This window comes from Nitratireductor aquibiodomus, from assembly GCF_900105565.1.
GTDB classification, from domain to species: domain Bacteria; phylum Pseudomonadota; class Alphaproteobacteria; order Rhizobiales; family Rhizobiaceae; genus Nitratireductor; species Nitratireductor aquibiodomus.
This window is the reverse complement of the sequence record NZ_FNSL01000001.1, coordinates 2,054,366-2,278,062: the sequence shown is the minus strand read 5'-3', so window position 1 is coordinate 2,278,062 and position 223,697 is coordinate 2,054,366. Positions and strand designations below refer to the sequence as shown.

Below are 223,697 nucleotides of genomic sequence, written 5' to 3'. Positions count from 1 at the left end.
CTCCGATGATAATCGGAGGCAGTCTGATACCCCTCTGTCTCAGAGGTACCTATTCCACGAAAAATCACAATCGCTGAAAAGTTTGACATCCTCGCCGCATGACCGATGGGGCGAGCCGATGGTTCATCATCCCATTGCTACGTTTGCGACAGAACCTCTCAAATGTCATCAGATTCGGTACTTCCGTGTCCTGAGGACAGCCAGCCGCTCTCGAAATCCAGTGTTGCGCGGGTGAACGCTTCGACGTTGTCTATGAGCCGGTTCAACCCTGTTCCGGCCGCCTCCGGATCGCCCAGGGAAATGGCTTTGGCGATCTCGGCATGCAAGCGGATCGTCTCAGAGAGATTGTCGGAATGCCGGTAGTAGGCGAACCAGAATCTGCGGGAGAGCCCTTGGCTCAGCCGCATGGAGGCGGCGGCAAACTCGTTACGGCTGACCTCGATGACCATTTCGTTGAACTGCCGGTCAAGATCCAGAAACGTCTCGCCGTCCTCCGCGATGGAGGCCCGCAACATCTCGCTCGTCAAATTTGCGAAACGGCGCTTCTCGACGTCGCTGGCCCGGCGCGCGGCCGATTCCACCACGAAGCGCTCCGCAACCCTGCGGAACTCGAGCAGGCGAAGCTGCCGCACCACGTCGATCTCCGCGATCACAACGCCCCTCTTGGGCATGATGACGACAAGCCCCTCGCGACTTAGCTCGCGAAGGGCCTCGCGTACGGGTGTGCGGCCCATCGACAAATCCCGAGAAAGCGTGTTCTCTGAAACGACCTCTCCGGGGAGAAGCTGGAGCGACACGATCCGCCGCTCCAGTTCCGCGTAGGCCTTCGACATTTGGGTGCTATTCGATTCGTCCTTCACGCTCCGGTTCCTCTCATGGTCATTCATCTACGCGAAGAATTGCGCCTTTCGACAGAGGCTGCACGAGTTTTTGGTACATGGCCAGCCAGCCACGCTCGTCGGTGCGTGCACGCTGCGGCAAGGCGTCGATCCTTGTGGCAAGGTCCTGATCCGTGATCTCGAGAGTGATCGTTCGCGCCTCTAGGTCGATGGTGACCATGTCCGCGTCCTCGACCGCGGCCAGCGGCCCGCGCTCGGCGGCTTCGGGCATGATCTGGCCGATTGTGATTCCGCTGTTCAGTCCGGAAAGCTCGCCGTCGGTGACGACGGCAACGTCGGCGCCAAGACCGGCTCCCACAAGCGCCGCCATGAAAGAGGCTGCAAAGACCGTGCCGGGCCCGCCCTTTGGGCCGAGCATCCTTAGGATGACGACCTTGCCGGCGCAGACCTGTCCGCTTTCGATGGCATCGATGGCGTCGGCCTCATTCTCGAAAACGATGGCCTGGCCGCGGAAGCGACGAACGGAGGGGGGCACGGCCGAGAGCTTGACCACCGACCCGTCGGGGGCAAGATTGCCGCGTACGATGACCAGGCCCGGCTCATTGCGGAAGGGCGCGTCGAGCGGGCGGATGATCTCGGGATCCGGGGCAGGGCGGGCCGCGAGGTTGTCGGCCAAAGTCGCGCCGCTGACGGTTCGAACGCTGCCGTCGAGCTTCGGCAACAGCATGGCCATCGCCCCGGAGACGCCGCCGGCCACCGCGAACTGCTCGATCCGATCGGGGCCATTGGGCCTGATCTGGGTGATTTGCGGCAACTCGACCGCCGCTGCGAACTCGGCCAGGATATCGACGTCGCATTCGGCTTCGGCTGCGGTGGCCGTCAGGTGCCGAACCACATTGACCGAACAGCCGATTGACGTGGCCACCCGCACAGCGTTGCGGAAGGAAGCAGGCGTCAGGATGCTGCGGGGTCGGATATCCTGTTCGACCAGCGCGACGATCCGGGCGCCGGCTTTACGGGCATAGGTGTCTAGCTCCGCCGAGCCGGCCCGAATCGGGGCATTGCCTGGCAGGGCCATTCCAAGTGCCTCGGCCATGCAGTGCATGCTGTTGGCAGTTGCGAGGCCCGCGCATACGCCGGGACCGTGAATGGCGTTGCGCGTCATTTCCTTGAGTTCGCACAGTGTCATCTTCTTCGCCTTCACGGCGCCGACAGCCTTGTAGACTTCCTCGATGTCGTTATCGCGTCCGCCGCAGTTTGACCCGAGCTGGAATCCGCAGGGCAGGATGATCGCGGGCACGTTGAGGCGTCCGGCTGCCATGAGATGGGCAGGGGTGGTCTTGTCGCAGGAGGACAGCAATATCATGCCGTCCAGTTCCGCGCCCTCGACCTGGACTTCGATATCGTTGACCAACAGGTCGCGGCTGGGCATGAGGTAACGGCCTTGCTTGCCGGCCGAAGTCACGAAATCGGACGGGGCGACGGTCCGAATCTCGAATGGCAGCCCGCCGGCATCTCGGATCGCCTTTTTGACCGTCTCGGCTACAGCGTCGAGATGCTGGAAGCAAACCGACAGGCCGGACGAACTGTTGACGACTGCGATCTTGGGTTTCTCGAAATCCGCCTCATCGATACCCATGGCAATCCATTGCGCCCGCCGGACAGCCCAGCGCGTGGTACCGGGTGTGAAATTGCTGCGAAAGCTCATTGAAATCTCCTAGTTATCGAGGCGGGCGCCATCCTGGTTCAGTAAGAGGCGCACATCGCGCCCATCGATGGCGTGAACGGAAACCCGATCCCGCGCCGCGATGGTTGCTGCGTGGCCGATGGCGTGCCCATAAGAAAAACATTGCGCCGTGACGCGAGCCGAGGCGACGGCCTCGTGCTCGGCGGAGAGACAGCGCCCCGCGGTCAGAAGACCTTCCGACGCCTTGGGAACGAAACAGCCGAACGGGATCTCATACCAATCCTCCAGTAGCCATTCCACGCGGGGCTTTTCGCCGCTGTGAAGCTCGATTGGCCAGGGCGAGCGAGCGATCCCGTCGGCGAACTTCGCGCCGGTCACCACGTCGGCGTTCGTCAGCGTTGCCTCTCCTCGCACCTGTCGGGTCTGGCGGACACCGACCTGCACGCCGGTATCGTTGACCACAGCGTTCTCACAGCCCGCCAGCGTGTCACGGAAGAAGCGCGCATATTCGCGAACCTGCCGCCGTCCCTGCACCTCGGCTTCCGAAAAATCCCGCCAGAGCGTCGCGTTAAGTTCCCGGCCGTCCTCGCCGACGATGCGGGTACAGTTGCACATCAGTTCCGAGGGACGCGTGGTTGGGAAGATCCAGATCTTGCGACGGGGCAGGGAATAGCCGTTGCCGTCGGCCTTCGCGATCAACTCGCTGACTTCGACCGGCATGATGCTGTCGCCGCCGTAGGCGTTCTGGAACCTTGTCACATCCACGTTCAGCATGCGAAAGACCATGGTTGGGTTCTGCACCGTCTGGCCGTCACCCATATAGGTCTCTAGTCCGGCCATGGCTGAGAGCGCGCCGTCGCCGGTGGCGTCGACACATGTTTTCGCCCGGATCTCGACCCTGCCCGTTACGGTGGAGACGAGGGCGCCTTCGAGCACCTGTCCTTCGCAAAGGGCGGCCAGAATCTCGGCGTGGTAAATGATGCGGACACCGGCGTCGGAAAGCAGCGTGTCGGCGGCTTCGCGCCAGATCAGCGGGTCGTGGACGCGCGTCCAGGTCTTGCCATACCGTATGGGGTTGCTCAGCCCGCCCCGCTTCTCCATTTCGGCGATGAATTCGTCTACGAAGCCGAAGATGACTTTTTGCGGTGCACGCTCCCTCTGGTCCGTGGCCTCGTAGAGACCGCAAACGGTTCCCGACAGGCCAGCCACGGCGCCGCCGCCGCAGAAGCCGTAGCGTTCGACCAGAATCACCGACGCACCCGAGCGCGCGGCGGTTACGGCAGCAGCGACGCCAGCCGCGCCTCCTCCGGCCACCAGGATGTCCGCGTGGATTCTCTCGACCGGTCTGCGATCCGTTTCGACCATTGATACAATCTCCTCTTTGGAATTCTCAGTGCAATACTCCATCTGATATATTAGATATGCGTTTATTATCTATATGTTTTTTTTGAAAAATTTTTCACACTGTGAGGAATATTGACAACTGACATATTACTAATATTCTACGGTTCTCCATCTCGTCAATGGCTAATTGAGCGCGCTGGAGCTTTCGGACGCCGACGACGCGGCGCTAATGATCCCTTGGGAGGAACCTATGAAACGCAGATCACTCTTGGGCACGGCCCTTACCGCTCTGGCCCTCGTGATGGCCACCCTAAGTTCGCCTGTGCTGGCGCAGGACAAGATCAACCTTCGTATGGCGACCAGCTGGAGCGGTGGGTATACGATGGAGCTGATGGCGAACGCCTATGCAGAGGAAGTCGCCCGCCTGACCGACGGTCGGATCACGATCGAAACCTATCCCGGGGGTACGCTCGGCTCGGCCCTTGAAGTGTCGGATCTCGTCCGCAATGGCGTGGCCGACATGGGGCATACCTGGATGGGCTACGACTGGGGCGAGGATCGCACGACGATCCTGTTCGGGGGGTTTGCCGGGTCCTTCGATAGCGAGCGGATGCTTCACTGGCTCTATGTCGGTGGCGGACTCGAGCTGTGGCGGGAGTTCCGGGCCGACAAATTCGACCTCGTTTCGATGCCGCTGGGCATCCGCACGCCGGAAGTGTTCCTCCACTCCAACAAGCCGGTGCGCACGCTGGAGGATTTTCAGGGTCTGAAGTTGCGTACCGCCGGGGCGTGGCTGGAAATATCGTCCGAACTTGGAGCGGCGCCGGTTACCGCGCCGATGGGCGAGGTCTACACGATGCTCGAACGCGGGGTCGTCGACGCCGTCGAGTCCGGTAGCCTTGGCGAGAACCAGACCTCTGGTTTCCACCAGGTCGCGAAATACGTGATCCTGCCCGGTGCGCACCAGCCGGTGGCGCCTTTCGAGTTGGTGATCTCTCCCAGGGTCTGGGAGGGCATCTCGGAAGCCGACCGCGCACTGCTTCAGGACGCGGCGCGTCTGGTAACGCTCGATTGCTGGATGACCTTCGGGCAGCGCGATGCCATGGCGAAGACCTTCTACGAAGACGAGGGCAACGAGGTCATCGATCTGGCTTCCGAGGTGCAGAAAGCGATCTACCAGGCCGGTGCCGCCTATGCTGAGCGCAACTCGCAGGAAAACGAATGGTTCGCCCGCGTCTGGCAGAGCCAAAGAGAGTTCGATGCCTTGTGGCAGGGAGCCGAGCGTTATCGCAAGATCGAACGCTGAGAGTAATACAGTCGCGATGGCTGGCCCCCGCGCCAGCCATAATCGTTTTCTCATTGAGGCATTCATATGGACTTTGCCAACCGAAATTCGGACTGGCCGGGCACGTTGGCCGCGCATCTGGACAGGGTGACGCTTTGGAGCGGAGCAGCGGCGGCGTTTCTGTTTCTGCCGCTGGTCATCGTCACGGTGTGGGAGGTGTTCGCCCGCAAGATTCTGGGCGTTCCGACAATGTGGACCTTCGAGCTTGGTTACATGTTGACCGGGACCTATTTTCTGCTTGGCGGGGCGGTCACGCTAATGCGCGGCGAACACGTGCGTATCGATCTCGTCTACAGCCAGTTCGGACCCCGGGGGCAGGCCGTGATCAACCTTGTCTTTCTCGCGATCTTCTTCCTGCCGTTTTGCGTTCTGATTAGCCACGCCCTGTTCGACTACGCGGCAGAGGCGTACATGTCCGGCCGCACGACCGGCAAAAGTGCCTGGAACCCGCCCGCCTGGCCCTTCCGCGCCATCATGTTCGCCGGTTTCGTTCTCCTCTCGCTGCAGGTGATCGCGAAGATCCTGCACGCCGTTGCGGTGCTAACGACGAAGGAGCGGGCGCGATGATGGAACTGTTGCCCGTCTTCATGTTCGTATGCCTGTTCGTGCTGATATTCTGCGGCGTCCAGGTCGCCTTCGCCTTGATGGTGTCCGGCTTCGTCTTCGGACTCATCGAGTTCGATTTCAACCTGCGGCCCATTCTCTTCCAGTTCACCCAGAAGATCGATGAAACCGCGTCGAATTTCGTCTTGGCGGCGGTGCCGCTTTTCGTCTTCATGGGTGCGGTGCTCGAGCGGTCCGGCATTGCCGAGCAACTATTCCGCGCCGTGCAACTCTGGACAGGACGACTGCCAGGCGGGCTTGCCGTGGGCACGATCCTAATGAGCATCATCTTCGCCGCCTCGACCGGTGTGGTCGGCGCGACCGAGGCCGTCATCGGTCTCCTTGCCATTCCACCGATGCTGCGCCAGGGCTATGACAAAAGCCTGATCAGCGGAACGATCTGCGCGGGCGGATCGTTGGGAACAATTATCCCGCCCTCGGTCGTCGTCATCATCCTTGGGCCAGTGGCGGATGTCTCGATCGGCGACCTGATGGTTGGGATGATCGTGCCCGGTTCGATTTTGGCCCTGCTTTACCTCGTTTATGTGGTGGGGCTTGCTGTGGTGCAGCCGCACAAAGCACCGCGGCCGGATCCGTCCTTTACGGATTCGATGCCGCTGATCGAAAAGCTGTCGATCACGCTCAAGGCCCTGATCCCGCCGCTTCTGATGATCTGCGCCGTGCTGGGAACGATTATCGCGGGCGTGGCCGCGCCAACCGAGGCTGCTGCCATCGGGGCAGTGGCCGCAGTCGTGTTGGCCGGGTTTTATCGGACGCTCAGCTTGACGATGCTCAAGGATGCGGGCTGGCGGACGCTGATCGTGACGGCAATGATTATGTTCGTCCTGCTGGGCGGGTCAATGTTCACGGTCGCCTTCGGTTCGGTCGGCGGCATCACCCAGCTGCGGAGCGTGCTAGGCGATCTCGACGTCTCTCCGGCGGTCATGCTGGCGATCTTCCTCGGCATCGTGTTCGTCGCCGGGTTTTTCTTGGAGTGGATTTCGATCATTCTGATCTTCATCCCGATTTTCATGCCGTTCGTGCGCGATGCCGGTTTCGACCCGGTGTGGTTCTGCATGCTGATTCTACTAATGGTTCAAACCAGCTACCTGACACCCCCTCTGGCACCCGCGATCTTCTATTTGCGCGGCATCGCACCGCCGGAGATGACGCTGACCGACATGTATCGCGGCGTCGTACCGTTTCTGGTGCTGCAGGCGATTTGCTTGGCCATAATGGCGGCGTTCCCCGGATTGGCCACCTGGCTTCCGGATGTCTTGTTGGGTTTCTGAGGAAAGCGCAAACGACATTACCGTCCGGGCAGTCGTGCCCGGACGGAGCCGACGATAGGGCGGATCAAAGGCAATTTCTGACATGCTTCAATTTCGCAGAATGGCTTTTGCTTCCTATGGTTTCCGCCGACCTGGCCTCAAAGGCTTTGGAGGAGTTTCTTGCCTGGTGGGTATTTGGAAGAGTTCCAACATCTGGCATTCCAAGGCTGTAGCCAGCTTTTCAAGCGTTAGAAGAGTGGGGTTTCGCGTGCCGCGCTCAAGGTGACCCACATAGGCTCGCTCGACCTCTGCGCGTAGCGCGAGCTCATCCTGCGATATGCTTCTTTCTACGCGCAGGCGCCGCAGGTTCCAGCCGACTAATGAGCGCACATCCATGTGCGCAAAAGATCATTCGAAGAGCACCAAAACCACGTTCTATGACACCATGAATTAACACTTTGCCCGTATCGTGCCATGTCAGCAGGAACAGTCCCGCTAACATGATGTGGTGCAAAAAACAGGAGGCAGAATATGCTGACCAATAGCTGCAACTGGGATGGTCTCGACAAGCTCCGGGTCGGACGCTTTGGAGAGTATTTCGCAAAGATGGCGTTCACGCGCGCTGGATATGACGTCTATTCCCCGGAAGTGGATGATCGGGCGATTGACTTTGTGATCCGGACTTGCGGGGCCGAGATGCGTTATCTGGAGATTCAGGTGAAGACAGTACGGTTGGCGAGATCGAGCTACGTTTTCATGCGCAAGAAGCACTTTCCCATCTCGCCGGATCGCTATCTCGCGCTGGTTACGCTCAAGCAGGGAGAGGAGCCCGAACTCTACTTGATACCCTCGACCGTATGGGCAGATCCAGCTGCTCCCTTTGTCTCGCGAGATTACGAAGGCAAGAAGTCAGACCCGGAGTATGGGCTGACCGCATCTGCCAAGAACCTCAACCAGCTTGGCACCTACCGATTCACCGAGCGCTTCGAACTCGCAGCATGACGATAGTATTTGATCTCGGCTGACTCGAATGACTTCGGTCAGCCGAATCGCGGTTTGGCGAAAGCGCACAGTCTCTTGCGCGCCAAGGTTACCGTGCGCACCCGAGTTGTTTTAGTAAGCAACGACCAAGTCGAGGATAATTCTCAAAGTTGCATCTTGTTCTGAATTCGGATCAGTTCCTCAAGTTCTCCATCGCTTAGTTGGCTAAGATCAAGTTGTGGTGGATCTTTGGAAGTTGCCTCTGCCTCCATGATCAGTTTCATCAGTAATCTGGCCATCTGTGCGTCTTTCGCCGCTGCCGCGCCCATCTGGCGAAAGAGTACTCGGGCATATTCGATCTGGCTGCGTTTCCCTCCTTCTGTTACCCACACGTAGCGTTGCGCCTCCTCCCTCAGAATTTCCAGGGTCTTCTTCTTCGAAGCTTTGGAGGCGAGAGCACTCCTTTTTTTGGGACGCCCTTTGGGATTTCCGGATTGTCCAGGTTTAAACCGGTGTTCCACTGGAGGGTTCCTATAGCCCACGCCAGGAACAGGTGGAGTGGGTCCTTTCTCGTCGGAGTCCTCCATCAGTGGTTCTCCCCTGGGCTGCCGATGCTGTTTGGCGAACCGCTTTCGCGAATTTCGTTGAAAGTTCGCCCTGAAGCCAGATGGACGGCATCTCTGCCGGTGAATTTCTCCCAGCGCCTGATGGTCGTGTCGACGTAGGCAGGATCGATTTCGATAAGTAGCGCCCGGCGGCCTACCTTTTCACACGCAATAAGCGTCGAACCAGAACCGCCGAAAATGTCCAGCACATGGTCGCCACGCTGGGTACAATCCTTGATCGCCTCAGCGATGAGAGCGACTGGCTTTACCGTTGGGTGGAAAGCAAGTTCTTCAAGGCGTCCCTTTCTGAATGAGTTCACACCGGCAAACTGCCATACGTTTGTTCTGTTGCGACCGTGCTTACCCAGTTGGACGTTGTTACGATGTGGAGTCTCTCCAACCCTGGCAACCACGATAAGCTCGTGCTGGCTTCTATACAGGGAGCCCTGGCCTCCGTTATTTTTCACCCACACTGCAATGTTCAGAAGGGAGCCGTATTGCTTTCGGCATTCTTGCACGAGAAGGTCAACATGCCGCCAATCCATGCAGATGAAATGAATCGCGCCGTTGCATGAGCGGGCTACCATTTGCTTCAAGCTTTCTCGCAGGAAGTCACAGAATTCATCGTTCGACATCTCGCCCGATGCCATTTCAAATTCGCGATGCTTGGTCTGGCCTCGTCCGACAATATCTGTGATCGCCAGATTGTACGGGGGATCGGTAAAGACCATATCAGCTCGCGCATCTCCGCACAGAACGTCGAGATCTCTCGCGTTCAAGGCATCACCACAAAGGAGCCGATGGCGACCGAGAATCCATAAGTCGCCGAGCCGAGATGTCGTGGAGCCGCTGTTATTCTCCGGAAGTTCGTCTTCGGGAGTAGAGGGCCCGGTTTCGTGGTCAAGGAGGATTTCATCGACTTCGGCGACCTCAAAGCCCGTGAGCTCAATGTCACCTCCCTCCACCAGAATTTCGGAGAGCTCGACTGCAAGTCGCTCCCGATCCCAGCCGGCGTTTGCGGCAATCTTGTTATCGGCCAGCAGGAGCTGCCGCTTCTCAACATCAGATAGCCCCGATACCTTGATGGTCGGAACCACATCAAGCTGGAGAACCTTCGCGGCAGCCAATCGCCCGTGCCCGGCAATCACAATCCCGTTTTCATCAGCCAGAATTGGGCTGAGGAACCCGAAACGCTCTATGCTCTGAGCGATTTGCTTAATCTGCTTCTTCGAATGTGTACGAGCATTGTGGATATTTTCTTTCAGAGATCCGGCTCTCTGATCGATGATGCTTGAAATAACAGGCATGTGCGCCTCCAAGTCAAAGACAATGCCGCTAAACGGCTTGAACTGAATTTGATGATTAGAGAAACGACTTGCGAGGCGCCTTTGGCGCATAGACCATCGTCACAGGCTTCCTGCAACGGATCCATCTGGGCATCACCCAGTCTGGGTCGGCCGGAACTCCCGGCTCTTGCTTAAAACTCGCGCGGACTTTGTCCCCGATAACTACAAAGGTTCCCCGATTCGGTTGGAATTTCAAGAGCTATTGGTCAGGCTGTGTACTCACGGTTATGCTTGGCTTCAGCCGCCGAGCGGATAGGTACTGCGCTTCCGGCCATGTCTCAGATGCGGACGAAGCTGCGAATGACGAGTTGCCGCTTAACGCCTCGCAAGCATTGGCAAAATCAAGCCCCACTGCGTCTCTTGAGGTGATCCGAACGGTTGGAATCCCAGTTTCTTGTAGACAGCAATCGCTCGCTCATTGGCCGGATGACCGTGCTCTCTTTGGCGGTTCCGTTTCGCAGTTCCTTCAAGGTAAACATTGTTTCGTTCGTGGGAAGATGGCTGCTTGCTGACGTGGATTCCCTGTTTTCTAGAATCAGGGAATTCCTGTGCCAACGTCTTCGGTTCTCGACAGTAATTCCCAGTGCACCTGTCAGCGTTCCCTGCAAACTGCAGTTTTTCCCTGTATTTTAAGTGCGAACAGGGAATTTCGCTGCAGAGATAAATTTGCTTTGGACTGGAACCACCACCAACCGTCCGCCGGTTCGATCTCAGAGACCTTGCCTGCCCTTGTCGTGCGTTTTACGCTTCGTCTGGAGAAATGGGGTGGCCTATGCGACATGCGCGACCTTGCCGATGGTTGAGCTGCTTCGCCATTCTGAGCATGTTTGTGCTCGGTGCTCATGAAGCGGGTGCGGAGCAGAAGTCCGAAGAGACCGAGAAAGACAGACTGATCGCTTCTGTCTGCAACCTTGTCGAGACGCATGCCCGGGAAAACCGCTTAGAGCCCGCATTTCTGGCCAGGCTCCTCTGGAAGGAAAGCCGCTTCAACCCCAATGCCGTGAGCCCTAAGGGGGCTGAAGGGGTGGCACAGTTCATGCCGGGCACCGCCGCGCTGCGCGGGCTGGACGATGCGTTCGATATCGAAAAGGCAATCCCGGCTTCGGCCGCCTATCTGGCGGAACTGAAAAGGAAGTTCGGAAATCTCGGCCTGGCTGCCGCCGCGTACAATGCCGGAGAGGCGCGTGTATCACGCTGGCTCAAGAAAGGTGGCTTCCTGCCGCTGGAAACCGAGAACTACGTGATGGCGATCCTCGGTGCGCCAGCTGACACGTTTTCGGACCGGAAGCCAGCTGCCAGCATCGAACCGCTTCATCCCGACAAGACGTTTGATGCGGCCTGTCGTGATCTGCCCGTCTCAGCGCGTGCCGTTATGGCCATGACCAGCGTTCATACGCAGCCCTGGGGCGTGCAGGTTGCGGGGCATTTTCGCCGTGATGTGGCGATAAGACTGTGGCAGATGGTGCTGCGCAGACATGCGACGCTTCTAAAAGACTACGAGCCGGTCATCACGCGGGTCCGTTCGTCGCGGGGATGGCGTGGAATCTATGCAGTGCGCATCGGTGCGGGCAGTCGCCCGGATGCCGTTCAGGTCTGCCAGCGGTTCCGCAGGGGCGGCCTGCCATGCGTTGTCCTGCGCAACAGATAGCGGGGTTTTCCAAAGCAATATCGGTAGACCCGAACCAATGAAGCGGTAAAGAAAAAGGCCCGGAGTGACTTCCGGGCCTTTGTCAAAGTGATTTTACGAGCATTAGCTGTTGTTCGATGCCGAACGGCTTACCAGCTCCGGACGACCATCTGCGCCAACAACATAAATCTCGAGATAATCTTTTCCGTTCGAAGTAAATTGGTGCTGAAGAACGGAGCCAACCGGCGTCTTGCTGAGTGTGGACTGGGAGGGTCCATCAAAGTTGATGCTGCCTTTAATAGGCTCAACAGCAAAAGCGGGGGCGGCAACGAAGGAAGAAATAACGATGGCAGAAAGAACAGTTTTCATTTTCAATACTCCTGATAGCTTTCAACAAGCCATTCACATTTCCGTCAAGGAAGATGTGATATTACTATCGGCATGGGATTATTCCCTTGCTGGTTCCTCATTTAGGGAGTGCCTGTTCGTTTCGTCAGATCGAAATTTTGAAACAGAGCGTTCACAAATGCTGGAATGTTACGATCTGCACTTTCCCTAACGGCAGGCTTGCTTCGGCGCGCGCACCCGCGGCGGCGACGGCTGATTGGCGCAGGTTACTCCCGGAATGGACATTCGTATTGACACCAAAACAGATGTTCAATAAGCCTCGGACCGAGGAAACGTCCATCTGGGAGAGTGGTCAGAAATGTCTGCCAACGTTGCGCTTACCGGCCTTGCCCGGGATCTCGAGGATCGGGCCAAGTCCGGCAAGCCGATTCGCATCGGCCTTGTGGGCTCTGGCGAAATGGGCACTGATATCGTCACCCGCGTCGCTCATATGCCGGGTATCGAAATCGGCGCCATTTCGGAGCTGAACCTGCCTGCGGCAAGCCGCGCCGTGGATATCGCCTATCAGGAAGAAGGCCATGCCAAGGAAGCGGACAGCCAGTCCGCAATGACCGGGGCGATGGAAGCCGGCAAAGTTGCTGTCACCAACAATGCCGATCTTCTTCTGGAGAACGATCTCATCGACGTGGTGATCGACGCGACCGGTGTTCCGGCTGTCGGTGCTGAAATCGGCCTGAGGGCCATGGAGCACGGCAAGCACCTCGTCATGATGAATGTCGAGGCTGACGTCACCATCGGTGCTTATCTGAAGAGCGAAGCCGACCGTCTGGGCGTCACCTATTCGCTGGGTGCCGGCGATGAGCCGTCTTCCTGCATGGAACTGATCGAGTTCGTTTCGGCCATGGGGCATCCCATCGTCGCGGCCGGCAAGGGCAAGAACAACCCGCTCAACATCGATGCGATCCCGGACGACTATGCCGAGGAAGCAGCGCGCCGCAACATGAATGTGCGTATGCTGGTCGAGTTCGTCGACGGTTCCAAGACCATGGTCGAAATGGCGGCCATCGCCAACGCCACCGGTCTCGTGCCGGACAAGCCGGGCATGCATGGCCCCAAGGCGACGCTGGACGAATTGTCCTCCGTGCTGGTGCCGGAAAAGGACGGCGGCGTGCTGTCGCGCGTTGGCGTGGTGGACTACTCCATTGGCAAGGGCGTAGCGCCCGGCGTCTTCGTTGTCGCCGACATGTCGCATCCGCGCATTTCCGAGCGCATGGAAGACCTGAAGATGGGCAAGGGCCCTTACTTCACCTTCCATCGTCCCTACCACCTGACCTCGCTGGAAGTGCCGCTCACCTGCGCCCGCGTCGTTCTCTACGGCAAGCCGGACATGGTGCCGCTGGACAAGCCGGTGGCGGAAGTCTGTGCCGTCGCCAAGAAGGACATGCAGCCGGGCGATACGCTGGATGCGATTGGCGAGTACTGCTACCGCGCATGGGTCATGACGGTGCCGGAAGCGCGTGCATCCAAGGCGATCCCCTGCGGCCTGCTTCAGGGCGGCACGGTCACCAAGCCCATCAAGAAGGGCGAACTCATCACGTCCGACAACGCTGCACCGCCGGCCGGTTCGAAGATCGCTGAGCTGCGCGCACGTCAGGACAAGCTCGTTTACGGCTAGACAGGAGCATGAATATGTCGGCCACGGCCAAGAAGGGCGCCGCAAAAAAAGACGGCGCCAACCAGCCTTTTATCTACAGGCAGTTCGATCAGGACAAGCTGCGCGATGCGCTGCGCAAGATGTATCTGATCCGCCAGTTCGAGGAAGGCGCGGAAGAAAGCTACATGCGTGGCCTGATCCACGGCACGATGCACCTGTCCATCGGTCAGGAAGCAAGTGCTGTCGGCATCTGCCTCGGTCTTTCCGACGAAGATCAGATCACCTCCACGCACCGTGGCCACGGCCACTGCATTGCCAAGGGTGCTGACGTTTCGCGCATGTTCGCCGAGTTCTTCGGCAAGACGACCGGTTATTGCCGTGGCCGCGGCGGCTCCATGCACATCGCCGATGTGTCGACGGGCAATCTCGGCGCAAACGGCATTGTCGGCGGCGGTCTGCCGATTGCAGTGGGCGCCGCGCTGACTGCAAAGAAGATGAAGACCGGCAATGTCGTCGTCTGTTTCTTCGGCGACGGTGCAAACAATGAGGGCGCATTCCACGAGGCGCTCAACATGGCGGCCATCTGGAAGCTGCCGGTTGTTTTCGTCTGCGAAAACAACGGTTATGGCATGTCCACCTCCGTCGCCCGCGCGACGGCGGTTCCCAACATCGCCGACCGTGCCGCCGCCTATGCCATGCCGGGCGTGATCGTCAACGGCAATGTCGTGTCGGATGTGGCGGAGGCCATGCACGAAGCGACCGAGCGCGCACGCAACGGCGAGGGACCGACGCTCATCGAGTGCAAGACCTATCGCTATCGCGGTCACTCCAAGAGCGACCGCAACCGCTACCGCACCAAGGAAGAGATCGAAGAGTGGATGACCGAACGCGATCCGATCGAGGCGTTTGAAGCCGAGCTCGTCGAGTTCGGTGTCATCGATCAGAACGGCATTGAGGACATCCGCGAATCCGTCCGCAAGGAGATCGAGGCCGGCATCGAGTTTGCCAAGGAAAGCCCGATGCCCGAAGTCGCCAATCTTGAGAAATACGTCTACACGGAGCAGGCCTGATGGACGCGCAAGTCGAGACAGCCACGCGTGAACTGAGCTACGCGCAGGCCATCCAGGAAGCTATGGCCATCGCCATGGAGCGCGATGAACGCGTGTTTCTGATGGGCGAGGATATTGGCGTCTATGGTGGCGCATTCCAGGTCACCGGTGATCTGGTGGAACGCTTCGGCCCCGAGCGCGTGATGGACACGCCGATCTCGGAGCTGGGCGGCGCTGGCGTCGCAGTTGGTGCAGCCGTGACCGGCATGCGCCCGATCTTCGAGTTCCAGTTCTCCGATTTCGCGACGCTCGCCATGGAGCAGATCGTCAACCAGGCGGCCAAGATGCGCTACATGCTGGGCGGTGCCGTTTCGGTGCCGGTCGTCATGCGCTTTCCTGCCGGGTCCGGAACGGGTGCGGCCGCACAGCACAGCCAGAGCCTCGAAGCGTGGCTTGGCCATGTGCCGGGTCTGAAGGTCATTCAGCCGGCCACCCCGCACGATGCGAAGGGCATGCTGCTCGCGGCCATCGAGGACCCCGATCCGGTGATGATCTACGAGCACAAGATCCTTTACAAGATGAAGGGCGAGGTGCCGGAGGGCTATTACACGGTGCCGATCGGCAAGGCCGAGGTGCGGCGCGAGGGTGTCGACCTCACCATTGTCGCCACCTCGATCATGGTTCACAAGTCGCTGGATGCTGCAAAGCAGCTCGCCGAAGAGGGCATCGACGTGGAGGTCATCGACCTGCGCACCGTCCGCCCGATGGATCGTCAGACGATCATCCAGAGCGTGTGCAAGACGTCCCGCCTGATGTGCGTCTATGAGGGCGTGAAGACGCTTGGCGTCGGCGCCGAGATTTCGGCCATGATTGCCGAGAGCGAGGCCTTCGACTATCTCGACGCTCCGGTCGTCCGTCTGGGCGGCGCGGAAACGCCGATCCCCTACAATCCGGAGCTGGAAAAGGCGACGGTTCCGCAGGTCGACGGCATCGTCAAGGCAGCCCGCGAGCTGGTTACGGGGGCGCGCTGACATGGCTGTTGAAGTCATCCTGCCCAAGGTCGACATGGACATGACGACCGGTCGCATCTCCTCCTGGCTGGTGGAGGAAGGCGCGACGGTGAAGAAGGGCGACGTCCTCTTCGAGATCGAGACCGACAAGGCGGCGATGGAGATCGACTCTCCCGCCGCCGGCATCCTTCGCAACATCACCGGCAAGGAAGGCATCGACATTCCGGTCGGCGAGGTTGTGGCGTGGGTCTATGAGGAAGGCGAGGCCGTTGCCGATGCGCCTGCCGCAGCGCCCGCTGAAGCCGTGGCTGAAGAGCCGGCAAAGGCTGAAGCACCGGCTTCGGCTGAACCGCCTGCTTCGGCTGCCACTCCGGTTGCGGCCGTGGCTTCGGCTTCCGCTGTTCGCGCCTCTCCGCTTGCCCGCCGTCTTGCAAAGGAAGCGGGTCTCGACCTTTCGGCGATTTCAGGTTCCGGGCCCAAGGGCCGGATCGTGAAAGCCGATGTGGAAGCGGCTGGCAAGGATGGCAGTGCGAAAGCTGCCGCCGCTCCGGCTTCGGCTCCCGCCGCGGCGCAGGCCATGTCCGACGATCAGGTCATGAAACTGTTCGAGGAAGGTTCTTACGAGCTGATCCCGCATGACAGCATGCGCAAGACCATCGCCCGTCGTCTGGTCGAGGCCAAGTCCACCATTCCGCATTTCTACCTGACGCTCGATTGCGAGATCGACGCGCTTCTGGCACTGCGCAAGCAGTTGAACGAGGCCGCGCCGAAGGTGAAGACCGAGGATGGCGAGAAGCCGGCTTACAAGCTGTCGGTCAACGACATGGTGATCAAGGCCCACGCCAAGGCACTTGCCATGGTGCCGGAGGCGAATGTCTCCTGGACCGAAAGCGCCATGGTAAAGCACAGACACGCCGATGTGGGCGTTGCCGTGTCGATCCCCGGCGGGCTGATCACGCCGATCATTCGCCGCGCCGACGAGAAGACGCTGTCGGCCATCTCGAACGAGATGAAGGATCTGGCCACGCGGGCGCGTTCGCGCAAGCTGAAGACGGAAGAGTTCCAGGGGGGCAACACGGCCGTTTCCAATCTCGGCATGTTCGGCATCAAGGACTTCGCCGCCGTCATCAACCCGCCGCACGCGACGATCCTCGCGGTCGGTGCTGGCGAGAGCCGAGCCGTGGTGAAGGATGGCGAGGTGAAGGTTGCGACCGTGATGTCGGTGACGCTGTCGACCGATCACCGTGCGGTGGACGGCGCGCTTGGCGCCGAACTCCTCGCCGCCTTCAAGAAGGTCATCGAAAATCCGATGGCGATGCTGGTTTGATTTGCGTCCCCGGTTTGCTGAGGGGCTCGTTGCCGGGGAAGCAGAGGGGGAGCGGCTTGTCGTTATGACGAAAAGACAGGCCGCTGTTGGGGTGGGCAACCGGGGGTAACCCTGGAACTTTGACCGCGTAACTTGGCGCTGCCTGGATCATCACGGGCAGCGCCTTTTCTTTAGAGCGGATCATCGTTTCATGGAAACGCCACTCCGCTCTATCTATCTGTTTCTCCGCATTTATGCGGACGTCAGGTGATTCCACCTGGCTGCAAAATGCTCTAAAGGTCCGCTACGGTTTCGCGGATGAAGCCGCGCCGGGTGAGCTCGGTCTCCACCTCGCTCCAGCTTGCGCACGTGGCGTGGGCTCCGGCGGCCTGCAGTTTCTCCGCATGACCGTCGAAGGTGTGGCTGCCGCCAGTGAAGCCGATCGCGGTCATGCCGGCTGCAACCGCACCCTGCACACCGAATGGCGAATCCTCGATGACCACGGAGGCGGTGGGCTCGCCGCCGAGCTTTTCGGCTGCGAACAGGAAGATGTCCGGGGCCGGCTTGCCGTTCTTCACCATCGACGTGCTGAAGACATTGTCTGCGAAAAATTCCGCAATGCCGGCCACATCAAGGCTTAGCGCAATCCTTTCCACCGAGGAGGACGAGGCGACACAGCGTGCGGTTTCAAGATTGCGCAGGAACGGGAGAATGCCGCGTGTCGGCTCCAGCTCTTCCTCAAGAAGCGCCCTGGTCTCCAGCCAGATGTCTCCTTCGGCGTGGGCGGGAAAAGCGTGTCCTGTAAGTTCTTCAATACGGACGATGATATCGGCCTGCTTCATACCGATGCACTGGCCGACCACATCACGGGTCAGCGCAAGGCCATGCTTGTTGTAGACGCGCTCATAGGCGATTGCGGCAAGCGGTTCGCTGTCGACAAGGACACCGTCGCAATCGAATATGATCAGGGGCTTGCTCATGGAAACTCCAAATTGAATTGAAACTGATGTGGGGACGGGCTCCGGCAGACGCTCTTTCACGTCGCGGGATCGGGGAAGATTGAGGGAGCCTCGATGCTCCTGCGCTTCGCTTCCATCGCCGTACGCATGGCCAGCCGTCCCTCGATCAGATCAGGCGCCACCCAGTTGGGTTCCGCGCCGAAAAACCGATCAAGAAACGCGACTGCGGAGGCAGGCATTTCGCGCGTATTCTCGCGGTAAGACCACCAGGTGCGCAGGTCGTCAGCGCAGCGGTTGAGGTGTGGCGTCTGGCCAAACTCCTGCTCGAAGATGGCAGCAATCGCGCAGACGCAATAGTTTGTATAAAGGAAACCCTCAGGCCAGAAGGTCACGATGTCGGCATTGTCGGCTGCGCTTGAAACAGCGCTTACCTGAGCAATGGAGACGGGGGCGTGGCGGATCATCTCCTTCAGCGCCAGCCCGGCGGCGTAGATGATGAAATCGCCGCGATCGAGCCTGGCATAGGCTTTTTGCGCATCCACCATTTCCACCCAGTCGAGAAAGACGCGTGTCAGCTTCTCCTCGCTTACCACGAACTCAACGCCATAGTGCTGCGTCACCGCCTTCGCGTTGCCGCGAAATGTTGCCCGAAACCAGCGCAATTGACGTAGCCGATGGCGCAGATCGGGCATGACGGCCAGTTCGTTTTTGAAATCGAGGTCCAACGCTGAACTCCTTCGCCCGGACAATAGCACGCAGCGGGCGGGTTCCAACCAAATAAGCCCACGCTCCAGGCTCAAAGGAATATACAATTTGACATTCTAAAAAACAAATGTTCTTAGTTCGGGATTAACGAGTATGCAGTGCGTGCGCTTGGAATAAGCGTTTCGGGAGGAACGGCCTGATGGCAATATGGCAATGGGGGCTCCTGCTCCTCGCGGTCGTATGGGCTTTGCAGTCCTACGGCGTCTGGCTGCAGATGCGACACTACTCCGATGTCTTCAAGGGCATCACGCAGAAATACACGGACGGCTTTGTGGGAACGGGCGCTTTTCACGGCCGCTTTCTGAAGCGCGGGGCGATTGCCATTGTCGTTGTCGCGCCGGATCTTTCCGTCCGCCGCGTTCTGACAATGAGCGGGCGATCGGTTTTTGCAAAGTTCAAACGACATGAGGAATTCGAGGGCATGACCCTCGATGCGCTGCGGGCCGAGCCGGCGATCTTCGGTGAAGACAAGCCTGGCCTTACTGCGGCAATCACCCAGGCAGTGGCGCAGATAGACCGTACGCGAGCGGGGGATGAACCGCCGCTTCGGGAATCTCTGGCCGCGGCAAAAGCATGACATACGGGATTGCACGCTCACCGGGGCTCAAGCAACGAGGTGGGCAGAAGAGAGAGGGAGGACTATGTCTGTCATTTCATTAATGGCCCAGCATGCCGATACGGCCATGCAGGGGCTGCACATGGCCGGGGCGGTGGCGGGCGATGCCGCGCTCACCGGCAAGCTGGCCGCCAAGGCGGCAGCCAATGATCTTGTCGTGCTTGCCCAGGCAGGCAGCGACATTTCGGTCGAAGAGTTCCGGCAGAAGCTGGATTCGGTTGCCCAGGAAGAGCAGCTTGGCTGGCTCACGGCTGCCGGCAAATACTTCATCGGCATCTTCCAGAAAGGCGGCGAAGTGTTCGCCGGCTTCGTCACCGGCATCATTCCGACGCTGGTCGTGCTGATGACGGCGTTCTACGCCATCACCGAACTGGTGGGCGAAAAGCGCGTTCACGGGCTCGCGCAGAGCGCGGGGCGCATCGCGCTCACACGCTACACGGTTCTTCCGGTTCTTGCGGTTTTCTTCCTCACCAACCCGATGGCATACACCTTCGGCTCGTTCCTGGAAGAAAAGCACAAGCCGGCGTTCTATGACGCTGCGGTGTCTTATGTGCACCCGCCGCTCGGCCTGTTCCCGCATATCAATCCGGGCGAGTATTTCGTCTGGGGCGGCATCCTCGTCGCGCTGCTCGAGCTTGAGAGCCAGGGCATTGTTCCCGGTGGTTATCACATCACCGTGGCGATCTGGTATGCGCTGGTCGGCCTCGTTGTCATCCTTCTCAAGGGTATGCTGACCGAGAAGATCACCGCCATCATGGCGCGCCGCCAGGGCGTTGAGCTCTAGGGGAGGGGCAGGACATGGCGAAAACATATAAAGCAGTAAAGATTTCGAAGGGCTCCTCCGGCTGGGGCGGCCCTCTGGTGATCGAACCGACGGCGCAGCGCAACAAGGTGGTATCCGTCACGGGTGGCGGCATTCATCCGGTGGCGCAGCGCATTGCGGACATGACCGGCGCCGAAGCGGTCGACGGCTTCAAGAGCCCGCCGATCGAAAGCGAGATGGCTGTGGTCGTGGTCGATTGCGGCGGTACCGCGCGCTGCGGCGTTTATCCGCGCAAGCGCATTCCAACCGTCAACCTGACCCCGGTCGGCCAGGCGGGTCCGCTCGCCCAGTTCATCACCGAGGACATCTATGTCTCCGGTATCACGCCGGAGAGCATCGAGATGGCTGACGGGAGCGAGGCGGCAACGGTTGCCGGTGGTGCTGCCAGTGCCGGCGACGCCGCGGAACAGGCCACCGCCTCTGCCGCTGCGCCGGCACCCTCCAGTGAGGGTGGCCTTGTGGGGCTCATCAGCAGTGTCGGCCGTGTCATGGGTCGCGTTGTCGGTATTTTCTTCAACGCCGGCCGCCGCACCATCGACCAGGTGGTCCGCAACGTATTGCCCTTCATGGCCTTCGTGACCATGCTGATCGGCCTGATCCTCTATACGGGCATCGGCGATGTTCTCGCTCAGCCCATGGGGCCGCTGGCAAACAACATTATCGGCCTGCTCATCATCTCGGCCATCTGCGGCCTGCCGTTCCTGTCGCCCATTCTCGGGCCGGGCGCGGTGATTGCGCAGGTGATCGGCGTGGCGATCATCGGTCCGCAGATTGCCAATGGCACGATTTCGCCCGCCATGGCGCTGCCGGCGCTGTTTGCCTACAACACGCAGGTGGGCTGTGACTTCGTGCCGGTGGGCCTCGCGCTCGGCGAAGCCAAGCCCAAGACTATCGAAATCGGCGTCCCGGCAGTTCTTATCAGCCGTCAGATCATGGGCCCGGTTTCCGTGGCTCTCGCCTGGGCTGTCAGCCTGGTGGTGCTTTAATCATTGGAGCCGGCGGCTGCCTTCGGGTGGCCGCCGTTTCCGGAATACCAGATCGCCGTGCGTCCATCCGGACGCACAAGGGGCGATCTAAACTATTGATCGAGCATCGGAACAATCCGAAAACCGGATTTCACTTTTCGGTCCGATGCTCTAGTCTGCATGGAGTTTTCTTGAATGTCGGTGTTTCTCAAAACGCGCATAACCGCAGTCGGTCCGGAAGTCGCGGATCTTGCCGAGGGCGGTGTCCTGATTCTGTTCGCTGACGGTGCGCCGGAGGAACTTGCCGAGGTTTCGGTGCTTCATGCGGTGGTAGATGGCCCGAGCGATGATGCGCCCGTGCCCGGCACACGCGTTTCGATTGGCGATGGCGTGAGCGCCGAAGTGACCGCCATGGGCGATGCGGCATGGAACAAGGTGCGCGAGATCGGACATGTCGTGGTGAATTTCAACGGCGCGACTGCCGTGGAGCGTCCTGGCGAGATCTGCGCGTCCGTAGTAGAGCCGGACAAGCTTGTCGCGGCGCTGAAGACGGATGCCGTGATCACCATCGGCGCCTGACGCCGTCACGAAATCGAAGACAGAGATACGAGACCGGTATGGAACGCTCGACCATTGTCCGAGTGCAGGACGGCCTGCACGCCCGACCCGCAACACGCTTCGTGCGCCTCGCCAAGGGGTTCGAGAGCGATGTGGAGATCGTCAAGGGAGAGAAGGCCGTCAGTGCCAAGAGTTCGGTCAAGCTGATGCTGCTCGGCGTGAAGGAGAATGACGAAGTCTCCATTCGTGCCGATGGTGCCGATGCGATTGAAGCCGTCGATGCGCTCATCGCCTATCTGGAGAACCCGCTTTCTGGTGTCGAGGAAGGTGCGGGCGAGAACGTGACGCAACCCGTCCCGCCACAGAAGGAACATGCCGCAAAGAAAGCTGCGACGGAGGTAGCCAGCCCCGTGGCGGACGGGGGGATCCACGGTGTTGCCGCCAGCGCAGGCCTCGGCCTCGGCCCGGTCTTTGCGCATTTTCCGCAGCAGATCGTTCCGGCAAACAAGACGCTGTCGGCAGATGAGATCGCTCCGGAGAAGAAGCGCTTCGAAGACGCCATTCTGCGGCTTCAGGAAAAACTCGACCGTTCACTTGCTTCCGACGGAATGCAGGAGAGCGACCGTGGTATCGTCGCGGCCCTGCGTGACATAGCTTCCGACGATGCGCTGCGCGATGAGACGCTCGCCGCCATTGATGGCGGACTGGACGTGGTTTCAGCGGTCATCGCTGCATCTTCGCGCCTGGCGGATGATTTCCGTAAGCTGGACGATGCCTATATGGCCGCGCGGGCAGAGGATATGGAGTCCATTGCGCGGCAGATCTGCCTGACGCTGCTGGGACAGGAAGATGCACGTCTGGACGACATTCCCGACGGTGCCATTCTGGTTGCCGAGGATATCGGTGCCTGGGATCTTGCGCGCGCGCCGCTCAAGCGTCTTGGTGGCGTGGTGTGCGGTCACGGTGGCGCGACTTCGCATGTGGCGATCATTGCCCGCACGCACGGCATTCCGGCCGTGCTTGGCCTCGGGGACGCCGTCAATCAGTTGCGTGAGGCAAAAGAAGCAGCGATCGACGGCCATACTGGCCAGGTCGTTGTCGAGCCGGATGCGGCAACCCGCGCACGCTTTGACGAGATGATCGGTGCCGCCGCCCGCGAAAGGGAAGCCCTCAAGGCTTACAAGGACGTGGTGCCGCGCCGGACCGATGGCACGGTCATCCAGGTGGCGGCCAATCTGGGTTCGCTCGAAGAAGTGGAAGCCGCGCAGGAGGCTGGTGCGATGGGTGTCGGCCTGTTCCGCACCGAGCTTCTGTTCATGCGCCACATGCATCTGCCTTCCGAGGACATGCAGGCGGAAACTTATGCAGAACTCGCACGCGCATTCCCTGATCATCCGGTGATCGTGCGCACGCTCGATATCGGCGGCGACAAGCCGATCTCCGGCGTTGAGTTTCCGGAAGAGGAAAATCCGTTCCTTGGCTGGCGCGGCATCCGCATGTGCCTCGACCGCACGGATATCTTCAAGGTTCAGCTTCGTGCCCTTCTGCGCGCTGCCGTTCACGGCAATCTGCGGGTGATGCTGCCCATGGTCTCGGATGTGGAAGAAGTGCGCCGCACGCGTGCCCTCATCGATGAATGCGCAGCCGAGCTGAAAGCCGAGGGGGTCGCCTGCGGCGAATTCCCGCTCGGGGTCATGATCGAGACGCCGGCTGCGGTCTTCGGCGCCGCGGCTCTGGCAAAGGAAGTTTCTTTCTTCTCGATCGGCACCAACGACCTGACCCAGTATGTGATGGCTGCGGATCGTCTCAACCCCTCGGTTGCCAGTCTCAATGATGCCGCTCATCCGGCCGTTATGGCGGCCGTGGAGCAGGCTGCGAAGGCGGCAATGGATGCAGGCATCGAGATCGGCATGTGCGGCGAGGCTGCCGCGCGCAGCGATCTGATTCCGGAGTTCATTCGCATGGGGCTGACGGAACTCAGCATGAGCCCTGCTTCCATCCAGGCCACCAAGAAGCAGCTTTCGGAGCTTCTGGAGACCGCTGCCTGATCACACCGTCTATGGCAGATGCGTGAGCAGGCTTTCGAAGACAGCCGTCAGGTCGGCGATTGGCTGGTCCGCCGCGAGGCTGCGGGCCATCCGGTCCTGGCGGGCGGCGATGGCCAGCGTCGCGATGTCAAGCAGATCCGAAGCCGGGAGGCTGTCGTCGAACGCCATGAGCGCGGAGGCGAGCAGCCCCGGCGCAAAGACGCGTATGGCTGTTTTCGCATCCTGTGCGGAAGCCGGCGTCGCCGGATCGCTGAGCGCGTTGCGGCAGACGTCCTGAACGAGATGTGCGAGCATCCCGGCCAACAGCGAACGCTTTATCTCAGGTCCGGAAGCATTCCTTAGAGCCAGCACAATGTTGCCCTGCCGCTGGCGTAATGTCTCGTGGGCTGCGGTGAAACCGGTTTCGCGAATCACCGGTGGCTCGGTTTCCTTCAATGTGGCCGCCAGGGCTTTCGCTGCGCGATACATATGACGCCTGAAAGCACGTTCACCTGACCCCGGATCACTGAAATACTCACCGAGGGGCCATAAGACCAGTTCGTGCTTATGCGCACCGGGAAGAACGGTCCTGGATGCGGTCTCGGCAAGTGTCAGCGTGTCGTCGACCATGCTTGCAGCGCGTGCCAGGAGCTTCTCCATATCGCTGAAGTGCCTGCCTGCGGCGGCTGTCGCCTGCCGCTCATGCCTGTGTGAACGCACAAAGTCGCGTATGTCCCGCAAGCGGTCCTTAAGGTGAATCGCCATGTCCTGCGAGGCATCACGAAGCATAAAGTAGTATCCTCAGGTAAGCAGTTTTACGCTGCCGGGCATTGACCCGATGGCGACATCATTGTTTTGGTCTTCCCGGAAATCAAGCTAGATGCTTGTATCTGCTCCGGGGAAAAATGCAGGAAGACCATATGAGCAAGGCGAAGGCGCACAAACAGTCCGCTGGGCAGCCCGCCGGTACGACCAGTTCTGGGGAAATTGCGATTGTGCCGGTCAGGGGTGGCGTGACCAGCAAGACGGACCGGCTGCGCGTGCGCGCCGCATGGATGTATTTCGTCGAGCAGAAGACGCAAAACGAGATTGCGGAGATCCTCGGCATAGGCCGTGTCAGCGTGGTGCGGATGCTCGCCGATGCACGGGCCCGCAACGAGGTGAAGATCACCATCGAGGGCGACCTTGCGGAGATAACCCGCATCGAGCGCGCGCTGGAAGAGCGGTTCGGGCTGGAGCGCGCCGTCGTCGCGCCGCTGTCCGACCCCAATGCGGACCCCATTCCCGCGATCAGCGCAGCCACCGGCAGTTTCGTTTCCGATGTCATGGCAGCGGGCATGTCGGTCGGTGTCGGCTGGGGGCGCACGCTTTTCGGCTCCCTGCCGTTCATCCGCGCCCGGCCGCTGGCGGATTTCAAGGTGATCTCGCTCCTGGGCGGTGTCGGCGTTGCCCGCCGCTTCAATCCGGCTGAATTCGCATGGCGTTTTGCGCGCGCTTTTCAGGGTGATGGCTATCTCATTCCTGCACCCGCCGTGGTCGACAGTGTCGAAACGAAAACCGCGCTTGTCGAGCGCTGCGGTCTGCATGAGATTCTGGCGCTTGCCGACACACTGGATGCCGTTATCGTCTCAGTCGGCGGTCTGGCCTCCGCCACCACTTTCTATCGCGGGGGCTATCTGACCGAGACGGTGCGCGCGGCTCTGGAGGAAAAGGGTGCGGTGGGCGACATCCTCTACCATTTCTACGATATCGACGGTCAGCTCGTGGATCATCCGATCAACGACCGCGTGATGTCTGTCGATGTCGACCGCCTGCGCCGGGCACCGATGCGCATTCTGACTTCCGGTGGTGACGACAAGATCGATGCGCTCATCGGTGCCATGAAACTGGTCGAGCCAACAGTTTTCATCACCGATGAGGAGAGCGCCCGCAGCATTCTCGCTCTGGCGTGATCGACGCGCATCCATGAAATTCGGTCCGGATATGTGATTTCGGTGCTGGGGCCGCTATAAGATGCGGAAGCGATATGCCGGCGGAAGGCCGCGAGGGAGCTTTATTTCGACGATGGTAGACAGGTTTGCGCGGCGCTTTCTGCCTTCCTTCTCCGTTTTGCGCAGCTTCGCCTCGGCGGCGCGGCATCAGAGTTTCACCCTGGCTGCCGAAGAGCTCAATCTGACGCAGAGCGCTGTCAGCCGCCATATCCGCGACATGGAGTCGGCGCTCGGTTTCAGCCTGTTCCGGCGGGTCGGGCGGCGCGTGGTCCTGACACCGGCTGGCAAAAACCTTGCCGATGCTCTCGAGGACGATCTCAGCCGCATCACCCAGACCCTGCATCGCGCCATCGCCGCCGGCATGTCGGGGGCGACACTGAATGTGGCCAGCCTGCCCACATTTGCAAGTCGCTGGCTCATTCCGCGCCTGCCCGGTTTTGAGAAGGCACACCCGGGGATCGGCATCAATCTGACTGCCCGCATCAATCCGTTCGACCTGGCTCATGAGCGTTTCGATGTCGCCATTCATTTCGGCCGGGACAACTGGCCGGATGCGCAGCTCACCAAGTTCTGCGACGAGGAGATGATCGCGGTCGCGTCGCCGCAGTTCATCGAGACGAACGGTGTCGAAGGCCCCGCGGGATTGCTCGAAGCACCGCTTCTGCATCTCCAGAGCCGGCCGGGCGCCTGGGGTGACTGGATGCATGAGGCCGGTCTGGGAGAGGTGCCGGCGCTTCCCGGCAAGCAGTTCGATCAGTTCACCATGGTGATTGCCGGTGCAGCTGCGGGGCTCGGTGCGGGGCTTGTGCCCGCCTATCTGATCGAAGAGGAGCTGCGCTCCGGCGTGCTGGCCCAGGTGGGAGATACAGCCCTCAAGACGCAGAACAGCTATTTCATCGTGCGGCCGCTGGGCGTCGACAATCCATCGGCGGACGCTTTCGTCACATGGATTCTCGCCCAAGTCTAGAGCATCCTTTGTGCGTCCGGATGGACGCACGGCGATCTAGCCGGACCAGGAAGTGCGCCTTTCCGACATCGATCGGGCGGATATGCATGACCCTGCATCATGAATACAGTCCGATTTTCCATTTCCAATCCGGGACGGCCCTCCCTACATTCCGGCCAGGGGCCGGTCCGGCCGCGCGGCATCCGTCTGCGTTTTCGCAAGAAGATTATCCAGGGAGCGAAGCACCCATGAACGTCAAGAATGAAACAAGCGAGCTTTTGAAGCGCCTCGGCGTCGACGAGAAGACTTTCACCGGCGGTGACCTTACCGTGCGTACACCAGTCACCGGCGAGGAAATCGGTGCGGTGTCATCCATCACGGCTGACCAGACGGGCGCTGCCGTGGAACGGGCGCATCAGGCCTTCAAGGCATGGCGCAATGTGCCCGGTCCGCGTCGCGGCGAGCTGGTGCGCCTTCTGGGCGAGGAGCTGCGCGCGGCGAAGGACGATCTCGGGCGCCTGGTGTCCATCGAGGTCGGCAAGATCCGTTCCGAGGGCCTCGGCGAGGTCCAGGAGATGATCGACATCTGCGATTTCGCGGTCGGCCTCTCGCGCCAGCTCTATGGCCTGACCATCGCCACCGAGCGTCCCGGACATCGCATGATGGAAACCTGGCATCCGCTCGGCGTGGTCGGCGTCATCTCCGCCTTCAACTTCCCGGTTGCCGTGTGGTCGTGGAACGCGGCTCTTGCCCTAGTCTGTGGCGACAGCGTCGTGTGGAAGCCGTCTGAGAAGACGCCGCTGACGGCGCTTGCCTGCGAGGCGATCTTCAAGCGTGCGGTCAAGCGCTTTGGCGATGACGCGCCGGCCGACCTTCTCACGGTCATCATCGGCGACCGCGCCGTTGGCGAGGCGATGGTCGATCATCCGAAGGTGCCGCTGGTTTCGGCCACCGGTTCCACCCGCATGGGCCGCGAAGTCGGTCCGCGCCTTGCACAGCGTTTTGCCCGCGCTGTTCTGGAACTCGGCGGCAACAATGCAGGTATCGTCTGCCCTTCGGCCGATTTGGATATGGCGCTGCGCGCCATCGCCTTTGGCGCCATGGGCACGGCCGGTCAGCGCTGCACCACGCTGCGCCGCCTCTTCGTGCACGAATCCGTTTATGACGCGCTGCTGCCGCGTCTGCGCAAGGCGTATGAATCGGTTTCCGTCGGCAGCCCGCTCACGACCGATGCGCTGGTTGGTCCGCTGATCGACAAGGGCGCTTTCGACAACATGCAGAAGGCGCTCGAAGAGGCGAAGAAGCTCGGCGGCAAGGTCGTCGGCGGGGCGCGCTTCGACAGTGGCGACGCAGACGCCTATTACGCGCATCCGGCCCTGGTCGAGATGCCGGAGCAGGCGGGCGTCGTTCTGGAGGAAACCTTCGCCCCCATCCTCTACGTGATGAAGTATAGCGATTTCGACGAAGCGCTCGAGCTTCACAATGCCGTGGGCGCGGGCCTCTCGTCCTGCGTGTTCACCACCGATATGCGTGAGGCCGAGGAATTCCTTAGCGCGCGTGGTTCCGACTGCGGCATTGCCAACGTCAATATCGGCACCTCCGGTGCTGAAATCGGCGGTGCGTTTGGTGGTGAAAAGGAAACCGGTGGTGGCCGCGAATCGGGCTCCGACGCCTGGAAGGCCTATATGCGCCGCGCAACCAACACGGTGAACTATTCCAAGGAACTGCCGCTCGCGCAGGGTGTCTCTTTCGATATCGAATAGCTGCTCAGGCCATGAATGCGAAAGGGCGGCTCCGGGCCGCCCTTTTCTTTATCCGGTTTTCCGCCGGAATCATTCCATGCCGAGCGCGGCCTTGTAGAGGTCGATCATCGCCTCTTCTTCCTGGCGCTCGGCCTGATCCTTCTTGCGCAGGCGTACGATCGAGCGCACGGCTTTGGTGTCGAAGCCATTGGCCTTCATCTCGGCATAGACTTCCTTGATGTCTTCCGAAATGGTCTTCTTGTCTTCTTCAAGCCGCTCTACACGCTCTATAAAGGCGCGAAGCTGGCCTGCGGCCACTGTGTCGGCGGTCTCGGTCGTGATGTCGTCGGCCATGCGAAACTCCGGTCGATTGTTCTGAAAGCCCGCGAGTCGGGGCGTTGAGGCGTGGCAGGTTCGATGCCCCAGCAAGGCCCGGCGGTCAAGGGATTTGCTGTCTTGAACGGGCTTCCTGCTGCCAGATTGCGGGTCCGCTGGAGCGGTTCACCGTTTCACGGAAACGCCACTCCGCTCTATTCTTTCTGTTTTTCCGCATTTATGCGGACGTCAGGTGATTCCACCTGACTGCAAAATGCTTTAGTTGCCTTTGGGACGATTTTCCTCGAACGCCGCCTTCTGCTCCGCGGTCGCTTCGGTTTGGTGCTTTGCGCGCCATTCGTCATAGGGCATCCCGTAGATGATCTCGCGCGATTCCTCCTTGGAAAGCGCGATCCCCTCGGCCTCGGCGGCGTCCCTGTACCAGTTGGACAGGCAATTTCGGCAAAAGCCGGCGAGATTCATCATGTCGATGTTCTGGACGTCCGTGCGGTTACGCAGATGGTCGACCAGCCGACGAAACGCGGCGGCCTCCAGATCGCGCTTCTGCGCCTCGGTCAGCGTTGTCATGGGTACTCCTTCACATATGGTCCGTTCGTGACCCAAAATGCCTTACTTCATGCATATCGGGCCGTGCGTTGATGGCTTCAAGCATGGGGGCAAGCCTATATGCCCAGGCTTTCGCACCGGCCTCGCCGGCAATCAGGTCTTGGCGGATCTCGATGAGCGCATAGGGAAAACCCCTCGTCGTGGCATGCCGGTGCATGGTGTCACCGGGATAGGCGCCGTCATAGGGTTCGTTGTCACCCACCGTCAGATCGCCATCAGCCCTCAACGCCTCGATCAGGGGACCGGCCGCGCGGTTGTCGATGTCCCATAGAACACCCACCTCCCACGGACGCCTGCGTCCGAGCAGAGATGGCGTAAAGGAATGAACTGCGATGATAAGCGGCGCCTGGCCGGTCGCGGCCTCGACGCCGTTCACCATGTCCGCGACGGCGTTGTGGAAGGGCAGATAAAAGCGATCGATGCGGTTTTTCCGCTCCTCGGCGGTGAGGGGATAGTTCCCCGGTATGATGGTCCCGTCGTAGAGCTGCCGGATCAGGGTCGGGTCGTTGATGCCTCGATTGGGATCGATAAGGAGCCTTGAAAACCCGCCCAGAACCGCCGGTACACCCAGTTTTTCGGCAAGCGCACGGGATACCGCCTCCACACCGATATCGTAGGCGATATGGCGTTCGAACTCCGATGCCGGCAGGCCCAGCGCTCCGTATGTTTCGGGCAAAGCGCGCTTTGCATGGTCGGCGACCAGTACGAGCCCCCTGGCGGGATCACCGGGAATCAGCTCGAACGGTGATGTGAAGGTGAAGGCGTTCATCAGGCGGGTCCCGGGAAAACTGGTGCGGTCATAAATGTGCGCTTATCACAGCGTAATCTCGTCCTTTCACGATGTGCCCCGTTCTGCAAGGCTGTGATGGAAAACACGTGCTGGCGGGCGATGGCGCGTTGACAGGGGGCCGGACATTGCCGAAAAGGAAAATATGCTCAGGTCGAATTCAAGGTTCTCAAAAATGCTTCGACGGGCGTCACACGCGAAACGCCGGGGGGCCTTTCTGCTTGCTGCCGCGACCGGACTGGGAGGCGCAGTTATTGCGCCCACGCCCGCGTTTGCTGATTTCCGCGTCTGCAATTCCACACAGAATCTCGTTGGTGTCGCCATCGGATACCGCACCGCTTCGGGCTGGGTGAGCGAGGGATGGTGGCGGATCGAGAAATCGAGCTGCAAGACGCTGATCGAGGGGCCGCTGGAATCACGCTATTACTATCTCTACGCAGAGGACGCTGCGAGTGGCGGCCGCTGGGAGGGGAAGGTGCAGATGTGCGTCGCACTGACCGAGTTCAAGATCGCCGGTACCAATGATTGTTTTGCGCGGGGCTTCCAGCGTGCCGGCTTCCAGGAATATGACACGCGCGAGCAGGAAAACTGGATGGTGGATTTGACCGACGGGCCAGCCGACAACAACACACTGACGAATTCGGACGCCTCCCAATGAGGCGCAATCGCAAGGTTAAGATCCTCGCCACGCTCGGGCCCGCCTCCTCGGAAGAAGAAAGCATCCAGCGCCTCTTCGAGGCCGGCGCCGATGTGTTCCGCATCAATATGAGCCATGCCAGCCACGATCTGATGCGCACCCTGGTGGGACGCATTCGGGCGGTTGAGAGAAAGGTCGGTCACCCCATTGGCATCCTTGCAGATCTGCAGGGGCCGAAACTGCGCGTGGGCACCTTTGCCGAGAAGAGCGTCGAGCTTTCCATCGGCCAGACCTTCACGCTCGACGACAATCCCGAGCCGGGCAATGACAAGCGGGTCCACCTGCCGCATCCCGAGATCCTGAAATCGGTGGAGCCGGGGCATCGTTTGCTGATCGACGATGGACGGTTGCAGCTCAAGGCGCTCAAGAACAACGGCAAGGCGATTACCTGCGAGGTGGTGGCCGGCAACAAGATTTCCGACCGCAAGGGCGTCAGCCTGCCCGACACCGATCTTCCCATGGGCGCGCTCACCGACAAGGACCGCAAGGATCTCGATGCGGTGCTCTCGTCCGATGTGGACTGGATCGCGCTTTCCTTCATCCAGAGGCCCGAAGATCTGGCCGAGGTGCGCAAGGTGGCGCGCGGACGGGCTGCGCTTCTCGCCAAGATCGAGAAGCCGCAGGCGGTGAAGCGCCTTGCGGAGATCATCGAGCTGTCCGATGCGCTCATGGTGGCGCGCGGCGATCTTGGCGTGGAAATGCCACTCGAGGCCGTTCCAGGCATTCAGAAGCAGATCACCCGCGCCTGCCGCCGCGCCGGCAAACCGGTCGTCGTGGCCACGCAGATGCTGGAATCGATGATCTCCGCGCCTGTGCCGACCCGTGCGGAAGTGTCCGACGTTGCGACCGCCGTTTTCGAGGGGGCCGACGCGGTGATGCTGTCGGCGGAATCCGCAGCCGGCGACTACCCGGTCGAGGCGGTTGCGACAATGAACTCAATCGCCACCAAGGTGGAGCAGGATCCCACCTATCCGACCATCATCTACGGCCAGCGGACCGAGCCGGAGCCGACCGGCGCCGACGCGATTTCCATGGCGGCACGGCAGATCGCAGAGACGCTGAATCTCTCGGCAATCATTTCCTACACCTCCTCGGGTACCACCGGGCTGCGTGCGGCCCGTGAGCGGCCGCAGGTGCCGATCATTGCTCTATCGCCGGTGGTGGAGACCGCACGGCGCCTGTCGCTCGTCTGGGGCACGCACTGCGTGGTGACGGAGGACGCCGCTGACCTGGACGACATGGTCAACCGTGCCTGCCGCATTGCCTATGAAGAGGGTTTTGCCAAGCCCGGCAACCGCGTGATCGTTACCGCCGGCGTGCCGCTTGGCACGCCTGGTGCAACCAACATGCTGCGCATCGCTTACATCGGCTCGGACGGTCTGGGCGGTATCTGACCCGGCGCAGGGGTTGCCACGACCGGCGGAGTTAATTCGCCGGTTGTTTTCCGCCCGCGCGGGCGTGGCGGATGCCGCTCAAATGCTCTGGCCGGCCAGCTTGTCGGATATCTCGGATACGGCGTTCTGCGCGCTGCGCAGCATTGGATAGATGTTCAGAACCTGCTCATAGGCGGTAAGCGCCTGTTCCTGCCGGCCGGTGGTCTGCAGGATGCGGGCCATGCCCGCCAGCGCGCCGAAATGGCGCGGTTCAAGCTCCAGCGTGCGCGATATGTCCGCCATCGAGCGGGCATAGTCGTTCATCATGAAATGCACCGTGGCGCGGCGATTCCACCCTTCGGCATAATCGGGGAAAAGCATGGTGACCTGATCGAGAAAGTCGAGCGCGACGGAGAGATTTTCCACCTTGATCGCATCATTCGCCCAGCCAACGAGGAGGTTGGCCGTGTCGCTGCCCGAATCGCTCCAGGTCTCGCCGATCCGCAGCGCTATGCGGCGGGCGGCCCGTTCGTTGGTTTCTTTCTTGAGATCGATGAAGAGCGCGTCGAGGCGCGCCTGCCTGTCGGGCACCGGTGATTCCACACCGGATGCAGGCTTGCCACCCTCGGCCGCCTGTGCCGTTGGCAGGCCCATGAGAGCGGCAGCGAGAATTGCGATCGTGAATCGTACCATGCCGCAATGATAGGCGCGGCATGGTGAAAGGGAAACTGAATTTCGCGTGAAGACCGCCGAGACCGGCGCGTCAGCCCTGCCGTGCCTTGAAGCGCGGGTTGGACTTGTTGATGATGTAGATGCGGCCCTTGCGACGGACCATGCGGTTTTCCCGGTGACGGGTCTTCAGCGCCTTGAGCGAGTTTTTGATCTTCATCGTTCTTGTCCGTGGTTGGCCTTACGGCCCGAAATGAGAAGGCGCGCATCCATGGCGCGCCACAAGTCGATGGGCTCATAGACGAGGATGCTTGTCCGTGTCAACCTTTCGGCGGGGTTCGGCAGCATGAATCAGGCGATTCCCGCTGTTCGGAAAATCAATTCTTCATCACCGGTGCAGATCGAAGGAGTTTCACATGTCATTTCGCAACCATCTCTATTCGATCGCGATCCTGGCGATCGCGATTCCGGCTTCCATGACTGGAGCCCTGGCCCAGGAGCCCGATTGCGACGATCCGCAGACGCAGCTCGACATGACGCAGTGCGCCGGCCGGGACTATGAGGCTGCCGACAAGGCACTCAATACGCAGTATGACGCCGTCAGGAAGCGCTATTCAGACAATGAAGATGCGCGCACGCTGCTGCGGGACGCGCAGCGGGCATGGATCCGGTTTCGTGATGCCCAGTGCGATCTTGCGACGCTGGCTGTGCGCGGCGGCTCCATAGAGCCCATGATCCGCGCCCAGTGCCTTCAGGAACTCACCGAGGCGCGTACCCGGCAGCTCGAAGAGCTGGCCGAATGCGAGGAAGGCGATCTCAGCTGCGTGTGAGACGGGTGAAGTGTCCCATCTTCCGGCCGGGCCTGATTTCGGTCTTGCCGTAGAGGTGGAGCATCAGATGGGGTTCTCTGAGCAATTCGGGTGCGCGCAGAACCTCATCGCCGATCAGGTTTTCCATCACGCAGTCCGAGTGCCGACCCGTGTCACCAAGCGGTAGGCCTGCGACAGCGCGGATGTGCTGTTCGAATTGGCAGACCGTGCAGGCTGCCTCGGTCCAGTGTCCGGAATTGTGCACGCGGGGCGCTATCTCGTTGACCAGGACCTTGCCGTTGTCGAGCACGAAGAACTCCACGCCGAGCACGCCCACATAGTGCAGTGAACCTAGGATATCGATGGCCGCCTGCTTCGCCGCGGCGAGGGTTCCAGCGTCGACATGGGCGGGCACGGTCGAGCGATGCAGGATGCCGTCCCTGTGCTCGTTCTCGGCCGGGTCGTATATGGCGGTGCTGCCGTCCGCCGCCCGCGCGGCGATAACGGAAATTTCCCGCCGAAACGGAACCAGGGCTTCGAGTATGAGTGGAACGCCACCCATCTCGGAAAAGACACCTTCATGAGCGCCGGCATCGGCACTGCGAAAAACACGTTGCCCCTTGCCGTCATAGCCCATCCGGCGCGTCTTGAGGACGCCACCTGAAAAGCGCTCCAGTCCGCGTGCGAGATCGTCATCGTTGTCCACAGACAGGAACGGCGCTGTGGATATCCCCGCTGTGTTCAGGAATATCTTCTCGGCAAGCCTGTCCTGCGCTGCTTCCAGCGCTTCCGGAGGGGGGAAGACGGACATCTCCTCTGAAAGGGACAGGGCCGTTGCGACCGGCACGTTCTCAAACTCGTAGGTTATGACGTCGCATTGCTGGAGAAGCTTCTTCAGAGCTGGCGTGTCATCGTAAGCGGCGTGAATGAAGCCGTTTGCGACCTGCGCTGCGGGGCTGTCCTCGGCGGGGTCCAGCACCACGGTGCGGTAACCCAGCCTGGCAGCGGCCATTGCCAGCATGCGGCCAAGCTGGCCGCCACCGAGTATGCCGATGGTCGCACCTTGGGGAAGGGGAGCGGTCATGTTCAGTCGACCGGATAGTCGGCGACCTGCGCCGTCTGTTCTGCGCGCCATGCATCGAGGCGGTCCGCCAGGCTGGCGTCTTGAAGCGCCAGCACCGCAGCAGAAAGGAGCGCAGCGTTGATCGCGCCGGCGCGGCCGATGGCGAGTGTACCCACGGGAATGCCTGCGGGCATCTGCACGATGGAGAGAAGCGAATCCTGCCCGGAAAGCGCCTTGGATTCCACCGGCACGCCGAACACGGGGAGCGGTGTCATTGCGGCGGTCATGCCGGGGAGGTGGGCGGCACCGCCCGCACCCGCGATGATCGTCTGAAACCCCTCGTCGCGGGCGTTTCTGGCGAAGTCATAAAGACGTTCGGGTGTGCGATGCGCAGAGACAATACGCGCCTCATACTCGACACCGAGCTGGTCGAGCGTGTCTGCGGCGTGGCGCATCGTTGCCCAGTCGGACTGGCTTCCCATGATAATCGCCACTCGGGCGGACCGCTCAGCCATCAAATCCCCTCGCAATCAAAAATGAGGCTGTAGTCAAAACCGGCCGTCATCGCAAGCTTGCGCGGCGGCAAGCCCTTAAGAGCCTGGAAAAATCAGGCGATGATGTCCGGGATGATGTTGTCTTCCAGTTCCTGGAGCCTGTCTTTCAGGGCCAGTTTCTTCTTTTTCATGCGCTGGATACGAAGCGGATCGCACCCGGTGGCGATCATGGCGTTGATTGCGGCATCGAAATCCGCGTGATCCTGTTTGAGGCGGGCGAATTCGAGACGAATCTCCGCCTGTTCCTGTTCAGATGTCACCACAGTCAGCTGACCCACATGCGCGAAACCCCGGCTGTAACCCGCGGGACGAGTCCACAACCCAGCGACGCCGTCGGGACAGTCCCGGCAGCGGAGGCGCTTATATCACATTTCAATGTTTCAGGAAATGCTACCAGACTGTGTTCGACAAGCCACATTTGTGGTGGCACACTGTCCTGATCGCCAGTTCCTGCGGGCGGGCATCGGCTGGCGAATTCTCGAGGAAGCAAAGGAGATCCCAATCATGTCTCTTGAATCCCATCTTGCAGAGTTGAAGCGTAAGCATGGTGAGCTGGAGCGCGAAATCGACGATGCCAAGCTCCACCCCTCTGTTGACGAACTCGATGTTGCTCAACTCAAGCGGCGCAAGCTGGCCATCAAGGACGAGATGGAAAAGCTCAAGTCGGCGGTTACCCGCCACTAATGCATGTCGCTTTCAAATGAATTCATTTGAAAGACAACGAACATGCATCATTTGAAAGTGTTACAGCGTCCTTTGCGCGTCTTATAAGACGCGCGGCGCTGTAGGTCGCGGTGCGTCCATTCGGACGCGCGAAAGACGATCTAGCTTATCTGGGGAGCGTCGGGACAACCGAGAACCGGTTTCCGATCGCACGCCCCAGGAGCACTTTGCGAAACGAAATCGACCAAACAGATTTCGTCATACGCCAAGAACATGAACCAGGATGCATACAGGCTCGCCTGGGCGTCTGGGAGATCGTTTTAAGACGTGTTGGCCGCACAGGGCCTCTGGCCTCCGCCTCGGTATTCGTCCGGGTGCGGGGGCTTTATCGTTTCACCGCCTGAATCGGGTTACGACACACCACACATAGACAGGTTTCATGAAACTTATTCGACAGTATCGGTCAGAGATTCGTCGGTATCGCTGCGCGGATCCAGAACCGCTGCCTGCGGTGTAACCGCCCGCTCCGCCGGCAGCGTTTTAAAGGCTTCGCGCTCATCGACCGGAACCGGGGCACGCTGCGAGATGCGCAGCAATGCGTAGGCACCCAGCCCGAAATGGGCCAGCGCCGTGATCAGGAACAGGCTCTCTGGCGGCATGATTTCCATCAACACGCCACCGATCAGCGGTCCGATCATGGTGCCGAAGCCATAGAGGAAGAGCAGCCCACTCGCCACTTTCACGAAATCCTCGGGTGATGCATGATCGTTCGCATGGGCGACGATGATCGAGTAGAGCGTATAGGCGAAGGCGCCATAAACCCCTGTCATGGCGATCACATATATCCCGTCGCGCGGCGCTGTCAGGAGTATCAGGAGGCCGACGAGACCGGAGCCGAATGCGGCGCCGGAGATGACGAAACGCCGGTCCATCCGGTCGGAGAGCCGGCCCGCGGGAAGCTGCAGAGCGGCCCCTGCAAGAACGGCAATACTCATCATTGTGGCGATCTGCAGCGTCGAAATCCCGATCTGGCCGCCATACACCGCACCCAGCGTGCCCCAGGCGCCATTTGCAATGCCCACAAGCACGCAGCCGAGAAAGGCGACCGGCGAGTTCACGTATAATCCTTTCAGATCAAGCGAGGCCTGCGTTAGCGGCTCTGGGCTCACGGCTTTGGAGACGGCGGTCGGAATCAGGGCCATACAGAACAGAATGCCTGTCGTCATGAACAGGATCGTGCTGGAAACATCGCCGAAGGCCACTGTCATCTGGCCTGCTGTCAGCGATCCGTAGGTCAGCATCATATAGATGCCGAAGACGGTGCCGCGGTTCTCATTGGTGGATTTCTCGTTCAGCCAGCTTTCGATCACCATGAAAGCGCCGGCCATGGTGAAGCCGGTGAAAATGCGCAAAATCACCCAGCCGGCCGGGTCCACCCACATGCCGGTCAGAAGCGCAATTATAGCACCCGATGCGGCAAAGGCGCCGAAAGCGCGCACATGGCCGGCCCGGCGCACAATGCGCGGCGCCACGAAGCAGCCGGCCACGAAACCCGCCGCCCATGCGGCACCCAGTGCACCCAGGGAGGCCGTTGGAAACCCTTCCATCTGCCCGCGGAGCGGCAGCAGGAGCCCATGCAGTCCAGACCCGGTCAACAGGAAGGCTGTGCCAAGGAGAAGCGCGATGATGGAACCGAGAGGTGACAGCATGAAATGATTCCGAAGGGGTGTGCGTTCGAATTGATTGGGTGTCTTTGGCGAGCCTGCCTTCGCCATTGAAACATGGCATGAGCAAGGTCCGTGGAAAGTCCAGCAGCGTCTTCGAGACACGTGTCACGCAATATGCGCGAATAACCTTCCGGGGAGCATCGCAAAACCGGCGCTCAAGGCCGGGATTGCGCTGTCCGGAGTGTCTCAGTCGCGGCGAAACAACGCCTCTGCGGCGTTTTTTGTTGCCCCCTTGCTTTCAACTTCCTCTTCGAGGCGCACGATTTCCTCTTTCAGCCGTGTAATCCGGTTTCTGAGTTCATCGACGGAGAGCAGCGAAAGATCCTGTCCGATCTGATGCCCCAAACCCGGTTTCTTCTCTTCTTCCTCGAAAATGGTCATCATGTCCTCTCCCGTCCCGTCGCCAGCCTCGCTGCGTGCGGGATTACCCTTGATCCGGCAGCACCGCTCGCCGATTGTGTTGTCAGATCCTTCTCAAATCAACAGGGGCATGATGAACCACACAACGCTTCCAGAAACGATGACCGCGGTTGCGATCAGCACACCCGGCGAACCGACCGTGCTGAAGCCGGAGCAGCGCGACGTGCCGAAGCCCGCTGAGGGCGAAATTCTGATCAGGGTGCGTGCCGCGGGCATCAATCGGCCGGATGTTTTTCAGCGCAAGGGGCTTTATCCACCGCCGCCTGGCGCCTCGGACCTGCCGGGCCTGGAAGCGGCCGGCGAGGTGGCTGCGGTGGGCGAAGGCGTGAAGCGCTGGCAGGTGGGCGATCGCGTCACCGCGCTCACGCCGGGCGGCGGCTATGCCGAGTACTGCCTCACGCATGAGACCAATGCCCTGCCGATCCCGCACGATCTCACCTTCACCGAAGCGGCAGCGGTGCCTGAGACCTTCTTTACCGTGTGGCACAACGTGTTTCAGCGCGGCGGCCTGAAGGCGGGCGAAACGCTGCTCGTTCATGGTGGCTCTTCCGGTATCGGCACAACGGCCATTCAGGTGGCCACGGCACTGGGCTCGAAGGTAATCGCCACGGCAGGCTCGGCCGAGAAATGCGCTGCCTGCGCCTCGCTGGGTGCGGTGCGTTCGATCAATTATCGCGACGAGGATTTCGTCGAAGCCATCAAGGAAGAGACCGATGGTCATGGGGCGGATGTCATCCTCGACATGATCGGCGGCGATTATATCGAACGCAATTATGCCGCCGCCGCCATGGACGGGCGCATCGTGCAGATCGCCTTCCTGAAAGGCTCGCGCGCCACGGTCGATTTCTCGCAGGTCATGCGCAAGCGGCTTGTCCATACGGGCTCCACGCTCAGGCCCCGTTCCGTGGCGTTCAAGGCACGTATCGCCACCGAGCTGGAAGCGCATGTCTGGCCGCTTCTTGCCGCGCGCCGCATTGCGCCCGTCATGGACATGACCTTTCCTCTTGAAGAGGCCTGGCGTGCGCATGAACGCATGGAAGAGGGTGCTCATATCGGCAAGATCGTGCTCGAAGTCGCCTGACCGTCAGGAGGCGTTCACCCAAAAGAAAACCCCGGCGCTGGCGCCGGGGTTTTCTCGCCCTGGGAGGCTGTGTCACCGCGTTTCCGCGTTGCCTGCAATTGCTCTAGTTTGTGGCATCGAGTTTGCCGAGATTGACGAAAATCGTCTCGCCGGATGAATCGTCCACACCGTCATTGTCGGTCACGAAGTAGGCCGTGCCTTCCGCGTCGATGGCGAAACCCTCGATCTTGTCGACTACATAGCCGTTGGCCGCGGCTTTCATGTCGGGCAACAGGTCGCGCTCCAGTGTCTTTTCGACCAGCGGCAGATCCGCATCCAGCGCCGCCGGCTGAAAGCCGTCGAGCGACACGCTGTAGAGCTTCTTGATCTTCGCAGACGTGCCGATCTGGTTGTCACGCTCGACAATATAGAGCTTTCCATCGTTAGCGGTGATCTCGGAGAGGCCGACCCAGCCCTTCTCGCCCGCATCGAGCGGGTAGCGCACGGCGGCCCACTCGCCGCTAGCGGGTCTGTAGCTCACAAGCTTCACCTGACCCTTGGGATCGTCGCCCCATTCGCGCTGAATGGCCATAACCAGCATCTGGTCATCGCCTTCACCGACCACGGTCACGCCTTCCATGCCGAAACGCTTTTCGACTGCCAGAAGCTCCGCGGGAAGCGCAATCTCTTCCCTGATTTCGCCGGCGGCATCGACGCGGAAGAGCGCATGCGGCGTCAGACGGTCGGTGCGGCCTTCCGAAGCGAGCCAGAAGCCGCCTTTGCCGTCATTGGCAATGCCCTCAAGGTCGAGCTTCTGGGCTGCCATGCCGCCACGCGTGACGATGGTCCTCGCGGTGATGCGGGCCGGCGTCTCGGTCGCATCGATGGTGAAGATGGCCGGCTGGTTGCGGTAGAAGGAGTCGGACACGGCGTAGAGTGTGCCGGGCTTTTCGGCGTCTGCCACGAGGCCGGAGAGAGCGCCCCAGCCAAACGGAACGCCATTGCCGTCACGCGCCGATTCGATGGTCGGATAGACGGGCTTTCCTTCGGTCAGTTCGTAAACCATCACGTGAGAGCGGGCCGCGCCGTCTTCCACCAGATCGGCCTCGTTTGCCGTAACGAGCAGGTTACGTTCGGGTATGGCCACGAGGCCTTCGGGGCCGATACCGGAGGGCAGGACCTGGACGAATTCCGGCTCACCGCCCGTGTCGCGGTAGACCACGACGAGCGAGGCGCGCTCCAGTGCCACGAAGATGTACTGCTGATCGCCGAAGGCTGCGACTTCCAGTCCTTCCGGCTCTGTGCCTTTGGCGTCCGAGCGCTTGTCGGGATAGTGGCCGGCAGCCGCAGCGCGGAACTCAAGATCATTGCCGCTGTCGAACAGAACGTCGCCCGACTTGCTGAAGATGGTGAAACTGCGCGATCCACCCTCATAGTCGCCTTCATTGGCGGTGATGAATCGATCGCTGTCCAGCCATTTCACGGCGTCCGGTTCGCGCTTCAGGTTCTGCACATTCTGATCGAAAGCGATGGCGCCGTTGTCCAGCGTGTCGATGTTTTCCAGGCTGATCTGACCGGCGGAGAAATGGCCTGTCACCTCGCCGGTCTCGGCTGCAACCACGGCGATGTGATTGTTTTCCTGCATGGTGACGACGATCTCGCCGGCGTCGTTGAAATCAACGAATTCCGGCTCGGGGTCTTCCGGTGCGATTTCTGCAAGGCCGCTCAGGGAGACGGTCTTCATGCTGCCGCAGTCGGGCACCCCGTCGTTGAGATTGAAGACCTTCAGGTCACCGGCGGGCATCTGCGGAATCACGCCGTCGTTTAGGTCCTCGTCGCGCTCGTTCTCGATGGCGACGGCGAGAAAACGCCCGTCACTGCTGACGGCCACTGAATCCGGCTGGCCACCCAGATCGCAGGACTTCTCGGCGGTCTTCGCCGCCATGTCGATCACCACGAGATTGCCGGAAGGGCTGGTGTAGCTCTCGGACGTGTTGACCGCCGCGATGGCCTTCTGGCCCGCCACGCCCACCGAAGTTGGCTCGCCGTCCAGCCTGAGCATGCCGCTGGCTTTCGGAGCGTTGGCATCGCCGATGTCGACGAAGCCCACACCGCCCAGCGGGCTGTCGGAGTAAATCAGCGTCTTGCCATCAGCGCTGCGTGCGATGATCTCCGAGGAGGTTTCTGTTGTCACATCGGCATCAGCCGGCAGGTTCTCCGCCACCGGGAAGGTGGCGATGCGGTTGAATGCCATGTCCGCATGCGCGGGCAGAATGACGGCCGTGCTTGCCAGCAGGCCCAGAATGATTGCGTGGCGTCCCATGTCTGAAAACTCCCTCAAGACCCATAGGAGCGGCACAATCGGAAGCCTTGATTTCAGGCCGATGACACATCGATGACGGTTCGGTGACACTCCCCATCTGCCGTGTCGCGCAATTTGTTGCGTCAGGGGGGCGTTTCAGTTTATAACGCGGGCGATATTTCCCAACATCGGTGGTTATGACCACCGCCCGCGCCAGGGACGCGGGCGAAGGAAGAGGATTCTTGACACATGGCCAACACGCTTCTCATGCCCAAGGCCACCGCCGTCTGGCTGGTCGACAACACGGCACTGACCTTCGATCAGATCGCCGAATTCTGCAAACTCCACCCGCTCGAAGTGGGGGCGATTGCCGATGGTGATGCCGCACAGGGCATCAAGGGCATGGACCCGGTTATGACCGGACAGCTCACCCGCGAGGAGATCGCCCTTGGCGAAGGCAATCCGAACCACAAGCTGCGGCTTTCGGAGCCGAAGGTTCGCGTGCCCGAGACCAAGCGCAAGGGCCCGCGCTACACGCCGCTTTCCAAGCGCCAGGATCGCCCCAACGCCATTCTCTGGCTGGTGCGCAATCATCCCGAGCTCAAGGATGCGCAGATCTCGCGTCTTGTCGGCACCACGAAATCGACCATTGAGGCGATCCGTGAGCGCACGCACTGGAATTCGGCAAACCTCGTGCCGATGGACCCGGTGACTCTGGGCCTTTGCTCTCAGATCGATCTCGATCTGGAGGTGCAGCGCGCGGCAAAATACCTGCCGCCGCAGGAAAGCACCGGCGAGACCCTGCTCCCGGCTTCCGAGACCGAGGATCTGCCGATCGGTGAGCAGGCTCCGTCCGAGACGCCCTCCGACGAGCAGGAACTCGACGCGGATGCGGTCTTTGCCAAGCTCTCGTCGCTGAAATCCAGCGATGCGGACGAAGAGGAAGAGGACGAGCGGTCCTGATCTGAATATCGAGCATCGGACCGAAAAGTGGGATCCGGTTTTCGGGTTATTCCGATGCTCCATCAATAGATTAGATCGTCCTTTGTGCGTCCGGATGGACGCACGGCGATCTAGTGCATCGGACCGAAAAGTGGGATCCGGTTTTCGGGTTATTCCGATGCTCTATCAATGATTTAGATCGCTCCCCGGCTGCCGGGGAGCATCGCCTCAGCTCGCGCAGGCTCTGCCCATCATGGCTTCGTGCATTTCCATGCGCCGGTAGAAGTCGGCAAGCTGCTTGCCGCGCTCGGGGCGGAAAGTCCGACCTGCCGGTTTCATCGTTGCGATGCGGTCGATGCGGAATGTGCGGAAATCCCCGCGCAACTCGCACCACGCCACCAGCGTCCAGACCTTGCCCCAGAACCAGAGACCAAGCGGGCGCACGTCGCGCTCGGAGGTGCGTCCGGCTTCATCGCGGTAATCGATGGAGAGCACGTCCCGCGTCTCCACCGCACGCTCCAGCGTGTCGATGGCCTGGCGGTCCATGTCGCTCACCACCCAGCGCGGGGTGTGAATTTCGGTGCGGGCAATGCGGTCGCGCTCCGGCTCGGGCAGCACGGTTCCTATCTTGATCAGGGCTTCCTCGGCCGCCCGCGCCATGGCTGCGCCGCCAAAGGCGCGAACCATGCGTGCACCGGCCACCAGCGCCACGATCTCATCGCGTGTGAACATGAGCGGGGGAAGCTCGAACCCCTCCCGCATCAGATAGCCGACGCCGGCCTCACCGTCGATCGGCACGCCGGTCGACTGCAGGTCGGCAATATCACGATAGATCGTGCGCTCGGAAACCTCGAGACGCTCGCTCAAAAGACGCGCCGTAACCAGGCGCCCGCCCCGCAAATGCTGGACGATCTGAAAAAGTCGGTCAGCACGGCGCATGCGTATTTCTCCTCACGCAAAAATTCCGAAGCTGTTCCCGTCGGGGTCGAGACAATACACGAAACGGCCGGCAGGAATAGTAATAATGGGTGATACCAGTTTGCCGCCATTCTTTGTGACACGCTCCATGGCGTCTTCAAGTGGGGCCGGCACCGCAAGATGGATCGTTGGGCCGCTTCCCTCCGGAGCTGGCTTGCCGGGGTAGATATGTCCGGCGACAGAACCCTGCGGATCGCGTGTGTCGAAGATGGCGAACGGGTTGGGCCCGTCCTCGCGCAGCACGAGTTCGTTCTGCACCACCGCGGCGTAGAAGTCCCGCGCGCGATCGAGATCGGTCACCGGTATCTCCGCCCAGACCACTGCGTTTAGCGGCAACGTGTCGGACATGCCTCACAACCCTCCATTGTCGATATTATCGATGGAGCAAGAATGACACAGCCCTCCTGACAACATTCCGTCAGGAGGGCTGAAAAGGTGTTGCCTGAGATTGAGAACGTGCTCAGCCGGGCTGGAACTCGCGCGCCATCATTGCTCGGAATTCCGTCAGCATCTCAATTTTGTCGGGGAAGACAGCTTCGAGGAAAGCTGAAGCAAAGGTGGCAGGTGCGGTGCCGGGTGCGCTCACCACGCGATCATCACAGACGGCGAAAGGCACATCGCGATAATTCTCCCTGCCTTTGTAGTCAGGCAGGTTCTCGTCGATCCAGTCCGCGCCGTTGCTCGTGTGGGAGCGGGTTTCGAAAAGCCCGGCCCGTGCGAGTGCAAGCGTGCCCGCGCAGATGCCGCCCACCACGCCGCCACGAGCTCCCACCGTCTGCAGAAGCGGGGCGACGTCCGGTGCATCGGCCACGGTCCATCGGTCGGACCCGATCACTGCAACAGCGCCGAGATCCGCGTTTTCCTCCGCAGAGGCCCCCCGATCGCCGGCTCGCCGAAACCCTGCGATAGACGTCACCGTTCCGGCGCCGGGCGTCAATGCAACGACATCTGCGCCAAGCCATTCCACGGCAGAAGCGGCGAGAAGGCCGTACTCCCAGTCGGCATAGTTCTCGATGAAGACGAAGCCGATTTTCTTGCGATCACTCATTTCATATCCTTGAAGTGCGGCAGGCTCAGCGTCGTGCGCGGCTGGCGGGGTCCCAGCCGATATCGCGTTGCACGGCGGTCGGCAGGTCGTTCAGCATTCGTCTGGTCATTCTGCGCCGCCGGCGCTCACGGGTCTGGTCGGCCCAGCGGCGGACAGCGCTGAGGAAGCTTCCGGGGAAGTCTGACATGGCAATAATCTCCTGATTCTGGCAGGAGTATTATCGCTCCGCGGTGGTGACAGCGTTTTGTCAGGAGGTTTCCGGCTTGACCTCAACCGTGTAGTTCAGCGGCAGCCGACCGCCATCGGCATAGATGGTCTGTCCCGTCACATAGCTTGAATCGTCGTCTGCCAGGAAGGTTGCCACCGATGCGATTTCGCCAGGCTCCCCGATGCGGCCGAGTGGCGTGCGCGAAAGCATCCGGTTGCGCGCTGCCTGGTCGCTGTTCACGCTGGCAAGCATATCTGTTGCGATCGAGCCTGGACCAATGGCGTTGACGCGGATGCCGTAGGGTGCCAGTGCCAGCGCCATGACGCGTGTGAGCTGGCTGACACCCCCCTTGGACACCGTGTAGGCGATCTGCTCGGGGATGGCGAGAATGGCGTTGATCGACGACATGTTGATGATCGTGCCGGCCGCGCCGCCGCCTTCGACCTTCTCGACCATATAGCGCGCGACCGCCTGACCTGTCAGGAAGGTGCCCTTCAGATTGGTGTCGAGCACACGGTTGAAGTCTTCCTCCTTGAGATCGAGGAAGTCGGCGGCATGCACGATCCCTGCATTGTTGACGAGAATGTCGACATCACCGAAGGCATCGATCGTCTCGGCCAGCAGGTTGTGAACGTCGAGCCGCTTGCTCACATCGGCCTTGACGAAGCGCGCGTCACCCAGTTTTTCGAGGTCGGCCAGCGCCTGTGCGCCTTTCTCACCCTCCAGGTCGGCGATCACGACCTTGACGCCGTGGCGCAGAAACCGCTCGGCGATTGCATAGCCTATGCCGCCCGCGCCGCCTGTTACGATTGCTGTCTTGCCGTCCAGTGCCATGTTGAATCCTCATGCCGAAAACGGCTGGACCCTGCGCCGCAGGCGCGGGAAGGTCAAGAGCTGTGCGGCCCGCTCGCATGTGATCAGGATTCCGACCTGCCAAGCGCCTCGCCGATTTCGTCCAGAATGGCCGGGTCGTCGATGGTGGCCGGCATGGTCCATTCCTGATGGTCGGCGATCTTCTGCATGGTGGTGCGCAGGATTTTGCCCGAGCGTGTCTTGGGCAGGCGCTTCACCGGCACGACCTTCTTGAATGCGGCGACAGGCCCGATGCGCTCACGCACCATGGCGATCAGTTCACGTTCCACCGTGCCCATGTCGGCTGTGTTCTTTCCATGCAGCACCACGAAGCCGCAGGGCACCTGTCCCTTCAGCGGATCGGCAATGCCGATCACCGCGCACTCGGCGACCGCCGGGTGTTCGGCCACGACCTCTTCCATGCCGCCGGTGGAAAGCCGGTGACCCGCCACGTTGATGATGTCGTCCGTGCGCGCCATGATGAAGAGATAGCCGTCTTCGTCCAGCAGGCCGGCATCCGCCGTCTTGTAGTAGCCCGGAAACTCGCTGAGATAGGCATCGCGGAAGCGTTTGTCGTCGTTCCACAGTGTCGGCAGCGCGCCGGGCGGCAGCGGCAGCTTCACCACCACGTTGCCGAGCGTGCCTGTCGGCACCCCGTGTCCCGCATCGTCCAGAACCTGCACGTCATACCCCGGCATCGGCACGCCGGGGGAGCCATATTTAACCGGGAGCATCCCAAGTCCGACGGGGTCCTGGCTGATCGGCGCACCGGTTTCCGTCTGCCACCAATGGTCGATCACCGGAACGCCCAGCGTCTTCTCCGCCCATTTGACGGTGTCGGGATCGGCGCGCTCGCCAGCCAGAAAGAGTGTGCGGAAGCCGGAGAGGTCGTGCGGGGCCAGCATCTCCGGGTCCGGGTCTGCCGTGCGGATCGCGCGAAACGCTGTCGGCGCGGTGAAGAGCGCGGCCACATTGTGCTCGGCGATTACCCGCCAGAACACGCCGGCATCGGGCGTGCCGACGGGCTTGCCCTCAAAGAGGATTGTGGTGCAGCCATGAAGCAGCGGCGCATAGACGATGTAGGAGTGGCCCACAACCCAGCCCACATCCGATGCAGCCCAGAAGGTTTCACCCGGCCTGATGCCGAATTCGTTAAACATCGACCATTTGAGCCGCACCATATGGCCGCCATTGTCGCGCACCACGCCCTTGGGCCGGCCTGTCGTGCCAGACGTGTAGAGGATGTAGAGCGGGTCGGTCGCAAGCACCGGCGCGCAGGGCACCACGCGGCCCCCGGCCCGTGCGGCATTCACCAGTTCGGCGTAGTCGTGGTCGCGGCCTTCCGTCAGGTCGCAGCGCTGTTCTTCTCGCTGCAGGATCAGACACGCCTCCGGCCTGGCGGCGGAGAGGCTGATCGCTTCATCGAGCAACGGCTTGTAGGCCACCACACGGCCGGGCTCCAGCCCGCAGGAGGCCGAGATGATCGCCTTTGGCGCTGCGTCGTCGATGCGTGCGGCCAGTTCGCGGGCGGCGAATCCGCCGAACACCACCGAATGCACCGCGCCGATGCGCGCGCAGGCCAGCATGGCGAACACCGCCTCCGGCACCATGGGCATGTAGATGACCACGCGGTCGCCCTTGCCGACGCCGAAATCTTTCAGCACCGCAGCCAGCGCCGAGACCTCGTCTTTCAGCTCGCCATAGGTGAAGCTTTTCTGGCGGCCGCTGATGGGGCTGTCATAGACGAGGGCGGGCTGATCCTTTCGCCCGCCCTCGACATGCCGGTCCACCGCATTGAAGCATGTGTTGCAGGTCGCGCCGGGAAACCAGCGTCCGTAAACGCCGGCCCTGGCGGCGAAAACCTTCTCCCAGGGACTGAACCAGTCGATTTCGGCGGCAGCCTCCGCCCAGAATTCCTCCGGATTCTGTTTCCAGTTTCCGTAGACCTCGTGATAGCGCGACGCCATCCCGCCTCCTCCCTGCGGTTTGAGCCTCTTTGCGAGGAGGTTAGCGGATCGGGTGGCCGCGCGTAAATCAGACTTGCGGCGAAGGGTGCGGTTTTGACAGGCGACATGCAGGGAGGCACAACAGGGCATGTCTTCGCGAATCGGGCCTTCATGACCAAGATCCTGCTGCTTCTCATCCTGGCGATGATGATCGTGCACATCATCAAGCCGCTTGGCCTTCCGGGTCTCAGGCGCCGTGCCGATTTCTGGAAGCTGGCCCTTATCGCGCTTGCCGCGGTATCGCTCACCATTCTTTTACGCGGCGGCGAATAGGGCGTGAAACACGGTCCGCAAACGGCGCTTACTGGCCATTTCGGGGCTTGTTGAAGCGCAAGGCCCGACTGGCCCCTGTGCTCGATCCCATCACTCTTCAGTGATCGCATCTGGCGCTTTCGACCATTCATCATCATGTGTGAATCAGGCGGGAGCGGCAGGTGCCGCACCCGCCCGCAAACAGACCGGAAATCAAGAAAGGAGCGACGCGATGATGACGTCGGAACCGGCCTGTCCCGTCCCGGCTCTGCGGAGCTGAGATCGCATTTCCCTTGCCGGGACGGAACGGCGAAGGAGATATGCGATGTTTACCAAGAAAATCATCAGGCACGCTGCCGCCATACTCGGCGCAGCCGTGATGTTTACCGCCCTTGCAGGTGGCGCCCAGGCGCAGGTCAGGGCGTGCGGTCCACGGTCTGAAATTGTCTCCTGGCTGCAGAGCAGGTTTCAGGAGCGGCAGGCCGGCTTTGGCCTGGTTGGTGACCGGGCCGTGATGGAACTCTACACGTCACCTGCCGGGACCTGGACGCTGATCGTGACGGATCCGCTGAAGCGAACCTGCTTCGTAGCGTCCGGACACTCCTGGGTGGACATGCCTCCTCCCGCTACCCAGGCGTGGACGGTGCCCTGAGGCTGACGCGCCTCCCGCAGAACGGAAACGGCCCGCCGACAATCGTCGACGGGCCGCGATATGCGTTCTCGATGTGCCTGCCCGATCAGGCGGCTTCGAGGTCCTGTTTCCACTGGCCGGTGGCGGCGAGACTGTTCATCTTCGCGCGGTGTGCGAAGGCCTGCTGCGCGGCGGCAACATTTTCCTTCTTGCCACCCCATGCCTTCAGGCCGGCAGCCTGCAGCGCGCGACCATAGGAGAAGGTCAGCGCCCACGGCATGTCGAAGCCGGCATTCATGAGCGAGAGATGCGCCGTCGCTTCCTCGTCCGACTGGCCGCCGGACAGGAACGCAATGCCGGGCACCGCGGCCGGAACGGTCGACTTCAGGCAGCGCACGGTCTTTTCGGCCACTTCCTCGCGGCTCGCCTTGCGGGCGTTCTTGCCGTCGATCACCATGTTCGGCTTCAGGACCATGCCCTCAAGCGAGATGCGCGCGTCGTAGAGCTCGGCAAAGACGGTCTTCAGAACCCACTCGGTCACTTCGTAACAGCGGTCGATGGAGTGGTCGCCCGGCTTGCCGTCCATCAGCACTTCCGGCTCGACGATCGGCACAATGCCCGCTTCCTGACAAAGTGCCGCATAGCGTGCGAGCGCCTGTGCGTTCTGCTTCACCGCGCCCCAGCTCGGCAGGTCATTCGAGATGGAGATCACGCCGCGCCACTTGGCGAAACGCGCGCCAAGGCCGTAATACTCGTTGAGGCGGTCGCGCAGGCCGTCGAGGCCTTCGGTGATGGTTTCGCCGTCGAAGCCGGCCAGTGGCTTGGCGCCGCCATCAACCTTGATGCCGGGAACTGCGCCGGAGGCCTTGATGACGTCGACGAGCGGCGTGCCGTCGGCAGCCTTCTGGCGGATCGTCTCATCGTAGAGGATGACGCCGGAAATGCAGTCCTTCATCGCCGCCTCGGCGCGGAACATCATCTCACGATAGTCGCGGCGGTTCTCTTCCGTCGATTCCAGCCCGATCGTGTCGAAGCGCTTCTTGATGGTGCCGGAACTCTCATCCGCCGCCAGAATCCCCTGTCCGGGGGTCACCATGGCGGCTGCAATATCCTCAAGGCGTTCGCTCATTTCAGGTCTCCTGTCTGTTCATGACCGGGCGATAGCAGATGACGATGACAAACGGAATGCGCCCTTAAGACCCCTAATCGATTGAAATGACAGGCTATTCACATTTTGCTTAACGGGTCTTCGAAAGTGCCTCCACACCGGGCAGTTTCTTGCCTTCCATCCACTCCAGAAACGCACCGCCTGCAGTGGAAACATAAGAGAATTCCTCTGTCACACCGGCGTGGTTCAACGCCGCCACCGTGTCTCCACCGCCGGCCACCGAGACGAGCAGTCCCTCGGCGGTGCGATGTGCTGCGTGCTTTGCCGCCGCCACCGTCGCTGCGTCGAACGGTTCGACCTCGAATGCGCCGAGCGGGCCGTTCCACACCACCGTGTCGGCGCGGTCGAGCCATTCGTTGACCTTCTCGACGCTCTTTGCGCCCACATCGAGGATCATGGCATCCGCCGGCACGCTCTCGATCTCGACCGTTTCGCTCTCCGCGCCAGCCTTGAACTCGCGCGCCACCACGGCATCCACCGGCAGGATCAGCGCGCAGCCACTTTCCGCTGCCTCGATCATGATCTGCTTTGCCGTCTTTGCAAGATCGTGTTCGCAGAGCGATTTGCCGACTTCAGTGCCGCGCGCGGCCAGGAATGTGTTGGCCATGCCGCCGCCGATCACCAGCGCGTCGACCTTCTTCACCAGATTCATCAGCAGATCGATCTTGGTGGAAACCTTCGCACCGCCGACAATGGCGAGCACGGGTTTGGCCGGTTTGCCAAGGCCTTTCTCCAGCGCTTCCAGCTCCGCCTGCATGGTGCGGCCCGCATAGGCCGGCAGCAGATGGGCGAGCCCCTCTGTCGAGGCGTGGGCGCGATGGGCGGCTGAGAAAGCATCGTTCACATAGATGTCGCCATTCTCGGCCAGCGCCTTTGCGAATTCGGGATCGTTCTTCTCCTCGCCCTCGTGGAAACGGGTGTTTTCCAGAAGCAGAATGTCGCCATTCGTCATTTCGGCAATCGCCTCAGCCGCCGGCGCGCCGATACAATCCTTTGCAAAGTGCACACGATGGTCGAGCACGCTTTCCACCGCATAGGCGATGGGCTCCAGCGATGCTGCCGGATCAGGCTTGCCCTTCGGTCGGCCGAAATGCGCCATCAGGATCACCTTCGCGCCCTTGCCTGAAAGCTCCCGGATGGTCGGCGCGACGCGCTCGATCCGTGTGGTGTCGCTCACCTTGCCGTCTTTCACCGGCACGTTCAGGTCGACGCGCACCAGCACACGCTTGCCTGCAATGTCGTCGAGATCGTCAAGGGTCCTGAAATCCGGCATGATGCGTCGATGTCTCCTGTGAGGGGTTTGCGGATGGTCGGAGGAAGTCGGCCGCCCGGAACCGCTGGTGGAAGAATGATATGAATTCGTCGGCGACCATACAGCGCCGTGCAGCGGGTGCAAGATGGTGGGTGCGATTATGCGCCGGCGTCGGGGGGCGGCCTCCTGCGGAAAACGCGGCGCAGGATTTCGCGTGGATTGAGCAACAGCGGAAGGCGCGCTTCGGGCGGGTGCGGTTCAACCGAAAGGCCTATGGCACTGATGCGGCCGTCTTCATCGACATCGCGCACGATCAGTTCGATTTCACCCAGGGTCGTCCGGTCGCCATATTCGGCGCGTCCGCCGAGCCGTTCGCGTATGAGGTCGGCAATGGTCTTCTTCTGGTCGTCTTCGCTCAGTCCCGGCGCATAGGCTGCTTCGATGTCGGACGCCGGACGCTCCGGGTCAACAGCGAAGGCGCCGAAGAAATCGGCGTCCTCCGGGTCCACCTCCGCCGGGCTTGCGAACAGGCGGTCGAGCAGGCGCGGATAGCGGTCAGGCACAAAAATATAGACATGGTCGCCGGCGGCAAGCCGCCCGGCATACTGATAGGTCATGGAGCGTCCGTCGCGCACCACCAGAGATGGCTTCGCCCAGCGTGGAATGCGCTGGCCGCGCTCCACCGGGCTCCCTGCCACCACGCGATAAGCGAGGAGTTCATGACGGGCGGAACCGGGCAGTTCCAGCTCAACCTTGTTTAGCGGCCCCATGCGCGGGGGCAGTGTCAGCCCCAGCCGGCGTGCCAAGGGCCCTACCGTCCAGCCCTGCACGATCAGCGAGACAAGCACGATGATGAAAACGATGTTGAACAGGGGGCGGCCATTGGGCAGTTCGTCGATCAGCGGCGTGATCGCAAGCAGGATCGATACTGCTCCGCGCAGGCCCACCCACGAGATGAAGGCGCTCTCGGCGGGCGAGAACCGGAAGGGCATCAGACAGAGCGTCACCGCCAGCGGACGGGCGACGAAGATCAGGAACAGGCCAATAAACAGTGCTGGCAGAATGATCTCGGCAAATTGCGACGGCGTTGCAAACAGGCCGAGCACGAGAAACATGATGATCTGCGCGAGCCAGGTCACGCCGTCCTGAAAGCGCTTCAGCATGGCGGTCGAGCGCAGCTTGGCATTACCGGCGATCAGGCCGGCCACATAAACGGCGAGAAAGCCCGAGCCGCCCATGGCGCCTGCCAGCGCAAACACAAGCAGAGACAGAGCAAGCACGAAAATAGGCAAAAGCCCCTGTTCCAGTCTGAGCCGGACCACCAGCCGCACGATGCTCCAGCCGCCGACAAGGCCTGCGACGAGGCCGATCCCCATCTGCTGCAGGAAGCCGAGCGCCACGTCGACCGCCAGTTCTCCTGCCTGGATCGCTTCGCCACCTGCGATCAGCCCGACAAGAGAGAGCGTTAGGAAGATGGCGATCGGGTCGTTCGATCCCGATTCGACTTCGAGCGTCGAGCGCACCCGCTCGCGCACGGAGATGTTGCCCACCCGTAGCAGGAAGAACACTGCCGCCGCGTCGGTCGATGCCACCGTTGCGCCAAGCAGAAAGGATTCAAGCCAGCTGAAGCCCGTTACATAGTAGGCTGCAACGCCCACGAGCCCGGCGGTCAGCAACACGCCGATGGTCGCAAGGACGATGGCGGGCGCTGCAGCCTGCCTGAACGCTGTTATCGACGTGCCAAACCCTGAATCGAAAAGGATAATGGCCAATGCCAGCGAGCAGATGAAATAGGCAATCGCTGCATTGTCGAAATCAAGCCCGAGCCCGTCTGTCCCGGCTGCCAGGCCGATGCCGAGGAAGATGAGGAGGAGCGGTGCGCCGAAGCGAAAGGCAATCAGGCTCGAAAACGCGGCGAAGAGCACAAGAGCCGTGCCCACGAGCGTTATGAGATAAATGCCCTGATCCATCCGATACTTTCGATCCCGCCTGCCTCAAGTTGCTGTTCTTTTTCATAAAAGATGCGGCGGAAGTGAGATGCAAGGGCCGGGCCAAAAGAAAAACGCCCGGCGCGGTGGCCGGGCGTTCTGAATGGCTTGTAAACCGTGTCAGATGGTCTTGCCGAACGCGACGGCCGTGTCGGCCATGCGGTTCGAGAAGCCCCATTCATTGTCGTACCAGGACATGACGCGAACCAGGTCGCCTTCGATTACCTTGGTCTGGTCGAGCGCGAAGGTGGAGGAGGCGGGGTTGTGGTTCAGGTCGATGGAGACAAGCGGCTCGTTGGTATAGGCGAGGATGCCCTTCAGGCCGCCATCGGCGGCGGCGACGAGCGCCTGGTTGACCTCCTCCACCGTGACCTTCTTCTTAGGCACGAACTTGAAATCGATGACCGAAACATTCGGGGTCGGAACGCGGATGGAAACGCCGTCCAGCTTGCCGTTGAGCTCCGGCAGGACGAGGCCGACAGCCTTGGCGGCGCCCGTCGAGGTCGGGATCATGGACACGGCTGCAGCGCGGGCGCGATAGAGATCCTTGTGCATCGTGTCGAGCGTCGGCTGGTCGCCCGTATAGGCGTGAACCGTGGTCATGAAGCCTTTTTCGATGCCGAAGGCGTCATTCAGGACCTTGGCCACCGGTGCCAGGCAGTTGGTGGTGCAGGAGGCATTGGAGACCACGCGGTGCTCGCTGGAGAGCTTGTCGTGATTGACACCATAGACAACCGTCAGGTCGGCGCCGGAAGCCGGAGCCGAAACCAGCACGCGCTTTGCGCCGGCATCGAGGTGCAGCGATGCCTTTTCCTTGGCGGTGAAGATGCCGGTGCATTCCATCACGATGTCGACACCCAGCTCGCCCCAGGGCAGCTTGGAGGGGTCGCGCTCTGCGAAGACCTTGAAGGAATCGGATCCGATGTTGATCGTGTCGCCGTCGACCTTCACCTCGGAGGGGAAGCGGCCATGCACGCTGTCATAGCGCAGAAGGTGGGCATTGGTCTCGACCGGGCCGAGATCGTTGATCGCGACGATGTCGATGTCCTTGCGGCCCGACTCGTAGATCGCGCGTACGACATTGCGGCCGATGCGGCCAAATCCGTTGATGGCAACTTTGACGGTCATGAACTTCCTCCGGAGAGTGGGTGGCCGTGCGCAGGCACGGAAGGAGACGTCGCTTCATAGCGGCACAGGCGTCGAGAATCCAGATGGCGGGGCAGGCATTCGCCCGCCCCAAACCGTAACAGGGCCACTATCGGGCTCAACCGAGTTCTGCCAGCCGCTTTTGCGCGGCGCTGGCTGCTGCTTCGGCGGTGATTCCGAAATGCTTGTAGAGTTCCGGAGCCGGTGCGCTGGCACCGAAGCCGGTCATGCCGACGAAGATTCCGTCGGAACCGATGATCGCGTCCCAGCCCTGGCGAATGCCGGCTTCGATGGCCACCTTTACGGGGGCGTTGCCGGTCACAGCCTTGCGATAGTCGTCGCTCTGCTGCTCGAACAGTTCAAAACAGGGCACAGAAACGACACGGGCCGGATGGCCGGCGGCATCAAGCAGGGCCTTGGCAGCCATTGCGACCTCCACCTCCGAACCGGTGGCAAAGAGCGTCACTCTGGCGTCGTCGTCGGAACCGGCGAGCTCATAGGCACCGCGGGCGCAGAGATTGTCAGCTTCATGGCTGGTGCGTACCGGCGCGAGGTTCTGGCGCGAAAGGGCGAGCGTGGAAGGTGCCTTGCGGCTTTCGATCGCCACCTGCCAGCATTCCGCCGTTTCGATCGCGTCCGCGGGGCGGAACACGAGATGGTTGGGGATTGCGCGCAGCGCGGCCAGATGTTCCACCGGCTGGTGGGTCGGGCCGTCCTCGCCAAGGCCGATGGAGTCATGCGTCATCACGAAGATGGAACGGATCTGCATCAGCGAGGCGAGGCGCATCGCCGGGCGGGCGTAATCCGAGAAGGTCAGGAAGGTGCCGCCATAGGGGATGATGCCACCATGCAGCGTCATGCCGTTCATGGCGGCGGCCATGCCGTGCTCGCGGATGCCGTAGTGGACATAGCGGCCGGAGAAGTCCTCGGCGCTGATCGGGCCGGTCTGGCTGGTCTTGGTGTTGTTGGAGCCGGTCAGGTCCGCGGAGCCGCCGATGGTTTCCGGCAGCGCCGCGTTGATTGCCTCGAGCGCCATCTCCGATGCCTTGCGGCTCGCCACCTTTGGCGGTTCGGCTGCCAGCTTTTCCTTGTATTCGAGCATGGCCGCGGAGAAGGTCTCCGGCAGGTCGCCGCGCATGCGGCGCTCGAACTCGCCCCGCGTTTCCGCGTCGGCGGCCGCAAGGCGATCTTCCCAGGCCTTGCGCTCCTTGGCCGAGTGCAGGCCGGCCAGGCGCCAGTCGTCAAGAATGTCGGAAGGAACGACGAAGGGTTCCGCATCCCAGCCGAGCGCCTTGCGCGCGCCGGCGATTTCTTCCGCACCGAGCGGGGAGCCGTGCACCTTTGCAGTGCCGGATTTGGTCGGTGCGCCGAAGCCGATGGTGGTGCGGCAGGCGATCAGGGTCGGGCGGTCCGAACCCTTCGCGGATTCGATGGCGCCGGCGATGGCGTCCGGATCATGCCCGTCGATGCGCATCGTGTTCCAGCCGGAGGCCTCGAAGCGCGCGCACTGGTCGGTGGAATCTGTCAGTGAGGTGGAGCCGTCGATGGAAATCTGGTTGTCGTCGAAAAGGACGATCAGCTTGTTGAGTTTCAGATGCCCGGCAAGCGTCAGCGCTTCCTGGCTGATGCCCTCCATCAGACAGCCGTCGCCGGCCAGCACATAGGTGTAGTGGTCCACCAGGTCGTCGCCGTAGCGGGCGTTCAGGATGCGCTCGGCGATCGCCATGCCCACGGAATTGGCAAGACCCTGGCCAAGCGGGCCGGTGGTCGTCTCGATGCCGGCCGCATGACCGAATTCGGGGTGCCCGGCCGTGCGCGAACCGAGCTGGCGGAAGTTCTTGATCTCGTCGATCGTGATGTCTTCGTAGCCGAGCAGGTAGAGCAGCGAATAAAGCAGCATCGACCCATGGCCGGCTGAAAGAACGAACCGGTCGCGGTCGGCCCAGTCCGGGTTCTTCGGGTCGTGCTTCATGAAGCGGGTGAAAAGCACGGTGGCGATGTCTGCCGCACCCATGGGCAGGCCTGGATGGCCCGATTTGGCCTTCTCGACCGCATCCATGGAAAGGAAGCGGATCGCATTGGCCATCCGGTCGTGTTTGTCGCGTGAGATCATGATTGCTCGCTGGTCCGCTTTAGGCAGTTGTCGGGCAGACTGCATGGGCAGTCCCGGCCCTTTGGAAAAAGCAGGCGACACATAGCAGTTGCGGCCTTGAAGTCAACAAAGGTGCGGTTTGCGGGCGTTTGCCTGCCGTCGGGGAAGGAAGATTTTGTATCAACCCTGTTACAGCATTTTGGGGGATTAGCCGACGTGTTTTGTTGACGGAACCTTCACACGGCGCCTAATCTTTTCGGCGTAACTGGTTAGTAAGGCCAGCGATTCGCAACCGAGGCTTCGCGAAACCTGTCGTGCGTTTGCCTGTCGGCACATGCCTGGGTGCGTCACTGGGCGGATGAGAGTAAGCAAGATTGCCTGTGTCAAAACATTTTCGGAGTTCGCATGCCTGCGCCGCTGTGGTGGCTGGCGCGTTCCGGGGATGCTCGACTGGGGTTGGCGGCCATGAGTGGTGAAAGCACGCTCAAAGAGGTGATCGAGCGTCTGAACAAGGCGCTGTCCTCGCTTGAGGATGCCGTGGAGGCGCGGATTGAGCGGGATCGCGCGTTTGCTGATTCCGATGCAGAACTGCAGCGCATGAATGCGGACCGCGCGCGCCTCGCTCAGGAGATCGACAAGTCCGAAGCGCGGGCCCAGCGTCTTGAAGAGGTGAACCGCGAAGTCTCGCGGCGTTTGGTCACGGCCATGGAGACGATCCGTGCCGTGCTGGATCGGTAGGGCGGGCGATGGCACAGGTTACAGTCACGATCGACGGCAAGTCCTATCGCATGGCCTGCGACGAGGGACAGGAAGAGCATCTTGTCAGTCTGGCGCAGCGTTTCGACCGTTACATCACCCATTTGAAGGATTCATTCGGTGAGATCGGTGACCACCGGCTGGCGGTCATGGCCGGGATCATGGTGATGGACGAGCTTTCGGAACTGCAGAAGCGGATGCGCACTATGGAGGGGGAGGTCGCAACGCTTCGCAAGACGCGAGACGATGCCCTGAATCAGTCCGGCAAGAACGATGCCGCGGTGACCGGCACGCTGAACGATCTTGCCGCACGCATGGAAAGTCTGGCCGGAAAGCTTGCCGGAAAGCCGTAAAACGGCGCATAAGCCTGTTTTTCCGAACCGCGCAGTGGCAAATCAGGCAGATGAGCAGACAGAAAAACAGCGATACCCGCATCCAGCTTGCCGTTATCGGCGCGGCGCAGGGCCTGCGTGGCGAGGTGCGCGTCAAGGCTTTCACCGGCGATCCCCTGGCGATCGGCGACTACGGTCCGCTGACCACCGGGGATGGGCGCAAACTGACCGTTCTCAATGTACGACCCGCAAAGAACGTGGTTGTGGCGCGCTTTGCCGAGGTGGGTGACCGCAACGCCGCCGAGGCGCTGAACGGGACTGCACTGTTTGTTGAGCGTGAGGCGCTGCCGGATGATCTCGGGGAAGAGGAATTCTACCATGCCGACCTGATCGGTCTTGCCGTTGTCGACGGCGAGGGGGAGCGGGTTGGCAGGGTGCGGGCGCTGCACAATTTCGGTGGCGGCGACATTCTCGAGATCGGGTTGGCCGAAGGTGGCTCGACGATGGTTCCCTTCACCCGTGCCGCCGCGCCGCATGTGCGCCTTTCAAAAGGCGAAGTGGAGATCGACCGCGTAGCGGCCGGCCTCGTGGAAGACGACGATCCGGACATGCCGCGCGAAGGAGAGGTCTCGTGACGTTTCACGCGACGGTCCTCACGCTCTACCCTGAAATGTTTCCCGGCTCGCTCGATCTGTCGCTGGCTGGCAGGGCTCGGGAGGCTGGAACATGGTCGCTGGAAACCGTCCAGATCCGCGATTTCGCCACGTCAAAACATCGCAATGTGGATGATACGCCTGCCGGCGGCGGTGCGGGCATGGTCATGCGCGCCGACGTGCTGGCGCGCGCCATCGACCACGCCGCGCCGGCCGACGATCCGCGGCCGCGCCTCTTGATGAGCCCGCGCGGAAAGCCGCTCGACCAGCAGCGCGTGCGTGAACTGGCCGCCGGGCCGGGCGCGGTGATCCTGTGCGGCCGGTTCGAAGGGGTGGACCAGCGCGTCATCGAGGCGCGCGGCCTCGAAGAGGTATCCGTTGGCGATTATGTTCTTTCCGGCGGCGAGCCGGCGGCCCTCGTGCTTCTCGATGCGGTGATCCGTCTTCTGCCTGGCGTGATGGGCAACGATGCCTCGGGCGAGGAGGAGAGCTTTGAAGGTGGGCTTCTGGAGCATCCGCAATACACCCGCCCCCAGCTTTTCGAAGAAAGGCCAATTCCTGAGGTGCTCCTGTCGGGCAACCACGCCAAGATTGCGGCATGGCGGCGTGCAGAGGCGGAGAGGCTGACACGTGAGCGCCGTCCGGATCTCTGGGCCGCCCTGAACAAAGACAGACAACGAGTTCCTTGACCTGGGTCGGTTGGCAGCGCTTGCAGTGTGTGACAAACCGGAGTATCGAGCATCTTCAATCAGGAGGTGTAGTTTGATTTCCTATATTACGTTAGGGTGTAGGGATCTGAAGCTGGCAGAAAGCTTCTATTCCCCCATCATGAACAAAATGGGTGGCACGCCAGCTTACCGGACGGACAGGCTTCTTGCCTGGAGTCTGGGAGGAAACGGTCCCTTGCTCGTCGTCAACCTGCCTTTTGATGGGGAGGTGGCAACCTATGGTAATGGAGGCATGGTTGCCTTTAAGGTCGAGTCACAGGAAAGTGTGATGGCCTTGCACTCTCTCGCGATCGAGCTGGGTGGCGTCGATGAGGGCGCCCCTGGCCCGCGGGGAAAGTCCTTCTACGGGGCTTATGTGCGCGACCTGGATGGCAACAAACTCAACTTTCACTGTTAGAGTTGAGGCTTGATTCTGCTTGTCAGGTAGGCTATGTGCGCGTACCGCTGTCATGGAGATTCATGACCGTGACCAATCAATGAAGGTGAACTCGCTCCTGCTTCGTTCGCAAGAACGGACACTCCTCAGGCGGTCAGGTGACTGTCGATGAGATGAGCGCTCTGGCACTTCGCAAAGAAGCAAGAGGACACAGAGATGGACATTATCCGTCAGCTCGAGGCCGAGCAGGCCGAGAAGATCGCTGCACAGCGTCAGCTTCCCGAATTCCAGCCAGGCGACACGGTTCGCGTTCTGGTGCGCATCACCGAAGGCACGCGCACCCGTGTGCAGGCCTATGAAGGCGTCTGCATCGCCCGTTCCGGTTCCGGCTTCCAGGAAAACTTCACCGTTCGCAAGATTTCCTATGGCGAAGGCGTCGAGCGTGTGTTCCCGATCTACTCTCCGCTCGTCGAGGGCGTCGAGGTGGTCCGCCGCGGTAAGGTTCGCCGCGCGAAGCTCTACTACCTGCGCGATCGTCGCGGTAAGTCGGCCCGCATCACCGAGAACACCAGCGTGCGTGCCCGCCGTCTGAACGACGCCGTCCGTCAGGCCGCTGCCGAAGAGAAGGCCCGGATCGAGGCCGAGAAGGTTGCCGCTGCCGAGGCGCTCGCCGCCGAGAAGGCCGCAGAAGAGGCTGCAAAGGCGCAGGAAGCTGCCGCAGCCGAGAACAACGCCGAATAGATTATCGGCAAGGGAATTTAGAAAAAGGCGCGCTTCGGTGCGCCTTTTTTGCGTCTGATGATCCCGCTGTAACGCTTTTGAGTCCGTCAGGGCTCTTTTACTGGAATACGCTCTGCTTTAAGGAGAACCAATCACCCGGCCGAGCATCGGTCCGCCACAGGGAGATTGGTCATGACGTTGCGTACGTCCCTTCTGGCTGCGTCCTTCGCAGCCACTGCTTTTATGTTCTCAGGGTTGTCCACCGCTGCTGCCGAAGACCTGCCCGATCTTCAGGGCCGTGAAGTGGTCGTGGTAACGGAAAACGCCTACCCGCCGCTCCAGTTCATCGACCCCACATCGGGTGAACAGGTCGGCTGGGAATATGATGCGGTGAACGAGATCGCGAAGCGGCTCAACGCCAGTGTGACCTATCAGAACACGAGCTGGGATGCGATGATCCAGTCTGTCGCCGACGGCCAGTACGACATGGGCATGACCGGCATCACCATCCGCGACGACCGCAAGGAAAAGGTGGATTTCTCCGATCCCTATATGCGTTCGGAGATGTTCATGCTCGTGCGCAGCGACGAGACGAACTTCACCGATGCGGAGAGTTTCGCCGCCTATGAGGATGGCCTGATGGGCGCGCAGCCCGGCACCTCGCCCTTCTACACCGCCGTTTATGAGGTGCTCGACGGCGACGAAGCCAATCCGCGCATCAAGCTGTTCGAGACCTTCGGTGCTTCCGTGCAGGCGCTGCGTGCGGGCGATGTCGACGTGGTGCTGACTGACAGCACGGGTGGACAGGGCTATGTGGACGCTTCCAATGGTGGACTGAAACTGCTCGGCGAGCCGCTGGGTTCGGAGGACTTCGGCTTCATATTCGCCAAGGGTTCCGATCTCGTCGCGCCCGTCAACGCGGCCATCGCGTCCATGAAGGCGGACGGTACGCTCGATGCGCTCAACACGAAGTGGTTTCTCGAATACAAAAGGGGCGAGTAAGACGTGGCTGATCCGCGTTTTGCCGGTCTGACCGGCCGCTCATCGAGAAGCGTTTAGTGCCGATGGCGGTGTCCGGTTCCAGACCCGCCACCAAGCGCGATTTCCCCTGGTGGCTTGCAGTCGCCGGGGCCATCGCCCTCGGTGTCGCAGTCCTCATCGCCACCAGCGATCTTTACGCGCAGGTTTTCACGATTGTCTCCAGGGGCATCGGTATCACCGTTTTTGTCACGGTTGTTGGGTTTGCGCTGGCCACGGCAGTCGGTCTTGGCATCGCTCTGATGAGCCTTTCCGGCTCGCTGGCACTCCGGCAGATCGCCCGCTTCTATGTCGAGATCATTCGCGGCGTGCCCGTCCTCGTGCTCCTGTTCTGGATCGCCTTTGCCGGGGTTCCGATTGTGGTGACGGGCTGGAATGCGGTGACCGCGTCTCTGCAGGAAGCCGGCATTCTCGGTGAGCTCAGGGTGCGTGACATCTCGCTTCTGTGGCGCGCCATCATCGCGCTCAGCATCGGCTATTCGGCGTTCATTGCCGAGGTGTTCCGTGCCGGCATCCAGTCGGTGGACGAGGGGCAGGTGGAAGCAGCCAAGGCGCTCGGGCTTTCGCGCTTCCAGCGTTTTCGCCTCATTATTCTGCCGCAGGCGATCCGCACCATCCTGCCGCCGCTCGGCAATGATTTCGTGGCCATGGTCAAGGATTCATCCCTCGTCTCGGTGCTCGGCGTTGCCGACATCACCCAGATGGGTAAGATCTATGCGTCGGGCTCGTTCCGCTTTTTTGAGACCTATTCCATCGTTGCCTATATCTATCTCATTCTGACGGTTGGCCTCTCGCTCGCGCTCCGCGCACTTGAGCAACGCATGCGCAGGAGCCAGGCCCAGCGTTAGATCTGAGTGCCGGGAACCTTGGCGGTCCGGGTGCATTCATCTCGCATGGATGCCTTGATCGCCGAATTCGCACCCGCAACCACGCTGCCATGGCAGGTCATCGCAGTGCGGCTTGCGGTTGCGGTCCTGCTTGGCGGCATACTGGGTTTCGAGCGTGAGCTGGCCGACAGGCCGGCCGGCCTGCGGACCCATATGCTTGTGTGTCTGGCTTCTGCGGTTTTTGCCGTGATTGCACTTGAGATCGTGGCGATGCCTGTGTTCAGCGACGATCAGGTGCGGGCCGATCCCATCCGCCTTGTCGAGGCGATTACGGCTGGGGTCGCTTTTCTTGCCGCCGGTTTCATTATTTTCAAGCGGGGCGAGGTTCGAGGTTTGACCACCGGCGCTGGTATGTGGCTGGCGGCGGCAACGGGTCTTGCCGCTGGACTTGGCCTGTGGACCATCGCCGGGCTTGCCTGTTTTCTGGGCGCGCTGGTTCTGGCGCTTATGCGGCGTCTCGAAACGCAGCTCGATCTCAAGCCGCCGAAAAACCACGGCGGAGGGCAGGCCAGCTCTCAGGACGGATAGATTGCCGATCCCATGAAAGGCTGGTATTAGCCGTGTCATGGAAGCACTTTTTGGAAACCCGGCCTATAAGGGCTTTGTTCTGCAGGACGTCAAGCGCCTGCCGAGCCGCTTTTTTGCGCGGGTTTCCGGCTCGCTTCTGAGCCGACTGCCTTAGGCGGACACGCCAACCGGCTCGGCATTCCCTCGCCATCTACCGGGAATGCAACGAGACACAAGATTAGCCGGCCAGCCTTCCATTTCGCTCCGCTAGGGATGAACAAAATGACCAAAGCACGCACGCTCTACGACAAGATTTTCGACGACCATCTGGTCGATCAACAGGACGACGGCACCTGCCTGCTCTATATCGACCGCCACCTGGTGCATGAGGTGACGAGCCCGCAGGCCTTTGAAGGCCTGCGCATGGCCAGCCGGAATGTGCGCCATCCTGAAAAGACGCTCGCCGTGGTCGACCATAATGTGCCGACCTCGCCTGACCGCAAGTTCGGGATCAAAAATCCCGAAAGCCGCATTCAGGTCGATGCGCTGGCAAAGAACGCAGCCGACTTCGGCATCGAATACTATGACGCCAATGACGAGCGTCAGGGCATTGTGCACATTGTCGGCCCCGAACAGGGCTTCACCCTGCCAGGCATGACCATCGTCTGCGGTGACAGCCACACTTCCACCCATGGTGCCTTCGGTGCGCTGGCGCACGGCATCGGCACGTCCGAGGTTGAGCATGTGCTCGCCACACAGACGCTGATCCAGCGCCGCGCGAAGAACATGCTGATCGAGGTGGATGGCGCACTGCCCGAGGGCGTGACTGCGAAAGACATCATCCTCGCCATCATCGGCGAGATCGGCACGGCCGGTGGTACCGGCCACGTCATGGAATATGCAGGTGAGGCGATCCGTGCGCTTTCCATGGAAGGCCGCATGACCGTCTGCAACATGTCGATCGAAGGTGGCGCCCGCGCCGGCCTCATTGCGCCGGACGAGACCACCTATGCCTATATCAAGGATCGCCCGCGCGCGCCGAAAGGCAAGGCATGGGACATGGCGCTTGCCTACTGGGATTCCCTGCGCACCGACGAAGGGGCCGAGTTCGACCGTGTCGTCAAGCTCGACGCCGCCAATCTGCCGCCCATCGTCACCTGGGGCTCTTCGCCCGAGGATGTCGTTTCCGTGACCGGTGTCGTGCCGAACCCGGATGAGATCACCGAGGAGACCAAGCGCCTCTCCAAGAAGCGCGCGCTCGAATATATGGGTCTCACTCCGGGGACGAAAATCACCGACATCGCCGTCGACCGTGTCTTCATCGGCTCCTGCACCAATGGTCGCATCGAGGATCTGCGCGAAGCCGCAAAGGTCGCCGAGGGCCAGAAGGTCAAGGACGGCCTGAACGCGATGATTGTGCCGGGCTCCGGCCTCGTGAAGGCGCAGGCCGAGGCCGAAGGCCTCGACAGGATATTCAAGGCTGCCGGTTTCGACTGGCGCGAACCCGGCTGTTCCATGTGCCTTGCCATGAACGACGACCGCCTGAAGCCGGGCGAGCGCTGCGCCTCCACCTCGAACCGCAATTTCGAGGGCCGTCAGGGCTTCAAGGGGCGCACCCATCTCGTTTCGCCGGCGATGGCGGCTGCCGCTGCCATCGCCGGGCATTTCGTCGATATCCGCGAGTGGCCCAGGGGCTGAGCGCCTACCTCGCTTCGCTGCAGGCGGGAACCTCTGCAGCGGGCATGCCGGCCTTTGCAAAGATGTCGGCCAGTCTGATTTCTCCCGTCAGCGGGAAGAAGCGACCATCGGCTTCGGTTCGCATGTAACTGCGCACCGAAGCCGTTTTCATATCCAGCGCACCCCGTCTGCAGCCGCCGGTGATCGAGACGCTGATTGAGCCCTTTCCATCGGTCGCATTTGCTGCGCGCGCATTCCGTGCCTTTGCCTGCGTGTCGCGGAAGCGGCGCATGTCCGGTGAGGCGATCGCGGCGGTGAGAACATGTTCATCGGCCTTCACAGATTGAGCCAGTCCGGCGGCCGGCGTGGCATTCGTGATCGCCAGCACGAAGTGTTCGTCGAACGCCCTGTTTCGATCATCGCTTTCGAGGGTCATGCGCAGCAAAACATCGCCCCGCTTCAGATGCAGGTTCCTGTCTGCCTTTACAGCTATCGCAATCTCTTTCGGATCGGCGTCGAGCGGGTCGAAACGCGACAGTTCGTAGAGCGTGCGGGGATTGCCCGAAACACAGGCGGAAAGCGCGAGCGCACAGGCAGCGCCGATGATGGCCCTGGCGATAAATTTCTCGAAAAACATCCATACTACCCTTTTCATTGAGAACGATTCGGGATAATTAATTATCGTAATACATTAATTAATGCAATCCGAAGGAGAATCGAATGCATGATGTAGCGCGCCTGCGGCGGCTCAGCCGCCTGATGCAGGCCATTGTGCTGGTTTGTGGAGTTTTCATCGCGGCAGGCGCGGTCTGGTTCTTCGCAGCATCGCTGTCCGATCCCGGACTTTTTGAAACGTTGGTTCGGGACAATCTGTCTCTTTCCGGACCGCTTGCTTTCACCTCGTCCGCGATCGGTGTCACGGCAGCGTTGATCGCGGTTCAGTTTGGCCTGTTGTTCACCGCGCTCTACTGCGTGTGGCGCATGTTCGGCGCCTTTGCGGCAGAGGAGCCGCTCTCAGGCGAATCCGCCCACTGGCTGCGTCACGCCAGCGCTGCTTTTGTCGCCGTGGCAGCGGGCAGCATCGTACTTCGTATGCTGATGATCCTGGCGCTCACCATGGGCAATCCAGCGGGTCAGAAGATGCTCGCCATCGGGATTGGAAGCGCGGAGATGCTCTCGGTTCTCATCGCCTGCATTATGTATATGACCGGGCGGCTCATGGCGCTCGCGGCAGAGGTGCGCGCGGAACAGCGCGATTTCGTGTGAACGCCATGCCGATAATCGTCAATCTCGATGTGATGCTGGCTCGCCGGAAGATGCGTTCAAAGGAGTTGGCCGAGCAGATCGGCATCACCGAGCAGAATGTATCGCTTCTCAAATCCGGCAAGGTCCGGGGTGTCCGTTTCGAAACGCTGGAAAAAATCTGCCAGGCGCTCGACTGCCAGCCGGGAGACATACTGGAATATCAGGCGGAAACGGCTGAGGAATGACGAAACGGGGCCGTGGCGCCCCCCGGGTCCGTCCAGGGGCTGACCCTAGTGGCCCCGGGCGTGTCCCGGTCGTCCGGTTGTCAGCCGATACGCCCTCATTTGCGCAGGCGTGAGACGATATAGCGTGCGCGGCGGTGTATCGAGCGCGTGGAGCCACAGGGCGAGGTCGACCCCCATCTCATCCAGATGGCGTGAAATGCGCGCGGTCACCAGCTGGGCGTCTGAAAGAGCCTGCCGCGGGTCGGAGAGGCTGCCGGGACTATAGAACTGGTGAAGGGCGATGGTCGCACCGGGCTCCACGTGGCGTTCCCTGCCTCCGGCCAGCACCAGCGGACATGAAGACGCGCAGGCCGCGCCTGCCTCGACACTGGTCGAAAGTCCGCGCTGGCGGATCAGCCGGGCCATGGCCATAGCCTCGTTCAGAGAGCCGCCGGGAGAATCGAGTGCGATGGTGGTGATCGGCGAAGCCGAACTTTCAAGCGCATCACGCAGGCGACCGGCGCTCCCGGGCTGAATCATCCCCTTCAGCGCAAGAACTCCGGTGCGGCTTGCCGTCATAGACAGGCTGTGGGCCTCGGGCGTCGGCCGCGAAACCTCTTTTGCGCCTTCCGCCGGCTGTCGCCAGAGCGGGTGCGTGTCCGTTTGACTGTTGCTGTGCGGCAGCAATTGAGTCGCATGTTCAAGCGTTTTGTGCAGGCCCGTCTGCAAACCGCCATGCCTGTCGGCGAGCTCGCGCAGTTCCATGCCGGCCACAACCGCCGTGCCGATGACGGCGCCGAACAGCGCGGCCCGCAACACGGAGCCATCGAGCGCTGCAGCGGGCCGGAAAACCCACCGGCTCGCAAAAGCCCGATCCGCAGTTGTCGCCAGTTGATGGTCCATCGATCGCTGCTAGTCGCAGGGTGCCGTCAGCACGGGCAGTTCGCCGTCGGAAAGCCCGTACATGTAGCCGCGGCCCTTCACCAGAACGCCGGCGCTGCAGGGTGCAGAGCGGCGCAGATAGAGCTTGCCGTGGCGGCGTTCCAGATAGGCCGTTTCGCGCGGTGCCTCGATGCCGAGCGCACGGTAGTCGTCGGCAAGATGCCCCTTGCCGACCATGATGCGCTTGAAGCCGGCGCGGCTGTGGATCACCAGGTTTCCATAGGCATCCGCATAGACACGGGCGTTGCCTGCATCATGAAAGCCGCCGGCCAGTGCCGGGGCGGTCGCTGCTGCGGCCGCAAGAGCCGCTGCCACGAAAAGAGATCGGAAAGGCATGCACCATCGCTCCTTGAATCTTCGTGGCCCCCTCAAGGCTCATACATTAAGCTTTTCTTAACCTTTGTCACGTCGAGCATGCCGCACCAATATGCCGATTGACAGACGTGGTTAATTTCGGGGAAGGGTGCTCCATGGGCGAGAATCATCAGATCGACATCAATCCGCTGCGCCTCAAGGATGCGCATGCTCTGGCGCCGCTTCTCGCGGCTTACACGCAGTCGCTGAAGCGCGGCGCGCCGCGCCGTCCCGACGACTATTACGCCGAGACCCTGCTGCAGGACCGCGCCGTGGAGGTGGTGGGTGCCAGCCTTGACGGCGAACTGGTGGGCTTTGCACTGTTCTACGACCTGCCGGATCCGGTCTCGGGCATGCGTCACGGTCTGGTGGACCATCTTTTCGTGCATCACGATCATCGCCGCAAGGGTATCGGCAAGGCGCTGGTTGATGTGATCGCCGACCAGGCCGAAGAACGTGGCTGGGCGCGCCTGGCGCTCAATGCTCCGCGTCAGCCGGACGAGGGTCGCAAGCTCTATGAGGCCATGGCCGCGCCCGCTGACTGGACCACGCATGTCATTCGTTTCGACCAGTCCAGCGAACGCACTCCGGATTCGGACCCGCAATAGAGACGGCAGCATGTCATTTTCAGATTCGCCCTTATCGCGGCTGCGCAAGCGCGGCCCGTCAGGCCTTTTGGCGGTCGCAGGATGCGCCGTCATTCTGGCCGGCTGTGTCTCCACGCCATCCGGGGAGGCAAAAAAGACCACCACGCTCGCCTTCTCCGGCCCTGTCAAACTGGCCTGCGATGACGGGATGGAGATGACGGTCACTCCAAGGAGCGGCGGCATTTCGGTCGTCAGCCCGCGTGGTGTCGAGATCGACCTTCCGGCTTCGCCGCCGGGGCAAAGCGTGCGCTATGGTGAGTCTCTCTATGCCGTGGTGATCGAGGGCAGCGAGGCATTATGGATGGTCAGCGGCAAGGTTCCGATCACCTGCCGCCGTTAGGGTCATGACCCATGCGAATCGGAAAAAAATGCGTTCAATCGTTTAAAGTCCTGCAATGCCGGTCGTCCCTGCTGTCGGCCGCAATATATTCAGTCAGGGGATTGCTTTTGCGGCTTTGACGCACTGCAAAAACCGCATTAGAAAGCCACAGCCGCAGGGCGCGAGTTCGGGATCCGATGTCGCTCTCGCAACAGCCACCCCGCCGCGCCGGTATCGAATTGGGGAAGCCATGAGCAAATCCACAACTGTAAAGGCCAGGCCACTTTCGCCTCACCTGCAGGTCTATCGTCTCATTCCGACTATGCTGATGTCGATCGTCCACCGCATCACCGGTGGCGCGCTTTATTTCGGGATGGTGCTTTTTGTCATCTGGCTTGCCGCTGCAGCCGGCTCGAAAGAAACCTTCGACACCGTCAATGGCATCTACGGTTCCTGGTTCGGCCGTCTCGTCCTGTTCGGGTTCACCTGGGCCATGATCCATCATCTGGTCGGCGGCCTTCGCCACCTCGTTTGGGATACCGGGCGCGGCCTTGAAAAGGCGACAGCGACGAAAATGGCCAAGGCCACCATCGCCGTCTCTATCGTGCTGACCATTCTGGTCTGGATCATCGGCTATGCCGTTCGTGGAGGGTTTTGATCATGAGCGACATGCGCACACCGCTTAACCGCGTTCGCGGTCTCGGTTCGGCAAAAGAAGGTACGGATCACTTCTGGCGCCAGCGCCTCACGGCCATCGCCAACATTCCGCTTGTCATCTTCTTCATCGGCTTCGTCATCGCCAACAATGGCGCTTCCTATGAAGAGGTCCGCGCAGCGATCGCCAATCCGGTCATCACGGTGCTTCTGGCCTTCGCGGTCCTGTCGGTGCTCTACCACATGAAGCTCGGCATGCAGGTCATCGTTGAGGACTATGTCCACGGCGAGGGCAGCAAGGTCGCGCTCCTGATCGGCAACATCTTCTTCACCCTCATTCTGGGCGTCGTTTCTCTCCTCGCCCTCGTCAAGATCGCCCTCGGAGGCTGAACCCGGTTATGGCAAAGGCAACAGATAAAAAGGCGGCAGACGCCTACACCTATGTCGACCACAAGTTCGACGTCGTCGTCGTCGGTGCTGGCGGCGCCGGCCTGCGCGCCACGCTCGGCATGGCCGAGCAGGGGCTCAAGACGGCCTGCATCACCAAGGTCTTCCCGACCCGCTCCCACACGGTGGCGGCGCAGGGCGGCATCGCCGCTTCGCTTAAGAACATGGGCCCCGACCACTGGCAATGGCACCTTTACGACACGGTAAAGGGCTCCGACTGGCTCGGCGATGTCGACGCCATGGAATATCTCGCCCGTGAGGCGCCCGCCGCCGTCTATGAGCTCGAGCATTACGGCGTGCCCTTCTCGCGCACCGAGGAAGGCAAGATCTACCAGCGTCCCTTCGGCGGCCACATGCAGAATTTTGGCGATGGCCCGCCCGTACAGCGCACCTGTGCCGCGGCAGATCGCACCGGTCATGCCATCCTGCACACGCTCTACGGCCAGTCCGTCAAGAATCACGCCGAATTCTTCATCGAGTATTTTGCGCTCGATCTCATCATGTCCGATGATGGTGTCTGCACCGGCGTCGTGGCGTGGAATCTTGAAGACGGCACGATCCATCGCTTCTCCGCCAAGATGGTGGTGCTGGCGACGGGCGGTTATGGCCGAGCCTATTTCTCCTGCACCTCCGCCCACACCTGCACGGGCGACGGCAATGGCATGATCGCCCGCGCCGGCCTGCCGCTGCAGGACATGGAGTTCGTGCAGTTCCACCCGACCGGCATTTATGGGGCGGGCTGCCTCATCACCGAAGGTGTGCGCGGCGAGGGTGGCTATCTTGTCAACTCCGAGGGCGAGCGCTTCATGGAGCGTTATGCGCCATCGGCCAAGGACCTTGCCTCGCGTGACGTGGTTTCGCGCTGCATGACCATGGAGATCCGCGAGGGCCGTGGCGTCGGCAAGAACAAGGATCACATCTTCCTGCATCTCGATCATCTGGACCCGGCGGTCATCCATGAGCGCCTGCCCGGCATCGCCGAATCGGCCCGTATCTTTGCCGGTGTCGACGTGACCCGCGAGCCGATCCCGGTCCTGCCGACCGTCCACTACAATATGGGCGGCATCCCGACCAATTACTGGGGTGAAGTGCTGAACCCGACGAAGGACAACCCCGATGCGGTTGCGCCCGGCCTGATGGCCGTTGGCGAGGCGGCCTGTGCCTCTGTGCATGGCGCCAACCGTCTTGGTTCCAACTCGCTGATCGATCTTGTGGTCTTTGGCCGCGCCGCTGCCATTCGCGCCGGCGAGGTGGTCGACCGTGAGGCTCCCGTTCCGGCGCTCAACGAGGCGGCTTGCGAAAAGATCATGGAGCGCTTCGACCGCCTGCGTCATGCCAATGGCTCCACGCCCACGGCGGAACTGCGCGAGAAGATGCAGCGCGCCATGCAGGAAGACGCCGCCGTTTTCCGCACGCAGGAATCGCTGGAGCAGGGCTGCGAGCGCATCAGCGCCGTCTGGAAAGAGCTTCCCGACGTCAAGGTCTCCGACCGCTCAATGATCTGGAACTCGGATCTCATGGAGACGCTGGAGCTGGAAAACCTGATGGCCAACGCCATCACCACGGTCTATGCCGCCGAAGCGCGCAAGGAGAGCCGTGGCGCCCATGCCCGCGAGGACTACAAGGATGGTCCGATGGGCGGCCGCAACGACGAGGACTGGCGCAAGCACACGCTGTCCTGGGTTGATGAGGCCGGCAAGGTGACGCTCGACTATCGTCCTGTCCACACCGACCCGATGCTGAGGCCGGAAGACGGCGGCATCGATCCCAAGAAAATCGCGCCCAAGGCGCGGGTCTACTGAGGCGAGGAAATCATGGTTGAAATCACCCTTCCCAAGAATTCCCGCGTCAAGGAGGGCAAGGTCTGGCCGAAGCCCGAGGGCGCGACCAACCTGCGCGAATACAAGATCTATCGCTGGTCGCCGGATGATGAAGAAAACCCGCGTGTCGATACCTATTATATCGACATGGATGATTGCGGACCGATGGTCCTCGATGGGCTGATCTACATCAAGAACAAGATCGACCCGACGCTGACCTTCCGCCGTTCCTGCCGCGAGGGTATCTGCGGGTCCTGCGCGATGAACATCGACGGCACCAACACGCTGGCCTGCACCAAGGGCATGGATGAGGTGGCGCAGGATGCGGTGAAGATCTATCCGCTGCCGCACATGCCGGTGGTCAAGGATCTGGTGCCGGATCTTTCCGTGCCCTATGCGCAGCTTTCCTCCATCGAGCCGTGGCTGCAGACGATCACGCCGGAGCCCGCGACCGAGTGGAAGCAGAGCCATGAGGACCGCACCAAGCTTGACGGGCTTTACGAGTGCATCCTGTGCTTCTGCTGCCAGACCTCGTGCCCGAGCTACTGGTGGAACGGCGAGCGCTATCTCGGCCCCGCCGTTCTGCTTCAGGCCTATCGCTGGCTGATCGATTCGCGCGACGAGAAGACGGGCGAGCGTCTCGACAATCTGGAAGATCCCTTCCGGCTCTATCGTTGCCACACGATCATGAACTGCACGCAGGCCTGCCCCAAGGGCCTGAACCCGGCCAAGGCCATCGCCAACATCAAGAAGATGATGGTCGAGCGCCGCGTCTAAAAATCTCTTTCCTCCCTGCTCGTCGATACGCCGAGCAGGGAGGATTGCTGCTCCCTCTCTCCAGTTTCAATCACCTCACGCAAGCGTGTAGCGGCTTGATTTGAATTTGCCACCCGGCGCGGTAGCTCTGTGCGGGAACACAGGAGAGACATTGATGTTGCGACGTTCCCTTTTGGCCGCGGCCTTTTCCCTCACCGCCATGGTGGCGGTTTCTCAGCCGGCGACGGCTGAAAAGCAGACGGCGATTTTCGCCGGTGGCTGCTTCTGGTGTGTCGAGGCGGATTTCGACAAGGTTCCCGGCGTGCTCGACACGGTGTCCGGCTATGCGGGCGGGAGCACGGAAAACCCGACCTACCGCACCTATTCCTCAGGCGGCCACCGCGAGGTGGTGAAGATCGATTTCGACGATGCTAAGGTCAGCTATGACCGGCTCCTGGAAATCTTCTTCCGTTCGGTCGACCCGACCGATGCCGGCGGTCAGTTCTGCGACCGGGGCGAGAGCTATTCAACGGCGGTCTATGCGCTTGACGATGCGCAGAAGGCTGCAGCGGAAAAAGCCAAACAGGAAGCGAATGCCGCACTCGGCGGCAAGGTCATCACACCGGTTCTCGGGTCTGCCAGATTCTGGCCGGCGGAGGATTACCACCAGAACTATTATCAAAGCGACGAGCGCATTCTCTCCCGCTTCGGACTGGTGAAGAAGAAGGACGCCTACAAGGGCTACCGCAAGGGCTGTGGCCGCGATGCGCGTGTTCGCCAGGTCTGGGGCGAGGCGGCCTTTACGGGGATCAAGTGATCCGCGTTGGAACGGAGCGGGTTGCGCCCGTCGAGCGTGCAACCCGCCAGTTGTTCAGCGCTGCCGCGCCGCGTTAATCCGCTCGAATGCGATCTCTGCCGCCACATCGTTGGTCGGGCGCTTCTGCGCCTCGGCGCGCGCGAAAATATCGGTGAGCGTCTCGGGAATTTTCGCAACTTTTGCCATCGTGGCTTCGCGGTCGTAGCCGCCGGGCGCGAGCTCGGCTGCGACATTCAGAAGCCCGCCGGCATTGATCACATAGTCCGGCGCATAAAGCACACCGCGCTCCATCAGGAGCCGGGCATCCTCGTGCCGAACGAGCGGGTTGTTGGCAGCACCCGCAACGATCTTCGCGCCGAGCAGCGGGATGTTTTCGGCAGAAAGCACGCCGCCCAGCGCACAGGGCGCGAACACGTCAGCGTTCACTTTCAGAATGTCGTCCAGCGCAACCGGGGTTGCGCCGAATGCGTCTTTCGCCTGTTCCATTCGGGTTGCGTCGATGTCGGTCACCGAAAGCCTCGCACCTTCCGCATGAAGCTTTTCACACAGTGTCCAGCCCACGGAGCCAAGCCCCTGTACGGCCACATGCACACCGTCGAGCGTGGCAACACCACGATGCTTCAGCGCGGCCTTGATCCCCAGAAACACGCCATGGGCGGTCACGGGCGAAGGGTTGCCGCTGCCGCCAACGGTGGTGCCGGTCACATTGGGGGTGCGTTCGCGCAGGAAATCCGCATCGGCAACCGTGAAGCCGACGTCCTCTCCCGTAAAATATTGGCCGTTCAGCGCTGCCAGCATTTCCGCATAGGCTTCAAGCAGCGCGGGCGTCTTATCGGTTTTGGAATTGGCGATGATGAGCGCTTTGCCGCCGCCGAAATCCATACCCGCTACGGCTGACTTGAAGGTCATCCCCCGCGACAGACGTAATACGTCGGTGAGCGCAGCCTCGAAGGTTTCGTGCGGCCACACGCGCGTACCGCCGAGGCCGGGGCCAAGCGCGGTGTTGTGGATCGCCACGATGGCGTTCAGGCCACGCTCTTCGTCGCGGCCGTGCCAGACGCGTTCGTGATTGTCGAACGCGTCCAGCTTCGCGGCCTCGGCCGTGATGTCGGTGATGGTGAGTGTGGACTTCTGTGCCACGGTCTTCAGTGTCCGCGGTGTCTGGGTCTGCAGCATGTCATTCCTCCCGAACGACTTGTTCCGTAAGGGAATTTTAGCTGCATAGGCTGATTTTTGGTTGCGAAGTCTCGCCATCGAACGACCTTCCATTGCGCCGGCCGACGGTTTTCATCGCGAAAGTGTCGTCAGCCGTATCTGGCGTCCAGCGTGATCTCGATCGCGCCGAGCGCCTTGGAGACGGGGCACGAGGCCTTGGCCTTCTCGGCGATCTCGACGAACTTCCCTTCTTCCAGACCCGGTACACTACCGACCAGCGTGAGTGCGCTTTTGGTAATCTCGAAACCGCCGCCCTTGGCCGGCTGCAGCGTTACATCGGCTTTCACGTCCAGTTTGTCCGCCGGCGTACCGCTCTCCGCCAGCATGTGCGAAAGCTGCATGGCAAAACAGCCGGCATGGGCGCCCGCGATCAACTCTTCGGGATTGGTGCCGGTCTTGCCACTCTCGTCCTCGAAACGGGCCTTGAAGCCGAGGGGCAGGCCCGAAAGCGCACCGCTCTGCGTGTCGAGGCTGCCTGAACCCTCGACCAGCGATCCCTTCCAGGTGACGTCCGCATGCCGTTTCATAGCCATGGTCTTCTCCTTGTGGACATAGTGCGTTGAAGCCGAAAGGCTAGATTGCCTCTCCGCGCAGCAGTCTCGGTGTGCCGGGGGCCAGTCCCGAGGCCTGCTGGATGAAGTAACGCTTCATGGCCGGCATTCGTTCAACCAGGCCAAGACCAAAATCGCGCAGCGCCCGCACCGGTCCGATATCGTTGGAGAACAGCCGGTTCAGAACGTCGGTCGTCACGCCCATCTGCACCGTGTCGAACCGCCGCCAGCGCTCGTAGCGCTGCAACACGTCGAGCGCGCCGATGTCCTCGCCCAGTCGTTCGGCCTCGACAATCACCTCGGCCAGCGCTGCCGCGTCCTTGAAGCCGAGATTCAAACCCTGCCCCGCAATGGGGTGGATGCCATGCGCGGCATCGCCCGCCAGTGCGAAGCGGGGTTTCACGAATTCGCGCGCCAGAGTAAGGCCCAGCGGCCAGGCGCGCCGCGGCCCTTCCACGCGGATTTCGCCGAGCTTCAGGCCGAAGCGCAGTTCCAGTTCCTGCTCGAAGACGAGGTCATCTTCTTTGACCAGCCGTTCTGCATCCGCCGTGCGCTCGGTCCACACGATCGACGAGCGGTTGCCCGTCAGCGGCAGGGTGGCAAACGGGCCGGCGGGCAGGAAATGCTCTTCGGCGCGGCCATTGTGCGGACGCTCATGCGCCACGGTGCAGACAATGCCCGACTGGCCGTAATCCCACTTCACCGTCTTGATGCCGGCCATGTCGCGCAGGCGCGAGCGCACGCCGTCGGCGGCGATCAGCAGTCGCGTGCGGCATGTGGAGCCGTCTGCGAGGCTCACCGTCACATACCCGCCCATGTCGGCAAAGCCGTCCACCGCCACGCCTTCGATGATCTCGATCCCGCTTTCGGCGGCGCGCGCGCGCAGCGCGCCATTCATCACCCGGTTCGGCACCATATGGGCAAAGGGTTCGCCCTCTCCAGCCTCGCCGCCAAAGGTGAGAAACACCGGACGAACCACATCGGCGGTGCGCGAATCGGTGATCTCCATTTCGGTGATGGGCTGTGCCTCCGGCTCGATCTCCGTCCAGCAATCCAGCCGTTTGAGCATGCGGCAGGCCGCGGCCGCGATGGCCGAAGCGCGGCCATCGCGCTGCCACACGCCCTCTGGTGCCGCATCCACTAGCGCCACTTTGAGGCCGGGCTGTGCGCGGGCGATGGAAACAGCAGTCGCCAGGCCCACATAGCCGGCCCCGGCGATCAGGATGTCCAGTTCGCGCCCGGATGTCTGTTTCGTATTCCTGGCCATAGCGGCACCTCATTTGCCATCAGCGTTGCAGTGTCTTTGACCCGGTCGGGGGGCCTTGACTTGGTTCCCGCCTTCGTCTTGGACATCAATAGCCATATCATTCGCTGCCGGAGGGAAGCCATTCATGTCGTCGGCCATGCAAGACCTGCTTGCCATACTCGATCTTGAGACGCTCGAACACAATCTGTTTCGTGGTCGCAGCCCTCAATCGGCGTGGCAGCGCGTTTTCGGCGGGCAGGTGATTGGTCAGGCGCTCGTCGCCGCCCAGCGCACCGTCGATGCTGCCCGTCATGTCCACTCGCTCCACTGCTACTTCATGCGGCCTGGCGATCCCGCCGTGCCGATCATCTACGAGGTGGACCGCATCCGCGATGGCGGCAGCTTCACCACGCGCCGCGTCGTCGCCATCCAGCATGGCCACGCCATCTTTTCGCTCTCGGCCTCCTTCCAGAAGGATGAGCCCGGTCTCGACCATCAGCTTCCCATGCCTGAAGGCGTCACGCCTCCGGAAAACCTGCGTACCCAGCGCGAGTTTCTCGCCGAGTTCGGCGAGCGTGTGCCGGAAAACATCCGTCGCTACTGGGCGCGAGAGCGCCCTATCGAGGTCCGCCCCGTCATCATCGAGCACTATACAAGCCGCGACAAGCTGCCGCCGCGCCAGGACGTCTGGATCCGCACCACAGGACCGGTGCCGGACGACCGCGCTTTGCAGGCGGCTGTGCTCGCCTATCTTTCCGACATGACGCTGCTCGATACTTCCACTTTCGCCCATGGTCGCAACGGGTTCGATCCGGATATCCAGATGGCAAGTCTCGACCACGCCATGTGGTTCCATCGTCCGCACCGGCTCGATGACTGGCTGCTCTACACGCAGGACAGCCCCTCGGCACAGGGTGCGCGCGGCTTCTCCCGCGGAAGCCTCTACGCGCTTGATGGCACGCTCGTCGCGTCGGTTGCCCAAGAGGGGCTGGTTCGACTGCGTGCAAAATAAGCAAAAGTATATTTATGCCTATTTATTAGGCATTCATGTGCGCTCAAGGCTGCCTTGCGATCGGGCCTCCTGAGGGCTTTCCTATATTTTACAATAGGTTGAATGCCGAATAGCCAAACTGGCACGGCATTTGATTCTCCTTTGCTGTCGCGGTCCGCATGGCGGTTCGCGCGATGCAGGCAACCCGCGGGATCCCGCAACAGCAAAGGTGAACTGCCATGAAAATAGTGATGGCAATCGTCAAGCCCTTCAAGCTGGAGGCCGTGCGCGAAGCGCTCACCGGCCTCGGCATACAAGGCCTCACCGTCACGGAGGTGAAGGGCTATGGACGACAGAAAGGACACACGGAAATCTATCGCGGCGCCGAATATGCCGTGACCTTCCTGCCCAAGGTCAAGATCGAGGTGGCGGTCGATTCCGACATGGTCGACCAGGTGGTCGAGGCCATCGTCGAGGCCGCCCGCACCGGACAGATCGGCGACGGCAAGGTCTTTGTCCACGCGCTCGACAAGGCTGTGCGCATCCGCACCGGCGAGTCCGGCGTCGAAGCCCTTTAAGCGGCAGCACATTCCGATGGAGAATCAGATGATGTATCGAACACTGAAAAGCGCCGCAGGCCCGCTGGCGCTGGGCGGGCTTGCGCTGGCGGCCATGTCCTTTCCGGCTCTGGCACAGGAATCCGCCGAGGCCGCGCCCGAATTTGCCTCGGCTTCCGAGACGGCATTCATTTTCAACACGCTGCTCTTTCTCATGGGCGGTTTTCTGGTCATGTGGATGGCGGCCGGCTTTGCCATGCTCGAAGCAGGCATGGTGCGCACCAAGAATGTCTCCATGCAGCTTTTGAAAAACATCGCGCTCTATTCCATCGCCGGCATCATGTACTGGGTGGTGGGTTACAGCCTGATGTATGTGGATGTGTCGAGCTATATCGGCACCTTCGCGCCCTATAGCTGGCCGGCGGCTGGTACCGCCAATGAGGGCGATTATTCCGTCGCTTCCGACTGGTTCTTCCAGATGGTCTTCGTCGCCACCGCCGCCTCCATCGTTTCGGGCACGCTGGCCGAGCGAATCAAACTGTGGCCGTTTCTCATCTTCGTTGTCGTGCTCACCGGCTTCATCTATCCGATCGCCGGCTCGTGGAAGTGGGGTGCAGGCTGGCTCGACGCCATGGGCTTCCAGGATTTCGCCGGCTCCACGCTGGTTCACTCCGTGGGCGGCTGGGCGGCTCTCGCCGGAGCGCTCCTTCTTGGCGCACGCAACGGGAAGTTTGCTTCAGACGGCAAGGTGACGCCGATCCCGGGCTCCAACATGGCGCTCGCCACGCTTGGCACCTTCATTCTCTGGCTCGGCTGGTTCGGCTTCAACGGCGCCTCGCAGCTTGCCATGGGGTCCAATGCCGATGCATCCGACATCAGCCGCATCTTTGCCAACACCAACCTGGCTGCCGCTGCAGGTGTCGTCGCTGCGCTGATCCTCACGCAGATTCTGTACAAGAAGGTCGACATCACCTTCGTCTTGAACGGCGCTCTGGCCGGTCTCGTGTCCATCACCGCCGAGCCGCTCACGCCGAGCCCGTTCATGGCCATCGTCATCGGTGCTGTCGGCGGCGTCATCGTGGTGCTCACCGTGCCGCTGCTCGACAAGCTCAAGATCGACGATGTGGTGGGCGCGATCCCCGTGCACCTCATCGCCGGTATCTGGGGCACGCTCGCCGTTCCGCTCACCAACAGCGATGCGAGCTTCAGCGTGCAGATCGTCGGCATCGTCGCTTATGGTGTCTTCACTTTCGCCGTGTCCTTCGTGGTCTGGATGATCCTCAAGTCGACCATGGGACTGCGCGTGAGCGCGGAAGACGAGATGAGTGGTCTCGACGTCGCCGAGGTGGGCGTCGAAGCCTATCCGGAGTTCATGCCCATGCATGGGCGCTGATCGAAAATTCACTTGCCTGACAATCGGCCTTCGGGCCGGTTGCCTTCCTGAGGGGCCCGGTTCGCCGGGCCCTTTTTTCATGGTTCGAGAAATTGTGCCCCGATCCTCCATGGTTAATGCCGTCTTAACCATCCGCTCGCTAGGGTCGAGGGCGAGTCATCACGGCGCATTTCGCGTCGAAAGCAACGCGCGAGCGGAGAATTGTGCGCATGAGTTCCGGGTCTTCGGCATTCCTGGCGATGGATGAAAACAGCTATGGCCTGCAGGCTTTCCTGCGCCGGCAGGCAGCACGTGCGGGTGGCCTTGCGCTTCTGGCCTTCGTGGCGTTTGCGGTGGCGGCGCTCGCCACCTGGAACGTGGCGGATCCCAGCTTCAGCCATGCGACGGCAAATCCCGTCACCAATGCGATGGGTTATCCCGGCGCGGTGTTTTCCGATCTCGCCATGCAGTTTTATGGTCTTGCGGCACTGGTCGGGCTCGTGCCGGCGGTTTGCTGGGGCGCTCTTCTTCTGCTTGGCCGGCAGATCGACCGCGGTGTGAGGCGTGCCGGTTCCTGGTTCCTCGGTGCTGTCCTTGCCGCGGGCATCGTCGGCGCTTTCGCGCCGCCGCCCACCTGGCCCCTCCCTACCGGCCTTGGTGGTGTTCTTGGCGACATGATTCTTTCCCTCCCGGCCAAGTTCATCGGTGCTTATCCGCGTGGCTTCGCCGGCTTCGTCATCGCTGCCATTCTTGCGGCGCCTGCCGGCTGGCTGCTTGCCTATGGCGCGGGTCTGATCTCGCGTCCGGGTGCAGACGACTTCGCAGACGATATGGAAGACGAAGCGGCCTTCGACACGCTGGACGATGAGGAAGAAAGCGGGGGCTCGGTCATCCTTGGCTATTTGGCGCACTGGTGGCTGTCCTTCTGCGCATTCTTCCGTCGCAACCTCGTGCGTGCCGGCCCCCGCGAAAGCCAGCGGGTGCGCGCAGCCGACATGGATGAGGACGGGGACATGCCGTTCGACGATTTCGACATGGACGTGCGGGTCGAGGATGCGCGTGTCGAGCCGGATTTCGACGATGCGCCGGCAGCACCCCGTGTCCGCGTCGAGCCCGAATTCGATGCACCGGCGCCGCAGCCAGCGGCCGCGCAACCGCGCCAGGTAGCGCCGGTACCCGCTGCGCAGCGCGTGGAAAATCCTGCGCCCCGCCCGGTGGAAGGCGCGCGCGTGCGCCGCGAAGCGCAGCCATCCTTCCTCGACAGCGGAACGTTCGAACTGCCCGAACTTCATCTGCTCGCCGAGCCGAAGACCTCTACCAAGGATCCGTCGCTTTCCAGAGACGCGCTGGAGCAGAATGCCCGCCTTCTCGAAGGCGTTCTGGAAGATTTCGGCGTCAAGGGCGAGATCATCCATGTGCGTCCCGGCCCGGTGGTTACGCTCTATGAGCTGGAGCCTGCACCCGGCATCAAGTCGTCGCGTGTCATCGGCCTTGCAGACGATATTGCCCGGTCCATGAGCGCAATAGCGGCGCGTGTGGCTGTGGTGCCCGGCCGCAACGCCATCGGCATCGAACTGCCGAATTCCACGCGCGAAACCGTCTATCTGCGCGAACTTCTGGCAAGCCGCGACTTCGAGGCGAGCAAGGCCAAGCTCGCGCTTTCGCTCGGCAAGACCATCAATGGCGAAGCCGTAATCGCCGACCTTGCCAAGATGCCTCACCTTCTGGTGGCCGGTACCACCGGTTCGGGTAAGTCGGTGGCCATCAACACCATGATCCTGTCGCTGCTCTACCGTATGACGCCCGAGCAGTGCCGTCTGATCATGATCGACCCGAAGATGCTGGAACTGTCCATCTATGATGGCATCCCGCATCTCCTGACCCCGGTCGTGACCGACCCCAAGAAGGCTGTTGTCGCGCTCAAATGGACCGTACGGGAGATGGAAGACCGCTACCGCAAGATGTCCAAGGTCGGCGTGCGCAACATTGAGGGCTTCAACCAGCGCGTTGTCGCCGCCAAGAAGAAGGGCGAGACGATCAAGCGCACCGTCCAGACCGGCTTCGACCGCGAGACGGGCGAGGCAATCTACGAGAGCGAGGATCTGGATCTCGAGCCGATGCCCTTCATCGTCGTCATCATCGACGAGATGGCCGATCTGATGATGGTCGCCGGCAAGGATATCGAGGGCGCCGTGCAGCGCCTGGCGCAGATGGCGCGCGCCGCCGGCATCCATGTGATCATGGCCACGCAGCGTCCTTCGGTGGATGTCATTACCGGCACGATCAAGGCCAACTTCCCGACACGTATCTCCTTCCAGGTGACGTCGAAGATCGACAGCCGCACCATTCTGGGAGAGCAGGGCGCAGAGCAGCTACTGGGCATGGGCGACATGCTCTATATGGCTGGCGGCGGGCGAATACAGCGCGTCCACGGTCCGTTCGTCTCGGATGGCGAGGTGGAAAGCATCGTCAATCATCTGAAGATGCAGGGCGTGCCGGACTATCTCGACGCTGTCACCGAGGATGACGAGGAAGATGACGGCGGCTCTGCTGGCGGCGGCGGGTCGGGCGGCGGCAATCTGGGCGATTCTGCTGACCCCTACGATCAGGCGGTTGCCGTGGTGCTGCGTGACGGAAAGGCATCCACCAGCTATATCCAGCGCCGTCTCGGCATCGGTTACAACCGGGCTGCTTCGATCATCGAACGCATGGAGGAGGAGGGGATCGTCGGTCCCGCCAACCATGCCGGCAAACGCGAAATTCTCGTGCCGACCGAGCAGGACGAAGTCTGATCAAGAGCGGCGCTGGAACCGGCGCCGGCGCGGACCGTTATCGGGCAGCCAAATTTCGGCCCTACTGGGTGGTTATCCGGAAGGGCAAATGTGGAGATCGAACACGATGATTCTTGGGGTAACCGACTTTCTGGCGCGGCGGATCGCCATTGCAGCGATGGCTATGGCGGCGTTCTCTCTTGCGCCGATAGCAGCCCAGGCTGCCCAGAGCGCCGACCAGATCGCGGCGCATTTTTCCAGCGTGCGCACCATGATGGGCGAGTTTGTGCAGTTCGGACCGCGCGGCGAGCAGACCGGCGGCAAATTCTATATCGAACGCCCGGGCAAGATTCGCTTCGACTATGAAGAGCCGTCAGGCTTCCGTGTCACCTCCGACGGCAGTTCGGTGGTCATCATGAACAAGAAGCTCAACACGGCGGACCTTTATCCTCTATCGAAAACGCCGCTTAAGCTGCTTCTCGACGAGCGCATAGATCTCTCGGGCGATAAGGTTCAAACCGTTCGTGAGGACAACGACCTGACAACGATCAAGATGTCCGACAAGTCTGTCTTCGGCAATTCGACCATCACGATGATGTTCGACACGAATTCATACGACCTGCGCCAGTGGACCATCACCGACGCGCAGGGCAAGGACACAACGGTCATGATCTTCAACGTTCAGCAAGGCGTGACCTTCGACCCGAGTGTTTTCAAGATCGATTACCGCCGCGTCGACGAGATGAGCCGCAACAAGCGCTGATGGGTGCCCGGTCGCTTCTGACGCAGCGGTTGACCCTGCATGTCAGAGAGGCAAATCGCGATACGGGCAAACGTCGTCTTCAAACGGGATGTGGCGTCGTCGGAACGCTCTGTCTTTCAGAGGCTGCGGGTTCGTGATCCGATCCATTCGGAAGTGGCGGAAGTCATTGCGCGCCGGGTCCCATGCCACCAGATACCAGATTGGCGGCAGGATCAGCATCGCTTGCGGTTCAACTTCTCGGCCGGTTCGGTTGCCTTTCGCGTCCCGGTACTGAAACCTCAGGAAGTGCCGTTCAAGAAACGCGGCCTCGAAAGAGGGCAGCAGGGCCGGATCCATCGTCCCCATGTCTGATGTGTCCTGCTGTGGCGAGAGCCGCCCTACGTGAAGGCAATCCAGAAATCGACGCAGATCGCGTATCTTGTCGGCTGGCAGTGCCTGTTCGATCTTGGCGAGCCCGGCATCCGCGAGCTGTGAAAACGGAAGACTGCCGGTCGCGCGCATGGATGCAACACCGATGAGAAGCGCAAAGACCTCGGCAACTGTAAGCCGCGCCGTCATTTGCAACGATTGCGGATCAAGCTGAAGGCCGCCGCCGCGTCCGGGCTCTGAATGGATCACGAATCCCTGGTCGCGGAGCGCGCTGACATCGCGCAGGATCGTGCGCCGCGTTACCCCGACCTCCTTTGCGAGCCGGTCGATCGTTGAAGTTCCATTTCTGCGAAGGCTGCGCACGATGGCGTCATGTCGAAGACGGGCTTTCATTTCGGCACACTAGCATAAATGGTGACAGGAAATGTCACCGTTTTCGCCTAGTCGATGGCTGTACATCTCAGCAGGGAGTTTCGCACAATGCAACGTACAGCCGTGAACCCGTGGGACTGGTCCTTGAAGCTTGGCTACAATCAGGCGGAGATCATCGAGGGCATGTCTCGACACGTCATTTGCTCTGGCCAGACCGCAGTTGATGGCGAGGGCAATCCGCAGCATCCCGGAGATATGCGCAGTCAGATCAATCTCGCGCTCGATAATCTGGAGGCTGTTCTCCTCGCAGCGGCGGGAATGGGACTTGGCGATATAACAAGACTGGGCATCTATGCCACCGATGTGGATGAGGCGTTGAAGAATTTCGACCTCCTCGCAATGCGTTTCGGGCCACTCGAATGCGCGCCGCCAATGACACTGCTCGGCGTGACCCGGCTTGCGGTTCCGGGTTTGCTGTTCGAGATCGAGGCGACCGCCGCCAGCTGAAGCGCTTGTCACCCGCCGGGCTGTGGAAAGCCCGGCCTTTTGCTTCCCGGCGGGCCGTTGCGCTTGTCTTCCTTTCAGGTTCCGGGCAGTTTTGCGCTTCTTGCAAGCGATCAATCCCGGACTGTCTCCATGCCCTTCACCATCGCCACCTGGAACATCAATTCCGTTCGGCTGCGCATGCCGCTTGTGGAGCAGTTTCTGGAGCGATACAGCCCGGATGTTCTGTGTCTTCAGGAAACGAAATGCGCCGATGACCAGTTCCCTGCCGCGGCTTTTCGCAAGGCCGGGTATGAGCACATGGCGATCCATGGTCAGAAGGGCTATCACGGTGTCGCCACGATCGCGCGCCGCCCGCTGAAACTCGTTGAAAAGCGCGAATTCTGCGGGATGGGCGATAGCCGGCATATCTCCGTTTCCGTCGATGCGGGGGCGGGCCGTTCGGTGCTTTTGCACAATTTCTATGTGCCCGCGGGCGGTGACGAACCGGATCCCGCCATCAATCCGAAATTTCGCCACAAGCTCGACTTTCTGGCCGAAATGCATGCGCTTCGGGCGGAAGAAAACGGCAATTCGGGAACGATCCTCGTGGGCGATCTCAACATCGCTCCGCTCGAAACCGATGTCTGGTCGCACAAGCAGCTTTTGAAGGTCGTCAGCCACACGCCGGTGGAGACCGAGGGGCTTGAACGGCTGCGCAGGGAAGGCGGCTGGGTGGATCTGATGCGCGAGAAGATTCCGCCGGAAGAGAAGATCTTCACCTGGTGGAGCTACCGCGCGAAAGACTGGGCGCTTTCGGATCGCGGGCGCAGGCTCGACCATATCTGGTCGTCGCCGAACCTTTCGCCTTCGCTTAACCGGATCGAAGTGCTGCGCGAGGCGCGTGGGTGGGACCGTCCGTCAGATCATGTGCCCGTCATCGCCGGATTTGATTTCGGCTGATACGTTTTCCGAAATTTCACGGATTTTTGGCGAAAACGCCCTCATTTTAGAAAAAACGATGTGAAACGCGTGCGTTTTGTGCCGAATCAATCGGTGAATCGCGCTGCTATGCGTTCCATCCGATCGATCATTGCCTGCAGGTTTCTGACAATTTTTTCGTGCAGGCGCATCGCCGTTTCGGGGAATTCTTCAAGAATCCGGTGAAAGCTCGAACGGCTGATTCTGACCAGCCGGGTTTCGCTTTCGGCCATCGCGTTCGTCATGCGGCGGCCTTCGGCAATCAGTGCGAATTCGCCCATCATGTCGCCGGGGCCGAGCCTTTCGACAATCTGGCGCTCGCCGTCCTGTTCCGTAAACAGCAAAACGCTTCCGGAGGCGACGATGAAGGCGCAGTCGGCCGGCGCACCCTCGGCATAGATGTCCCGTCCGGCGGAAAGCGTCATGCTTTCGGCGCCGAAGGCCATGAGGCGCAACTGCTCGCGCGTGAATCCGTCAAACAGACCCACGCCGGACAGAATGCGAATATCATCGTCCAGCGCCATTGAAGTCGTCCCCGACCCGTTCCCGGTGATCCCCGAGCGCCCTCATGGCGCAGTCTCACGGAACGAGCTTATAACCACCGCTTTCTGTCACAAGAATTTCAGCTTTGGAAGGATCACGCTCGATCTTTTGCCGCAGGCGATAGACATGGGTCTCGAGCGTGTGGGTGGTGACGCCTGAATTGTATCCCCAGACTTCTTCGAGCAGGATGTCGCGGGTCACCACTTTCTGTTCGGCGCGGTAGAGATATTTGATGATCGCGGCTTCCTTCTCCGTCAGGCGAATCTTGCCGCCGCGCTCATCGATGAGGAGTTTCTGCGAGGGTTTGAACGTGTAGGGGCCAACGGCGAAGGTGGCATCCTCGCTCTGCTCGTGCTGGCGAAGTTGCGCGCGGATGCGGGCGAGAAGCACAGCGAATCGGAACGGTTTCGTCACGTAATCGTTGGCACCGGCCTCAAGGCCAAGGATCGTGTCCGAATCGGTATCCTGCGCGGTCAGCATGATGATCGGCGCGCGGTAGCCGCCCTTGCGCAGAAGCTTGACCGCTTCACGTCCATCCATGTCCGGCAGGCCCACATCCATGATGAGCAGGTCGACAATCGCGTTGCGCGCAGACTGGATGCCCTTCGTCGCCGTGTTCTCCTGAAGAATGTCGAATTCCTCATAGAGCGACAATTGCTCGACGAGCGTCGTCCTCAGGTCTTCGTCATCATCGACGATTAGGATGGTGCGTGACGTCATGGTTAAATCCACTATCCAGGAAAAAGACTGCCGATTCAAATGGAATTGCAGTGTTGACCGTTCCAGCTTTATGCGGAACCTAACAGTGCGAAAACACCATGGCGAACATTTGTTCCAATCAATTTAACGTAAGCTGACAGGCAGGTTTCCCTCAACATGAAGTGTAAAGCCGGCAAATCGATTGGTCTGATCGAGGTGCGCCGCAGGCCCGGCAGGCCGACCCAGGGGCTCTTGAGCGTGGGACCACTCGTCTTCCCCTGTGCCCTCGGGCGAACAGGCACGACGATGCTGAAGCGCGAAGGCGATGGCGCCACACCTGTTGGTGATCTGCTGCTGCTCTATGGCTACTTTCGGGGAGACAGGGCGCCTGCCGGCCCGCCTTTAAGCCGGTTCCCGCTCACGCGGATCGACGCGCGCGACGGATGGTGTGATGCTTCGGGCGACCGCAATTACAATCGCCCGGTCCGGCTGCCCTATCCAGCCAGCCATGAGCGCATGGCGCGTGAGGACCGCCTCTACGATGTCTGCATGGTGTCCGACTGGAACATGCGGCCGGCGATCCGCAATCGCGGCAGCGCGATCTTCTTTCACATTGCCAAACCCGGATTTCCGCCCACCGAGGGCTGCATAGCCGTCTCGCCGCTCGCCATGGCACGCATACTGCCGCTCATCGGACCTCATACGCGAATCAGGATCTATCGATGATCCGGCAGTGGCGGTCCTCCGCGGTTCAGTCGGAGGCCGGTTCCCGCGCCATGCCGTGATACTCCTCGTTTGGGTGCATATCGACCGCCGCCGCCATGCGGTTGGACATGTTGAAGAAGCTCGCCACGGCGGCGATATCCCAGATGTCGTGCTCGGAAAATCCGGCCTCACGCAGCGCCCTGCGGTCCGACTCCTCGATCTTCGCGGGGCTCTCGGTGAGTTTAACGGCGAAATCGAGCATGGCCTTTTGTCGCGGCTCCAGCTTCGCGGCGCGGTAGTTCATCACCATGAGTTCACCCAGCACCGGGTCGCCGGAGAGCTGGCGCACGGCTGCGCCGTGGGCGGTGAGGCAGTAGAAGCAGTGGTTGATGCTTGAAACCGCGACGGCAATCATTTCGCGCTCGAGCTTCGACAGACCCGAATCACTCAGCATCAGGTCGTTGTACATCTGCGTGAAGGCCCTGAGCTTGTTCTCGTCAAACGCGTAGGCGCGCAGAACATTGGGCACGAGGCCAAGCTTCTCCTCGCATTTGTCGAAATAGGCCCGGGTTTCGTCGCTCAGCGCTTCGAGTGGGGGAAAATGCAGGGCAGTGACCGGTTTCGTCATGATGCAGACACCCTTTCGATAGGAATAGGTTGTATTCAGCCTGCACGGTGGAATGACGGGTCGTCAAACCGCTTTTGTCTGAATACGATGGGCCAGTTTGGTCAACCAACAGGGATTTTCGGCATGGTAGCCAAGGCAAAGACCTCCAAGACCGCGAAAAAGGGCGGACCCATGGGCAAGGTCCTGCATGAGATCATCAGCGCGCGGACACCGGCGGAGGATCTGCGCCCCTATGACGAGGCAGCACTGCTGCGTGCCGCCGAGGATGCGGTCACGGCGATCAAGGTCCACAGGCCGGGCACCAGCGTGGTGCGGGTGGACAATGCTTCGGGGATCGAGCGTTTGGGTCGTGCGGTCAGCCTTTTGACCGTCGTGAACGACAACATGCCGTTCCTGTTCGATTCGGTTCTGGGTGAACTCAGCGATTTCGGCGTCGAGGCGACGCTGGTTGTCCACCCGGTTCTGGTCGTCAAACACGGCAAAAAGGGTGTCGATGCGATTGTCGGTGATGCTGCGAGCACCAAGGTCGGTCCGGATGAGGACAAGATCAGCCTGATCCACGTGCATCTGCCGAAGCTTTCCGACGAGCAGAGCGCGGATCTGGAGACGCGCCTCAACGCGACCCTGAAGCAGGTGCGCGCAGCCGTTGTTGACTGGAAGCCGATGCTTGCCAGGCTCGACCAGGAGATAACCGAGCTGCGTTATGCGCCGGTGCCGCTCGAAAAGGATGCCGTGGCGGAGGCCATCGCGTTTCTGGAATGGCTGCGTGACGACAATTTCACATTCCTCGGCATGCGCGAATTCCGCTATTCGGGCGGCGAGGAAAGCGGCACGCTGGAGCGTGCCAACAAGAAGGGCCTCGGCATCCTGGCCGATCCCGATGTTCTTGTCCTGCGCCGTGGCAAGGAAGCGGTCTCAACGACACCGGAAATCCGCGCCTTCCTGCATGGCCCCGACCCCTTCATCGTGACCAAGGCGAATGCCAAATCGGTTGTCCATCGCCGTGCCTATCTCGACTATATCGGGATCAAGACCTTTGACGATAAGGGCAAGCTCACTGGCGAACTGCGTATCGTCGGCCTGTTCACTTCCACCGCCTACACCCGTTCGGTGATGAAGATCCCGTATCTGCGCTCCAAGGCCGAGGCGGTGATCACGAAGTCCGGTTTTGCGCCCACAGACCATTCGGGCAAGGCGCTCATCAATGTGCTGGAATCCTATCCGCGCGACGAGCTTTTCCAGATCGGCCTGCCGATCCTGCGTAAACATGCCGAGGCCATACTGGCGCTGGGAGAGCGGCCCCGTGTCCGTGCGCTCTACCGTATCGACCAGTTCGACCGTTTCGTCTCCGTGATCGTCTTCGTGCCGCGCGACCGCTACGATTCGCAGGTCCGCATCGAGATCGGCAACTACCTCAAGAGCGTTTTCAAGGGGCGCGTTTCGGCCTACTACCCGGCCTTCCCCGAAGGCACGCTGGCACGTGTTCACTTCATCATCGGCCGTTCCGGCGGCAAGACGCCGCGCATCGATACGGAGACGCTGGAAGCGGGTATTCTCAAGATCGTGCGGACCTGGGACGATGCGTTGCAGGAAGCGCTTGAAGAGACCGGCGCAGACCGCAGGTTTGCAGGGGTGGCAGCAGCCTTTCCCGAGAGCTACCGCAACGGGTTTTCCGCCGAAACGGCATTGATCGATGCCGAGCGTATGGCGAAATTGTCTCCCGACAACCCGATCGCCATCGATTTTCACCGACATGAAGACCAGAACGAAACGCAGGCGGCGCTGAAAATCTATCATCACGGCACGCCGGTCCCGCTCACCGAGCGTGTGCCGCTTCTGGAAAACATGGGCTTCCGGGTGATCAGCGAGCGCACCTTCGAAATCGGCGATGCCGACGATGAAGAGCGCGCGCAGATATTCATCCACGACATGGAGCTGGAAAACGCATTCGACGGACCGATCGACCTGTCGGACAGGGGCGCGCTGTTCGAAGAGCTGTTCCTTTCGGTCTGGCGCGGGGAGCACGATGACGACCGGCTCAACGCGCTTGCACAGACGGCGCGTCTGCGCGTCGACGAGATCGCGATTCTGCGGGCCTATAGCCGCTTCCTGCATCAGGCCAGCATTCCCCAGAGCCAGGACTTCATCGCCGCGACGATGAACCGCTATCCGCATATCGCGCGCAAGCTGTTCGAGCTCTTCGTGTTGCGCTTCGATCCCAAGCGGGCGGAACAGGCAAAGGCACGCGAAGAGGCGGCGGCGCTGACGGCGGCCATCGAGACGGACCTCGATGCGGTGCCCAACCTCGATGATGATACGATCATCCGGCGTTTCCTCAACCTGATCGAGGCGACGCTGCGGACCAACCATTATCGGCCGAAAGCGGATGAGACCGTTCGCTCGCTGGCGCTGAAATTCGATTCACGCGCCATCACCGGCCTGCCGCAGCCGCGCCCATGGCGTGAGATTTTTGTCTACGGGCCGGAGGTGGAAGGTGTTCACCTTCGCTTTGGGCCGGTGGCACGCGGCGGCCTGCGCTGGTCTGACCGGGCGCAGGACTACCGCACCGAGGTGCTGGGCCTTGTGAAGGCACAGCAGGTCAAGAACGCGGTGATCGTGCCGGTGGGGGCCAAGGGCGGCTTCTACCCGCGCCTCCTGCCGGAGAATGGCAGCCGTCAGGAGGTGTTCGAGGCAGGGCGTGCGGCCTATATCAACTTCATCTCCAGCCTTCTGTCGCTGACCGACAATCTGGATGGCGACAAGGTCATTCCGCCCGAGGGCGTGGTGCGCCACGATGGCAACGACCCCTATTTCGTGGTGGCGGCCGACAAGGGCACGGCAACCTTTTCCGACACGGCCAACGGCATCAGCCAGGCGCATGATTTCTGGCTGGATGACGCTTTCGCCTCCGGCGGCTCGGCCGGCTATGACCACAAGAAGATGGGCATCACCGCACGCGGTGCCTGGGAGGCGGTGAAGCGGCATTTCCGCGAGATGAACCGCGATATTCAGACGGAACCGTTCACCGCCGTGGGCGTGGGCGACATGTCGGGCGATGTGTTCGGCAATGGCATGCTGCTTTCCACTTGCACGAAGGTGGTGGCCGCTTTCGACCACCGCGACATCTTTATCGACCCCGATCCGGACCCGGCGGTTTCCTATGCCGAGCGCAAGCGCCTTTTCGAGATGGGGCGCTCCAGTTGGCAGGACTACGACACGAGCAAGCTCTCCAAGGGCGGCGTCATCGTTTCGCGTGCGCAGAAGTCCATCACGCTCAGCAAGGCGGCAGCCGATGCCATCGGGCTTGGCAAGACCACGGCCTCGCCAACCGAGATCATGATGGCGATCCTGAAAGCGCCGGTCGATCTCCTCTGGTTCGGCGGCATTGGCACCTATGTGCGCTCCCACACCGAAAGCAATCAGGAGGTGGGCGACCGGGCCAATGACACCATCCGCGTGACCGCGCGGGAGGTGGGTGCCAAGGTGATCGGCGAGGGCGCCAATCTTGGCATGACCCAGCTTGCGCGCATCGAGTTCGGCCTGAATGGCGGGCGCTGCAATTCCGACGCCATTGACAACTCGGCCGGCGTGAACTCCTCCGACGTGGAGGTGAACATCAAGATCGCGCTGGCGGCCGCGATGCGCTCGGGCGCGCTGGAACGGCCGGCGCGGGACAGGCTCCTGGCCGAGATGACGGACGAAGTCGCCGGGCTGGTTCTTGCCAACAACTACCAGCAGACGCTGGCCATCTCGCAGGTTCAGAAGCGCGGCATGCCGGAAATGCCGCATCAGGCGCGCATGATGACCCTCTTCGAACAGCGCGGGCTGCTCGACCGGGCGGTCGAGTTCCTGCCCGGGCCGCAGGAACTGGCGGATCGCGAAAGCCGTGGCGAACAGCTGACGCGCGCGGAAGTGGGCGTGCTGCTTGCCTATGCGAAGATCGTGCTCTTTGACGAGATTGTCGCAAGCAAGGTGCCGGATGCGCCGCATCTGGAGGAAGACCTTTTCGCCTATTTCCCGAGCCGTATGGCGAAGAAATACGAAAATGAAATCCGTTCGCACCGGCTGAAGCGCGAGATCATCGCCACGGAACTGGCCAATGACGTGATCAACCGCGGCGGGCCGAGCTTCGTCACGCGGCTGCAGGACCTGACAGGCCGGCCGGCAGCCGACATCGTTGCCGCCTTCGCGGTGGTGCGTGAGGGGTTTGAGCTGCGGAAGATCTACAAGGCCATAGATGCGCTGGACAACAAGATCGACGGCATGGCGCAGCTCGATCTCTATCAGATCGTCTGGCGGCTGATCTATTCGGCGACTTCCTGGCAGCTCAAGAACGAAAGCGACAAGGAGACCGTCGGCGCGCGGATCGACCGGCTGCAGGCGGCGCGCAAGGCCCTGGAAGGCAAGCTGATGCCGATGCTGCCGGCCTTTATGCGCGAGCGTCTGGAAAGCCGGCGGGCGCAGCTCGTGGCGCCCGGAGCACCGGAGGATCTGGCTAAGAAACTCGCCTTCCTTTCCGTTGCGGAGATGGTGCCGGATATCGAGCTGGTGGCGGAGAAGGCGGGTGCGCCTCTGGAGAAGGCCGCGAAAGCCTTCTTCGGCGTTACCGACGCTTTCCGTATCGGGCGCATCGAGGACGCGGCGCACACGATCGTGCCTTCGGACTATTATGACGGGCTGGCGCTGTTCCGAGCGACCGACATGATCAGCGCGGCGCGACGCGGCATGACGATCGCCGCCCTTACCGAATACGGCAAGGAGGACGATCCGGCCGAAAGGTGGGTCGAGGCTGGTGGGGAGCACGTGGTGCGGGTCCGCGACAGGCTTCAGTCTCTCGTGGAGGGCGGTGAGATCAGCGTGTCGCGCCTCACCGTGGCCTCCGGCCTGATGAGCGATCTGAGTGTCTGATCTTGCCGGGGCGCCGGAAGACGCCGGGATGAACATGCCGCCGGCGGAGCACGGATCCGTGCCCCGCCGCGGCATCTGGGGCTGGATGTTTTTCGACTGGGCGCAACAGCCCTTTCACACGCTCATCATCACCTTTGTCTTCGCGCCCTATTTTGCCTCTGCCGTCGCGCCCGATGCGGCGCGGGGGCAGGAATTGTGGGGGTTCGCCACGGGCATTGGCGGGCTTGCCATCGCGCTTTCCTCACCCGTTCTGGGCGCGATTGCCGATGCGACGGGGCCGCGCAAGCCGTGGATCTTCGTGTTCTCGGTGATCGGCGTTCTGGCCTGCACATCGTTGTGGTTTGCCACGCCGGGGGGTGGGCATGTGGGGCTCGTTCTGCTTGCCGTGGCGCTCGCCGTGTTTGGCATGGAGTTCGCCGCCGTCTTCAACAATGCGATGATGCCTGATCTCGTGCCGCGCGCGGAGCTGGGGCGGCTTTCGGGCTCAGCCTGGGGGCTGGGTTACGTCGGCGGGCTCTTATCGCTGGTGCTGGTGCTTGGCTTCATGGCGGCGCAGCCCGATACGGGCCGCACGCTTCTGGGGCTGGAGCCGATCTTCGGGCTCGATGCGGCGGCGCGTGAGGGCGACCGGGCGGCGGGACCGCTGACCGGCTTGTGGTATGCGCTTTTCGTGCTGCCAATGTTCCTCTTCACGCCCGATGCGCCGCGCCGCAGGGCGGCGACGGGGGCGATCCGCGAAGGGCTGACGCGTCTCGGCGCCACGCTGAAACGTCTGCCGGGCGAGCGCAGCTATTTCAGCTTTCTTCTGTCGTCCATGTTCTACCGCGATGCGCTCAACGCGCTCTATGCCTTTGGCGGCATCTATGCGGCGGGGGTGCTTTCCTGGTCGATCACGCAGATCGGGCTGTTCGGGATTCTGGCCAATGTGACCGGCGCACTCGGCGCATGGCTCGGCGGGCGGATGGACAGGCGCTTCGGGCCGAAGCTGGTGGTGAGCGTGTCCATCCTGGTGCTCACGCTGTGCGCGCTGCTGGTGATTTCCACCACGCGTGAGGAGCTTCTTTTCATGCCGATCAGCGGGGCTGGCGCAAGCAGCCTGCCGGACATCGCCTTCTTCGTGGCAGGGGCTTTCATCGGCGCGGCGGGCGGGGCGATCCAGGCCGCCTCGCGCACGCTGCTGGTGGATCAGGTATCGCGCGAACGGGTGACGGAAGCCTTCGGGCTCTACGCGCTTTCCGGTAAGGCGACGACCTTTATCGGGCCGTTCGCCATCGCAATCGCCACCGGGTATTTCGCCTCGGGGGCTTTCGACTTTTCGATCGAAGACGCGCAGCGGCTCGGCGTGACGCCGATCCTGTTGCTGTTTCTCATCGGGCTGGTACTTCTGCCCTTCGTGAAGAGCCGGCATCAGGAGGCGGCAACCTCCTGATGCTTCGAAGCGCTTTCGTCAGTGACGGAAGTGGCGCATGCCGGTCATGACCATGGCGATGCCATGCTCGTCGGCGGCGGCGATGACCTCGTCATCGCGCATGGAGCCGCCCGGCTGGATGACGGCGGTGGCGCCGGCTTCCACGGCGGAGAGAAGGCCGTCGGCGAAGGGGAAGAAGGCGTCTGAAGCGACGACCGACCCCTTGGTCAGCAGCTCGGCATTGCCGGCAGCTTCGGCTGCGTCTTCGGCCTTGCGGGCGGCAATGCGGGCGGAATCGACGCGGCTCATCTGGCCGGCACCGACGCCCACGGTCGCGCCGTCGCGAACGTAGACGATGGCGTTCGACTTTACATGCTTGGCGATGCGGAAGGCGAAGACGAGATCGGCCATTTCCTTCTCGCTCGGCGCGCGTTTGGTCACGACCTTGAGATCGAGATCGTCGACAACGCCATTGTCGCGCGACTGGACGAGCAGGCCGCCGGCAACGGTCTTGACGGCAAGGCCAGGCGCGCGCGGGTCGGCAAGTCCGCCGGTGACGAGCAGGCGCAGGTTCTTCTTGGCTGCAACGATGGCGCGGGCCTCTTCGGTCGCGTCGGGCGCGATGATGACCTCGGTGAAGATCTTGACGATTTCGGTGGCCGCTTCCGCGTCGAGCGGGCGGTTGAGCGCCACGATGCCGCCGAAGGCTGAGACCGGGTCGCAGGCGAGCGCCTTCTTATAGGCTTCGCGCAGCGTCGCGCCCTCGGCCACGCCACACGGATTGGCGTGCTTGATGATGGCGACGGCGGCGGAGCGCTCCGGCGAGAACTCGGAGACGAGTTCGAAGGCGGCGTCCGTGTCGTTGATGTTGTTGTAGGAGAGCTGTTTGCCCTGAAGCTGGGTCGCGGTGGCGACGCCGGGGCGGCTTTCGCCGGTGACGTAGAAGCCTGCCTTCTGGTGCGGGTTCTCGCCGTAGCGCATCACTTCCTGGAGCCTGCCGCCGACGGCGCGGAAATCCGGTGCGTCGACCTTGAGCGTTTCGGCAAACCAGCCGGAGATGGCCGCGTCATAGGCTGCGGTGCGGGCGAAGGCCTTGGCTGCGAGTTCCTGACGCAGACGATGGGGCAGGGCGCCATCGTTTTCGGCAAGCGCCTCGAGGATGCTGGCATAGTCGGACGGCTCCGTGACCACGGCCACATAGGCGTGGTTCTTGGCCGCCGCGCGCAGCATGGCCGGACCGCCAATGTCTATATTCTCGACCGTGGTTGCATAATCGCCACCGCCGAAACGCACCTCTTCGAACGGGTAGAGATTGAGGACCAGAAGGTCGATGGGCGCGATGTCATGCTCTTTCATCGCGCTCGCATGGTCCGCATCATCACGAATGCCGAGCAGGCCGCCATGGACGCCCGGATGCAGCGTCTTCACGCGCCCGTCCATGATCTCGGGAAAGCCGGTCAACTCCGAAACGTCGCGCACGGCAATGCCTTCGCCAGAGAGTGTTTTGGACGTGCCGCCGGTGGAGACGATCTCGACATTGCGGCCCGAGAGCGCGCGGGCGAAATCGACGATGCCGCTCTTGTCGGAGACCGACAGAAGCGCACGGCGGACGGGAACGAGATCGGGTGCGGGAATGTTCTTGGCGGCAACGGACATGCGAGGCGGCTCCGGCTTTGGGGATGGATGTGGGGGACGTACCGGCAGGCGGGATGCAAATCAAGCTTGGCGGCAGGCTATTGCCGCTTTTGGCGACGAAACAGGCTTGCATCGGCCGCGCAAAAGGGCATTGGTGCCAGGCATGAGCGAGAAACCTGAAATCCTTTATGCCTGTGAGCCGAACCTTGAAGCCGTCGAGTTTGGCCGGGTGCTGCGTGAGTCCGGGCTGGGCGCGATCCGCCCGATTGATGATGAAGCGCGGCTTCGGCGCATGATCACCGGCGCCGGTCTCATCGTGACGGCGCGCCGCAATGTGGAGGATAGACCGCTGGTGGGTGTTGCCCGCTCCGTGACCGACTTTTCCTGGTGCGCCTACCTTTCCGATCTTGCCGTCTCCTCGAAAGCGCAGGGGCTGGGGATCGGCCAGGGCCTGATTGACGAGACACGCCGCCAGCTTGGCCCTGACGTTGGCCTCATGTTGGCGTCTGTGCCGGAAGCGGTGGGCTTTTACGAACGCATCGGGATGGGACGGATCGATGATGCCTTCTGGTTCCGCCGGGAGCGTTGAGGCAGCACCAGTCGAACCGCCAGTGGGGGCAATGGTCTCATATCGCGCATGGCAACTGGCTTACTCGACAAGAGCAGCCGCCTGTGGCAATCAGGGAACCCGAATATGCATTAAGAAGCGTTTTGCTAATTTTTGCGGTGATTATATATATCTACCGCATATTTTATTGACTTACTGGTGTTCTTCTGCAAATTATCCTGTGAATGGATTTGTAGGAAGACTGTCATGGATCAAATCGACCATAAAATCGTGACCCTTCTGGCCGAGGATGCCCGCCGTTCTCTGGCTGATATCGGTGGCGTGGTGGGGCTTTCCGCATCCGCGGTCAATGAGCGTATTCGCCGGCTTTCAGCCAGCGGTGTTATCCGGCGGTTCACGGTGGATGCCGATCCGGCGGCGCTGGGCTGCCCGGTGCTCGTCTTCATCTGGGTGTCGCTGGTGCAGAATGTCAATGAAGAGGCATTTCGGGTGTTTGCCGCGGCCCACAAGGCGGTGGAGGAATGCCACCACGTGACGGGACCGTGGTCCTATCTGATCAAGGCGCGGGTGCCTTCGCTCGCCGATGTGGAAAGCGTGCTGGAAGACATGAAGAAACATGGCTTTCTGGCCCGCAGCGAGTCCGTCGTCGCCCTGTCGACGGTGGAGCCAGGGTCCTTCGCGCCGGTCGAGAAGGGCTGACGATTTGGACGCGCTGCTCTTTGGCAAAAGCCTGCTGCTTGGGCTGGCGGTGGCGGCGCCGCTCGGGCCGATCGGCGCATTGTGCGTGAACAGGACGCTGGAGCACGGGCTGTGGGCCGGGGTCGCCGGCGGTCTGGGCACGGCACTGGCGGATGCCGTCTATGCGGCGCTGGCGGCCATCGGTTTTGCAGCGTTTGCGGCGGCCCTTGCGCTGGTCGACGTGCCGCTCAAGCTTGTCGGCGGCGCGTTTCTGGCGTGGCTCGGATGGAAGAGCTTTTCGCCGGCACCTTTGCGGGCGGCTGCCGAGGCACGGGCAAGCGATCTCTTCGGAACCGCCGCTGCCACGTTCTTCCTGACAATCACCAATCCGATGACCATTCTGGCCTTTGCGGCCATGTTTGCCGGCCTCGGGCTGGCGGACACGCCGCACCCCGCCGATGCGCTGGTCGTGGTGACCGGTGTCTTTCTCGGCTCGCTTCTATGGTGGTTCATTCTGAGCGGTGGCGTGGCGCTGGCGCGCGCGCGGTTGCCTGAAAGCCTGTCGCGGTGGGTGTCGCGCATTTCCGGTGTGATCCTGCTGGCCTTTGCGGCTTTCGCAATCGGCTCGGTGATGCGCAGCTACCTCTGATTGCCGGCTTCCGGCCGCCATTCGCGCGGCGTTGTGCCGGTGATGCGCCGGAACTCGCGGTTGAAATTGGATTTGGTGTTGAAGCCGCTCGAAAGCATGGCTTCGGTGACATTGGCGCCATCTTCAAGTGCGCGGCAGGCGTGGTGGATGCGGTGCCGGTTGATGTAGCGCGAAACGTTTTCGCCATTGACCAGATTGATGGCGGAGGAGAGTTGCTTCGCCGGTACATGCAATCGCCGGGCAAGCCGTGCAAGGGTGAGTGCGGGATCGAGATAGAGTGTGTCGGTCTGAAGGAGCGCATCGAGCCGCTGGACGAGATGGGCATCTTCCTCGCTGGGGTGGGGGTTTTGCGGCGGGGATTCCGCCTCCGTCTCACCCATGGCATTGGGTGAAATGCTGAGCAATCCGATGGCAAGCAGTGCTGCTGACGAAAAGACGCTGACAATGACTGGCGGCAGCCCGGTCTGGCCGGTCATGATGGCAAGCGCAATGAGCGCGTCGCTGAGCGCCGACAGGATGAGGGCGAGACCGATGCCACCCCAGATTCGGGCTGGCAGGCGTCCGGCCTCAAGCCGTGCCAGAGGCAGATCATCGCCGCTGCGGTGCAGCTTCACCAGAATGGCGAGCCCATAGAGAACGAAGATGGCCGGTACCACCGTATCGAGCGTACCCGGCGCGAAGACGACGCAGAAAGCTGCGAAGGCAGGTGCTGCCAAGTGCACGAGATCGCGTGGCAATGAGAATGGCCGGAACGAGGCCGTCTGGAAAGCGAGCCAGGTGAGCGGCGGCACGAAAGTGGCAGTGATGGGCTGAAGGGGCAGAAGTGCGCCGATGCCATAATGCTGGCGCAGCGAAACGATGAGGCTTTGCAGCGCGCAGGCGGCAAGCAGCGCCATCAGAAATGGCGGGCGCTCGCCGGAAATGGCGATCCGGATCAGGAATGCACCGAGGACGAGTGCGATGATCATTGGAATGGGAAGGACCAGCATGGATGGCGTCTGCATGTTTCCTGCAAGAGTCTGGGTTGTGGCATCGCCACGAGACGGTGGCAACATCCGCGGAAACCTATCGTGCGAAAACCGGTTCGGTGCGACCTGAAACCGGTTTTAGGACGCGGGCAGAACGCGGGTTGAGCAGATTGGCGTCATCCAGATGAAAGGATGACGGATATGAAAAAACTGCTTTCTGCTTTTCTTATCGGCATGGGCCTGACGGGCGTAGCCATGGCTGAACCCTATGCCGGATATGACCGGTTGACGGTGAAGGCGGATCACCGCCCATCGGTTCTGGCTGCCTCGGTGTGGTATCCGGCGGGTACGCCGACCTATCGCGGACTGGTGGGCGACAATGCCGTTTTTCAGGGCTCTTCGGCCTATGTCGGTGCCGCGGTGGCGGAGGGGCGCTTTCCGCTCTTCGTGCTCTCGCATGGCTCTGGCGGCAACATGGATGCCATCTCCTGGCTTTCCTCAGCGCTGGCGATGCGCGGCGCGATGGTGCTGGCGGTCAACCATCCCGGCAGCACGTCGGGCGATTCTTCTCCGCGCCGTTCACTGCGGCTCGATGAGCGGGCCGCCGATTTGAGCGCTGCACTCGACGCGCTGCTCGATGAGCCTGCGTTTGCCGATCACGTGGATCGTTCGCGCATTGCCGCGCTTGGCTTTTCGCTCGGCGGCGCCACGGCGCTGAACCTTGCCGGGCTGCGCTTCGACCGTGATGCCTATGCTGCCTATTGCGCATGGATCGGGGACGAAGGTCAGGACTGCGTGTTCTTCGCCAAGGGAGGCGTCGATCTCGAGGCGCTTCCCGAAGGGTTCGGCGCGGCGCTGCGCGATGATCGCATCGGACAGGCAATCGCCATCGACCCCGGCATGACCTATGCGGCGACGCCGGAAAGCATCGCCCGGACCGAAATGCCGGTGCTGCTCATCAATCTCGGTCGGACCCATCTGTTCAAGGCTGCGGATGTGGGGCAGGACGGGAGCGACCTGGCCGAAAAGCTGCCGTCTGCGGTGCTGAAGACAATCGCGCCGGCGCATCATTTCACCTTCCTTGCGGAGTGCAAGGCGGAAGGGGCAGCGATGCTCGCCGCGGAAAAGGACGACCCGGTTTGTGACGATCCCGAAGGGACCGATCGGGCGGCAGTTCACGAGGCGATTGTCGACGAGATCGTGGCGTTTGCCGGGCTTTGATCTGGCCTGATCATGTGGGGTGTTTGAGCAGGCTTTGCAGCATTGACGTGGTGCGTGGTTCGACAAGCTCACCATGAGGGTGGTGGTGGCTGGCAAACCCGCCCCACGGATTGTCGACCCAGTCCGCAGCACCCTTGAAGCAGCATCCCCGCTCCTCATGGTGAGCTTGTCGAACCACGCACCACGCCAATCTGGGCTGATCTAGCTGTTGCCGTTGATGGCGTGTGTCCTGCGGAGCCGCCATCGGATCTCCGGATGCTCGGAGGCCGTGGTGTAGAGAACGATCTGGCGGCTCCTGCGGGGGCCGCCAAGGCCCGCGAAGAAGATCGATTCCTCAACCACGGGAATGATGCCCTCGACAGTGAAGAGCCAGGTGTCGGTGGCCTCGCCCGCCAGAATGTGGCGGCCTTCGGGGTCGCGGTAGATATCGATATCGGGATGGATGTGGAAGCGCACGGCCACCGCATCGTCGCCGACTACCGTTGAAGGAGATCCGTCGGGCCGGACGATACGGTCGATGCCTTCAAGCACCGCGCCTTCTTCGGAAAGGGAGAGGGCGCGCTCATGTATCAGGCCGAACCGCGAGACATAGCCATTGTGGCTGGCGGTGAAGCGGTGAACGCCCGCGCCATCGTCGCGCCGGCATTCGACCTTGCGGGGTCCGCCGATCAACGGCGTGCCGATCAGGTTGCTCCATTTCGGGGAGAGGCTGAAGCGGGCCTGCGACGTGTCGTTGAGCGTGACGGTGGAGTGTGCCGCCGTGGTGCGCGCAAGCGGTCGATAGCTGTCGTCGCCGTAATTGTCGATGCCGCTGTTGACCACAAACTGGTGGCGGCCCGAAGACATCTCGAATGAGAGACAGCCCGCATGGGCGAAATGGGAAAGGTCGGCCGGTGGTGGCGGCGCCGTGTCCGCGATGACCGTGGTGGCGCCCAGCGCCAGACGCTCATAGCCTGAATGCGGTGCGTGCAGGAGCGGCGCGCCACCGGTATCGTCGTAGCGCAGGATGGCGGCGACGCTGTCGTGCTGGGTGATGCCCATGCCGTTGAAACGGGCGATGGAGCCATCGCGGTGACGGAAGAAGCGCAGTGCCGGCAGCATGCGCTCGACAGCGTCGATGAGTGCCTGCGGGGGCTGCTCCGCCTGATTGGTGTAGGTCTGCCTGAGCGGCAGAAGGTCGGTCAGAAGTTCCATGATTGCGCGCGGATTGCGCGAGATATGGCCGCCGTCGGCGAGTATCTGCCGGTCGAGTTCCTGGGCGAGATTGCGGCTGGCGGCCTTGACCGCTGTGGCGGGTGCCGGCAGCGACAGGGCGCAGAATGCCAGCGCGATGCGGGCGCGCAGCCGGTCTTCGCCATCGGGTATGTCTCGGGCGTTTGTGCGCAGATAGCGCATCTGCACGGCGAGCATTTTCAGGAACTGGCGATAGAACGGAAGCTCGGCGCCCTGCAGCACGACGGAGGAATGCTGAAGCCATGCGATGAGGCGCCGGGCGGTGGTGCCCGGCTCCCACGGCATGCCGTAGACGCGCCTGCCGTAGAGCGCCATCCATTCTTCCACCAAAGCTCGGGCATTGGCCGAGGCGAGGTCGCTCTGGGCGGCGCGCATGTGGCGCAGCCAGCGAAAACTGTGAAGAGCGTCCTGCCAGGGGAGGTCGCTGATGGGAGCACGGAAGGGCGACTGACCGCGCGTCTCGACAAGCTGGCCCGCAAGCAGGAACTGGCCGTGATAGATGTCGCGCGCGACCTGTGGGTCTGCGATGCGCAGGTCCGGCGGGGCGATCAGCACGCGTTCAGGCGTGCGCCCGGAATAGCGCCAGCGATAGGACGGGCCCGCGCGCAGGCGTCGCCGCAGGCGCGCCCATGCCTGCCGCGCAACAAGGCCCCACAGCTCGTGGGGGGAGTGTCCCCGTGCTTGATCCAACGACCGACTTTTCTTTCCGTGACCCCAAATCAGGCGAGAGTCTAAATGATTCAAGGATTTGTGCGAAGTTGAAATATATCAGCACGCACAGATGGCAGGACCAGCTCAGGGCTTGCGCATCAGACGGGCGGCGAAGAAGCCGTCGAGCCCCTGCGCCAGCGGTTCCTCACCAAGCCTGTCGGCAGGCGTCGTGCGCAGGAAACCCTGCGGTGTGACGAAGCTGGCGATGCCGGGCAATTCATCGGGCTGGATGGGATCGAGCGCCACGTGCGAGGTTTCTGCCAGGAAGGCTTCGAGCATCACCTCGCCTTCGGTGGGATCGAGCGAGCAATTGGAAAAAACGATCCGGCCACCGGGCTTGACCAGCGTCACCGCGTGGTCGAGCAGCGCGCGCTGCAGGCTGGCGAGCTTCTCGATGTCTTCGGGCGTCTTTGTCCACGGCACATCCGGATGTCGCCGCACCGTGCCGGTGGAGGAGCAGGGGGCATCGATGAGGATGGCATCGAACGGGGTTTCGGGCTCGAATTTGCGGATGTCGGATTCGACGATCTGCGCTTCGAGGCGGAGGCGCTTCAGGTTTTCGGCAAGGCGTTTGAGCCGGCTTTTCGACAGGTCGACTGCGGTGACGTCTGCGCCGGCATGGATGAGCTGTGCGGTTTTGCCGCCGGGGGCGGCGCAGAGATCCGCTACGCGCGTGCCGGCGATGTCGCCGAGAAGTTTCGCGGGCAGGCTGGCGGCTGCGTCCTGCACCCACCATGCGCCTTCCTCGAAGCCCGGGAGCGTGTCGACGCCGGCCTCAAGCTTTGCGATGCGTACCGTTCCGGTGGGCAGGACGATGCCGCCCAGCGCCTCGGCCCAGCGTTGGGGGTCTTGCCGGACGGTGAAGTCCACCGGCGGTTCCAGCCGGTGCATGGCGAGGATGGCGGCGGTCTTTTCCGCGCCATAGGCCGCTTCCAGCCTCGCGGCAAACCAGTCCGGCGCTTCGCGCGTCTGGGCGAGGGCGGCGGGCAGGGCGCGTGCCTTCACGCGGATCAGATTGCGCAGCACGCCGTTGACGAGGCCTGAGAAACGAGCGAGGCGCGGGTCGCTCTTTGCCTGGGTTACGGCGAGGTCGACGGCGGCGCTGTCGGGCACGTCTAGAAACAGGATCTGCGCTGCGGCCACGTGCAATGCGTGCGAGAGCGCGCGGGCATTGGCCGGCAGCGGGCGCTCGAGACGGCGCGCGAGCAGGGCCTCGATGGTGCTGCGATGGCGCAGGGCGCTCATCAGGATGGCGCGGACAAGTGACCGGTCACGCGCATCGAGCGCGCGGAAATTCGGCTGGCCATGGGCGGGGTCGGTGAGACCGTCGAGCGAGGCGTGCGCATCCACCACGGCGGCGAGCAGTTTCGTGGCCACGCGGCGCGTCTCAAGGCCGGGCTTGTCGAGAGGCTCAGGCGTGGGGCGGGTCCTGCCGGTGACGCGGCGCGCAGTCGGGCGGCTCACGACCAGGGGCCTTTGCGCCCTTTGGCGTCACGGCCCCAGCGGGGGTCGGATTTGGGCTGGGGTTGAGGCCGGGATTCGGGCGCTTCGGTCCGGGTGTCCCATGGACCGTGGTCTTCCTCACGGCGTTGCGGCTCAGGCGTCGCGCGCATTTCGCCCGCCATTGCCTGAAGCGCGGCGATGCGGTTGTCCGTATCGGGGTGGGTGGAAAACAGATTGTCCATGCGCTCGCCCGAGAGCGGGTTGATGATGAACATATGCGCGGTGGCCGGATTGCGCTCGGCATCCTGGTTGACCACCTGCTTTGCACGCCGGGCGATCTTGTCGAGCGCGGAAGCGAGCCACAGCGGGTTGCCGCAGATCTCCGCGCCGCGCCGGTCGGCGGAATATTCGCGGGTACGGCTGATGGCCATCTGCACCATCATGGCGGCGAGCGGTGCGACGATCATCGCCACAAGAACGCCGACAAAGCCAAGCGGGTTGTTGTTGTCACGGTTGCCGCCGAAGAAGAAGGCGAAATTGCCGAGCATGGAAATCGCGCCGGCCAGCGTCGCGGTGATGGTCATGGTGAGCGTGTCGCGGTTCTGCACATGGGCAAGCTCGTGCGCCATTACACCGGCCACCTCCTCATAGCTTAGCCGGTCGAGCAGGCCGGTGGTGGCGGCGACCGCCGCGTTCTGCGGGTTGCGACCGGTGGCGAAGGCGTTGGGCTGGTCGTTCTGGATTAGATAGACGCGCGGCATGGGAAGGCCAGCCCGCGCCGCCAGATCGCGCACGATGCCGAAATACTCCGGCGCGTTGCGCTCATCGACCTCGACGGCATTGTGCATCCGCAGCACCATCTTGTCGGCATTCCAGTAGCTGAACAGGTTCATGCCTGCGGCGATCAGGAAAGCGATCATCATGCCGCCTGTGCCCCCGATCAGATAGCCCACGCCCATGAAGAGGGCCGTCATCAGGGCCAGGAGCATCGCGGTGCGTATCATGTTCATTGTCGTCTCAAGCTCCAGAATGAGGCTGCGCCGGGCATTTTCGAACGCGCGACCAATCGCTTATATGATGGGGAACGCGCTTCGTGTATTCAATATTTCCCCGTTTTCGAGAGGAAGTTGCCGTGAAAGACGAGACGGACAGACAGGAAGATGCACCGGAAAAGGTTCTCTCGCCGGCAGCCAGGCGTGCGCTTGCGGAAGCCGAGGCCCGGCGCAGGGCCTATGAGGCAGAAGCCGCAAAGGCTCCGAAGGAACTTGGCGGGCGCGGAGGCCATGACCCGGCGCGCTATGGCGACTGGGAAGTGAAGGGCATCGCAACGGATTTCTGATTCCGATTGCGCAATGCGCATTAGAGGAATATATTCCTCTAATGCTTCATTTCTTCCACAAAGCATTTGTTGCGCTATTGCTTGCCGGTGCGTTGAGCGCTCAACCGGCGGCCTTTGCGGCGCGCAGGGAGGTGATCTCCGGACCGGTGGAAGCCCGTGTTCTGCGCGTGATCGACGGGGACACTTTTGTTGCCGAGGCGCACGTCTGGCCGGGGCAGCGCATCAGGGTCAGCGTGCGTATCCGTGGTGTGGATGCGCCGGAGCTGCGCAGCCGCTGTGCGGCCGAGAAGGCTGCGGCGCGCGCGGCACGCGCCGCACTTGGGCGCCTGCTTGCGCAGGGCACTGTGAGGATCGGCAATATCAGCGGCGGGAAGTATTACGGACGGGTGCTTGCCGACGTGACGACGGAACCGGGCGGCGATGTAGCTTCGCGTCTGCTCGACGCCCGGCTCGTTGCCGCCTATGGCGGCGGACGGCGGGCTTCGTTTGTGTGCTGAGGGGTCAGCGCCTCTTTTCAAAAGCGGAACCCTATCTCAAAACAAAAGGCCGTTCCCGAAGGAACGGCCCCGTGTTTTCGAATTCTCACGCGGTCATGGCTGGTCTGCGGTGGCAGTCCATCCGCGCTTCATGCGCTTCAGCGGGAAGACTGCTCCCCGCGAAGGCAATCCATCGAGACCACGCTTGAACGGAAATCACTCGACATTGGATCACCTCCTTTCGGTTCGTTGACGACACCACCAATGTGGAGGCGATACCGCCTTCCTACAAGAGGTAAACGAAAAACGCCGCGCAGGCCTGCGCGGCGCCCGGATCCTCAGCCCTTCCTGTTCTGGCGATTCTCGACCAGGTCGTCGACCACGGCGGGATCGGCGAGCGTCGACGTGTCGCCAAGTGCGCCATAATCGTCCTCGGCGATCTTGCGGAGGATGCGACGCATGATCTTGCCCGAGCGTGTCTTCGGCAGGCCGGGCGCGAACTGGATCTTGTCCGGTGAAGCGATCGGCCCGATCTCACTGCGGACATGGGCGACGAGTTCCTTCTTGAGCTCTTCGGAACCTTCTTCGCCGGCCATGAGGGTCACATAGCAGTAGATGCCCTGGCCCTTCACATCGTGCGGGTAGCCGACAACGGCGGCTTCCGACACCTTGTCATGGCTGACAAGCGCGGATTCGACCTCCGCCGTGCCCATGCGGTGGCCTGACACGTTGATGACGTCATCGACGCGACCGGTGATCCAGTAATAGCCATCCTCGTCGCGGCGACAGCCATCACCGGTGAAATACTTGCCCTTGTAGGTGGAGAAGTAGGTCTGGATGAAGCGCTCATGGTCGCCATAGACGGAGCGCATCTGGCCCGGCCAGGAATCGGTGATGCACAGATTGCCGCTGGTCGCGCCGTCGAGAACCTGTCCCTCGCCGTCAACGAGCTGCGGCTGGACGCCGAAGAACGGACGCGTGGCAGAACCCGCCTTCAGGTCCGTTGCACCCGGAAGCGGCGTGATGAGGATGCCGCCGGTCTCCGTCTGCCACCATGTGTCGACGATCGGTGATTTCTTGTCGCCGACGACGTTGTAATACCACTCCCAGGCCTCCGGATTGATCGGCTCGCCGACCGAACCCAGGATGCGCAGCGATTTGCGCGAGGCGCGGGTGACGAATTCGTCGCCGGCGCCCATCAGGGCGCGAATCGCGGTGGGGGCGGTGTAGAAGATGTTGACATTGTGCTTGTCGACAACCTGCCAGAAGCGGGAGGCGTCCGGGTAGTTGGGCACGCCCTCGAACATCAGGGTGATGGCGCCGTTGGCCAGCGGCCCATAGACGATGTAGCTGTGGCCGGTGACCCAGCCCACATCGGCGGTGCACCAGTAGACGTCGCCATCGTGATAGTCGAAGACATATTCATGTGTCATCGAGGCATAGACGAGATAGCCGCCCGTGGTGTGCAGAACACCCTTCGGCTTGCCGGTCGAGCCCGACGTATAGAGGATGAACAGCGGGTCTTCCGCCTTCATCTTCTCCGGCTTGCACTCTGGCTTCGCCTTCGCGGTTTCCTCGTGGTACCAGAGATCGCGGTCCTCGAACCAGTTGATCTTGCCGGCAGTGCGCTGGACAACCAGAACGTGGCGCACTTTTGCGCCAGCCTTTTCGGCCAGTGCGATGGCCTTGTCGGTGTTTTCCTTGAGCGGAATCTTCTTGCCGCCGCGCAGACCCTCATCGGCGGTTATGACGAAATCCGACTGGCAGTCCTCGATGCGGCCGGCAAGCGAATCGGGCGAGAACCCGCCGAACACGACCGAGTGGACCGCGCCGATGCGCGCGCAGGCGAGCATCGCATAGGTGGCTTCCGGGATCATCGGCATGTAGATGGTGACGCGGTCGCCCTTCTTGACGCCGCGCGACTTCAGCACGTTGGCGAGCCGGCAGACTTTCTCGTAGAGCTCGTTATAGGTGATCTTCTTGTCGTCGTAGGGATTGTCACCTTCCCAGATGATGGCGGTCTGGTTGCCGCGCTTTTTCAAATGGCGGTCGATGCAGTTGTAGGCGACGTTCGTCACGCCGTCCTCGAACCATTTGATCGAAACCTTGCCCTTGAAGGAGGTGTTCTTCACCTTGGTGTAAGGCTTGAACCAGTCGATGCGCTTGCCGTGCTTCTTCCAGAATTTTTCCGGATCCTTGACGCTGTCCTTGTACCATTTGAGATACGTCTCATCGTCGATGAGCGCGTTTTTCTTCCACGCGGATTTGACGCGGTGAACGTGGACTTCGGACATTTTTCCTCCTCCGGGTAGGCACTTGCTGGGACTGGAGCTGCGCATCGAGACGCAGGGTCCGCTGGCTCGCGCGCATTATTACCATTCTGCCTGCCGCTACAACATTAGACATTTGGTGGCAGCGGTAGAACCGCACAAAACGCATGGGCCAGAGCGTTAGCACCGATGGATTCCGGCTGCTAACAATTTGTATTTACACGATAAATTTACGCATATGTGACAGCATCAGGCTGGACGAAGAATCGCTTTCGCCGCACAATTTCTCAATCCGGAACTTGATTCGGAAAGGAAGCACATGCAGCAGAAGGGCGAAATGGAGCTGATGCTCCGGGGCTATGGACTGACGACGGCAGAGTTTCTTTATCACATGCCGGATCATCCGACGATCCTGCAGAGTTTTCTATGGCAGCATTACGACACAGCACCGGATTTTCCGGCACTCTACCGGTTTATCGACTTCTGGAACGAGACGCTTGACGGGCCGCTTCATTCAGTCACCTACACGCACAGGAAACTGATCTCGCCGAGCGAGTGGCGTAGCGTGGCCGGCGAGCTTGTCCTGCACTGATGCCTGTTGGGGTCAGGCCGCTGCCGGGCGTGGAGCCTCCTCCTCACTCCATGCCCGGCTGCATCGCAGGGTCAGACGGCGGGCGGGCTGAGGCGGGCGAACGCCTCCTGCCGCCGGTAGGGGAAGTAGGGATAGGCGGCATCGGTGAGGCTTGCCGCATCGAGCTTCGCGATCTGTTCATCCGACAGCGACCAGCCGATAGCGCCGAGATTTTGACGTAGCTGTTCCTCGTTGCGGGCACCGATAATGACGGAGGAGACGCTCGGCCGGCGTGTAAGCCAGTTGATTGCTATCTGTGGAACCGTTTTCCCAGTTTCCTCGGCCACGTCCTCTAGCGCATCCACCACGCGATAAAGCTGTTCCTGGTCAACGGGCGGGCCGAAGCTGGCCGTATCGTGCAGGCGGCTGCCCTCGGGGAGGGGAACGCCACGACGGATCTTGCCGGTAAGCCGGCCCCAGCCGAGTGGACTCCAGACCAGCGCGCCGACACCCTGATCGAGGCCGAGCGGCATCAATTCCCATTCGTAATCGCGGCCGACCAGCGAATAGTAGACCTGGTGCGCGACATAGCGCTGCCAGCCATGACGCTCAGCGGCCGCCAGCGACTTCATCACCTGCCAGCCGGAAAAATTGGATACGCCGAGATAGCGCAGTTTGCCGGCGCGCACGAGATCATCGAGGGTCGACAGAACCTCCTCGACCGGCGTTGCGGCATCGAAGGCATGCAGTTGCAGGAGGTCGATGTAGTCGGTTCCGAGGCGTTTCAGGGCCGCGTCGACACTGCGAACGAGACGGGCGCGCGAGGTGCCGGCATCGGCAGGACCGTCGCCTGTGGGCAGGGCCACCTTGGTGGAGATCACAACAGCGTCTCGGCGGCCCTTGATGGCCTCGCCAAGGACCGTTTCGGAAGCGCCGTCTGAATAGACGTCTGCAGTGTCGAAGAGGTTGAGCCCGGCGTCGAGGCAGATGTCGATGAGACGGCGGGCCTCATTGGCATCGGTGTTGCCCCAGGCCCCGAACAATGGACCGGTGCCACCGAAGGTCCCCGTGCCGAAGCTCAAGACCGGGGCCTTCAGGCCCGATGTTCCGAGATTTCTGTATTCCATGATTTGCTCCCTGGTTGGATAGAGGATGACGGGTCAGGATGTGGCGGGATCGCAGACGGCTTCCCGGGTTGTGCGCCGATGCTCCATGCGGTGCGCGGCGAACGCGACCGCGAAAGCCGCCATGGGCACAAGGCCGGCGATCCAGATGACGGCACCAAGGCCTGGGCCGTGGTCGATCACCGCGCCGCCCAGCCAGGCACCGATCGCATTGCCGAGATTGAAGGCGGCGATGTTGAAGGAGGAGGCGAGGCCCTGGCCGGCGCCCTCGGCATTTTTGAGCACCCACATCTGCAGGGGCGGCACGGTGGCGAAGGCGGCAGCACCAAACACCCCGATGGCGATCACGGCGGTTGCCTTTTCGTGGACGGCGAAGCTCATGGCAAAGAGGACGGTCGAGAGCAGGGCGAGTGATCCGAGAACGGCCGGTCTGAGCCATCGATCGGCGAATTTCCCGCCGATGAGGTTTCCGGCGATGAGGCCGCCGCCGAAGACGAGCAGGATGGGCGAGACTGCGCTTTCTGAAAAGCCGGTGATGCGTGTGAGGATAGGCGCGATATAGGTGAAGGCAGCAAACACGCCGACCCAGCTCAGCACCGTTGTCAGAAGGCCGAGAAGCACTTGCGGGCGGGCCAGCACGGCGAGCGTGTTTCCGCTGCCGTCCTCACCAGCGGAAGCATCGTCGCGCGGAACAAAGATGGCGATGATGGCCAGGGCTGCAAGGCCCACCAGTGTGACGGCCCAGAAGGTGGAGCGCCAACCGAATGCCTGACCGAGCCAGGTGCCGAACGGCACACCGAGAATGTTTGCCACGGTGAGGCCGGTAAACATGATGGCGATGGCCGAGGCACGCCTGTCGGGGGAGACAAGGCCAGTGGCCACCACGGAGCCAACACCGAAGAACGATGCGTGTGCAAAGGCCGTCAGCACGCGCGCGGCCATGAGGGCCCAGTAGTTGGGCGCAAGCGCGCAGGCGAGGTTGCCGAGCGTGAAGATGACCATCAGGGCGATCAGCAGGGTCTTGCGGGACCAGCGCCCGGTCAGAGCGCCCAGAATGGGCGCGCCGGCCACCACGCCGAGCGCATAACCGGAAATGAGGAGACCGGCTGCGGAGATGGTGACATCAAGATCGGCGCTCACCTCCAGAAGCAGACCCATGATGACGAATTCGGTAACGCCGATGCCGAAAGCGCCGGCGGTCAGCGCGTAGAGTGCAAGGGGCATGTCAAAGGCTCTTGTCGTTGCGAAAGGGCGAATTTGGATTGATCACTTGCGTTTAGATGGACGTCTGGCAATTGATGAATTAGACTTCAAAAAATAAAATCATCATGGAATTCAATTCATAAATGGCGCGTGTCGACATAAACCGTTCCGGTGAGATCGAAGTGTTCGTGCGGGTGGTGGAATTGCAGGGCTTTTCAGCCGCGGCGCGCGATCTGAAGATGACGCCGTCCGCCGTCAGCAAGCTGGTGGCGCGGCTCGAGGCCCGGCTTGGAACGCGGCTGCTGCGTCGCTCCACGCGCCGGCTTCAGATAACCCCGGAGGGAAGCTCTTTCTATCAAAGCGGTGTGCGCATTCTGGCGGATATCCAGGCGGCTGAACAGGAAGCTGCGGCGGGATCCGCGCCGCGCGGGCGCCTCAGGGTCAACTCGAACGTGCCTTTCGGCCAGAACCGGCTGATCCCGCTGCTTCCAGAATTCATGGCCCGCTATCCGGATGTGGTTGTGGATCTGGTGTTGACGGATCGGGTGATCGATCTGATCGAGGAGCGGGCGGATGTTGCCATCCGTGCCGGAGCGCTCGCCGAATCGAGCCTGATTGCGCGCAAGCTTGGTGATAGCGGCATGGCCGTCGTGGCCGCGCCTTCTTATCTGGAAGTACATGGACGGCCGGAGAGCCCGGCCGACCTTGCCGGCCATGCGCTGCTCGGCTTCTGCTTTTCGCGCATTCATGAAGGGTGGCCCTTCACCGGACCGGAGGGGATGAAGAGCAGCATCCCGCCCACTGCCGGCACGCTTGTCAGTGACGGTGAGGCCATGCGGTTGATGGCGCTGGCGGGCGCGGGCATCGCCCGCCATGCCCGCTGGCACATCCAGCCGGACATTGACGCGGGGCGGCTGGTGCCGCTCTTGGAGGATTTTAATCCGGGCGATCGCGAGGGCGTCCATGCAGTCTATGTCGGACAGGGAAAATTCCTCCCGACCCGCGTCCGGGCATTCCTCGATTTTCTGGCCGAGAAGGTCGATATCCGCTAATCCGGGCCAGCCATTGTGCCTATATTCCTACCCCTTCGCCGCCGATGTAGATTCTTCCTCAGAAAATCAGGCCGCGCGAACCGGAATCGCTGTGAGTCCGGTTGCCGCGCGCCGAGTGGCGGAAGGGGCAGCTATGAACGGGCTTGCGAGAGTTTGCTGGATCACAGCCCCGCTTTACGCGGTGCTTGGGATGAGCTTTGGAATTTATATGGCGGCGTCGGGCGATCACACACTGGCGCCGGCGCATGGACATCTGAATCTTCTTGGATGGGTGACCATCGCGCTGTACGGCACCTTTTATACCGTGATGCCTCAGGCAGCGGAGGGGCGGCTGGCGAGGTTGCAGGTGCTTCTTGCCCAGCTCGGAGTGATCGTCATGGCACCGGGCATCGTGTTTGCGATCCTGGGAATGGGCGAAGGGTTGGCGAAAGCCGGCGCGGTGCTCATCCTGCTCGGAGCGCTGCTGTTTCTTATTATTGTCGTGCGTGCGACGGGGCGCTCAGCGGCGGGGGCCTGATCCCTCAGCGCGCGCCGAAGATCGCCGATCCGACGCGCACGCTGGTGGCTCCGAAAGCGATGGCTTTCTCGAAGTCGCCCGACATGCCCATGGAGCATTTCTCGACGCCGGCCTCGGCGGCGAGCTTCTTCAACAGCGCGAAATGCGGGCCGGGGTTTTCGTCGAGCGGCGGGATGCACATGAGACCCTCGATGGCGAGGCCATATTCCTCGCGGCAATGCTTGACGAAGGTGACGGCCTGGCGCGGATCGATGCCGGCTTTCTGCTCTTCAAGCCCGGTGTTGACCTGGACATAAAGACGCGGGTGCCGATCCTGCTTTTTCATCTCGGTCGAGAGCGCGCGGGCGATCTTTTCGCGATCGATGCTCTCGATAACATCGAACAGGGCAACGGCATCGGCGGCCTTGTTGGACTGCAGCGGGCCGATCAGGCGCAGCTCGATGTCTGGATGGGCCTCCTTCAGCGCGGGCCATTTGCCCTGGGCTTCCTGGACACGGTTTTCGCCGAAAACACGCTGGCCCGCCTCGATGACCGGGCGGATCTGATCTGCATCGAACGTCTTGGAAACGGCGACCAGTGTGACGGGCTCGCCTGAGCGTCCGGCAGCTTTCTCCGCCTCTGCTATCTTCGCTTTGACATCCTGCAAATTCTCGACGGCGTGGCTCATCGGTTCGCTGATCCCTCTTCCAAAAAGGCCTCTTGGAGTTGACGCTTCGGCGAAACCATGGTGAAGGTCCGCCGACATCATTTCCGCTTCTTATCTTGTGAAAATCCGGCCATGGCAACCGAACGTTACAATCCCCGTGTCGCAGAACCCCGCTGGCAGAAAGCCTGGGACGAGGCAAAGCTGTTCGAGGCCAGCAATGATGACGGGCGGCCGAAATACTACGTGCTCGAGATGTTTCCCTATCCGTCCGGGCGCATTCACATCGGTCACACGCGCAATTACACGATGGGCGACGTGGTCGCGCGTTATAAGCGCGCCAAGGGCTACAATGTGCTGCACCCGATGGGCTGGGACGCGTTCGGCATGCCGGCGGAAAACGCGGCGATGCAGAACAAGGTGCATCCCAAGGAGTGGACCTATCAGAACATAGCGGTGATGCGCGATCAGCTGAAGACGTTCGGTCTGTCGCTCGACTGGAGTCGCGAGTTCGCCACCTGCGACGTGGATTATTACCATCGCCAGCAGATGCTGTTTGTCGACTTCTTCGAGAAGGGGCTGGTGACGCGCAAGACCTCCAAAGTCAACTGGGACCCGGTGGACCAGACCGTGCTCGCCAACGAGCAGGTGATCGACGGTCGCGGCTGGCGCTCCGGCGCGGAAGTCGAGCAGCGCGAGCTGGCGCAGTGGTTCTTCAAGATCACCGATTATGCGCAGGATCTGGTCGACGCCATCGACGATCTGGACCAGTGGCCGGAAAAGGTGCGCCTGATGCAGCGCAACTGGATCGGCCGTTCGGAAGGCATGCTGATCCGCTGGGCGTTTGCCGAGGAGACGGTGCCTGAGGGCGTGAATGAGCTGGAGGTCTACACGACCCGGCCCGACACGCTATTTGGCGCATCCTTCATGGCGATTGCCGCCGATCATCCGCTGGCGAAGACACTGGCTGCCAAGAATGCCGAGCTTGCCGCATTCTGCGATGAATGCCGCCGCATGGGTACCTCGGCAGCGGCGCTGGAGACGGCTGAGAAGAAGGGCTTCAACACGGGCGTGCGCGTGCGTCATCCCTTCGAACCGGAATGGACGCTGCCGGTCTATGTCGCCAATTTCGTGCTGATGGATTACGGCACGGGCGCGATTTTCGGCTGTCCGTCGGGCGACCAGCGCGACCTCGACTTCGCCAACAAATACGGCCTGCCGGTGACGCCGGTGGTGATGCCGGAAGGCGCGGATGCCGCGACCTTCCAGATCACCGAGGAAGCCTTCACCGACGATGGCGTGATGATCAATTCGCGCTTCCTCGACGGCATGAAGCCGAAGGCGGCGTTCGAGGAGGTGGCCAACCGCCTGTCCTCGGAGACGATCAATGGCCGACCGGTGGGCGAGCGCAAGGTGAATTTCCGCCTGCGCGACTGGGGTGTATCGCGGCAGCGCTACTGGGGCTGTCCGATCCCGATGATCCATTGCGACGATTGCGGTGTCGTGCCGGTGCCAAAATCCGACATGCCGGTCAAGCTGCCCGACGATATCGACTTCGAAAAGCCGGGCAATCCGCTGGACAGGCATCCGACCTGGAAGCATGTCAAATGTCCGAAATGCGGCGGCGATGCGCGGCGCGAGACGGACACGATGGACACGTTTGTGGATTCGTCGTGGTATTTCGCGCGCTTCACTGCGCCGTGGGAGAATGACCCGACCGATCCGAAGGCCGCCAATGAATGGCTTCCGGTTGACCAGTATATCGGCGGTATCGAGCATGCGATCCTGCACCTGCTCTATTCGCGCTTCTTCGCCCGCGCCATGAGCGCGACGGGCCATCTGGACGTGGCCGAGCCCTTCAAGGGCCTGTTCACACAGGGCATGGTGGTGCACGAGACCTATCGCGCCGAAGATGGCCGGTGGCTGGCTCCGAACGAGATCGAACTCTCCGGTTCGGGAGATGATCGCAAGGCGGTGGAGATCGCCACGGGTGAGCCCGCATCCATCGGTTCGCTGGAGAAGATGTCGAAGTCGAAGAAGAACACGGTGAGCCCCGAGGACATCATCGAGTCCTTCGGCGCGGATACGGCGCGCTGGTTCATGCTGTCCGATTCCCCGCCCGAGCGCGACGTGGAATGGACGGACGATGGCGCGACCGGGGCGCACCGGTTCGTACAGCGTGTTTGGCGTCTGGTCTCCGAAGTTGCGGATCATGTGCGTGGTGTGGCGCCGAAGGCGGCGCATGAGGGCTCTGCCGTTGCGACTTCGAAGGCGGCGCACAAGGCCTTGAAGGCCGTGGGCGAAGACATCGAGAAGCTGGCCTTCAACCGCGCCATTGCGCGCGTTCATCAGCTCGTCAACGATCTGCAGGAGCCGCTTTCGGCGCTGGCCGGAGCGGACGAAGCGGTGAAGGGCGCGGCGCGCGAGGCCGTCGACATCCTGATCCATCTGGTCGCGCCCTTCATGCCGCATCTCGCCGAAGAGTGTTGGGCTGCGATCGGCGGTGAGGGGCTGGTCGCTGCGAGCGCCTGGCCGGCGTTCGATCCGGCGCTGGTCGTGGACAATGAAATCGTCCTGCCCGTTCAGATCAACGGCAAGAAGCGTGGTGATTTGACAATTGCGCGCGACGCAGATCAATCTGCCGTCAAAGATGCGGTGCTCCAGCTCGATTTCGTCCAGAAGGCGCTGAACGGTTCTGAGCCGCGCAAGGTGATCGTCGTTCCGCAGCGCATCGTCAACATCGTTGCCTGATGCCGCGGGACCCGGATTGATGCTGTTTGGAAAACAGGGGGAAAGCTTGAACCCGACGTTTCGCGTTTCGCTTCTGGCCGGTCTGGCACTCTCATTGGCGGTGGCGTCCGGCTGCACGGTGCGCCCCCTGATGGCCACGCCCGATGTAACGACAAGCGGCTATGCCTCCGTGCCCGCCCTGTCGTCCATAGCCATTGCGCCGGTCGACACACGCTATGGGCAGGAGGTTCGCAACCACCTGATTTTCCTGCTCAATGGTGGAGCCGGCCAGCCCGCAGGCGCACGATATACGGTTGATCTTTCCGTGACGCGGTCGAGCACTGCGGCGGCGCGCGTGCAGGTTCGTACCGACAATGAGCCCACCTCCAGCCTCATGACCATGACGGCGGATTACAAGGTTACCGACAGCGACACCGGCAGTGTGGTTGCGACCGGGCGCCGCCAGATCTCCTCGGCCTACGATGTGCCGCGACAGGAGTTCGCCGCGCTGCGCGCAGAACGCGATGCGGAAAACCGCGCTGCCCGCGAACTGGCGGAGCAATTGCGTCTGGCGCTGGGGCAGGACCTGGCGCGCGCGGAGAACGGATCATAACACTGCTGCCCTCAGCGGCCGTCGTTTCGCTGCACATGGACGTTGTAATCTTGCATTCGTGTCATTGCGTCGTCACAGTATTCGGTGAAACAGCCTGTGAGGCGTGATCTCTGAATGTTGCGCTATTTCCGTGGAAGCTCATCTTCCGACAAGTCGAAGGAGCGGAGTGACGGTGATGACGAGAACCGAAATGCTGCAGGGGGCACTTCGTCCATGGCTCTGCACACGACGCTGACCTCGGTTGCTGCGGTTCTTGGTAGCCGCGTACTGGGCCGCGACGTCTATGCGCCCGAAACGCCGCATGTGGTCGATCAACTGATTGCCGAGCGCACCACGCATCTTTCGCAGAATATGCTGTGGCCGCTGGCCCAGCCCTTTCTCTACCGCTTTCTGCACTACCGGCAGGCCGTGACCATGGCCGACGAGGTTGCCGAATTATCCGGCCGGGATGCCTTCGCCTATATCAGCCGGCTTCTTTCACTGGAAATCTCGGCGAGCGGGCTGGAGAATATTCCGGTTTCGGGCGGCTTTATCCTTGCGCCGAATCATCCGACCGGCATTGCCGACGGCATCGCCGTCTACGACATGATGAAGGCCGTTCGTCCGGATATGGCGATTTTCGCCAACCGGGATGCCCTGCGTGTCAATTCGCGGTTCCGCGATCTGATCATTCCGGTGGAATGGCGCGCGGGTGAAAAGTCTCACGCCAAGAGCCGGGATACGCTGGAAATGACCGCCAAGGCGTTCAACGCCGGCAAGGCCATCGTGCTCTTCCCCTCCGGACGCATCGCCTACTGGAACAGGGACAAGCTGACCGAACGCCCCTGGCAGCCCTCCGTGGTGGCGCTCGCGCGGCGCTATCAGGTGCCGGTCATTCCAATGAACATGACGGCGCGCAATTCGGGCCTGTTCTATCTGCTCTCGCGCTATTCGACAGAACTGCGCGACATGACGCTGTTCCACGAGCTTCTGAACAAGAAGGGCCGGGCGATCAGCATGGTGATTGGCAAACCGATCATGCCCGAAGCGCTGGGTGAGGGTGAGCCTGCGGATGTGGCCGCGCGCCTTCAGGAGCACACGGTGCAACGGCTGCGCGACGACCCGGACGCGACCTTTTAAAGCGCGGCGCGATCTTTCAGATTCGCTCTGTGCGCTTTAGGTCCTTGATTTGACGCATGTCTTTGTCCCGAAACCGGTGCCCACTTTCGGGAGACATGCGTTGGGATTTGCGGCGAGCGTGCCGATTGGCGTGCGGCGGTAGAAATCAGTTTTCGGAGAAGAATGGCGCGCCTGCTGTTGTTGCTGGCGCTGGCCCCTCATCCTTACCTTCTCCCCGCAGACGGGGAGAAGGGGGCGTCTGTGTCGGTGCAAATCTTGCACCGAGGTTGTTTCCGGCTGTTTAGCCTCAGCCGATCTTCTGGCCGGTCTTCGCCCAGTCGGCGAGGAAGGCTTCGAGGCCCTTGTCGGTGAGCGGGTGCTTGACCAGCGCCTTCAGAACTGACGGCGGCACGGTTGCGACGTCGGAGCCGATCAGGGCGGCCTGCTTCACGTGGTTTACGGTGCGGATCGAGGCTGCGAGGATTTCAGTGCCGAAATCGTAATTGTCGTAGATCGTGCGGATCTCGGCGATCAGGTCCATGCCATCGATGCCCATGTCGTCGAGACGACCGATGAAGGGCGAGATGAAGGTTGCGCCGGCCTTGGCGGCAAGCAGCGCCTGATTGGCCGAGAAGCAGAGCGTGACATTGACGAGGCGGCCCGAAGAGGTGATCGCCTTGCAGGCCTTGAGGCCGTCCATGGTGAGCGGCACCTTGATGCAGATGTTGTCGGCGATCTTCGAGAGAACATCGGCCTCTTTCATCATGCCTTCGAAATCTGTCGCGGTGACTTCGGCGGAAACCGGGCCATCGACGATGCCGCAGATTTCCTTCGTCACTTCCATGATGTCGCGGCCCGACTTCATGATCAGCGACGGGTTCGTGGTGACGCCATCGAGCAGACCGGTGTCGCTCAATTCGCGGATTTCATTGACGTCGGCGGTGTCGACGAAGAACTTCATGACAAACTCCTTAGGCAGTCCGAAGGCGGGGATTGAGAGGATGCACACTCATCCTCCATATGTTCGGTCTTTGCTCTAATGCAAGAACAGGGCAAGGTCACGCCCGATGACAAAAGATTCGCCAATGAGCTCCGTTGTTCCGGTCATGGTGCCGATGCCGGCCGAGCGGCCCTACTCATATGCCGTGCCCGAGGGCATGCGCGTGGAGCCGGGCTCCATCGTCCGCGTGCCGCTGGGGCCGCGCGAGGTGGCTGGCATCGTGTGGGACGGGTCGGGCGAGGCGGTGGCGGCGAAAAAGCTTCGGGCCATTGCCGGGGTTTTCGACTGTCCGCCGATCCCCGAAGAGATGCGCCGGTTCGTCGACTGGGTGGCGAGCTATACGCTTTCGCCGCCCGGTATGGTGGCGCGCATGCTGCTGCGTGCGCCGGCGGCGTTCGATCCCGAACCGCCGACCGAGGGGCTGCGGCTTGTGGAGGGCATGGGGCCTGACCGGCTGACGGCAGCTCGCGAACGCGTGCTGGAAATGGCCGCCGACGGCCAGGCATGGACCAAGGCGGGGCTTGCCCATGCGGCGGGCGTTTCCGCCAGCGTGATCGAAGGACTGCGTTCGCAGGGCGTGTTCGAGACGGTCTCGATCCCGCCGCGCCCGGTGGTGGCTCTGCCCGACCCGACATTCGGGCGCGCGACGCTGACCGATGGGCAGGCGGAAGCCGCCGCGCGCCTGCGGGAAAAGGCCGGCACCGATGTCTTCAGCGTGACGCTGATCGACGGTGTGACGGGTTCGGGCAAGACGGAAGTCTATTTCGAGGCAGTGGCGGCTGCGCTGGAGCGGGGCAAGCAGGTTTTGATCCTCATTCCCGAGATCGCGCTGACACAGGCCTTTCTTGAACGCTTTCATGACCGGTTTGGTGCAAAGCCCGCCGAATGGCACTCCGACCTTGCGCCGAAGAAGCGCGAGCGTGTCTGGCGACAGGTGGCCGAAGGGCAGCTGCGGGTGGTGGCGGGCGCACGCTCGGCGCTGTTCCTGCCCTTTCGCGAGCTTGGGCTGATCGTGATCGATGAGGAACACGACCCGGCCTACAAGCAGGAAGACCGTGTCTTCTACAATGCGCGCGACATGGGCGTGGTGCGCGGGCATATCGGCGGCTTTCCGGTGGTGCTTGCGTCGGCAACGCCATCGCTTGAAAGCCGGGTCAATGCCAATCAGGCCCGCTATGAGCGGATCGTGCTTTCCTCGCGCTTTGCCGATGCGGCGCTGCCCGACCTTGCCACCATCGACATGCGCAAGGCGGCGCCCGAGCGTGGCGGTTTCCTCTCGCCGGTGCTGATCGAGGAGATGAAGAAGACGCTGGCTAGAGGTGAGCAGTCGCTCCTGTTTCTCAATCGGCGCGGCTATGCGCCGCTGACCTTGTGCCGGGTGTGCGGACATCGGTTTCAATGTCCCGACTGTTCGAGCTGGCTGGTGGAACATCGCTTTCGGCGGCAGCTTGTGTGCCATCACTGCGGCTATAACGAGCCGCGCCCGGAAGCCTGCCCGGAATGCGGGACGCTCGACCATCTGGTGGCCTGCGGGCCGGGGGTGGAGCGAATCACCGAAGAGGTGGACCAGCTTTTTCCCGATGCGCGCACCATCATGCTGTCATCCGACATGATGGGGGGCGTGAAGCGGCTGCGGCTGGAACTGGAGGCCATCGCCAAGGGCGAGGCAGACATCATCATTGGCACGCAGCTTGTGGCCAAGGGGCACAATTTTCCCGGCATGACGCTGGTGGGTGTGATCGACGCGGATCTGGGGCTGGCCAATGGCGATCCGCGCGCGGCGGAGCGCACCTTTCAGCTTCTGGCGCAGGTGACGGGCCGCGCGGGGCGCACGGGCCGCAAGAGCCTCGGCCTGTTGCAGACCTATCAGCCCGAGCATCCGGTGATGCGAGCGATCGTGACGGGCGATGCGGAGGCGTTTTATGAGCGCGAGACAGCCGAGCGCGAACGGGCGGGGCTTCCTCCATTTGGCAGGCTTGCCGGCATCATCGTGAGTGCAGCCACGCGCCAGGAGGCCGAAAGCCATGCACGCGCGCTGCGGCGTGCGGCGCCTCGCGCCGATGAGGTAGATGTGCTCGGCCCTGCCGAAGCGCCGCTGGCGCTGGTGGCCGGAAGGCACCGGTTTCGGCTGCTGGTGCATGGCACGCGCCGCGCGGACATTCAGGGCTTTCTGCGCGACATGATCAAGGCAGGGCCAAGGCCGCGCGGCTCGGTGCGGGTTCAGGTGGACATCGATCCGCAGAGTTTTCTGTGAAGTGTGGCTGATGCGCTATGCCGTCCGGGGGTTGAAGCAGGATAAGAGAACCGAAGCTTGAAATAGGCCTTTTCGGGCCGCAATCCGCAAACGGGGGTTTCAGATGCAGTTCTCCTTTCCATGGCCGGTAACCCAGGGCGAATGGCTGGCTTGGTCGGCGGCGGCGGTGACGATCTTCATCGGCCTGTTCGTCATGTTCATGCCCAGGCTGGCCCTGCGTCTCTTCCGGCTGCAGCCGGCGGCGGAGCGCACCGAAATGCTGGTCGTGCCGCGCGCCATCATCGGCGGTTTCTATATCGGTTTCGGGCTGGCGGCGATGATGCTGGCGCAGCCCTTCATCTATCTGGCGCTTGGCGCAGCGTGGGCCGTGTCGGCTTTCGGCTGTGCGATCTCGATGCTCTCGGATGGTGCGAAGGCGCTTTATAGCTGGCTGTTTCTGCTTCTGTCGCTCGTTCTGGCGGTGCTGCCGCTGGCCTTCGTGATGGGATTCGTTGCCTGACAGATCAAAAATGCGTCGAAACTGCGACAAAGCAACCGGTTTGCCGGGGGCTATGCGTGTTGCGACTCTCGGAAGCCTGTGCTAGACGGCAATCGGCTTTCAGCAGGAAGGCATGTCCTATGTCTTTTTGCGAGGGGAAAAATTCAATCAGGTCAGAGATTTAGCCCGAGCTCGGTGCTCCAGCAAAAAATCTTGTGGCCTTCTATGCGTGAGAGATGACCATCCCGTGGCACAATCTGGCTCCATGATTTCCGGAATGGCAGGGCGCTACGCTGGTTCGCTTTTCGAACTGGCGAAGGAAGCCAAGGCGATTTCCACAGTCGAGGCCGATCTCGGTCGTTTCGAAAAGCTTCTTGAAGGCAGCGACGATCTCCAGCGTCTGGTCGAGAGCCCGGTTTTTTCCGCCGACGACCAGCTGAAGGCGATCAGCGCCGTTCTCGACAAGGCCAAAATCACGGACCTGGTCGGCAATTTCCTGCGTGTCGTGGCGAAGAACCGGCGTCTGTTCGCCGTTCCGCAGATGATCCGCGCATTCCGCCACATTGCCGCAGAAGATCGCGGTGAGACCACGGCGGACGTGACGGCAGCGCATGCGCTCAACGCGACGCAGGAGAAGGAACTGAAGGCCGCCCTCAAGGCAGTGGCTGGCAAGGACGTTTCAATCAACGTTTCTGTTGATCCCTCCATTCTCGGCGGGCTGGTGGTCAAGATGGGCTCGCGCCAGATCGACACATCGCTCAAAACCAAACTTAATTCGCTCAAGCTTGCACTGAAAGAGGTCGGCTGATGGACATCCGTGCGGCGGAAATTTCCGCAATTCTGAAGGATCAGATAAAGAACTTCGGCAAGGAAGCCGAAGTTTCAGAAGTTGGCCAGGTGCTCTCCGTGGGCGACGGCATTGCCCGCGTCTATGGTCTGGACAATGTCCAGGCCGGTGAGATGGTGGAGTTCCCAGGCGGCATCCGCGGCATGGCGCTCAACCTGGAAGTCGACAATGTCGGCGTCGTTATCTTCGGTAGCGACCGTGACATTAAAGAAGGCGACACGGTGAAGCGCACGGGCGCCATCGTGGACGTTCCGGTCGGTCCGGAGCTGCTTGGTCGCGTTGTTGACGCGCTCGGCAACCCGATCGACGGCAAAGGCCCGATCAAGGCCAAGAAACGCGCACGCGTTGACGTAAAAGCGCCGGGCATCATTCCTCGCAAATCGGTTCACGAGCCGATGTCCACGGGTCTCAAGTCCGTTGATGCACTGATCCCGATCGGTCGCGGCCAGCGCGAGCTGATCATTGGCGACCGCCAGACCGGCAAGACCGCCATCGTTCTCGACACCTTCCTCAACCAGAAGCCGCTCAACGACGGTGACGACGAGAGCCAGAAGCTCTACTGCGTCTATGTCGCCGTTGGCCAGAAACGCTCCACGGTTGCACAGCTTGTGAAGGTTCTGGAAGAGCGCGGCGCTCTCGAATACTCGATCATCGTCGCCGCAACCGCTTCCGACGCCGCTCCGATGCAGTTCCTGGCTCCGTTTGCCGGCTGCGCCATGGGCGAATATTTCCGCGACAACGGCAAGCATGCCGTGATCGCCTATGACGATCTGTCCAAGCAGGCCGTCGCCTACCGTCAGATGTCGCTCCTGCTGCGCCGCCCGCCGGGCCGTGAAGCTTACCCGGGTGACGTTTTCTACCTGCATTCCCGCCTGCTCGAGCGCGCGGCGAAGATGAACGACGAGCAGGGCGCTGGTTCGCTCACCGCTCTGCCGGTCATCGAGACGCAGGCAAACGACGTGTCGGCCTACATTCCGACCAACGTGATCTCGATCACCGACGGTCAGATCTTCCTCGAGACCAACCTGTTCTTCCAGGGTATCCGCCCGGCCGTGAACGTCGGTCTGTCGGTGTCGCGCGTCGGCTCCGCAGCCCAGATCAAGGCGATGAAGCAGGTTGCCGGCTCCATTAAGGGTGAGCTCGCCCAGTACCGTGAAATGGCTGCGTTCGCGCAGTTCGGTTCTGACCTCGACGCCTCGACCCAGCGCCTGCTCAACCGCGGTGCACGCCTGACCGAACTCCTGAAGCAGCCGCAGTTCTCGCCGCTGAAGACGGAAGAGCAGGTTGCCGTGATCTTTGCCGGTGTGAATGGCTACCTCGACAAGCTGCCGCTTGCCGATGTCACCCGTTTCGAGCAGGGCCTGCTTTCGCACATGCGTGCGGACGGCAAGGACGTGCTGGAAGCGATCCGCAAGGAAAAGGCGCTTTCCGACGATCTGCGTGAGAAGCTCAAGGCACAGATCGACGCATTCGCCAAGAACTTCGCCTGAGGCTAAGCGAGCATGGCTTCCCTTAAGGAACTTCGCAACCGGATCGCCTCGGTCAAGGCGACGCAGAAAATCACCAAGGCGATGCAGATGGTCGCCGCGGCGAAACTGAAGCGCGCCCAGGAGGCGGCCGAGGCTGCGCGGCCCTATGCCGAACGCATGGGAACCGTGCTCGCCAACATTGCCGGCGCCGTGTCGGGAACCGACGCGCCGCCGCTGATGGCCGGCACCGGCAAGGACGACGTGCATCTCCTGGTCGTCGCCACGGCCGAGCGCGGTCTTTGTGGCGGCTTCAACAGCCAGATCGCCAAGAAGGCGCGCGAGCACATCCGCGCACTTCTGCGGGACGGCAAGACGGTGAAGGTGCTCTGCGTCGGCAAAAAGGGTTACGACATCCTGCGTCGTGACCATGGCGACCTGATCATCGATCGCGTGGACCTGCGAGAGGTGAAGAAGATCGGCTTCGAGAACGCGCATGAGATCGCCCGTCAGGTGATCGGCCTGTTCGAGAAGGGCGAGTTCGACATCTGCACGCTATTCTACTCCGAATTCCAGTCGGTGATGTCTCAGGTGCCGACCGCGCTGCAGATCATCCCCGCAGCGGTTCCCACAGAGGACGCCGGCGAAGGTTCGGATGCGGTTTACGAATACGAGCCGGATGCGCCTTCCATTCTTGCGGATCTGATCCCACGCAACATTTCGGTGCAGATCTTCCGTGCGCTTCTTGAGAACGCAGCCGGTGAGATGGGCGCCAAGATGACTGCCATGGACAGCGCGACGCGCAACGCAGGCGAGATGATCGACAAGCTTTCGATCACATATAACCGCCAGCGCCAGGCGCAGATCACCAAGGAACTGATCGAAATCATTTCGGGCGCGGAAGCGCTCTAACGGACCGAAGAGGTTAAACGAACATGGCCAAAGCAGCGACCCCGAAGACGGCGTCCGCGACTGCCGCAAAGAAGGCGGCTCCGGCACGCAAGACGGCTTCCACCCGCAGCACCGCAGCAAAGAAAGCAACCGGCGCAACCGGCACGATCCGCCAGGTTATCGGCGCCGTTGTCGACGTGCAGTTCGAGGATCACCTGCCGGCGATCCTGAACGCGCTGGAGACTGAGAACCAGGGCAATCGCCTCGTTCTCGAGGTGGCGCAGCACCTCGGCGAGAACACGGTTCGCTGCATCGCCATGGACTCCACCGAGGGTCTGGTCCGCGGCATGGAAGTTCGCGATGCGGGCAGCCCGATCGCGGTTCCGGTCGGTGACGCAACGCTTGGCCGTATCATGAACGTGGTCGGCGAGGCCATCGACGAAGCCGGCCCCGTGAAGGGCGACGGCACCCGCGCCATCCATCAGCCGGCTCCCGACTATGTGGACCAGTCCACCGAAGCCGAGATCCTGGTCACGGGCATCAAGGTTGTCGACCTGCTCGCTCCTTACGCCAAGGGCGGCAAGATCGGCCTGTTCGGCGGCGCCGGCGTTGGCAAGACCGTTCTCATTCAGGAACTCATCAACAACGTCGCCAAGGCGCATGGCGGTTACTCCGTGTTCGCCGGCGTTGGTGAGCGTACCCGTGAGGGCAACGATCTCTACCACGAGATGATCGAGTCCGGCGTGAACCAGGATCCAGCCAAGAACAATGGCTCGACCGAAGGTTCCAAATGCGCCCTCGTGTTCGGCCAGATGAACGAGCCGCCCGGCGCGCGCGCGCGTGTTGCTCTGACCGGCCTGACGGTTGCCGAGCACTTCCGCGATCAGGGCCAGGACGTTCTGTTCTTCGTCGATAACATCTTCCGCTTCACGCAGGCGGGCTCCGAGGTGTCGGCGCTTCTCGGCCGTATTCCTTCGGCCGTGGGCTACCAGCCGACGCTGGCGACCGACATGGGCGCCCTGCAGGAGCGCATCACCACGACCACGAAGGGCTCGATCACCTCGGTGCAGGCCATTTACGTGCCCGCCGACGATCTGACCGACCCGGCACCGGCAACGTCGTTCGCCCACCTGGACGCGACGACCGTGTTGAACCGCGCCATCTCGGAAAAGGGCATCTACCCGGCCGTGGATCCGCTCGATTCGACCTCGCGCATGCTCGACCCGACGATCGTCGGCGAGGAGCACTATCAGGTGGCGCGTCAGGTGCAGGAAATTCTCCAGCGCTACAAGTCGCTGCAGGACATCATCGCCATTCTCGGCATGGACGAGCTTTCCGAAGAGGACAAGCTGACGGTTGCCCGCGCCCGCAAGATCGAGCGCTTCCTGTCGCAGCCCTTCTTCGTCGCAGAAGTGTTCACCGGCTCGCCGGGTCTCTTCGTGGACCTGGAAGACACGATCCGCTCGTTCAAGGGTCTGTGCGACGGTGAATACGATCACCTGCCGGAGGCTGCCTTCTACATGGTTGGCACGATCGAGCAGGCTGTCGAGAAGGCACAGAAGCTGGCAGCGGAAGCAGCCTGACCCAGGCTATGACCGGGAGGTTCGCACGAACCTCCCGCCTTCATGCCAAACCGGTAGGACACGATGGCTCAATCCTTCAAATTCGATCTGGTCTCGCCCGAGCGGCTTCTGGTTTCCCAGGATGTCGAATCGGTTGTCATTCCCGGCACCGAGGGCGAACTGACCGTCATGGCGACCCACGCGCCGACCATGACCAGCATCAAGCCGGGCGTGGTGGCCGTTGCTGCCGACGGCAAAACGGAACGCTATGTGGTTTTCGGCGGTTTTGCCGACATTCTCCCCGATAGCTGCACCGTTCTGGCCGAATCGGCAGTGCATGTGGACGACATCAATCGTGAAGACCTTGCGCGTCGTATCCAGGATGCCCGTGAGGATATCGAAGACGCCAAGGATCACGAGACACGCCTGCGTGCCGAAGAGTTTCTGCATCAGCTAACGACGCTGGAAGGCGCTATCCTTCCAGCCTGAGTGGCCGTTTGTTTGAGGGAAAAGCCGGGCCAGCGCCCGGCTTTTTTCGTTTGAGCCTGTAACAGTCGGATGAGATTGCCGGGTTAGAGCATCGGACCGAAAAGTGGAATCCGGTTTTCGGGCTACTCCGATGCTCCATCAATAGTTTAGATCGTCCTTTGTGCGTCCGAATGGACGCACGGCGATCTAGAATAACGCGGACTGTGATCTGGAGCGATTTCGATGATTATACGCAAGCTGACTGGCCTGCTTTCTGGTGTCGTCGCGGTTGCGGCAGGCAGTGGCGTTTACGCTCAGGAACCGGATCTCCGGACACTGGAGCTCGGCCGACACTTCACTGAGGTTTTTCAAACAGGTTCTGCGGAAGATGTGTGGTCACGGATGTCGGGCAAGATGCAGGCCGCGCTTGGTAGCCTGAACCACCTCAAGGGCTTCCAGGCGTCGGTGAGGCTGACATTCGGCCCGCAGACCGGCATTCTCGATGAGCAGACGGAGCGGCGCAGCACGCTCCGGACGTACCGCCGCCGTGCCACCCATGCGAGCGGGGCGGATGTCGTCTGGCAATGGAGTTTTGGCCCTGACGATAGTATCGCAGGCTTCTATGTGCGGCGTGTGCCCGAGGAAGCTGTGTCCACGCATCTCAACTACGAAACACGCGCCGCGCTTCGCCTGCCCTTCGAGGGTGAGTGGTATGTCTTCTGGGGTGGCCGCACTCTGGAGGAGAACTACCATGCCGAGACCCCGGCACAGCGCTTTGCCTATGACTTCGTGGTTCACAAAGACGGGAAATCGCACAGCGGAGACGGGGCCAGGCTGACGGACTACCATTGCTGGGACCGTGCGATCCTTGCGCCGGCAGACGGAACGGTGGTCGCACGCGTAGACGGCTTGCCCGATCAGGCCATCGGCGAGACGGACGCGCAGCGGCCGGCGGGCAATCATGTGGTGCTGGACCTGGGAGAGGGAGAGTTCGTGTTCCTCGCGCATCTGCGCCGTGGCTCGGTGACGGTCGAGACAGGTGAGCGTGTGCGCAGCGGCCAGGAAATCGGTCGCTGTGGCAACAGCGGGAACACATCCGAACCGCATCTGCATATGCACATGCAGACCACGCCGGACCTCACCGCCGGTGAAGGGCTGCCGGCCCAGTTCCAGAATTACAGGGCCGATGGCGTGTTGCAGGAACGCGGGGAGCCCGTGCGCGGGCAGACGGTGACCGTCGGGGATTGAGGTGCCTGCGCCAGAGAGAGAAAGGTGATTTCAGGCTTGGCGGTCTCAGCGCATTTCTTGATGAGACCGCTTCAAGGCGCCAGATGACGAAAGGCGTCGACCACGCTGTCATAGACCTTGCGCTTGAACGGCACGATCAGCTTCGGCAGGTCCGTCATGGGCTTCCACTCCCACATGTCGAACTCGGCCTCGTGACCACCGGGCGGCGGGTTGATGGCAATCTCCGTATCCTGCCCCTCGAAGCGGAAGGCGAACCATTTCTGCTTCTGACCGCGATACTTGCCCTTGAGCGCTACGCCTATGAGATGCTCGGGCAGATCGTAGGTAATCCATTCAGGCGTTTCAGCGAGGAATGACACGGACTTGATGCCGGTTTCCTCGTAGAGCTCGCGATAGGCCGCTTCTCGCGGATCTTCGCCCTTGTCGACACCGCCCTGGGGCATCTGCCAGAGCTGCGTCGCGCCGGAGAGTTCGTCGGTATCCGGCTGTACGATGCGCCGGCCTGCCCAGGCGAGACCCCTGCCGTTCAGCACCATGATGCCAACGCATGGGCGATAAGGCAGGTCATCTGCGGACATATTGTTCCTGGCCATTGCTGGGGTTCCAATGCTATCGGGGCTGCGGGTCGGCGGCGAGCGCCGAGATCGGGACGAGTTCTATCCCGCGCGCGGTGACCTCGCCAGCCCATTCGGCGACGGTGTCTACGGTTTCATCGAACGCTGACCCCGTGCCGATGGCGAAGCCTCTGGCGCGGGCGATGCGCTCCAGTTCGTCGAGCTTCTTCAGGATCTCGCCACGCTCGGGGCGGCGGTTGTTTCCGGTGGGGTCGATCAGCACGTCGGACGCGGCGAAGGGAACCCCTTCCTGAAGCGCGAGGTCCTGCGCAACACTGCGCGCGGATGTGCCGTCGTCGATATACATAAGCCCGCGCTTGCCCAGCTCGGCCATCATGTCGCCCATGGGCTCCGAATCGGCGGTGAAACGCCCGCCCATATAGTTCATGACTCCGGTATAGTTGGTGATGCGCGAAAGTGCCCAGCGCAGGCGGGACAGGTTTTCCGCGGACGAAGCGTCCACGGTGAGCGTGTTGCGGCCCGGATTGGGCGCAGGGTAGCCGAAGGGCTCCATTGGCACCTGCAGAACAACCTCATGCCCTGCCTTGCGCGCGGCCTGCATCCAGCGGCCCAGACTGTTGCCGGCCGGCGCGAAGGCCAGCGTGATTTCCGGGCGCAGCGTTTCAATCGCTTCCTGCGTGGTTGTCTGCGAAAGCCCCAGGCCGCCGACGATGACGGCGATCCTGGCGCCCCGCGTGCCCGACCACGAACGGGCATAGACGTCGAACGGGCGGCGGCCGCCGGCGTCGCGCACGGGCAACGGTCCCGTTTCCGATTCCTCGATCAGTGCCCGGTCGGGAAGATGTGCAAGCCTCGGGTGCTGTCCCATGGCCGAAGGATCGCGGATGACAATGACACCGTTGCTGGCAGGTTCTTCCGGACCGAGACGCGTGATCGAGGCGTTCGGCGCGCCCTGTTCCCGCGCTTCCGCCGTGGGCTCCGGCGCCGTCGCTTCGGCAATTGTCTGCTCCACCGGCTCCGTTACGGCGATTGCCGAGGGCGTGCGGAACGGGCGGTCGCGCAGCGCCACGGCGGTGGAGACGCCGAGAATTGCAACGGCGACAAGGCCCACCAGTAAGCGTTCTGTGGTGAAGATGCCCCGTCGTTTCGGCTTTTCGGGCCGGTTATCACGGCCGAGTGGCCGGTCTATGTCTCTGTTCCCCGAAATCATACCCGCCCGTTACGATGGCCGAGGGCCAAGAATCCAGACCGGTCATCTCCTTCGCTGAAGGATTGCCGCTCCAATGTTCAGTCATTCCAAATCTCAGCCCGTGAAGCGCATCGCCGCGCGCGAAATTCGGTTTACCGGCGTGTTGTGTCGCCTGAATGTCATCGCCGGATTGCCTGAAACCGGCGATGACAATTCGATACTTACTGATTCATGACCGCTTTGTCAGGATTTGGCGGGAAAGCGGGATCAGTTTTTTCGCCGCGCAGCAGTTCAAGCGCTGCATTGAGCTGCATGTCGTCCTTGGCATCCGGCGGGACATAGGCGATCGAGCCGGAACCTTCCTCATCCTCTTCCTCACCCTTGATGTGCCCGCGAAGGTCCGATTCGCCCCGACGCAGGTCGCGGCCCTGTAACTCTTCCGGGAGTGGCTGGTCGACCTTGATGTCGGGCGTGATGCCCTTGCCCTGGATCGATTCGCCGGACGGCGTGTAGTAGAGCGCGGTGGTGAGGCGCAGGGCGCCATTCTCGCCGAGCGGGATGATGGTCTGCACCGAACCCTTGCCGAAGGACTGGGTGCCGAGGACCGTGGCGCGGCGATGGTCCTGCAGCGCGCCGGCAACGATCTCGGAGGCACTTGCCGAACCGCCGTTGATGAGCACGATCACAGGCTTGCCGTTGAGCACGTCGCCAGGCCGCGAATCGAAGCGGGCGATGTCGTTGGCCTCGCGTCCGCGCGTCGAGACGATCTCGCCGCGGTCGAGGAAAGCATCGGAGACGCTGACCGCCTGATCGAGCAGGCCACCCGGATTGAGACGGAGATCGAGCACATAGCCTTTCAGCTCGTCGTCCGGCACCTCTTTGCTGATCGTGTCAATGGCGCTCATCAGGTCGTCGAAGGTCTTCTCGGTGAAGGAGGTGATCTTCAGATAGCCGACGTCTTCCTCCACGCGGAACTTGACGGCTTTCACCTTGATGATGTCGCGCACGATCGTCAGTTCGATCGGCTTGTCCGCGCCCTCGCGCAGAATGGTGAGCTCGATCGGCGTGTTGACCGGCCCGCGCATCTTGTCGACGGCGTCGTTGAGCGACATGCCGCGCACTTCTTCGCCGTCGATTGCCGAGATCAGGTCGCCGGCCAGAACACCGGCGCGCGAGGCGGGTGTGTCGTCAATGGGCGCAACCACCTTGACCAGTTCGTTGTCCATGGTCACTTCAATGCCAAGGCCACCGAACTCGCCCTTGGTCTGAACCCGCATGTCCTTGGCGGCATCCGGGTCAAGATAGGACGAGTGCGGATCAAGCGAGGTGAGCATGCCGTTGATGGCGCTCTCCACCAGCTTCTTGTCGTCGGGCGGGGTCACATACTGGGAGCGTACGCGCTCGAAGATGTCGCCGAAGATCGCAAGCTGCCGGTAGGTATCCGAACCCGCGGCGTTCGCCGAAAAGCCGCTCGTACCGTGGAGAAGCGAAACCGCGGATGCGCCCACCAGGGCGCCGGCAAACAATAGCGACAAGTTACGTTTCATTTCCTGTCCTTCCAGAGTGTCCCGGAGCCCACCAGGGTTTAGGATCGATCGGTTTTCCGTTCTTCCTGAACTCGACATACAGCTCGGGTGTAACGTCCTCGGTCCCCGGGCCTGCGATGCTTGCCAGACGAGCTTCCCCCATCATGCCGATTGGTTCGCCCGCCAAAACGGATTGCCCCAGCGTCACGCTTACCTTATCCAAACCGGCAAGCACGATATGATAACCGTCGCCGGCGTTGAGTATCAATAGCTGACCATAGGAACGGAACGGTCCTGCGTACAGTACCGTCGCCCCCGCGGGTGCGGTAACGATCGCGCCGGATTGTGTTCTTAGGATGTCGCCCTGAAGTGGCGCGCCGGTATCGTCGTCTTCGCCGAATCGGGCTGCAAACTGGCCCGACACGGGCAGGGCTACCCCGCCGGTGCGTTTCGCAAATGTCGCACCGGCGCCAAGGCGGTTCTCCGGCGAGGTCGGCTCGCTCAACCGCCGCGCACGCTCGGCTTCCGCCTTGCGCAGAGAGGAGATTTCCGTCTCGAGCGATCCGATCAGCTCCTGCAGGCTGGTGGCGCGCGCGGCCAGTGCCTCTGCCTGCTGCTGCTCGGCTGCCATGCGGTTCTCCGCTTCCTGCTGGAGACGCTTCTTTTCATCCAGAAGCAGGGCCAGCCGTTTCTTCTCCTCGGCCTGCCCGGTCACGGTTTTTTGAAGTTTGTCGCGCTCGCCCTCGATCGATGTGACGATGCGGGAAAGATCGCGCAGGTCGCCGATCAGGATTTCCGTTTCCGCGCGCAGTTCTGGCACGACAGCACCGAGAAGGATGGCGCTGCGCACCGATGCGAGGGCATCCTCCGGGCGCACGAGAATGGCCGGTGGCGGGTTGAGGCCCATGCGCTGCAGCGCGCCGAGCACCTCGGCCAGCACACCGCGACGGGACTGGAGCGACTCGCGCAGATAGCTCTCTTCATGCCGCAGTCTGGTCAGGCGTAGCGAAATCGTATCGATGTCCTCGCTGAGCTTGCGCTCCGTCTTCGCTGCCTGGATGAGGGCTGCCGTGATTGCGGCATTGTCATTCCTGATCGTATCGATCTCGGCGGCGATCTCGGCCAGCCGCTTCTCGGTCAGAGCGATCTCTCGATTAACGTCCTGAAACTCAACCTGGCTCTTGTTGTGCTGGGTCTCCAGGACCTGAATTCCATCCTGTGAAAGGACAGGGGCGGGGAGAACGCAGAAGACGGCCGCAGCAGTAGCGGCCGTCCTGAGACGGGCGAGATATGGGCGCGGCACGAGCGCTTTCTTCATCCCTGGTCTGCCGTTCTACGCGGGGTGGAGGTCATTCAGAAACAGCATAGGCCAAGTTTCCTTAAGGAAACATCAACCATGTGGCAGCCGTATGCAATTTTTGGTTGTATTTTGCCGGATGTCAATGCACGAATGTGAAAACACTGGGCGCGGATGTGAAAACAGGGCAAAAACCGCTCAGTCGCGATGATAGGGATGACCGGAAAGAATGGTCGATGTCCGGTAGAGCTGTTCGGCCAGCATGAGACGCACAATCTGGTGCGGCCATGTCTGCGCGCCGAAGGCGATGGTGCGGTCCGCCGCCTGACGCAGTTCGGCGTCATGCCCGTCAGGCCCGCCGATGACAATGGTGAGGCTGCGGCGGCCCTGATCGCGCAAATCCGCGATCACTTCGCTCAACTGTCGGGATGTGAGGTTCCTGCCGCGCTCGTCGAGCAGGAAAAGGGCTGCCCCTTCCGGGCGCATCTGCGCGATCCTGCGGCTTTCCTCGCGCCGCCGTTCGTCGGTGGATTTGGCGCGGCTTTCGACGATCTCGCTGACGCCTGAAAACTCCAGGCCGACAGCCGGGCCGCTCCTTGCGAAACGCTCCAGATAACGGTCCGCCAAATCCCTCTCGGGGCCGGCCTTCATCCGGCCCACGGCACAAATCGCGATATGCATTCCAGCCTCTCTGCCCGGTGGGCGGAGGTGGCTCATGGGCGCCGTCGTTGCCGACGGCGGTCAGTGAACCGTTTCATCCTCCAGATCGGGGGCCTGCCACATCTTTTCGATGTTGTAAAACTCCCGAACTTCCGGACGGAAGACGTGAACGACAATGTCGCCCGTATCGATCAACACCCAGTCGGCGCCACTCAGACCTTCGACCTTGGCATTGCCAAGGCCGGCCTCCTTGAGCGCACGAATCAGATGATCCGCCACCGCCGCGACATGGCGATGCGAGCGCCCCGACGCGATGATCATATGATCGGCGAGCGGGGATTTGCCCTGGATATCAATGGAGATGATGTTTTCCGCCTTGGAGTCTTCCAGACTCGTGAGGGCTGTTTCAACGGCCTGAGAAACCAGATTCCGACTGGCTTCGGCCGGCGAAGGCACCACGTCAGCCTTCTTCGTCATTGCTGTTCTCAGTGTCTTTCCTTTCCAATAAGAACAAGCTCACCATTGGCGCATGCGCCAATGGTACCCAATAGATAGGCAGAGTCTCTTAACAGTTTCAAGACATCGCCGATCACATGTTTTCACGGAGCCTGGCGGTTACTGTGCCTCTTTGGCCGCATTTCTGATGGCCGTCGAGGACAGCGAGGAGCGGGGACCGTGGATGAATGTCCAGGCCGGCGGTCTGCTGCGAGCAAGAATTGGTGCGTCGTCCTCGTCGATACGGGCATGGTCGAATGTCTTGGCCATGGTGGATGAGAGAAAGGCCAGTGTGGAGCCCGGGCGATCGATTACCGCGATGGGCATGGAGCGGGCGATGTGGCGCCAGCGCTCCCAGCGGTGAAAGTCGCGCAGGCTGTCGGCCCCCATGATCCAGACAAAATCGACGCCGCGATTGCGCATCTGAACAAGGTCGATCGTGTCTGCGGTATAGCGGATGCGGTGACCGACCTCGAAGGCGGTCACCTTGACGCGCGGATCGCTGGTGCATTTTTCAGAAAGCGCAATGCGCTCGGAAAGGGGCGCGAGCTCGCGGTGGCTTTTCAGCGGATTGCCGGGCGTGACGATCCACCAGAGCTGATCGAGGCTGAGCCTTCGCATGGCGATCTCGGCGACCAGCGCGTGACCCGCATGGGGCGGGTTGAACGACCCGCCGAAGAGCCCGACAGCCATGCCCGGCTCCACATGGGGCATGCGCAGATAGCGCGCCGGGACAGAGGGAGGCGAAGCAGGCACCGGCATCAAATCATCCGGGCTCACGGCCGGGTCTGGCCGGAGCCGCGAACGCGGTATTTGAACGAGGTGAGCTGTTCGACGCCGACCGGCCCGCGCGCATGCATCTTGCCGGTGGCGATGCCGATTTCCGCACCCATGCCGAACTCGCCGCCATCGGCGAACTGGGTGGAGGCGTTGTGAAGCAGAATGGCGGAATCGATCTCGTTGAAGAAACGCTCAACGGCTGTCGCATCTTCGGCGACGATGGCCTCGGTGTGGTGCGAGGACCATGTGCCGATATGGCGGATCGCTTCATCGACGCCGTCCACCAGCCTTACCGAGATGATGGCATCTAAATACTCCGTGCCCCAGTCCTCGTCTGTGGCAGGCGCGGCCGAGGCGAAGCGGGCGCAGACCTCTTCATCGCCGCGAATGGCGCAACCGGCTTCTTTCAGGGCGGAGAGAACCGGAACCAGAAGCCGGTCGGCAGCGGCGTGATCCACGAGCAGGGTTTCGGCGGCGCCGCAGATGCCGGTGCGCCGCATCTTGGCATTGACGGCGATGGAGACGGCCATGTCGGCCTCGGCTGAGCGGTCGAGATAAAGGTGGCAGATGCCTTCCAGATGGGAGAAAATCGGGACGCGTGCATCGCTTTGGACGCGCTCGACGAGGCTGCGCCCGCCGCGCGGCACGATGACATCGACATTGCCGCCAAGGCCTTTCAGCATTTCGCCGACGGCGGCGCGGTCGGTGACCGGCACGCGCTGGATGGCGTCGGCGGGCAGGCCGGCCTTCTCAAGTCCTTCGACGAGGCAGGCATGGATGGCAGCCGAGGAGCGGGCGGAATCGGAGCCGCCACGCAGGATCACCGCATTGCCGGCCTTGAGGCAGAGTGCGCCTGCATCGGCAGTCACGTTGGGTCGGCTTTCATAAATGACGCCGATGACGCCGAGCGGCGTGCGCACGCGCTCGATCTGAAGACCGTTGGGACGCTCCCATGCGGCGATCACGTCGCCGACCGGGTCTTTCAGCGCGGCTATGGCGCGGATGCCTTCGGCCATGCCGGCGATGCGCGCAGAATCAAGCTTCAGCCGGTCGAGGAGGGCGGGCGAGAGGCCGGCCGCTTCACCGCGTGCCATGTCTTCGCGATTCGCTTCAAGGATCGCTGCTTCATTGCGCGTGAGCGCATCGGCCATGGCTTCCAGCGCGGCGTTCTTGCTCTGTGGCGTGGCAATGGACAACGGGCCTGCGGCAGCGCGGGCGCGCGCTCCCAGATCGTTCATCAGCGCGGCAATGTCCGCGCTGCCCTGCCTGTTTTCCATCAGCATTCAGCTCTCCGCCTTTTCCTTCAGCTGGTGCCGCGCATGGGGCGCGGTCACCAGATCGTCGCGATGCACCATGGCAGCTCGCGCTTCGTATCCGAGCACTTCGGCAATGTCGCCGCTTTTCAGACCGGCGATTCTTACGGCATCGGGAGCGTCATAGGCAACCAGCCCGCGCGCCACTTCGCGCCCGTCGGGCCCGTGGATGGCCACCGTGTCGCCACGCGCGAAACTGCCGGAAACCTGGGTGACGCCAATCGGCAGGAGCGAGTTTCCGGCGGCAAGCGCCAGAACTGCGCCGGCATCGACCGTGATGGTGCCTGCCGGCTCCAGCTGGCCGGCGATCCAGGTCTTGTAGGCGCGCACAGGTGTGTCGCTCCCCCTGAAGAGGGTGGAGCGGGCGCCATTGTCGATTGCCGCAAGGGGGTTGAGGCGCGTGCCCGAGGCGATCACCATCGCGGTTCCTGCCGCCGTAGCAATGCGGCCTGCATCGAGCTTGGTGCGCATGCCGCCGCGCGACAGTTCCGATGCCGCAGCGCCGGCCATGGCCTCGATCTCCGGTGTGATGGCGTCGACTACGGGGATGAAACGCGCATCGGGGTCGCTTGCCGGAGGGGCCGTGTAGAGCCCGTCCACATCGGACAGCAGAACCAGAAGATCGGCACCGAGCATGGTGGCGATGCGGGCGGCCAGCCGGTCATTGTCGCCATAGCGGATTTCGCTGGTGGCGACCGTGTCATTCTCGTTGATGACGGGAACGACGCCCATCTTGAGAAGTGTGGAGACGGTGGCGCGCACATTGAGATAGCGGCGGCGCTCTTCCGTGTCGCCGAGCGTTACGAGGATCTGGCCGGATTTCAGCCCGCGCTTGCGCAGCTCCTCATCCCACGCGCCGGCGAGCGCGATCTGGCCGACCGAGGCGGCAGCCTGGCTTTCTTCCAGCTTCAGCGTGCGCCGCTCGATACCCAGAATGGTGCGGCCAAGCGCGATGGCCCCGGACGAGACCACCAGCACCTCGACACCATCGGCATTGAGTGCGGCAATGTCATCGACCAGCGCGGAAAGCCATTCGCGCTTCAGGCCCTTCTTGCGGTCTACCAGAAGGGCGGAGCCGATCTTGACGGTGATGCGGCGGTGACTGCTGAGCGCGGGGCGGGTCATGCGGGATTTGCCTATTTCTGCCAGCGGTCGTCAGCCGCGTCTGCATCTTCTTCTTCGGCGCGCGCGTCCTGAATGATCTTCATCAGCGCGCGCAGCACGTCCTGTACGCCTTCGCCGGTGGCCGAGGAGAGGAGGAGGGGCTTCTTTCCGCAGGCTTCTGCAAGGGCTGCCTGCTTTTCGGCCCGCGCTTCGTCGTCGAGAAGGTCCACTTGGCTGAGTGCGACGATCTCTGCCTTGTCGGTGAGGCCGTGGCCATAGGCGGCAAGCTCACCGCGAATGGTGGTGTAGACGGCGGCGGGGTCTTCCTCGCGCGCGGAGACGAGATGGAGCAGAACGCGCGTGCGCTCCACATGACCGAGAAACCGGTCGCCAATGCCAACGCCCGCATGGGCGCCCTCGATGAGGCCGGGGATGTCGGCCATCACGAATTCGCGCGCGTCGATGCGCACCACGCCGAGATTGGGATGCAGCGTGGTGAAGGGATAGTCTGCAATCTTGGGCTTGGCCGCGGTAACCGTGGCGAGAAATGTGGACTTGCCGGCATTGGGCAGGCCGACCAGACCGGCATCGGCGATGAGCTTCAGGCGCAGCCATATCCATGCCTCTTCTCCCGGCAGGCCGGGATTGGCGCGGCGCGGCGCCTGATTGGTGGAGGATTTGAAATGCTGGTTGCCGAAACCGCCATTGCCGCCGCTGGCCAGCCTGAAGCGCTGGCCGATTTCGGTCAGGTCGCAAATGAGCGTCTCGTTGTCTTCCTCGTATATCTGCGTGCCGACGGGTACTTTGAGAACGGCGTCCTCGCCCTTGGCGCCGGTGCGGTTTCGGCCCATGCCATGCACGCCGGTCTTGGCCTTGAAATGCTGCTGGTAGCGGTAGTCGATCAGCGTGTTCAGGCCCTGAACGGCCTCGATCCAGACATCGCCGCCGCGACCGCCATCGCCGCCGTCAGGGCCGCCGAACTCGATGTATTTCTCGCGCCGGAACGAAACGGAGCCCGCGCCGCCATCGCCGGAGCGGATATAGACCTTGGCCTGATCGAGGAATTTCATGGGTTTGACCGTCTTTCCGTATCGTTGCGCAGAACCGTCTACAGCATCACGCGCAGAAGTGCGAGAGCAGACAGGTCCCGACCCCGGACTTGCCTGCTCTCAGCTTCCGTTCAGGCGCCCCAGCTTCTGAGGCTGACCCAGGTGCTGCGGTCGAGGTGATAGCGCTCGACCGGAACCCTGCCGGCCACAACCGAATCCATCATGCCCTGACCGGCATACTGGAAACCGCACTTGTGGATCACGCGCCGTGAGGCGGTGTTGGTGACGCGGCAGGATACATTCAGCCGGTCGATATCCGTGGCGCGGAAGGCCAGATCGACGAGCGCATGCGCAGCCTCTGTCGCGTAGCCGCGCCCCCAGTAGGGCTCACCGATCCAGTAGCCCATTTCCAGGCCATTCGCACGGTTTTCAACACCGGCACAGCCGATGAAGGCGCCGGTCTCCGAAAGCGTGATGGCGTAGGTGCAGCCACTGATCTGGCCGGCGCGAACGCGGCTCAGGAAGCTTTGCGCATCGGTCACGCGATAGGGGTTGGGCAGGCGCCCGAGCATTTCGGCCAGCCGCCGGTTGTTGGCGAGTTCCACCAGTTCGGTCACGTCGTCGTCGCGCGGGATGCGCAGAACGAGGCGCTCGGTGACGAGGACCGGGCAATCTATTTCAACTCTGGGACTTTCACTCTCGATGTCTTCACTTTCGGCAACCATCGTTTTTCCTCCGGACAAAAAGAAAGGGGAGATGGCAACCCATCTCCCCTTTCGAACCTATTTCCGGAATGTCCAGACACCGGTCCCCGAGATGGGTCGCCGGTGTTGGTGAAGCGGACCGGCTACTCCGCTGCCTCCGTAATCGGGTTTACGGACACGTAGGTTCGACCATTGGCTTTTTTCGCGAAGGAGACAGCACCTGCCTCTTTCGCAAAAATCGTATGATCCTTGCCCATGCCGACATTGACGCCGGGATGCCATTTCGTGCCGCGCTGACGGATAATGATGTTGCCAGCGAGAACCTTCTCGCCGCCGAATTTCTTCACACCAAGGCGTTTGGACTCGGAATCGCGACCGTTGCGCGACGAACCACCAGCTTTTTTGTGTGCCATTCTTCTGCTCCTTTGCGCCCGTCGAGAGCGCTTGCATTCCTAATGCGCCGTCAGGCGCTGAATTTCAACCCTTTGGCGAAGGATTATTTCGCCAGTTCCTTGGCCTGCTCGCGCCAGTCCTTGATCTGGTCGGCGCTGAACGGCATGGCCTCGTCGATGCGCACCACGTCCTCGTCGGTAAGGGCGGCCACCTGTGCGTAGGTGGTGATGCCCTGCTCGGCGAGCTGGCCGGCGGCAACCGGGCCGATGCCCTTGATCTTGGTCAGATCGTCGGGCTCGCCGGCCGGAGCAGTGAAGAGCGGAGCAGCCGCAGCCGGCGCTTCCGTCTTTGCCTCTGCCTTCTTGGGAGCGGCTTCCTTCTTGGCCGGCTTTTCCTCGGCTTTGGCAGCCGGCTTCGCAGCGGCCTTCTTCGAGGGCTTCGCGCCGCCGGTCAGGATCTCGGAGATCCGCACGGTGGTCAGAAGCTGACGATGGCCGCGCTTGCGGCGCGAATTTTGGCGGCGACGCTTCTTGAAGGCGATGACCTTCTTGCCGCGGCCCTGTTCGACCACCTCGGCGGCCACGCTGGCGCCATCGACAAGCGGTGCGCCAATGGTCACGTCCTCGCCTTCGCCAACGGCCAGAACGTCTGCAAACTGAATGATCTCACCGGGCTCGCCGGTGACGCGCTCGACCTGAAGCAGATCGTTTGCGGAAACGCGGTACTGCTTACCGCCGGTCTTGATGACTGCGAACATCTTTTTGCCTTTCAGTGTCCGGTCCGGCTTGGGTCCGCAAGGCGCGGCCTGCCGTCTTTTTGCCAGTCTGGATGGTTAAATGACAAACGGCGCCGGGGTTTTCCCGCGCCGCAGGTCGCGTGTCCATAACGGAAGAGGTCTGGAAGGTCAAGCAGAGGCGGGAAAAATGCGGCAGATTGGCTTCGATTGGCCCTTGTATCGAAACCGATCACCGGTTATCTAGTGCGCCGCGCTGGCAACAGCAGACCAGCATCTCGCGGAGAGGTGGCTGAGTGGTTGAAAGCACCGCACTCGAAATGCGGCATACTCGCAAGGGTATCGGGGGTTCGAATCCCTCCCTCTCCGCCATAGCTACCTTGCTCCCCCAGAAGCCATATAAAGCAATAGCTTAGCGGTTCCTTGCTGCAAGTCGCTCCCCCATATTGCTCCCCCACTTTTGTCAGGTGCGGGTCATCATTTGAGGGCAATAGTCATGATATGTTCTTCGTCTCTCTTGGCGAATCTATCTTTGACAAGCCCGCACTTGGCAGAATGCAGATACCTGACTAATGTCTGTGGCGAATCCTAGCCGGAGGAGGGGCAGCTGGGACGCTTGACTTTGGAGCACAGATCACCCATATTCGCTGGCGATACGGCCGGCGCCCCTGCAATGCAAGCGTCGGCCTTCTTATTTCTATGTCTTATAACAAGACCTATCTGACAATCCCGCAACAACGGGCATTGCTGGAAGCCCGTGGCATGCAAATTCCCGAGCCTCAGAAGGCTGAAGAGTATTTGCAGCGTATCGGATACTACCGACTGAGCGCCTACTGGTTTCCATTCCGCAAAGTGGTGCGATTGCCAGATGGCACATTCGAGCTTAGCAACGATTTCAAAAGCGGGACCAGCTTCAAGCACGCAACCGACCTATACGCGTTCGACAAGAGCCTCCGGCTACTGATCCTTGACGCAATTGAGCGCATTGAGATTTCGATACGCACTGAGGTTGCTTTGGCAGTTGGGCGTCATGGCCCCAAGGCTCATCGGGATCCCACCAAGGTAGATGGAAACTTTAGAGCCGTCCGGCCGCCGCACACCGCCTCGATGTACGCCGGATGGATTGACAAGCTTGATCGGAAAGAAGCCTCCTCAAAGGAGGAGTTCGCTGATCACTTTCGGACGAAGTACGCTGGCGACCAAATGCCAATTTGGATTGCCGTGGAGTTGCTCGATTTCGGGCCGCTCTCGATTTTTCTTTCAGGAATGACGTATTCCGATCTTCAACAAGTCGCGGCCAGCTATGGACTCAATGGACACAACGGGCCGCACCTACTCCGAACGTGGATACGGTCCCTAAGTTCGCTCCGCAACATTTGCGCTCATCATTCTAGAGTTTGGAACAAACCACTTATCCACCAGCCAGCTGTCCCTCAACTGGGGCAGCACCAAGACCTACAACACATTTCGGGCTTGCCCGACAGTAACCGCCGATTGTACGCGGCTCTCGCGATAATGCGGTTCCTATTAAAGCGCGTAAACCCACGAACGAAGTGGGCAGACCGGTTGAAGGAGCATGTCGGTACGTTCCCCAACGGCCCCAACATCAAGTTGTCCGATGCCGGTTTCCCAGACGATTGGACTACACTACCGCTCTGGAACTAGCCTTCTTTCGTTTGCGGCTCTTTCGGTATGTTCTTCATGAGCCGGTCACGGGCTTCCTCTTACTGGTCGGTTTCCAGTTCGCGGGCGGTTGGCGGAACTTATTAGCCTGGTTTCTATGATCTTCCTGCATTTCCAAATTTCACTTCTGTGAACCTCGCCGCATTTCTCCAAGACCCTGCTGACCTGTTTGGCGGTCCAATTGCGGAGGCGTTATGCCTCCTCCTTTATCCGCTTTGCTAGCCTAGAGAGCGTTGACGTGGAGACCCCTGTGGCCTTCACGATGCTGGCCCACGTCTGTCCACGCTTGAGCATGTCCATGAGGGCGGTATTGCGCTCGGTGTCCTCGGGCCTTCCTCGATACGCCCCCGCCGCCTTGGCCTTCTGGATGCCCTGAGCCTGCCTCCTGCGGCGGTCCTCATAGTCCTTTCGGGCTATCGCGGCGAGCATGTCCAGCATCATGCCGTTGATGGCGTCCAGCATGCGGGCGGAGAACTCGTCGGCTCCTGGCTGAATGAGCTGGTGAGAGGTGGGGAGGTCTAGGGCCACCACGCGGACACGCTTGGAGGCAATCTCTGCCTTGAGCTTTTCCCAGTCGGCAGCATTGAGCCGGCTCAGGCGGTCCACCTGCTCCACCAAGAGAACGTCTCCAGGCTGGCAATCGGAGAGGAGGCGGAACAATTCAGGACGCTGGAGGGAGGTCCCGCTCTCATTCTCCATGTAGGAAGCGGCAATCTTCAGTCCCCGCTCATCAACAAACCGTTGGAGGTCTGCCTTGGCGCGGGCGGCGTCTTGTTCCTTGGTGGAGGCGCGGAGGTATGCGCGGATGAACATAGCGAAAGGCTCCATAGTTCGCTTTGGATAGCTTCGATAATATTACTTCGCTTTGAGTTGTCAACGATATTTATCGAAGTGATTTTTCAAACGGCTTGAGGGGATTCGCTATAGGTGTACTCCAATAGAAGTGACCCATTTGGACGCTGGATGGGTCTGCTACCATCTCCCCAGCTTCTTGGGCGGCTCGTGGTGGGGTGCCCGGCAGGCAGACCATGGGGCGAACCCCCACGCCAACACTCTGGCCTAAATCGGCGGGGGTGGCCCAGGGGGGAAGTCTGCCCATTGCCACGCAACTTGGAGACCTCGCGCGGCGGACCCTTCTTGACAGTCCGGGAGCCAACCAGAAACCGCTACATCAAGCTGACGTCCGTATGACAGCCATCAGGGCCACGAGGAGCGCCCCGAAGCTCATGCCCACCAGAATGGAGACCTTGAGAGTCTGAGCGTTGAGTACGGTCTTCAGATCAGCTTTAGTGACAAGCTCCTGCATGGTGAGGCTCCGTGAGGATGAAACCCAGTTATTGCATGAGGCGAGGCTTGATGACAGTGCGAAGGAAACTCTAGCTACGAAATTGTAATGCGTGGTTGTGTCCGCGACATAGCGACCGGTGATGCCCGGAGAACTAACATCTCGACAGCGGCATGTTAAACTCACATTAAACCTCATCTTCATATCTTGGTTCGAGCAGCAAATGGATAGAGCCCATGTTTGACGCCCGGATTATTGCCAATGAAGTACTTGCGAGGGCGTGGGCCGAGGGCCTCGAACTTACGCAGATCGATGTACAGAAAATCGTCTATTTTTTGCACGGGCACCATCTGGTGGAGCACGGAAAACCACTGGTGAAGTCAGAGTTCGAGGCTTGGGAGTATGGGCCTGTCCAGAGGTCTCTTTACGATGGATTCAAGAAATTCGGCGACCAGCCCATTTCAGAGTTTGCAGAAAAATTTGACCCGATAAAGCGGACAACGGCGGAATTGCCGAAGCTGACTGACAATGCAGCAGTCTCCACAATCGAAAGGCATCTCTATAAATATCTCGAAGTTCCCAGCTTTGCTCTGGTGGAGATGACCCATCGCCCTGATACTCCCTGGTCAAGAACTATCGAGTCTGCAAAAACCCATGTTAATGTTGGGATGAGAATCAAAGATGATCTGATTCTGTCGCATTTCGAGGGCTTACAAGTATCGTAGAGGTGCTCGTTGGGAAAAATGAAGCGCAAGGCTATCGGCCTTCTGAATCGCATCCAATTCGTCGACCTTGCCCAAGCCGTTACGGTTCCTTCGACTGCCAGAAGAGATTGGCTTAGAAAATACCTGCACAGGGCAGTGCGCGGTGGAAAGTTCCCCAGCTATCGATACTTTCGCGCTGCAGTTCCCACAATCTACGGCGTCAGGAGGGGCCTTGACCTTTCCCCTCCGATAAGTAGGGAGGCCTTGGAGAAGCACGTCAAATTGGCCTGCAGGGGCACAGATGAAGCTCTCAACGTGGATGCAGCGCTAACGCTCTACGATCTAGTTCGCCCCAAAGAATACCTTGCGTATGACCATCCGCCTAGAAACTTGCCTTTGGGACATAAACGGGTAGCGGCGATTGGGCTTGAATGCGAATTGGTCAAAGGTGATGAATTGGTTTTTCAATTTCCTTTTCCGAGACGCGAACGTCTGGAAGATCAATCCATCAAGATACTCCTATCCATAATCCATCATGCTTATGCGGTTGATGACCGTGAAGGCGCTGCGGTCGAACTGGCTGACTTGAGTTGCGATTTTGAGGAAGCTGCCTCGCGAAAGGAGCGCCTACCCAGCGTTAGATCTCCTCGTATCGTTCGTTTGAAAGAGAACGATCTGATTTCAATGGATGATCTGGCCCCTGAAATTCAGAGTGTTCACGATCTTCTCCTTGACCTCGGAGAAGAGCCTGATCCCGCCTGAGATGGACACGTTAAAGAGTAGGTTTCTTGCCACAGCCATAAGGCAGATAGCCCACATCCGGTTGAGCCAAAAGAGGCCTAGTGGGGACGCCCTTGGAGGCAAACTCCAACAACGCGCCCATGAGAGGATACGGCTCTCCGCATTCATCAACTTAGTTCCAATGCCGATTCCAAAACAGATGGGCAAATGCGGGATGCTTTGCACAGCCCGCTTGCATAAGTGGCTTTACCGTCCAGCCCTCAGGTAATGCCGCCTTGAGCTTTTGTGGCGGCGTCCTACATGGTGCGGCTCCGTCGAGGATGACACCCAATTATTGCATGAAGCAGGGCTTGATAGCAGTACTTGGGGCGGCCCTTTAGGTGGGAAGACTACCTCAACCTCTCCCCCTGCTGCCTAATGGCCCTTCCGGTACCCCCAAGGCGATCACTTTAAGCATCAATGCGGAGACTGAAAGACGCTGCCCCATGTCGCCAGGGAGAGAGGAGGAGATGGTCTTTCCCCATCTTCAGGCGACATCAAGCAGCCCCCCTAGAGGAGCGACCAGGGGGGGTAAGTGGCCGTTTTAGGCGTCATGCCGCCTCGGCAAGTGCTGGAGGTCGCCAGATAGGCTTTTCTCCAACAGCCAGCGCCACGCCAAGTATCTGCTCCGAGGCGGTGCGCATGGCCTCTAGCGCCCGCTCCTTATCGGAAACGCGAGTTTGAATACCGTCATGGAGAGGCAGCGAGGGGATACCTCTGGCGGCTAGGTCCAAGAGCACCGCCATGAGGATACGTGATTCCAAGGCCATCAGTTCCACGCCGCAATCGGAGCCGAACAGGTGAGCGATGACAGGATGCCGAGAGCCAGCCGCTTGCACAAGCCGTTTGGCCGTCCAGCCCTCGGGGAGCTTGGCTTTCAGCTTTGGCACTAGGAGCCGCATGGGGCCTGCCCTGGAGAGAAGTGACGCCATGGCCTGCTTGGCCCCGTCTCGGTGCTTCTCCAGGCCGGGAATCGCGTACGGGTCTCCATCTGGGAGCCTTCCCGTGGCCTTGAGGTAGGCCATGGAGGGATGCATCGCGGAGAAGTCCAAGTCGGCTACGTCCTCCCCGCCTATGGTGATGCGGTGTCGTAGCTTACTATCTAGTGTCTGCCAGAAGCCGCCCCAGAGCCTGCCCAGAAGGTTGAACGCAATGGGGTCCTCAGGAGACCGAAGGAGGAAGGAGCGATAAAGGCGGATTGGCCCTACCGGCTCCCCATCGTATTCAATCTCGGCTGCATTGAGCATCTCATTGACCGTATCCACTTCGGCGCGGAGTCTCATAGTCTCCTCGGTGTCGGCATAGTGTATCAGGCGCTTGGGCGGTGGTCGGTCGCGGCGGCGGACATCTCCCCTACCTTCCTGCGGTTGTCTAGCCCTAAGCAGGATGGTCTCCCCTCCAGCGTCCCGTCCGATGTCGGCGAAGCGGACCCCATGGCGATCCAGTAGGCCCCGAAACTTCCTGGTCGGCTCCACGGTCGTCGTGGTCTGCTTGAAGCGATATGCATGTCGGATGAGAAAGCCCGACGCCTCAAGTTCCCTCAAGGTCTTTCCAAGGATGCGCCTGGGGTAATCCGCCCTTTCGTATCGCGTTGGCTTCGTCTTCGCGGTGGATATGGCCAAGACGTTCCCTGGCATGTGGGAGGGGCTTAAGGCGAGGTGCGCGAGGTTGGCCGCGATGTTCTGGACCACGAACCGCTTACGCTCCATAGCGTCACGGCGGGGAGACCTCATGCGGCCTGAGGGGGCTGACTGGATAGCGGCAAAAAGGTGCTCGGCCAAGGCTCGCAAGGCCTGCCCCTTCGCGGTCAACCAAGCATCAAGGAAGATGGAAGTGTATTCTTCTTCCCGGTCCTGCCCGGAGTCTAGTCGAACCAAATCTCTATCCTGCCGTTGTAGAGCGGTTCCTCACCGTTGGCGGTGTCGGTGCCGTGGTTCGGGTGGTATCCCAGAGCGGCCTCAAACGCTTTCCGCTTCCTGATGGCCTCCTCCTCAGTGTCGAAGGAGCCGATGTAGCGATTCCGCCCTTCTTCAGAAATCCAGACCCGCCACTTCTTTAGTGACTTGTCGTAATAGACTCCTGCCACACCGGACTCCCGATTGGCCTGTCGCCCTAGGTTCTTCATGTTCTCGGCTGGGGTGGTCGCTCGGAGGTTTAGCCAGCGGTTGTCATCCCTCTTGTGGTTCACATGGTCTACTTGATGCTCAGGCCACTTGCCTGTCTGGATGACCCAAATCACGACATGCGCGAGGGGGCGGCAACCGGGCAAACATAGCTGTATGTAACCGCTGGAGTTCTTGCTGCCCGCTGGTTTCTCCGCATAGCGAGAGTTCCAGCCTTTCCATGTCGCGTCCGTCTTGAAGTAGCGGCGCGGCCTAGGCTTCCATAAAAGACTCCCTGTTTCGGGATCGTAGCCCAGAAGCTCTCTAAGTGTCTTGACCGGGAGGCGCTGATCCTTCGGTTGTTTCAACGTGGTGTGCTCCTGTTGGGAAAAATGCTGATGGATGAGAGGAGAAAAGCCACATGCTTCTCCCAGCTAGTGGCCTATGACTTGATGGCGAAATGCGGGAGGTCCTTGAAGCTCTTCCAGTCGGCCCCGATGTCCAGCTTCACACCCAACTCATTGGCTGCTTCGCGCATAGCCTTGACGATCTGAGTCTGAAGTTTCTTATCGAAGACCACCGCTCCGTCCTCATCGAGTGGCCAGAGGTCAACGGCACCACCATGTAGGTGGTCACTGTCTTGGGTCTTTGACCACCCCCACTTGACGGCCTTCTTCTGTAGCTCTGCGTCACGTTTGCCCGAACCAATGACGAACTTGATCTGGGAAAGCTCCTGAGCCCGTTTGACGACCTTCTGGAGGTCCGGCTTGATGCTCCTCAGGTTATCCTCGTGGTTTGCAACTGGGTCATCGTTCCACTCGATGAACTTGGCGATCTGGTCTTCACCACGGCTGTCCGTGACGGGCAGCTTGGAGTACGCCTTAGGTGTCAGCCCCTCAGTACCACCGAGTGAGGCCACCTGGGTTCCACCCTTTCGGACTTTCCCAAGTGCGCTCCGCAGACCAGCTACAGAGGTGCCAACTCGCTGCCCCTTATATGAGCCCCTACCGTCTGCCCTCGGCAGCGAAGCCCATTCCTGGGAGAGTCCCGTCATGAACTTCTCGTCGGTCATCTTCCCGGACAACCACTTGGAGAGTCCACGCCGCTCCAGAAGATGCATAGCAAGACGGTCCTGAAGCTTCTTGTCGAACTTCATGTCGTCCGTCAGGCCTAGTTCCTTCTTGAGCCCACGGAGGGTAGTCCTGATGATCTGATACCGACCAATGGCAGAAGAGTCCCATTTGTTGTCTGGGTGCCGGAGCATCTGTGTCTGGAGCTTGTCGATCTCCCCGAGAGTCATGTTGACCAGATCAACATCACCGCCCGTGTAGGCGCCGTAACCCAATGTCTCGTTGTAACCATCCCCTCTATCGGTGCCCTCTGTGTGGCCAACCAGTGATAGGAGCGGCTCAACCGGAGCGTTGCCGGCCGATGAGCTTCCGTCCGCCAGTTTGGGAGGGTTACGGAGGAGGTTCTGTAGGTTCGATCGCTGATCCTCTGGGATGGAGTTGGTGATGGTGTTGTCTACCCCAGGATCCTCGTCTGTGAGGGACTGCATCCTCTCGTCGAACATCCGTCGCGCCTCTGCCGGGTCGAGCCCGTACTTCTTCGCCAGCGCATTGACGGCACTCGATGTCGGGTCCTGGTCCTGAGACTCCTCGTCGCCAAACCCGAAGAAGCTCTTGATGCCGTCGATGATCCCGCCATCTTCGACCTCGACCTCCTCAGGGTGCTGTGCCGGTGTCGCCTCCGCTGGCAAGACCTCGGGTTGATCCTGCCGTGATGCTGGGTTGGCGTGAATGACTTCGCCGTCTCGAAATTGAAGCGTTGATCCGTCTGGGGTTTTGTATCGGCCCGCGTCACCATCTCCCCCGCCCTCGATCCGCTGCCGAATGAGAGCGCCAGCTTCATTTATGGCCTTCTCGCGCTCAATGGCGGTCGCGTCTGGGTTCCTCTCTTCCCAGTCGAGGAGCATCATGTCGAAATCGATCATCGCTTGGTTGGAGACATCGTTGAGACCCTTGATGCCCAAAAGATCAAACTCGCCTGCTCCAAGCTGGTTCTGGATAATGCTTTGCCATCTCTTGGCCGTTTGGTGGCCCATTACGCCGCGACCGTCAGCATTGGCCTTGCGCAGCTTCTCCACTCGGTCCAGCGCCAGATTGAGGGTCTCCGTGGTGCGAATGACGCCCTGGTCGAACATCTGGAGCACGTCCCTTTCGGTGGCACCCTCGTGGATGTCTCGGAAGACCAGAGAGATTGCCGATGGGTCCTCCAGGACACCAGCATCAGCGAATTGGCGACGGTACTGGGCGATCTTGGCCCTTGCGTCACCATCTCTGCGGGACAGCTCGGTGATGATCTCCTCGGGCACGTCGGCGTTGTGGTCTTCTGCCAGGACCCGCACGACCTCTGCCCAGCGTTGTTCCTGCTGCTGCTTCTCCAGCTTCTCGCGGGCTGCTGCGTTCGTGGTCTCCTGTCTCGCCTGAGCGTTGCCTATGTTGTCGAGCGCCCGGTCGCGCTTCTCGCGGACCTTGATGTCATACGACATGGGGTGTTCAGCATCGGGCAGCTTCCGTTCGAGGAGCTGGAGGAGTTCCGTGTTGTTGGTCCGCTCGGCCTCCAGGATGATGGAGTCCACGATCATCCCATCATAGTCCTTCGCCAGGACACCCGTGGTGAGGGCCTCTTCGCGTAGGGCCGTGATGGAGGACCACATAGCCTCGTAATCGGTACCTGTCTCGCTGGTCTTTCCCTGTGATTCCAGCCCGTCGATGGTCGAGATGATGAGGGAGCCCTGTGTACCAACCGCCCCCGAGTAAACCGTATCGGCCCGCTCCCGGTTGAACCTGTCGAAGCTCTCCGTGAAGAGGCTGTCTACGTGGGGGTTGAGTCCTGCCAGGACGTGAGGATCATTCTCCTCACCAAGATTGTTCTTCAGGAAGCTCCCGACGAATTGCTCGAAGGCTCCAGGGTCACCAGAGTTGCGCCCATCCCACTGCTGATACTCTATGGCGAACTTGTCGCGGAGCTTGAGGCCCTGAACATTGCCCTGAGACTTCTTGTACCACTCCATGAACACCGGGGAGGCATTTGGAGGGACGAGGCCCTGCCGTACTGCTTCACCCCAGGCTGTATGGTTGCTACGGTTGAATGCCGCGATGCCTCGCTGCTTGTCCAAGTCGTTCTGCTCTTTGGTCCTCTTGTCGAGGAAGGCCGACATGCCCTCATCTAGTGCAGATAGGCCCTGGGCCAGCTCGTGGAGAGGGGACCTGTCTGGGTCTGCCGGACGTACGTAAGTGTTGACCGGTGAGGCGACACCTCTGATTTCGGAGGGGGCAGAGACCTCCCTAACCTGTGCTCTTGGCATGAATTTTCCTTGTCACTAGGAATGCTCCGCGCTCTTCAATGTGAAGGGGAGCAAGTCGGCTGAAATGGTGGGAAGGGTTTCGGCCATGCTTGGCCATCATCAGTAGGGGAGCTACACCCCTAGACCTTTCAACGCTCGGTTCTGGTCCCCATGTCCTGGAGGGCTTGGCGGGCTTGGGGTGATAGTTCTTCCATGTTCATTCCCTTCATGGATGACAAAAAAGCCCGCTTCCTCCCGGTGGAAAGACACGAGGAGGAGGGGCGGGCTGACGGGGTTGGGTGATGCAGGCTATTGGATAGGTCTACTGATCCAATCTCTCACCCATGGCGTTTTCGCTAAGTGGCCGCTGATGGGTGGCCGGGACAGCAAGGGGCGGCGCTGGGCGCTCTTTACAAGTGGGCACCTATTGCGGCGGCAGCACTGTGGGACTCTACAAGAAGCTGGGCTTTACAAGTACGAACCTATTTCAACAGCGGCGGCACGAAGGTGTCCTTTCAAGTAGGCACCAATTTCCCCGAGGCTCTGCCTTTTCAAGTACGAGCCAATTTGGAGCTAGGGCCTTCACATGGGGCCGCTTTCAAGGATGAGGCCATTTGGTTCCCGAGCACAAGCATGGCAGGCGGCTGTTTCTAGTACGAGGGAATTAAGGCCCCCTCCCTGGAGCCGGACATACAGGGTAGAGGACCCTCCCTCATGTCCAGACATTGAGATAGCCACGGAACATCATGCGTGGATACCTATGGTCGATGCGCGAAGACAAATTGCTGGCAACGCAATGCCGCTTCTCAAGAAGCTGCCTATTAATGTGCAGTGTGGCGAGCGCTCCCATTCAAGTACGTGCGAATTAATGTGCAGATGCGGCGGGACTGCTCCTGGCTTCCAAGAGTACGCCTAGTCGAATGCAGGAATGAGAGGGCCACAGGCCCTCCCTTATGTCGCCTTCCTGAGGATCAACGCAAGTTGCGCCGCGAGGCCTCGGCCCCTGGGTGTCAGGTCGAATGTCTTCTTGCGGCGATTGTCTGGGTTGATGCCGGTCAGCACCAGGCCCAATCCCGGCCTCCCAGAGCGGTACCCGATGCCAAGATACCTGAGGTGCTGGCTTATGGTGGTCGGCGTCATGCCCACTTTCACCGCTAGGTCCTCCAGCGTCAGGGGTTCACCCTCACGGTCCTCGTGGTCGCTCCATACGGCTGCACCGAGGAAGGTGACGGTGGTGGCCAACGTCATGTCTTTGCTCTCGGCCATCATCCTCCTGTTGGCCTCCAGGTACGCACGTATCAACCTGTCAGTGGACATAGACACTCGCTTGTCTGGCATTGTGGATGGGAGGGAGAAGAGGTGGACCTCTCCAACCGTTGGAGGCATCAGGAGAACATCCACTCTGGGTGTGTCATGCGCCGTGCTTCCTCCTGGTCCTGCTCCCAGGCTTCAATCCACGGAGACAGGTCCTTCCCCTCGCGCCACTCATTGAGAAACTCAAAAGGTTCATGGGGTTGCAGGTAGTCCAGCGCGAAGCTGATGGCGGCGGCAGCGTCCTTGAGGTCCGACGCGACAACTGGGCGGGTAATACGGTGGGTCATTGCGCAATCTCCATATCTGCGTTGCGCTCCCCAGTATGGTCACGGTGAGTCGCGGGGCAATAGCGAAAATCGGACAGACGCGGGCGCTTTCAGACCCTGTGCAAGTGCGAATTGTTGTATCTGGTTGCCGCCCTTCTCGTGCTTCGCTTCACCCTCTGGACGGTACGACAATGCACAGCAATTTTAATTTTTTAGGTGGGCAGCTTCACCGCTCTCACCAAGGCCCGCTTCGCGTTGTCGCTTGATGCCCCAGGGTAATGGCTCATGGTCAGCTTGAAGAGGTTCTTCACGCCTTCATCATCGTGCCCCACCACGTCCGCAATGGTCCACGCACTGAAGCCTGCATTGGGTTCCTGCATGGCGTCTCGTGCCTTGCGGATGAACCAGCGGCGGAATGAATGAAAGTCCACGTTGCTCTTGGCTTTGTCGTTCGGCCTCTCGTCCACCTTCACCTTGCGGCGATACCGAGAGAACGCTTTCGAGGCGGGATCGGAGCGACTGTCACGCGATGTCGGGATGTCTGGCAAACCATCTATCAGGTAGGCGTCATCTGGGTTGTTCTTGGTGCGTCGGGATATGATGCCCGTAAGGTCTGGATGGATTGGCACGGTGCGGCGGGCATTGTCTGTCTTGCCCTCATGGATCGCGAAGGTTCCGCCTTTGCAGTCGGCCACACGTAGCTGACAGATTTCCTCCAGGCGCATTCCTGACAACGCGGCAATATACATGAGGTCGGTGAGATACAGGCTCGGTGGTGGTCGCATGAGGTCGGATACAGGGCCATAGAGGAGCGTCGCTGCTTCTTCGTCGGTATAGGGCCGCTTGCCGCCATCCCTCTCGGCGCTGCGGTCACGGCGGGACTGTTCGGGAAGCTCCTGACCTGACCATGGGTTGTCATCCGCATGGCCGCGCTTCTGGAGCCATTTCCAGTACTCCCTCAGGAAGCCTAGATAGGCCGCTGCCTTATCGCGGCTCCGCCCGACACAAAGCGAGTTTTCGATGAATTGGCCTGCGGTCTTCCTCGTCACAGCCTCCAACGTCGCTGCATGATGCTCGGCCTTGAGCCAGTCACCAAGCCAACGCAGGACACGCTTAAAATCCCCCTGGGACTTGAGCCTGTAGCCCGCCTTGAAGGAGAGAAAGGCGTCTGTGTGATGGTCCAGCGGGGTCGTCTTCCCACTCGCCAGATTGAAGAACGCGGTGGCTGCTTCGCGGCCCTCGGTGGCAGCAATCTTCTCGGCCCGGTCGTGGAGCCAATATTGTGTTCCCTCATCATCCGCGTGAAGGCGGGCTTGGAGTGCTTCAGCCTCGCGGGGATTATTGGATAAGGCGGCGCGGCGGGCTTGGGCTATAACGGCCTTCATGCGCGTGACTACAGCCCATTTGCGCTCATTGGCTTCTTTGAGGTCCGATGTGCCAAGGGTCTGCTTGAAACGGGTTCGACCAAGGATGCCCTGAAGGTTGCGAGGAATGAAGACCACCACTCGCCATTGCTGGCCGTGCCACTCCAAGTATTGTTGTGAATTTGCCATGCCCCGGTACCCTGCTCCCCCACATTGCTTCCCCAGACAGGGGGCTAGAAGATAGCAAAGTCAAGCGCTGCAAGGTTAATTTTGTGGGGAAGAGAGTGTCCCTCCCTCTCCGCCATTTTCTTGATCTCACGCCAGTTCGCTTCGCTCACGGCTCCGATAGGGCGGGCGAAAGCCCGGGCCGCGGTCGCGGCCTGCGGCGTCAGGTTCGAAATCTCTCCCATCCTCTCCGCCACTATGTCGCTCACGTCAGTCTCGCTTCGCTCGACGCCTCCGCGGGGCGGCCTGTCCGGCCGGCGGGCAGTCGCCCGCTGGGTTCCGAGTTCGAATTTTCTCCCGAGCGCTCCATCGGTTCATGATCGTATGGATCGTCAGCTTCGATATTCCTCTAGTCTGATTATTGTTGCGGGGCAGTTGTGTACTTCGTGATCTGATGGAAGCGGTGGAGCCGGGTTCAGGTGCGGCCGCACCGCGTTTCCCTCACGGCTGCGCGGGCATTGAGCTCTGCTGCTGGCCGTCGCTCAGCGTCTGCGCAAACTCGACGAGTTTTTCACCGATCATCACCGTGCGTAGAAAGATGCCGGCATTGCTGAGGACGACGAGCGTCGTGTCGTTCTCCAGATCGCGCCAGTAAAAATTTGAAAACCCCTGCCAAAGACCGTAGGACGTGACGATGGGGAAATCCTGTACATTCCAGCCCAGGCCGGGCTGGAGGGTTTTGCCCAATACGGTTTCCTGAATGATCTCACCATTCGCCAGGCGCCCGGGCGCATAGGCGGGCTCGTAGGCTTCTGCGGGCATCAGTGCGCCCTGGCGCAGGGCCTGATCCCAGATGATGAGGTCGCGGGCGCTCGCATAGATGTTTCCGTCCCCGGCCACACCGTCAAAACGGTTGAGATCGTCGGGTACGTCGGAACCGAAATAGAGGAAGCGCTTGCGAAAGCCGATGGCCCTGTCTTCCAGCAGATTGGTGTTTTCGATGCCGTTGACGACTGCCGTGCGGTGCATTCCCAGAGGGGTGAACAGGCGTGATTGCAGGAAGTCGGCGAATGACTGCCCCGAAACGCGTGCAACGATCTCGGCCAGAAGCGCATAATTGCTGTTCGAGTAGTTTTCCTTTTCGCCCGGTGTAAACATGGGGCCTTCATCCGTCGCGGCAAGCCAGCCGATCAGCTTTGCGGGCGTCAGGATATCCCTGTCCTGCTCCAGTCTCTTCGCCAGTTTACGGCTTCGCGCGTAGTCAGGAATGCCGGACGTATGAGAAAGCAGATGATCGAGTGTCACACCATCATAGCGGCCCAGTTCGGGAATGTGCTGTACAAGGGGGTCGTGCAGCGTGAATTTGCCCTCATGCGCAAGCAGCAGGACCGCGAAAGCGGTGATGTGTTTTGAGACCGAGGCCAGGTTGAAGGATGTCCTGCTGGTGATGGCGCGCCCTGTCGCGGCGTCGGCAAAGCCGACATGGTGCTCGAAAACCGTGTTGCCTTCCCGGACGATCAGAACCGTGCCGTTGAATTTTCTGGCGCGCTCGAGCGCGTCGAACCAGTCTTCCAGGGCACGCGTCCTTTCCGCGAGCGGCGCGTTTGGCGAGATGACAAGCTTGGGCAGCTTCAGGGTCACATATTCCAACGCGACGAAGGCGCAGGCGGCAATGAGGACTGATATTGCGCCACATATCAGGGCAAGCTTCACGGCTTCACCTGTGTCGCCGCGTTGATGAAGCGCCACAGCGTGGTCTTTGCGGAGCCTTTTGCGTCCTTCAGCAATACCCTTAGCGCGCGCCCCTCGATGGCGTCGAGTATGAGGCCTGCCGTTTCGCGAGGGTCTTCGAACGCGCGGAAGTGGCCAGCGCGCGTGCCCTCTTCGAGCAGCTTTGCAAGACCGGTCACAAGTCCGGCGCGGTTGCCAGAGAACAATGAGGCGATCTGCGGCGCGCGGATGGCTTCGGACAGGATCTCGAGCCCCAGAACCGCATTCTCCGGGCGGGCTGCGTATTCCGCATAGTCTTCAACAAAGCGCTTCAGCGTTGCCTTCGGGTCCGGGCCTGCGGCGAGCAATGTGCGGAAGGCTTCCAGTTCCTGTGCCTCGATCCGTGCGATCTCGGCCAGGACGGCCTCCTTGCCGGAGAAGTGATTGTAGAGATTGCCGAGGCTGATGCCCGCCCGGTGGGCGATGTCGCGCACGCCCGTCTGATGATAGCCGGCTTCCAGAAAGCAGGTGACCGCAGCCTCGATGATGAGCTGCTTGCGCGGGTGGGGGGGCGAGGGCGCCGTTTTCTTTCCGATCATCTTGCAGGTTTCACAATTGGCAGATATATGAACGAACGATCGTTCATAATATGGCTGATGTATCGAGATGGAGCAAGGGATGCGGCGCGATAAACACAGAAAATCAGGAGACCGGCTCTCGCAGAAAGGTGCCGGGTTCATGGTCGATGCAGGCAGATGCCTCGCCGGTGGTGAACCCTGCAGCGCGGCAGCGCGTGATGCGACGGTGGAGGCGCAGCATGACCGTTTCTGATCAGGTCGAACGACCGGCGCGAACCGGGAGGCTGGAAGGTCTGGACCTCGCACGCTTCTTCGCTTTCGTCGGCATGGTGATCGTCAACTTTACGATCGTCATGGGGGCGGAAGGGATGGGGGCGGAAGGGGGCGAGGGACCCCTTGCCTGGTTCACGCTGGCGCTTGAGGGGCGTGCTGCGGCCACATTTGTGGTGCTCGCCGGTATTGGCCTTGGCCTTGCGGCCGGGCGCGGGGTGGAAAGCACCGTGCCGGTCACGATCAGGCGCGCGGTGTTCCTTCTGGTGCTGGGCCTCGCCAACACGCTCGTTTTCGATGCCGACATCCTGCACTACTACGCGTTCTATTTCCTATTTGGCGCGCTTCTTCTCTCGTGGCCGACGCCAACGCTGATCGCCATGATCGTGGCGCTCAACATTGCCTTTGTCGGCATGAACTTCATTTTCGACTACGACACGGGCCGCAACTGGGTGGACTACAGCTATGCCGATTTCTGGACACCGGCGGGCTTTGTGCGGAACCTTTTTTTCAATGGGTGGCACCCGGTTGTTCCCTGGCTGGGTTTTCTGCTCTTCGGCGTCATCCTCAGCCGGCTGAGGCTCGACGAAAGGCGTTTGCGCAACGCCCTGATGTTTGGTGGCGTGGCGGCGTATCTGCTGGCCGAGGTGCTTGGCGCGCAACTGCGCCCGCTTCTGGCGTCGCTCGATCCCGAGCTTGCCTATCTGGCGACGACGGGGCCGGTGCCGCCCATGCCGCTCTATATGCTGGCTGGCATGGGGATGGCGTCATTCGTGGTGGGTGTCTGCCTGTGGCTTGCGGAGCTGGCTGCCATGGCGCCGTTCATGCGGGTGGTTGTGCCCGCCGGACGGCAGACGCTCACGCTCTACATTGCCCACATCATGGTTGGCATGGGGGTGATCGAGGCGCTCGGCATGCTGGGTGGGCAGACACTGGGTGTGTCGTTCATGGCGTCGCTGATCTTCTGTTTCGTCGCGGTGCTGTTTGCGTGGCTGTGGTCGCGCGCCTTCAGGCGTGGGCCTGTCGAGATGCTGATGCGGGAGCTCGCCGGATAGGGCAGGCGCTGCCCTCGGTTTTCCTGAGGGCTGGCTTTTCAACAAACGATTGGATCGCAGAAGGGTGAAAAGAGCAATGTCGCCGGCACGACACCGTTTCCTGGAGGCATTCTTTTTCCATGTCCGACCAAACGCTTTCGCCTGCCGCCGCGCAGGCACCCAAAGATGCGGCACCAAGCGGCGCGGCCAAGGGGGCCCCGGCGGGAAACTCTATAAAATCAATAGCCATCGTGGTTGCCGCCTGTGCCGTCGGGTTTGTCACCGGGCTCTCGCTGCCGGTTCCGATGGCGCTTGCGGCGGCGCTTGCCGTCTTCTGCATCGGCATGTGGGCGACAGCTGCGGTCCCCGAATACTGGACGGCGCTGATGTTCTTTCTCATCGCCATGCTTTCCGGTATCGCCCCGGCACAGGCGGTGTTTTCCGGCTTCTATTCATCGACCTTCTGGCTACTCTTCGGGGGCATCATTCTGGGGGTGTCGATCCGGTACACCGGCCTTGGCAAACGCATGGCGGCAGTGCTCGCCGGCATGCTCGGCACGCGCTATTTTACCGTCATTGCGGGCATGACCGGCTTCAGCCTGGCGCTGGCCTTCGTCATGCCGTCTTCTATCGGGCGCATCGTGCTGCTTCTGCCGATCGTCATCGCGCTCGCCGATCACATGGGATATGGCAAGAGCTCCAGCGGGCGGACCGGCATGATTCTGGCCGCAGCCTTCGGAACCTGCCTGCCGGCCTTCACCATCCTGCCGGCGAACGCACCCAACATGATCCTGGCCGGTATGGCCGAGACGCTCTATGGCGCGCGCATTTCCTACTGGTCCTATCTGACCATTCATTTCCCGGTTCTGGGCCTTCTGAAGGCGGGCGTGCTCGTTGTGCTGATCCTGAGGATGTTCCCCGATGGCGATCCGCAGCGCCAGCCGGTGGTGTCGGCAGACCTGCCGGGGATGTCCCCGGCGGAAAGGCGGCTGACAATGGTGCTGGGGCTGTGCCTTGCCCTGTGGCTGACCGATACACTCCACCATATCTCGCCGGGCTGGATCGCGCTTGCCGCCGGTCTCTATTGCCTCTGGCCCGGGTCCGGGCTCACCTCGAAAAAATGCATCAATGAGGAAGTGAACTACGCCTCGCTCTTTTTCGTTGCCGGCATTCTCGGACTTGGCACGGTGCTTTCGTCGACCGGGCTGGGCGAAGTGGTGGTGGAAAATCTGAGCGGTCTTGCCGGATTTCAGGCAGACCGGCCTTTCTGGAACGTCGCCATGCTGACGGGCATTTCGACGCTGGTGGCGATGATCACGAACCTGCCCGGCGTGCCCGCGATCATGACACCGGTGGCGGAGAACCTTGCGGCGCTGACGGGGCTGCCGCTCACCACGGTGCTGATGACGCAGGTTCTGGCCTTCTCCAACGTGTTTCTGCCCTATCAGGCACCGCCGCTGATAACGGCAATGCAACTGGGCGATCTGCCGACAGGTGCGGTGGTCCGGCTCTGCCTTGTGATGTTCGCCATCGGTGCGCTCGTGCTCATGCCGCTCGATCTCCTGTGGTGGTATGCTCTTGGCATGGTGTAGACATGCGTCTGGCTACCGAGCGATGAGGCGGGAATGGATATTCAGCAACTGAGAACCTTCGTTGCCGTTGCTCGCGAGGGGAGCATTACGCGGGCCTCCGAGCGCATCCATCTCAGCCAGCCTGCCGTCAGCGCACACATCAAGGCGATGGAGGAGACGCTTGGGCTTTCCCTCTTCGAGCGCACACCGCGCGGCATGATCCTGACAGGGGACGGCGAACGCCTGCTTGCGAGGGCCGAACAGACGCTGGGTGCCCACCGTGAACTGCTTGAGGAGGCAACCCGTCTCAAGGGCAGCCTCACCGGGCGCCTGCGGCTTGGCATGGGTTGCAACTCCGGGCCTGAGGCGCTCGGGCGGCTGATGACGGGCTTTGCCGAGCGCTATCCGCAGGTGGATGTCGAGCTGCGGCATGGAACATCGCGCTCCATTGCCGAGGGCATTCGCAACGGCGGTCTGGATGCCGGTTTTTACAATGAGACAGGCGAACCCGGCGACGATCTGAATGTGGTCGACGTCCTGCGCTTTGCCATCTATCTCGCGGTTCCGCCCGGGACCGTGGACGCGAAAGACAAACCCGACTGGCAGAAACTGGCGGAGATGCCGTGGATTTGCCCGGCCCCTGACACATGTTGCGGGGAGGCGGCCGAGGCGCTCTTTCGCAGGCATAATTTTCGGCCCACCCGCATCATCAGCGTTGACCGGGAGCAGGTCACGCGCACATTGATCGCAGGCGGGGTAGGCGTCGGTCTGCTGCATGCAGAAGCTGCGCGCTCGGCCGAGGCAGATGGCGAGGTGGACCTCATCTGCAAGGCGCATGCTGCCGCACGGCTCGTCTTTGCCAGCCTCAGGGAGAGGGACGACGACCCGCTGCTTCAGGCGGCGCGCTCCATCGTTACCGCCGCCGACTGACGTGGGCCGCTGTCAAAGCTGCATGCTGCCCACGCTTGCACCACCGCAGACATAAAGCGTCTGCCCGGTGACGAAGCCTGCCTTCGGATCGGCGAAGAACATGAAGGCGTTGGTGACGTCTTCCACCGCACCGAGCCGGCCAACGGGAATGCGTTTGGCAAGCTCTGCTTCCCGCTCGCTGCCCTTCGGGATAATGCCCCAGAAATTGTCGGTCTGGATCGGCCCGGGCGCCACCACGTTTACGGTGATGCCGTGGGGGGCGAGTTCCAGCGCCCAGGTTCGCGCCATGCCCACCATGCCGGCCTTGGATGCGCCATAGGCGGTGCGGGTCTGCGCGCCCAGTGCTGCGCGCGATCCATTGAAGAGAACACGGCCGAAGCGGCGTTCCTTCATGGCAGGCAGGAAGGCTTTCAAAAGCGTGAGGGCGGAGCCAAGGTGAAGCTGGGCGAGGCCGGTGATGTCCTCGGCGCTGGCGTCTTCGATGAGGTTCGGCCAGATGAGGCCTGCATTCTGCACGAAATGGGTGACGTCGTGCCTGCCGGCGATCTCGGCTGCGGCCGCGCTGACGGCTGCGTCGTCCAGCAGGTCGGCTTCGACCGAGCTCAGCCGTTCATGCGAGAACTCCGGCGCGCGGCGTGCGACCGAGACGACACGGTAGCCCGCATCCAGCATGGTCCGGGCGAGATCCGCGCCGATGCCCTTGTTGCCGCCGGTGATGACGGCTGTCAGCTCTTTATCCATCGTGTCAGGTCCTGCCGGGCACAAGCGCCACCACGCGCAGCGGGCTGCCGGTGCCGTTCTTGATCTTGAGCGGGGTCGCGATCAGCATGGCGCCTGTGGGCGGCAGCCGGTGGAGATTGTTGAGGCATTGCAGGCCGTAGCGCCCTGCGCCGTGAAGATAGAAATGGGCGGGGTAGGGCGGCGTGTAATGCGATCCCTGACCGGCGTCGGTGCCGACGGTCTCGGTGCCGAAACCGCGAATGCCGCGTTCGTCCACCAGAAGCCGGATCGCCGCCGGCGTGGGGCCGGGCGAATGCGCGCCATCCTCGCGCATGTTGAGATAGGCCGCGCCCCGGCGCTTCGACCAGTCGGTGCGCATCAGAACCCAGCTTTCGGTGGGAATGCGGCCGTGCTCGGCCTCCCACGCCTTGATGATTTCCGGCGTCAGCTCGAAATCCTCGTCGGCGGCAGCGCCGTCCGAACAGTCGATCACGCAGACCGGCCCGATAAAGCGCTCGGCGGGAATCTCGTCGACGCTGCCATTGGGCACGTCGCGGCCGGAGATCCAGTGCGAAGGCGCATCGAAATGGGTGCCGGTGTGCTCGCTGCAGGTGAAGTTGTGCCATTTCCACGCCGGGCCGCGATGGTCATAGGCGGACACTTCTTCCATGCGGAAGCGCGCGCACTGGCCGAACTCGGGCGGTAGCACGATGACCGGAAAATCCTGATCGAGCGTGTGAGTGAGGTCCACCACCTCGATGGCGCCGGTGGCGAGCGCCTCCGCCAGATTGCCCAGAAGGGCGGATGGGTCGGTTGCGTGGATGGTCATGCGCCGCCTCCGTCGGTTTCGCTCATCTCGCGTTCCAGCACTTTTGCGCCGGCGCGCCAGCGCTCGATCAGGTCTTTCGCCACATCGCCGACGAACACATCTTCCAGCCCGTCCTTGAGGCCGGAGACGATGGCGCGGGCAAGGGCTGCGGGCGCGACCTTGGGCGGCGGCAGGGGCTGGTGCCAGGCGTCGTCCGTCGGGCCGGTATAGACGTTCATCACGCGCACGCCGCCGGGCCGCATCTCAGCACGCAGGCACTGCGACAGAGAGTAGGCGGCGGCGCTGGATGCGGAGAACGCGCCAAAGGCCGGCATGTTGGAATAAGCGTAGACCGACAGGATGTTGACCCAGGCGGCGGCGCTGTTGTCGCCATCTGCGCCGCGCCCGCGCATGGCCGGGCCGAAGGACTGGGCAAGCCGCATCAGGCCGAGATAGTTCACCTCCATCTCGTCGCGGGCGAACACGGTGTCTCCACGGTCCATGATGCCGCCGGGGCGCACGAAGCGGGCATTGTTGACGAGAATGTCCGTCTTGCCGCCGATCTCGCCGGCAAGCTCGGCGACCGACGCGGTGTCGGTGACGTCGAGCGGCACGATCTGGACGTTGGGGATCGCCTCGAGTGCCGCGCGGTGCGGATAGGGCCGCCAGCCTTCGGGCTCGCCGATGAAGATGATCGACGCGCCGGCCTTGGCGAAGGCCTCGGCCAGCGCCAAGGCGTTTTCGCTGCGTGCATCGGTGATGAGCACGCGGCGGAATTTCGGATCGGCGGTAATTTCGCGCAGTTGCGGATCGTCTTCCATGTTGGGCGTCCCTTCGGGAGGCAGGGCGTAGAGAACGCCCTGGCCCGACTTGTCGAGCCGGTTGATGATGCGCACCCGGCCGCCGCGCGGCGCGTCGCCATGGACGTGGCACATGATGGAGGGGCCGGCGTCGAGCCGGACGGTGCCGACACGCCATGGGGTGCGTTCGCGGAAATAGGTGTTGGTGCTGGTGCGCACCGTGGTTTCAGCGATGAGCTCGCCTGCCGGGTCGATGTCGCGCCATGGGAGCTCGGTCGACAGGCAGGTGGAGCAGGCGTCGCGCGGCGGATATTGCAGCGCGCCGCATTCGCCGCAGACCTGCAGCATGAAGCGCCCCCCGGCGGCAGCCGCCGTGAGCCCCAGCGCCGCGCGGCTTCTGAGGCCCGAGGGAAGCGTCTGTGTGCGGGTGCGCTTTTGCGGGTCTTTCTTCGGCGGCGGCAGGATGGCATCGGTCATGTGCCCGCTCCCGAAATGATGGCCGCACTGGAGCAGACGCCACGGTCGTAATTGATCATGCCGAAGCCGGAGACCATGGCGGTCGTCGCACCTTTCACCTGGGTGGGACCGGCTCTGCCAGTGACCTGACGGATGGCCTCGACCATGCCGATGAAGCCGCCAGCAGCTCCTGCCTGTCCGGCTGAAAGCTGGCCGCCCGACGTGTTGTGCGGAAAGTCGCCGGCAATGGTGAGATTGCGCTCGCGCACGAAGGCCGGGCCGTCACCTTTCCCGCAGAACCCCAGATCCTCGAACTGCATCATGGAAATGACCGGGTAGTCGTCATAGGTCTGCAACAGGTCGATGTCGTCGGGCCTGGCGTCGGCCATGGCGTAAAGCTCGTCGATATCCATGACCCAGCCGCCGCGCATCTGGATCGGGTCTTCGGGGAAGGCGTTGTGACGTTCGATGCTACCGCGAATATGCGCGTAGGCAAGGCCGGCGGCGCGGGCGTCCTCCTCACGCATCACGAGAAACGCTTCTGCGCCGCTGACGGGCATGACGCAATCGAACAGCGCGATGGGATCGGAGATCATGCGCGCGGAAAGATACTGATCCATGGTGAGCGGCTTTTTCATCACCGCGTGCGGGTTCTTTAGCGCATTGTCGCGCTGGGCGACGCAGATGCGGCCGAAATCCTCACGGGTCGCGCCATAGGCGCTCATATAATGGTCGGTCAGGAGCGCGAAACAGGCATTCGGTCCGCCCGCTCCATAAGGATATGAGGCATCCTGCGCGAAGCGGCTGAAGCTTGAGAGCATGCGCCGGAAACTGTCGACATGATTGGTGTCGCCGGCAACGCAGGCGACGATGTCGGCGTCGCCCGCCTGCACGGCGCGGGCTGCGCGCCTGAGCGCCACGACGCCGCTTGCCCCGCCCATGGGGATGTGATCGAGCCAGCGCGGGGTGAGGCCGAGATGCTGGGTCAGCCCCACCGCCGTGTCGGGAAAGAGCGTGAAGCTTGAAACCGAGAAGCCGTCGACCTCGCGGGGGCTGAGGCCGGCGCTTTGAAGCGACTGGCGCAGCGCGCGGGCGATCCACCAATGCGCCGTTTCCTTGGAGAAACGCTGATAGGGCGTGGTGGCGGGCGCGGCGAGCACCACGCCCTCATAGCCCATCCGTCTTGAGGTGCGGCCCGCCATCAGGCCGCGCGCCTTTTCTTCATGGAGCGTGTGTCGACCGTTCCGGGATCGGTGAGAAGCCGGGCGACCAGTGATTTCAGTTCGCCGCGCTGGATCTTTTGCGTCGAGGTCAGGGGCAGGGCGTCGACAAAGGCGATGTAGCCTGGAACCTTGTAATAGGCGACGCGGTCCAGACACCATTCGGCGATCTCGCGGGCGCGCGCCTCATCGCGTTCGCCGCTCTCGACCACGAGACAGGCGAAGACCTCGTCGCCGCGCAGCTCGTCCGGGGCTGCCGCGACCGCTGCCGCCTTGATGTCGGGATGCTGCATGAGGAAGGATTCCACTTCCACGGCGGCGATGTTCTCGCCGGAACGGCGGATCACGTTCTTCTTGCGGTCGACGAAGAAGAAATCGCCATCGGCATCGCGCATGACGATGTCGCCGGTGTGGAACCAGCCGCCTTCCCACGCTTCGGCGGTGGCTTCGGGGTTGGCGTAATATTCAGAGAAGAAGCCGAAACGCGGATCCTCGCCGGCATGGCGCACCAGAAGCTCGCCGGGTTGGCCGGGAGCTGTCTCGCTGCCATCGTCCGCGACCACGCGGGCCTCGATATCCGGGCCGGGCTGGCCAAGGCAGTTCGTGCCGCGCTTGCGGGGCTCGTGATTGGCAACGATGACCGCGCCGGCCCCCGTCTCCGTCATCGCCCAGCCCTCGATCAGCGGAATGCCGAAGCGCTCCTCGAAGGGACCGTGCAGCTTGGGATCGATGCCCGCGCCGAAGCCGAAGCGCACATTGTGCGCCCTGTCCTGTTCCGTGGGTTCGGCCTTCATGAGAATGGACGGCATGACGCCCAGATAATGCAGGCAGGTGGCCCGGCTGTCACGCACGCTCTGCCACCAGCTGCGCGGGTGGAAACGGTCGAGCGCGATGAGGCAGCCGCCGACCGTGATCATCGCCATCAGCGAATAGGCCATGGCGTTCATGTGGAAGATTGGCAGCGGCGTGATCATGCGCTCGCCGTGCTCGTTCATGGCGCAAAGGCCGCCCGCCTTCGCGTACCAGCGGCCCGAATGCAGGAAATAGAGGTTCGACAGGACGCAGCCCTTGGGCTTGCCCGTGGTGCCGGAGGTGTAGAGCATGGCCGCTTCGCGGCTGAGCGGCGCACCCTGCGGCGTCTCCATGCCGGCAAAGCGCGGATCGAGCGACGGGGTGTCCGCCTCGGGCGTGACGACCGGAAAGCCGACGCCGGAGGCGGCAGCCGCCTGTTCAAGATCCGCCACGCGGCTCGCGATGGCCACTGCCAGAACCGGGCGCGCGTGCCCGGCCATGTATTCCAGTTCCGCCGATTGCAGGTCGGGATTGACCGGCACGACCGAGAGCCCGAGCGCATTTAAGGCGAACCAGTTCAGGAAGAAGCCCGGCCGGTTTTCCATCAGGAGCATGACGCGCATGCCGGCGCGATAGCCCCCGGCAGCATAGGCGTCCCTCAGGCGTTTAATCTCGGCAAGTGCGGCGCCATAGGAGAGTTCGCCGGCGGGAATGTCGTAGACCGTGGCCGTCTCCTCCAGCACGTGCAGGAAGGGGCGGTCCGGCCAGCGCCCGGCGCTGTCGGCAAAGGCCGCGAACACGGTGTCGAACGGCGGGATCTGCGATTTCATCTGCTGCGCGCTTTCAAAGGAACATCTGGATATTGCCGAAGGCGGCATCGGAATTGAGCAGATCGACGCGCTTGTGGGTGATCTTCAGCTTTCCTTCGATGAGTTTCAACTCGTGACGTGCCGTGGCGGCAAGCAGGATCTGGTCGTCGAGCCGTGTCTCCACATAGTGAAACGCCGTGTGGGTGACATACTCACCCTTCTCATCGTCCATATGGTCGATGAAGGGGCGGTTCAGAACGTGGTGGCAGCGGGTCTTCGGCTTTTGCGAGAAGGTGCGCTCGCCCTTGAAGCGCTCGACGCGCAGCTTGCGCATGAAGGCGTCTTCATGCAGCAGCGAGGTGACGTGCTTGGCGTCTTCCTGATTGTAGTCGAGCGGCATCCAGTAGAAGCTGTCGTGGGTCCACAGATCGAGCCATTCGTCAAACCGGCCATCGTCCAGCATGCGGGCTTCTTCATAGACGAAATCGATCAGGTCGTCGCGGGTGGGGGCCTTCATTGCGCGTCTCCTTCCATCGTCATCGTCATGTATTTTTCCCACGCGTGGAACTGGTTGCGCATCTGGCGCTCGGTGGTGCCGTTTTCGACGGCGATCTCGTCGAAATTCTCCCCTTCCTCGTAGAGGCGTTGGACATTGACCCATTCCAGCCCGTCGGAATGCAGGCCTTCCTGCGCGCGCTCATACATTTCCAGATCGTCATGGCCGACCATGGAGGTGGGCGCGTTGATCATGCGGTTGTACATCGCGGTGCGCTCCAGAAGCATGTCGGGCGCGCCCACCAGCCGGTAGATGTAGCTTTCGACAAGCGTCTTGTCGGCGGCGATGGGGGTGAACAGCCGCAATTGCTGGATCGGCCCCTTGATCATGATGTTGGGGAAATAGACCGTGTTGTGCCGGTTTTCGCCGAGGATCGCCTTTGCGCGCTCCTCGCCATAGGCCTCCACCATCTGTTCGTAATAGCCGGGGATGGCTGAATAGTCGGAGTGGATCGAGTGATGCACGCCGGTGTGGCCGTGGCCGTTCGGCCAGGTGCGGATGCCCATGTTCTCGAAGAACTCATAGGGGCTCATGAAGGGGGCGATCACCTCCATGGCCATGGGCTTTTGCGTGCCCTCGGGCTTGTCCATCTTCTCCCACAGGTCGATGGCCGTGCCGGCGGAGCTTTCATGCGCGACCATGGGATGGCAGGTGTCGGTCTGGTTCTCGACCAGCATTTTCCAGTTGCAGCGATGCATATAGCGCAGCGGCGGCCCGGCCACCTCCAGACGGCCCTCGGGCGAGCGGTCGACCATGTTGTCGAAGGAGCTCAGCGCCTCTCCGAAGAAGCTTTCGAAATCCGGGCCTTCCTTGTTGAGGCGGGCGAAGATGAATCCGCGATAGTTTTTTACCGCACCAACCGGGGCCATGCCGTTGACGGATTCGCTCTCTTCGAGCCCGGTGTCCTTGTAGCCCTTGCGCAGCGGGATGGCGAGCAGGCAGCCATTCGTCTTGAACGACCATGCGTGATAGGGGCAGCGGAAGAATTTTCCGGTGTTGCCCGTCCGGTCGATGGCGATCTTCGTGCCCTTGTGCGGGCAGCGATTGTGCAGGACGTAGATCTCGTTGTCGGAGTGGCGCACCATGATCACCGGCTGCGTGCCGATCTCGGTGGTGAAATAATCGCCCTTGTTGGGCGTCTGGCTCTCATGGCCGACAAAGACCCAGGTGTTGGCGAAGAGATGTTTCATCTCCAGCTCGAACACTTCCTGATCGATATAGACGTCGCGGTGCACTTCCGTGGGCCGGATCAGATTTCTGATCGCCTGAGGGTTGTTCGCGTAACGGCTCATGGCTTGCTACTCCCTTGCTGGCCGCCGTCCGGTCGGTCTCCTAGAGGTCGAGGACGAGCCGGTCGGATTTTGCGCGTGACACGCAGATCTGCATGACATCGTTGGCCGCGCGTTCATCGTCGGTGAGGATGACGTCGCGGTGGTCGGGAATGCCGGACAGGACCGTTGTCTGACAGATGCCGCAATCGCCGCGCTGGCAATCGTAGATCAGGTCGACGCCTTCTTCCTCGAGCACTTCGATGATGGACTTGCCCGGCGGGATGGTGAAGACCTGACCCGTGGAACTGATTTCGACCTCGAAGGGCTTGTCGCCCGCTTCGGCCTCATGCGCCTCGAACAGTTCGAAATGCACATGGTCCTTCGCGATGCCGCGGGCATGGGCGATTTCGCGCACCGCCTCGATCATGCCGCGTGGCCCACACACATAGATGTGGCCTTCGGCAGGCGCCTTGCCGATCAGCGCCTTCAGGTCGATGCAGGTTTCCGGCTCGTCGTCGCAATGGATGGTGAGGGCATTGGTCTCGATGGCCTCAAGCGCGTCGATGAAGGCCAGAAGCGTGCGCGACCGGCCGGCATAGTGAAACGAGAACGGGCGGTCCTTCGCCTTGAGTTCGGCAGCCATGGAGATGAGCGGCGTGACGCCGATGCCGCCGGCGATGAGAAGAACAGGCGCTTGCGCTTCGACCAGCGCGAAGTCGTTGCGCGGGGCGGAGGTTTCGATGATGTCGCCCTCCTTAAGCTCATGCATGAAACGCGAGCCGCCCTTGCTGTCCTCTTCGAGGCGCACGCCGAGGCGATAGGTGGCGGGCGCGTCGGTGGCACCTGCTTCGGTACTGGCATTGACGAGGGAATAGTGCCGGTCCGAGCCATCAGGCAGCGTGACGCGGATATGTGCGCCGGCAGAGAATCCGGGCAGCGTGCCGCCATCGGCTGCTTCCAGCTCGAGCGTTCGAATTTGTGGGGTCAGCGCTTCGCTCGCGCACACCTTGAGCTTCAGTTCGCCCATTGCCGAAATCTCCTCCCTCTGCGGCTCCTCCATTTAATCCACTCGGCGGGTGGATTGTCAGCCACAGTCTCCAATTAATATGAATTCGCATATTTATGCGTTGTCAAGCTTCAAGCCTAAAAAAGTGAAATTTCATCTTTTTAAGCTTGAAGCGCGTTGAAACTTGTGGAAGCCTCAGGGCTGGAGGAGGCCGTCATGGGAGGAGCAACGATGACGCGCATGATCAAAACACTTGTATCTGCATCTATTCTGTCGACAGCCATGAGTTTTGGTGCGATGGCGCAGGAGACGGTTCTGCGCATGTCGAACTGGCTGCCGCCGTCTCATCCGATTGTCAGGGACATGATGATCCCCTGGGCGGAGAAGCTGAAAGAGGCCAGTGACGGCCGCATCGAGGTGCAAATTCTCGACGCGCCGCTTGGGCCGCCGCCGGCGCATTTCGACCTTGCCGCCAATGGCGCAGTGGACCTGACATTCGGCGTGCATGGCTACACGCCGGGGCGCTTTACCCTGACCGAGATCGCCGAAATGCCGTTCCTGGCCGATACGTCCGAGAGCCTTTCGGTGGCCTTCTGGCGTGTGTACGAGAGCGATCTGGCGCAGGCCGAGGAGCATCGCGGCACCAAGGTGCTGGGCGTGTTCGGGCATGGGCCGGGGCTCCTGCTCACCAAGGGCAAGTCGGTTTCACCGCTGTCGGACCTGTCCGGTGCCAAGATCCGCGTTGCGGGCAACATCACCAACAAGCTTGCTGAAGCGATGGACATGGTGTCGATCCAGGCACCGTCGCCACAGTCCTATGAAATCCTGTCGGGCGGAATTGCCGACGGCATTTTCTTCCCCGTCGAATCCGTGCCTTTCTTCAAGCTGGAAACGCTGGTGGACAAGGCACTGCGTGTGCCGGGCGGTCTCTACAATGTCTCGTTCTTCTTCGTAATGAACAAGGCGAAGTTCGACAGCCTGTCGGATGAGGACAAGGCGGCCATCGAAGAGGTCTCCGGCGAGGCGTTCTCGCGCATGGCAGGCCAGGCCTGGGATGCGGCGGATGCAGCCGGTATGGAGGTCATCGGCTCGACGGTGGATTTCCACGATGCGACCGAAGAAGAGCTTGCGACGCTGCGCGAGAAGACGCAGCCCATGTTCGACGATCTCGCCAAGGCCTATGAGGCGAAGGGGGTCGACTTCGAGGTGGTTCTGGGCAAGCTCAAGGACGAAATCAAAGCGGTGGCGGCTGAATAATGGCCGCCTCCTCCGAGCGGATCGCAATGCGGGCTCGGCGGTGGCTAAGACTGGCGACTGCCGTGCTTTGCGGCGCGTTTCTGGTGGCGCTGACGCTGGTGACAGTGGTCGATGTGATCGGTCGCTATCTCCTGTCGTCGCCGCTGCCGGGTGCCGCGGAATATACCGAAATCCTCCTGATGGCGATTGTGTTTGTGGGGCTGCCGGCAGTGTGCCTGGATGACGGGCATGTGAGTGTCGATCTGCTCACGGCCGGGCTCAAGGGCGTTGCTGAGAGAATTCAGCTCAATCTCGCCCGGCTTGTGGTTGCCGTGGTGCTGGGGCTCGTTTCCTGGCAGCTCTGGAACCATGGGGCCCAGCTCGACAGCTACAATGAGGTGACGGTTTATCTGCGTGCGCCGCTCGGGCCGTTCGCCAAGGCGACGGCAGTCATCACCGGTGTCTGTGCGGTGATCACGCTTGTCATTGCGGTGCTGCGCCTGCCCAAAAGCGATGGCGGGGGCGTTTGATGGCGTGGCCAATCGGAATGGCGCTGCTTCTGGCGCTCATCTTCGCGGGCGTGCCCATCGCATTCGCGATGACTGCGGTGGGGCTGATCGGCGTTGTCTCGATCGTTGGCTGGCACCCGGCGCTGGCCATGCTCGGGCAGGTCTTCTTCGACAGTGGCAGGAGCTACACGCTGTCTGTCGTGCCGCTGTTCCTGCTGATGGGCAATCTCGTGGTTCAGTCGGGTGTGGCTGGCGATCTCTACGCGGCGGCCAACGCCTGGCTGCGCCATCGCAAGGGCGGGCTCGCCATGGCGACCATCGTCGCCTGTGGTGGGTTCTCGTCAGTGTGCGGCTCGTCGCTCGCCACCACGGCGACCATGGCCCGCATCTCGCTGCCGGCGATGCGCAAATATGGCTATTCCGACCGGCTGGCCGCCTCATCCATTGCAGCGGGTGGCACGCTTGGCATTCTCATCCCGCCATCCGTCATCCTCGTCATTTACGGCATCCTCACACAGCAGAACATTGGCAAGCTGTTTCTGGCGGGTCTCTTGCCGGGGCTGATCGGCGTGGTCGGCTACATGATCGCCGTACGCCTGTCGCTGGTGGTCTATTCCGAACATCTGGAGACCCAGCCAAAGCTGCCACTGGTCGACCGCATCCGCGCTTTGCGCGGTGTCGTGTGGGCGCTGGCGTTGTTCGTGTTCGTTCTGGGCGGCATCTATCTGGGCGTGTTCACCGCAACCGAGGCGGCGGGCATGGGTGCGGGCGGGGCGTTTCTTCTCACCTTCATGCGCGGTCGGCTGACCCTGCGGGCCACGCTTTCCACGCTGTTCGACACGGCAAAGACCACGGCGGTGATGTTCTTCATCCTGTTCGGGGCGCTATACTTCCTGAACTATGTGAACTTCTCCGGCCTGACGGGCGACCTGCGCACATGGATCAACGCTTTCGGCGTCGGCCCGTACCCGGTGATCTTCTTGATCGTGCTGATCTATCTGGTGCTGGGATGCCTGCTTGAAAGCATCTCGATGATCACGCTCACCGTGCCGATCCTGTTTCCGATCGTCACCGGTCTTGGCTTCGATCCGATCTGGTTCGGCATCTTTGTGGTGATCGCGACCGAACTGAGCTTCATCACGCCGCCCATCGGCATGAATGTTTTCGTCATGCGGACGGTGGCGCCCGACATTCCGCTGGAGCGTATTTTCGCCGGCATCCTGCCCTTCGTGGCGATGGATGTTGTGCGTCTTGCGCTTCTGATCGCGCTGCCGGCGATGGCGCTTATCATTCCCAATTCGATGTGACCGGACGATATGATGGCCAAAGACGAAGACAGGATCGAGATCGACCGCAATGCCGGGTTTGTCGGCGACTACCTGCTCTATCTGCTCGCCGCCGCCAGCGACGCCGCCAGTGCCGACTTTCACGCCCATGTGCGCGAGCAGGGGCTGCGCGTGCCGGAATGGCGCATTCTCGCCTGCCTGAGCGATGAGGACGGCCAGATGGTGACGCAGCTCGCCCAACTCGCGCTGATGGAGCAGTCGCATCTGACCAAGATCGTCGACCAGATGGCGACGAAAGGGCTGGTGAAACGCCGGAGCGACGAGCGCGACCGACGGCGCGTGCGCGTGTTCCTGACACCGGCCGGACGCGAGCTTGGCGGGCGTCTGGTCGATGAGGCGCAGGCCCATGAGCGGGCGATCATCGCTCGGCTTCGCCCCGGCGAGGGGGCGCTGCTGAAAGACGCCCTCAGGCACATTCACGCGCTGTACCGTGCCGGCAGCGGCGTTGCGGCCGCTCCGGTCGCCGGGCCGGTGAAACTGGAGACGAGAGCGACATGAGCGAGACCGAGAGCGCCCCAAACGCTGCCGAACCGCGCCTGCTGCACAAAACGGTCAGCCCGGAAGGCTGGCCGCAGCCGAAGGGCTACGCCAATGCTGTGATGACCGATGGCGGCATTATTTACACGGGCGGGCTGGTCGGCTGGGACCGCGAGGGCCGTTTTCCGGAAGGGTTCGTCGCCCAGGCGCACCAGACGTTTCGCAACATCCGCGACGTGCTCGAAGCGGCGGGCGCTGGGCCGGAACATCTGACGCGCCTCACTTGGTACGTGACGAGCGTCGAGGACTATCTGGCCGACCCGAAAGGACTGGGAAGAGCCTATCGTGATGTTTTTGGCCGCTGTTTTCCGGCCATGGCCACGGTGGAGGTAACGCGCCTGGTGGAACCGGAGGCGGTCGTGGAGATCGAGGCGACGGCGGTTCTGCCCCGGGGGTGAACCAGCGAGCGTGACATGAATGCCCGTGACTGTGTGCGGGCGAGGAGGAGAGTGAAGACATGAAAGTAGCTGTTCTGGGTGGAGGCAACGGGTCTTATGCGGCTGCGGCGGATTTCGCCGAGGCGGGCCATGAGGTTCGTTGGTGGCGGCGCGACCGGGCAAGTTTCGCCGATGTCGAGAAGGCAGGCGGCATCACCCTGACCGACCACGAGGGCAGCCGGAAGATTGCGGTCGTGCCGACCGACGATCTTGCTGCAGCGCTCAAGGGAGCGGAGCTGATCGTTGCGCCAACGCCGGCCTTCGCGCAGGAGGACATCGCCACGAAGCTCGCGCCGCATCTGGAGGACGGGCAGGTGATCTACCTGCCGCCCGGCACGTTCGGCTCCTACCTGATGATGAAGCGGATTCGCGAAGCGGGCTCGAAGGCCGACATCGCGATTGCCGAGACCGGCACACTGCCATGGCTGACGCGCAAGCAGGGGTCGCTCGAAGTGCGCGTGACGACGCGGGCCTCGCGCCTGCCGACCGGCGTGCTGCCGGCGCGGCACACGGATCATGCGATCAAGACCATTGCGGCGGTGTTCCCGACCTCCATCGAGCCGGTGGAGGATGCGCTATCGGGCGCGCTGATGAATGCCGGCCCGATCATCCACCCGCCGCTGATCCTCATGAATGCCGGTCCCATCGAGCATTTCGACCGCTGGGACATTCATAATGAAGGCACGCAGGCTTCCATCCGCCGTACGCACACCGCGCTCGACAATGAGCGCATGGCGATCCGCGAGGCGCTAGGCTATGGCGCGCCTCACTTTCCACTGGCCGATCACTACGAGACCAGCAACTGGATGTATGGCAATCTGGCCCATGACAAGCTGGTGGATTCCGGGGACTGGCACGAGAAGCTGGACCTGAAGTCGCACCGCTACATGCTGGAGGATGTGGGCATGGGGCTCGCCTTCATGGTTTCCGTGGGTGAATGGGTAGGTGTGCCCTGTCCGGTGGCGGCGGGGCTTCTCGCCATTGCCGGCGCGGTGGCCGAGCGCGATTTCCGCGCCGAGGGCCGCACGATGGAGAAGATCGGCCTTGCCGGTGAAAGCCGCGAGGCGGTGCAGACGATGCTGCGCGAGGGGCTGTGATGGCAGATGACGTGACCATCGCCTGCATCGGCGCCGGGCGCATGGGGCGGGGCATTGCGCAATGCGTCGCCTATGCCGGCCACGAGGTGCGGCTGATCGATGCCAAGGAGCGTGAGGCCGACGCCTTCGCAAAACTGCGCGACGAGGCGCTGGACGAGATCCGCACGGCGCTCGCCTCCATCGCAGCACTAGGTGCTTTCAAAGTCGATGCTGTTCCGCAGATCATGGAGCGGGTGAGCATCGTGCCGCGCGGCGAGGCTGCGACGGGTCTTTCCGGCGCGCGCATCGTGTTCGAGGGCGTGCCCGAGGTGACGGATGCCAAGCGCGATGCGTTTGCGCTGTTCGACGCCCATGCCGATGGCGACGCAATTCTGGCCTCGACCACCTCGACCATGCTGTCGACGGAACTGGCGGGTTTCACCTCTGCGCCCGAGCGCTTTCTCAATGCGCACTGGCTGAACCCGGCCTTTCTGATGCCGCTGGTGGAGCTCAGCCCGGCCGATGAGACGGATGCGGAAACCACCGCATTCGTGCGCGCCTATCTTGAAGGCATGGGCAAGGTGCCGATCGTCTGCAAGGCTTCGCCCGGCTACATCGTGCCGCGCATTCAGGCGCTGGCCATGAACGAGGCGGCGCGCATAGTGGAAGAAGGTGTTGCGAGCGCTGAGGATGTCGACAAGGCCGTGACCTATGGTTTCGGCCTGCGTTTCGGTGTGCTCGGCCTTTTGGAATTCATCGACTGGGGCGGTGGCGACATTCTCTACTATGCGAGCCGCTATCTCGCAGGGGCGTTTGAGGATGAGCGTTATCAAGCGCCGGAGATCATCAGCCGCCACATGGAAGAGGGGCGTATCGGCCTGAAGACCGGCTCCGGCTTCTTCGATTATTCCGACATGGATGTCGATGCCTATCGCCAGCGCCGCATGGCCGCCTTCCTGAAGGCGCTCGACAATGCGGGGCTTGTGCGGCCGCCAAAGCTTTAGGGAGCAGTTGAAACCAAAACCGGGTGGAACAAGCCCGGACAACCAGAGAGGACGAAGAAATGAACCAAGCCACGACCAGATCGATCGCCAGGACCATCAGAAACGGCCTTCTTGCAACGGCGCTCACCGGCATCGCCTTTGCCGGACAGGCCAGTGCGGAAGAAACGCTGAAGGCGATTTCCGCCTTCCCGCAGTCGCTTGCCTTCTCGCAGAGCTTCAAGGGCTTTGTCGATCTTGTGAACGAGCGCGGCAAGGGCGTCATCCAGATCAATTATGCGGGCGGGCCGGAAATGTTCCCGCCGAACCAGCAGGTGGATGCCGTGCGCCGCGGCGTGATCGACATGCAGTATGGCCCCGCCTCCTATTATCTCGGCACGATGCCGGAGGCGGATGCCTGGGTCGGCTCGACCGTGACGGCGGCGAAGGCGCGTGAGAATGGCGGCTTCGGCATCATGCAGGAAGCCTTTTCCAAGAAGCTCGGCGTGAACCTTTTGGCTCACCTCGACACCGGCGTGCAGTTCTATATCTACACGATCAACGAGCCCAAGCGGACGGAGGATGGCGGCATCGATCTCGATGGTCAGCGCATCCGCTCGCAGCCGATCTACAACTCTTTCTTTGAAGCGCTGGGTGCCATTCCCGTCTCCGTTCCGGTTCCGGATGTGTATACGGGTCTGGAGCGCAGCACGTTTGACGGTTCGGGCTGGCCGATTGTCGGCATTCAGGATCTCTCCTGGGACAAGTTCCTGCGTTACCGCATCGATCCGGGCTTCTTCCAGACCGACCTCGCCGTTGTGGTGAACCCGGCCAAATGGGACAGCTTGAGCAATGAGGCAAAGAAGATCATCAACGATGCTGCCGCCGAATATGAGCAGACATCCTATGAGAACTTCCAGAAGGTGATCGAGGAGACCGACAAGGCAGTTCGCGAGAACGGCATGGAAGTGATCACACTCGAGGGCGAGGCGCAGGCGAAGTTCCTTGATCTGGCCTATGACAGCGCCTGGAAGCGGATGAAGGATTCCGGATCAGAATATTACGACGCATTGCGCGAAGCCTATTACGACCGCTGATCCCGCACCGGCGGGGGGCTGATCGGCTCCCCGCCACACTCCCTTTGAAAAGCCGCGCGCCATGTTTCTGATACGTCTCTACAACCGGGTCATCACCGGGCTGGCCGTGCTGGGCGCCGCCAGTCTCGTTTTCATTTCGCTCGCCATCATTGTCGATGTTGTCTTGCGCAACACCGGGTTTCGCCCGTTCCAGTCGACCAGCGCCATCGTTGAATATGTGATGCTCTTCTCCACCATGGCGGCCGCGCCCTGGCTGGTGCGCAACAATGGCCATGTGGCGATCTCCTCCTTCGTGGGAGCGATGCCTGACGGCGCGCGCCTTCTGGTGGGGCGGGTCGTGCTTGTTCTCGCCATCCTGACGCTTGGCCTCCTGTGCTGGCGCTCGGCGGCGGTGGGGTTGGAGATGGTGCAGTCGCGCGCGGTCGACATGCGCTCCATCAACATCCCGTCCTGGGTTCTCTACGCGATGCTTTCCGTCGGCTTCGGCCTGATGGCGCTGGAGTTCCTGCGCATGCTGTTGCGGGGCGAAACCTATACGGGCAGCGGGGGAGCGCACTGATGGCCTGGTATGAAGCCACACTCCTCATGATCGGCGGGCTGCTCGCGCTGATGTTCTTCGGCATGCCGGTGGCGATTGCCTTTCTGGCGATCAACATTGTCGGCGTTGTCATTTTCATGGGTGGCATGATCGGCATCGATCAGCTGGTCGCCAATGCCACCACATCGGTGACGAGTTTTGCGCTGGTGCCGGTGCCGCTGTTTCTCATCATGGGCGAGCTTCTGTTTCACACGGGGCTTGCCATTCGCGTTTTCGATGCGCTCGACAAGTGTTTTGGCGGCATCAAGGGGCGGCTGTCCTATCTGACAGTGGGCGGCGGCACGATCTTCGCCACCCTGTCGGGCTCCTCCATGGCAAACACGGCGATGCTCGGCACGACGCTGATGCCCGACATGATCAAGCGCGGATACAAGCCGCACATGATCATGGGGCCGATCCTGGCGACGGGCGGTCTGGCCATGATCATTCCGCCATCCTCGCTGGCCGTGCTGTTGGGCTCGCTGGCGCGGATCGATGTTGGTGCCCTACTGATCGCAGGTCTGGTACCCGGCCTCGTTCTGGCGCTCATGTTCCTTGCCACGATCCGCATACAGATCGCGCTCGATCCCGACGCCGCACCCGGCTATGCGGCGGAACGGGCAAGCGTCTCCGAGATCGTTCAGGCGCTTGCTGTCGATGTCCTGCCCATGGGCATCGTGGTCTTTGCCGTGGTCGGGCTCATCCTGCTCGGCTGGGCGACGCCGACCGAATCCGCCGCCTTCGGTGCGCTGTCGGTGGTGGTGCTTGCGGCCTGCTATCGCACGCTGAGCTGGGAGGCCGTCGTTCGCTCGCTCACCGGCACGCTGAAAGTGTCGGCCATGATGCTGATGATCATCGTGGGTTCCACGACCTTTTCGCAGATCCTTGCCTTCTCCGGGGCGTCCTCCGGGCTGATCGCGTTTGCCACCAGTTTCGAGCTCAACGCCTATGTGGTGCTTGCCATCATGTTCCTGGTGCTTCTGCTTCTCGGCATGTTCATGGATCAGCTCTCGATCATGATGTTGACGCTCCCGATCTTCATGCCGCTGGTGGCACTCTACGGGTTCGATCAGATCTGGTTCGGCGTGGTGATGCTTCTGGCGCTGGAGCTCAGCCTTGCGACCCCACCCTTCGGCCTTCTGCTCTTCGTCATGGTTGGGGTGAGCCCGGCCGGCACGACCATCGGGCAGGTGGCGCGGGCCGCGCTGCCCTACATAGCCTGCACGCTTTTGCTGGTGGTTCTGCTGGCGCTATTCCCCCAAATGGCCCTTTGGCTGCCGGGTTTGATCAGGAGCTGACGCATGAAGATCTGGTATCAGAGTTATGTCGATTACGAGAACGGCGCGGGCTACTGGGATGAACTCAGAAAGCATCTCGATGCGATTGTCGATCCCGGCACCGAGATCGATATCAAGGGCATCACCCCGCATGATAGCTACGCCCACGCCATCGTGGAGTTTCGCTGCGCGCGCGAGGTGATCTGCAATGCGGTGCGGGCCGAGCGCGAGGGTTATGACGCCTTCATCATCGGCCATTTTCAGGATGCCGGCCTCTATGAAGCGCGGTCGGTGGTCGACATTCCGGTGCTGGGCATGGGCGAGGCGTCCATGCTGCATGCCTGCCAGCTTGGCCAGCGCTCGGGCATCGTCACCATCAACCGCCGTTACATACCCTGGTTTCACCACCAGATCGGTAAATACGGTCTGAGAGAGCGGGTGACCGGCGTGCATGCCATGGATTTCGAGCCCGGGCAGATCCTTGCCGCCTTCGGCTCCGATGAGCGGCTCGAGACGGTGCGCGCCCTGTTCGAGGAACAGGCAAGGCCATTGGTGCGCGACGGTGTGGACGTGCTGATCCCCGGTGGCGGCATACCCATGCTTTTATTCTCGCAATTGCAGGCACACCGGGTGGATGGCGCGCCGGTGATCAACGGCATTCCGATTGTCGTGAAGCTGGCGGAAATGGCCGTGAAGCTGAAGGGGCTGACCGGCCTTGGCGTGAGCCGAACCTCGGATTTCGTGAAACCGCCCGAGGAAATCATCGAAGAGTTCATGACCCATCCGAAGGGACTATAAGGGAAGCGATAATTCTCCGGGTCTGTTGACTGGCTTTTGCAAAGCTGCCCCAATATCAATGGGACGATATCGGCAGCGCCTGGAGGATTGCCATGCTTGCGGCACGCGGACTCTCCCTGTTTTTCGTTTTTCTTCTCGGGTTTGCAGCAATGGCTGCCGCGCAGGATGCGCGCCGGATCGTGACCAGCGAGAACGCCGATTATTTCGGCTTCGACCTGCGCACCGAAAAGGATGTGACGCTCGACCAGTGCAAGGCGGTGTGCCTTGCCGATCCGCAGTGCCGGGCCTTCACCTACAACACCAGCGCGCAATGGTGCTTTCTGAAGTCGGACTTCAATCGCCTCAATGCGTTTGACGGCGCGGTGGCCGGCAAGGTTGTGGCCGGTGGAGACGCACCCGATATCGGAGCGCCGCCTGCGCTGCGCTTCGTGCCCGAGCACATTCAGCGCGAGGCTGGCGAGTATCGCGCCGAGATACTGCGCGCGGTGCGTCCCGAGAATGCAGGCTTTGTTCAACTGAGTGCGGCGGGCGGGCAGGCGCTGGAAAATGGTGATCCGTTCAATGCCATGCAGGCGTTTTCAACCGCGCTCCTAATGGAGCCGCAGAATGTGGGCCTTTGGTTGGAACTTGCGCGTGCCGCGACCGCCTCGCAGCCCGTGGGTGACATGAACCTGTATCGGCTTCAGCGCGCCGGCACCGGCGCTGCAATCAATGCCTATAATCTGTCGCGCAGCGCGGGTGACCGCGCCGAGGCGCTGGCCGTTCTTGCGCCGGCTCTTGAGCGGCGCAACCTGTTCCGCCCCGCGCTCAGCGCCTATGAGGCTAGCCTTGCGCTCAGAACCGCGCGCGATGTGCAGGAGGCCTATGCCGACCTCAAGCGCCGCAAGGGCTTCCGCGTGATCGACCATTCGGTCGATTCCGACAGCGCTACGCCGCGCGCCTGCGTGCAGTTTTCCGAGCAACTGGTGAAGAGCGGCGTCGACTATGCCCAATTCGTGACCGTCGACAATCTGCGCTCCTTCGCCGTTGATCGCAGCGACAAGGAGCTTTGCGTCAGCGGCCTGAAGCATGGCGAGCAGTATCGCATCGTCATCCGGCAGGGCCTGCCGGCGGCCATTGGCGAGGTGATTGCCGAGCCGGTTCCGCTGGAAATCTACGTGCGGGACCGCGCGCCTTCGCTGCGCTTTACCGGCGACAATTTCGTGCTGCCGTCTTCGGCGCGCCGGGGCATCCCGTTCGTTTCCGTGAACACCGACAGCGCGACGCTGTCCGTCTACCGCGTTGGTGACCGCGCGCTGGCGCGTCTTCTGAGCGAGGGGCAGTTCCTGCGCCAGCTCAACGAATATGCGGTGAACGAGGTGGCCGACCAGATGGGTGCGCCCGTCTGGGAAGGCACGGTCGAGGTCGACGCCGAACTGAACAAGGATGTCGTCACCAGCATTCCCATCGATGAGGCGGTGCCGGAGCGCAAACCCGGCGTCTACATGATGACGGCAGTGCCGGAAGGCGACACCAGCCAAAGTTGGGACAACCGCGCGACGCAGTGGTTCCTTGTCTCCGATATCGGGCTTTCCACCTTTGCCGGCGAGGACGGGCTTTCGGTCTTCGCGCGCTCGCTGGCGAGCGCGAAGCCGCTCGATGGTCTGAAGCTCAGGCTTGTGGCCCGCAACAATGAGGTGCTCGGCGAGGCGGAGACCGATGGCGCCGGCCATGCGCGCTTCGATCCCGGTCTGGCGCGCGGCTCTTCCGGTCTCGCACCGGCGGCGATCATCGCTGAAAACGGGACTGAGGATTTCGTCTTCCTCGACATGACGCGCGCTGGCTTTGATCTCTCGGATCGCGGCGTGACGGGGCGTCCTTCGCCCGGACCGCTCGACGTGTTCGCGTGGACGGAGCGCGGCATCTATCGCGCCGGTGAGACGGTGCATGCGAGCGCGCTCACGCGCAATCCCGCTTCGGATGCGGTGGAGGATCTGCCGCTGACCTTCATCTTCCGCCGTCCCGACGGTGTGGAGGACCGGCGCGTCGTTTCCGATGGCGCGGCGCTTGGCGGTCATGCAGTGGCGCTTGATCTGCCCGAAAGCGCGATGCGCGGCACCTGGGTGCTCGGCATTTATGCCGATCCGAAAAAGCCGGCGCTGGCCGAGAAGAATTTTCTGGTCGAGGATTTCGTGCCCGACCGCACCGAGTTCGCGCTTGCGAGCGCGGATGAGACCGTGCCGGTCGGTGGTGCGACGAATGTGACCGTCGATGGCCGCTATCTCTATGGCGCGCCGGCAGCGGGGCTTGCGCTTGAAGGCGAACTGACGGTCGCGCCGTCGCGCGAGTGGAAAGCCTTCCCTGGCTATGTCTTTGGCCTTGATGACGAGGAAGATGTGGAGGCGCTGCGCGTCTCGCTGCCCGGCCTGCCTGAGACCGATGCGGAGGGGCAGGCGCGATTCCCGGTGGCGCTGGATGGCGTGCCCTCGACCACGCGTCTCCTGAAAGCGGAGGTGAGCGTGCGCATGCGCGAGGCCGGTGGCCGCGCCGTGGAGCGTGCGCTGGAGATCGATGTCGAGCCGGAAAGCGCGATGATCGGCCTGAAGCCGGAATTTACCGGCGGGCGCGTTGCCGAGGGAGCGACGGCGAACTTCCGCGTGATCGCGGTCGATCCGAAGGGCGAGCGCATCGCCATGGACGGCCTGGAATGGAAACTGCTGAAGGTGGAGCGTCACTATCAGTGGTATCGCGATGGCGGTTCCTGGAACTATGAGCCGATCACAACGACGAGCCTCGTGCGCGAGGGAACTGTGGACGCGAAGGCCGACAGTGAGCCGCAGATCGGCGTTTCCGTGGATTGGGGGCGCTATCGCCTCGAGGTCGAAAGTCCGGATGCGGGTGGTCCGATCACCAGCGCGGCGTTCGATTCCGGCTGGTATGTGGAGGCCGGTTCCACCGAGACGCCGGACGGGCTGGAAGTGGCGCTCGATCGCGACGCCTATGCGGTGGGCGAGACGGCGAAGCTGAAGATTTCGCCACGTTTTGCCGGCGAGGTTCTGGTGACGGTGGGCTCTGAGAGCCTCATCGAAACCTTCACCGCAAAAGTGCCGGAAGCCGGCGCGACCGTGGACATTCCGGTGACCGATGCGCTCGGGGCCGGGGCCTATGTGACCGCAACGCTGTTCCGCCCCGGCGACGATGTGGAGAACCGTCTCCCCATGCGCGCCATCGGCGTGCGCTGGCTCAAGGTCGATCCGGGTGCGCGGGATCTTTCGGTTGAACTCGGCGTGGAGGAACAGGCGCGCCCCGACGAGAGTCTTTCCATCCCCGTCAGCGTTGGCGGTCTGGAACCAGGCGAAGAAGCTTATGTGACCGTCGCTGCGGTCGATGTGGGCATTCTCAACCTCACACGCTACGAACCGCCACAGCCGGACGCCTGGTATTTCGGCCAGCGCATGCTGGGCATCGAGATGCGCGACATTTACGGGCGGCTGATCGACGGGTCGCTCGGCGCGATGGGGCGGCTGCGCACAGGCGGCGATGGCGGCGGCATGACCGCGACCGGCAGCGCGCCGACACAGAAGCTGCTCGCCTTCTTCTCCGGCATCGTGAAGGTGGATGATGACGGGAAGGCGCAGGTCTCCTTCGACATTCCGCAGTTCAACGGCACGGCCCGCATCATGGCGGTCGCGTGGTCGAAGAAGGGTGTGGGCAGCGCGCAGGAGGATGTGATCATCCGCGATCCCGTTGTGCTGACCACCAGCCTTCCGCGCTTCCTGGCTCCGGGCGATGAAGCGCGGCTGCTGCTTGAAATCGCCAACACGGATGGTCCTGCCGGCGACTATCGCCTCACGGTGATGGCAGAAGGGCCGGTAGACGCCGATCTGCGGTCGCTCTCCGATAAGGTGACGCTTGAGGCGGGCGGCAAGGCCACGCTCTCCGTGCCCATCTCGGCGACCAACCAGACGGGCGAGGGTGCGCTGACGGTGGCGCTTGCGCATGAGAGCGGGCTTTCCGTTGAGAAGAGTGTGTCCCTGCCGGTGCGGCCCGGCGTGATGCCGGTCGCCACCCGCAGCGTGGTCACGCTTGCGGCCAATGGCGGCAGTGTCACGCTGGACGGCGCGCTTCTGGAAGACAGCTTTGCCGAGAACGCGTCGGTGAGCCTCAACATCTCGCGGGCCGACGGGTTCGACATTCCGGCACTTTTGATGTCGCTCGACCGCTATCCTTATGGATGCACGGAGCAGACCACGAGCCGCGCCCTGCCGCTGCTCTATGTGAGCGAGCTTTCAAAAGCCGCCGGACTGGACGACGACCCGGCGCTGAAGGGGCGCATCGAGGACGCCATCACAAGCGTGCTTGCCGCACAGTCTTCGTCTGGCGGTTTCGGTCTCTGGGGACCGGGATCTGGCGATCTGTGGCTCGACGCCTATGTGACGGACTTCCTCACCCGCGCCGGCGAGCAGGGCTTTGCCGTGCCCGAGGCGGCGATGGGCCAGGCGCTGCAGAACCTCTCGAACACGCTCGCCTATGACACGGATGTCTCCTCACGCGGCAGCGAGATCGCCTATGCGCTCTATGTGCTGGCGCGTAACCGCAAGGCTTCGGCCGGTGACCTGCGCTACTATCTCGACACGCGGCTTGATGAATTCTCCACGCCGCTGGCCCGCGCGCAGCTTGCCGCAGGCCTCGCGCTCTATGGCGATGCGGAACGTGCGGAGCGGGGCTTTGCCTCCGCCTTCCGTCTCGCTCAGGGCATGAGCGGGCGCTACACGGCGCGCTCCGACTACGGGTCGCGTCTGCGCGACGGCGCGGCGATGCTGGCGCTGGCGGCAGAGAGCCGGCCCGAACCGGCGCTGGTGCCGCAGATGGTGCAGCTTGTCTCCGATGTGCGCGGTGACACAAAGCACATGAGCACGCAGGACGAGGCGTGGATGCTGCTTGCCGCCCGCGCGCTGAGCCAGTCGAGTGATGATCTGAGCCTGACCGTGGACGGCAATGCGCATCAGGGCGCATTCTCGCGGCGGCTATCCGGGCTGGAGATCGAGGCAGCGCCGCTGACGGTGGCCAATCAGGGCGATGAACTGGTCGATGCGGTGATGACAGTCGTTGCCGCGCCGCAGCAGCCTTTGCCGGCGGGCGGGGAGGGCTTCACCATCGAGCGGCGCTACTACACGCTCGACGGCAGGGAGGCGAATGTCTCCGAAGCGCGCCAGAACGAGCGCTATGTGGTGGTTCTGGAGATGACGGAAAAGAACGCCTGGCCCTCGCGCGTGCTGGTCTCCGACCTGTTGCCGGCGGGCTTCGAGATCGACAACCCGCGCCTTGTCGGCAGTGCGGATCTGGCCAATTTCGATTGGCTTGGCGAGACGGATGCGGTTCATACCGAGTTCCGCGACGACCGCTTCATTGCCGCCTTCGACCGCAATGGGGGTGGCAAATTCCGGCTCGCCTATGTGGTGCGTGCGGTGACGCCGGGCGTCTACACGCATCCGGCGGCGAGCGTTGAGGATATGTACCGTCCGCAGCTCTCGGCACGAACAGCGACGGGCTTCATGGAGATCGTGGGGCAGTAGGCGGCGGCGATGAAAACGCGTCGACATATGCGCCGGGTTGCCATGGCCGCTGGCCTTGCGGCCCTGCTCGCCATTGGCGGGGCGGTGACGCTCGACCGGCTGGACGCGGCCTATCCGCCGCCGCTCGTTCCCGCCCCGCTTTCGGTGGAGGTGCTCGACCGTGACGGCGCGCTGCTGCGGGCCTATGCGGCGTCCGACGGGCGCTGGCGTCTTCCGGCGGATATCGACACGCTCGATCCGCAGTTTCTCAAGATGCTGGTCGCCTATGAGGACAAGCGCTTCTGGTCGCATCCGGGTGTCGACATGCGCGCGCTTGGCCGCGCCGCATTGCAGCTCTTGTGGAACGGGCGCATCGTCTCGGGCGGTTCAACACTGTCGATGCAGCTTGCACGCCACACCGAGCCGCGCGCGGCGCGCAGCTTCAGCGCCAAGTTCCGGCAGATCGCGCGGGCGCTGCAGATCGAGCGCAGGCTTTCCAAGCGGGAAATACTGGAGCGTTATCTGACGCTCGCGCCTTATGGCGGCAATCTTGAAGGGGTGCGCGCGGCAAGCCTTGCCTGGTTCGGCAAGGAGCCGCACAGACTGGGGCTGGAGGAGGCCGCTCTTCTGGTCGCCCTGCCGCAATCGCCCGAAGCGCGCCGGCCCGACCGTCATCCGCAAATGGCAAAAACCGCGCGCGACCGCGTTCTGGCGCGCATGGCGGGGGCTGGCGTCATCATCGAAAGCGAGGTCGCGCGCGCGTCTGAGGCGAAGCTTGCCGGGCGTCGCCTGCCCATGCCCGCCTATGCCGCGCATCTGGCCGATGCGGTGGTGCAGGCGGAGCCGGATGAGCGTGTGCATCGCCTGACCATCAGCCGCTCCGCGCAGGCGGGTCTTGAGGAAGTTGCTGCCAGAGCGGCGCGCGGGCTGGGGCCGCGTGTTTCCGTGGCGATGGTGCTGGCGGATGCGCAGACCGGCGCGGTGCTCGCGCGGGTCGGATCGGCGGGGTATTTCAACGTCGCACGCGCCGGCTGGATCGACATGAGCGTGGCAGAGCGTTCGCCGGGCTCCACGCTCAAGCCCTTCATCTATGGCCTTGCCTTCGAGGAGGGGCTGGTGATGCAGGAAACGATGATCGAAGACCGGCCCGGCAATTTCTCGGGCTATCGTCCGCGCAATTTCGACATGGCCTATCAGGGCGATGTTTCGGTGCGCACGGCCTTGCAGATGTCGCTCAACGTGCCGACGATCCGGCTGCTCGATGCAGTGGGGCCGGTGCGGCTGGTGGCGCGCATGCGACGGGCCGGCGTGCCGCCCGCGCTGCCGCCCGGCGAGACGCCGGGCCTGGCCATCGGGCTTGGTGGCGCGGGGCTGACGCTGGAAGGGCTGGTGCAGCTTTATGGCGGGTTCGCCAATCGGGGGCGGGTGCGCCCGCTGCATTATCTGGACAATGCAGAGATTGCCGCGCATCCCCCTTCCGTTCTGACGCCGCAGGCCGTCTGGCAGGTCTCCGACATCCTGTCCGGCGTCGCGCCGCCCAAAGACGCGCCGCGTCTCGGTATCGCCTACAAGACGGGCACGTCCTATGGCTACCGCGATGCGTGGTCGGTGGGCTATGACGGGCGGCGTGTGCTGGGCGTGTGGGCCGGGCGACCCGATGGCGGCTCGGTGCCGGGGCTGACCGGCTATCTGGCCGCCGCCCCTATTCTGTTCGAGGCGTTCTCACGCTCGGGCGTGGGCATCGTTCCATTCCCGCCTGCGCCGGCAGGCGCGATCCGGCTTGCCGCGTCCGATCTTCCCTTTCCGATGCGGCGGTTTTCTGCTGATGGTGGCGGGTTCCGGGCCGGAGCGCCAGTGGAGCCCGCGCCGGAAATCGTGTTCCCGCCGCAGGGTGCGCGCATCGATGTGGGGCTTGCGCGTGGCGCGCGGGTCATGCCGCTGGCGCTCAAGATCAATGGCGGGCGCGCGCCGTTTCGCTGGCTGGCCAATGGCGAGCCGCTGCCGGAGGCCTATCGCCGGCGCAGGGCGAACTGGGTGCCCGATGGCGGCGGCGCATCGACCCTGACGGTGATCGACGCGGCCGGACGTTCCGCCAGCGTGGATGTTTTTCTGGAATAGATCAGGCGGCTTCCGCGAGCGCCTTCAAAACCGTTTCGCGCATGGGCATGGGAGCGACTGCGCCAAAGCCCTGTGTGGAAAGGGCAGCGGCCGCATTGGCGTAGCGCGCGGCCTCGAACGGGTCGCCATGGCGATTGAGCTCGGCGAGGAAATTGCCATCGAACGTGTCGCCCGCACCCGTGGCGTCGACGGCGTTGACCCTGATGCCGGGCACGCGGCGGCGCTCGTCCGGCGTGGCGACGAGGCAGCCATCCTTGCCGAGCGTCAGCGCGACGATGCCAGCGCCAAGACCCAGATAATGATCGGCGATGGCGTCCGGGTCGCTGATGCCGACCAGCTGTTCGGCGTCTTCCAGACCGGGAAGCGCGATGTCGGCCTTGCGCATGGCGGCTTCGGTCAGCGCGCGGGCGCGCTCGAGCGGCCACAGCTTCAGGCGCAGATTGGTGTCGAAGGAGACTTTGGTGCCGGCGGCGCGGGCAATGTCGATGGCTTCGAGAACCGCATCGCTTGCATCGGCGCTGATGGCCATGGAGATGCCCGACAGATGCAGAATGTCGGCGTTCTCGATGGCGCTGCGGGGCAAGTCGCGCGGAGCGACGCGGCTCGCCGCCGAACCCTTGCGCAGATAGGAGAAGACATGGCCGTTCTCGCCATGGCTGACGAAGTAGACACCCGTATGGGCATCCGGGTTGCGCAGGACCTGGCTAGCGTCCACGCCATTGTCTGCCCAGAGCTGCATGAGGCTGTCGCCGAACTCGTCTGCGCCGAGCGCGGTGAAGAACCCGACCGATGCGCCGGCGCGCGCGGCTGCGATGGCGCAGTTGGAGGTGTCGCCGCCGTAGCCGAAGAGATAGCGGCCCGTGTCGTCCACCTGGTTGAACTCGATCATCGGTTCACCCATGCAGATGATCTTCGGATGGCTCATGACGGTGTTCTCCTCCCCTGACGCTGCGTGCGCTTCTCTTTAAGCGATTGTGCGCCAATGGTGAATGTCTCTTGGGAGAAGATTTTTCACCATACATGGAGAGCCCGGCCTCAGGACCTGGAGCGGTTCATCGTTTCATGGAAACGCTGCGCCACTCCACCTGACTGCAAAATACTCTAGATCGCCGTGCGTCCATCCGGACGCACAAAGGACGATCTAAACCATTGATGGAGCATCGGAACAATCGGAAAACCGGATTCCACTTTTCGGTCCTATGCCCTAGCGGGCGCCGCGACCGAACAGGACGGTGCTGATCGTTGAAAGTATGATGAGCACGTCGAGATCGAATGACAGATGCTTGATGTAATAGAGGTCGTAGGAGAGTTTGTTGATCTCTTCCTGGGTTGTGCCCGCATAGCCGGAATTCACCTGTGCCCAGCCGGTGATGCCGGGCAGCACCATGGTGCGGTGGATGAATTTTGGCTCTTCTGCCTCACTCGCCTGCGCCACATATTCAGCGACGGGGCGTGGTCCCACGAGGCTCATTTCTCCGCGCCAGATATTGATGAGCTGGGGAAGCTCATCCAGCCGCAGGCGGCGCAGCACCCGGCATCCCTTTATGATCCGGTCGTCGTTCGTGCGCGTCGCTCCGCCCTGCCTGCCATGATACATGGTCCGAAACTTGAGCATGTTGAAAGGGCGCCCGCCATAGCCCCGACGGGTTTGCACGAAGATCGCCGGCCCGCCATCGAGGGCCCGGATATAGAGCCAGACTGCAAACCCCAGCGGGATGGTGATCGGCGCCGTGACGATGACGGCGATGAGATCAAGCGCGCGTTTCGCTTTGGAATAGTAGATCTGGCTTGGCGTGTAGGCGAGGTGCGAAACGTCGAACGCGCCCACATCCACGCGGCCTTCGCGCAGCTCGAGAAAGTTGAACCAGGGGGTAACGTCGACCCCGACCATGTAGGCCTTTGTTAGGAAGGTCGACCAATCCGGGTTGTGGTGTGTTCTGGTGTCGATCAGCAGTCGGTCATAGGCGCCGATATCCGCTGTCTTGTCGCTGATCACAGCCACATGGCCTGCAAGCCTCGCTGCAACCTGAGCGGCCTGGGGGAAGTCGAGCAGGGCAACGCGGTCCTCCAGAGACCGGTGAAGCCTCAGATTGGCGACGATCATGGCGATCGTGGCGATCGGGTAGGCCGTCAGAAGAGCCGAGTAGCTCACCGGAATGCGCAGGCCGGACAGAACCGCGACAGCCACGTTGAAACACACGAAGGTGACGAAGATCGCGATGGAAAACGTGTTGCGCTGCCTGCGAAAGCCAAGCAGGGCCAGCGCGACGGCGAAGGGCAGCAAGAAAAGCACCGAGCAGACGATTGCCAGATTGTTCCAGTCGCTGCGTGATGCGTTGAGAATGAAAGCGCTGTAGATCATGCACTGCAAAATGCCGGCGGCCAGAATCTCCGGCAGCATGGGGCGCAGGTTTCGCAGCAGGCGTCGCTGGCGCAGAGATGCACCGTGCTGGAGCACGTCCTCCAGGTCGGGGCTGGGCTCGGCTGGGCTGCGTTTCAGAACGCGCCTGGCGCTGCGATTGGCGGGGCCGTCATCCTTGCCCGCTGGTTTGGACACGTCGTTCAACGTTGCTTCTCGCCCGCACTTAAGAGCTCATACGACCGCGCTTTGCCATGCAGGAACCGGAAGCGCAATCAACGATTGTTCGCATGTCCACAGACAACCCGGATGCAGGCGGTCGGTGTTGCAGCGATTCGACCGACCTTAGACCGGTTCTCTGTTTCATGGAAACGTTCAACTGCACGCCGTTCTGTCCGTCCGAGCATTTGTGCAACAGTTTGCATGTCGAATTATGACGTTGGCATTTACGATTTTGGTCCGAGGCTCTATCAGGCTGAACCCATCGCTGTTCTGACTGTGTACCCATGCACCGCCAAGCCTATGTCTTTCTCTGCCTGACCACGCTCTTCTGGGGCGGCAATGCCGTGGCCAGCCGGCTGGCTGTCGGCCATGTTTCGCCGATGATGCTGACAACGCTTCGCTGGGTCATTGGCTGTGCGCTGCTCGCTGCCTTTGCCTGGCCGCATCTCCGGCGTGACTGGCCGGAGATCCGGCCGAAGCTGCCGTTACTGGCGGCGCTGGGCACGCTCGGTTTCACCGGGTTCAACGCTGTTTTCTACAGTTCCGCCCAGTTCACCTCGGCCATCAACATCGCCATCGAGCAGGGTGCGGTGCCGATGGTTATCTTCGTCGCCAATTTTGTCCTGTTTCGCCAGCGCGTGAGTTTTCTGCAGATTGCCGGCTTCGTTCTGTCTCTGGTCGGCGTAGCGCTGGTTGCCAGCCATGGCGCGTTTTCCCGCCTTCTCGACCTGAATGTGAACTTTGGCGACGCGCTGATGCTTGTCGCCGTCCTGCTCTATGCGGGTTACACGGTCGGGCTGCGGTTAAAGCCGAATATTCACTGGCTGAGCCTGATGTTCGTGCTCTCGTTCTTTGCGCTTCTGGCGTCCCTGCCGCTGGTGGCCTGGGAGATCGCGACCGACCGGCTCATCGCCCCTGATTTTCAGGGCTGGATGGTGGTGTTCTACGTTGTGCTGTTCCCCTCCATCTTCGCGCAGACGCTTTATATTCGCGGCAATGAGCTGATTGGCGGTAACCGCGCCGGCCTGTTCATCAATCTGGTGCCGATCTTCGGAACGCTCCTGTCGATCGTCATTCTGCGTGAAGCCTTCTTCACCTATCACGCCGTCGCGCTGTTCATGGTGCTTGGCGGGATATGGATGGCCGAACATGGAGGCCGCAAACTGGCTTCCAGAGCTTCGGGCCGCAAAGTGGAGCCCGGTTTCGGGAATTCCGACGCTCCACCAACAGGATAGACATGCAAATGCCGGCGCATGACGCCGGCATTGCAATTCCACAAGACTGTTTGACCCCTATGCGGCCACGTCGAAGGACAATGGCTTGGCCGAGAGGATCACGTCGGTTGCGCGCAGCTCGCGGAGGACTTCCGGCGGGAAGGGCGCGTCGAGGTAAAGCAGGGCGATGGCATCGCCGCCCGGCCGGTTGCGGCCGAGCTGGAAGTTGGCGATGTTGACCTGGTGCTTGGCGCAGATCGAGCCCAGCAGACCGATAATGCCCGGCACGTCGTAATTGGTCGTGTAGAGCATGTGCTGGCCGACCTCGGCATCGAGATTGATGCCCTTGATCTGGATGAAGCGCGGCTTGCCATCGGAGAACACCGTACCGGCGATGGTGCGCGTCTTCTCGGAGGTCTTCACCGTCAGCTTGATATAGCCATCGAACACGCCCGACTTGTCGCGCTTGACCTCCGAAAGAATGATGCCGCGCTCCTTGGCCATGATCGGGGCCGAGACCATGTTGACATCGGCCACCTGCGGGCGGATCAGGCCGGCGAGTGCCGCGCTGATCAACGCGCGGCGGTTCATCTCGGTGGTGGAGCCGTCGAACAGGATCTCCACTTCCTCGATGGCCTCGTCGGTCACCTGACCGACGAATGCGCCCAGCACTTCCGCCAGCTTGATGAAGGGCTTCAAGCGCGGGGCTTCCTCAGCGCTGATCGAAGGCATGTTGATCGCGTTCGTCACAGCCCCCTTCGTCAGATAGTCCGCCATCTGCTCCGCCACCTGGATGGCCACGTTCTCCTGGGCCTCGCTGGTGGACGCGCCCAGATGCGGTGTGCAGACCACGTTGGGCATGTTGAAGAGCGGGTTTTCCGTCGCCGGTTCCGTCTCGAACACGTCGATACCCGCACCTGCGACCTTGCCGGATTTGAGGCCTTCAACGAGATCGGCCTCGACCACAAGGCCGCCACGCGCGCAGTTGATGATGCGCACGCCCTTTTTCATCTTCGCGATGGCATCCTTGTCGATCACGCCACGCGTCTTGTCCGTCAGCGGCGTGTGCAGGGTGATGAAATCGGCGCGTTTGAACAACTCGTCGAGTTCGACTTTCTCGACACCCAGTTCCGAGGCACGTTCTGCCGAAAGGAATGGGTCGAAGGCCACCACATGCATCTTCAGGCCGATGGCGCGCATGGCGACCACAGAGCCGATATTGCCGCAACCGATCACACCCAGCGTCTTACCGGTGATCTCGACACCCATGAAGCGGTTCTTCTCCCACTTGCCTCCATGGGTGGAGGTGTTGGCCTCCGGGATCTGGCGGGCAACCGCAAAGAGCATGGCGATGGCGTGTTCGGCCGTGGTGATGGAATTGCCGAAAGGCGTGTTCATCACGATGATGCCGCGGCGCGATGCGGCCGGAATGTCGACATTGTCGACGCCGATGCCGGCGCGCCCCACCACTTTCAGATTGGTGGCATTGTTGATCAGCTTTTCGGTGACCTTGGTCGCGGAGCGGATGGCAAGGCCGTCATACTGGTCGATGACGGAGAGGAGCTTTTCCTTGTCCTTGCCCAGATCGGGCAGGTAATCCACCTCGACGCCGCGATCCTTGAAGATCTGAACGGCGGTGGGCGACAGTTTGTCGGATACGAGTACGCGGGGCGCCATTGCGGCCTCCTGTTTCAATAAAATGAAGTGGGAAGGCGGCTCCGGTTCAGGAGCCGCAGTATCGTGTCAGGCTGCGGCCTTGAGGCTCGCCTTCTGCGACTGGAACGCCCAGTCGAGCCAGGGCATCAGCGCTTCCAGATCGGAGGCTTCCACCGTGGCGCCGGCCCAGATTCGCAGGCCCGAGGGCGCATCGCGGTAATGGCCGATGTCATAAGCGACGCCTGCTTTGGCGAGTGTGGAGACCATGCCTTTGGCAAAGGCAGCCTGCTCGCCCGCATCTAGTACGGCGATCTCTGGATCGATGATCGACAGGCACACCGATGTGTTGGAGCGTGTTGCCGGCACTTTCGCCAGATGGTCGAGCCAGGGCGTCTTGCGCACGAACTCGTCGATCACGGCGAAGTTCGCATTGGCGCGGGCAACGAGACCGTCGAGGCCGCCAATGGCCTTCGCCCAGTTCAGCGCGTCCAGATAGTCTTCCACGCACAGCATGGAGGGCGTGTTGATCGTCTCACCACGGAAGATGCCCTCGATCAGCTTGCCGCCCTTGGTGAGGCGGAATATCTTGGGCAGCGGCCATGCGGGCGTGTAGTTTTCCAGCCGTTCCACGGCGCGGGGCGAAAGGATGATGACGCCATGGGCGCCTTCACCGCCAAGCACCTTCTGCCAGGAGAAGGTGACCACATCGAGCTTGTCGAAGGGCAGGCGCTGCGCGAAGGCCGCAGACGTTGCGTCGCAGATGGTCAGGCCCGCGCGGTTCGCGGGAATGAAATTGCCATCGGGCACGCGCACGCCGGAGGTGGTGCCGTTCCAGGTGAAAACCACGTCGCGGTCAAAATCGATGGAGCCGAGATCCGGCAGATCGCCATAATCGGCTTCGATGCGGCGCACATCGTCGAGCTTCAGCTGCTTGACCACATCGGTGACCCACCCGGCACCGAAGGATTCCCAGGCAACCATGTCGACGCCGCGCTCGCCAAGCAGCGACCAGAGCGCCATTTCGACGGCGCCGGTGTCGGATGCAGGCACGATGCCGATGCGGTAATCGGCCGGAACCTGCAGAATTTCACGGGTAAGATTGATGGCCTCTGCCAGTTTCGCCTTGCCGATGGAGGAACGATGCGACCGGCCAAGGGGAGCGTCGGCGAGCGCGTCAAGCGACCAGCCGGGACGTTTTGTGCAGGGACCTGAGGAAAAATGCGTATTGGCCGGACGGAGGTCCGGCGTGGGGAGTGTGCTCATGATATATCCTATCCTTCCAGATAGCACGCCTCTCGGTGGGGAGAGGTGGCCCACGGACGGAGTTACGCCGATCCGGTTTTTTCGTCAAGTGCGACATGAGTGCCTCTGGAGACGGGAAATCGGTTCTGCATGGCGCGAGATGGTTCCCACCGGGGCTTTGAGGCTCTATAGAGGCGTTTCGATTTCTTAAGTCATCCAGGCGGGGGACCCGCCGGACGTTGCGCCGGAAGGACGTTTTCATGGCAAATGTGGTGGTTGTCGGCTCGCAGTGGGGCGACGAGGGCAAGGGCAAGATCGTGGACTGGCTGTCGGAGCGCGCCGACGTGGTGGCGCGTTTCCAGGGCGGCCACAATGCCGGTCATACCCTCGTCATCGACGGCGTGAGCTACAAGCTGTCACTGCTGCCCTCCGGCGTGGTGCGTCCGGGAAAGCTCTCGGTCATCGGCAATGGTGTCGTGTTCGACCCGCATGCTTTCGTTGCGGAAATGCGGCGTCTTGCCGAGCAGGGGATCGAGGTGACGCCGGACCGGCTGAAGATTGCCGAGAACACGGCTCTGATCCTGTCGCTCCACCGTGAGCTCGACGGGTTCCGCGAGGATGCCGCTTCCAATTCGGGTACGAAGATCGGCACCACCCGTCGCGGCATTGGTCCGGCCTATGAAGACAAAGTCGGCCGCCGCGCGATCCGTGTCATGGATCTGGCCAACAGCGACACGCTGCCGATGAAGATCGACCGCCTGCTCACGCATCATAACGCCCTGCGCCGGGGGCTCGGCCACGAAGAGGTGACGCACCAGGCCATCATGGACGAGCTCACCTCGGTGGCTGACAAGATCCTCCCCTATGTGGATCGTGTCTGGAAAATTCTTGAGGATGCGCGCCGGGCAGGCCAGCGCATCCTGTTCGAGGGGGCGCAGGGAACGATGCTCGACATCGACCACGGCACCTATCCTTTCGTGACGTCCTCCAACACGATTGCCGGACAGGCAGCCACCGGCTCCGGTCTCGGACCGGGTTCCATCGATTACGTGCTTGGCATCACCAAGGCCTATACGACCCGCGTCGGCGAAGGGCCGTTTCCGACAGAGCAGGACAACGAGGTCGGCGAGTTCCTCGGCACGCGCGGTCATGAGTTTGGCACCGTTACCGGGCGCAAGCGGCGCTGCGGCTGGTTCGATGCGGTTCTCGTGCGCCAGGCAGTCGTCGCCAACGGCATGAACGGCATCGCTCTCACCAAGCTCGATGTTCTCGATGGGATGGACGAGATCAAGATCTGCACCGGCTACAGGCTCGACGGCGAACTGATCGATTATCTCCCGGCAGGTCAGGGCGCGCAGGCCCGTCTCGAACCCGTTTATGAGACGCTTGAAGGCTGGAAGGGCACGACCAAGGGCGCACGCAAGTGGACGGACCTCCCGGCTCAGGCTGTTAAATATGTCCGCCACGTGGAGGAACTGATTGGCGCGCCGGTGGCGATTCTTTCCACCAGTCCTGAACGCGAAGACGCCATACTTGTGACCGATCCTTTTCAGGACTAGTTTCGCGGGCGGAACTGTCTTGCGTGTCTATGGAAATGGCCGCGCGTTCAAGAAGTAAAACAGGTTTGATAAGGCATGGCGGATTTTTCTGCGGTTCTGAAGAAGACGATCGAGGCGTTGTCGGAAAACACTCCGGCGGCGCGCGAGCGCATCTATCAGAAGGCCCGGACGACGATCGAGAACAAGCTTGCGGGCATGGACCCGGCGCCGTCCGCTGCGGTGGCTGACCGCCAGCGCAAGCTGCTTGAAGACGCAATCGCCAAGGTCGAGGCAGAATACGCGCCTCCGCCCCCGCCTGAGGAACCAGCACAGGATGAACTAGACCAGATCTTTGCCGAACTGGATGTCGATCCGGCGAAGCCGGGTGTTTCTGTCCCCCCCGCCTTCGAGACGCCGGCTCCGACGCCGGAACCTGCCCCCCCGGCTGCGGAAGCGCCGAAGGAAGCCGGGGCCGCCTCAGAAGGGAGCGAAGCGGACCATGCCGTGCGCTCCGAAGCGCCGATCTCGTCTTCAGGTGAGGATGTCGCCCTGGAGACACCTCCGCCGCCGCCGCACGCCAGGCCGCGCAAGGGTGGTGTTTCCGGGCTGGTTGCCGGCCTGGTTCTGCTTCTCGTGGCCGCCATTGCCGCAGGCGCCTGGTTCTACAGGGACGATCTTTCCAGGCTCGCTGATTTCGAGGGCGATGGGCAGACGGTCGCCGAGAGCGGTGAGAGCGGCTCGGAGGCAGGAGACGGTGCACCGGCGGATACTCAGGGAACCGAGCAGGCGGCAGCCGAGAGCGGCAGCGCCGAAGCCACTCCGCCCGCCGAGCCGGCGCCGGTTCGCAAATTTACCCAGCGCCTGCTCGAAGATGGACGCGAGGTCGATGAGGGCCCAGCCGGCGGAGAACCCGGTCTTGGCGAAGGCACGTCCGTGGCACAGGCAACGGTGCAGGGCGATGAAACAGCGGTGCAGCCGGCACCGGCTCAGAGCGGTCAGCCGGAGAGCCCGGGCGCCGGCGAAGCGCTGCCCGTGGGCCAGAAGGCGATCTTCTATGAAGAGCGCACGAGCGTTTCGCAGGGGTCTGCGGATCTCGGCGCGGTCGTCTGGTCCGTGGTGCAGGAATCGCCCGGCAACGATCTTCCACCCGAGCCGGCCATTCGGGCCGATGCAACGATCCCCGAGAAAAATCTGCAGCTGAAAATGACGATCCGGCGCAATGCCGACGAATCTCTGCCGGCCAGCCATATTCTCGAGATCATCTTCCTCACACCGGACGATTTCGACGGCGGTGGTATCGACAATGTCCTGCGTGTGTCCCTGAAGCGGTCCGAGCAGGATACGGGCAATCCGCTGCTTGGCATCCCGGCCAAGATCGCCGACGGCTTCTTCCTCGTTGCGCTCAGCGACAGCACTGCCGATGCCGAGACCAATATGCTCCTTCTGCGCCGCCAGAGCTGGATCGACATACCCGTGGTCTACAAGTCGGGACGCCGTGCGCTTATCACGATCGAGAAGGGCATTCCCGGTGAGAAGGTTTTCACCGATGTGCTCAACGCCTGGCAGAATGCGACGAGCGGCTGACGGGACGGTGGCTTTCCCGCAAGTTGCTTAGATCGTTGATGGAGCATCGGACCGAAAAGTGGAAACCGGCTTTCGGATTATTCCGATGCTCTACAGCGCCGCGCGTCTTACAAGACGCGCAAAGGACGCTGTAACACTTTCAAATGATGCATGTTCGTTGTCTTTCAAATGAACTCATTTGAAAGCGACATGCATTAGAAACAACCTCAAAAAAAAGCCGGCGGGAGACCACCGGCTTTTTTCAGTTCATGCAAGTTGCACGTTTCCGTATCAGGCGCCTGCCTGGCGGTGTGCCTCGGCTGCCATGGCCTTGGCGGCCAGTGCCTGCTGGCGAGCCGAATTCTGCACGGCTTCCTGCACCTTCTCGAAGGCGCGGACCTCGATCTGGCGCACGCGCTCGCGGCTGATGTCGAATTCGCCTGAAAGCTCTTCCAGGGTCATCGGATCCTCGGAAAGGCGTCGGGCCTGGAAAATACGCTTCTCGCGATCGTTCAGCACCGACATGGCGTCGCCGAGCATGCGGCGGCGAGTTTCCAGTTCGTCCTGCTCGACCAGCATGTCCTCCTGGCTTTCGCCATCGTCGACCAGCCAGTCCTGCCATTCGCCCGATTCGCCCTCGGTCGCCCGGATGGGCGCGTTGAGCGAAGCGTCGCCGGACAGGCGGCGATTCATCGAAATCACCTCTTCCTCGCTGACATTGAGGCGCGTGGCGATCTCCGAAACCTGTTCGGGATTCAGGTCGCCGTCATCGAGTGCCTGAATCTTGCTTTTCACCTTGCGAAGGTTGAAGAACAGGCGCTTCTGGTTCGCCGTGGTGCCCATTTTCACGAGGCTCCACGAGCGCAGGATATATTCCTGGATCGAGGCCTTGATCCACCACATGGCATAGGTGGCGAGACGGAAGCCGCGCTCCGGTTCGAATTTCTTCACGGCCTGCATCAGGCCGACATTGCCTTCGGAAATGACTTCGCCGATCGGCAGGCCATAGCCGCGATATCCCATGGCGATCTTGGCCACGAGACGCAGGTGGCTCGTCACGAGCTTGTGTGCAGCCGCCGTATCGTCATGCTCTGAATAGCGCTTGGCGAGCATGTACTCTTCCTCGGGCTGAAGCATGGGGAAGCGGCGAATCTCCTCCAGGTAGCGGGTCAGTCCGCCTTCACCTGAAGCGATGCTGGGTAATGTCTGGGCCATTTAAGCACCCTCCTTTGCCGGATATGCCCTCATGCGGGGACGCCTTGAAAACCTGGCGTTTGCTGGAATGAGAGACAGCGCGACCATCTTTGATGCATCGCACCATATCCTATGTAGGAACGAATTCCGACGGTTAAAGTTTCATCCTGCTGTCAACATTATGTCACCAGGCGGTGAACAATAATATTATTGTACCGATAATTACAAAATATCCAGCGCGCTTGTCAATGCCATCATATCGGGAGGCGGATCGGCCTCGAAACGCATGAGGTCGCCGGTCTCCGGATGGCGGAAAGCCAACAGGCGCGCATGAAGAGCCTGACGCGGAAAAGCGGCGACTGTAGGGCGTATGTCTTCCGGCAGGCGGTTTACCTTCGTGCGGAATGCGCGGCCATAGTCCGCGTCACCGATAAGCGGGTGACCGATATGGGCCATATGGACACGGATCTGATGGGTGCGTCCGGTTTCCAGCCTGCATTCCACTTTCGCGGCAAACGCCTTGCCGCTGCCATCGGCTCCGTAACGCTTCTGCACCTGATAGCGGGTCACCGCGTGGCGCGCATCGCTGCGCCCCGCCGGCACGACGGCACGCAATGTCCGGCTCTGTGCATGGCGCCCGAGCGGGGCGTCGATGGTCCCCGCCATCCGCTCCGGTGCACCCCAGACGACGGCGACATAGGCGCGCTCCAGGTCGCCGCTCCGGCCGTGGTCGGCAAAGGTCTCCGAAAGAAGGCGATGGGCATTGTCCGTCTTTGCAACGACCATGACGCCGCTTGTATCGCGGTCGAGGCGGTGCACGATGCCCGGCCTGCGCACGCCACCAATGCCCGAGAGTGAGGCGCCGCAATGGTGCAGCAGCGCATTAACCAGCGTGCCCGACCAGTTGCCTGGGGCGGGGTGGACAACAAGACCGGCCGGTTTGTTGATCACGATCAGTGCATCGTCTTCGTAGAGAACCTCAAGCGGAATCGCCTCGGCTTTGGGCTCGGCAGGCTCCGCTTCAGGTATTGTCAGCGCGTAGACCTCGCCCTCCGCGACCCTGTGCTTCGTCTCGGTGACCGGGTTTTCGTCCGTTGTCACTGCACCGGCGCGGATAAGCGTCTGCAGGCGGCTGCGTGAAACGGACGCGCCCAAACGGCTCGAAAGCCAGCGATCCAGCCGTTCTCCGGCATGTTCTGCTTCGACGGTAAACGCTTTGCGCGCACTCGTGTCTTCCCAATCGTTGTGGTCTTCGGTATCAGGATCGCCCATTGGAACTGCTTTCGAAACGGTGAGACATGGCCACGCCACAAGAACAGGAAGACCTGGAGCAGGAAGAGCTCGACCCGGCGGCCGAGCGTGTGCGCCGCAAGATGGTCCGTTTTATGGCCATCAACCTGGGCATTCTGTTCGCAGCGGTTATGGCTGTCGTGCTCGCCTTTGTCTACAAGACGCTCAGCAGTGGCCCCGAGGAGCCCGCCGAGACGATTGCCCTGCCGGGCGATGCCGTTGAAGGGAGCATCGACCTTCCCGAGGGCGCGCGCCTCGTCTCTCAGTCTCTGGACGGTACGCGGGTGTCGCTGCATCTGCGCCTTGCCGACGGCACCGAGGAGCTGCGTCTCTACGACCTGGCGAGCGGTCGGATGATCGCCAGGTTCGCGCTGCAGCCCTGACCATGTCCCGCTACATCGCGCTCACCACGCTTGTCGTCCGCGATTATGACGAGGCAATCGCCTGGTATCGCGGGAAGCTCGGCTTTCACCTTCTTGAAGACACCGTCCTTTCTGCTGAAAAGCGCTGGGTTGTCATGGCGCCAGACGCCGGGGCGCCCGGCGCGCTGCTTCTGGCGCAGGCTTCGGGAAACGGACAGTCGGCCAGCATTGGCAATCAGGCAGGCGGGCGCGTGTTCCTCTTCCTGCATACGGATGATTTCTGGCGCGATTACCACGCCATGCGGCAGGCTGGCGTGACGTTTCGTGAGGAGCCACGGGAAGAGGCCTACGGAACCGTGGCCGTCTTTTCGGATATCTACGGCAATCTTTGGGATCTTTTGCAGCGAAATTCGCAGGGAACTTAAAACCGCTGTTGCATTTGCCGGCGAAGGCGACTATATCGCCGCAATCGCTGCGCTCCCATCGTCTAGCGGTCAGGACGCCGCCCTCTCACGGCGGAAACAGGGGTTCGATTCCCCTTGGGAGTGCCACTTTCCCAAACTTTTTCGATTTGCAGGCTGATCGTGCTGCGCTCCAGCGGCAGGCAAGCTCCGTCTGGCAGGGTGCGCTGCGAACACTTCTTATGCTTTGCAAATCGTTAAGCCTTGGCAACCACACTGTTGTTGATGCGTTAAGGTCACGAGAAGGCTCGATTTGTGCCTTTTTAGGGAGCGGACAGTTTTGGGGACCGGCGAGGATTCAGACGTTGGGCAGCGTTTTTGCGGCGATGAACTGGCCGCTCTGCTGCGGTCTGCGCCCGGCTGGGTCTGGGAAGCCGACGAAGCCCATCGGCTGACCTGGATATCGGAAGAGTTTCCGAGAATCACCGGGCTGAATCCTGAGCGTTTCATCGGCCGGTCGCGCATCACGCTGGCCCGCAATGCGTTTCATCCCGTCGGCGATGTCGAGGCCCATGAGAGACTTCTCGCGGCGCGCGAGCCGTTCAGCCAGTTCGTTTACGACCTGGAAGGTGGACCTCCGGACTGCCGCTGGATTTCTGTATCCGGGTTCCCGCTTTTCGACGACCAGGGCCGATTCCGCGGCTACCGGGGTGTAGCCTGCAACGTCACGCCGATGATGGAGCTCCTTCGCGGGGCAGGAGGAGCAGGCGATGGCGTGGATGTGCACGATCATCGCACGGGCAGCGGCGGGCATCTTGCAAGGCTGATGGCTGCACTGGATGTCACCCGCGACGCGTTCTGCTGTTACGACGCAGACGACCGCCTGGTGCTCAGCAACCAGGCCATGCTGGACATGTATGCAGGGCTGGAAGACGTCATCCGCCCAGGGACGTCTTTCGAGGCGCTTTTGCGTGCCGGTCTCGAGCGCAGAATACTGTCTTCAGAAGGGCTCGAGCCGGAGGTGTGGCTTCGCGGGGTTCTCGATCTGCGCAGCCGCGAAGAGGCCTTTGAAAGCGTGCTCCGTTTCACGGACGGGCGCTGGGTCATGCATCGCGAGAAGCGGACCGAGGATGGCGGGGCCATCGGCGTCTGCACCGACATCACAAGGCTCAAGCGGCATGAAGGTGCGCTGGCCGCGGCTCTCGAAAAGGCAAAGCTTGCCGAAGCCATCCTGGATGAACTGCCCAATCCGGTTTTCGCCAAGGATCAGGATCTCCGGTTCGTTCTGGCCAACCGGGCCTTCAAGCGTACGCTTGGCGACGAAGCGACTGAGATTCTCGGTCGGCGTGCCGCCGATTTCACGACACCGGAGCTTGCCGAGACATTCGAGAGCAGCGAGCGGCGCGTGCTCGAAACCCGCGAGGATTTTGAGGTCGAGGAAGACTTCGACCAGCCCGGTATCGGCAAGTACCGTATCGTGCGCAAATGCCGCGTGGAGACGGAGAGTGGCACGTCCTATGTGGTGGGGGCGCTGTTCGACATTTCCGATATCCGCAAGCGCGAGAACGATGCCGAAGATGCGCGCCGGCAGCTTGCCGAGGTTCTGGAGACGCTTCCGGCCGGCGTCGTCATCTATGATCGTGACGACCGCTATGTTCTGGCCAACCGCAAGATGCAGGAGGCACTGCCGGCCATGATACCGGCGATGCGGCCGGGAAAATCGCTGCGGGATGCGGTCGAGCTCGCGCACGATGCGGGATACTTCCGTCAAAGCGGAGATCCGGATCTCGATGCGCTTTATGACACCGATCGGGAAGCCTGGATCGCGGGCTATCTGCGTTCCTATCACGTACATCATCGCATCTTTGAGCGCAGTCATGCCAATGGGCGCTGGGTCAAGGCCATCGATACACGCACCGAGGATGGCACTTTCGTTGGTGTGCGGGTGGATATCACCGAGCTGAAACAGCGTGAGGCCGAATTGCAGGCCGCACGCGAGGAGGCCGTGCTCGCCGACCGGGCAAAATCTGAATTTCTGGCCAATATGAGCCACGAGATCCGGACGCCCATGAACGGCGTTCTCGGTATGACCGAGTTGCTGGCAAAGACAGAACTAACGGCCAAGCAGAAGACCTTTGCCGACATCATCCTGAAATCGGGCAATGCGCTTCTCACCATCATCAATGATATTCTGGACTTCTCCAAGATCGATGCGGGTCACATCGTCCTTGAGGCCGATCCGTTCTATCTCGGAGAGGCGGTCGGCGATGTGGCAACCCTCATGTCGTCGCGGGCAAAGGAGAAGGATCTCGAGCTGATCGTCCGGGTGGACCCGGGCATCACGCGCGCCGTGGTGGGTGATGTCGGCCGCGTCCGGCAGATTTTGACGAACCTTGTGGGCAACGCCGTCAAGTTCACCGAAAAAGGGCATGTTCTGGTGAATGTGAGCGGCAGCGACACACCCGATGGCGCGTTGGCGCTGCAGTTCAGTGTCACTGATACCGGCATCGGAATTCCAAAGGAAAAGCTCCACCTGATCTTCGACAAGTTCAGCCAGGTCGATGCGTCGTCGACGCGCCGCCATGAGGGTACCGGCCTCGGGCTCGCCATCACCTCGCGCCTCGTCGATCTCATGGGCGGTGAAATTGGTGTAGAGAGCGTGGAGGGGCGTGGATCGACGTTCTGGTTCACGTTGATTCTGCCCAAGGCCGCGGGCGCGACCCCGCAACCCCTCGCACCCCGTGAAGTCTCGAACGCCCGTGTTCTTGTTGTTGATGACAACTCAGTCAACCGGATGATCCTCCGCGAGCAGATGGAGCACTGGGGTTTTGACGCCTGCGTGGCCCGGGATGCCGGCGAAGGTCTGGATGTGCTGCGTGCTGCTGCAAGGCTGGGACTGCGCGTCGACTGCGCCGTTGTCGACTATCAGATGCCGGGCATGAACGGGCTGGAGATGGTGGAAGCGATGAGGGCGGAGCAGGCGATCGCGGACGTTCCGGTGGTTCTTTTGACATCCGTCGACCAGTCACTTTCCGGCTTTGGGGCACGCGAACTGTCCATTGCATCGCATCTGATCAAGCCAGCGCGATCATCGGCGCTCCTCGAGGCAATGGTGGCTGCCATGCAGCCCGCCCGAGCCGCAGCGCCGGTTCATGAAGTCGGAATGGCACGGGAGCCCCTCCCGGAAAGCCCAGCGCAATCTACTGAAGTGGACGACGCGGCGTTGCAGAACGAGGATGAGGTCTCTTCCGACATCGACATCCTGGTTGCCGAAGACAATGAAGTGAACCAGCTGGTCTTCCGGCAGATTCTGAGCGAGGCCGGGCTGCGTTTCGATATCGTGGAAAGTGGCAAACATGCGCTGGAAGCGCATCAGCGCAGGAAACCGCGCCTCATCCTGATGGATGTTTCGATGCCCGGAATGAGCGGGCTGGAGGCAACGCGGGAAATCCGCCACCGGGAACGGGAGACGCGGACACGGGTTCCGATCATCGGTGTTACCGCTCACGCCTTGAAAGGTGACCGCGAGCTCTGTCTGGAAGCAGGGATGGATGATTACCTTTCCAAGCCGATCAGCCCCAGGGCGCTCCTGGAGAAAATCAACTCCTGGGTGAGTTTTGTGCATCAGAAATCAATCAACAAATGAGTAAAAAAATCTCTTAACTCATTGTTGTTTATTGATTATTCGTTTCCCCTCGGGCTTTCTCGTGGACTAGCGCGATCGCACCATTTAGGGAATCTGGTGCTCTCATTAAAGTTGAGACAAATGGTCGATAGCTGACCATTATTTTCCGGGCGGGCGGATGTCCGCAGGCCGTGGGTGATCCAAACGAGCCCCAACAGGATCTATCCGGGTTTTAAACCCAGCCAAGTGTGATTTGCCATTCCATATGGTGTTTCCCCCGCCCGGCTTTTTTGGCTCTGCACATCCAGTACGGTCTTCCTGCACACTTCAGTTGGCTCCCGCTTTTTACCCCGGCGACAACCCAGCTGGTATTATCCGGGGTGATGTACACACTCACTGTGACACAGATACAGAGCCGCACGGGGGCATTGTGCCTCTGGCAGAACGGCTGCGCCTGAAGGGCAGCGAAAGCAGCCCTGTCACACGGGCTTCGCCGGCCGCTTCGTTGCAACGGCAATCCGTTCCCCCGCCCGAAAAACCTGTCGTTTCGCCATCGTAATCGGGCTGACACGGAACTGTCATGGAACTGTTACACAGAGTTGTTATTCCGCTCCTCGACGCCGGCAGGGCGTCTGACCGAATTCCGAACAGGGAGCTGTCTCCAATGAAAAAATTCCTTCTTACCGCTTCGGCGGCCACAATCGCCCTCGCGGGCGCAGTTGGTACGGCTGCTGCCCGTGACCAGATTCGCGTTGTTGGCTCGTCGACCGTGTTCCCCTTCACCACTGCCGTTGCAGAGCGTTTCGGCCAGAGCGGTGCGTTCCAGACTCCGGTTGTGGAATCCACCGGCACGGGCGGCGGCATGAAGCTGTTCTGTGCCGGCGTTGGCGAAGGCCACCCGGATTTCACCAATGCCTCGCGTCCGATCAAGGACTCGGAGCTCGAGACCTGCAAGGCAAACGGTGTGACACCGGTCGAAATCAAAGTTGGCTTCGACGGCATCGTCATCTCCAATTCGAAGGCTGCCGATCAGATCGATCTCACGAAGGAGCAAATCTTCGCTGCTCTTGCCAAGAACGTTGTGGTTGATGACAAGGTTGTTGCCAATCCCTACACCAACTGGTCTGACATCGATGAGAGCCTGCCCAACACCAAGATCGAGGTTCTCGGCCCGCCCCCGACCTCCGGCACGCGCGATGCATTCGTCGAGCTGGTCATGGAAGAAGCCTGCCCGGAAGCCATTGAGGCTGCTGACGGTTGCACGGAAATCCGTGAAGACGGCGCCTATGTGGAAGCCGGTGAGAACGACAACCTGATCGTCCAGAAGCTCGAAGCCAACGCTGATGCCTTCGGCGTCTTCGGCTTCTCCTTCCTCGACCAGAACGCTGACAAGCTGCAGGGCTCCACCATTGGTGGCGTTGCTCCGACCTTCGACGCGATCGCTGCCGGCGACTACGGCGTTTCCCGCTCGCTCTTCGTATACGCGAAGAAAGAGCATGTCGGCGCGATCCCGGGTATGGAAGAGTTCATCAAGGAATACACCTCCGATGCAGCCTGGGGCCCCGATGGCTATCTCGCCGACAAGGGTCTGATCCCGCTGCCGGACGATGCCCGTGCGAAGCAGGCGGAAGACGCCCAGGCTCTCAAGGGCATGGGCTCCTGATAGGCTGAATGGGGACCCGGCCGCTGCTGCGGCCGGGTCTTCCGGTTTCGGGGCTTATGCGAAGTCGCGCTTGGATGGGGATCCGACGGGTTTCGGCAAATCCGACCTTACCCGACCCTCGGGGGTAGTATGATTACATATGTCGTCATCGCGCTGCTGGTGCTTTTCGCCGTGGCGTATTATTTCGGGCGCACCCGTGCGCTTTCGAGCGTCGAAGGCAACACGGCCGCGCTGCATTCGCTTCCCGGTCATCACGGCCTGTTTCTGGCGCTTTTGTCAGCAGGGCCCGCTCTTCTGGTTCTTCTGGTTTGGGGCATAGCAACCCCGGGTATTGAAGGTTCGATCGTGGAAGGCCGTTTCTCGGCACAGCTTGCGGACATGAATCTCCCGGAGAAGCAGGCTTTCCTGCGCGACGCGCGCGCGCTGGCCTTCGGCGGCATTGCAGGCTTCCCCAACGAAGCAAAGGAAGCCGCCGCGGAACATTTTGCTGTCCTGCGCGGGCAAAGCGAGTGGCTCGTCAGTGGTCTCTCCGCACTTTTGGCCGCCCTCGGTTTCTTCTGGGGTATCGGCCGCGTCACACCGGAGTTCCGCGCCCGCCACGTCGTGGAGCGGGTGGTGCGTCTCTTTCTTATCCTTTGCTCGGTGGTTGCGATCCTGACAACCCTGGGCATCGTCCTTTCTCTCATCTTTGAATCGCTGCGCTTTTTCCAGCAGGTTCCGTTTTACAAGTTCCTCTTCGGCACGCACTGGAGCCCTCAGAGCGCCTTTACCGGTGCCGGTCAGGAGGCGGGTGCGGTCAATCCCGATATCTTCGGTGCCGTACCGCTCTTCGTCGGCACTTTGCTGATCACGCTCATTGCGATGCTGGTCGCGGCGCCGGTCGGTCTCATGTCGGCGATCTATCTGTCCGATTATGCGTCCAAACAGGTGCGAGCCGTTGCCAAACCGATGCTGGAGATTCTCGCTGGCATCCCAACAGTGGTCTATGGCTTCTTCGCAGCCCTGACTGTTGCGCCATTCTTCCGCGATTTCGGGCAAATTCTGGGTCTCAGCGTTGCGTCGGAATCGGCGCTGGCTGCGGGTATCGTCATGGGGATCATGATCATACCGTTCGTCTCATCCCTCTCCGATGATGTCATCAATGCGGTTCCGCAGTCCTTGCGCGATGGTTCAGCAGGGCTCGGGGCGACCAAGTCGGAGACCATCCGCAAGGTCGTTCTTCCCGCTGCCCTGCCGGGCATCGTCTCGGCGCTGATGCTGGCCATCAGCCGCGCAATCGGCGAAACCATGATCGTGGTGATGGCAGCCGGACTGGCAGCCAATCTGACCATCAATCCGCTGGAAGCCGTAACCACAGTGACCGTTCAGATCGTCACCCTTTTGGTTGGCGACCAGGAGTTCGACAGCGCGAAGACGCTGGCTGCATTCGCCCTTGGGCTGGTTCTCTTCTGCGTGACACTCGCCCTCAACATCATCGCCCTGCGTGTGGTGAAGAAATATCGAGAGCAATATGACTGATACGCTTGCTGGCGGTGCAGAGCCGCAGAACAATCAGCATACGAACGAGCAGGCGCGAGCCCGCCTTCGCAAACGCTACGCTGCAGAAAGCCGCTTCAAGTGGCTGGGTGTGGGTGCCGTTCTTCTCTCGGCGTTCTTCCTGCTGCTGTTGCTGTCTACGATCGTCTTCAAGGCATTTCCGGCTTTCCACGCCAATGAATTGACCTTGCCGCTGAACCTGTCGGCAGAACATGTGGACCCGGATAATCTGACCGGCAACAATTACGATACCGTTGTCAACGATGCGCTGCTGTCGCTCTTCCCGCAGGTCGAGGGCCGGCAGGAACGCAGGCAGGTTCGTGGCCTCATCTCGAGTGGCGCGCCGACACTACTGCGTCAGGCCCTACAGGATGGCAGTCTGACACCTGGCGGAACAGTCGAGTACGCTCTGCCAATGGACGATTTTTCCGACCTCTATCTGAAGGGGCTTCTTGCTGCCGACAGCACTGAGACAATGCTGGCGGCGGCGCAGAGCGTGGCCGTGGAGGGCAATGAAGCCGAGTTGCGTTTTTCTGATGACAGTCTGCTCGATGTTGCTACGGAAGCGGGCGCCCTTGAGGAGGATGGCGGAGCGCTGCGCCTGACGACGGGGGCTGCCTCGCTTATCGCCTATCTTGGAGATGGCGCGGTCAAGCTCACCGAAATAACGCCGGGCGCCGATGGCGGCGTGGTTGCCAGCGGCCCGCTCCTGGCTCCGGTGGCGGCAAACGCTTCCGGGCCCGTCCGTCTGCGGGTCATCGAGACACCGGAAGGCCAGCGCAAGATCTCCGACCGCGAGATCGTGTGGGTGGACCAGCTCAAGGCTGACGGTCGTACAGCCAGCGCATGGAACACGCAGTTCTTCTTTGGCGGTGCAAGCCGCGAGGCGGAAATGGCGGGCATATGGGGTGCCGTTGTCGGCTCTGCGCTTACCATGCTTGTCACGCTGGCGCTTTCCTTTCCCATCGGTGTCGCGGCAGCGATCTACCTCGAAGAGTTCGCGCCGAAGAACCGTCTGACCGGTTTCATCGAGGTGAATATCAACAATCTGGCTGCCGTCCCATCCATCGTATTCGGGTTGCTCGGCCTGGCGGTTTTTCTGAACTGGTTCAACCTGCCGCGTTCAGCTCCGCTGGTTGGTGGCATGGTTCTGGCGCTGATGACGCTGCCGACGATTATCATCGCGTCGCGTGCAGCGCTGCGCGCGGTACCACCGTCGATCCGAGAGGCAGCTCTTGGTGTCGGCGCCTCGAAGATTCAGACCGTGTTCCATCACGTTCTGCCGCTTGCGATGCCGGGCATTCTGACCGGAACGATCATCGGTATGGCCCAGGCGCTTGGCGAGACCGCCCCGCTCCTCATGATCGGTATGGTTGCCTTCATCGTGGACATTCCAGGCGGTTTCACTTCGCCGGCCACGGTCCTGCCGGTGCAGATTTTCATGTGGGCTGATTTCCCGGAGCCTGCCTTCCAGCAGAAGACCTCCGCGGCTATCCTGATCCTTTTGGGCTTCCTGGTATTGATGAACGCCGTTGCGGTCGTCTTGCGCAAGCGTTTCGAACGCCGCTGGTAACGGAGTAGGAGATATGAACATGCTGACGGATGCGGCCGTGGAAGAAGCGGTGCAGAACAGGGCAGAAGACCTGCCGATTAAGATGCGCGGATCGAAGGTCCGGGTGTTCTACGGCGAAAAGCAGGCGCTTTTCGATGTCGATCTCGATGTTCGCCAAAAGCAGGTAACGGCGCTGATCGGCCCTTCGGGTTGCGGAAAATCCACCTTCCTGCGCTGCCTCAACCGAATGAACGACACGATCGACATCTGCCGGGTGGAAGGTGAGATCACGCTGGACGGACAGGATATCTACGATCCAAAGGTTGACGTGGTTGAACTGCGTGCCCGCGTGGGCATGGTGTTCCAGAAACCCAACCCGTTCCCAAAGTCGATCTACGAGAATATTGCCTATGGGCCGCGCATTCACGGCCTGGTCTCATCCAAGAGCGCGCTGGATGAAGTGGTCGAGTCCAGCCTGCAGAAGGCCGGTCTCTTCAACGAAGTGAAGGACCGTTTGCATGAGCCCGGCACAGGTCTCTCCGGCGGCCAGCAGCAGCGTTTATGCATTGCGCGCGCCATCGCGGTTTCGCCCGAGGTGATCCTCATGGATGAGCCGTGCTCGGCTCTTGATCCCATCGCCACCGCCAAGGTGGAAGAGCTGATCGACGAACTGCGCGAGAACTACACGATCGTCATCGTCACGCACTCCATGCAGCAGGCGGCGCGCGTGTCGCAGCGCACGGCCATGTTCCATCTGGGCAATCTTGTCGAGGAAGGTCCGACGGACAAGATGTTCACCAATCCGGATGACAAGCGCACCCAGGATTACATCACCGGCCGCTTCGGTTGACGCACAGATAAGGAACCAGATCATGGGCGAGCACACAGTCAGCTCCTTCGATGAGGAACTCGGTGAGATCGACCGCCTCATCCGCGATATGGGCGATCTCTCCGGTGCGATGACCCGCGCCTCAACCAATGCCCTGCTCAACTCCGACACTGCGCTCGCGCAGCGTGTCATCTCCGACGACACGATCATGGATGCCAAGCAGCGCGATCTCGACGAGCGCGCGATCACGCTGATCGCCAAGCGCCAGCCGATGGCGCAGGATCTGCGCAGCGTTGTGGGCGCCATTCGCATGGCAGCCGACCTGGAGCGTATTGGCGATCTCGCCAAGAACATCGCCAAGCGCGTGAGCGCGGTCGGGCAGAGCGCCACGCCGCGCACGCTCGCCCATTCCATCGATGCGATGGCAGGTCTGGTGCTGCATCAGGTCAATGCGGTGGTCGAGCACTATGTGAAGCGCGATGCCGAAGCGCTGATCCGGTTGCGCGACGAGGATGAGAAGATCGACATCCAGTATACGTCGGTGTTTCGCGAACTGCTGACCTACATGATGGAGGATCCGCGCAACATAACGTCGTGCACGCATCTTCTGTTCTGCGCCAAGAATCTCGAACGCATCGGCGATCACGTGACGAATATCGCCGAAAATGCCTATTATGTGGTGACGGGGGAACAGCTTCCGGTCCAGCGGCCGAAGCTCGATGAAACACAGATGACGGTCGATGCGGATGCGTAGTCGGCCGTAGCAATGCCCTAGGAGAATGCCTTCCATGATTGCCCCCAAGGTCATGGTCGTTGAAGACGACGAACCGCTCTGCGTCCTGCTGAAATACAATCTGGAGGCCGAGGGTTATCAGGTAGAGATGATTTCGCGCGGCGATGAAGCCGAGGTGCGCCTGCAGGAAAATGTTCCGGATCTGCTCGTTCTGGACTGGATGGTCCCGGCTGTGTCGGGTATCGAACTTTGTCGCCGGCTTCGCATGCGCCCGGAAACCGAGCGCCTGCCGATCATCATGCTCACCGCGCGCGGTGAGGAAAGCGATCGCGTGCGCGGACTTTCCACCGGGGCCGACGATTATCTCGTGAAGCCCTTTTCGACGCCGGAGTTCGTGGCGCGTGTCCGCGCGCTCCTGCGCCGGGCCAAGCCGGAAGTGCTGTCAACGGTTCTCTCCGTCGGCGACATTGTGCTCGACCGGGAATCGCACCGCGTTTACCGGCGCAAGAATGAGATCCGTCTCGGACCGACAGAGTTCCGCCTTCTGGAATTCATGATGCAGCATCCCGGCCGCGTTTTCTCGCGCAGCCAGCTGCTCGACAATGTCTGGGGTGAAACGATCTATATCGACGAGCGCACGGTTGACGTTCATGTGGGCCGGTTGCGCAAGGCCGTGAATCAGGGCCGGCTTCCCGACGTGATCCGCACCATTCGCGGCGCCGGCTACGCTATCCGTGAAGCCTGAGACAGACCGACACAAAAACCCCGGCGCGGTTGCCGGGGTTTTCATATGCTGTTGCAGTCGGTCCGGTCACTTCATAAGCGTGCTCGCGGGCCTGCCATGTTCGTTCCGAGCAACCGCAAAGCTCGTCACCGGCTCAAGGGTGGCCGTCAGCTTGCCGTCGTCCGTAATGTCCCATTCCAGAACCGCGTCGTCGTAGACGAGCGCCGGATCAACGTAGACACATGTCGCCATAACCTGCGGAGCCTCATTTTCGAGCTCGCGCATCGAGAGAGGCCTTTCCGCCTCGCACTCCTCGAACGTCTCATAGACAGGCGTGGGGGCGGGCAGTTCGCGGCATTCGGCCACGTTGCCGGAGCAGCCGACAATCAGAAGAAGCGCAGCGATGTGTTCCATGGCGTTCTCCTTTCACTGTCTCCCCGAAGCGGAAGCCATGGATGGTCCGCCTCGCCGGGTGCCGCATTCGTTTACGTTGCGTCCCTTTGTTTAGCCGCGTCTCCTCAGCAGTCCCATGATCAGGGAAATGGCAAGAAGAGCGAGGAAAATATAGAACAGAATCTGCGCTATCCCCGCTGATGCACCAGCAATCCCGCCAAAACCGAGCGCGCCGGCGATGAGCGCCACGACCAGAAATATAAGTGCCCAGTAAAGCATGCTGTCTCTCCGTTTAGTTATGGATGCTAAACGCCTGCGCACGGAGATTGGTTCCCGGCCGAAAGAAAACCGGCAAAATAAAAGGCCGCCCGTGGAGGGCGGCCCTTAGCAAGCGGTGAAGCCAGCACTCAATCAGGCGGCGGCGCGTGCCTGGTGATCGAAGAACAGCGCCTGACTGATCAGCGCCTTGACCATTTCAGGACTGAACGGCTTGGTTACCAGGAAAGTCGGCTCCGGGCGTTCGCCGGTCAGCAATCTCTCCGGGAAAGCCGTGATGAAGATGACGGGAACGGTCGCCGCTTCGAGAATTTCGTTCACGGCATCGAGGCCCGAGCTTCCATCCGCAAGCTGGATATCAGCAAGCACCATTTTCGGCTGGGTCTTCGCGAACATCTCGACGGCCTGCTTGTGCGTGCGGGCGTTGCCGACAACCCGATGACCGAGGCTTTCGACCATCTCCTCGATATCCATGGCGATCAGAGGCTCATCCTCGATGATCAGGATATCGGTTGCCACCTGGCGGGAAATTTCTTCGCTGGCATCGTGCAGCATTGCGTTGATGCCGTTGAGATCGGTCTCCAGAATCTCCGCTGCCTCCTCCGGGCGAAAGTTCTCGACCGCTACCAGAAGGAATGCCTGGCGTGGACGCGGCGCGAGGGATGACAGATTGCTCGAGGCGCGCTGCTCCCAGGCGGAGGTAGGGGCGTTGTCGGGCACTCGCACATCAAGCGTTTCGAACAGCGATGTGAACAGCCTGAAGAGCGCGATCCTGTCGGTCGACGCCTCGGGAAAGATGCTCGTGTCGGCGATAAGCGCCTCAAGCACCGCAGCCACCAGGGCGTCACCGCTCGATTGAGAACCGGATACCGCTCTTGAAAAGCGCCGCAGATAGGGAAGGTGCGGAGCGATACGCGCTGACAGGGTCATGGATTTTAGGTCTCCCTCGTAACGTGGCAATGGGAACAATGTATATTTATGATGTGTGAAACGCCCGTTCCGCGAAAATGTTCCGCAGGGACGGAACGATTTCCAATCGGCGGCGTTTGGCAAGACACAAGACAGTGGTGGCGCGAGGCAATCGGATATGCCCGGGCCAGTGGGAGACAAGACCTTATGGATGAAGACAGGGCATGAATTACGGCAAACCCAATACCCGAAGCGGTGTGGAAAGGCGTGGGAAGGGGGATGACCCTCTCGGCGCAAACTCCGAGATCGGGCGCAAGCTCAGGCAATACTACGACGATTTGATTGCGGAAGACATTCCGGACCGGTTCAGCGATCTGCTCAATAAGCTCGAGCAGAAGAGCAGTGCTGACACCGCCGGAAACAAGGATTGATATCTATGAGTGTGTATCCGGGCTTTCGTGATGATCTTCTCGCTGCCGTGCCCAGTCTGCGTGCGTTCGCGGTTTCGCTTTCGAAGAATGCCGACCGGGCCGATGACCTGGTTCAGGAGGCGCTCGTCAAGGCGTGGGACAAGCAGGCAAGCTATCAACCGGGCACAAATCTGAAGGCATGGCTCTTCACCATCCTGCGCAACGAGTTTTATTCGCAGATGCGCAAGCGCAAACGCGAGGTCGAGGACAGCGATGGTGCCATCACCGCCCGTCTTTCCGTTCATCCTCCCCAGGAGGGATCGGTCGACCTCAAGGACTTCCGCCGTGCGCTCGAGCAGCTGCCAGAAGATCAGCGCGAGGCGATCATTTTGATCGGCGCATCAGGGTTCTCCTATGAGGAGGCCGCCGAGATATGCGGCTGCGCCGTCGGCACGATCAAGAGCCGTGTCAGCCGTGCCCGCACGCGGCTGCAGGAGATACTGGCTATCACCGGTGAGAATGATTTTGGGCCGGATGCCATCTCGACCCAGATCACCAATTCGGTCTTCACCGCTTAATCGGGTTGCTGTCCGGCCCCGGCAGGCGAAGAGCCGATCGCCTGCGCGAGCGCCTCGATAAGATCGCTGTCCTTGTAGGGCTTTTCGACAATCGCGACGCCGTTGAAGGTCTCGAAGACCTGATGGTTTGCGGCATAGCCCGTTGCAAAGATAAAGGGTATGCGCCGGCTTTGCAGAAGACGGGCGAATTCGTCCGTCCAGTTGTCTGAGATCCTGATGTCGAGAATCGCGGTCGAGATGCGGCCCGTTTCCAGAACATCAGGCCCAAGCGCGTTGAATGAGGTGATGGTCACCACATCCTCGGCGCCGTGTTCCTTGCAGAGCGCCTCTATATTCATGGCAATCATGGTTTCGTCTTCGACAAGAAGAACGCGTGCGCCGTCCAGGGTTTTCTTCAAGCGGGCATCCTTCCGAAGCCAGAGAATCCATTTCTTCTGAACTCTCATTAGTTGACTGACTTGTCATTAAAAAAAGACATGCTCCTGACGGAACCGGAGGGTTCAAGATGGCGTTCCTCTTTATCAGCGGATTGAGGCAACCCGTGACAAAAGAACAAGAACTCACTCACAACAGTTTACCGTGTGAAAAATGTCCTCTGCGAAAGCGCGATATTTTCCGTGATTTTGAAGCCGACGAACTCGATTTCGTTGGTCGTTTCAAAAAAGGTGATCTCGCTGTCAAGAAGGGCGCAACTGTTCTGGTCGAGGGGGCGCACAATCCGCATCTCTACACCGTTCTTTCGGGATGGGGCTTTCGCTACAAACTTCTTGAGGACGGCCGCCGGCAGATCGTGAATTACGTGATGCCCGGGGATCTGGTTGGTCTGCAGGGCAGCCTGCTTGGAGAGATGAAACATTCCGTCGAGGCGCTCTCTCAGATGGTCCTGTGCGTGTTCGAGAAGGCGGAGTTGTTTTCGCTTTACCGGAAGTTTCCCGAGCTTGCCTACGACATCACCTGGATCGCATCGCGCGAAGAATGCATGCTGGACGACAATCTGCTGACGGTGGGGCGGCGCACCGCGCTGGAAAAAGTCGCCTATCTGCTGGTGTTCATCCTCGAGCGTAGCCGGCAAAGCGGCCTGACAAAGAACGGTACGCTTTCCATCACGCAGCAGCACGTGGCCGATACGCTCGGCATATCGGTCGTTCACACCAACAAGACCATCGCCCGCCTCATGGAGCGCGGCCACCTGAAATGGGAAGACGGCGGTTGCCGGATACTTAATCCGGAGGCCTTGGCCGAATTGGCGGGCTGGACGGCCGAGCGAGCGGGGAAGCGGCCTTTTCTATAGGCGCATGCGGCACGACCGGCCGTGCCCTTGAGCGCGGTCTGGCGGGCGCTGGAGGTTCTATGCCCGGGATGATGTTGCCGGCGACTGCATAAAGCGTCAGCAATGCAGGGATCGCAATGAACCCGCCGATGGGCCCCCACATCCAGAGCCAGAATGCGATTGCCAGAAAAACGATGAAGGGGTTGAGCGTCATCCGCCGGCCGATAACGGTTGGCGTGACGAACTGTGCCTCGATCGCGTTTAATCCCAGATAGGTCAGCGGCGGCAGGAAACTCGCCGTCAGAGTGTCGAAAGTGCCAAGGCCTACGGCCAGCAGAACGCAGGCCATCACCGCCGGACCGATATAAATCACGAAGTTCAACAGTGTCGCCATGGCTCCCCATAGGGCGGGAGAGGGGACGCCGAGCAGCCAGAGGGCGATGCTGACAGCGATCCCAAGACCGATATTGATGATCGTGATCGACAGCAGATAGTCCGAGACCGCGTTCTCGACGTCGCGGAAGATGTGGGCAACGCGCCAGCGCAGACGACGATTGAAACAGAGGCGCAGAATGGCCGCCCGTGTTTCGTGCCGGGTGGCCACGAAGAAATAGAGACTGGCGAAGAAGATCAGCAATTGTGCCAGCAGCGAGGGGGCGAGCACCGCTACGTTCTCCACAGTGGTGTCTTCCTTGACGGCTACCGTCACACTTGAGCCTCCGGTGACAGACCGAATCTGCTCCTGAAGGTCCTTGATCGTGTTGAGGGGCTGTCTGAGACTGGAAAGCTGCAACTGCAGTTCGTTCCATATCTGGGGCAGGCGGTCGGCCCAGGCTGTAAGCGGGGCCGCGATGGCGGTCAGAAAGCCGCCCACAAGTGCGATGAAGATCAGCACCACGACGACCGCCGAGACGGCCGGCCAGACGCCGATCCGTTCCAGGCGCGTGGCGATGGGGCCGAGCATCAGGCCGATGAAGACCGCGAGCGACATGGGCGCGAGCAGGAAGCGCCCATAGTGCAGCGCGACAATGAAGGCAAGCAGACCCAGGAACAGAACCGAAGCCTGCGCGCCATAGGTCAGCGCCATGTCAAGCGTCATGATATGCGAGCTTCTGCCCGGGCGGTTCTGTGATGCGTCATCCATGCAGTTTTTCCGGTGGCCTTTTCATGGAAAAGCGCGATGCCGGGCAAATGGTTCCTTGGGATCGGGAACTTCACGGAGTGTTTTGCGTTGGGCTGTGAGCGAAACATTGTGAGCGAAGCATGGGAGATTGCACATGGCAACGACGACTGCGAAATCCGCCCGCGCCCAGAAAAGCAGCGAGGTCACCACAGGCGATCTCGAAAAGGACATCCAGCAGCTGCGCGCCGATATGGCGCAGCTCGTCAGTCATCTGAAAGACATGGGTGGCCAGTCCGGAGAGGCGGCACGCAAGGCGGCGAGCGAGCGCATCGAGCATCTGCGCGGGCAGGGCGAAGCCGCTCTGAACAGTGTCAAGGACAGCACGCAGGAGCTGGAGCAGGAGCTGGCCCGCACGGTGCGTGAGCGGCCATTCACCTCACTGGCGCTCGCCGTGGGGGCTGGGTTTCTCATCGCCCTTGCAACGCGCCGCTAGGCCTTCGCCATGATGGCAAGGCTGTTGGCTTCACTGGCGGCCGGAGAGGTTTCAGGCGTCGTCAGGCGCATGCGGATTGCAACGGCGCTCTATGCGCTGGCCGCGTTTCTCGGCCTGTTCGGCTTTGGCTTTCTGGTGCTCGCCGGATTCATTGCCGCATCCCGGCACTGGGGTGTGATTGAAGCGGCACTTGGCTTCGGCATCGCATTCATGGCGATGGCGATGGTCGTTCTCGTCAGCCTGAAGGTCTGGAGCCGGATCCAGGCGCGCCGTGCCCGGCGACGCCGGGTATCGGATGCAGGCGTGTTGGCCGGTACCGCAGCCCTGACGCTGCTACCCTCCCTTCTTTCGCGCACCGGGCGGCTTGGCACCATCGCATTGCCGGTTCTGGCCGTCCTTGGTTATGCGATCTATCGGGAAAATGCCGGTCGCGACCCTGACAGCGAGTGACCGGGTGACGCAGGTTTCTTCCTGCATTTTGATGGATGCATTTTCTTGGAACTCTCTCCTGACCTCAGCATTGAACCAGGGAAACAACAGGAGCGGTGACCATGCCCGAAACCGAGAGAAAGACAACGCCGGAGGAAGCCCGCCAGGGGCGTCGAGGCTTTCCCGTACTGATGGTGCTGGTGTGCGGCCTCTTGCTGGCTGCGGTGGTCTGGTGGGGTGTCGAAGTCTACGGCCTGATGCTCGACGATCAGCAGGCCATAGAACTTCCTGCTGCCCAGGACGATCCGACCGGCTGATCCGCCCGATAGCTTCCCAAAACATGTTAATCTAAGGAGAAACCCATGAGCGATGCCGCTGAAGTTCTCAAGCCGAAAACCCATGCGGAGAAAATGAACATTGGTCTTTCCGAAGCGGACCGAAAGGAGATTTCGGCCGGTCTTTCGGAGATACTCGTCGATACCTATCGTCTCCTGATCAAGACGCATATCTACCACTGGAACGTGGTCGGTCCGCTGTTCCACTCGATCCATGTGTTGACCGAGGAACAGTACAACACGCTGTTCGAGGCGACCGACATCATTGCCGAACGCGTGCGGGCGCTGGGTCATCACGCGCCCATCCTCAGCGGCAAGGGCGTCGACACATCGATTGAGCTTCGCGCCTCCGGCCGTTCGGCGCTGGAGATGGTTCAGGATCTGGTCGACGATCACGAGGAAGCCGTGCGCAAGATGCGGGAGATCGGCACAAAGGCGGATGAAAAAGGCGACCTTGTCACAGCCGACATGCTCACAGACCGGCTGACCTTCCACGAAAAAGCGCTGTGGATGCTGCGCGCGATCATTGCCGATTGATGCATGATCCGCTTCCACGAAAACCCCGGTCGGTTCGCCCCGGCCGGGGTTTTCTTATGCCGTCCGGTCGTCGCTTTGCGGTGTGAGCACGCGCAGCGCCTTCGGGTGAAGGACGATCCGGGTTTCCTTTGGCAGCGGTCGGAGTTCACCGTCGATGGCGCATTTGAACCGGCGCCGTCTGGAACGGATGCGCACCGTCACTTCGGTTGCCTGATGAATTTCCACCTGTTCGTTCTTCCGCCACCGCCCGATTCCCATGTTGAGGAAGAAGAGAAGCAACTCGCCGCGTGTCCGCGCGTGGGTGATGTAGATGCCGAGCTGACCGCCATCGGGACGATCGGCGAACGGTAGGCGCTGGCCTTCGCCATAGAGATTGTTTGTCACCGCCAGGTTCGAGGTGGTGGCGAGCAGCCTTGTGTCGGGCAACTCCAGTTCCAGCTCCAGCCTGGGCGGCCTGATCATCGTGACGAGGGCTGCGCGCACCGAGGCGAAGATCTTGCCGAGCCGGGAGCGAAACTCCATGCGCTCGCGCAACCGGATCAGCTGCGGGTGCATGCCGATCGACATCTGGTGCACGTAAAAGGTTCCGTCGGCCTCGGCTATGTCCACCTCCCGCACTGCGCCGCGGGCGAGCGCGCTCATGGCCGCGTGCAGGTCCTGCGGGATGGCAAGGCTGCGCGCGAAGAGGTTCATTGTGCCGGCGGGCAGAATGGCTAGGGCCTTGTCGGAATGAGCAAGCAGACCGGCAGCCAGCGAAATGGTGCCGTCGCCGCCACCCGCCAGCAAAACATCGGCTTTCTCGTCGCGGGCTGCCTCTTCCATCGTCGGCACGAGCTCATCCCCTGCACAGAGCCTGATCTCGAGAGAATGCCCTTCCGTTTCGAAGATGTTTTTCATCTTGTCGGCGAGCGCACTCGTGTCGAGGTTTCGGAGCGTTCCTCCATTGCGGTTGAGAACGGCCAGAACATGCATTGCGGGCTTCCTGAAGGTTTCGCTGCAGTCGGTCTTTAAGGGGGAGCCGAAAGAAAGGTTCCAAAAAGAAGTCTGCCGGCGCGAGAAGAAAATGGCGGAACAAGAATCGGGGCGGCGCGTTCTAAGGATGCAAACGGCCACACACCAATCCTCCCTGGCAGGTTCGGTTCGGTGCGTGGCCTGTACAGAAACACTGCACACGGAGAGCTTATCATGTTCCGCAACCTTTTGGCGACCACCGCTATTGCAACGCTTGTCGCGACCGGCGCGGTCGCACAGACGTCGACCACCACGGGAACTGGCGCACCGGCTGCTGCACCCACCGAGCAGCCCACTGAAATGGTGGTGCGCGCTGACGGCCACCTGGCCACCGATCTGATCGGCAAGACCGTTTACAATGGCACCGGCGAAGACGCCGAGAACATCGGCGAAGTCAACGACCTCGTCCTTGATGAAGAAGGTGAGGTAAGCGCCATTGTCGTTGGTGTCGGCGGCTTCCTCGGCATCGGTCAGAAGGAAGTTGCACTTGAGTACGATCTGGTCGAATGGGCCGAGCAGGATGGCGACCGCTGGCTCGTCGTAGAGACCACGGCCGATGCGCTCAAGGCCCAGGAAGAATTCGACCGCTCTGCCTATCGCCCGATGCCGGCCGATGCAGAGGTCTCGGAAGCGAAGCCTGCTTCCAAGGACGATCTGGCCAACGCGCCGGTCAAGGCTGACGAGAACGCGGAAGAGACCGCGATGGCGCCTGCAACCGATACGATGGGCGGCAACGAAGCCGCGGATACCGATGGTATGGCGGCGGCGCCCGCTCCGGAGACGGATTCTTCCACGGCTCCCGCCGGTCAGACGGCGGATGCAGAGCGCCCGGCGACAGATGACACGATGACGTCCGCCATTGACCGCTCAAGCCTGCAGGAGATGCCGGCGAATGACATCCGCACCGAGCAGCTCACGGGCACCACGGTCTATGGTGCCAATGAAGAGAATATCGGTGAGATCGGTGACGTCATCATCTCGCAGGACGGCAACGTCGATGCCATCATCGTCGATGTCGGCGGCTTCCTCGGCGTTGGCGAGAAGGAAGTGGCCATCGGCATGGACAATCTCGCCTTCATGACCGACGGCAACGGCTCGCTCTATCTCTACACCGAGTTCACGCAGGAAGAGCTGGAGCAGCAGCCAGCCTATGACGAGGCGAGCTATGGTGAGCGTCGCGACGAAATGCGGATGCAGGTTCAGTAATCTGTTCGTACCGCATTAAAACGAAAGGCCCCGTGCAATGCGCGGGGCCTTTTGTCTTCTTCGTGTTGACAATGCGTTTGATCGTTGCCGCTTTCATTGACGCATTTTCGTTGCCATCTTGGAGCCAGCTGGCCCGTGCATGAAGAAGGGCCAGGCGCGAAAGGAATTGCCATGCTTACCCAGATTGAAGGCATTCATCACATCACCTCCATGGCGCGGGATGCGCAGGTGACGGACCGTTTCATCACCGATACGCTCGGCCTGCGCCGCGTGAAGAAAACCGTCAATTTCGACGCGCCGGAAGTTTATCATCTCTATTATGCCAACGGCACGGGCCGGCCCGGCACGGTCATGACCTACTTTCCTTTTCCCAACATCGTTGCCGGCAGGCGCGGGGCGGGCGAAGTGGGAGCGACCGTCTATGCTGTTCCCGAAGGCAGCCTCGATTTCTGGGAGAAGCGTCTTGAGGAACACGGTGTGACCGGTCTGGCGCGCGAGACCCGTTTCGGCGAGACGCGCCTGCTTTTCGACGGTGTGAATGGCGACGGCTTCGCCTTGAACGAGATGAATGATGACGCGCGGGAACCGTGGAATGGCGCGGGGATTGCCGACGACGTGGCAATCCGCGGCTTTCATTCCGCTTCGCTGGTGCTGCGCGACCGTCGCGGCACCGAGGCGCTTCTTTCGCTGATGGGTTACGAGCCGCTTGCCGAAGAGAACGGCATACTGCGCATGAAGAGAGGCGGCGGCAATGGCGCTGACCTGATCGACCTCGAAACCCGCCCGGATGCGCCCGTGGCGCGGCAGGGTGCCGGCTCTGTCCATCACATCGCCTTTGCCGTCGCCGATGATGCCGCGCAACTCGCCGTGCGTGACGCACTGGTCGCGGAAGGCTTTCAGATCACGCCGGTGATCGACCGGGATTATTTCCACTCCATCTATTTCCGTGCCCCCGGGGGGGGCCTCTTCGAGATCGCCACCAACGAGCCGGGTTTCGCCAATGATGAAGACATGGCCCATCTGGGCGAGGCCCTGAAACTGCCCAGCCAGCATGCGCATCTGCGCGAGCGGCTCGAGGCGTCGCTGCCGAAGATCGGAGGCTAGCGCATGGCGACCGATAACTACGTCCATCACCTGGCCTCTGAAGGGCCGGGAAAGCCGCTCCTGTTCCTCTTCCATGGAACAGGCGGCGACGAGCGCCAGCTCCTGCAGCTGGGTGCGGAGCTGGCGCCCGGAGCCGGCCTTGTGGCGCCGCGCGGCGATGTCAGCGAACAGGGTGCGGCGCGCTTCTTCCGCCGCACCGGCGAGGGCGTCTACGACATGGGCGATCTTGCGCGGGCGGCCGGCCGTATGCGTGAATTCATCGCCGCTCATGTGGAGCGGGAGAGACCGGGTGCGGTTCTTGGTCTTGGCTATTCAAACGGAGCCAACATTCTTGCTTCCGTGGCCTTTTCCGCGCCGCAGCTCTTTGATGCCGCGGTGCTGATGCACCCGCTGATCCCGTTTGCGCCGGTCTGGGGCGAGGGTGCAGTGCGGACGCGGTTTCTGGTCACGGCGGGGCGGAAGGATCCAATCTGCCCGGAACGGCTCACCACACGGCTCACGGATTATCTCGAGGATGCCGGTGCAGAGACCGAGATCGAATGGCACGAGGGCGGGCACGAAATCCGTCCGAACGAAACCGTGGCGGCGGGGCGTTTTCTGCTGCCGTTTCTTGAGGGAGAGTGAAAATGAGTGTGAGTGAATCCATCATTGTCGAAGACACTGACAGCAAGGGGCGGTATCTCTATCGCGCCGATGGCCACGAGGCCGAGATGACTTTCTCCAAGATCGGCACCAGTCAGATCATCATTGACCACACGGATGTGCCGGACGCCTTTCGTGGGCAGGGTGTCGGCCTCGCGCTGGTCACGCGCGCCGTGGAAGATGCGCGCGCCAACGGCATCAAGATCAGGCCGCTATGCCCCTTCGCAGCCGCCCAGTTTCGGCGCCATCCGGAATGGGCCGACGTTCTGGCGCGCTAGAGGGGAACAGTGCGGTCACGTTGAAGGAAACGACACTCAGGCCGCTTCCTTCAACGTTTCCTCCCCCTCTTCAATGAAAGCCCGGTGCAGTGCCTTGACGGCTTTTTCCAGGTCTTCACTGCGGACAAGAAACTGTACGTCGACGCCGCGGCCCGTCTCCTGCGAGGCGAGCGGTTTCACGCCTGCCTCGTCGAGCGCTTTAAGGCCTTCCAGCATGACGCCGAGCCCGGTCAGGTCGCGCCCGATCACCGAGACCATGCCGGCGCGGCGTGCGGTGATGCGCGCGGCGGGATAGCGTTCGGCCAGATCCCGCTCCACCCGGCGCACGGATTTGAGCGTCGCCTCCAGATGGTGGACGATCGAGTTGGCGTTGGAGCTTTTCGAGACGATGCGCACGCGGTGGCGGGTCAGCGATTCCAGGATCGCCGCGTCATAGCCTTTCACGCCCACCATATCCTGCTCGAAAAGTTCAAGCGAGGTTACGGGCAGGCCGGTGACCATCTCGACACCGACACCATCGGCGGGTTCTGCGTCGATCAGCGTGCCGGGATCCTCCGGCTCGAAGGCATTGGCAACGCGCAGCGGCACGCCTGCCTGGCGCAGCTTTTTCGCTGCCTTCGGATGGATCGCCTCCATGCCCATGTTGGAAAGCTGGTCGGCGACATCGTAATTGGTGCGGCCGATCTTGCGCACATTCTCCGGTCCCACAAGGCGCGGATCGGCGCTCGAAAGGTGGAACTCCTTGTGAATGATCGCCTCGCGCGCGCCAGTCAGCGCCGCGATGGTGGCGAATGTCACTTCGGAGTAGCCGCGGTCGAATTCGCGCATCAGGCCCTCGCGGCATTGCGAATAGCCGGTAACGATGGGCAGTTCGCGCGACAGGTCGATCTCGTCGAATGCCTGTTCGATGCGCTCGTTGAGGCTTGGCTGCGTTTCATCGCGCCAGCCGGTGAGGTCGATGAAGCGTGCATTCACGCCCGAGCGGCGCAGAAGCAGGGCCAGATTGTTGGCCGAGTGCGCTTCACCCAGTGCCGAGAGAAGCTCGCGGATCGTCTGCATGTGCTCGCCGAGCTGGAAATGCCCGTAGGAGCACAGGCGCTGCAGGTCGATCAGGCAGCCGCGCGCGCCCTCGATGCGCTCGCGCACGAAGTCGTCGGCGGCGTGCCGGTCGGCGGCCTCTTCGAACATCTCTTCGTTGATGGTGTGCATGGCGCGGCTCACCGCGCTCAGCGCCTCCATCCAGCCGTGCTCGTTGTCGGCATGGGAAAACAGTGCGTAGACACCGGGTTCGCCCGACTTTTTGTGCTCCAGCAGCTTGTCCGTGATGCCGCCGAAAGCGGAAACGACGAAAACGCGGTTGTAGAGTGCATCGCCCTTGCGTTTGCCGATCAGGATCGTGTCGAGCAGCTCGCGCGCACGGCTCATCGACGTGCCGCCGATCTTCTCGACGGTGTGGATGCCTCGTTGTTGCTGGTTGGTGCGGCCCTTCTCGGCCGCACCGCTTTCTTGTCGGTCAGTCATGATGTCCAGTTCGGTTTTGGCTTATGCCAGTTTCCCGGTCTTGATTTCGACGGGGGTGGGTTCGCCGCGCTCGGCGAGAAAATCGGGCCGTGCCTTCGCCGCGCCGTATGGCTCTTCGAGCCGGTTCGAAACGGCGTTAAACACGAAGAAGGCGTTGGAGCGCGGAAACGGCGTGATGTTTCCATTGGAGCCGTGGATCGTGTTGCAGTCGAACAGAACCAGCGTGCCGGCCTTGCCGGTGGCAGCAGTGATGCCATGTTCGTTCGCCAGCTTGCCCAGTGCCTCATGCGAGGGCACACCCACTTCCTGCTTCTTCAGCGAGGATTTGTGGTTCTCATCGGGCGTTTCGCCGGCACAGGCGATGAACTGTTTGTGCGAGCCCGGCATCAGCATGAGCGGGCCGTTCAGCGCATCATTGTCGGTCAGGAGCAACGAGGCGGAAACGGCACGCATGCGCGGCATGCCGTCCTCGGCGTGCCATGTCTCGAAATCCGAGTGCCAGTAGAATTCCTTGCCGGTGAAGCCCGGCTTGTAGTTCAGCCGCGACTGGTGGATGTAGACCTCGTCGCCGAGAAGGAAACGGGCGATGCCCGCAACGCGTCGGTCGCTGGCCAGTCGGTTGAAGAGGGAGCTCTGTTCGGGCAGCTTGAAGATGGTGCGGACCTCATCCGAGCCGGGCTCGGTGATCACGCTGCCATCCATCAGATCGCGCTCGCCATTGCGCATGGCGGCGGATTCCGCCTTCAGCGCCTCGACCTCTTCAGCCGTGAAAATATCTTTGAGGATCAGGAAGCCGTCACGGTCAAACTGGTCGGCCTGCTGTGCTGTCAGAGGCGCATCGGGGCGCCACTGGCTCCATACGGTTCGGTCCTGCCGGGGCAGCCAGCGTTCTTCAGGCAGCCTGCTGGGATAGGGATCCTGACTTCTTCGGTCACGTTCCTTCGACATCGCTGTCATGGTCGTTCTCCTTTTCTTTCAGGGTTTTCGCCGGCGGGCGCATGAGCCCGAGCACCGCGCCCGGATGGCGCGGTGTCAAGGCTGTCAAAGGTTATGCATCCTCCAGCGCATATGAGCCGTCGGCCTGGTGCACTTCCTTGCCGGAAACCGGCGGGTTGAAGGTGCATGCCATGATCATCGGCTTTTCTGCGTCGGCGCGCAGAATGTGCTTGTCATGCTTGTCGAGCGCATACATGACGCCCGGCTTGATCTTATGAATTTCGCCGGTCGCGCAGTCCTCGATGGAGCCCGTGCCGTCGACGCAATAGACGCATTCAAGATGGTTCTTGTAATGCATGTGCAGTTCGGCGCCGGCGTGGATGGTCGTGATGTGGAAGGAAAACCCCATCTCATCCGACTTCAGGAGAAGGCGCACACTGTCCCACCCTTCCGAATGGACGTGACGTTCGGTGTTCTTCGCTTCGTTCAGGTCGCGCACGATCATGTTCGTTACTCCGCTGCGATTTTTGTGTTCTGGGTTGTTTCGGCGACGGCAGACTGAAGAATATCCAGACCGCGCGCAAAGGTTTCCTGCTCGATGTTGAGCGGGCAGAGGATTTTCACCACCTCGTCATGCGCGCCGGAGGTCTCGATGATCAGCCCGTCGCGGAAGCAGCGCTTGCAGATGTCACTTGCCAGCTCGCCTGAGCCCACATCCACGCCCATCATCATGCCACGGCCCTTCACGCGGGCATCGGGCAGAAGCGCGGCGATCTCATTGAGACGCTTTTCGAGATAGGCACTGCGCTCGGCAATCGTGGCGCGGAACGTGTCGTCCGCCCAGAATTTCTCAAGCGCCACGCGCGCGGTGACGAAGGCATGGTTGTTGCCGCGGAAGGTGCCGTTGTGCTCGGCCGGGCCGAATACGTCGTATTTCGGCTTCACCAGAACCGTTGCGAACGGAAGGCCGTAGCCCGACAGCGATTTCGCCATGGTGATGATGTCCGGCGAGATGCCCATCTCCTCGAAGGAGAAGAAATTGCCGGTGCGGCCGCAGCCTGCCTGAATATCATCAATGATCAGCAGCGCGCCATGGGCGCGGGCGATCTCGCTCACCCGGCGGACCCATTCACGGGACGCTGCATTCAGCCCGCCTTCACCCTGCACGGTTTCGAGCAGGATCGCTGCCGGTTTTTCAACGCCGCTGGAGGGCTCCGAAAGCATCCGGTTGAGGAGATCGGCCGTGTCGATGTCGCCGCCCATCGCGCCGTCATAAGGGATGCGCGTGACATGGTTGAGCGGCACGCCGGCGCCGCCGCGATGATAGCCATTGCCCGTGGCTGCCAGCGCGCCAAGCGTGACGCCATGGAAGCCGTTTGTGAAGGACACGACATTCTGGCGTCCCGTCACCTTGCGGGCGATCTTGAGTGCCGCCTCGATGGCGTTGGCACCCGTAGGGCCGGTGAACAGGACACGGTGATCCATGTCGCGCGGGCGCAGAATGAGACGCTCGAAGGATTTGAGGAACTCGGCCTTGGCATCGGTGTGCATGTCGAGCCCGTGCGTGACGCCGTCGCGCTCAATATGCTCGATCAGCGCGGCCTTCATGTCCGGGTCGTTGTGACCATAGTTCAGGCTCGAGCAGCCGGCCAGAAAGTCGATGTAGTCCCGGCCTTCGGCGTCTGTCAGGGTCGAGCCCTTCGCCTTGGTGAACACGGTCGAGAAGCTGCGGCAATAGCTGCGCGCTTCCGATTCGCGTCGCGTAAAAATCTGCTTGTCGTCCGTCGTAACGGTCGTCATATCTATTCCTTCGGATTGATCGGTCGTGCGAATTGGGACGCCGCTATCAGGCTGCGTCGTCGCTCCGGGCCTCGTCTGCCTTGCGCAGAGAAATCCAGTTTCCGCGTAAATCGTCGGATGCACCTTCGGCGAACTGGATTGTCACCATGTGCTCGGTGGCATGCTTGCCATCGAAATGCGCATCCTTGCGGAAGTAAGGCTCGTGGCTGAGTTCACCGCCGCGCCTGCGGGCGAGTGAGGAAAACAGGCCCCAGCTTGCCTTGTTGTCGGAGGTGATGGTGGTCTTGAGTGCCTGCACATTCTCGCAGGCTTCCCGGTCGAGCAGTGCGGCGAGCAGCTTCTTGCCGACGCCCATGCCCTGGACGCTCTGGTCCACGGCGACCTGCCAGACGAACAATGTGTTGTCCTCGTCCGGCAGAAGATAGGCTGAAATCCAGCCGACCAGCGCGCCGTCGCAGCTTCTTTCGGCGGCAATGCATGTGTCGCCGAAATGGTCGCACTGCAAGAGATTGCAATAAAGGGAATTTTCGTCGAGCGGCTCGCAGGACTGGATAAGCCGCCATACGTCCGCGCCGTCTTCCTTGCGCGGGGGGCGATAGACAATTTCGGGCGATCGCTTGCGTACAAGCTTGATATCAGTGGTGGCCATTGGTCTCCTCATTGCGCGCCGAATATTATGACTATCGAAGGATATTTCAACCGCTGGAATTGAAAATGGTTCCATGAGCTGCGCAAACCCATGGAATGCAATGGTTTCCGAGGAAGATTTTATTCGCTAATCAAAATATCTTTTCTCTGCTATTTGTGTGCGAGTGGAGAGCGGCGACCGAGAATCGCCCCTTCGGCCTCCGAGTCTTGGGGAATGGCGGCATGGAAGATCGTACTGAAACAAGCTTGATCGCACTGCGGCGAATCCTGCGTGCAACGGAGCTCAACGCCCGCACGCTTGCCCGGGCGACAGGGCTGACGACACCGCAGCTCATCGTGCTTGAAATTGTCGCTGCGGCAGGCCGGGCCACCCCGAAGGACATCTCCGGCAAGGCCGGTGTCGGGCAGGCAACGGCCACCTCTCTGGTCGACAAGCTGGAGGCGCGTGGCCTCGTCACCCGCACGCGCAGCGAGCGCGACAAGCGTGTGGTCTGGGTGGCGCCGACGGAAGAGGGGCGCGCGCTGTTGAGCGCTGCGCCCGATCCATTGCAGAAGACCTTTTCAGAGCAGTTTCAGGCCCTGCCGGACTGGGAACAGGGCATGATCGTTGCAGCCCTTGAGCGTGTCGGTGCAATGCTCAATGCCGGCGCGCTCGATGCCGCACCGCTGCTGGACGTCGGTGCGGTGGATCGCAAATAGGAGGGGGTAAAGACGCATGTTCGGGACGTCGATGCAGCGTGAATGGCTGACGGATATTGTCGAAAGCCTGCCGTCGCTGGTTTTTGTCGCGCTGTGGCGCAGTGGAGCAGATCAGGAACTGACGGGCTGGATCGGGACAGGGCTTGCCGCATGCATGCTTGTGGGCTTCCGTGTCTGCCGCTGGCGGTTCCACCCGGTACTTCTCGGCATCAACATCCACCTTCTCGTGATCACGCCGCTGATCGTCGGCCTCTACCGTTTTGGCATCCCCGCCTGGGGGGACGCCGTTGTCGAGGTCGCTTATAAGGGCGTTCTGATCACTATCTTCGTGACCGGATGCGCGCTGGTCTTCACGCGCCGGGGCTTTATCGGCGTCGACGGGGCGCCGGGCGTTCATCGCCCTTATTCGCTGGCGCTTCTCATTGCGTCTGCGATCACGATCCTCTGGTCCTTCTTCCTTGCCAGCGGCGGCCCGCTCATGACGGTCGCTCTCCCGGTCATGGGGCTTTTCGGGCTTCGTCGCTTCCTTCTGGCGCGACTTGCCGACCGTGACGGTGCAGCCGGTGCGCTGGTGCCAGTCGGAGCCGGCGCAGCGTTTGGCGCCGGCTCCATGGATGACACCTGAGAGTGATCAGAGCCCGTCGATAAACGCCCGCACCTCGCCGCTCAGGCGTTCCATCTCGGTTTCTGCCCGGGCTCTCTCCTCGCCAAGCGAGGCGATCCGGTTTTCCTGTTCTTCAAGCATGCGCATATAGCGTTCTGCCAATGCGCTTTCGCGGGGGACCGACCCCAGGTTGTCGCGGATGCGGGCCTGGTCTCCGGCGGTTCGTTCCAGCGCCTGCCGTACATTTTCGAGTGTGCGTTCGGCAGTCATTGCCTCACGTTTGAGCGCGGCGAGCGCCTTCAGTTTTTTTGTGGTTTCGTCGTCGGTTGCCGAGCCGGCCCAGACATAGAGCGCGTCGGCGCTGGCATCGATCAGGGCGAAGTTCTCCGTGCGGCTGCGTTCCATCACCGTCCTGACGGTGGATTTCCCTCCGGCCTCTACAGTGGCGCGCAGGCG

At 61.7% G+C, this 223,697-nt stretch carries 220 protein-coding genes, 2 tRNA genes and 2 pseudogenes (1 of these 224 cut by a window edge); 121 read left to right on the top strand and 103 right to left on the bottom strand.

All coding sequences use genetic code 11. The annotated features are described in order from the left end of the window. Positions 1–158 precede the first annotated feature (158 nt). The 3 genes from BLW55_RS10825 to BLW55_RS10815 form a co-directional block, all read right to left on the bottom strand. On the bottom strand, positions 159–860 hold the full coding sequence (locus BLW55_RS10825) for a GntR family transcriptional regulator (RefSeq protein ID WP_177175062.1): 702 nt from the start codon (positions 858–860) through the stop codon (positions 159–161). A gap of 19 nt (positions 861–879) precedes the next feature. Next, positions 880–2,478 carry a dihydroxy-acid dehydratase gene (gene ilvD, locus BLW55_RS10820; RefSeq protein WP_090329965.1) on the bottom strand — a complete coding sequence of 533 codons (1,599 nt, stop codon included), beginning with the start codon at positions 2,476–2,478 and terminating at the stop codon, positions 880–882. A 78-nt stretch (positions 2,479–2,556) separates the two neighbouring features. Next, positions 2,557–3,891: an FAD-dependent oxidoreductase gene (locus BLW55_RS10815; protein WP_090328811.1), complete on the bottom strand. Its 1,335-nt coding sequence runs from the start codon at positions 3,889–3,891 to the stop codon at positions 2,557–2,559. A 229-nt stretch (positions 3,892–4,120) separates the two neighbouring features. Between BLW55_RS10815 and dctP (BLW55_RS10810) the strand changes: the two genes are divergently transcribed. The 3 genes from dctP (BLW55_RS10810) (at position 4,121) to BLW55_RS10800 (ending at position 7,110) form a co-directional block, all read left to right on the top strand. After that, a complete protein-coding gene (gene dctP, locus BLW55_RS10810; protein WP_090328809.1) occupies positions 4,121–5,176 on the top strand; it encodes a TRAP transporter substrate-binding protein DctP in 1,056 nt (351 codons plus the stop codon). Between the two features lie 66 nt (positions 5,177–5,242). Further along, positions 5,243–5,782, top strand: coding sequence for a TRAP transporter small permease subunit (locus BLW55_RS10805; protein ID WP_090328807.1), 540 nt, complete (start codon positions 5,243–5,245; stop codon positions 5,780–5,782). Next, positions 5,779–7,110 (top strand): TRAP transporter large permease, encoded by a 1,332-nt coding sequence (locus BLW55_RS10800; protein ID WP_090328805.1) that lies wholly within the window; start codon positions 5,779–5,781, stop codon positions 7,108–7,110. The genes BLW55_RS10805 and BLW55_RS10800 overlap by 4 nt, the downstream gene beginning before the upstream one ends. A 114-nt stretch (positions 7,111–7,224) precedes the next feature. Here BLW55_RS10800 and BLW55_RS10795 read toward each other — a convergent pair whose 3' ends face one another. Next, positions 7,225–7,485, bottom strand: a complete 261-nt coding sequence (locus BLW55_RS10795; protein ID WP_090328803.1) for a helix-turn-helix transcriptional regulator — start codon at positions 7,483–7,485, stop codon at positions 7,225–7,227. 135 nt (positions 7,486–7,620) lie between these two features. On the opposite strand from BLW55_RS10795, the gene BLW55_RS10790 reads away from it, so the two are divergent. Further along, entirely contained in the window at positions 7,621–8,091 is a 471-nt protein-coding gene (locus tag BLW55_RS10790; protein ID WP_090328801.1) for a DUF4365 domain-containing protein, read from the top strand. 143 nt (positions 8,092–8,234) lie between these two features. On the opposite strand, the gene BLW55_RS10785 is transcribed toward BLW55_RS10790, so the two are convergent. The 3 genes and pseudogenes from BLW55_RS10785 to BLW55_RS21065 form a co-directional block, all read right to left on the bottom strand. Continuing rightward, entirely contained in the window at positions 8,235–8,657 is a 423-nt protein-coding gene (locus tag BLW55_RS10785; protein ID WP_090328799.1) for a DUF5681 domain-containing protein, read from the bottom strand. Beyond that, positions 8,657–9,982 (bottom strand): site-specific DNA-methyltransferase, encoded by a 1,326-nt coding sequence (locus tag BLW55_RS10780; RefSeq protein WP_090329964.1) that lies wholly within the window; start codon positions 9,980–9,982, stop codon positions 8,657–8,659. The genes BLW55_RS10785 and BLW55_RS10780 overlap by 1 nt, the downstream gene beginning before the upstream one ends. Before the next feature lie 354 nt (positions 9,983–10,336). Further along, a pseudogene (locus tag BLW55_RS21065) lies at positions 10,337–10,450 on the bottom strand (GNAT family N-acetyltransferase); the annotation flags it as partial. 394 nt (positions 10,451–10,844) lie between these two features. Here BLW55_RS21065 and BLW55_RS10770 point away from each other — a divergent pair. Then, positions 10,845–11,669, top strand: a complete 825-nt coding sequence (locus tag BLW55_RS10770; protein ID WP_036540525.1) for a lytic transglycosylase domain-containing protein — start codon at positions 10,845–10,847, stop codon at positions 11,667–11,669. A 102-nt stretch (positions 11,670–11,771) separates the two neighbouring features. On the opposite strand, the gene BLW55_RS10765 is transcribed toward BLW55_RS10770, so the two are convergent. Continuing rightward, positions 11,772–12,017, bottom strand: coding sequence for a hypothetical protein (locus BLW55_RS10765; protein ID WP_090328797.1), 246 nt, complete (start codon positions 12,015–12,017; stop codon positions 11,772–11,774). A gap of 337 nt (positions 12,018–12,354) precedes the next feature. Between BLW55_RS10765 and BLW55_RS10760 the strand changes: the two genes are divergently transcribed. The 4 genes from BLW55_RS10760 to BLW55_RS10745 are packed head-to-tail and all read left to right on the top strand — an operon-like array spanning position 12,355 to position 17,036. Beyond that, a complete protein-coding gene (locus BLW55_RS10760) occupies positions 12,355–13,671 on the top strand; it encodes an NAD(P)H-dependent oxidoreductase (RefSeq protein WP_090328795.1) in 1,317 nt (438 codons plus the stop codon). Positions 13,672–13,685: 14 nt separating this feature from the next. After that, positions 13,686–14,720 (top strand): thiamine pyrophosphate-dependent dehydrogenase E1 component subunit alpha, encoded by a 1,035-nt coding sequence (locus BLW55_RS10755; RefSeq protein WP_007010820.1) that lies wholly within the window; start codon positions 13,686–13,688, stop codon positions 14,718–14,720. Then, a complete protein-coding gene (locus BLW55_RS10750) occupies positions 14,720–15,730 on the top strand; it encodes an alpha-ketoacid dehydrogenase subunit beta (RefSeq protein ID WP_090328793.1) in 1,011 nt (336 codons plus the stop codon). The genes BLW55_RS10755 and BLW55_RS10750 overlap by 1 nt, the downstream gene beginning before the upstream one ends. Before the next feature lies 1 nt (position 15,731). Continuing rightward, entirely contained in the window at positions 15,732–17,036 is a 1,305-nt protein-coding gene (locus BLW55_RS10745) for a pyruvate dehydrogenase complex dihydrolipoamide acetyltransferase (protein WP_090328791.1), read from the top strand. Positions 17,037–17,308: 272 nt separating this feature from the next. Here the strand turns inward: BLW55_RS10745 and BLW55_RS10740 are convergent, their stop codons facing one another. Next, on the bottom strand, positions 17,309–17,995 hold the full coding sequence (locus BLW55_RS10740; protein WP_090328789.1) for an HAD family hydrolase: 687 nt from the start codon (positions 17,993–17,995) through the stop codon (positions 17,309–17,311). A gap of 56 nt (positions 17,996–18,051) precedes the next feature. Then, positions 18,052–18,699 carry a hypothetical protein gene (locus BLW55_RS10735; protein WP_090328787.1) on the bottom strand — a complete coding sequence of 216 codons (648 nt, stop codon included), beginning with the start codon at positions 18,697–18,699 and terminating at the stop codon, positions 18,052–18,054. Positions 18,700–18,878: 179 nt separating this feature from the next. On the opposite strand from BLW55_RS10735, the gene BLW55_RS10730 reads away from it, so the two are divergent. The 5 genes from BLW55_RS10730 (at position 18,879) to ptsP (ending at position 23,749) form a co-directional block, all read left to right on the top strand. Then, positions 18,879–19,316, top strand: a complete 438-nt coding sequence (locus BLW55_RS10730; protein ID WP_007009752.1) for a transcriptional regulator GutM — start codon at positions 18,879–18,881, stop codon at positions 19,314–19,316. 82 nt (positions 19,317–19,398) lie between these two features. Then, a complete protein-coding gene (srlA, locus tag BLW55_RS10725) occupies positions 19,399–20,139 on the top strand; it encodes a PTS glucitol/sorbitol transporter subunit IIC (RefSeq protein ID WP_425286778.1) in 741 nt (246 codons plus the stop codon). Positions 20,140–20,153: 14 nt separating this feature from the next. Further along, positions 20,154–21,164 carry a PTS glucitol/sorbitol transporter subunit IIB gene (srlE, locus tag BLW55_RS10720; RefSeq protein WP_090328783.1) on the top strand — a complete coding sequence of 337 codons (1,011 nt, stop codon included), beginning with the start codon at positions 20,154–20,156 and terminating at the stop codon, positions 21,162–21,164. A 174-nt stretch (positions 21,165–21,338) separates the two neighbouring features. Continuing rightward, on the top strand, positions 21,339–21,722 hold the full coding sequence (locus BLW55_RS10715; protein WP_025031174.1) for a PTS glucitol/sorbitol transporter subunit IIA: 384 nt from the start codon (positions 21,339–21,341) through the stop codon (positions 21,720–21,722). A 38-nt stretch (positions 21,723–21,760) separates the two neighbouring features. Continuing rightward, complete coding sequence (gene ptsP / locus BLW55_RS10710) at positions 21,761–23,749, top strand: phosphoenolpyruvate--protein phosphotransferase (RefSeq protein ID WP_090328781.1); 1,989 nt, start codon at positions 21,761–21,763, stop codon at positions 23,747–23,749. A 9-nt stretch (positions 23,750–23,758) separates the two neighbouring features. Here the strand turns inward: ptsP and BLW55_RS10705 are convergent, their stop codons facing one another. After that, positions 23,759–24,517, bottom strand: a complete 759-nt coding sequence (locus tag BLW55_RS10705; RefSeq protein ID WP_244509043.1) for a hypothetical protein — start codon at positions 24,515–24,517, stop codon at positions 23,759–23,761. A gap of 131 nt (positions 24,518–24,648) precedes the next feature. Here BLW55_RS10705 and BLW55_RS10700 point away from each other — a divergent pair, with 131 nt between their 5' ends. The 3 genes from BLW55_RS10700 (at position 24,649) to amaB (ending at position 28,428) form a co-directional block, all read left to right on the top strand. Continuing rightward, the gene (locus BLW55_RS10700) at positions 24,649–25,680 is read left to right on the top strand and encodes a sugar-binding transcriptional regulator (RefSeq protein ID WP_090329962.1); all 1,032 of its coding nucleotides are present in this window, start codon (positions 24,649–24,651) and stop codon (positions 25,678–25,680) included. A gap of 112 nt (positions 25,681–25,792) precedes the next feature. After that, complete coding sequence (locus tag BLW55_RS10695; protein WP_090328779.1) at positions 25,793–26,686, top strand: LysR substrate-binding domain-containing protein; 894 nt, start codon at positions 25,793–25,795, stop codon at positions 26,684–26,686. Positions 26,687–26,913: 227 nt separating this feature from the next. After that, positions 26,914–28,428, top strand: coding sequence for an L-piperidine-6-carboxylate dehydrogenase (gene amaB, locus BLW55_RS10690; protein ID WP_090328777.1), 1,515 nt, complete (start codon positions 26,914–26,916; stop codon positions 28,426–28,428). Positions 28,429–28,497: 69 nt separating this feature from the next. Here the strand turns inward: amaB and BLW55_RS10685 are convergent, their stop codons facing one another. The 3 genes from BLW55_RS10685 to BLW55_RS10675 all read right to left on the bottom strand — a co-directional run bounded on the left by BLW55_RS10685 (position 28,498) and on the right by BLW55_RS10675 (position 30,118). Next, a complete protein-coding gene (locus BLW55_RS10685; protein ID WP_007008278.1) occupies positions 28,498–28,761 on the bottom strand; it encodes a DUF2312 domain-containing protein in 264 nt (87 codons plus the stop codon). A 240-nt stretch (positions 28,762–29,001) separates the two neighbouring features. After that, positions 29,002–29,310, bottom strand: coding sequence for a DUF1244 domain-containing protein (locus BLW55_RS10680; protein ID WP_007008279.1), 309 nt, complete (start codon positions 29,308–29,310; stop codon positions 29,002–29,004). Between the two features lie 10 nt (positions 29,311–29,320). Further along, entirely contained in the window at positions 29,321–30,118 is a 798-nt protein-coding gene (locus BLW55_RS10675; protein ID WP_090328775.1) for an N-formylglutamate amidohydrolase, read from the bottom strand. A gap of 193 nt (positions 30,119–30,311) precedes the next feature. Between BLW55_RS10675 and BLW55_RS10670 the strand changes: the two genes are divergently transcribed. Continuing rightward, complete coding sequence (locus tag BLW55_RS10670) at positions 30,312–30,794, top strand: DUF1036 domain-containing protein (RefSeq protein WP_244509042.1); 483 nt, start codon at positions 30,312–30,314, stop codon at positions 30,792–30,794. Then, on the top strand, positions 30,791–32,227 hold the full coding sequence (pyk, locus tag BLW55_RS10665) for a pyruvate kinase (protein WP_007008281.1): 1,437 nt from the start codon (positions 30,791–30,793) through the stop codon (positions 32,225–32,227). The genes BLW55_RS10670 and pyk overlap by 4 nt, the downstream gene beginning before the upstream one ends. Positions 32,228–32,305: 78 nt before the next feature. Here the strand turns inward: pyk and BLW55_RS10660 are convergent, their stop codons facing one another. Beyond that, positions 32,306–32,899 (bottom strand): tetratricopeptide repeat protein, encoded by a 594-nt coding sequence (locus BLW55_RS10660; protein WP_007008282.1) that lies wholly within the window; start codon positions 32,897–32,899, stop codon positions 32,306–32,308. A 70-nt stretch (positions 32,900–32,969) separates the two neighbouring features. Further along, complete coding sequence (ykgO, locus tag BLW55_RS10655) at positions 32,970–33,095, bottom strand: type B 50S ribosomal protein L36 (protein ID WP_007008283.1); 126 nt, start codon at positions 33,093–33,095, stop codon at positions 32,970–32,972. Positions 33,096–33,291: 196 nt separating this feature from the next. Between ykgO and BLW55_RS10650 the strand changes: the two genes are divergently transcribed. Beyond that, entirely contained in the window at positions 33,292–33,705 is a 414-nt protein-coding gene (locus BLW55_RS10650; protein WP_007008284.1) for a lysozyme inhibitor LprI family protein, read from the top strand. Here BLW55_RS10650 and BLW55_RS10645 read toward each other — a convergent pair. From BLW55_RS10645 to BLW55_RS10635, 3 genes are all read right to left on the bottom strand, one after another. Next, complete coding sequence (locus tag BLW55_RS10645) at positions 33,692–34,768, bottom strand: 5-(carboxyamino)imidazole ribonucleotide synthase (protein ID WP_007008285.1); 1,077 nt, start codon at positions 34,766–34,768, stop codon at positions 33,692–33,694. The two genes, BLW55_RS10650 and BLW55_RS10645, sit on opposite strands and share 14 nt — an antisense overlap. A 2-nt stretch (positions 34,769–34,770) precedes the next feature. After that, the gene (purE, locus tag BLW55_RS10640; RefSeq protein WP_007008286.1) at positions 34,771–35,262 is read right to left on the bottom strand and encodes a 5-(carboxyamino)imidazole ribonucleotide mutase; all 492 of its coding nucleotides are present in this window, start codon (positions 35,260–35,262) and stop codon (positions 34,771–34,773) included. A gap of 92 nt (positions 35,263–35,354) precedes the next feature. Further along, the gene (locus tag BLW55_RS10635; RefSeq protein WP_171900098.1) at positions 35,355–35,564 is read right to left on the bottom strand and encodes a YdcH family protein; all 210 of its coding nucleotides are present in this window, start codon (positions 35,562–35,564) and stop codon (positions 35,355–35,357) included. Positions 35,565–35,805: 241 nt separating this feature from the next. On the opposite strand from BLW55_RS10635, the gene BLW55_RS10630 reads away from it, so the two are divergent. Then, positions 35,806–35,985, top strand: coding sequence for a YdcH family protein (locus BLW55_RS10630; protein WP_007008288.1), 180 nt, complete (start codon positions 35,806–35,808; stop codon positions 35,983–35,985). 425 nt (positions 35,986–36,410) lie between these two features. Here the strand turns inward: BLW55_RS10630 and BLW55_RS10625 are convergent, their stop codons facing one another. Further along, positions 36,411–37,673 carry an MFS transporter gene (locus BLW55_RS10625; protein ID WP_090329960.1) on the bottom strand — a complete coding sequence of 421 codons (1,263 nt, stop codon included), beginning with the start codon at positions 37,671–37,673 and terminating at the stop codon, positions 36,411–36,413. Positions 37,674–37,877: 204 nt separating this feature from the next. Next, positions 37,878–38,072 carry a DUF1192 domain-containing protein gene (locus tag BLW55_RS10620; protein WP_007008290.1) on the bottom strand — a complete coding sequence of 65 codons (195 nt, stop codon included), beginning with the start codon at positions 38,070–38,072 and terminating at the stop codon, positions 37,878–37,880. Between the two features lie 112 nt (positions 38,073–38,184). Here BLW55_RS10620 and BLW55_RS10615 point away from each other — a divergent pair, with 112 nt between their 5' ends. Further along, entirely contained in the window at positions 38,185–39,192 is a 1,008-nt protein-coding gene (locus tag BLW55_RS10615; RefSeq protein ID WP_416352829.1) for an NAD(P)H-quinone oxidoreductase, read from the top strand. Between the two features lie 103 nt (positions 39,193–39,295). On the opposite strand, the gene BLW55_RS10610 is transcribed toward BLW55_RS10615, so the two are convergent. Continuing rightward, complete coding sequence (locus tag BLW55_RS10610) at positions 39,296–41,494, bottom strand: esterase-like activity of phytase family protein (RefSeq protein ID WP_090328773.1); 2,199 nt, start codon at positions 41,492–41,494, stop codon at positions 39,296–39,298. 228 nt (positions 41,495–41,722) lie between these two features. On the opposite strand from BLW55_RS10610, the gene BLW55_RS10605 reads away from it, so the two are divergent. Further along, the gene (locus BLW55_RS10605; protein WP_007008293.1) at positions 41,723–42,436 is read left to right on the top strand and encodes a DUF1013 domain-containing protein; all 714 of its coding nucleotides are present in this window, start codon (positions 41,723–41,725) and stop codon (positions 42,434–42,436) included. Between the two features lie 207 nt (positions 42,437–42,643). On the opposite strand, the gene BLW55_RS10600 is transcribed toward BLW55_RS10605, so the two are convergent. The 6 genes from BLW55_RS10600 to BLW55_RS10580 form a co-directional block, all read right to left on the bottom strand. Further along, positions 42,644–43,354 carry a helix-turn-helix transcriptional regulator gene (locus tag BLW55_RS10600; protein WP_007008294.1) on the bottom strand — a complete coding sequence of 237 codons (711 nt, stop codon included), beginning with the start codon at positions 43,352–43,354 and terminating at the stop codon, positions 42,644–42,646. A gap of 12 nt (positions 43,355–43,366) precedes the next feature. Then, on the bottom strand, positions 43,367–43,741 hold the full coding sequence (locus BLW55_RS10595) for a VOC family protein (RefSeq protein ID WP_090328770.1): 375 nt from the start codon (positions 43,739–43,741) through the stop codon (positions 43,367–43,369). Positions 43,742–43,853: 112 nt separating this feature from the next. Further along, entirely contained in the window at positions 43,854–44,441 is a 588-nt protein-coding gene (locus BLW55_RS10590) for a DJ-1/PfpI family protein (protein ID WP_007008296.1), read from the bottom strand. Positions 44,442–44,466: 25 nt separating this feature from the next. Beyond that, complete coding sequence (locus BLW55_RS20800; RefSeq protein ID WP_155983475.1) at positions 44,467–44,628, bottom strand: hypothetical protein; 162 nt, start codon at positions 44,626–44,628, stop codon at positions 44,467–44,469. Between the two features lie 60 nt (positions 44,629–44,688). Beyond that, complete coding sequence (locus tag BLW55_RS10585; RefSeq protein WP_007008297.1) at positions 44,689–45,483, bottom strand: SDR family NAD(P)-dependent oxidoreductase; 795 nt, start codon at positions 45,481–45,483, stop codon at positions 44,689–44,691. An 83-nt stretch (positions 45,484–45,566) separates the two neighbouring features. Continuing rightward, positions 45,567–47,468 (bottom strand): propionyl-CoA synthetase, encoded by a 1,902-nt coding sequence (locus BLW55_RS10580; protein ID WP_090328769.1) that lies wholly within the window; start codon positions 47,466–47,468, stop codon positions 45,567–45,569. A gap of 150 nt (positions 47,469–47,618) precedes the next feature. Here BLW55_RS10580 and BLW55_RS20795 point away from each other — a divergent pair, with 150 nt between their 5' ends. Both BLW55_RS20795 and BLW55_RS10570 read left to right on the top strand, forming a co-directional pair. Then, positions 47,619–47,780 (top strand): hypothetical protein, encoded by a 162-nt coding sequence (locus tag BLW55_RS20795; RefSeq protein ID WP_007008299.1) that lies wholly within the window; start codon positions 47,619–47,621, stop codon positions 47,778–47,780. A 304-nt stretch (positions 47,781–48,084) separates the two neighbouring features. Continuing rightward, a complete protein-coding gene (locus BLW55_RS10570; RefSeq protein WP_090328767.1) occupies positions 48,085–48,411 on the top strand; it encodes a hypothetical protein in 327 nt (108 codons plus the stop codon). 85 nt (positions 48,412–48,496) lie between these two features. Here BLW55_RS10570 and BLW55_RS10565 read toward each other — a convergent pair whose 3' ends face one another. From BLW55_RS10565 to tkt, 5 genes are all read right to left on the bottom strand, one after another. Further along, positions 48,497–49,519, bottom strand: coding sequence for a class I fructose-bisphosphate aldolase (locus BLW55_RS10565; RefSeq protein WP_090328765.1), 1,023 nt, complete (start codon positions 49,517–49,519; stop codon positions 48,497–48,499). 109 nt (positions 49,520–49,628) lie between these two features. Then, positions 49,629–50,831, bottom strand: coding sequence for a phosphoglycerate kinase (locus tag BLW55_RS10560; RefSeq protein WP_090328763.1), 1,203 nt, complete (start codon positions 50,829–50,831; stop codon positions 49,629–49,631). Positions 50,832–50,968: 137 nt separating this feature from the next. Next, a complete protein-coding gene (locus tag BLW55_RS10555) occupies positions 50,969–52,780 on the bottom strand; it encodes a potassium/proton antiporter (RefSeq protein ID WP_025031214.1) in 1,812 nt (603 codons plus the stop codon). A 138-nt stretch (positions 52,781–52,918) separates the two neighbouring features. Next, on the bottom strand, positions 52,919–53,926 hold the full coding sequence (gap, locus tag BLW55_RS10550; protein ID WP_090328761.1) for a type I glyceraldehyde-3-phosphate dehydrogenase: 1,008 nt from the start codon (positions 53,924–53,926) through the stop codon (positions 52,919–52,921). 136 nt (positions 53,927–54,062) lie between these two features. After that, positions 54,063–56,057: a transketolase gene (gene tkt, locus BLW55_RS10545; protein WP_090328759.1), complete on the bottom strand. Its 1,995-nt coding sequence runs from the start codon at positions 56,055–56,057 to the stop codon at positions 54,063–54,065. A 444-nt stretch (positions 56,058–56,501) separates the two neighbouring features. Between tkt and BLW55_RS10540 the strand changes: the two genes are divergently transcribed. The 10 genes from BLW55_RS10540 (at position 56,502) to leuC (ending at position 63,731) form a co-directional block, all read left to right on the top strand. Then, entirely contained in the window at positions 56,502–56,774 is a 273-nt protein-coding gene (locus tag BLW55_RS10540) for a DUF4164 domain-containing protein (protein WP_007008306.1), read from the top strand. Between the two features lie 8 nt (positions 56,775–56,782). Then, entirely contained in the window at positions 56,783–57,145 is a 363-nt protein-coding gene (locus tag BLW55_RS10535) for a cell division protein ZapA (protein ID WP_007008307.1), read from the top strand. Positions 57,146–57,195: 50 nt separating this feature from the next. Then, positions 57,196–57,759, top strand: coding sequence for a ribosome maturation factor RimM (rimM, locus tag BLW55_RS10530; RefSeq protein ID WP_007008308.1), 564 nt, complete (start codon positions 57,196–57,198; stop codon positions 57,757–57,759). Next, positions 57,756–58,466: a tRNA (guanosine(37)-N1)-methyltransferase TrmD gene (gene trmD / locus BLW55_RS10525; protein WP_090328757.1), complete on the top strand. Its 711-nt coding sequence runs from the start codon at positions 57,756–57,758 to the stop codon at positions 58,464–58,466. Before rimM ends, trmD begins: the two co-directional genes overlap by 4 nt. A 73-nt stretch (positions 58,467–58,539) precedes the next feature. Further along, a complete protein-coding gene (locus BLW55_RS10520) occupies positions 58,540–58,902 on the top strand; it encodes a VOC family protein (RefSeq protein WP_025031377.1) in 363 nt (120 codons plus the stop codon). A 195-nt stretch (positions 58,903–59,097) separates the two neighbouring features. Then, positions 59,098–59,622 carry a 50S ribosomal protein L19 gene (rplS, locus tag BLW55_RS10515; RefSeq protein WP_007008311.1) on the top strand — a complete coding sequence of 175 codons (525 nt, stop codon included), beginning with the start codon at positions 59,098–59,100 and terminating at the stop codon, positions 59,620–59,622. A 171-nt stretch (positions 59,623–59,793) separates the two neighbouring features. Continuing rightward, positions 59,794–60,603, top strand: a complete 810-nt coding sequence (locus BLW55_RS10510) for a transporter substrate-binding domain-containing protein (protein WP_025031376.1) — start codon at positions 59,794–59,796, stop codon at positions 60,601–60,603. A 62-nt stretch (positions 60,604–60,665) separates the two neighbouring features. After that, on the top strand, positions 60,666–61,487 hold the full coding sequence (locus BLW55_RS10505) for an amino acid ABC transporter permease (RefSeq protein ID WP_090328755.1): 822 nt from the start codon (positions 60,666–60,668) through the stop codon (positions 61,485–61,487). 45 nt (positions 61,488–61,532) lie between these two features. Then, positions 61,533–62,054: an MgtC/SapB family protein gene (locus BLW55_RS10500; RefSeq protein WP_090328753.1), complete on the top strand. Its 522-nt coding sequence runs from the start codon at positions 61,533–61,535 to the stop codon at positions 62,052–62,054. A 261-nt stretch (positions 62,055–62,315) separates the two neighbouring features. Next, positions 62,316–63,731, top strand: a complete 1,416-nt coding sequence (gene leuC, locus BLW55_RS10490) for a 3-isopropylmalate dehydratase large subunit (RefSeq protein WP_090328751.1) — start codon at positions 62,316–62,318, stop codon at positions 63,729–63,731. Positions 63,732–63,735: 4 nt separating this feature from the next. Here the strand turns inward: leuC and BLW55_RS10485 are convergent, their stop codons facing one another. Next, entirely contained in the window at positions 63,736–64,347 is a 612-nt protein-coding gene (locus tag BLW55_RS10485; protein ID WP_090328750.1) for a hypothetical protein, read from the bottom strand. Between the two features lie 83 nt (positions 64,348–64,430). Here BLW55_RS10485 and BLW55_RS10480 point away from each other — a divergent pair, with 83 nt between their 5' ends. Together BLW55_RS10480 and BLW55_RS10475 are read left to right on the top strand one after the other, a co-directional pair. Beyond that, positions 64,431–64,976: a DUF2975 domain-containing protein gene (locus BLW55_RS10480; protein WP_025031370.1), complete on the top strand. Its 546-nt coding sequence runs from the start codon at positions 64,431–64,433 to the stop codon at positions 64,974–64,976. A gap of 5 nt (positions 64,977–64,981) precedes the next feature. Next, positions 64,982–65,200, top strand: coding sequence for a helix-turn-helix domain-containing protein (locus BLW55_RS10475; RefSeq protein ID WP_025031369.1), 219 nt, complete (start codon positions 64,982–64,984; stop codon positions 65,198–65,200). Between the two features lie 45 nt (positions 65,201–65,245). On the opposite strand, the gene BLW55_RS10470 is transcribed toward BLW55_RS10475, so the two are convergent. Both BLW55_RS10470 and BLW55_RS10465 read right to left on the bottom strand, forming a co-directional pair. Then, positions 65,246–66,082, bottom strand: a complete 837-nt coding sequence (locus BLW55_RS10470) for a COG3904 family protein (RefSeq protein ID WP_090328748.1) — start codon at positions 66,080–66,082, stop codon at positions 65,246–65,248. A 9-nt stretch (positions 66,083–66,091) separates the two neighbouring features. Further along, positions 66,092–66,457, bottom strand: a complete 366-nt coding sequence (locus BLW55_RS10465) for a hypothetical protein (protein WP_007008322.1) — start codon at positions 66,455–66,457, stop codon at positions 66,092–66,094. A gap of 134 nt (positions 66,458–66,591) precedes the next feature. Here BLW55_RS10465 and BLW55_RS10460 point away from each other — a divergent pair, with 134 nt between their 5' ends. From BLW55_RS10460 to msrA, 7 genes are all read left to right on the top strand, one after another. After that, positions 66,592–67,083, top strand: coding sequence for a GNAT family N-acetyltransferase (locus tag BLW55_RS10460; protein ID WP_007008323.1), 492 nt, complete (start codon positions 66,592–66,594; stop codon positions 67,081–67,083). A gap of 10 nt (positions 67,084–67,093) precedes the next feature. Then, positions 67,094–67,462 carry a hypothetical protein gene (locus tag BLW55_RS10455; protein ID WP_090328746.1) on the top strand — a complete coding sequence of 123 codons (369 nt, stop codon included), beginning with the start codon at positions 67,094–67,096 and terminating at the stop codon, positions 67,460–67,462. Between the two features lie 229 nt (positions 67,463–67,691). After that, on the top strand, positions 67,692–68,099 hold the full coding sequence (sdhC, locus tag BLW55_RS10450) for a succinate dehydrogenase, cytochrome b556 subunit (RefSeq protein WP_025031366.1): 408 nt from the start codon (positions 67,692–67,694) through the stop codon (positions 68,097–68,099). 2 nt (positions 68,100–68,101) lie between these two features. Continuing rightward, complete coding sequence (sdhD, locus tag BLW55_RS10445) at positions 68,102–68,485, top strand: succinate dehydrogenase, hydrophobic membrane anchor protein (protein ID WP_007008326.1); 384 nt, start codon at positions 68,102–68,104, stop codon at positions 68,483–68,485. 8 nt (positions 68,486–68,493) lie between these two features. Further along, entirely contained in the window at positions 68,494–70,344 is a 1,851-nt protein-coding gene (gene sdhA / locus BLW55_RS10440; RefSeq protein ID WP_090328744.1) for a succinate dehydrogenase flavoprotein subunit, read from the top strand. A gap of 12 nt (positions 70,345–70,356) precedes the next feature. Beyond that, positions 70,357–71,139: a succinate dehydrogenase iron-sulfur subunit gene (locus BLW55_RS10435; RefSeq protein ID WP_007008328.1), complete on the top strand. Its 783-nt coding sequence runs from the start codon at positions 70,357–70,359 to the stop codon at positions 71,137–71,139. Between the two features lie 154 nt (positions 71,140–71,293). After that, positions 71,294–71,935 (top strand): peptide-methionine (S)-S-oxide reductase MsrA, encoded by a 642-nt coding sequence (msrA, locus tag BLW55_RS10430; RefSeq protein WP_090328742.1) that lies wholly within the window; start codon positions 71,294–71,296, stop codon positions 71,933–71,935. A 54-nt stretch (positions 71,936–71,989) separates the two neighbouring features. Here the strand turns inward: msrA and BLW55_RS10425 are convergent, their stop codons facing one another. From BLW55_RS10425 to BLW55_RS10415, 3 genes are all read right to left on the bottom strand, one after another. Beyond that, entirely contained in the window at positions 71,990–73,111 is a 1,122-nt protein-coding gene (locus BLW55_RS10425) for a Glu/Leu/Phe/Val family dehydrogenase (RefSeq protein WP_090328740.1), read from the bottom strand. A 128-nt stretch (positions 73,112–73,239) separates the two neighbouring features. Continuing rightward, a complete protein-coding gene (locus BLW55_RS10420) occupies positions 73,240–73,677 on the bottom strand; it encodes an OsmC family protein (protein WP_090328738.1) in 438 nt (145 codons plus the stop codon). A 46-nt stretch (positions 73,678–73,723) separates the two neighbouring features. Then, positions 73,724–74,968, bottom strand: coding sequence for a ubiquinone biosynthesis hydroxylase (locus BLW55_RS10415; RefSeq protein WP_090328734.1), 1,245 nt, complete (start codon positions 74,966–74,968; stop codon positions 73,724–73,726). A 124-nt stretch (positions 74,969–75,092) separates the two neighbouring features. On the opposite strand from BLW55_RS10415, the gene tesB reads away from it, so the two are divergent. The 5 genes from tesB (at position 75,093) to BLW55_RS10390 (ending at position 81,401) form a co-directional block, all read left to right on the top strand. Beyond that, positions 75,093–75,959 carry an acyl-CoA thioesterase II gene (tesB, locus tag BLW55_RS10410; RefSeq protein ID WP_090328732.1) on the top strand — a complete coding sequence of 289 codons (867 nt, stop codon included), beginning with the start codon at positions 75,093–75,095 and terminating at the stop codon, positions 75,957–75,959. 218 nt (positions 75,960–76,177) lie between these two features. Next, positions 76,178–76,516 (top strand): P-II family nitrogen regulator, encoded by a 339-nt coding sequence (locus tag BLW55_RS10405; protein ID WP_065816944.1) that lies wholly within the window; start codon positions 76,178–76,180, stop codon positions 76,514–76,516. A gap of 28 nt (positions 76,517–76,544) precedes the next feature. Then, a complete protein-coding gene (gene amt / locus BLW55_RS10400) occupies positions 76,545–77,888 on the top strand; it encodes an ammonium transporter (RefSeq protein ID WP_090328731.1) in 1,344 nt (447 codons plus the stop codon). A gap of 209 nt (positions 77,889–78,097) precedes the next feature. Continuing rightward, positions 78,098–80,659 (top strand): FtsK/SpoIIIE family DNA translocase, encoded by a 2,562-nt coding sequence (locus BLW55_RS10395; protein ID WP_090328729.1) that lies wholly within the window; start codon positions 78,098–78,100, stop codon positions 80,657–80,659. A gap of 106 nt (positions 80,660–80,765) precedes the next feature. Beyond that, the gene (locus BLW55_RS10390) at positions 80,766–81,401 is read left to right on the top strand and encodes an outer membrane lipoprotein carrier protein LolA (RefSeq protein ID WP_090328727.1); all 636 of its coding nucleotides are present in this window, start codon (positions 80,766–80,768) and stop codon (positions 81,399–81,401) included. Positions 81,402–81,443: 42 nt separating this feature from the next. Here the strand turns inward: BLW55_RS10390 and BLW55_RS10385 are convergent, their stop codons facing one another. Together BLW55_RS10385 and BLW55_RS20935 are read right to left on the bottom strand one after the other, a co-directional pair. Further along, the gene (locus BLW55_RS10385; RefSeq protein ID WP_244509164.1) at positions 81,444–81,959 is read right to left on the bottom strand and encodes a helix-turn-helix transcriptional regulator; all 516 of its coding nucleotides are present in this window, start codon (positions 81,957–81,959) and stop codon (positions 81,444–81,446) included. A 45-nt stretch (positions 81,960–82,004) separates the two neighbouring features. Continuing rightward, positions 82,005–82,163 (bottom strand): annotated as a pseudogene (locus BLW55_RS20935) (HTH domain-containing protein); the annotation flags it as partial. Between the two features lie 87 nt (positions 82,164–82,250). Here BLW55_RS20935 and BLW55_RS10380 point away from each other — a divergent pair. Both BLW55_RS10380 and BLW55_RS10375 read left to right on the top strand, forming a co-directional pair. Next, complete coding sequence (locus BLW55_RS10380) at positions 82,251–82,649, top strand: RidA family protein (RefSeq protein ID WP_090328722.1); 399 nt, start codon at positions 82,251–82,253, stop codon at positions 82,647–82,649. Positions 82,650–82,778: 129 nt separating this feature from the next. Then, on the top strand, positions 82,779–83,588 hold the full coding sequence (locus BLW55_RS10375; RefSeq protein ID WP_090329959.1) for an exodeoxyribonuclease III: 810 nt from the start codon (positions 82,779–82,781) through the stop codon (positions 83,586–83,588). 86 nt (positions 83,589–83,674) lie between these two features. Here BLW55_RS10375 and BLW55_RS10370 read toward each other — a convergent pair whose 3' ends face one another. Then, positions 83,675–84,130 (bottom strand): cyclic nucleotide-binding domain-containing protein, encoded by a 456-nt coding sequence (locus BLW55_RS10370; RefSeq protein WP_090328720.1) that lies wholly within the window; start codon positions 84,128–84,130, stop codon positions 83,675–83,677. Positions 84,131–84,185: 55 nt separating this feature from the next. Further along, a complete protein-coding gene (locus BLW55_RS10365; protein ID WP_025031550.1) occupies positions 84,186–84,869 on the bottom strand; it encodes a response regulator transcription factor in 684 nt (227 codons plus the stop codon). 156 nt (positions 84,870–85,025) lie between these two features. Here BLW55_RS10365 and BLW55_RS10360 point away from each other — a divergent pair, with 156 nt between their 5' ends. Further along, positions 85,026–85,574, top strand: coding sequence for a L,D-transpeptidase family protein (locus BLW55_RS10360; RefSeq protein ID WP_040665095.1), 549 nt, complete (start codon positions 85,026–85,028; stop codon positions 85,572–85,574). 25 nt (positions 85,575–85,599) lie between these two features. Here BLW55_RS10360 and BLW55_RS10355 read toward each other — a convergent pair whose 3' ends face one another. Further along, a complete protein-coding gene (locus tag BLW55_RS10355; RefSeq protein WP_007008343.1) occupies positions 85,600–86,181 on the bottom strand; it encodes a peroxidase-related enzyme in 582 nt (193 codons plus the stop codon). Positions 86,182–86,304: 123 nt separating this feature from the next. Between BLW55_RS10355 and BLW55_RS10350 the strand changes: the two genes are divergently transcribed. Continuing rightward, positions 86,305–91,089, top strand: a complete 4,785-nt coding sequence (locus BLW55_RS10350) for an NAD-glutamate dehydrogenase (protein ID WP_090329958.1) — start codon at positions 86,305–86,307, stop codon at positions 91,087–91,089. Between the two features lie 28 nt (positions 91,090–91,117). Continuing rightward, entirely contained in the window at positions 91,118–92,518 is a 1,401-nt protein-coding gene (locus BLW55_RS10345; RefSeq protein WP_090328718.1) for an MFS transporter, read from the top strand. A gap of 18 nt (positions 92,519–92,536) precedes the next feature. Here the strand turns inward: BLW55_RS10345 and purH are convergent, their stop codons facing one another. Then, positions 92,537–94,153: a bifunctional phosphoribosylaminoimidazolecarboxamide formyltransferase/IMP cyclohydrolase gene (purH, locus tag BLW55_RS10340; protein WP_090328717.1), complete on the bottom strand. Its 1,617-nt coding sequence runs from the start codon at positions 94,151–94,153 to the stop codon at positions 92,537–92,539. Positions 94,154–94,295: 142 nt separating this feature from the next. On the opposite strand from purH, the gene BLW55_RS10335 reads away from it, so the two are divergent. The 3 genes from BLW55_RS10335 to BLW55_RS10325 all read left to right on the top strand — a co-directional run bounded on the left by BLW55_RS10335 (position 94,296) and on the right by BLW55_RS10325 (position 96,027). Further along, complete coding sequence (locus BLW55_RS10335) at positions 94,296–94,721, top strand: GNAT family N-acetyltransferase (RefSeq protein WP_090328715.1); 426 nt, start codon at positions 94,296–94,298, stop codon at positions 94,719–94,721. Between the two features lie 225 nt (positions 94,722–94,946). After that, positions 94,947–95,399 (top strand): Lrp/AsnC family transcriptional regulator, encoded by a 453-nt coding sequence (locus tag BLW55_RS10330; RefSeq protein WP_007008348.1) that lies wholly within the window; start codon positions 94,947–94,949, stop codon positions 95,397–95,399. 4 nt (positions 95,400–95,403) lie between these two features. After that, the gene (locus BLW55_RS10325; RefSeq protein ID WP_090328713.1) at positions 95,404–96,027 is read left to right on the top strand and encodes a LysE family translocator; all 624 of its coding nucleotides are present in this window, start codon (positions 95,404–95,406) and stop codon (positions 96,025–96,027) included. On the opposite strand, the gene BLW55_RS10320 is transcribed toward BLW55_RS10325, so the two are convergent. Beyond that, the gene (locus BLW55_RS10320) at positions 96,018–97,031 is read right to left on the bottom strand and encodes a helix-turn-helix domain-containing protein (protein WP_244509039.1); all 1,014 of its coding nucleotides are present in this window, start codon (positions 97,029–97,031) and stop codon (positions 96,018–96,020) included. The two genes, BLW55_RS10325 and BLW55_RS10320, sit on opposite strands and share 10 nt — an antisense overlap. Positions 97,032–97,196: 165 nt before the next feature. On the opposite strand from BLW55_RS10320, the gene BLW55_RS10315 reads away from it, so the two are divergent. Then, positions 97,197–98,216 carry an alpha/beta hydrolase family protein gene (locus tag BLW55_RS10315; RefSeq protein ID WP_090329956.1) on the top strand — a complete coding sequence of 340 codons (1,020 nt, stop codon included), beginning with the start codon at positions 97,197–97,199 and terminating at the stop codon, positions 98,214–98,216. A gap of 10 nt (positions 98,217–98,226) precedes the next feature. Here the strand turns inward: BLW55_RS10315 and BLW55_RS20790 are convergent, their stop codons facing one another. The 4 genes from BLW55_RS20790 to htpX form a co-directional block, all read right to left on the bottom strand. Further along, positions 98,227–98,394 carry a hypothetical protein gene (locus tag BLW55_RS20790; protein WP_155983514.1) on the bottom strand — a complete coding sequence of 56 codons (168 nt, stop codon included), beginning with the start codon at positions 98,392–98,394 and terminating at the stop codon, positions 98,227–98,229. Between the two features lie 23 nt (positions 98,395–98,417). After that, positions 98,418–100,139: a heparinase II/III family protein gene (locus BLW55_RS10310; protein ID WP_090328710.1), complete on the bottom strand. Its 1,722-nt coding sequence runs from the start codon at positions 100,137–100,139 to the stop codon at positions 98,418–98,420. A gap of 105 nt (positions 100,140–100,244) precedes the next feature. Next, positions 100,245–101,624 carry an RsmB/NOP family class I SAM-dependent RNA methyltransferase gene (locus BLW55_RS10305; RefSeq protein WP_090328708.1) on the bottom strand — a complete coding sequence of 460 codons (1,380 nt, stop codon included), beginning with the start codon at positions 101,622–101,624 and terminating at the stop codon, positions 100,245–100,247. Then, positions 101,621–102,613: a zinc metalloprotease HtpX gene (gene htpX / locus BLW55_RS10300; protein ID WP_090328706.1), complete on the bottom strand. Its 993-nt coding sequence runs from the start codon at positions 102,611–102,613 to the stop codon at positions 101,621–101,623. Before htpX ends, BLW55_RS10305 begins: the two co-directional genes overlap by 4 nt. Before the next feature lie 122 nt (positions 102,614–102,735). Between htpX and BLW55_RS10295 the strand changes: the two genes are divergently transcribed. Continuing rightward, a complete protein-coding gene (locus BLW55_RS10295) occupies positions 102,736–102,942 on the top strand; it encodes a DUF1674 domain-containing protein (RefSeq protein WP_007010908.1) in 207 nt (68 codons plus the stop codon). A gap of 41 nt (positions 102,943–102,983) precedes the next feature. After that, positions 102,984–103,439: a thermonuclease family protein gene (locus BLW55_RS10290; protein WP_090328705.1), complete on the top strand. Its 456-nt coding sequence runs from the start codon at positions 102,984–102,986 to the stop codon at positions 103,437–103,439. 317 nt (positions 103,440–103,756) lie between these two features. Here BLW55_RS10290 and acs read toward each other — a convergent pair whose 3' ends face one another. After that, positions 103,757–105,712 (bottom strand): acetate--CoA ligase, encoded by a 1,956-nt coding sequence (acs, locus tag BLW55_RS10285; RefSeq protein ID WP_007010906.1) that lies wholly within the window; start codon positions 105,710–105,712, stop codon positions 103,757–103,759. A 295-nt stretch (positions 105,713–106,007) separates the two neighbouring features. On the opposite strand from acs, the gene BLW55_RS10280 reads away from it, so the two are divergent. After that, a complete protein-coding gene (locus BLW55_RS10280) occupies positions 106,008–106,280 on the top strand; it encodes an usg protein (RefSeq protein WP_007010905.1) in 273 nt (90 codons plus the stop codon). A gap of 71 nt (positions 106,281–106,351) precedes the next feature. Here the strand turns inward: BLW55_RS10280 and BLW55_RS10275 are convergent, their stop codons facing one another. Beyond that, positions 106,352–107,386: an aldo/keto reductase gene (locus BLW55_RS10275; protein WP_090328703.1), complete on the bottom strand. Its 1,035-nt coding sequence runs from the start codon at positions 107,384–107,386 to the stop codon at positions 106,352–106,354. Positions 107,387–107,419: 33 nt separating this feature from the next. Beyond that, on the bottom strand, positions 107,420–108,607 hold the full coding sequence (locus BLW55_RS10270; protein ID WP_090328701.1) for an MFS transporter: 1,188 nt from the start codon (positions 108,605–108,607) through the stop codon (positions 107,420–107,422). A gap of 122 nt (positions 108,608–108,729) precedes the next feature. Here BLW55_RS10270 and BLW55_RS10265 point away from each other — a divergent pair, with 122 nt between their 5' ends. After that, on the top strand, positions 108,730–109,638 hold the full coding sequence (locus tag BLW55_RS10265; RefSeq protein ID WP_090328700.1) for a LysR family transcriptional regulator: 909 nt from the start codon (positions 108,730–108,732) through the stop codon (positions 109,636–109,638). A gap of 133 nt (positions 109,639–109,771) precedes the next feature. Next, positions 109,772–110,155 carry a hypothetical protein gene (locus tag BLW55_RS10260; protein ID WP_007009207.1) on the top strand — a complete coding sequence of 128 codons (384 nt, stop codon included), beginning with the start codon at positions 109,772–109,774 and terminating at the stop codon, positions 110,153–110,155. 4 nt (positions 110,156–110,159) lie between these two features. Here the strand turns inward: BLW55_RS10260 and BLW55_RS10255 are convergent, their stop codons facing one another. Then, the gene (locus BLW55_RS10255; protein ID WP_090328698.1) at positions 110,160–110,822 is read right to left on the bottom strand and encodes a YggS family pyridoxal phosphate-dependent enzyme; all 663 of its coding nucleotides are present in this window, start codon (positions 110,820–110,822) and stop codon (positions 110,160–110,162) included. 111 nt (positions 110,823–110,933) lie between these two features. Here BLW55_RS10255 and leuS point away from each other — a divergent pair, with 111 nt between their 5' ends. The 3 genes from leuS (at position 110,934) to BLW55_RS10240 (ending at position 115,260) form a co-directional block, all read left to right on the top strand. Beyond that, positions 110,934–113,549 (top strand): leucine--tRNA ligase, encoded by a 2,616-nt coding sequence (gene leuS / locus BLW55_RS10250; RefSeq protein WP_090328696.1) that lies wholly within the window; start codon positions 110,934–110,936, stop codon positions 113,547–113,549. A gap of 46 nt (positions 113,550–113,595) precedes the next feature. Then, positions 113,596–114,141, top strand: a complete 546-nt coding sequence (gene lptE, locus BLW55_RS10245; RefSeq protein WP_244509038.1) for an LPS assembly lipoprotein LptE — start codon at positions 113,596–113,598, stop codon at positions 114,139–114,141. A 213-nt stretch (positions 114,142–114,354) separates the two neighbouring features. Then, positions 114,355–115,260 (top strand): 1-acyl-sn-glycerol-3-phosphate acyltransferase, encoded by a 906-nt coding sequence (locus BLW55_RS10240; protein WP_090329955.1) that lies wholly within the window; start codon positions 114,355–114,357, stop codon positions 115,258–115,260. 286 nt (positions 115,261–115,546) lie between these two features. Here BLW55_RS10240 and fsa read toward each other — a convergent pair whose 3' ends face one another. Continuing rightward, entirely contained in the window at positions 115,547–116,200 is a 654-nt protein-coding gene (fsa, locus tag BLW55_RS10235) for a fructose-6-phosphate aldolase (protein ID WP_090328692.1), read from the bottom strand. A gap of 106 nt (positions 116,201–116,306) precedes the next feature. Here fsa and BLW55_RS10230 point away from each other — a divergent pair, with 106 nt between their 5' ends. From BLW55_RS10230 to BLW55_RS10195, 8 genes are all read left to right on the top strand, one after another. Further along, positions 116,307–118,493, top strand: a complete 2,187-nt coding sequence (locus BLW55_RS10230) for a primosomal protein N' (protein WP_090328690.1) — start codon at positions 116,307–116,309, stop codon at positions 118,491–118,493. A 103-nt stretch (positions 118,494–118,596) separates the two neighbouring features. Further along, a complete protein-coding gene (locus BLW55_RS10225; protein WP_090328688.1) occupies positions 118,597–118,992 on the top strand; it encodes an AGROH133_08824 family phage infection protein in 396 nt (131 codons plus the stop codon). Positions 118,993–119,218: 226 nt separating this feature from the next. Next, a complete protein-coding gene (locus BLW55_RS10220) occupies positions 119,219–119,779 on the top strand; it encodes a F0F1 ATP synthase subunit delta (protein WP_007009215.1) in 561 nt (186 codons plus the stop codon). Then, a complete protein-coding gene (gene atpA / locus BLW55_RS10215) occupies positions 119,779–121,308 on the top strand; it encodes a F0F1 ATP synthase subunit alpha (protein WP_007009216.1) in 1,530 nt (509 codons plus the stop codon). The genes BLW55_RS10220 and atpA overlap by 1 nt, the downstream gene beginning before the upstream one ends. Positions 121,309–121,320: 12 nt before the next feature. Next, positions 121,321–122,196, top strand: a complete 876-nt coding sequence (locus tag BLW55_RS10210) for a F0F1 ATP synthase subunit gamma (RefSeq protein ID WP_007009217.1) — start codon at positions 121,321–121,323, stop codon at positions 122,194–122,196. A gap of 23 nt (positions 122,197–122,219) precedes the next feature. Next, positions 122,220–123,758, top strand: a complete 1,539-nt coding sequence (atpD, locus tag BLW55_RS10205) for a F0F1 ATP synthase subunit beta (protein WP_007009218.1) — start codon at positions 122,220–122,222, stop codon at positions 123,756–123,758. Positions 123,759–123,821: 63 nt separating this feature from the next. Continuing rightward, positions 123,822–124,226 carry a F0F1 ATP synthase subunit epsilon gene (locus tag BLW55_RS10200; RefSeq protein ID WP_007009219.1) on the top strand — a complete coding sequence of 135 codons (405 nt, stop codon included), beginning with the start codon at positions 123,822–123,824 and terminating at the stop codon, positions 124,224–124,226. A gap of 222 nt (positions 124,227–124,448) precedes the next feature. After that, on the top strand, positions 124,449–125,453 hold the full coding sequence (locus tag BLW55_RS10195) for a M23 family metallopeptidase (RefSeq protein WP_090328686.1): 1,005 nt from the start codon (positions 124,449–124,451) through the stop codon (positions 125,451–125,453). A 71-nt stretch (positions 125,454–125,524) separates the two neighbouring features. Here BLW55_RS10195 and BLW55_RS10190 read toward each other — a convergent pair whose 3' ends face one another. From BLW55_RS10190 to BLW55_RS10130, 13 genes are all read right to left on the bottom strand, one after another. Further along, a complete protein-coding gene (locus tag BLW55_RS10190) occupies positions 125,525–126,046 on the bottom strand; it encodes an RNA pyrophosphohydrolase (RefSeq protein ID WP_007009221.1) in 522 nt (173 codons plus the stop codon). 16 nt (positions 126,047–126,062) lie between these two features. Next, positions 126,063–127,238, bottom strand: coding sequence for a divergent polysaccharide deacetylase family protein (locus BLW55_RS10185; RefSeq protein WP_090328684.1), 1,176 nt, complete (start codon positions 127,236–127,238; stop codon positions 126,063–126,065). Positions 127,239–127,438: 200 nt separating this feature from the next. Next, the gene (locus tag BLW55_RS10180; protein ID WP_090328682.1) at positions 127,439–128,764 is read right to left on the bottom strand and encodes a S41 family peptidase; all 1,326 of its coding nucleotides are present in this window, start codon (positions 128,762–128,764) and stop codon (positions 127,439–127,441) included. Next, positions 128,754–130,061: a murein hydrolase activator EnvC family protein gene (locus tag BLW55_RS10175; protein ID WP_007009224.1), complete on the bottom strand. Its 1,308-nt coding sequence runs from the start codon at positions 130,059–130,061 to the stop codon at positions 128,754–128,756. Before BLW55_RS10175 ends, BLW55_RS10180 begins: the two co-directional genes overlap by 11 nt. 177 nt (positions 130,062–130,238) lie before the next feature. Continuing rightward, positions 130,239–130,721: a 23S rRNA (pseudouridine(1915)-N(3))-methyltransferase RlmH gene (gene rlmH / locus BLW55_RS10170; RefSeq protein ID WP_090328680.1), complete on the bottom strand. Its 483-nt coding sequence runs from the start codon at positions 130,719–130,721 to the stop codon at positions 130,239–130,241. Between the two features lie 60 nt (positions 130,722–130,781). Continuing rightward, positions 130,782–131,177: a ribosome silencing factor gene (gene rsfS, locus BLW55_RS10165; RefSeq protein WP_007009225.1), complete on the bottom strand. Its 396-nt coding sequence runs from the start codon at positions 131,175–131,177 to the stop codon at positions 130,782–130,784. A 138-nt stretch (positions 131,178–131,315) separates the two neighbouring features. Next, entirely contained in the window at positions 131,316–131,957 is a 642-nt protein-coding gene (locus BLW55_RS10160; protein WP_090328678.1) for a nicotinate-nucleotide adenylyltransferase, read from the bottom strand. A 14-nt stretch (positions 131,958–131,971) separates the two neighbouring features. Further along, on the bottom strand, positions 131,972–133,258 hold the full coding sequence (locus BLW55_RS10155; protein WP_090328676.1) for a glutamate-5-semialdehyde dehydrogenase: 1,287 nt from the start codon (positions 133,256–133,258) through the stop codon (positions 131,972–131,974). Beyond that, on the bottom strand, positions 133,259–134,413 hold the full coding sequence (gene proB, locus BLW55_RS10150) for a glutamate 5-kinase (RefSeq protein ID WP_090328674.1): 1,155 nt from the start codon (positions 134,411–134,413) through the stop codon (positions 133,259–133,261). It lies immediately after the preceding gene. An 11-nt stretch (positions 134,414–134,424) separates the two neighbouring features. Continuing rightward, complete coding sequence (gene obgE / locus BLW55_RS10145; protein ID WP_007009229.1) at positions 134,425–135,462, bottom strand: GTPase ObgE; 1,038 nt, start codon at positions 135,460–135,462, stop codon at positions 134,425–134,427. Positions 135,463–135,572: 110 nt separating this feature from the next. Beyond that, positions 135,573–136,166, bottom strand: coding sequence for a GNAT family N-acetyltransferase (locus BLW55_RS10140; protein ID WP_025030535.1), 594 nt, complete (start codon positions 136,164–136,166; stop codon positions 135,573–135,575). A 122-nt stretch (positions 136,167–136,288) separates the two neighbouring features. After that, on the bottom strand, positions 136,289–136,558 hold the full coding sequence (gene rpmA / locus BLW55_RS10135) for a 50S ribosomal protein L27 (protein WP_007009231.1): 270 nt from the start codon (positions 136,556–136,558) through the stop codon (positions 136,289–136,291). 83 nt (positions 136,559–136,641) lie between these two features. Then, positions 136,642–137,295, bottom strand: coding sequence for a 50S ribosomal protein L21 (locus BLW55_RS10130; RefSeq protein WP_007009232.1), 654 nt, complete (start codon positions 137,293–137,295; stop codon positions 136,642–136,644). A gap of 258 nt (positions 137,296–137,553) precedes the next feature. Between BLW55_RS10130 and BLW55_RS10125 the strand changes: the two genes are divergently transcribed. Together BLW55_RS10125 and BLW55_RS10120 are read left to right on the top strand one after the other, a co-directional pair. Continuing rightward, positions 137,554–137,643, top strand: a tRNA-Ser gene (locus tag BLW55_RS10125). Positions 137,644–137,970: 327 nt separating this feature from the next. Further along, positions 137,971–138,936: an Abi family protein gene (locus tag BLW55_RS10120; protein WP_244509037.1), complete on the top strand. Its 966-nt coding sequence runs from the start codon at positions 137,971–137,973 to the stop codon at positions 138,934–138,936. Between the two features lie 210 nt (positions 138,937–139,146). Here the strand turns inward: BLW55_RS10120 and BLW55_RS10115 are convergent, their stop codons facing one another. Beyond that, positions 139,147–139,767 carry a recombinase family protein gene (locus tag BLW55_RS10115; RefSeq protein ID WP_090329953.1) on the bottom strand — a complete coding sequence of 207 codons (621 nt, stop codon included), beginning with the start codon at positions 139,765–139,767 and terminating at the stop codon, positions 139,147–139,149. 708 nt (positions 139,768–140,475) lie between these two features. Here BLW55_RS10115 and BLW55_RS10110 point away from each other — a divergent pair. Together BLW55_RS10110 and BLW55_RS10105 are read left to right on the top strand one after the other, a co-directional pair. Continuing rightward, positions 140,476–140,964, top strand: a complete 489-nt coding sequence (locus BLW55_RS10110) for a Panacea domain-containing protein (RefSeq protein WP_090328673.1) — start codon at positions 140,476–140,478, stop codon at positions 140,962–140,964. Between the two features lie 18 nt (positions 140,965–140,982). Next, a complete protein-coding gene (locus BLW55_RS10105) occupies positions 140,983–141,705 on the top strand; it encodes a hypothetical protein (protein ID WP_090328671.1) in 723 nt (240 codons plus the stop codon). Positions 141,706–142,274: 569 nt separating this feature from the next. Here BLW55_RS10105 and BLW55_RS10095 read toward each other — a convergent pair. The 8 genes from BLW55_RS10095 to BLW55_RS10060 all read right to left on the bottom strand — a co-directional run bounded on the left by BLW55_RS10095 (position 142,275) and on the right by BLW55_RS10060 (position 152,592). Continuing rightward, on the bottom strand, positions 142,275–143,414 hold the full coding sequence (locus tag BLW55_RS10095; RefSeq protein ID WP_244509036.1) for a hypothetical protein: 1,140 nt from the start codon (positions 143,412–143,414) through the stop codon (positions 142,275–142,277). Between the two features lie 173 nt (positions 143,415–143,587). Further along, the gene (locus tag BLW55_RS10090) at positions 143,588–144,193 is read right to left on the bottom strand and encodes an HNH endonuclease (protein ID WP_090328665.1); all 606 of its coding nucleotides are present in this window, start codon (positions 144,191–144,193) and stop codon (positions 143,588–143,590) included. A gap of 74 nt (positions 144,194–144,267) precedes the next feature. Continuing rightward, positions 144,268–147,195: a M15 family metallopeptidase gene (locus BLW55_RS10085; RefSeq protein ID WP_090328664.1), complete on the bottom strand. Its 2,928-nt coding sequence runs from the start codon at positions 147,193–147,195 to the stop codon at positions 144,268–144,270. A 930-nt stretch (positions 147,196–148,125) separates the two neighbouring features. Beyond that, complete coding sequence (locus BLW55_RS10080; RefSeq protein WP_244509035.1) at positions 148,126–148,560, bottom strand: helix-turn-helix domain-containing protein; 435 nt, start codon at positions 148,558–148,560, stop codon at positions 148,126–148,128. Continuing rightward, positions 148,560–148,775 carry a hypothetical protein gene (locus BLW55_RS10075; RefSeq protein ID WP_090328661.1) on the bottom strand — a complete coding sequence of 72 codons (216 nt, stop codon included), beginning with the start codon at positions 148,773–148,775 and terminating at the stop codon, positions 148,560–148,562. Before BLW55_RS10075 ends, BLW55_RS10080 begins: the two co-directional genes overlap by 1 nt. A 191-nt stretch (positions 148,776–148,966) precedes the next feature. Then, positions 148,967–150,307 carry a DUF6538 domain-containing protein gene (locus tag BLW55_RS10070; RefSeq protein WP_090328659.1) on the bottom strand — a complete coding sequence of 447 codons (1,341 nt, stop codon included), beginning with the start codon at positions 150,305–150,307 and terminating at the stop codon, positions 148,967–148,969. A gap of 477 nt (positions 150,308–150,784) precedes the next feature. Then, on the bottom strand, positions 150,785–151,996 hold the full coding sequence (locus tag BLW55_RS10065) for a serine hydrolase domain-containing protein (protein ID WP_090329951.1): 1,212 nt from the start codon (positions 151,994–151,996) through the stop codon (positions 150,785–150,787). Beyond that, on the bottom strand, positions 151,993–152,592 hold the full coding sequence (locus BLW55_RS10060) for a TetR/AcrR family transcriptional regulator (RefSeq protein ID WP_090328657.1): 600 nt from the start codon (positions 152,590–152,592) through the stop codon (positions 151,993–151,995). The genes BLW55_RS10065 and BLW55_RS10060 overlap by 4 nt, the downstream gene beginning before the upstream one ends. Before the next feature lie 79 nt (positions 152,593–152,671). Between BLW55_RS10060 and BLW55_RS20785 the strand changes: the two genes are divergently transcribed. The 4 genes from BLW55_RS20785 (at position 152,672) to BLW55_RS10045 (ending at position 156,376) form a co-directional block, all read left to right on the top strand. Beyond that, entirely contained in the window at positions 152,672–152,824 is a 153-nt protein-coding gene (locus BLW55_RS20785; protein ID WP_177175061.1) for a hypothetical protein, read from the top strand. Continuing rightward, complete coding sequence (locus tag BLW55_RS10055) at positions 152,811–153,896, top strand: DUF418 domain-containing protein (RefSeq protein ID WP_090328655.1); 1,086 nt, start codon at positions 152,811–152,813, stop codon at positions 153,894–153,896. Before BLW55_RS20785 ends, BLW55_RS10055 begins: the two co-directional genes overlap by 14 nt. A 119-nt stretch (positions 153,897–154,015) precedes the next feature. Further along, positions 154,016–155,467, top strand: coding sequence for an SLC13 family permease (locus tag BLW55_RS10050; RefSeq protein WP_244509034.1), 1,452 nt, complete (start codon positions 154,016–154,018; stop codon positions 155,465–155,467). A 33-nt stretch (positions 155,468–155,500) separates the two neighbouring features. Then, the gene (locus BLW55_RS10045; RefSeq protein ID WP_007009247.1) at positions 155,501–156,376 is read left to right on the top strand and encodes a LysR family transcriptional regulator; all 876 of its coding nucleotides are present in this window, start codon (positions 155,501–155,503) and stop codon (positions 156,374–156,376) included. A gap of 12 nt (positions 156,377–156,388) precedes the next feature. On the opposite strand, the gene BLW55_RS10040 is transcribed toward BLW55_RS10045, so the two are convergent. The 8 genes from BLW55_RS10040 to BLW55_RS10005 are packed head-to-tail and all read right to left on the bottom strand — an operon-like array spanning position 156,389 to position 164,835. Further along, positions 156,389–157,117, bottom strand: coding sequence for an SDR family NAD(P)-dependent oxidoreductase (locus BLW55_RS10040; protein ID WP_090328653.1), 729 nt, complete (start codon positions 157,115–157,117; stop codon positions 156,389–156,391). Positions 157,118–157,121: 4 nt separating this feature from the next. Beyond that, the gene (locus BLW55_RS10035) at positions 157,122–157,925 is read right to left on the bottom strand and encodes a cyclase family protein (protein ID WP_090328651.1); all 804 of its coding nucleotides are present in this window, start codon (positions 157,923–157,925) and stop codon (positions 157,122–157,124) included. Beyond that, entirely contained in the window at positions 157,922–159,181 is a 1,260-nt protein-coding gene (locus tag BLW55_RS10030; protein WP_090328648.1) for an SDR family NAD(P)-dependent oxidoreductase, read from the bottom strand. Before BLW55_RS10030 ends, BLW55_RS10035 begins: the two co-directional genes overlap by 4 nt. Continuing rightward, complete coding sequence (locus BLW55_RS10025) at positions 159,178–160,362, bottom strand: thiolase family protein (RefSeq protein ID WP_090328647.1); 1,185 nt, start codon at positions 160,360–160,362, stop codon at positions 159,178–159,180. Before BLW55_RS10025 ends, BLW55_RS10030 begins: the two co-directional genes overlap by 4 nt. Further along, a complete protein-coding gene (locus BLW55_RS10020) occupies positions 160,362–162,002 on the bottom strand; it encodes an AMP-binding protein (protein WP_090328645.1) in 1,641 nt (546 codons plus the stop codon). The genes BLW55_RS10025 and BLW55_RS10020 overlap by 1 nt, the downstream gene beginning before the upstream one ends. Before the next feature lie 13 nt (positions 162,003–162,015). Continuing rightward, positions 162,016–162,498, bottom strand: coding sequence for an aromatic-ring-hydroxylating dioxygenase subunit beta (locus BLW55_RS10015; RefSeq protein ID WP_090328643.1), 483 nt, complete (start codon positions 162,496–162,498; stop codon positions 162,016–162,018). Beyond that, a complete protein-coding gene (locus BLW55_RS10010) occupies positions 162,495–163,829 on the bottom strand; it encodes an aromatic ring-hydroxylating dioxygenase subunit alpha (protein ID WP_090328641.1) in 1,335 nt (444 codons plus the stop codon). The genes BLW55_RS10015 and BLW55_RS10010 overlap by 4 nt, the downstream gene beginning before the upstream one ends. Positions 163,830–163,869: 40 nt before the next feature. Continuing rightward, a complete protein-coding gene (locus BLW55_RS10005; protein ID WP_090329949.1) occupies positions 163,870–164,835 on the bottom strand; it encodes a PDR/VanB family oxidoreductase in 966 nt (321 codons plus the stop codon). A gap of 210 nt (positions 164,836–165,045) precedes the next feature. Here BLW55_RS10005 and BLW55_RS10000 point away from each other — a divergent pair, with 210 nt between their 5' ends. The 13 genes from BLW55_RS10000 (at position 165,046) to pbpC (ending at position 182,336) form a co-directional block, all read left to right on the top strand. Further along, entirely contained in the window at positions 165,046–166,071 is a 1,026-nt protein-coding gene (locus tag BLW55_RS10000) for a TRAP transporter substrate-binding protein (RefSeq protein ID WP_090328639.1), read from the top strand. Further along, a complete protein-coding gene (locus tag BLW55_RS09995) occupies positions 166,071–166,580 on the top strand; it encodes a TRAP transporter small permease (protein WP_090328637.1) in 510 nt (169 codons plus the stop codon). The genes BLW55_RS10000 and BLW55_RS09995 overlap by 1 nt, the downstream gene beginning before the upstream one ends. Beyond that, on the top strand, positions 166,580–167,866 hold the full coding sequence (locus BLW55_RS09990; protein ID WP_090328635.1) for a TRAP transporter large permease: 1,287 nt from the start codon (positions 166,580–166,582) through the stop codon (positions 167,864–167,866). Before BLW55_RS09995 ends, BLW55_RS09990 begins: the two co-directional genes overlap by 1 nt. A 12-nt stretch (positions 167,867–167,878) precedes the next feature. Further along, positions 167,879–168,403 carry a MarR family winged helix-turn-helix transcriptional regulator gene (locus BLW55_RS09985; RefSeq protein ID WP_090328633.1) on the top strand — a complete coding sequence of 175 codons (525 nt, stop codon included), beginning with the start codon at positions 167,879–167,881 and terminating at the stop codon, positions 168,401–168,403. Next, the gene (locus BLW55_RS09980; protein ID WP_090328631.1) at positions 168,400–168,840 is read left to right on the top strand and encodes a RidA family protein; all 441 of its coding nucleotides are present in this window, start codon (positions 168,400–168,402) and stop codon (positions 168,838–168,840) included. Before BLW55_RS09985 ends, BLW55_RS09980 begins: the two co-directional genes overlap by 4 nt. A 59-nt stretch (positions 168,841–168,899) precedes the next feature. Beyond that, positions 168,900–169,976 (top strand): NAD/NADP-dependent octopine/nopaline dehydrogenase family protein, encoded by a 1,077-nt coding sequence (locus BLW55_RS09975; RefSeq protein ID WP_090328629.1) that lies wholly within the window; start codon positions 168,900–168,902, stop codon positions 169,974–169,976. Then, positions 169,976–170,959, top strand: a complete 984-nt coding sequence (locus BLW55_RS09970) for a 3-hydroxybutyryl-CoA dehydrogenase (RefSeq protein WP_090328627.1) — start codon at positions 169,976–169,978, stop codon at positions 170,957–170,959. The genes BLW55_RS09975 and BLW55_RS09970 overlap by 1 nt, the downstream gene beginning before the upstream one ends. Before the next feature lie 59 nt (positions 170,960–171,018). Further along, positions 171,019–172,032, top strand: a complete 1,014-nt coding sequence (dctP, locus tag BLW55_RS09965) for a TRAP transporter substrate-binding protein DctP (RefSeq protein ID WP_036541077.1) — start codon at positions 171,019–171,021, stop codon at positions 172,030–172,032. 61 nt (positions 172,033–172,093) lie between these two features. Beyond that, positions 172,094–172,591: a TRAP transporter small permease gene (locus tag BLW55_RS09960; RefSeq protein WP_090328625.1), complete on the top strand. Its 498-nt coding sequence runs from the start codon at positions 172,094–172,096 to the stop codon at positions 172,589–172,591. Then, complete coding sequence (locus BLW55_RS09955) at positions 172,591–173,907, top strand: TRAP transporter large permease (protein ID WP_090328623.1); 1,317 nt, start codon at positions 172,591–172,593, stop codon at positions 173,905–173,907. Before BLW55_RS09960 ends, BLW55_RS09955 begins: the two co-directional genes overlap by 1 nt. A 3-nt stretch (positions 173,908–173,910) precedes the next feature. Next, positions 173,911–174,684: an aspartate/glutamate racemase family protein gene (locus BLW55_RS09950; protein WP_090328621.1), complete on the top strand. Its 774-nt coding sequence runs from the start codon at positions 173,911–173,913 to the stop codon at positions 174,682–174,684. Positions 174,685–174,776: 92 nt separating this feature from the next. Further along, the gene (locus BLW55_RS09945) at positions 174,777–180,239 is read left to right on the top strand and encodes an alpha-2-macroglobulin family protein (protein ID WP_090328619.1); all 5,463 of its coding nucleotides are present in this window, start codon (positions 174,777–174,779) and stop codon (positions 180,237–180,239) included. Between the two features lie 27 nt (positions 180,240–180,266). Next, a complete protein-coding gene (pbpC, locus tag BLW55_RS09940) occupies positions 180,267–182,336 on the top strand; it encodes a penicillin-binding protein 1C (RefSeq protein ID WP_090328617.1) in 2,070 nt (689 codons plus the stop codon). 1 nt (position 182,337) lies between these two features. Here the strand turns inward: pbpC and BLW55_RS09935 are convergent, their stop codons facing one another. Both BLW55_RS09935 and BLW55_RS09930 read right to left on the bottom strand, forming a co-directional pair. Continuing rightward, on the bottom strand, positions 182,338–183,261 hold the full coding sequence (locus BLW55_RS09935; RefSeq protein WP_025030215.1) for a sugar kinase: 924 nt from the start codon (positions 183,259–183,261) through the stop codon (positions 182,338–182,340). Positions 183,262–183,540: 279 nt separating this feature from the next. Then, a complete protein-coding gene (locus tag BLW55_RS09930; protein ID WP_244509033.1) occupies positions 183,541–184,893 on the bottom strand; it encodes a sugar transferase in 1,353 nt (450 codons plus the stop codon). Between the two features lie 308 nt (positions 184,894–185,201). Between BLW55_RS09930 and BLW55_RS09925 the strand changes: the two genes are divergently transcribed. Then, on the top strand, positions 185,202–186,152 hold the full coding sequence (locus BLW55_RS09925) for a DMT family transporter (protein ID WP_090328615.1): 951 nt from the start codon (positions 185,202–185,204) through the stop codon (positions 186,150–186,152). Positions 186,153–186,209: 57 nt separating this feature from the next. On the opposite strand, the gene serA is transcribed toward BLW55_RS09925, so the two are convergent. Both serA and BLW55_RS09915 read right to left on the bottom strand, forming a co-directional pair. After that, positions 186,210–187,808: a phosphoglycerate dehydrogenase gene (gene serA / locus BLW55_RS09920; RefSeq protein ID WP_090328613.1), complete on the bottom strand. Its 1,599-nt coding sequence runs from the start codon at positions 187,806–187,808 to the stop codon at positions 186,210–186,212. A 66-nt stretch (positions 187,809–187,874) separates the two neighbouring features. Next, complete coding sequence (locus BLW55_RS09915) at positions 187,875–189,050, bottom strand: phosphoserine transaminase (RefSeq protein ID WP_090328612.1); 1,176 nt, start codon at positions 189,048–189,050, stop codon at positions 187,875–187,877. A gap of 239 nt (positions 189,051–189,289) precedes the next feature. Between BLW55_RS09915 and BLW55_RS09910 the strand changes: the two genes are divergently transcribed. Together BLW55_RS09910 and BLW55_RS09905 are read left to right on the top strand one after the other, a co-directional pair. Further along, a complete protein-coding gene (locus BLW55_RS09910; protein WP_007010592.1) occupies positions 189,290–190,588 on the top strand; it encodes an adenylosuccinate synthase in 1,299 nt (432 codons plus the stop codon). Positions 190,589–190,663: 75 nt separating this feature from the next. Beyond that, positions 190,664–192,151: a hypothetical protein gene (locus tag BLW55_RS09905; protein WP_090328610.1), complete on the top strand. Its 1,488-nt coding sequence runs from the start codon at positions 190,664–190,666 to the stop codon at positions 192,149–192,151. 270 nt (positions 192,152–192,421) lie between these two features. Here the strand turns inward: BLW55_RS09905 and rpoH are convergent, their stop codons facing one another. Together rpoH and BLW55_RS09895 are read right to left on the bottom strand one after the other, a co-directional pair. Beyond that, on the bottom strand, positions 192,422–193,345 hold the full coding sequence (gene rpoH / locus BLW55_RS09900) for an RNA polymerase sigma factor RpoH (RefSeq protein WP_065817017.1): 924 nt from the start codon (positions 193,343–193,345) through the stop codon (positions 192,422–192,424). Between the two features lie 201 nt (positions 193,346–193,546). Continuing rightward, on the bottom strand, positions 193,547–194,596 hold the full coding sequence (locus BLW55_RS09895) for an RluA family pseudouridine synthase (RefSeq protein WP_090328608.1): 1,050 nt from the start codon (positions 194,594–194,596) through the stop codon (positions 193,547–193,549). Between the two features lie 26 nt (positions 194,597–194,622). Between BLW55_RS09895 and BLW55_RS09890 the strand changes: the two genes are divergently transcribed. The 10 genes from BLW55_RS09890 to phoB all read left to right on the top strand — a co-directional run bounded on the left by BLW55_RS09890 (position 194,623) and on the right by phoB (position 206,060). Further along, positions 194,623–194,997: a hypothetical protein gene (locus BLW55_RS09890; protein ID WP_007010223.1), complete on the top strand. Its 375-nt coding sequence runs from the start codon at positions 194,623–194,625 to the stop codon at positions 194,995–194,997. 2 nt (positions 194,998–194,999) lie between these two features. Further along, complete coding sequence (locus tag BLW55_RS09885; protein ID WP_090328607.1) at positions 195,000–195,401, top strand: VOC family protein; 402 nt, start codon at positions 195,000–195,002, stop codon at positions 195,399–195,401. A gap of 51 nt (positions 195,402–195,452) precedes the next feature. Then, positions 195,453–195,527 (top strand) — tRNA-Glu (locus BLW55_RS09880). 190 nt (positions 195,528–195,717) lie between these two features. Then, entirely contained in the window at positions 195,718–199,023 is a 3,306-nt protein-coding gene (locus BLW55_RS09875; RefSeq protein ID WP_090328605.1) for a response regulator, read from the top strand. 643 nt (positions 199,024–199,666) lie between these two features. Beyond that, positions 199,667–200,665 (top strand): PstS family phosphate ABC transporter substrate-binding protein, encoded by a 999-nt coding sequence (locus BLW55_RS09870; protein WP_090328603.1) that lies wholly within the window; start codon positions 199,667–199,669, stop codon positions 200,663–200,665. Positions 200,666–200,794: 129 nt separating this feature from the next. After that, entirely contained in the window at positions 200,795–202,183 is a 1,389-nt protein-coding gene (gene pstC / locus BLW55_RS09865; RefSeq protein ID WP_090328601.1) for a phosphate ABC transporter permease subunit PstC, read from the top strand. Then, a complete protein-coding gene (pstA, locus tag BLW55_RS09860) occupies positions 202,176–203,774 on the top strand; it encodes a phosphate ABC transporter permease PstA (RefSeq protein ID WP_090328599.1) in 1,599 nt (532 codons plus the stop codon). The genes pstC and pstA overlap by 8 nt, the downstream gene beginning before the upstream one ends. Positions 203,775–203,787: 13 nt before the next feature. After that, on the top strand, positions 203,788–204,603 hold the full coding sequence (gene pstB, locus BLW55_RS09855; RefSeq protein ID WP_090328597.1) for a phosphate ABC transporter ATP-binding protein PstB: 816 nt from the start codon (positions 203,788–203,790) through the stop codon (positions 204,601–204,603). Positions 204,604–204,625: 22 nt separating this feature from the next. After that, positions 204,626–205,336, top strand: coding sequence for a phosphate signaling complex protein PhoU (gene phoU / locus BLW55_RS09850; protein WP_007010231.1), 711 nt, complete (start codon positions 204,626–204,628; stop codon positions 205,334–205,336). Positions 205,337–205,373: 37 nt separating this feature from the next. Beyond that, complete coding sequence (gene phoB, locus BLW55_RS09845; protein ID WP_025030226.1) at positions 205,374–206,060, top strand: phosphate regulon transcriptional regulator PhoB; 687 nt, start codon at positions 205,374–205,376, stop codon at positions 206,058–206,060. Positions 206,061–206,126: 66 nt separating this feature from the next. Here phoB and BLW55_RS09840 read toward each other — a convergent pair whose 3' ends face one another. The 3 genes from BLW55_RS09840 to BLW55_RS09830 form a co-directional block, all read right to left on the bottom strand. Further along, positions 206,127–206,453: a hypothetical protein gene (locus tag BLW55_RS09840; RefSeq protein ID WP_090328595.1), complete on the bottom strand. Its 327-nt coding sequence runs from the start codon at positions 206,451–206,453 to the stop codon at positions 206,127–206,129. Between the two features lie 90 nt (positions 206,454–206,543). After that, positions 206,544–206,711, bottom strand: coding sequence for a DUF1328 domain-containing protein (locus BLW55_RS09835; RefSeq protein ID WP_007010234.1), 168 nt, complete (start codon positions 206,709–206,711; stop codon positions 206,544–206,546). Positions 206,712–206,843: 132 nt separating this feature from the next. Continuing rightward, positions 206,844–207,638, bottom strand: coding sequence for a response regulator (locus tag BLW55_RS09830; RefSeq protein WP_025030228.1), 795 nt, complete (start codon positions 207,636–207,638; stop codon positions 206,844–206,846). Positions 207,639–207,841: 203 nt separating this feature from the next. On the opposite strand from BLW55_RS09830, the gene BLW55_RS09825 reads away from it, so the two are divergent. Beyond that, positions 207,842–208,048: a NepR family anti-sigma factor gene (locus tag BLW55_RS09825; RefSeq protein WP_007010236.1), complete on the top strand. Its 207-nt coding sequence runs from the start codon at positions 207,842–207,844 to the stop codon at positions 208,046–208,048. A gap of 5 nt (positions 208,049–208,053) precedes the next feature. Next, on the top strand, positions 208,054–208,605 hold the full coding sequence (locus BLW55_RS09820) for a sigma-70 family RNA polymerase sigma factor (protein ID WP_025030230.1): 552 nt from the start codon (positions 208,054–208,056) through the stop codon (positions 208,603–208,605). Here BLW55_RS09820 and BLW55_RS09815 read toward each other — a convergent pair. Then, complete coding sequence (locus BLW55_RS09815) at positions 208,602–209,003, bottom strand: response regulator (RefSeq protein ID WP_025030231.1); 402 nt, start codon at positions 209,001–209,003, stop codon at positions 208,602–208,604. The genes BLW55_RS09820 and BLW55_RS09815 overlap by 4 nt on opposite strands. 107 nt (positions 209,004–209,110) lie before the next feature. Here BLW55_RS09815 and BLW55_RS09810 point away from each other — a divergent pair, with 107 nt between their 5' ends. Then, positions 209,111–209,896: a Crp/Fnr family transcriptional regulator gene (locus tag BLW55_RS09810; protein WP_081487793.1), complete on the top strand. Its 786-nt coding sequence runs from the start codon at positions 209,111–209,113 to the stop codon at positions 209,894–209,896. On the opposite strand, the gene BLW55_RS09805 is transcribed toward BLW55_RS09810, so the two are convergent. Then, a complete protein-coding gene (locus BLW55_RS09805) occupies positions 209,826–210,974 on the bottom strand; it encodes an AI-2E family transporter (RefSeq protein WP_244509032.1) in 1,149 nt (382 codons plus the stop codon). The genes BLW55_RS09810 and BLW55_RS09805 overlap by 71 nt on opposite strands. Before the next feature lie 178 nt (positions 210,975–211,152). Here BLW55_RS09805 and BLW55_RS09800 point away from each other — a divergent pair, with 178 nt between their 5' ends. The 4 genes from BLW55_RS09800 (at position 211,153) to BLW55_RS09785 (ending at position 212,792) form a co-directional block, all read left to right on the top strand. Continuing rightward, a complete protein-coding gene (locus BLW55_RS09800; RefSeq protein ID WP_090328591.1) occupies positions 211,153–211,491 on the top strand; it encodes an ElaB/YgaM/YqjD family protein in 339 nt (112 codons plus the stop codon). A gap of 24 nt (positions 211,492–211,515) precedes the next feature. Next, positions 211,516–211,941: a hypothetical protein gene (locus BLW55_RS09795; RefSeq protein WP_244509031.1), complete on the top strand. Its 426-nt coding sequence runs from the start codon at positions 211,516–211,518 to the stop codon at positions 211,939–211,941. 101 nt (positions 211,942–212,042) lie between these two features. Continuing rightward, positions 212,043–212,237 carry a hypothetical protein gene (locus BLW55_RS09790; protein WP_007010243.1) on the top strand — a complete coding sequence of 65 codons (195 nt, stop codon included), beginning with the start codon at positions 212,043–212,045 and terminating at the stop codon, positions 212,235–212,237. A 45-nt stretch (positions 212,238–212,282) separates the two neighbouring features. Continuing rightward, positions 212,283–212,792, top strand: a complete 510-nt coding sequence (locus tag BLW55_RS09785; protein WP_065817033.1) for a Dps family protein — start codon at positions 212,283–212,285, stop codon at positions 212,790–212,792. A gap of 54 nt (positions 212,793–212,846) precedes the next feature. Here BLW55_RS09785 and BLW55_RS09780 read toward each other — a convergent pair whose 3' ends face one another. After that, entirely contained in the window at positions 212,847–213,764 is a 918-nt protein-coding gene (locus BLW55_RS09780) for a diacylglycerol/lipid kinase family protein (RefSeq protein ID WP_007010246.1), read from the bottom strand. Positions 213,765–213,977: 213 nt separating this feature from the next. Here BLW55_RS09780 and BLW55_RS09775 point away from each other — a divergent pair, with 213 nt between their 5' ends. From BLW55_RS09775 to BLW55_RS09760, 4 genes are all read left to right on the top strand, one after another. After that, positions 213,978–215,009: a PRC-barrel domain-containing protein gene (locus BLW55_RS09775; RefSeq protein ID WP_090328589.1), complete on the top strand. Its 1,032-nt coding sequence runs from the start codon at positions 213,978–213,980 to the stop codon at positions 215,007–215,009. 171 nt (positions 215,010–215,180) lie between these two features. Further along, entirely contained in the window at positions 215,181–216,113 is a 933-nt protein-coding gene (locus BLW55_RS09770; protein ID WP_090328587.1) for a ring-cleaving dioxygenase, read from the top strand. A 3-nt stretch (positions 216,114–216,116) separates the two neighbouring features. After that, the gene (locus BLW55_RS09765) at positions 216,117–216,737 is read left to right on the top strand and encodes an alpha/beta hydrolase (protein WP_007010249.1); all 621 of its coding nucleotides are present in this window, start codon (positions 216,117–216,119) and stop codon (positions 216,735–216,737) included. Positions 216,738–216,739: 2 nt separating this feature from the next. Beyond that, positions 216,740–217,033: a GNAT family N-acetyltransferase gene (locus BLW55_RS09760; protein WP_007010250.1), complete on the top strand. Its 294-nt coding sequence runs from the start codon at positions 216,740–216,742 to the stop codon at positions 217,031–217,033. Positions 217,034–217,069: 36 nt separating this feature from the next. Here the strand turns inward: BLW55_RS09760 and BLW55_RS09755 are convergent, their stop codons facing one another. From BLW55_RS09755 to ectA, 5 genes are all read right to left on the bottom strand, one after another. Next, positions 217,070–218,554 (bottom strand): aspartate kinase, encoded by a 1,485-nt coding sequence (locus BLW55_RS09755; protein WP_007010251.1) that lies wholly within the window; start codon positions 218,552–218,554, stop codon positions 217,070–217,072. Positions 218,555–218,575: 21 nt separating this feature from the next. Continuing rightward, positions 218,576–219,511, bottom strand: coding sequence for an ectoine hydroxylase (thpD, locus tag BLW55_RS09750; RefSeq protein WP_090328586.1), 936 nt, complete (start codon positions 219,509–219,511; stop codon positions 218,576–218,578). 91 nt (positions 219,512–219,602) lie between these two features. Continuing rightward, positions 219,603–219,995, bottom strand: coding sequence for an ectoine synthase (locus BLW55_RS09745; RefSeq protein WP_090328583.1), 393 nt, complete (start codon positions 219,993–219,995; stop codon positions 219,603–219,605). A gap of 5 nt (positions 219,996–220,000) precedes the next feature. After that, complete coding sequence (gene ectB / locus BLW55_RS09740) at positions 220,001–221,290, bottom strand: diaminobutyrate--2-oxoglutarate transaminase (protein ID WP_007010254.1); 1,290 nt, start codon at positions 221,288–221,290, stop codon at positions 220,001–220,003. 46 nt (positions 221,291–221,336) lie between these two features. Beyond that, on the bottom strand, positions 221,337–221,939 hold the full coding sequence (gene ectA, locus BLW55_RS09735) for a diaminobutyrate acetyltransferase (RefSeq protein ID WP_007010255.1): 603 nt from the start codon (positions 221,937–221,939) through the stop codon (positions 221,337–221,339). 221 nt (positions 221,940–222,160) lie between these two features. On the opposite strand from ectA, the gene BLW55_RS09730 reads away from it, so the two are divergent. Continuing rightward, complete coding sequence (locus BLW55_RS09730; RefSeq protein WP_007010256.1) at positions 222,161–222,637, top strand: MarR family winged helix-turn-helix transcriptional regulator; 477 nt, start codon at positions 222,161–222,163, stop codon at positions 222,635–222,637. Positions 222,638–222,653: 16 nt separating this feature from the next. Continuing rightward, on the top strand, positions 222,654–223,262 hold the full coding sequence (locus BLW55_RS09725; RefSeq protein WP_090328582.1) for a hypothetical protein: 609 nt from the start codon (positions 222,654–222,656) through the stop codon (positions 223,260–223,262). A gap of 6 nt (positions 223,263–223,268) precedes the next feature. Here BLW55_RS09725 and BLW55_RS09720 read toward each other — a convergent pair whose 3' ends face one another. After that, positions 223,269–223,697, bottom strand: partial view of a DUF4139 domain-containing protein gene (locus BLW55_RS09720; RefSeq protein ID WP_244509030.1) — the end only. Its footprint extends 1,587 nt past the window's final position; 429 of the gene's 2,016 nt are visible here — the last part of the coding sequence; its start codon lies beyond the right edge, outside the window — the gene reads right to left on this strand; it ends in the stop codon at positions 223,269–223,271.

What these genes read in the sequence shown, in the direction of transcription:
- ilvD (WP_090329965.1), bottom strand. Translation starts at nt 2,478, where the DNA reads ATGGGTATCGATGAGGCGGATTTCGAGAAACCCAAGATCGCAGTCGTC.
- BLW55_RS10815 (WP_090328811.1), bottom strand. Translation starts at nt 3,891, where the DNA reads ATGGTCGAAACGGATCGCAGACCGGTCGAGAGAATCCACGCGGACATC.
- dctP (WP_090328809.1), top strand. Translation starts at nt 4,121, where the DNA reads ATGAAACGCAGATCACTCTTGGGCACGGCCCTTACCGCTCTGGCCCTC.
- BLW55_RS10805 (WP_090328807.1), top strand. Translation starts at nt 5,243, where the DNA reads ATGGACTTTGCCAACCGAAATTCGGACTGGCCGGGCACGTTGGCCGCG.
- BLW55_RS10800 (WP_090328805.1), top strand. Translation starts at nt 5,779, where the DNA reads ATGATGGAACTGTTGCCCGTCTTCATGTTCGTATGCCTGTTCGTGCTG.
- BLW55_RS10795 (WP_090328803.1), bottom strand. Translation starts at nt 7,485, where the DNA reads ATGGATGTGCGCTCATTAGTCGGCTGGAACCTGCGGCGCCTGCGCGTA.
- BLW55_RS10790 (WP_090328801.1), top strand. Translation starts at nt 7,621, where the DNA reads ATGCTGACCAATAGCTGCAACTGGGATGGTCTCGACAAGCTCCGGGTC.
- BLW55_RS10785 (WP_090328799.1), bottom strand. Translation starts at nt 8,657, where the DNA reads ATGGAGGACTCCGACGAGAAAGGACCCACTCCACCTGTTCCTGGCGTG.
- BLW55_RS10780 (WP_090329964.1), bottom strand. Translation starts at nt 9,982, where the DNA reads ATGCCTGTTATTTCAAGCATCATCGATCAGAGAGCCGGATCTCTGAAA.
- BLW55_RS10770 (WP_036540525.1), top strand. Translation starts at nt 10,845, where the DNA reads ATGTTTGTGCTCGGTGCTCATGAAGCGGGTGCGGAGCAGAAGTCCGAA.
- BLW55_RS10765 (WP_090328797.1), bottom strand. Translation starts at nt 12,017, where the DNA reads ATGAAAACTGTTCTTTCTGCCATCGTTATTTCTTCCTTCGTTGCCGCC.
- BLW55_RS10760 (WP_090328795.1), top strand. Translation starts at nt 12,355, where the DNA reads ATGTCTGCCAACGTTGCGCTTACCGGCCTTGCCCGGGATCTCGAGGAT.
- BLW55_RS10755 (WP_007010820.1), top strand. Translation starts at nt 13,686, where the DNA reads ATGTCGGCCACGGCCAAGAAGGGCGCCGCAAAAAAAGACGGCGCCAAC.
- BLW55_RS10750 (WP_090328793.1), top strand. Translation starts at nt 14,720, where the DNA reads ATGGACGCGCAAGTCGAGACAGCCACGCGTGAACTGAGCTACGCGCAG.
- BLW55_RS10745 (WP_090328791.1), top strand. Translation starts at nt 15,732, where the DNA reads ATGGCTGTTGAAGTCATCCTGCCCAAGGTCGACATGGACATGACGACC.
- BLW55_RS10740 (WP_090328789.1), bottom strand. Translation starts at nt 17,995, where the DNA reads ATGAGCAAGCCCCTGATCATATTCGATTGCGACGGTGTCCTTGTCGAC.
- BLW55_RS10730 (WP_007009752.1), top strand. Translation starts at nt 18,879, where the DNA reads ATGGCAATATGGCAATGGGGGCTCCTGCTCCTCGCGGTCGTATGGGCT.
- srlA (WP_425286778.1), top strand. Translation starts at nt 19,399, where the DNA reads ATGGCCCAGCATGCCGATACGGCCATGCAGGGGCTGCACATGGCCGGG.
- srlE (WP_090328783.1), top strand. Translation starts at nt 20,154, where the DNA reads ATGGCGAAAACATATAAAGCAGTAAAGATTTCGAAGGGCTCCTCCGGC.
- BLW55_RS10715 (WP_025031174.1), top strand. Translation starts at nt 21,339, where the DNA reads ATGTCGGTGTTTCTCAAAACGCGCATAACCGCAGTCGGTCCGGAAGTC.
- ptsP (WP_090328781.1), top strand. Translation starts at nt 21,761, where the DNA reads ATGGAACGCTCGACCATTGTCCGAGTGCAGGACGGCCTGCACGCCCGA.
- BLW55_RS10705 (WP_244509043.1), bottom strand. Translation starts at nt 24,517, where the DNA reads ATGCTTCGTGATGCCTCGCAGGACATGGCGATTCACCTTAAGGACCGC.
- BLW55_RS10700 (WP_090329962.1), top strand. Translation starts at nt 24,649, where the DNA reads ATGAGCAAGGCGAAGGCGCACAAACAGTCCGCTGGGCAGCCCGCCGGT.
- BLW55_RS10695 (WP_090328779.1), top strand. Translation starts at nt 25,793, where the DNA reads ATGGTAGACAGGTTTGCGCGGCGCTTTCTGCCTTCCTTCTCCGTTTTG.
- amaB (WP_090328777.1), top strand. Translation starts at nt 26,914, where the DNA reads ATGAACGTCAAGAATGAAACAAGCGAGCTTTTGAAGCGCCTCGGCGTC.
- BLW55_RS10685 (WP_007008278.1), bottom strand. Translation starts at nt 28,761, where the DNA reads ATGGCCGACGACATCACGACCGAGACCGCCGACACAGTGGCCGCAGGC.
- BLW55_RS10680 (WP_007008279.1), bottom strand. Translation starts at nt 29,310, where the DNA reads ATGACAACGCTGACCGAGGCGCAGAAGCGCGATCTGGAGGCCGCCGCG.
- BLW55_RS10675 (WP_090328775.1), bottom strand. Translation starts at nt 30,118, where the DNA reads ATGAACGCCTTCACCTTCACATCACCGTTCGAGCTGATTCCCGGTGAT.
- BLW55_RS10670 (WP_244509042.1), top strand. Translation starts at nt 30,312, where the DNA reads ATGCTTCGACGGGCGTCACACGCGAAACGCCGGGGGGCCTTTCTGCTT.
- pyk (WP_007008281.1), top strand. Translation starts at nt 30,791, where the DNA reads ATGAGGCGCAATCGCAAGGTTAAGATCCTCGCCACGCTCGGGCCCGCC.
- BLW55_RS10660 (WP_007008282.1), bottom strand. Translation starts at nt 32,899, where the DNA reads ATGGTACGATTCACGATCGCAATTCTCGCTGCCGCTCTCATGGGCCTG.
- ykgO (WP_007008283.1), bottom strand. Translation starts at nt 33,095, where the DNA reads ATGAAGATCAAAAACTCGCTCAAGGCGCTGAAGACCCGTCACCGGGAA.
- BLW55_RS10650 (WP_007008284.1), top strand. Translation starts at nt 33,292, where the DNA reads ATGTCATTTCGCAACCATCTCTATTCGATCGCGATCCTGGCGATCGCG.
- BLW55_RS10645 (WP_007008285.1), bottom strand. Translation starts at nt 34,768, where the DNA reads ATGACCGCTCCCCTTCCCCAAGGTGCGACCATCGGCATACTCGGTGGC.
- purE (WP_007008286.1), bottom strand. Translation starts at nt 35,262, where the DNA reads ATGGCTGAGCGGTCCGCCCGAGTGGCGATTATCATGGGAAGCCAGTCC.
- BLW55_RS10630 (WP_007008288.1), top strand. Translation starts at nt 35,806, where the DNA reads ATGTCTCTTGAATCCCATCTTGCAGAGTTGAAGCGTAAGCATGGTGAG.
- BLW55_RS10625 (WP_090329960.1), bottom strand. Translation starts at nt 37,673, where the DNA reads ATGCTGTCACCTCTCGGTTCCATCATCGCGCTTCTCCTTGGCACAGCC.
- BLW55_RS10620 (WP_007008290.1), bottom strand. Translation starts at nt 38,072, where the DNA reads ATGACCATTTTCGAGGAAGAAGAGAAGAAACCGGGTTTGGGGCATCAG.
- BLW55_RS10615 (WP_416352829.1), top strand. Translation starts at nt 38,185, where the DNA reads ATGAACCACACAACGCTTCCAGAAACGATGACCGCGGTTGCGATCAGC.
- BLW55_RS10610 (WP_090328773.1), bottom strand. Translation starts at nt 41,494, where the DNA reads ATGGGACGCCACGCAATCATTCTGGGCCTGCTGGCAAGCACGGCCGTC.
- BLW55_RS10605 (WP_007008293.1), top strand. Translation starts at nt 41,723, where the DNA reads ATGGCCAACACGCTTCTCATGCCCAAGGCCACCGCCGTCTGGCTGGTC.
- BLW55_RS10600 (WP_007008294.1), bottom strand. Translation starts at nt 43,354, where the DNA reads ATGCGCCGTGCTGACCGACTTTTTCAGATCGTCCAGCATTTGCGGGGC.
- BLW55_RS10595 (WP_090328770.1), bottom strand. Translation starts at nt 43,741, where the DNA reads ATGTCCGACACGTTGCCGCTAAACGCAGTGGTCTGGGCGGAGATACCG.
- BLW55_RS10590 (WP_007008296.1), bottom strand. Translation starts at nt 44,441, where the DNA reads ATGAGTGATCGCAAGAAAATCGGCTTCGTCTTCATCGAGAACTATGCC.
- BLW55_RS20800 (WP_155983475.1), bottom strand. Translation starts at nt 44,628, where the DNA reads ATGTCAGACTTCCCCGGAAGCTTCCTCAGCGCTGTCCGCCGCTGGGCC.
- BLW55_RS10585 (WP_007008297.1), bottom strand. Translation starts at nt 45,483, where the DNA reads ATGGCACTGGACGGCAAGACAGCAATCGTAACAGGCGGCGCGGGCGGC.
- BLW55_RS10580 (WP_090328769.1), bottom strand. Translation starts at nt 47,468, where the DNA reads ATGGCGTCGCGCTATCACGAGGTCTACGGAAACTGGAAACAGAATCCG.
- BLW55_RS20795 (WP_007008299.1), top strand. Translation starts at nt 47,619, where the DNA reads ATGACCAAGATCCTGCTGCTTCTCATCCTGGCGATGATGATCGTGCAC.
- BLW55_RS10570 (WP_090328767.1), top strand. Translation starts at nt 48,085, where the DNA reads ATGTTTACCAAGAAAATCATCAGGCACGCTGCCGCCATACTCGGCGCA.
- BLW55_RS10565 (WP_090328765.1), bottom strand. Translation starts at nt 49,519, where the DNA reads ATGAGCGAACGCCTTGAGGATATTGCAGCCGCCATGGTGACCCCCGGA.
- BLW55_RS10560 (WP_090328763.1), bottom strand. Translation starts at nt 50,831, where the DNA reads ATGCCGGATTTCAGGACCCTTGACGATCTCGACGACATTGCAGGCAAG.
- BLW55_RS10555 (WP_025031214.1), bottom strand. Translation starts at nt 52,780, where the DNA reads ATGGATCAGGGCATTTATCTCATAACGCTCGTGGGCACGGCTCTTGTG.
- gap (WP_090328761.1), bottom strand. Translation starts at nt 53,926, where the DNA reads ATGACCGTCAAAGTTGCCATCAACGGATTTGGCCGCATCGGCCGCAAT.
- tkt (WP_090328759.1), bottom strand. Translation starts at nt 56,057, where the DNA reads ATGATCTCACGCGACAAACACGACCGGATGGCCAATGCGATCCGCTTC.
- BLW55_RS10540 (WP_007008306.1), top strand. Translation starts at nt 56,502, where the DNA reads ATGAGTGGTGAAAGCACGCTCAAAGAGGTGATCGAGCGTCTGAACAAG.
- BLW55_RS10535 (WP_007008307.1), top strand. Translation starts at nt 56,783, where the DNA reads ATGGCACAGGTTACAGTCACGATCGACGGCAAGTCCTATCGCATGGCC.
- rimM (WP_007008308.1), top strand. Translation starts at nt 57,196, where the DNA reads ATGAGCAGACAGAAAAACAGCGATACCCGCATCCAGCTTGCCGTTATC.
- rplS (WP_007008311.1), top strand. Translation starts at nt 59,098, where the DNA reads ATGGACATTATCCGTCAGCTCGAGGCCGAGCAGGCCGAGAAGATCGCT.
- BLW55_RS10510 (WP_025031376.1), top strand. Translation starts at nt 59,794, where the DNA reads ATGACGTTGCGTACGTCCCTTCTGGCTGCGTCCTTCGCAGCCACTGCT.
- BLW55_RS10505 (WP_090328755.1), top strand. Translation starts at nt 60,666, where the DNA reads ATGGCGGTGTCCGGTTCCAGACCCGCCACCAAGCGCGATTTCCCCTGG.
- BLW55_RS10500 (WP_090328753.1), top strand. Translation starts at nt 61,533, where the DNA reads ATGGATGCCTTGATCGCCGAATTCGCACCCGCAACCACGCTGCCATGG.
- leuC (WP_090328751.1), top strand. Translation starts at nt 62,316, where the DNA reads ATGACCAAAGCACGCACGCTCTACGACAAGATTTTCGACGACCATCTG.
- BLW55_RS10485 (WP_090328750.1), bottom strand. Translation starts at nt 64,347, where the DNA reads ATGTTTTTCGAGAAATTTATCGCCAGGGCCATCATCGGCGCTGCCTGT.
- BLW55_RS10480 (WP_025031370.1), top strand. Translation starts at nt 64,431, where the DNA reads ATGCATGATGTAGCGCGCCTGCGGCGGCTCAGCCGCCTGATGCAGGCC.
- BLW55_RS10475 (WP_025031369.1), top strand. Translation starts at nt 64,982, where the DNA reads ATGCCGATAATCGTCAATCTCGATGTGATGCTGGCTCGCCGGAAGATG.
- BLW55_RS10470 (WP_090328748.1), bottom strand. Translation starts at nt 66,082, where the DNA reads ATGGACCATCAACTGGCGACAACTGCGGATCGGGCTTTTGCGAGCCGG.
- BLW55_RS10465 (WP_007008322.1), bottom strand. Translation starts at nt 66,457, where the DNA reads ATGCCTTTCCGATCTCTTTTCGTGGCAGCGGCTCTTGCGGCCGCAGCA.
- BLW55_RS10460 (WP_007008323.1), top strand. Translation starts at nt 66,592, where the DNA reads ATGGGCGAGAATCATCAGATCGACATCAATCCGCTGCGCCTCAAGGAT.
- BLW55_RS10455 (WP_090328746.1), top strand. Translation starts at nt 67,094, where the DNA reads ATGTCATTTTCAGATTCGCCCTTATCGCGGCTGCGCAAGCGCGGCCCG.
- sdhC (WP_025031366.1), top strand. Translation starts at nt 67,692, where the DNA reads ATGAGCAAATCCACAACTGTAAAGGCCAGGCCACTTTCGCCTCACCTG.
- sdhD (WP_007008326.1), top strand. Translation starts at nt 68,102, where the DNA reads ATGAGCGACATGCGCACACCGCTTAACCGCGTTCGCGGTCTCGGTTCG.
- sdhA (WP_090328744.1), top strand. Translation starts at nt 68,494, where the DNA reads ATGGCAAAGGCAACAGATAAAAAGGCGGCAGACGCCTACACCTATGTC.
- BLW55_RS10435 (WP_007008328.1), top strand. Translation starts at nt 70,357, where the DNA reads ATGGTTGAAATCACCCTTCCCAAGAATTCCCGCGTCAAGGAGGGCAAG.
- msrA (WP_090328742.1), top strand. Translation starts at nt 71,294, where the DNA reads ATGTTGCGACGTTCCCTTTTGGCCGCGGCCTTTTCCCTCACCGCCATG.
- BLW55_RS10425 (WP_090328740.1), bottom strand. Translation starts at nt 73,111, where the DNA reads ATGCTGCAGACCCAGACACCGCGGACACTGAAGACCGTGGCACAGAAG.
- BLW55_RS10420 (WP_090328738.1), bottom strand. Translation starts at nt 73,677, where the DNA reads ATGAAACGGCATGCGGACGTCACCTGGAAGGGATCGCTGGTCGAGGGT.
- BLW55_RS10415 (WP_090328734.1), bottom strand. Translation starts at nt 74,968, where the DNA reads ATGGCCAGGAATACGAAACAGACATCCGGGCGCGAACTGGACATCCTG.
- tesB (WP_090328732.1), top strand. Translation starts at nt 75,093, where the DNA reads ATGTCGTCGGCCATGCAAGACCTGCTTGCCATACTCGATCTTGAGACG.
- BLW55_RS10405 (WP_065816944.1), top strand. Translation starts at nt 76,178, where the DNA reads ATGAAAATAGTGATGGCAATCGTCAAGCCCTTCAAGCTGGAGGCCGTG.
- amt (WP_090328731.1), top strand. Translation starts at nt 76,545, where the DNA reads ATGATGTATCGAACACTGAAAAGCGCCGCAGGCCCGCTGGCGCTGGGC.
- BLW55_RS10395 (WP_090328729.1), top strand. Translation starts at nt 78,098, where the DNA reads ATGAGTTCCGGGTCTTCGGCATTCCTGGCGATGGATGAAAACAGCTAT.
- BLW55_RS10390 (WP_090328727.1), top strand. Translation starts at nt 80,766, where the DNA reads ATGATTCTTGGGGTAACCGACTTTCTGGCGCGGCGGATCGCCATTGCA.
- BLW55_RS10385 (WP_244509164.1), bottom strand. Translation starts at nt 81,959, where the DNA reads ATGACGGCGCGGCTTACAGTTGCCGAGGTCTTTGCGCTTCTCATCGGT.
- BLW55_RS10380 (WP_090328722.1), top strand. Translation starts at nt 82,251, where the DNA reads ATGCAACGTACAGCCGTGAACCCGTGGGACTGGTCCTTGAAGCTTGGC.
- BLW55_RS10375 (WP_090329959.1), top strand. Translation starts at nt 82,779, where the DNA reads ATGCCCTTCACCATCGCCACCTGGAACATCAATTCCGTTCGGCTGCGC.
- BLW55_RS10370 (WP_090328720.1), bottom strand. Translation starts at nt 84,130, where the DNA reads ATGGCGCTGGACGATGATATTCGCATTCTGTCCGGCGTGGGTCTGTTT.
- BLW55_RS10365 (WP_025031550.1), bottom strand. Translation starts at nt 84,869, where the DNA reads ATGACGTCACGCACCATCCTAATCGTCGATGATGACGAAGACCTGAGG.
- BLW55_RS10360 (WP_040665095.1), top strand. Translation starts at nt 85,026, where the DNA reads ATGAAGTGTAAAGCCGGCAAATCGATTGGTCTGATCGAGGTGCGCCGC.
- BLW55_RS10355 (WP_007008343.1), bottom strand. Translation starts at nt 86,181, where the DNA reads ATGACGAAACCGGTCACTGCCCTGCATTTTCCCCCACTCGAAGCGCTG.
- BLW55_RS10350 (WP_090329958.1), top strand. Translation starts at nt 86,305, where the DNA reads ATGGTAGCCAAGGCAAAGACCTCCAAGACCGCGAAAAAGGGCGGACCC.
- BLW55_RS10345 (WP_090328718.1), top strand. Translation starts at nt 91,118, where the DNA reads ATGAACATGCCGCCGGCGGAGCACGGATCCGTGCCCCGCCGCGGCATC.
- purH (WP_090328717.1), bottom strand. Translation starts at nt 94,153, where the DNA reads ATGTCCGTTGCCGCCAAGAACATTCCCGCACCCGATCTCGTTCCCGTC.
- BLW55_RS10335 (WP_090328715.1), top strand. Translation starts at nt 94,296, where the DNA reads ATGAGCGAGAAACCTGAAATCCTTTATGCCTGTGAGCCGAACCTTGAA.
- BLW55_RS10330 (WP_007008348.1), top strand. Translation starts at nt 94,947, where the DNA reads ATGGATCAAATCGACCATAAAATCGTGACCCTTCTGGCCGAGGATGCC.
- BLW55_RS10320 (WP_244509039.1), bottom strand. Translation starts at nt 97,031, where the DNA reads ATGCAGACGCCATCCATGCTGGTCCTTCCCATTCCAATGATCATCGCA.
- BLW55_RS10315 (WP_090329956.1), top strand. Translation starts at nt 97,197, where the DNA reads ATGAAAAAACTGCTTTCTGCTTTTCTTATCGGCATGGGCCTGACGGGC.
- htpX (WP_090328706.1), bottom strand. Translation starts at nt 102,613, where the DNA reads ATGAACATGATACGCACCGCGATGCTCCTGGCCCTGATGACGGCCCTC.
- BLW55_RS10290 (WP_090328705.1), top strand. Translation starts at nt 102,984, where the DNA reads ATGCTTCATTTCTTCCACAAAGCATTTGTTGCGCTATTGCTTGCCGGT.
- acs (WP_007010906.1), bottom strand. Translation starts at nt 105,712, where the DNA reads ATGTCCGAAGTCCACGTTCACCGCGTCAAATCCGCGTGGAAGAAAAAC.
- BLW55_RS10280 (WP_007010905.1), top strand. Translation starts at nt 106,008, where the DNA reads ATGCAGCAGAAGGGCGAAATGGAGCTGATGCTCCGGGGCTATGGACTG.
- BLW55_RS10275 (WP_090328703.1), bottom strand. Translation starts at nt 107,386, where the DNA reads ATGGAATACAGAAATCTCGGAACATCGGGCCTGAAGGCCCCGGTCTTG.
- BLW55_RS10270 (WP_090328701.1), bottom strand. Translation starts at nt 108,607, where the DNA reads ATGCCCCTTGCACTCTACGCGCTGACCGCCGGCGCTTTCGGCATCGGC.
- BLW55_RS10265 (WP_090328700.1), top strand. Translation starts at nt 108,730, where the DNA reads ATGGCGCGTGTCGACATAAACCGTTCCGGTGAGATCGAAGTGTTCGTG.
- BLW55_RS10260 (WP_007009207.1), top strand. Translation starts at nt 109,772, where the DNA reads ATGAACGGGCTTGCGAGAGTTTGCTGGATCACAGCCCCGCTTTACGCG.
- BLW55_RS10255 (WP_090328698.1), bottom strand. Translation starts at nt 110,822, where the DNA reads ATGAGCCACGCCGTCGAGAATTTGCAGGATGTCAAAGCGAAGATAGCA.
- leuS (WP_090328696.1), top strand. Translation starts at nt 110,934, where the DNA reads ATGGCAACCGAACGTTACAATCCCCGTGTCGCAGAACCCCGCTGGCAG.
- BLW55_RS10240 (WP_090329955.1), top strand. Translation starts at nt 114,355, where the DNA reads ATGGCTCTGCACACGACGCTGACCTCGGTTGCTGCGGTTCTTGGTAGC.
- fsa (WP_090328692.1), bottom strand. Translation starts at nt 116,200, where the DNA reads ATGAAGTTCTTCGTCGACACCGCCGACGTCAATGAAATCCGCGAATTG.
- BLW55_RS10230 (WP_090328690.1), top strand. Translation starts at nt 116,307, where the DNA reads ATGACAAAAGATTCGCCAATGAGCTCCGTTGTTCCGGTCATGGTGCCG.
- BLW55_RS10225 (WP_090328688.1), top strand. Translation starts at nt 118,597, where the DNA reads ATGCAGTTCTCCTTTCCATGGCCGGTAACCCAGGGCGAATGGCTGGCT.
- atpA (WP_007009216.1), top strand. Translation starts at nt 119,779, where the DNA reads ATGGACATCCGTGCGGCGGAAATTTCCGCAATTCTGAAGGATCAGATA.
- BLW55_RS10210 (WP_007009217.1), top strand. Translation starts at nt 121,321, where the DNA reads ATGGCTTCCCTTAAGGAACTTCGCAACCGGATCGCCTCGGTCAAGGCG.
- atpD (WP_007009218.1), top strand. Translation starts at nt 122,220, where the DNA reads ATGGCCAAAGCAGCGACCCCGAAGACGGCGTCCGCGACTGCCGCAAAG.
- BLW55_RS10200 (WP_007009219.1), top strand. Translation starts at nt 123,822, where the DNA reads ATGGCTCAATCCTTCAAATTCGATCTGGTCTCGCCCGAGCGGCTTCTG.
- BLW55_RS10195 (WP_090328686.1), top strand. Translation starts at nt 124,449, where the DNA reads ATGATTATACGCAAGCTGACTGGCCTGCTTTCTGGTGTCGTCGCGGTT.
- BLW55_RS10190 (WP_007009221.1), bottom strand. Translation starts at nt 126,046, where the DNA reads ATGGCCAGGAACAATATGTCCGCAGATGACCTGCCTTATCGCCCATGC.
- BLW55_RS10185 (WP_090328684.1), bottom strand. Translation starts at nt 127,238, where the DNA reads ATGATTTCGGGGAACAGAGACATAGACCGGCCACTCGGCCGTGATAAC.
- BLW55_RS10180 (WP_090328682.1), bottom strand. Translation starts at nt 128,764, where the DNA reads ATGAAACGTAACTTGTCGCTATTGTTTGCCGGCGCCCTGGTGGGCGCA.
- BLW55_RS10175 (WP_007009224.1), bottom strand. Translation starts at nt 130,061, where the DNA reads ATGAAGAAAGCGCTCGTGCCGCGCCCATATCTCGCCCGTCTCAGGACG.
- rlmH (WP_090328680.1), bottom strand. Translation starts at nt 130,721, where the DNA reads ATGCATATCGCGATTTGTGCCGTGGGCCGGATGAAGGCCGGCCCCGAG.
- rsfS (WP_007009225.1), bottom strand. Translation starts at nt 131,177, where the DNA reads ATGACGAAGAAGGCTGACGTGGTGCCTTCGCCGGCCGAAGCCAGTCGG.
- BLW55_RS10160 (WP_090328678.1), bottom strand. Translation starts at nt 131,957, where the DNA reads ATGCCGGTGCCTGCTTCGCCTCCCTCTGTCCCGGCGCGCTATCTGCGC.
- BLW55_RS10155 (WP_090328676.1), bottom strand. Translation starts at nt 133,258, where the DNA reads ATGCTGATGGAAAACAGGCAGGGCAGCGCGGACATTGCCGCGCTGATG.
- proB (WP_090328674.1), bottom strand. Translation starts at nt 134,413, where the DNA reads ATGACCCGCCCCGCGCTCAGCAGTCACCGCCGCATCACCGTCAAGATC.
- obgE (WP_007009229.1), bottom strand. Translation starts at nt 135,462, where the DNA reads ATGAAATTCCTCGATCAGGCCAAGGTCTATATCCGCTCCGGCGATGGC.
- BLW55_RS10140 (WP_025030535.1), bottom strand. Translation starts at nt 136,166, where the DNA reads ATGGTTGCCGAAAGTGAAGACATCGAGAGTGAAAGTCCCAGAGTTGAA.
- rpmA (WP_007009231.1), bottom strand. Translation starts at nt 136,558, where the DNA reads ATGGCACACAAAAAAGCTGGTGGTTCGTCGCGCAACGGTCGCGATTCC.
- BLW55_RS10130 (WP_007009232.1), bottom strand. Translation starts at nt 137,295, where the DNA reads ATGTTCGCAGTCATCAAGACCGGCGGTAAGCAGTACCGCGTTTCCGCA.
- BLW55_RS10120 (WP_244509037.1), top strand. Translation starts at nt 137,971, where the DNA reads ATGTCTTATAACAAGACCTATCTGACAATCCCGCAACAACGGGCATTG.
- BLW55_RS10115 (WP_090329953.1), bottom strand. Translation starts at nt 139,767, where the DNA reads ATGTTCATCCGCGCATACCTCCGCGCCTCCACCAAGGAACAAGACGCC.
- BLW55_RS10110 (WP_090328673.1), top strand. Translation starts at nt 140,476, where the DNA reads ATGTTTGACGCCCGGATTATTGCCAATGAAGTACTTGCGAGGGCGTGG.
- BLW55_RS10105 (WP_090328671.1), top strand. Translation starts at nt 140,983, where the DNA reads ATGAAGCGCAAGGCTATCGGCCTTCTGAATCGCATCCAATTCGTCGAC.
- BLW55_RS10085 (WP_090328664.1), bottom strand. Translation starts at nt 147,195, where the DNA reads ATGCCAAGAGCACAGGTTAGGGAGGTCTCTGCCCCCTCCGAAATCAGA.
- BLW55_RS10080 (WP_244509035.1), bottom strand. Translation starts at nt 148,560, where the DNA reads ATGCCTCCAACGGTTGGAGAGGTCCACCTCTTCTCCCTCCCATCCACA.
- BLW55_RS10075 (WP_090328661.1), bottom strand. Translation starts at nt 148,775, where the DNA reads ATGACCCACCGTATTACCCGCCCAGTTGTCGCGTCGGACCTCAAGGAC.
- BLW55_RS10070 (WP_090328659.1), bottom strand. Translation starts at nt 150,307, where the DNA reads ATGGCAAATTCACAACAATACTTGGAGTGGCACGGCCAGCAATGGCGA.
- BLW55_RS10060 (WP_090328657.1), bottom strand. Translation starts at nt 152,592, where the DNA reads ATGATCGGAAAGAAAACGGCGCCCTCGCCCCCCCACCCGCGCAAGCAG.
- BLW55_RS20785 (WP_177175061.1), top strand. Translation starts at nt 152,672, where the DNA reads ATGCGGCGCGATAAACACAGAAAATCAGGAGACCGGCTCTCGCAGAAA.
- BLW55_RS10055 (WP_090328655.1), top strand. Translation starts at nt 152,811, where the DNA reads ATGACCGTTTCTGATCAGGTCGAACGACCGGCGCGAACCGGGAGGCTG.
- BLW55_RS10050 (WP_244509034.1), top strand. Translation starts at nt 154,016, where the DNA reads ATGTCCGACCAAACGCTTTCGCCTGCCGCCGCGCAGGCACCCAAAGAT.
- BLW55_RS10045 (WP_007009247.1), top strand. Translation starts at nt 155,501, where the DNA reads ATGGATATTCAGCAACTGAGAACCTTCGTTGCCGTTGCTCGCGAGGGG.
- BLW55_RS10040 (WP_090328653.1), bottom strand. Translation starts at nt 157,117, where the DNA reads ATGGATAAAGAGCTGACAGCCGTCATCACCGGCGGCAACAAGGGCATC.
- BLW55_RS10035 (WP_090328651.1), bottom strand. Translation starts at nt 157,925, where the DNA reads ATGACCATCCACGCAACCGACCCATCCGCCCTTCTGGGCAATCTGGCG.
- BLW55_RS10030 (WP_090328648.1), bottom strand. Translation starts at nt 159,181, where the DNA reads ATGACCGATGCCATCCTGCCGCCGCCGAAGAAAGACCCGCAAAAGCGC.
- BLW55_RS10025 (WP_090328647.1), bottom strand. Translation starts at nt 160,362, where the DNA reads ATGGCGGGCCGCACCTCAAGACGGATGGGCTATGAGGGCGTGGTGCTC.
- BLW55_RS10020 (WP_090328645.1), bottom strand. Translation starts at nt 162,002, where the DNA reads ATGAAATCGCAGATCCCGCCGTTCGACACCGTGTTCGCGGCCTTTGCC.
- BLW55_RS10015 (WP_090328643.1), bottom strand. Translation starts at nt 162,498, where the DNA reads ATGAAGGCCCCCACCCGCGACGACCTGATCGATTTCGTCTATGAAGAA.
- BLW55_RS10010 (WP_090328641.1), bottom strand. Translation starts at nt 163,829, where the DNA reads ATGAGCCGTTACGCGAACAACCCTCAGGCGATCAGAAATCTGATCCGG.
- BLW55_RS10005 (WP_090329949.1), bottom strand. Translation starts at nt 164,835, where the DNA reads ATGGGCGAACTGAAGCTCAAGGTGTGCGCGAGCGAAGCGCTGACCCCA.
- BLW55_RS10000 (WP_090328639.1), top strand. Translation starts at nt 165,046, where the DNA reads ATGACGCGCATGATCAAAACACTTGTATCTGCATCTATTCTGTCGACA.
- BLW55_RS09995 (WP_090328637.1), top strand. Translation starts at nt 166,071, where the DNA reads ATGGCCGCCTCCTCCGAGCGGATCGCAATGCGGGCTCGGCGGTGGCTA.
- BLW55_RS09990 (WP_090328635.1), top strand. Translation starts at nt 166,580, where the DNA reads ATGGCGTGGCCAATCGGAATGGCGCTGCTTCTGGCGCTCATCTTCGCG.
- BLW55_RS09985 (WP_090328633.1), top strand. Translation starts at nt 167,879, where the DNA reads ATGGCCAAAGACGAAGACAGGATCGAGATCGACCGCAATGCCGGGTTT.
- BLW55_RS09980 (WP_090328631.1), top strand. Translation starts at nt 168,400, where the DNA reads ATGAGCGAGACCGAGAGCGCCCCAAACGCTGCCGAACCGCGCCTGCTG.
- BLW55_RS09975 (WP_090328629.1), top strand. Translation starts at nt 168,900, where the DNA reads ATGAAAGTAGCTGTTCTGGGTGGAGGCAACGGGTCTTATGCGGCTGCG.
- BLW55_RS09970 (WP_090328627.1), top strand. Translation starts at nt 169,976, where the DNA reads ATGGCAGATGACGTGACCATCGCCTGCATCGGCGCCGGGCGCATGGGG.
- dctP (WP_036541077.1), top strand. Translation starts at nt 171,019, where the DNA reads ATGAACCAAGCCACGACCAGATCGATCGCCAGGACCATCAGAAACGGC.
- BLW55_RS09960 (WP_090328625.1), top strand. Translation starts at nt 172,094, where the DNA reads ATGTTTCTGATACGTCTCTACAACCGGGTCATCACCGGGCTGGCCGTG.
- BLW55_RS09955 (WP_090328623.1), top strand. Translation starts at nt 172,591, where the DNA reads ATGGCCTGGTATGAAGCCACACTCCTCATGATCGGCGGGCTGCTCGCG.
- BLW55_RS09950 (WP_090328621.1), top strand. Translation starts at nt 173,911, where the DNA reads ATGAAGATCTGGTATCAGAGTTATGTCGATTACGAGAACGGCGCGGGC.
- BLW55_RS09945 (WP_090328619.1), top strand. Translation starts at nt 174,777, where the DNA reads ATGCTTGCGGCACGCGGACTCTCCCTGTTTTTCGTTTTTCTTCTCGGG.
- pbpC (WP_090328617.1), top strand. Translation starts at nt 180,267, where the DNA reads ATGCGCCGGGTTGCCATGGCCGCTGGCCTTGCGGCCCTGCTCGCCATT.
- BLW55_RS09935 (WP_025030215.1), bottom strand. Translation starts at nt 183,261, where the DNA reads ATGAGCCATCCGAAGATCATCTGCATGGGTGAACCGATGATCGAGTTC.
- BLW55_RS09925 (WP_090328615.1), top strand. Translation starts at nt 185,202, where the DNA reads ATGCACCGCCAAGCCTATGTCTTTCTCTGCCTGACCACGCTCTTCTGG.
- serA (WP_090328613.1), bottom strand. Translation starts at nt 187,808, where the DNA reads ATGGCGCCCCGCGTACTCGTATCCGACAAACTGTCGCCCACCGCCGTT.
- BLW55_RS09915 (WP_090328612.1), bottom strand. Translation starts at nt 189,050, where the DNA reads ATGAGCACACTCCCCACGCCGGACCTCCGTCCGGCCAATACGCATTTT.
- BLW55_RS09910 (WP_007010592.1), top strand. Translation starts at nt 189,290, where the DNA reads ATGGCAAATGTGGTGGTTGTCGGCTCGCAGTGGGGCGACGAGGGCAAG.
- BLW55_RS09905 (WP_090328610.1), top strand. Translation starts at nt 190,664, where the DNA reads ATGGCGGATTTTTCTGCGGTTCTGAAGAAGACGATCGAGGCGTTGTCG.
- rpoH (WP_065817017.1), bottom strand. Translation starts at nt 193,345, where the DNA reads ATGGCCCAGACATTACCCAGCATCGCTTCAGGTGAAGGCGGACTGACC.
- BLW55_RS09895 (WP_090328608.1), bottom strand. Translation starts at nt 194,596, where the DNA reads ATGGGCGATCCTGATACCGAAGACCACAACGATTGGGAAGACACGAGT.
- BLW55_RS09890 (WP_007010223.1), top strand. Translation starts at nt 194,623, where the DNA reads ATGGCCACGCCACAAGAACAGGAAGACCTGGAGCAGGAAGAGCTCGAC.
- BLW55_RS09885 (WP_090328607.1), top strand. Translation starts at nt 195,000, where the DNA reads ATGTCCCGCTACATCGCGCTCACCACGCTTGTCGTCCGCGATTATGAC.
- BLW55_RS09870 (WP_090328603.1), top strand. Translation starts at nt 199,667, where the DNA reads ATGAAAAAATTCCTTCTTACCGCTTCGGCGGCCACAATCGCCCTCGCG.
- pstC (WP_090328601.1), top strand. Translation starts at nt 200,795, where the DNA reads ATGATTACATATGTCGTCATCGCGCTGCTGGTGCTTTTCGCCGTGGCG.
- pstA (WP_090328599.1), top strand. Translation starts at nt 202,176, where the DNA reads ATGACTGATACGCTTGCTGGCGGTGCAGAGCCGCAGAACAATCAGCAT.
- pstB (WP_090328597.1), top strand. Translation starts at nt 203,788, where the DNA reads ATGAACATGCTGACGGATGCGGCCGTGGAAGAAGCGGTGCAGAACAGG.
- phoU (WP_007010231.1), top strand. Translation starts at nt 204,626, where the DNA reads ATGGGCGAGCACACAGTCAGCTCCTTCGATGAGGAACTCGGTGAGATC.
- BLW55_RS09840 (WP_090328595.1), bottom strand. Translation starts at nt 206,453, where the DNA reads ATGGAACACATCGCTGCGCTTCTTCTGATTGTCGGCTGCTCCGGCAAC.
- BLW55_RS09835 (WP_007010234.1), bottom strand. Translation starts at nt 206,711, where the DNA reads ATGCTTTACTGGGCACTTATATTTCTGGTCGTGGCGCTCATCGCCGGC.
- BLW55_RS09830 (WP_025030228.1), bottom strand. Translation starts at nt 207,638, where the DNA reads ATGACCCTGTCAGCGCGTATCGCTCCGCACCTTCCCTATCTGCGGCGC.
- BLW55_RS09825 (WP_007010236.1), top strand. Translation starts at nt 207,842, where the DNA reads ATGAATTACGGCAAACCCAATACCCGAAGCGGTGTGGAAAGGCGTGGG.
- BLW55_RS09820 (WP_025030230.1), top strand. Translation starts at nt 208,054, where the DNA reads ATGAGTGTGTATCCGGGCTTTCGTGATGATCTTCTCGCTGCCGTGCCC.
- BLW55_RS09810 (WP_081487793.1), top strand. Translation starts at nt 209,111, where the DNA reads ATGGCGTTCCTCTTTATCAGCGGATTGAGGCAACCCGTGACAAAAGAA.
- BLW55_RS09805 (WP_244509032.1), bottom strand. Translation starts at nt 210,974, where the DNA reads ATGACGCTTGACATGGCGCTGACCTATGGCGCGCAGGCTTCGGTTCTG.
- BLW55_RS09800 (WP_090328591.1), top strand. Translation starts at nt 211,153, where the DNA reads ATGGCAACGACGACTGCGAAATCCGCCCGCGCCCAGAAAAGCAGCGAG.
- BLW55_RS09790 (WP_007010243.1), top strand. Translation starts at nt 212,043, where the DNA reads ATGCCCGAAACCGAGAGAAAGACAACGCCGGAGGAAGCCCGCCAGGGG.
- BLW55_RS09785 (WP_065817033.1), top strand. Translation starts at nt 212,283, where the DNA reads ATGAGCGATGCCGCTGAAGTTCTCAAGCCGAAAACCCATGCGGAGAAA.
- BLW55_RS09780 (WP_007010246.1), bottom strand. Translation starts at nt 213,764, where the DNA reads ATGCATGTTCTGGCCGTTCTCAACCGCAATGGAGGAACGCTCCGAAAC.
- BLW55_RS09775 (WP_090328589.1), top strand. Translation starts at nt 213,978, where the DNA reads ATGTTCCGCAACCTTTTGGCGACCACCGCTATTGCAACGCTTGTCGCG.
- BLW55_RS09770 (WP_090328587.1), top strand. Translation starts at nt 215,181, where the DNA reads ATGCTTACCCAGATTGAAGGCATTCATCACATCACCTCCATGGCGCGG.
- BLW55_RS09765 (WP_007010249.1), top strand. Translation starts at nt 216,117, where the DNA reads ATGGCGACCGATAACTACGTCCATCACCTGGCCTCTGAAGGGCCGGGA.
- BLW55_RS09760 (WP_007010250.1), top strand. Translation starts at nt 216,740, where the DNA reads ATGAGTGTGAGTGAATCCATCATTGTCGAAGACACTGACAGCAAGGGG.
- BLW55_RS09755 (WP_007010251.1), bottom strand. Translation starts at nt 218,554, where the DNA reads ATGACTGACCGACAAGAAAGCGGTGCGGCCGAGAAGGGCCGCACCAAC.
- thpD (WP_090328586.1), bottom strand. Translation starts at nt 219,511, where the DNA reads ATGACAGCGATGTCGAAGGAACGTGACCGAAGAAGTCAGGATCCCTAT.
- BLW55_RS09745 (WP_090328583.1), bottom strand. Translation starts at nt 219,995, where the DNA reads ATGATCGTGCGCGACCTGAACGAAGCGAAGAACACCGAACGTCACGTC.
- ectB (WP_007010254.1), bottom strand. Translation starts at nt 221,290, where the DNA reads ATGACGACCGTTACGACGGACGACAAGCAGATTTTTACGCGACGCGAA.
- ectA (WP_007010255.1), bottom strand. Translation starts at nt 221,939, where the DNA reads ATGGCCACCACTGATATCAAGCTTGTACGCAAGCGATCGCCCGAAATT.
- BLW55_RS09730 (WP_007010256.1), top strand. Translation starts at nt 222,161, where the DNA reads ATGGAAGATCGTACTGAAACAAGCTTGATCGCACTGCGGCGAATCCTG.
- BLW55_RS09725 (WP_090328582.1), top strand. Translation starts at nt 222,654, where the DNA reads ATGTTCGGGACGTCGATGCAGCGTGAATGGCTGACGGATATTGTCGAA.